This is a genomic window from Arcticibacter sp. (assembly GCF_053551015.1).
Window position 1 is genome coordinate 115,344 of sequence record NZ_JBMQOB010000009.1, and the last position, 230,686, is coordinate 346,029.

194 protein-coding genes and 1 tRNA gene (2 of these 195 only partly in view) are annotated in these 230,686 nt (G+C 45.4%); 130 read left to right on the forward strand and 65 right to left on the reverse strand.

Features of this window, described 5'->3' with window-relative positions; translation table 11 throughout:
- Window positions 1-185, forward strand: a protein-coding gene (prfB, locus tag ACO1NU_RS05890) for a peptide chain release factor 2 (RefSeq protein ID WP_448817539.1) (it extends 893 nt beyond the left edge of the window). Within the gene, window positions 1-185 belong to an annotated coding region that runs on past the window's edge; the region does not span the whole gene.
- Between the two features lie 15 nt (window positions 186-200).
- On the opposite strand, the gene ACO1NU_RS05895 is transcribed toward prfB, so the two are convergent.
- Window positions 201-1,070 (reverse strand): transglutaminase-like domain-containing protein, encoded by an 870-nt coding sequence (locus ACO1NU_RS05895; protein ID WP_448817540.1) that lies wholly within the window; start codon window positions 1,068-1,070, stop codon window positions 201-203.
- 118 nt (window positions 1,071-1,188) lie between these two features.
- Here ACO1NU_RS05895 and ACO1NU_RS05900 point away from each other — a divergent pair, with 118 nt between their 5' ends.
- Window positions 1,189-1,974: an O-methyltransferase gene (locus ACO1NU_RS05900; RefSeq protein ID WP_448817541.1), complete on the forward strand. Its 786-nt coding sequence runs from the start codon at window positions 1,189-1,191 to the stop codon at window positions 1,972-1,974.
- On the opposite strand, the gene ACO1NU_RS05905 is transcribed toward ACO1NU_RS05900, so the two are convergent.
- Entirely contained in the window at window positions 1,971-3,038 is a 1,068-nt protein-coding gene (locus tag ACO1NU_RS05905; protein ID WP_448817542.1) for a polymerase, read from the reverse strand. The two genes, ACO1NU_RS05900 and ACO1NU_RS05905, sit on opposite strands and share 4 nt — an antisense overlap.
- 127 nt (window positions 3,039-3,165) lie before the next feature.
- Here ACO1NU_RS05905 and ACO1NU_RS05910 point away from each other — a divergent pair, with 127 nt between their 5' ends.
- The 19 genes from ACO1NU_RS05910 to ACO1NU_RS06000 all read left to right on the forward strand — a co-directional run bounded on the left by ACO1NU_RS05910 (window position 3,166) and on the right by ACO1NU_RS06000 (window position 22,306).
- A complete protein-coding gene (locus tag ACO1NU_RS05910) occupies window positions 3,166-4,140 on the forward strand; it encodes a deoxyhypusine synthase family protein (RefSeq protein WP_448817543.1) in 975 nt (324 codons plus the stop codon).
- 224 nt (window positions 4,141-4,364) lie between these two features.
- Window positions 4,365-5,726, forward strand: a complete 1,362-nt coding sequence (locus tag ACO1NU_RS05915) for a c-type cytochrome (protein ID WP_448817544.1) — start codon at window positions 4,365-4,367, stop codon at window positions 5,724-5,726.
- A gap of 36 nt (window positions 5,727-5,762) precedes the next feature.
- A complete protein-coding gene (locus ACO1NU_RS05920) occupies window positions 5,763-8,780 on the forward strand; it encodes a TAT-variant-translocated molybdopterin oxidoreductase (RefSeq protein ID WP_448817545.1) in 3,018 nt (1,005 codons plus the stop codon).
- Between the two features lie 30 nt (window positions 8,781-8,810).
- Window positions 8,811-10,283 (forward strand): NrfD/PsrC family molybdoenzyme membrane anchor subunit, encoded by a 1,473-nt coding sequence (gene nrfD / locus ACO1NU_RS05925; protein ID WP_448817546.1) that lies wholly within the window; start codon window positions 8,811-8,813, stop codon window positions 10,281-10,283.
- Between the two features lie 3 nt (window positions 10,284-10,286).
- On the forward strand, window positions 10,287-10,823 hold the full coding sequence (locus ACO1NU_RS05930; protein WP_448817547.1) for a DUF3341 domain-containing protein: 537 nt from the start codon (window positions 10,287-10,289) through the stop codon (window positions 10,821-10,823).
- Window positions 10,807-11,403, forward strand: coding sequence for a c-type cytochrome (locus ACO1NU_RS05935; protein ID WP_448817548.1), 597 nt, complete (start codon window positions 10,807-10,809; stop codon window positions 11,401-11,403). The genes ACO1NU_RS05930 and ACO1NU_RS05935 overlap by 17 nt, the downstream gene beginning before the upstream one ends.
- 18 nt (window positions 11,404-11,421) lie before the next feature.
- A complete protein-coding gene (locus tag ACO1NU_RS05940; RefSeq protein ID WP_448817549.1) occupies window positions 11,422-12,657 on the forward strand; it encodes a quinol:cytochrome C oxidoreductase in 1,236 nt (411 codons plus the stop codon).
- A gap of 41 nt (window positions 12,658-12,698) precedes the next feature.
- Window positions 12,699-14,027 (forward strand): cytochrome c oxidase subunit II, encoded by a 1,329-nt coding sequence (locus ACO1NU_RS05945; RefSeq protein ID WP_448817550.1) that lies wholly within the window; start codon window positions 12,699-12,701, stop codon window positions 14,025-14,027.
- 20 nt (window positions 14,028-14,047) lie between these two features.
- Complete coding sequence (locus ACO1NU_RS05950; protein ID WP_448817551.1) at window positions 14,048-15,952, forward strand: cytochrome c oxidase subunit I; 1,905 nt, start codon at window positions 14,048-14,050, stop codon at window positions 15,950-15,952.
- A 108-nt stretch (window positions 15,953-16,060) separates the two neighbouring features.
- Window positions 16,061-16,933: a heme o synthase gene (gene cyoE, locus ACO1NU_RS05955; protein WP_448817552.1), complete on the forward strand. Its 873-nt coding sequence runs from the start codon at window positions 16,061-16,063 to the stop codon at window positions 16,931-16,933.
- A gap of 68 nt (window positions 16,934-17,001) precedes the next feature.
- Window positions 17,002-17,523, forward strand: a complete 522-nt coding sequence (locus tag ACO1NU_RS05960; RefSeq protein ID WP_448817553.1) for a cytochrome c oxidase subunit 3 — start codon at window positions 17,002-17,004, stop codon at window positions 17,521-17,523.
- Between the two features lie 8 nt (window positions 17,524-17,531).
- Complete coding sequence (locus ACO1NU_RS05965; protein WP_448817554.1) at window positions 17,532-18,221, forward strand: cytochrome c oxidase subunit 3; 690 nt, start codon at window positions 17,532-17,534, stop codon at window positions 18,219-18,221.
- Between the two features lie 20 nt (window positions 18,222-18,241).
- Window positions 18,242-18,580, forward strand: a complete 339-nt coding sequence (locus ACO1NU_RS05970; RefSeq protein WP_448817555.1) for a cytochrome C oxidase subunit IV family protein — start codon at window positions 18,242-18,244, stop codon at window positions 18,578-18,580.
- Window positions 18,580-19,281: an SCO family protein gene (locus tag ACO1NU_RS05975; RefSeq protein WP_448817556.1), complete on the forward strand. Its 702-nt coding sequence runs from the start codon at window positions 18,580-18,582 to the stop codon at window positions 19,279-19,281. The genes ACO1NU_RS05970 and ACO1NU_RS05975 overlap by 1 nt, the downstream gene beginning before the upstream one ends.
- Before the next feature lie 11 nt (window positions 19,282-19,292).
- The gene (locus ACO1NU_RS05980) at window positions 19,293-19,832 is read left to right on the forward strand and encodes a DUF420 domain-containing protein (RefSeq protein ID WP_448817557.1); all 540 of its coding nucleotides are present in this window, start codon (window positions 19,293-19,295) and stop codon (window positions 19,830-19,832) included.
- 10 nt (window positions 19,833-19,842) lie between these two features.
- Entirely contained in the window at window positions 19,843-20,115 is a 273-nt protein-coding gene (locus ACO1NU_RS05985) for a hypothetical protein (protein WP_448817558.1), read from the forward strand.
- 94 nt (window positions 20,116-20,209) lie between these two features.
- Complete coding sequence (locus ACO1NU_RS05990) at window positions 20,210-20,875, forward strand: DUF2461 domain-containing protein (RefSeq protein ID WP_448817559.1); 666 nt, start codon at window positions 20,210-20,212, stop codon at window positions 20,873-20,875.
- A 9-nt stretch (window positions 20,876-20,884) separates the two neighbouring features.
- Window positions 20,885-21,703 carry an OmpA family protein gene (locus tag ACO1NU_RS05995; RefSeq protein WP_448817560.1) on the forward strand — a complete coding sequence of 273 codons (819 nt, stop codon included), beginning with the start codon at window positions 20,885-20,887 and terminating at the stop codon, window positions 21,701-21,703.
- 90 nt (window positions 21,704-21,793) lie between these two features.
- A complete protein-coding gene (locus tag ACO1NU_RS06000; protein ID WP_448817561.1) occupies window positions 21,794-22,306 on the forward strand; it encodes a flavodoxin domain-containing protein in 513 nt (170 codons plus the stop codon).
- Here ACO1NU_RS06000 and ACO1NU_RS06005 read toward each other — a convergent pair.
- Window positions 22,278-22,580, reverse strand: a complete 303-nt coding sequence (locus ACO1NU_RS06005; RefSeq protein ID WP_448817562.1) for a DUF4286 family protein — start codon at window positions 22,578-22,580, stop codon at window positions 22,278-22,280. The genes ACO1NU_RS06000 and ACO1NU_RS06005 overlap by 29 nt on opposite strands.
- Before the next feature lie 27 nt (window positions 22,581-22,607).
- A complete protein-coding gene (locus ACO1NU_RS06010) occupies window positions 22,608-24,413 on the reverse strand; it encodes a tetratricopeptide repeat protein (RefSeq protein ID WP_448817563.1) in 1,806 nt (601 codons plus the stop codon).
- A gap of 165 nt (window positions 24,414-24,578) precedes the next feature.
- Here ACO1NU_RS06010 and ACO1NU_RS06015 point away from each other — a divergent pair, with 165 nt between their 5' ends.
- Genes ACO1NU_RS06015 through ACO1NU_RS06025 form a run of 3 tightly spaced genes read left to right on the forward strand, consistent with a single transcriptional unit; the run spans window position 24,579 to window position 28,825 of the window.
- The gene (locus tag ACO1NU_RS06015; RefSeq protein ID WP_448817564.1) at window positions 24,579-26,456 is read left to right on the forward strand and encodes a S9 family peptidase; all 1,878 of its coding nucleotides are present in this window, start codon (window positions 24,579-24,581) and stop codon (window positions 26,454-26,456) included.
- A 6-nt stretch (window positions 26,457-26,462) separates the two neighbouring features.
- Window positions 26,463-28,133 carry a sensor histidine kinase gene (locus ACO1NU_RS06020; RefSeq protein ID WP_448817565.1) on the forward strand — a complete coding sequence of 557 codons (1,671 nt, stop codon included), beginning with the start codon at window positions 26,463-26,465 and terminating at the stop codon, window positions 28,131-28,133.
- A 2-nt stretch (window positions 28,134-28,135) separates the two neighbouring features.
- The gene (locus ACO1NU_RS06025) at window positions 28,136-28,825 is read left to right on the forward strand and encodes a response regulator transcription factor (protein ID WP_448817566.1); all 690 of its coding nucleotides are present in this window, start codon (window positions 28,136-28,138) and stop codon (window positions 28,823-28,825) included.
- Window positions 28,826-28,827: 2 nt separating this feature from the next.
- Here the strand turns inward: ACO1NU_RS06025 and ACO1NU_RS06030 are convergent, their stop codons facing one another.
- The 6 genes from ACO1NU_RS06030 to ACO1NU_RS06055 all read right to left on the reverse strand — a co-directional run bounded on the left by ACO1NU_RS06030 (window position 28,828) and on the right by ACO1NU_RS06055 (window position 36,020).
- A complete protein-coding gene (locus ACO1NU_RS06030) occupies window positions 28,828-29,727 on the reverse strand; it encodes a hypothetical protein (RefSeq protein ID WP_448817567.1) in 900 nt (299 codons plus the stop codon).
- 23 nt (window positions 29,728-29,750) lie between these two features.
- Complete coding sequence (locus ACO1NU_RS06035) at window positions 29,751-31,001, reverse strand: metallophosphoesterase (RefSeq protein ID WP_448817568.1); 1,251 nt, start codon at window positions 30,999-31,001, stop codon at window positions 29,751-29,753.
- 19 nt (window positions 31,002-31,020) lie between these two features.
- Complete coding sequence (locus ACO1NU_RS06040; protein WP_448817569.1) at window positions 31,021-32,529, reverse strand: sigma 54-interacting transcriptional regulator; 1,509 nt, start codon at window positions 32,527-32,529, stop codon at window positions 31,021-31,023.
- A 21-nt stretch (window positions 32,530-32,550) separates the two neighbouring features.
- Window positions 32,551-33,648 carry a vWA domain-containing protein gene (locus ACO1NU_RS06045; RefSeq protein ID WP_448817570.1) on the reverse strand — a complete coding sequence of 366 codons (1,098 nt, stop codon included), beginning with the start codon at window positions 33,646-33,648 and terminating at the stop codon, window positions 32,551-32,553.
- A gap of 63 nt (window positions 33,649-33,711) precedes the next feature.
- Window positions 33,712-34,599, reverse strand: a complete 888-nt coding sequence (locus ACO1NU_RS06050; protein ID WP_448817571.1) for a carbohydrate kinase family protein — start codon at window positions 34,597-34,599, stop codon at window positions 33,712-33,714.
- 98 nt (window positions 34,600-34,697) lie between these two features.
- Window positions 34,698-36,020: a DUF6089 family protein gene (locus ACO1NU_RS06055; RefSeq protein WP_448817572.1), complete on the reverse strand. Its 1,323-nt coding sequence runs from the start codon at window positions 36,018-36,020 to the stop codon at window positions 34,698-34,700.
- Window positions 36,021-36,336: 316 nt separating this feature from the next.
- On the opposite strand from ACO1NU_RS06055, the gene ACO1NU_RS06060 reads away from it, so the two are divergent.
- The 3 genes from ACO1NU_RS06060 (at window position 36,337) to ACO1NU_RS06070 (ending at window position 40,913) form a co-directional block, all read left to right on the forward strand.
- On the forward strand, window positions 36,337-36,909 hold the full coding sequence (locus tag ACO1NU_RS06060) for a pentapeptide repeat-containing protein (protein WP_448817573.1): 573 nt from the start codon (window positions 36,337-36,339) through the stop codon (window positions 36,907-36,909).
- A 91-nt stretch (window positions 36,910-37,000) separates the two neighbouring features.
- A complete protein-coding gene (locus ACO1NU_RS06065) occupies window positions 37,001-39,811 on the forward strand; it encodes a TonB-dependent receptor (protein ID WP_448817574.1) in 2,811 nt (936 codons plus the stop codon).
- 49 nt (window positions 39,812-39,860) lie between these two features.
- Complete coding sequence (locus tag ACO1NU_RS06070; protein WP_448817575.1) at window positions 39,861-40,913, forward strand: phytase; 1,053 nt, start codon at window positions 39,861-39,863, stop codon at window positions 40,911-40,913.
- Window positions 40,914-40,926: 13 nt separating this feature from the next.
- On the opposite strand, the gene ACO1NU_RS06075 is transcribed toward ACO1NU_RS06070, so the two are convergent.
- Complete coding sequence (locus ACO1NU_RS06075; RefSeq protein WP_448817576.1) at window positions 40,927-41,862, reverse strand: NADP-dependent oxidoreductase; 936 nt, start codon at window positions 41,860-41,862, stop codon at window positions 40,927-40,929.
- A gap of 318 nt (window positions 41,863-42,180) precedes the next feature.
- Between ACO1NU_RS06075 and ACO1NU_RS06080 the strand changes: the two genes are divergently transcribed.
- The 3 genes from ACO1NU_RS06080 to ACO1NU_RS06090 all read left to right on the forward strand — a co-directional run bounded on the left by ACO1NU_RS06080 (window position 42,181) and on the right by ACO1NU_RS06090 (window position 47,032).
- A complete protein-coding gene (locus ACO1NU_RS06080) occupies window positions 42,181-44,526 on the forward strand; it encodes a TonB-dependent receptor (protein WP_448817577.1) in 2,346 nt (781 codons plus the stop codon).
- Window positions 44,527-44,547: 21 nt separating this feature from the next.
- Complete coding sequence (locus ACO1NU_RS06085) at window positions 44,548-45,795, forward strand: DUF4374 domain-containing protein (protein WP_448817578.1); 1,248 nt, start codon at window positions 44,548-44,550, stop codon at window positions 45,793-45,795.
- Between the two features lie 70 nt (window positions 45,796-45,865).
- A complete protein-coding gene (locus ACO1NU_RS06090; protein WP_448817579.1) occupies window positions 45,866-47,032 on the forward strand; it encodes a PepSY-associated TM helix domain-containing protein in 1,167 nt (388 codons plus the stop codon).
- On the opposite strand, the gene ACO1NU_RS06095 is transcribed toward ACO1NU_RS06090, so the two are convergent.
- Complete coding sequence (locus tag ACO1NU_RS06095) at window positions 47,025-47,201, reverse strand: hypothetical protein (RefSeq protein ID WP_448817580.1); 177 nt, start codon at window positions 47,199-47,201, stop codon at window positions 47,025-47,027. The genes ACO1NU_RS06090 and ACO1NU_RS06095 overlap by 8 nt on opposite strands.
- An 11-nt stretch (window positions 47,202-47,212) precedes the next feature.
- Complete coding sequence (locus tag ACO1NU_RS06100; RefSeq protein ID WP_448817581.1) at window positions 47,213-48,379, reverse strand: PepSY-associated TM helix domain-containing protein; 1,167 nt, start codon at window positions 48,377-48,379, stop codon at window positions 47,213-47,215.
- Window positions 48,380-48,655: 276 nt separating this feature from the next.
- Here ACO1NU_RS06100 and hemW point away from each other — a divergent pair, with 276 nt between their 5' ends.
- Window positions 48,656-49,798: a radical SAM family heme chaperone HemW gene (gene hemW, locus ACO1NU_RS06105; protein WP_448817582.1), complete on the forward strand. Its 1,143-nt coding sequence runs from the start codon at window positions 48,656-48,658 to the stop codon at window positions 49,796-49,798.
- Between the two features lie 58 nt (window positions 49,799-49,856).
- Window positions 49,857-50,288: a nuclear transport factor 2 family protein gene (locus ACO1NU_RS06110; RefSeq protein ID WP_448817583.1), complete on the forward strand. Its 432-nt coding sequence runs from the start codon at window positions 49,857-49,859 to the stop codon at window positions 50,286-50,288.
- Between the two features lie 16 nt (window positions 50,289-50,304).
- Here ACO1NU_RS06110 and treY read toward each other — a convergent pair whose 3' ends face one another.
- The 3 genes from treY to glgX are packed head-to-tail and all read right to left on the reverse strand — an operon-like array spanning window position 50,305 to window position 58,362.
- Entirely contained in the window at window positions 50,305-54,381 is a 4,077-nt protein-coding gene (gene treY / locus ACO1NU_RS06115) for a malto-oligosyltrehalose synthase (RefSeq protein ID WP_448817584.1), read from the reverse strand.
- Window positions 54,382-54,397: 16 nt separating this feature from the next.
- Window positions 54,398-56,224 carry a malto-oligosyltrehalose trehalohydrolase gene (treZ, locus tag ACO1NU_RS06120; RefSeq protein ID WP_448817585.1) on the reverse strand — a complete coding sequence of 609 codons (1,827 nt, stop codon included), beginning with the start codon at window positions 56,222-56,224 and terminating at the stop codon, window positions 54,398-54,400.
- 8 nt (window positions 56,225-56,232) lie between these two features.
- Complete coding sequence (gene glgX, locus ACO1NU_RS06125; protein ID WP_448817586.1) at window positions 56,233-58,362, reverse strand: glycogen debranching protein GlgX; 2,130 nt, start codon at window positions 58,360-58,362, stop codon at window positions 56,233-56,235.
- Window positions 58,363-58,521: 159 nt separating this feature from the next.
- Between glgX and ACO1NU_RS06130 the strand changes: the two genes are divergently transcribed.
- Window positions 58,522-60,318 carry a hypothetical protein gene (locus ACO1NU_RS06130; RefSeq protein ID WP_448817587.1) on the forward strand — a complete coding sequence of 599 codons (1,797 nt, stop codon included), beginning with the start codon at window positions 58,522-58,524 and terminating at the stop codon, window positions 60,316-60,318.
- A gap of 294 nt (window positions 60,319-60,612) precedes the next feature.
- Here ACO1NU_RS06130 and ACO1NU_RS06135 read toward each other — a convergent pair whose 3' ends face one another.
- The gene (locus ACO1NU_RS06135; RefSeq protein WP_448817588.1) at window positions 60,613-61,164 is read right to left on the reverse strand and encodes an RNA polymerase sigma factor; all 552 of its coding nucleotides are present in this window, start codon (window positions 61,162-61,164) and stop codon (window positions 60,613-60,615) included.
- A gap of 73 nt (window positions 61,165-61,237) precedes the next feature.
- Between ACO1NU_RS06135 and ACO1NU_RS06140 the strand changes: the two genes are divergently transcribed.
- Window positions 61,238-63,634 carry a heavy metal translocating P-type ATPase gene (locus ACO1NU_RS06140; RefSeq protein ID WP_448817589.1) on the forward strand — a complete coding sequence of 799 codons (2,397 nt, stop codon included), beginning with the start codon at window positions 61,238-61,240 and terminating at the stop codon, window positions 63,632-63,634.
- The gene (gene ccoS / locus ACO1NU_RS06145) at window positions 63,631-63,789 is read left to right on the forward strand and encodes a cbb3-type cytochrome oxidase assembly protein CcoS (RefSeq protein ID WP_448817590.1); all 159 of its coding nucleotides are present in this window, start codon (window positions 63,631-63,633) and stop codon (window positions 63,787-63,789) included. Before ACO1NU_RS06140 ends, ccoS begins: the two co-directional genes overlap by 4 nt.
- Before the next feature lie 14 nt (window positions 63,790-63,803).
- Here the strand turns inward: ccoS and ACO1NU_RS06150 are convergent, their stop codons facing one another.
- Window positions 63,804-64,205 (reverse strand): DoxX family protein, encoded by a 402-nt coding sequence (locus tag ACO1NU_RS06150; RefSeq protein WP_448817591.1) that lies wholly within the window; start codon window positions 64,203-64,205, stop codon window positions 63,804-63,806.
- A gap of 163 nt (window positions 64,206-64,368) precedes the next feature.
- On the opposite strand from ACO1NU_RS06150, the gene ccoN reads away from it, so the two are divergent.
- From ccoN to ACO1NU_RS06180, 6 genes are read left to right on the forward strand one after another with little or no spacing between them, the layout of a single operon-like run.
- A complete protein-coding gene (gene ccoN, locus ACO1NU_RS06155; RefSeq protein ID WP_448817592.1) occupies window positions 64,369-66,510 on the forward strand; it encodes a cytochrome-c oxidase, cbb3-type subunit I in 2,142 nt (713 codons plus the stop codon).
- Between the two features lie 11 nt (window positions 66,511-66,521).
- Window positions 66,522-66,686 carry a hypothetical protein gene (locus ACO1NU_RS06160; protein ID WP_448817593.1) on the forward strand — a complete coding sequence of 55 codons (165 nt, stop codon included), beginning with the start codon at window positions 66,522-66,524 and terminating at the stop codon, window positions 66,684-66,686.
- Between the two features lie 25 nt (window positions 66,687-66,711).
- On the forward strand, window positions 66,712-67,605 hold the full coding sequence (locus ACO1NU_RS06165) for a cbb3-type cytochrome c oxidase N-terminal domain-containing protein (RefSeq protein ID WP_448817594.1): 894 nt from the start codon (window positions 66,712-66,714) through the stop codon (window positions 67,603-67,605).
- A gap of 46 nt (window positions 67,606-67,651) precedes the next feature.
- Window positions 67,652-69,037, forward strand: coding sequence for a cytochrome c oxidase accessory protein CcoG (gene ccoG / locus ACO1NU_RS06170; protein ID WP_448817595.1), 1,386 nt, complete (start codon window positions 67,652-67,654; stop codon window positions 69,035-69,037).
- A gap of 6 nt (window positions 69,038-69,043) precedes the next feature.
- Complete coding sequence (locus tag ACO1NU_RS06175) at window positions 69,044-69,472, forward strand: FixH family protein (RefSeq protein WP_448817596.1); 429 nt, start codon at window positions 69,044-69,046, stop codon at window positions 69,470-69,472.
- Window positions 69,469-70,149, forward strand: a complete 681-nt coding sequence (locus ACO1NU_RS06180; protein WP_448817597.1) for a sulfite exporter TauE/SafE family protein — start codon at window positions 69,469-69,471, stop codon at window positions 70,147-70,149. The genes ACO1NU_RS06175 and ACO1NU_RS06180 overlap by 4 nt, the downstream gene beginning before the upstream one ends.
- Window positions 70,150-70,159: 10 nt before the next feature.
- Here ACO1NU_RS06180 and hemN read toward each other — a convergent pair whose 3' ends face one another.
- From hemN to ACO1NU_RS06200, 4 genes are all read right to left on the reverse strand, one after another.
- The gene (gene hemN / locus ACO1NU_RS06185; protein WP_448817598.1) at window positions 70,160-71,524 is read right to left on the reverse strand and encodes an oxygen-independent coproporphyrinogen III oxidase; all 1,365 of its coding nucleotides are present in this window, start codon (window positions 71,522-71,524) and stop codon (window positions 70,160-70,162) included.
- A gap of 4 nt (window positions 71,525-71,528) precedes the next feature.
- A complete protein-coding gene (locus ACO1NU_RS06190; protein ID WP_448817599.1) occupies window positions 71,529-72,005 on the reverse strand; it encodes a lactate dehydrogenase in 477 nt (158 codons plus the stop codon).
- Window positions 72,006-72,089: 84 nt separating this feature from the next.
- Window positions 72,090-73,142, reverse strand: coding sequence for a response regulator (locus tag ACO1NU_RS06195; protein ID WP_448817600.1), 1,053 nt, complete (start codon window positions 73,140-73,142; stop codon window positions 72,090-72,092).
- A complete protein-coding gene (locus tag ACO1NU_RS06200; RefSeq protein WP_448817601.1) occupies window positions 73,114-74,328 on the reverse strand; it encodes a PAS domain-containing sensor histidine kinase in 1,215 nt (404 codons plus the stop codon). The genes ACO1NU_RS06195 and ACO1NU_RS06200 overlap by 29 nt, the downstream gene beginning before the upstream one ends.
- 164 nt (window positions 74,329-74,492) lie before the next feature.
- Between ACO1NU_RS06200 and ACO1NU_RS06205 the strand changes: the two genes are divergently transcribed.
- The 18 genes from ACO1NU_RS06205 to ACO1NU_RS06290 all read left to right on the forward strand — a co-directional run bounded on the left by ACO1NU_RS06205 (window position 74,493) and on the right by ACO1NU_RS06290 (window position 100,073).
- Window positions 74,493-74,891 carry an HYC_CC_PP family protein gene (locus tag ACO1NU_RS06205; protein ID WP_448817602.1) on the forward strand — a complete coding sequence of 133 codons (399 nt, stop codon included), beginning with the start codon at window positions 74,493-74,495 and terminating at the stop codon, window positions 74,889-74,891.
- An 89-nt stretch (window positions 74,892-74,980) separates the two neighbouring features.
- Window positions 74,981-76,285, forward strand: a complete 1,305-nt coding sequence (locus tag ACO1NU_RS06210; RefSeq protein WP_448817603.1) for an efflux RND transporter permease subunit — start codon at window positions 74,981-74,983, stop codon at window positions 76,283-76,285.
- The gene (locus tag ACO1NU_RS06215; RefSeq protein ID WP_448817604.1) at window positions 76,275-78,215 is read left to right on the forward strand and encodes an efflux RND transporter permease subunit; all 1,941 of its coding nucleotides are present in this window, start codon (window positions 76,275-76,277) and stop codon (window positions 78,213-78,215) included. The genes ACO1NU_RS06210 and ACO1NU_RS06215 overlap by 11 nt, the downstream gene beginning before the upstream one ends.
- Entirely contained in the window at window positions 78,199-79,449 is a 1,251-nt protein-coding gene (locus ACO1NU_RS06220) for a TolC family protein (protein ID WP_448817605.1), read from the forward strand. The genes ACO1NU_RS06215 and ACO1NU_RS06220 overlap by 17 nt, the downstream gene beginning before the upstream one ends.
- The gene (locus ACO1NU_RS06225; protein ID WP_448817606.1) at window positions 79,427-80,659 is read left to right on the forward strand and encodes an efflux RND transporter periplasmic adaptor subunit; all 1,233 of its coding nucleotides are present in this window, start codon (window positions 79,427-79,429) and stop codon (window positions 80,657-80,659) included. The genes ACO1NU_RS06220 and ACO1NU_RS06225 overlap by 23 nt, the downstream gene beginning before the upstream one ends.
- A 13-nt stretch (window positions 80,660-80,672) precedes the next feature.
- A complete protein-coding gene (locus ACO1NU_RS06230) occupies window positions 80,673-81,875 on the forward strand; it encodes an efflux RND transporter periplasmic adaptor subunit (protein ID WP_448817607.1) in 1,203 nt (400 codons plus the stop codon).
- Between the two features lie 34 nt (window positions 81,876-81,909).
- Window positions 81,910-82,458: a DUF3347 domain-containing protein gene (locus ACO1NU_RS06235; protein ID WP_448817608.1), complete on the forward strand. Its 549-nt coding sequence runs from the start codon at window positions 81,910-81,912 to the stop codon at window positions 82,456-82,458.
- Between the two features lie 92 nt (window positions 82,459-82,550).
- Entirely contained in the window at window positions 82,551-83,627 is a 1,077-nt protein-coding gene (gene rhaT / locus ACO1NU_RS06240; protein WP_448817609.1) for an L-rhamnose/proton symporter RhaT, read from the forward strand.
- Window positions 83,628-83,644: 17 nt separating this feature from the next.
- On the forward strand, window positions 83,645-85,762 hold the full coding sequence (locus ACO1NU_RS06245; protein ID WP_448817610.1) for a bifunctional aldolase/short-chain dehydrogenase: 2,118 nt from the start codon (window positions 83,645-83,647) through the stop codon (window positions 85,760-85,762).
- 73 nt (window positions 85,763-85,835) lie between these two features.
- Complete coding sequence (locus ACO1NU_RS06250; RefSeq protein WP_448817611.1) at window positions 85,836-87,110, forward strand: sugar isomerase; 1,275 nt, start codon at window positions 85,836-85,838, stop codon at window positions 87,108-87,110.
- Window positions 87,111-87,187: 77 nt separating this feature from the next.
- Window positions 87,188-88,573, forward strand: a complete 1,386-nt coding sequence (locus ACO1NU_RS06255; RefSeq protein WP_448817612.1) for an FGGY-family carbohydrate kinase — start codon at window positions 87,188-87,190, stop codon at window positions 88,571-88,573.
- The gene (locus ACO1NU_RS06260) at window positions 88,570-89,304 is read left to right on the forward strand and encodes a (Fe-S)-binding protein (protein ID WP_448817613.1); all 735 of its coding nucleotides are present in this window, start codon (window positions 88,570-88,572) and stop codon (window positions 89,302-89,304) included. The genes ACO1NU_RS06255 and ACO1NU_RS06260 overlap by 4 nt, the downstream gene beginning before the upstream one ends.
- A complete protein-coding gene (locus tag ACO1NU_RS06265) occupies window positions 89,301-90,674 on the forward strand; it encodes a lactate utilization protein B (protein WP_448817614.1) in 1,374 nt (457 codons plus the stop codon). The genes ACO1NU_RS06260 and ACO1NU_RS06265 overlap by 4 nt, the downstream gene beginning before the upstream one ends.
- A 5-nt stretch (window positions 90,675-90,679) precedes the next feature.
- Window positions 90,680-91,279: a LutC/YkgG family protein gene (locus tag ACO1NU_RS06270; protein ID WP_448817615.1), complete on the forward strand. Its 600-nt coding sequence runs from the start codon at window positions 90,680-90,682 to the stop codon at window positions 91,277-91,279.
- A 351-nt stretch (window positions 91,280-91,630) separates the two neighbouring features.
- Window positions 91,631-92,701 carry a glycoside hydrolase family protein gene (locus tag ACO1NU_RS06275; protein ID WP_448817616.1) on the forward strand — a complete coding sequence of 357 codons (1,071 nt, stop codon included), beginning with the start codon at window positions 91,631-91,633 and terminating at the stop codon, window positions 92,699-92,701.
- Window positions 92,702-92,830: 129 nt separating this feature from the next.
- A complete protein-coding gene (locus ACO1NU_RS06280; RefSeq protein WP_448817617.1) occupies window positions 92,831-94,258 on the forward strand; it encodes a glycoside hydrolase family 28 protein in 1,428 nt (475 codons plus the stop codon).
- A 21-nt stretch (window positions 94,259-94,279) separates the two neighbouring features.
- Window positions 94,280-97,906, forward strand: a complete 3,627-nt coding sequence (locus tag ACO1NU_RS06285; protein ID WP_448817618.1) for a DUF4450 domain-containing protein — start codon at window positions 94,280-94,282, stop codon at window positions 97,904-97,906.
- A gap of 25 nt (window positions 97,907-97,931) precedes the next feature.
- Complete coding sequence (locus ACO1NU_RS06290) at window positions 97,932-100,073, forward strand: hypothetical protein (protein WP_448817619.1); 2,142 nt, start codon at window positions 97,932-97,934, stop codon at window positions 100,071-100,073.
- Between the two features lie 107 nt (window positions 100,074-100,180).
- Here ACO1NU_RS06290 and pflA read toward each other — a convergent pair whose 3' ends face one another.
- The 3 genes from pflA to ACO1NU_RS06305 form a co-directional block, all read right to left on the reverse strand.
- Window positions 100,181-100,963 (reverse strand): pyruvate formate-lyase-activating protein, encoded by a 783-nt coding sequence (gene pflA / locus ACO1NU_RS06295; protein ID WP_448817620.1) that lies wholly within the window; start codon window positions 100,961-100,963, stop codon window positions 100,181-100,183.
- A gap of 85 nt (window positions 100,964-101,048) precedes the next feature.
- Window positions 101,049-103,283 (reverse strand): formate C-acetyltransferase, encoded by a 2,235-nt coding sequence (pflB, locus tag ACO1NU_RS06300; protein ID WP_448817621.1) that lies wholly within the window; start codon window positions 103,281-103,283, stop codon window positions 101,049-101,051.
- A 136-nt stretch (window positions 103,284-103,419) separates the two neighbouring features.
- On the reverse strand, window positions 103,420-104,655 hold the full coding sequence (locus ACO1NU_RS06305) for an L-lactate MFS transporter (protein ID WP_448817622.1): 1,236 nt from the start codon (window positions 104,653-104,655) through the stop codon (window positions 103,420-103,422).
- Between the two features lie 159 nt (window positions 104,656-104,814).
- On the opposite strand from ACO1NU_RS06305, the gene ACO1NU_RS06310 reads away from it, so the two are divergent.
- Both ACO1NU_RS06310 and ACO1NU_RS06315 read left to right on the forward strand, forming a co-directional pair.
- Window positions 104,815-105,846, forward strand: a complete 1,032-nt coding sequence (locus tag ACO1NU_RS06310) for a GntR family transcriptional regulator (RefSeq protein WP_448817623.1) — start codon at window positions 104,815-104,817, stop codon at window positions 105,844-105,846.
- 40 nt (window positions 105,847-105,886) lie between these two features.
- Window positions 105,887-107,668, forward strand: coding sequence for a glycoside hydrolase family 15 protein (locus tag ACO1NU_RS06315; protein WP_448817624.1), 1,782 nt, complete (start codon window positions 105,887-105,889; stop codon window positions 107,666-107,668).
- A gap of 65 nt (window positions 107,669-107,733) precedes the next feature.
- Here the strand turns inward: ACO1NU_RS06315 and ACO1NU_RS06320 are convergent, their stop codons facing one another.
- Complete coding sequence (locus ACO1NU_RS06320) at window positions 107,734-109,914, reverse strand: bifunctional alpha,alpha-trehalose-phosphate synthase (UDP-forming)/trehalose-phosphatase (RefSeq protein ID WP_448817625.1); 2,181 nt, start codon at window positions 109,912-109,914, stop codon at window positions 107,734-107,736.
- 496 nt (window positions 109,915-110,410) lie between these two features.
- On the opposite strand from ACO1NU_RS06320, the gene ACO1NU_RS06325 reads away from it, so the two are divergent.
- Window positions 110,411-110,641: a hypothetical protein gene (locus tag ACO1NU_RS06325; RefSeq protein ID WP_448817626.1), complete on the forward strand. Its 231-nt coding sequence runs from the start codon at window positions 110,411-110,413 to the stop codon at window positions 110,639-110,641.
- A gap of 63 nt (window positions 110,642-110,704) precedes the next feature.
- On the opposite strand, the gene ACO1NU_RS06330 is transcribed toward ACO1NU_RS06325, so the two are convergent.
- Window positions 110,705-111,628 carry an NAD(P)-dependent oxidoreductase gene (locus tag ACO1NU_RS06330; RefSeq protein ID WP_448817627.1) on the reverse strand — a complete coding sequence of 308 codons (924 nt, stop codon included), beginning with the start codon at window positions 111,626-111,628 and terminating at the stop codon, window positions 110,705-110,707.
- Between the two features lie 29 nt (window positions 111,629-111,657).
- On the reverse strand, window positions 111,658-112,449 hold the full coding sequence (rsmA, locus tag ACO1NU_RS06335; protein ID WP_448817628.1) for a 16S rRNA (adenine(1518)-N(6)/adenine(1519)-N(6))-dimethyltransferase RsmA: 792 nt from the start codon (window positions 112,447-112,449) through the stop codon (window positions 111,658-111,660).
- 241 nt (window positions 112,450-112,690) lie between these two features.
- Here rsmA and pdxA point away from each other — a divergent pair, with 241 nt between their 5' ends.
- From pdxA to rpiB, 9 genes are all read left to right on the forward strand, one after another.
- Window positions 112,691-113,746 (forward strand): 4-hydroxythreonine-4-phosphate dehydrogenase PdxA, encoded by a 1,056-nt coding sequence (gene pdxA, locus ACO1NU_RS06340; protein ID WP_448817629.1) that lies wholly within the window; start codon window positions 112,691-112,693, stop codon window positions 113,744-113,746.
- Between the two features lie 188 nt (window positions 113,747-113,934).
- On the forward strand, window positions 113,935-114,438 hold the full coding sequence (locus ACO1NU_RS06345) for a YceD family protein (protein ID WP_448817630.1): 504 nt from the start codon (window positions 113,935-113,937) through the stop codon (window positions 114,436-114,438).
- Between the two features lie 24 nt (window positions 114,439-114,462).
- Window positions 114,463-114,654, forward strand: a complete 192-nt coding sequence (rpmF, locus tag ACO1NU_RS06350; protein ID WP_106291573.1) for a 50S ribosomal protein L32 — start codon at window positions 114,463-114,465, stop codon at window positions 114,652-114,654.
- Window positions 114,655-114,669: 15 nt separating this feature from the next.
- Complete coding sequence (gene plsX, locus ACO1NU_RS06355; RefSeq protein WP_448817631.1) at window positions 114,670-115,611, forward strand: phosphate acyltransferase PlsX; 942 nt, start codon at window positions 114,670-114,672, stop codon at window positions 115,609-115,611.
- Between the two features lie 13 nt (window positions 115,612-115,624).
- A complete protein-coding gene (locus ACO1NU_RS06360; protein WP_448817632.1) occupies window positions 115,625-116,614 on the forward strand; it encodes a beta-ketoacyl-ACP synthase III in 990 nt (329 codons plus the stop codon).
- A gap of 86 nt (window positions 116,615-116,700) precedes the next feature.
- Complete coding sequence (gene accB / locus ACO1NU_RS06365) at window positions 116,701-117,171, forward strand: acetyl-CoA carboxylase biotin carboxyl carrier protein (RefSeq protein WP_448817633.1); 471 nt, start codon at window positions 116,701-116,703, stop codon at window positions 117,169-117,171.
- A gap of 84 nt (window positions 117,172-117,255) precedes the next feature.
- A complete protein-coding gene (gene accC, locus ACO1NU_RS06370) occupies window positions 117,256-118,605 on the forward strand; it encodes an acetyl-CoA carboxylase biotin carboxylase subunit (protein WP_448817634.1) in 1,350 nt (449 codons plus the stop codon).
- Between the two features lie 54 nt (window positions 118,606-118,659).
- Entirely contained in the window at window positions 118,660-119,532 is an 873-nt protein-coding gene (gene tatC / locus ACO1NU_RS06375; RefSeq protein WP_448817635.1) for a twin-arginine translocase subunit TatC, read from the forward strand.
- A gap of 11 nt (window positions 119,533-119,543) precedes the next feature.
- Complete coding sequence (gene rpiB / locus ACO1NU_RS06380; protein ID WP_448817636.1) at window positions 119,544-119,978, forward strand: ribose 5-phosphate isomerase B; 435 nt, start codon at window positions 119,544-119,546, stop codon at window positions 119,976-119,978.
- 76 nt (window positions 119,979-120,054) lie between these two features.
- On the opposite strand, the gene ACO1NU_RS06385 is transcribed toward rpiB, so the two are convergent.
- Window positions 120,055-120,528: a hypothetical protein gene (locus ACO1NU_RS06385; RefSeq protein ID WP_448817637.1), complete on the reverse strand. Its 474-nt coding sequence runs from the start codon at window positions 120,526-120,528 to the stop codon at window positions 120,055-120,057.
- Between the two features lie 269 nt (window positions 120,529-120,797).
- On the opposite strand from ACO1NU_RS06385, the gene ACO1NU_RS06390 reads away from it, so the two are divergent.
- Both ACO1NU_RS06390 and ACO1NU_RS06395 read left to right on the forward strand, forming a co-directional pair.
- Window positions 120,798-121,292 (forward strand): FKBP-type peptidyl-prolyl cis-trans isomerase, encoded by a 495-nt coding sequence (locus ACO1NU_RS06390; RefSeq protein WP_448817638.1) that lies wholly within the window; start codon window positions 120,798-120,800, stop codon window positions 121,290-121,292.
- A 22-nt stretch (window positions 121,293-121,314) separates the two neighbouring features.
- On the forward strand, window positions 121,315-122,199 hold the full coding sequence (locus tag ACO1NU_RS06395; protein WP_448817639.1) for an FKBP-type peptidyl-prolyl cis-trans isomerase: 885 nt from the start codon (window positions 121,315-121,317) through the stop codon (window positions 122,197-122,199).
- Window positions 122,200-122,333: 134 nt separating this feature from the next.
- Here the strand turns inward: ACO1NU_RS06395 and ACO1NU_RS06400 are convergent, their stop codons facing one another.
- Both ACO1NU_RS06400 and truA read right to left on the reverse strand, forming a co-directional pair.
- Complete coding sequence (locus ACO1NU_RS06400) at window positions 122,334-123,440, reverse strand: M42 family metallopeptidase (RefSeq protein WP_448817640.1); 1,107 nt, start codon at window positions 123,438-123,440, stop codon at window positions 122,334-122,336.
- 139 nt (window positions 123,441-123,579) lie between these two features.
- The gene (gene truA / locus ACO1NU_RS06405; RefSeq protein WP_448817641.1) at window positions 123,580-124,362 is read right to left on the reverse strand and encodes a tRNA pseudouridine(38-40) synthase TruA; all 783 of its coding nucleotides are present in this window, start codon (window positions 124,360-124,362) and stop codon (window positions 123,580-123,582) included.
- Between the two features lie 74 nt (window positions 124,363-124,436).
- On the opposite strand from truA, the gene ACO1NU_RS06410 reads away from it, so the two are divergent.
- Together ACO1NU_RS06410 and ACO1NU_RS06415 are read left to right on the forward strand one after the other, a co-directional pair.
- Complete coding sequence (locus ACO1NU_RS06410) at window positions 124,437-124,904, forward strand: DUF4293 domain-containing protein (RefSeq protein ID WP_448817642.1); 468 nt, start codon at window positions 124,437-124,439, stop codon at window positions 124,902-124,904.
- 91 nt (window positions 124,905-124,995) lie between these two features.
- Window positions 124,996-126,780 (forward strand): DEAD/DEAH box helicase, encoded by a 1,785-nt coding sequence (locus tag ACO1NU_RS06415; protein WP_448817643.1) that lies wholly within the window; start codon window positions 124,996-124,998, stop codon window positions 126,778-126,780.
- Between the two features lie 82 nt (window positions 126,781-126,862).
- Here the strand turns inward: ACO1NU_RS06415 and ACO1NU_RS06420 are convergent, their stop codons facing one another.
- The 4 genes from ACO1NU_RS06420 to ACO1NU_RS06435 form a co-directional block, all read right to left on the reverse strand.
- On the reverse strand, window positions 126,863-127,126 hold the full coding sequence (locus tag ACO1NU_RS06420; RefSeq protein ID WP_448817644.1) for a hypothetical protein: 264 nt from the start codon (window positions 127,124-127,126) through the stop codon (window positions 126,863-126,865).
- A gap of 56 nt (window positions 127,127-127,182) precedes the next feature.
- Window positions 127,183-128,187 carry an NAD(P)H-dependent glycerol-3-phosphate dehydrogenase gene (locus ACO1NU_RS06425; protein WP_448817645.1) on the reverse strand — a complete coding sequence of 335 codons (1,005 nt, stop codon included), beginning with the start codon at window positions 128,185-128,187 and terminating at the stop codon, window positions 127,183-127,185.
- A 126-nt stretch (window positions 128,188-128,313) separates the two neighbouring features.
- Complete coding sequence (locus ACO1NU_RS06430; RefSeq protein WP_448817646.1) at window positions 128,314-129,648, reverse strand: efflux RND transporter periplasmic adaptor subunit; 1,335 nt, start codon at window positions 129,646-129,648, stop codon at window positions 128,314-128,316.
- 18 nt (window positions 129,649-129,666) lie between these two features.
- Complete coding sequence (locus ACO1NU_RS06435; RefSeq protein ID WP_448817647.1) at window positions 129,667-131,109, reverse strand: TolC family protein; 1,443 nt, start codon at window positions 131,107-131,109, stop codon at window positions 129,667-129,669.
- 40 nt (window positions 131,110-131,149) lie between these two features.
- Between ACO1NU_RS06435 and ACO1NU_RS06440 the strand changes: the two genes are divergently transcribed.
- Window positions 131,150-131,767, forward strand: a complete 618-nt coding sequence (locus ACO1NU_RS06440; protein ID WP_448817648.1) for a polysaccharide deacetylase family protein — start codon at window positions 131,150-131,152, stop codon at window positions 131,765-131,767.
- Between the two features lie 172 nt (window positions 131,768-131,939).
- Window positions 131,940-134,204, forward strand: coding sequence for an aconitate hydratase (locus ACO1NU_RS06445; protein ID WP_448817649.1), 2,265 nt, complete (start codon window positions 131,940-131,942; stop codon window positions 134,202-134,204).
- A gap of 158 nt (window positions 134,205-134,362) precedes the next feature.
- Here the strand turns inward: ACO1NU_RS06445 and sucD are convergent, their stop codons facing one another.
- The gene (gene sucD, locus ACO1NU_RS06450; protein ID WP_448817650.1) at window positions 134,363-135,241 is read right to left on the reverse strand and encodes a succinate--CoA ligase subunit alpha; all 879 of its coding nucleotides are present in this window, start codon (window positions 135,239-135,241) and stop codon (window positions 134,363-134,365) included.
- A gap of 59 nt (window positions 135,242-135,300) precedes the next feature.
- Window positions 135,301-137,076 carry an ABC transporter ATP-binding protein gene (locus tag ACO1NU_RS06455; RefSeq protein ID WP_448817651.1) on the reverse strand — a complete coding sequence of 592 codons (1,776 nt, stop codon included), beginning with the start codon at window positions 137,074-137,076 and terminating at the stop codon, window positions 135,301-135,303.
- Window positions 137,077-137,226: 150 nt separating this feature from the next.
- On the opposite strand from ACO1NU_RS06455, the gene ACO1NU_RS06460 reads away from it, so the two are divergent.
- From ACO1NU_RS06460 to ACO1NU_RS06475, 4 genes are all read left to right on the forward strand, one after another.
- On the forward strand, window positions 137,227-138,426 hold the full coding sequence (locus ACO1NU_RS06460) for a porin (RefSeq protein WP_448817652.1): 1,200 nt from the start codon (window positions 137,227-137,229) through the stop codon (window positions 138,424-138,426).
- 92 nt (window positions 138,427-138,518) lie between these two features.
- Window positions 138,519-138,842 carry a hypothetical protein gene (locus ACO1NU_RS06465; RefSeq protein ID WP_448817653.1) on the forward strand — a complete coding sequence of 108 codons (324 nt, stop codon included), beginning with the start codon at window positions 138,519-138,521 and terminating at the stop codon, window positions 138,840-138,842.
- Between the two features lie 87 nt (window positions 138,843-138,929).
- Window positions 138,930-140,525 carry a SulP family inorganic anion transporter gene (locus tag ACO1NU_RS06470; protein WP_448817654.1) on the forward strand — a complete coding sequence of 532 codons (1,596 nt, stop codon included), beginning with the start codon at window positions 138,930-138,932 and terminating at the stop codon, window positions 140,523-140,525.
- Window positions 140,518-141,222, forward strand: a complete 705-nt coding sequence (locus tag ACO1NU_RS06475) for a carbonic anhydrase (protein WP_448817655.1) — start codon at window positions 140,518-140,520, stop codon at window positions 141,220-141,222. Before ACO1NU_RS06470 ends, ACO1NU_RS06475 begins: the two co-directional genes overlap by 8 nt.
- 66 nt (window positions 141,223-141,288) lie before the next feature.
- On the opposite strand, the gene gcvP is transcribed toward ACO1NU_RS06475, so the two are convergent.
- From gcvP to ahcY, 3 genes are all read right to left on the reverse strand, one after another.
- The gene (gene gcvP, locus ACO1NU_RS06480; protein WP_448817656.1) at window positions 141,289-144,171 is read right to left on the reverse strand and encodes an aminomethyl-transferring glycine dehydrogenase; all 2,883 of its coding nucleotides are present in this window, start codon (window positions 144,169-144,171) and stop codon (window positions 141,289-141,291) included.
- 334 nt (window positions 144,172-144,505) lie between these two features.
- A complete protein-coding gene (locus ACO1NU_RS06485) occupies window positions 144,506-145,240 on the reverse strand; it encodes a pyridoxine 5'-phosphate synthase (protein WP_448817657.1) in 735 nt (244 codons plus the stop codon).
- A gap of 65 nt (window positions 145,241-145,305) precedes the next feature.
- Entirely contained in the window at window positions 145,306-146,622 is a 1,317-nt protein-coding gene (gene ahcY, locus ACO1NU_RS06490; RefSeq protein WP_448817658.1) for an adenosylhomocysteinase, read from the reverse strand.
- A gap of 340 nt (window positions 146,623-146,962) precedes the next feature.
- On the opposite strand from ahcY, the gene ACO1NU_RS06495 reads away from it, so the two are divergent.
- Entirely contained in the window at window positions 146,963-147,823 is an 861-nt protein-coding gene (locus ACO1NU_RS06495) for a DUF4886 domain-containing protein (RefSeq protein WP_448817659.1), read from the forward strand.
- 144 nt (window positions 147,824-147,967) lie between these two features.
- Window positions 147,968-148,378, forward strand: a complete 411-nt coding sequence (locus ACO1NU_RS06500) for a BrxA/BrxB family bacilliredoxin (RefSeq protein WP_448817660.1) — start codon at window positions 147,968-147,970, stop codon at window positions 148,376-148,378.
- A gap of 100 nt (window positions 148,379-148,478) precedes the next feature.
- Here the strand turns inward: ACO1NU_RS06500 and cdaA are convergent, their stop codons facing one another.
- Window positions 148,479-149,270, reverse strand: coding sequence for a diadenylate cyclase CdaA (gene cdaA / locus ACO1NU_RS06505; RefSeq protein WP_448817661.1), 792 nt, complete (start codon window positions 149,268-149,270; stop codon window positions 148,479-148,481).
- A gap of 84 nt (window positions 149,271-149,354) precedes the next feature.
- A complete protein-coding gene (gene folP, locus ACO1NU_RS06510) occupies window positions 149,355-150,218 on the reverse strand; it encodes a dihydropteroate synthase (RefSeq protein WP_448817662.1) in 864 nt (287 codons plus the stop codon).
- Between the two features lie 54 nt (window positions 150,219-150,272).
- Here folP and ACO1NU_RS06515 point away from each other — a divergent pair, with 54 nt between their 5' ends.
- From ACO1NU_RS06515 to ACO1NU_RS06525, 3 genes are read left to right on the forward strand one after another with little or no spacing between them, the layout of a single operon-like run.
- On the forward strand, window positions 150,273-150,827 hold the full coding sequence (locus ACO1NU_RS06515; RefSeq protein ID WP_448817663.1) for a DUF1599 domain-containing protein: 555 nt from the start codon (window positions 150,273-150,275) through the stop codon (window positions 150,825-150,827).
- A 17-nt stretch (window positions 150,828-150,844) separates the two neighbouring features.
- A complete protein-coding gene (locus tag ACO1NU_RS06520; RefSeq protein ID WP_448817664.1) occupies window positions 150,845-152,029 on the forward strand; it encodes a BT_3928 family protein in 1,185 nt (394 codons plus the stop codon).
- A gap of 6 nt (window positions 152,030-152,035) precedes the next feature.
- Entirely contained in the window at window positions 152,036-152,536 is a 501-nt protein-coding gene (locus tag ACO1NU_RS06525) for a shikimate kinase (RefSeq protein ID WP_448817665.1), read from the forward strand.
- On the opposite strand, the gene ACO1NU_RS06530 is transcribed toward ACO1NU_RS06525, so the two are convergent.
- The 6 genes from ACO1NU_RS06530 to pheS form a co-directional block, all read right to left on the reverse strand.
- On the reverse strand, window positions 152,533-153,042 hold the full coding sequence (locus ACO1NU_RS06530; RefSeq protein WP_448817666.1) for a phosphoribosyltransferase family protein: 510 nt from the start codon (window positions 153,040-153,042) through the stop codon (window positions 152,533-152,535). The two genes, ACO1NU_RS06525 and ACO1NU_RS06530, sit on opposite strands and share 4 nt — an antisense overlap.
- An 11-nt stretch (window positions 153,043-153,053) precedes the next feature.
- Window positions 153,054-153,452, reverse strand: a complete 399-nt coding sequence (locus tag ACO1NU_RS06535) for a hypothetical protein (RefSeq protein WP_448817667.1) — start codon at window positions 153,450-153,452, stop codon at window positions 153,054-153,056.
- Between the two features lie 12 nt (window positions 153,453-153,464).
- Window positions 153,465-154,892 carry a 23S rRNA (uracil(1939)-C(5))-methyltransferase RlmD gene (gene rlmD, locus ACO1NU_RS06540; protein ID WP_448817668.1) on the reverse strand — a complete coding sequence of 476 codons (1,428 nt, stop codon included), beginning with the start codon at window positions 154,890-154,892 and terminating at the stop codon, window positions 153,465-153,467.
- Between the two features lie 345 nt (window positions 154,893-155,237).
- Window positions 155,238-155,816 (reverse strand): TetR/AcrR family transcriptional regulator, encoded by a 579-nt coding sequence (locus tag ACO1NU_RS06545; protein ID WP_448817669.1) that lies wholly within the window; start codon window positions 155,814-155,816, stop codon window positions 155,238-155,240.
- Window positions 155,817-155,821: 5 nt separating this feature from the next.
- Window positions 155,822-156,235 carry a hypothetical protein gene (locus tag ACO1NU_RS06550; protein WP_448817670.1) on the reverse strand — a complete coding sequence of 138 codons (414 nt, stop codon included), beginning with the start codon at window positions 156,233-156,235 and terminating at the stop codon, window positions 155,822-155,824.
- Window positions 156,235-157,269, reverse strand: a complete 1,035-nt coding sequence (gene pheS, locus ACO1NU_RS06555) for a phenylalanine--tRNA ligase subunit alpha (protein WP_448817671.1) — start codon at window positions 157,267-157,269, stop codon at window positions 156,235-156,237. The genes ACO1NU_RS06550 and pheS overlap by 1 nt, the downstream gene beginning before the upstream one ends.
- A 257-nt stretch (window positions 157,270-157,526) precedes the next feature.
- On the opposite strand from pheS, the gene ACO1NU_RS06560 reads away from it, so the two are divergent.
- Together ACO1NU_RS06560 and ACO1NU_RS06565 are read left to right on the forward strand one after the other, a co-directional pair.
- Window positions 157,527-158,834, forward strand: a complete 1,308-nt coding sequence (locus tag ACO1NU_RS06560; RefSeq protein ID WP_448817672.1) for a cytochrome ubiquinol oxidase subunit I — start codon at window positions 157,527-157,529, stop codon at window positions 158,832-158,834.
- 3 nt (window positions 158,835-158,837) lie between these two features.
- A complete protein-coding gene (locus tag ACO1NU_RS06565; RefSeq protein WP_448817673.1) occupies window positions 158,838-159,851 on the forward strand; it encodes a cytochrome d ubiquinol oxidase subunit II in 1,014 nt (337 codons plus the stop codon).
- A 769-nt stretch (window positions 159,852-160,620) separates the two neighbouring features.
- On the opposite strand, the gene ACO1NU_RS06570 is transcribed toward ACO1NU_RS06565, so the two are convergent.
- Together ACO1NU_RS06570 and ACO1NU_RS06575 are read right to left on the reverse strand one after the other, a co-directional pair.
- A complete protein-coding gene (locus tag ACO1NU_RS06570; RefSeq protein WP_448817674.1) occupies window positions 160,621-161,049 on the reverse strand; it encodes an EamA family transporter in 429 nt (142 codons plus the stop codon).
- Window positions 161,050-161,120: 71 nt separating this feature from the next.
- Entirely contained in the window at window positions 161,121-162,620 is a 1,500-nt protein-coding gene (locus ACO1NU_RS06575; protein WP_448817675.1) for an aminotransferase-like domain-containing protein, read from the reverse strand.
- Between the two features lie 64 nt (window positions 162,621-162,684).
- On the opposite strand from ACO1NU_RS06575, the gene ACO1NU_RS06580 reads away from it, so the two are divergent.
- Window positions 162,685-164,553: a TonB-dependent receptor plug domain-containing protein gene (locus tag ACO1NU_RS06580; protein WP_448817676.1), complete on the forward strand. Its 1,869-nt coding sequence runs from the start codon at window positions 162,685-162,687 to the stop codon at window positions 164,551-164,553.
- Between the two features lie 109 nt (window positions 164,554-164,662).
- Here the strand turns inward: ACO1NU_RS06580 and ACO1NU_RS06585 are convergent, their stop codons facing one another.
- Complete coding sequence (locus tag ACO1NU_RS06585) at window positions 164,663-165,622, reverse strand: manganese catalase family protein (protein ID WP_448817677.1); 960 nt, start codon at window positions 165,620-165,622, stop codon at window positions 164,663-164,665.
- Between the two features lie 290 nt (window positions 165,623-165,912).
- Between ACO1NU_RS06585 and ACO1NU_RS06590 the strand changes: the two genes are divergently transcribed.
- From ACO1NU_RS06590 to aspA, 3 genes are all read left to right on the forward strand, one after another.
- Window positions 165,913-167,757, forward strand: a complete 1,845-nt coding sequence (locus ACO1NU_RS06590; RefSeq protein WP_448817678.1) for a carbon starvation CstA family protein — start codon at window positions 165,913-165,915, stop codon at window positions 167,755-167,757.
- 104 nt (window positions 167,758-167,861) lie between these two features.
- Window positions 167,862-169,196, forward strand: a complete 1,335-nt coding sequence (locus ACO1NU_RS06595; protein ID WP_448817679.1) for an anaerobic C4-dicarboxylate transporter family protein — start codon at window positions 167,862-167,864, stop codon at window positions 169,194-169,196.
- A gap of 51 nt (window positions 169,197-169,247) precedes the next feature.
- Window positions 169,248-170,660: an aspartate ammonia-lyase gene (aspA, locus tag ACO1NU_RS06600; protein ID WP_448817680.1), complete on the forward strand. Its 1,413-nt coding sequence runs from the start codon at window positions 169,248-169,250 to the stop codon at window positions 170,658-170,660.
- A 46-nt stretch (window positions 170,661-170,706) separates the two neighbouring features.
- Here aspA and ACO1NU_RS06605 read toward each other — a convergent pair whose 3' ends face one another.
- Entirely contained in the window at window positions 170,707-171,321 is a 615-nt protein-coding gene (locus tag ACO1NU_RS06605) for a MarR family winged helix-turn-helix transcriptional regulator (protein ID WP_448817681.1), read from the reverse strand.
- Between the two features lie 145 nt (window positions 171,322-171,466).
- On the opposite strand from ACO1NU_RS06605, the gene ACO1NU_RS06610 reads away from it, so the two are divergent.
- Entirely contained in the window at window positions 171,467-172,423 is a 957-nt protein-coding gene (locus ACO1NU_RS06610; protein ID WP_448817682.1) for a fasciclin domain-containing protein, read from the forward strand.
- A gap of 225 nt (window positions 172,424-172,648) precedes the next feature.
- Here the strand turns inward: ACO1NU_RS06610 and ACO1NU_RS06615 are convergent.
- Window positions 172,649-172,722: transfer RNA gene (locus tag ACO1NU_RS06615), tRNA-Met, on the reverse strand.
- Window positions 172,723-172,870: 148 nt separating this feature from the next.
- Between ACO1NU_RS06615 and ACO1NU_RS06620 the strand changes: the two genes are divergently transcribed.
- The 3 genes from ACO1NU_RS06620 (at window position 172,871) to ACO1NU_RS06630 (ending at window position 176,002) form a co-directional block, all read left to right on the forward strand.
- Window positions 172,871-173,251 (forward strand): START-like domain-containing protein, encoded by a 381-nt coding sequence (locus ACO1NU_RS06620; protein WP_448817683.1) that lies wholly within the window; start codon window positions 172,871-172,873, stop codon window positions 173,249-173,251.
- Between the two features lie 25 nt (window positions 173,252-173,276).
- Window positions 173,277-174,710, forward strand: coding sequence for an LptF/LptG family permease (locus ACO1NU_RS06625; RefSeq protein ID WP_448817684.1), 1,434 nt, complete (start codon window positions 173,277-173,279; stop codon window positions 174,708-174,710).
- Window positions 174,711-174,784: 74 nt separating this feature from the next.
- A complete protein-coding gene (locus ACO1NU_RS06630) occupies window positions 174,785-176,002 on the forward strand; it encodes a bifunctional 3,4-dihydroxy-2-butanone-4-phosphate synthase/GTP cyclohydrolase II (RefSeq protein WP_448817685.1) in 1,218 nt (405 codons plus the stop codon).
- On the opposite strand, the gene ACO1NU_RS06635 is transcribed toward ACO1NU_RS06630, so the two are convergent.
- The gene (locus tag ACO1NU_RS06635; RefSeq protein ID WP_448817686.1) at window positions 176,003-180,406 is read right to left on the reverse strand and encodes a translocation/assembly module TamB domain-containing protein; all 4,404 of its coding nucleotides are present in this window, start codon (window positions 180,404-180,406) and stop codon (window positions 176,003-176,005) included.
- Window positions 180,407-180,502: 96 nt separating this feature from the next.
- Between ACO1NU_RS06635 and tsaD the strand changes: the two genes are divergently transcribed.
- The 15 genes from tsaD to ACO1NU_RS06710 all read left to right on the forward strand — a co-directional run bounded on the left by tsaD (window position 180,503) and on the right by ACO1NU_RS06710 (window position 198,864).
- The gene (gene tsaD / locus ACO1NU_RS06640) at window positions 180,503-181,504 is read left to right on the forward strand and encodes a tRNA (adenosine(37)-N6)-threonylcarbamoyltransferase complex transferase subunit TsaD (RefSeq protein WP_448817687.1); all 1,002 of its coding nucleotides are present in this window, start codon (window positions 180,503-180,505) and stop codon (window positions 181,502-181,504) included.
- Between the two features lie 10 nt (window positions 181,505-181,514).
- The gene (locus ACO1NU_RS06645) at window positions 181,515-181,691 is read left to right on the forward strand and encodes a hypothetical protein (protein WP_448817688.1); all 177 of its coding nucleotides are present in this window, start codon (window positions 181,515-181,517) and stop codon (window positions 181,689-181,691) included.
- Window positions 181,692-181,720: 29 nt separating this feature from the next.
- Window positions 181,721-183,196 (forward strand): 1-hydroxycarotenoid 3,4-desaturase CrtD, encoded by a 1,476-nt coding sequence (gene crtD, locus ACO1NU_RS06650; RefSeq protein ID WP_448817689.1) that lies wholly within the window; start codon window positions 181,721-181,723, stop codon window positions 183,194-183,196.
- Between the two features lie 66 nt (window positions 183,197-183,262).
- Window positions 183,263-186,835 carry a DNA polymerase III subunit alpha gene (gene dnaE, locus ACO1NU_RS06655; RefSeq protein WP_448817690.1) on the forward strand — a complete coding sequence of 1,191 codons (3,573 nt, stop codon included), beginning with the start codon at window positions 183,263-183,265 and terminating at the stop codon, window positions 186,833-186,835.
- A gap of 92 nt (window positions 186,836-186,927) precedes the next feature.
- Window positions 186,928-187,248 (forward strand): thioredoxin, encoded by a 321-nt coding sequence (trxA, locus tag ACO1NU_RS06660; RefSeq protein WP_448817691.1) that lies wholly within the window; start codon window positions 186,928-186,930, stop codon window positions 187,246-187,248.
- A 53-nt stretch (window positions 187,249-187,301) separates the two neighbouring features.
- Entirely contained in the window at window positions 187,302-188,246 is a 945-nt protein-coding gene (locus ACO1NU_RS06665; protein ID WP_448817692.1) for a DUF58 domain-containing protein, read from the forward strand.
- A gap of 277 nt (window positions 188,247-188,523) precedes the next feature.
- Window positions 188,524-189,726: a serine palmitoyltransferase gene (spt, locus tag ACO1NU_RS06670; protein WP_448817693.1), complete on the forward strand. Its 1,203-nt coding sequence runs from the start codon at window positions 188,524-188,526 to the stop codon at window positions 189,724-189,726.
- Between the two features lie 6 nt (window positions 189,727-189,732).
- Window positions 189,733-190,854 (forward strand): hypothetical protein, encoded by a 1,122-nt coding sequence (locus tag ACO1NU_RS06675; RefSeq protein WP_448817694.1) that lies wholly within the window; start codon window positions 189,733-189,735, stop codon window positions 190,852-190,854.
- Complete coding sequence (locus ACO1NU_RS06680; RefSeq protein ID WP_448817695.1) at window positions 190,851-191,849, forward strand: NAD-dependent epimerase/dehydratase family protein; 999 nt, start codon at window positions 190,851-190,853, stop codon at window positions 191,847-191,849. The genes ACO1NU_RS06675 and ACO1NU_RS06680 overlap by 4 nt, the downstream gene beginning before the upstream one ends.
- Before the next feature lie 35 nt (window positions 191,850-191,884).
- Window positions 191,885-193,213 carry an inositol-3-phosphate synthase gene (locus tag ACO1NU_RS06685; RefSeq protein WP_448817696.1) on the forward strand — a complete coding sequence of 443 codons (1,329 nt, stop codon included), beginning with the start codon at window positions 191,885-191,887 and terminating at the stop codon, window positions 193,211-193,213.
- 2 nt (window positions 193,214-193,215) lie between these two features.
- A complete protein-coding gene (locus ACO1NU_RS06690; protein ID WP_448817697.1) occupies window positions 193,216-193,662 on the forward strand; it encodes a phosphatidylglycerophosphatase A family protein in 447 nt (148 codons plus the stop codon).
- A 5-nt stretch (window positions 193,663-193,667) separates the two neighbouring features.
- Window positions 193,668-194,039 carry a GtrA family protein gene (locus ACO1NU_RS06695; RefSeq protein WP_448817698.1) on the forward strand — a complete coding sequence of 124 codons (372 nt, stop codon included), beginning with the start codon at window positions 193,668-193,670 and terminating at the stop codon, window positions 194,037-194,039.
- 2 nt (window positions 194,040-194,041) lie between these two features.
- Window positions 194,042-196,603, forward strand: a complete 2,562-nt coding sequence (locus ACO1NU_RS06700; protein ID WP_448817699.1) for a DUF5686 family protein — start codon at window positions 194,042-194,044, stop codon at window positions 196,601-196,603.
- A 33-nt stretch (window positions 196,604-196,636) separates the two neighbouring features.
- Entirely contained in the window at window positions 196,637-197,953 is a 1,317-nt protein-coding gene (locus tag ACO1NU_RS06705; RefSeq protein ID WP_448817700.1) for a DUF4833 domain-containing protein, read from the forward strand.
- Window positions 197,954-198,075: 122 nt separating this feature from the next.
- Window positions 198,076-198,864, forward strand: coding sequence for a phosphatase PAP2 family protein (locus ACO1NU_RS06710; protein ID WP_448817701.1), 789 nt, complete (start codon window positions 198,076-198,078; stop codon window positions 198,862-198,864).
- Here the strand turns inward: ACO1NU_RS06710 and ACO1NU_RS06715 are convergent.
- Both ACO1NU_RS06715 and corA read right to left on the reverse strand, forming a co-directional pair.
- Entirely contained in the window at window positions 198,833-199,231 is a 399-nt protein-coding gene (locus tag ACO1NU_RS06715) for a response regulator (protein ID WP_448817702.1), read from the reverse strand. The genes ACO1NU_RS06710 and ACO1NU_RS06715 overlap by 32 nt on opposite strands.
- Window positions 199,232-199,298: 67 nt before the next feature.
- On the reverse strand, window positions 199,299-200,252 hold the full coding sequence (corA, locus tag ACO1NU_RS06720) for a magnesium/cobalt transporter CorA (RefSeq protein ID WP_448817703.1): 954 nt from the start codon (window positions 200,250-200,252) through the stop codon (window positions 199,299-199,301).
- A gap of 39 nt (window positions 200,253-200,291) precedes the next feature.
- Here corA and ACO1NU_RS06725 point away from each other — a divergent pair, with 39 nt between their 5' ends.
- Complete coding sequence (locus ACO1NU_RS06725; protein ID WP_448817704.1) at window positions 200,292-201,254, forward strand: TIGR01212 family radical SAM protein; 963 nt, start codon at window positions 200,292-200,294, stop codon at window positions 201,252-201,254.
- Here the strand turns inward: ACO1NU_RS06725 and ACO1NU_RS06730 are convergent.
- On the reverse strand, window positions 201,239-201,718 hold the full coding sequence (locus ACO1NU_RS06730; RefSeq protein WP_448817705.1) for an SRPBCC family protein: 480 nt from the start codon (window positions 201,716-201,718) through the stop codon (window positions 201,239-201,241). The two genes, ACO1NU_RS06725 and ACO1NU_RS06730, sit on opposite strands and share 16 nt — an antisense overlap.
- Before the next feature lie 323 nt (window positions 201,719-202,041).
- Between ACO1NU_RS06730 and ACO1NU_RS06735 the strand changes: the two genes are divergently transcribed.
- The 3 genes from ACO1NU_RS06735 (at window position 202,042) to ACO1NU_RS06745 (ending at window position 205,546) form a co-directional block, all read left to right on the forward strand.
- Window positions 202,042-203,442: an ammonium transporter gene (locus tag ACO1NU_RS06735; protein ID WP_448817706.1), complete on the forward strand. Its 1,401-nt coding sequence runs from the start codon at window positions 202,042-202,044 to the stop codon at window positions 203,440-203,442.
- A 113-nt stretch (window positions 203,443-203,555) separates the two neighbouring features.
- Entirely contained in the window at window positions 203,556-204,662 is a 1,107-nt protein-coding gene (locus ACO1NU_RS06740; protein ID WP_448817707.1) for a porin, read from the forward strand.
- Between the two features lie 194 nt (window positions 204,663-204,856).
- On the forward strand, window positions 204,857-205,546 hold the full coding sequence (locus ACO1NU_RS06745; RefSeq protein ID WP_448817708.1) for a tyrosine-protein phosphatase: 690 nt from the start codon (window positions 204,857-204,859) through the stop codon (window positions 205,544-205,546).
- Window positions 205,547-206,019: 473 nt separating this feature from the next.
- Here the strand turns inward: ACO1NU_RS06745 and ACO1NU_RS06750 are convergent, their stop codons facing one another.
- The gene (locus ACO1NU_RS06750) at window positions 206,020-206,250 is read right to left on the reverse strand and encodes a hypothetical protein (protein WP_448817709.1); all 231 of its coding nucleotides are present in this window, start codon (window positions 206,248-206,250) and stop codon (window positions 206,020-206,022) included.
- A 184-nt stretch (window positions 206,251-206,434) separates the two neighbouring features.
- Window positions 206,435-207,337, reverse strand: coding sequence for an aldo/keto reductase (locus ACO1NU_RS06755; RefSeq protein WP_448817710.1), 903 nt, complete (start codon window positions 207,335-207,337; stop codon window positions 206,435-206,437).
- 207 nt (window positions 207,338-207,544) lie between these two features.
- On the opposite strand from ACO1NU_RS06755, the gene ACO1NU_RS06760 reads away from it, so the two are divergent.
- From ACO1NU_RS06760 to ACO1NU_RS06775, 4 genes are read left to right on the forward strand one after another with little or no spacing between them, the layout of a single operon-like run.
- Window positions 207,545-208,354, forward strand: coding sequence for a hypothetical protein (locus ACO1NU_RS06760; RefSeq protein WP_448817711.1), 810 nt, complete (start codon window positions 207,545-207,547; stop codon window positions 208,352-208,354).
- A 5-nt stretch (window positions 208,355-208,359) separates the two neighbouring features.
- Window positions 208,360-210,657, forward strand: a complete 2,298-nt coding sequence (locus ACO1NU_RS06765) for an Rv1355c family protein (RefSeq protein ID WP_448817712.1) — start codon at window positions 208,360-208,362, stop codon at window positions 210,655-210,657.
- 23 nt (window positions 210,658-210,680) lie between these two features.
- A complete protein-coding gene (locus ACO1NU_RS06770; protein WP_448817713.1) occupies window positions 210,681-212,810 on the forward strand; it encodes a sensor histidine kinase in 2,130 nt (709 codons plus the stop codon).
- A gap of 38 nt (window positions 212,811-212,848) precedes the next feature.
- On the forward strand, window positions 212,849-213,934 hold the full coding sequence (locus ACO1NU_RS06775) for a hybrid sensor histidine kinase/response regulator (protein WP_448817714.1): 1,086 nt from the start codon (window positions 212,849-212,851) through the stop codon (window positions 213,932-213,934).
- Between the two features lie 4 nt (window positions 213,935-213,938).
- Here ACO1NU_RS06775 and ACO1NU_RS06780 read toward each other — a convergent pair whose 3' ends face one another.
- The 3 genes from ACO1NU_RS06780 to ACO1NU_RS06790 form a co-directional block, all read right to left on the reverse strand.
- A complete protein-coding gene (locus ACO1NU_RS06780; protein WP_448817715.1) occupies window positions 213,939-214,403 on the reverse strand; it encodes a response regulator in 465 nt (154 codons plus the stop codon).
- Between the two features lie 63 nt (window positions 214,404-214,466).
- Complete coding sequence (locus tag ACO1NU_RS06785) at window positions 214,467-215,540, reverse strand: endonuclease/exonuclease/phosphatase family protein (RefSeq protein ID WP_448817716.1); 1,074 nt, start codon at window positions 215,538-215,540, stop codon at window positions 214,467-214,469.
- 4 nt (window positions 215,541-215,544) lie between these two features.
- Entirely contained in the window at window positions 215,545-216,147 is a 603-nt protein-coding gene (locus tag ACO1NU_RS06790; protein ID WP_448817717.1) for a trimeric intracellular cation channel family protein, read from the reverse strand.
- Between the two features lie 42 nt (window positions 216,148-216,189).
- Between ACO1NU_RS06790 and ACO1NU_RS06795 the strand changes: the two genes are divergently transcribed.
- A complete protein-coding gene (locus tag ACO1NU_RS06795; RefSeq protein WP_448817718.1) occupies window positions 216,190-217,488 on the forward strand; it encodes a nucleotide sugar dehydrogenase in 1,299 nt (432 codons plus the stop codon).
- Window positions 217,489-217,657: 169 nt separating this feature from the next.
- Window positions 217,658-217,948: a hypothetical protein gene (locus ACO1NU_RS06800; RefSeq protein ID WP_448817719.1), complete on the forward strand. Its 291-nt coding sequence runs from the start codon at window positions 217,658-217,660 to the stop codon at window positions 217,946-217,948.
- Window positions 217,949-218,000: 52 nt separating this feature from the next.
- On the opposite strand, the gene ACO1NU_RS06805 is transcribed toward ACO1NU_RS06800, so the two are convergent.
- Window positions 218,001-218,393 carry a helix-turn-helix domain-containing protein gene (locus ACO1NU_RS06805; protein WP_448817720.1) on the reverse strand — a complete coding sequence of 131 codons (393 nt, stop codon included), beginning with the start codon at window positions 218,391-218,393 and terminating at the stop codon, window positions 218,001-218,003.
- 11 nt (window positions 218,394-218,404) lie between these two features.
- On the reverse strand, window positions 218,405-219,064 hold the full coding sequence (locus ACO1NU_RS06810; RefSeq protein WP_448817721.1) for a UpxY family transcription antiterminator: 660 nt from the start codon (window positions 219,062-219,064) through the stop codon (window positions 218,405-218,407).
- A 348-nt stretch (window positions 219,065-219,412) separates the two neighbouring features.
- On the opposite strand from ACO1NU_RS06810, the gene ACO1NU_RS06815 reads away from it, so the two are divergent.
- The 9 genes from ACO1NU_RS06815 (at window position 219,413) to ACO1NU_RS06855 (ending at window position 230,671) form a co-directional block, all read left to right on the forward strand.
- On the forward strand, window positions 219,413-220,120 hold the full coding sequence (locus ACO1NU_RS06815) for a polysaccharide biosynthesis/export family protein (protein WP_448817722.1): 708 nt from the start codon (window positions 219,413-219,415) through the stop codon (window positions 220,118-220,120).
- A 5-nt stretch (window positions 220,121-220,125) separates the two neighbouring features.
- A complete protein-coding gene (locus ACO1NU_RS06820) occupies window positions 220,126-222,489 on the forward strand; it encodes a GumC family protein (protein ID WP_448817723.1) in 2,364 nt (787 codons plus the stop codon).
- A gap of 9 nt (window positions 222,490-222,498) precedes the next feature.
- Entirely contained in the window at window positions 222,499-223,785 is a 1,287-nt protein-coding gene (locus ACO1NU_RS06825) for a lipopolysaccharide biosynthesis protein (protein WP_448817724.1), read from the forward strand.
- A gap of 358 nt (window positions 223,786-224,143) precedes the next feature.
- Entirely contained in the window at window positions 224,144-224,752 is a 609-nt protein-coding gene (locus ACO1NU_RS06830; protein ID WP_448817725.1) for a hypothetical protein, read from the forward strand.
- 20 nt (window positions 224,753-224,772) lie between these two features.
- The gene (locus tag ACO1NU_RS06835; RefSeq protein WP_448817726.1) at window positions 224,773-226,044 is read left to right on the forward strand and encodes a glycosyltransferase family 4 protein; all 1,272 of its coding nucleotides are present in this window, start codon (window positions 224,773-224,775) and stop codon (window positions 226,042-226,044) included.
- Window positions 226,037-227,395 (forward strand): hypothetical protein, encoded by a 1,359-nt coding sequence (locus tag ACO1NU_RS06840; RefSeq protein ID WP_448817727.1) that lies wholly within the window; start codon window positions 226,037-226,039, stop codon window positions 227,393-227,395. Before ACO1NU_RS06835 ends, ACO1NU_RS06840 begins: the two co-directional genes overlap by 8 nt.
- 111 nt (window positions 227,396-227,506) lie before the next feature.
- Entirely contained in the window at window positions 227,507-228,727 is a 1,221-nt protein-coding gene (locus ACO1NU_RS06845; protein WP_448817728.1) for a glycosyltransferase, read from the forward strand.
- Window positions 228,708-229,343: a putative colanic acid biosynthesis acetyltransferase gene (locus tag ACO1NU_RS06850; protein WP_448817729.1), complete on the forward strand. Its 636-nt coding sequence runs from the start codon at window positions 228,708-228,710 to the stop codon at window positions 229,341-229,343. The genes ACO1NU_RS06845 and ACO1NU_RS06850 overlap by 20 nt, the downstream gene beginning before the upstream one ends.
- 32 nt (window positions 229,344-229,375) lie before the next feature.
- Window positions 229,376-230,671: a WcaI family glycosyltransferase gene (locus ACO1NU_RS06855; protein ID WP_448817730.1), complete on the forward strand. Its 1,296-nt coding sequence runs from the start codon at window positions 229,376-229,378 to the stop codon at window positions 230,669-230,671.
- A 2-nt stretch (window positions 230,672-230,673) separates the two neighbouring features.
- Here the strand turns inward: ACO1NU_RS06855 and ACO1NU_RS06860 are convergent, their stop codons facing one another.
- Window positions 230,674-230,686, reverse strand: the 3' portion of a protein-coding gene (locus ACO1NU_RS06860) for a hypothetical protein (RefSeq protein WP_448817731.1). 353 nt of this gene lie beyond the right edge of the window; the window shows 13 of its 366 coding nt (coding positions 354-366); the start codon falls outside the window, past its right edge; its stop codon occupies window positions 230,674-230,676.

Genomic DNA, 230,686 nt, shown 5'->3' on the forward strand with positions numbered 1-230,686 from the left:
AGACGACAGCGGCGATTGAGGGATCTAAAAAGAAAATTGAATGGGGATCGCAGATCAGAAACTATGTGCTGCACCCGTATAAGCTGGTAAAGGACCTTCGGACGAATCATGAGACTTCAAATGCTCAGGCCGTTCTTGACGGCGACCTGAACGATTTTCTGAAAGCTTATTTGATGGAGTTTTAAGTTCCAACCCTTGTATTAAAGGGTTGGGGCTTGCCCTTCGACAGCTTCGATCAGCTCCGCTATTTCCTGGACTTTCGCCTCATTACCTGCTTTGACGTAAGAAGAGGTGAGGTTTCTCAGTACGCGCCTGATTATGTCTACGTTTGAACACGGCTCGTAGTAATGTTTTTCAGGCTTCAGGCTGAGTTGTTTAAGAAACGAATCGACGTCTCTCTTTCCGAATATAAATCCCTTGTTGAATGCATTTATATAGAACAGGATCTGTTCGTCCTCGGGCACTTCTTCCGACTCGTCTACATAGGCCAGGATGAAATGCTGGGGAAGGTTGACTCCGTAAACCGGTATGTCGAGCTTCTGCGCAATGATGGAATAGATAACCGCAAGTGAGATCTGGTTCCCTTTTTTGCTTTCGAGCACCTGGCTGATATATGAATTATTAGGGTCCTGATGATTGCTTGTGTTGCCGGTAAAGCCGTAGTTCTGATAAAATACATGGTTGATTAATTTTATCTTTTCGGCAGGGCTCATCTCATAGATCATCTGCAGCCAGATATCTCTTTTGATTTCTTCTATCTGGTTGATGATCTTCTGGGGATCCATATCCGGAAACTGGTACCGGTTGATAATGATCATACCTTCCAGAATGTCAAAAGCTCCACTCTGATACCAGAGTTTCAGTTCATTCTTTACTTCACCGAACTGAATTTTATGCACCAGGTTTTCTATTCTTTGCTGAACAAGTACATCGAAAGATTGCTCCCATGAGGATTCGAGAAAGCCTATTATTTCACTGCCGTAAGATAAAATCCGTTCTTCAACATGCCTGGAAATATCCTCATCAGGATCATCCAATAATTTGACCAGTGCTTCTAATTCCTTGTTCATCGGGATCTCATGTTAGAATTTATTAACATCTATATACATATTGAGGTTTGCATCTTTTATGATCTATTCTCATTCGGCAAGCAAAGAAGAGATTGAATTTATCTAATTTTGTGGCCTCATGATCAATATTCAGCTACTTACGTCCTATATACGTCACCGCCTGGTTGCGAAAACCCGCCACGGCGTACATTCTCCATTTGTTTACCGGCTTATCGACGAAGTCATCTACGATTTCAGGCCACGTAAAGAATACCGGGAGATCGAGTCGGTGCGTAAAAAGTTGCTGAACGATGAGCGCTTTATCACCATCACCGATCTTGGTGCAGGTTCTCACGTCAATAACAACAAGCAAAAGCAGATCAAGCAGCTGGCGAAAAACGCTTTGAAGACGCCCAAGTTAGCTCAACTAATATACAGACTAGTTAACGAGCATAAACCTGCAAATATTATTGAGCTTGGTACCTGTTTAGGTCTCACTACTGCTTATATGGCTAAAGCCGGGCGAAATGCCAGCCTGATCAGCATAGAAGGTTGTCCGGAAACAGCTGCAGTAGCGCGGGAGAATCTCGAATCACTTGGAGTGCAGCATGCCGAGGTGAGAACCGGAAACTTTGATCATGTATTCCCGGAAGTCATTGCCGGTCTGGATAAGCTCGATTTTGTTTTCATCGATGGAAATCACCGAAAAGAGGCAACTCTGGAATATTTCAGGTGGTGTCTTCCAAAAGTGCATGAAGGGACCCTGTTGATCTTTGACGACATTTACTGGAGCAAAGGTATGGAAGAAGCCTGGAATGAAATCAAAGCACATCCGCAGGTAACGGTCACCGTCGACCTTTTCTGGATCGGCCTTGTTTATTTCAGGAAAGGACAGGTGAAGGAAGATTTCAAGGTGAAGTTTTAAAAAGCTTCAGCCAATGCGAGGTAGAAGCCGGTTTGACGCGGCTCTCCTCTTCGTTGTTCCCCTACAGCATAGTCCATCCGGAGAGTAAGTCCCCTTCCCGGATCAGCGAAATATCTGACACCAGCACCATAGTTAGGCTTCAGATCATCCACGCCAAAAGATCCGTTCCTGAATACCGTTCCGGTTCCTCCGAATGCAGTAACAGCAAATCTCTTGACAAAGCGGTATCGCAACTCGGCATGCGCTGTAATTAAATTCTGGTCGCGATATCTGCCGGTATAGTACCCCCTCATGATCTGATCGTTGCCCAGCTGAGGTAACAGGTAGAAAGGAAGCTTGCTGCCATACAATCCCTGAAACGTGGACTGGAAGCCCAGTACCAATTTTTCGCTGAGGCGGTTAAAGTTCCGGAAATCTGCTTTTACCAAGCTTCCCGTAAAGTTTTCGGCGCCGAAGAAATCAGGTGCGTACGAATAGTTTAGACGAAGGTAGTTGCCGCGGGTTGTGTAGGTGTTGGTGTTGCGGGTGTCCAGAATGACCGAAGCCCCGAGGTATATTACTTTTCCTGATCTAGTCAGATTGAAACCACCTGTTTCAAAGATCCCTCCGTTAGTTTTGTCGCGGTACTCGTAGTTTTCAAATCCCAGGTTGAAACCTGCGTAAAATCCACGGGTGATTTTCCGCTCCGCTTCAGTATTCAGTACGATCAGGCGTTGTTCGATAGGGTCTTTATCCGCCAGGTTTGTCGTATTCCCTGTGCCGTAGAAGTCGAACGGAAACTTTTTGTACCGCAGTGTCCCTGCGATGTGATACTTGTTGCCTGAAGTCCAGATATCCGGTTTGATGACAAAATTGCTTTGCTTTTTGGTTGTGAACGTAACGATGCCGTTGATTGTGGAGCTTCGCGTTGATGTATCTGCTTTGTCGGTGTAGAAGGATATTATGGATAGCGCACCAAATTCCACTCCTGTTTCCTGGGAGTATGCGGCCGCAGGAAGCGCTATGATGCTTGTTTTTCGACTGGTGTCGCTATCATGCGAAAGAATTTTGCGGATTAGCCGCATTTGAGCGGAACAAATTGTTATTGTGAATAATAAAAAACAAATTAAGAACGAGATGCTTTTCTTCATGTGCTGCGAATATAGTTTTCATACGTTAAAAATGCTACTTTTGCATCTTTAAATACAAAAAATGGAAAGAGGACCTATTTCAAAGTTTATAGAGAAGAACTATCTGCATTTCAACTCTGCAGCATTAGTAGATGCAGCCAAAGGATATGAAGAATTTCTAGAAGAAGGGGGAAAGATGATGATTACTCTGGCTGGTGCGATGAGTACAGCAGAGTTGGGCATATCATTAGCAGAAATGATCCGTCAGGATAAAGTTGCGATCATCAGCTGTACAGGGGCAAACCTTGAAGAAGATATCATGAATCTGGTTGCTCATTCACATTATAAGCGCGTACCTAACTACAGAGACCTTAGTCCTCAAGACGAGTGGGATCTGTTAGAAAACCATTATAACCGCGTAACCGATACCTGTATCCCTGAAGAAGAAGCATTCAGAAGAATTCAACAGCATATACACAAGATCTGGGTTGACGCAGAACAAGCAGGGGAGCGTTATTTTCCTCACGAATACATGTACAAGCTCCTGAACAGCGGTGTGCTGGAGCAGTATTATGAAATTGACCCTAAGAATTCATGGATGCTTGCCGCTGCGGAGAAGAATCTGCCGATCGTTGTTCCCGGATGGGAGGATTCAACAATGGGGAATATTTTCGCCTCATACGTGATCAAGCAGGAGCTGAAAGCGTCTACTATGAAGAGTGGTATTGAGTATATGGGCTACCTGGCAGACTGGTATGTGAAGAATTCAGATGGTAAGGGAGTTGGGTTCTTTCAGATTGGCGGCGGTATAGCCGGGGACTTCCCGATTTGCGTTGTTCCTATGCTTTATCAGGATATGGAGATGGAGAATATACCTTTCTGGGGTTATTTCTGCCAGATTTCAGATTCGACCACATCCTATGGTTCTTACTCCGGAGCAGTACCAAATGAAAAGATAACCTGGGGTAAGTTGGACATTAATACACCGAAGTTTATTGTAGAGTCGGATGCTACTATTGTTGCGCCTTTGATTTTCGCCTGGATATTGAAACAATAATCGATCATTAGTGACGATATTGTGTGGTAATAATGCTGCGAAAAAGTTTCGTTAATAATACGTTAGATGGCATTTTATGACCTTGTTTAGAACGAATATAAATTAATTTTCAAGGTCATAAAAGTGTCACAGATCATTTAATTAATTATACTTTTGTCATCCGAATTCGTGATTTAACGCATGAATTTCAATTTTACATATAATTTAAAGCGTAAAATAGTAATATGAGAAGCATCTCATTGATTTTTAGAAGTGTTGTAAAACCATTCATTTTTATTTCTGCTCTAAGTTTAGGTGTTCAGGGATTTGCACAGGAAGCTCCGGCAGTACAGGCTGAAGAAGCTGCTACCGCAGGTGAAGCTCCGGCTGAGGCTGGCGCTGCCGCTTCAAAGGGTGATGCGGGTGCAGGTGCTGCGATCTTTAAACAAAAGTGTACATCCTGTCATGCGATCGGCCGTCAGGTGGTTGGTCCTGCATTGAAGGGGATGAGCGAGAGGCATGATGAAGCATGGTTGATTAAATGGATCAGGAATTCCCAGGCGCTGGTTGCTTCTGGTGATCCTGCGGCGGTAAAAGTATTCGAAGAATACAATAAAGTGGTGATGACACCATTCCCCGAACTGACGGATGCTGATATTGTGAATATCATCGCCTATGTTCAGACGGAAGGTGACAAGCCAGCTGCTCCGGCAGGTGGTGCAGCTGCTGGCGCTGACGGAGCCGCTTCAGGCGATTCCGGAAAGGTGAGTAATTTTATGCTGGGAGGATTGATCCTGGTTGTTTTAATTACTTTACTGGTTATCCTTGTTTTAAACCGCGTTATCAAAACTCTGGACAGAGTAATTCTGCAGAAGAAAGGTCTTGCTGTTGAAACGGAAGAATCTGTAAGCAAGGAGACTGCTTATGAGAAGATCAGAAGATTCTCCAAGAACAAGAAACTGGTATTCTTTACGGTTCTTCTCGTTGTAATTCTCCTGGGATCATGGGGATGGAAGGCGATGTGGAATACAGGAGTTCACCAGGGTTATCAGCCAGAGCAACCTATTAAATATTCACACCAGTTACACGCAGGTACATTAAAGATAGATTGCCAGTACTGTCACACTGGTGCATACAAATCAAAGAATGCGTCTATTCCATCTTTGAATGTATGTATGAACTGTCATAACTATGTTCAGGCAACCGATAAATATAATGGCGAAATATCTCCAGAGATTATGAAGATATACAAGGCTCTTGATTACGATCCTCAGACTAAGGAATATGGATCAAATCCGAAGCCGATCCAGTGGGTTCGTATACATAATCTCCCTGACTTTGCTTACTTCAACCACTCACAGCACGTGTCTGTGGCAGGTATTGAGTGTCAGCAGTGTCACGGTCCTATCCAGACCATGGAGGAAGTTTATCAGTACTCACCTCTGACCATGAAATGGTGTATCAATTGTCACCGTGAGCATGACGTGAAATCAGAAGGTAACGGATACTACGATAAGGTAGTGGAAGTACACGACCTGCTGAAGCAAGGAAAGAAAGTTACTCCTGCTATGTTAGGCGGTCTGGAGTGCGGTAAATGTCATTATTAATATTAAAACTTACAGATACAGTTACATATAGCTTAAATGAAGAGCAATAAAAAATACTGGAAAGGTTTAGAAGAACTGAAGAGCTCTCCTGAATTTGTAGAAAAGAATAAAAATGAGTTCGCTGAGCAAATTCCTTTGGAAGATGTTTTAAGCGAAGGAGGTTTGAACACAGTCGCGCCAAGGCGTGACTTTTTAAAGGCATTGGGATTTGGAATAGGAGCTGTTTCTTTGGCAGCATGTCAGACTGCCCCTGTGCACAAGTCTATCCCTTATCTGGTAAAACCAGAGGAGGTTACACCAGGTGTTGCTAACTATTATGTTTCCAGCTACAATGGTCAGAGTATTTTAGTAAAAACAAGAGAAGGTCGCCCTATCAAAATTGAGCCAAATGAACGCAGTCTATTTGGCAATACCGGAACAGATGCTGCTACTCAGGCTGCAATTCTGGATCTTTATGATAATTCAAAATTAAAGGGACCAAAGGTTGACGGTGCTGATACAAGCTGGGAGAAATTAGATTCGTTTGTTAAAGGCGAGCTAAATAAGCTTCAGGCATCAGGAAAGAAAATACGTATTGTTTCTTCTTCTGTAACAAGCCCTTCAGCGAAGAGCGTTGTCTCTGAGTTCATTACTCAATATCCAAATACTACTCACGTACAGGTTGACGCTGTTTCTTATAGCGGCATTCTTCAGGCTAACGCAAACAGCTTTGGCAAGGCGGTTATCCCTGGCTACAGGTTTGATCGTGCGGACGTGATTGTGAGTATCTCTGCAGATTTCTTAGGTACCTGGATTTCAGGAGAGGAGTTTACTAAACAATATGTTGGTAACAGAAACTCCGCATCACTGAAAAACGGAAAGATGTCCAGACATATCCAGTTCGAAACTGGTATGAGCCTGACAGGTACAAATGCAGATTCACGTATTCCGGTTAAGCCATCAGAAGAAGGTCCCGCGGTTATTGCATTATACAATGCAGTAACAGGTGCTCAGCTTCCAGGTGCTCAGGCATTAGCTTCTAATACATTTGCCAATACAGCAATTAAACTTGCTGCGAAGGAGTTACTTCAGGCAAAAGGTCGTGCGCTAGTTGTTTCAGGATCAAACGACACCGCTGTACAGACTGTAGTGAACGCGATCAACTCGGCTTTAGGTAGTTATGGAACTACGATTGATCTGGATAACACGATCAATAACTATGCTGGTAACGATGCTGCATTTGCAGCTTTCGTTAAAGAGATGAATAATGGTGAGGTTGGCGCAGTCTTCTTCATGGGCAGCAATCCTGCTTATGATTATTCAGACCCAAAGGCGTTTACTGATGCATTAGCCAAAGTTCCAATGCGTGTTTCTTTCTCCGAAAGGGAAGATGAAACAGCTAGTTTATGTACAGTTCTTGCGCCTACATCATGTTTCCTGGAATCATGGGGTGACGAGAATGCGGTAGAAGGTTATTATACCATTGTTCAGCCGACAATAAACCCTGTCTTCAATACAAGACAGGCAGAACAGAGCTTACTGGCCTGGTCTGAGAATCCACAGAAGAACTACTACCAGTATGTAAAATCATATTGGGAGAAGAATATACTTCCTGCTGCAGGAAAAACCTGGAAAGAACTGTTGCAAACAGGATTCGTTTATACAGGTGCTAAACCTGCAGGCGCTTATGCTTTCGCTGGAAATCTATCCGGTGCAGCTCAGGCAATTGTTTCACAAAGTAAATCTCTTGCTAAGGATATAGAAGTACATTTATACCAAAATGGTGCGATGAAGGATGGCCGTTATGCTAATAACGCTTTTCTTCAGGAGTTACCTGACGCGGTTTCTAAAGTTACATGGGACAACTATGCTGCTGTTGCTCCAAAATTTGCAGAAGAGCAGGGGTGGAGTGAGTTTGACCTGGTAGAGATAAAAGGTGAGAATGGTTATACAATTGTTCTTCCATTATTGCTTCAGCCTGGCCAGGCACGTGGTACCATTTCTATCGCGGTAGGATACGGACGTACAAAGGCCGGTCAGATCGGTAAGGTAGGTGAGAATGCTTATCCTCTGGCGCGCTTAGCAAATGGTTCTGTTCAGTTCCACACGACAGCTACAATCAGTAAAGCGGGTGGTAAGTACGAACTTGCGCAGACTCAAACACACCACTCTTACGAGGGACGTAATATCATTCGCGAAACCACATTCGCGGAATACAAGAAGAACCCTCACGCAGGAACTACTGCACACGGCGCTGCTCATCATAACTATGACCTGTGGCCAGAGCATAAGAAGATTGGACATAACTGGGTAATGGCAATCGACCTGAATGCTTGTACCGGTTGCGGATCTTGTATTGTTGCATGTAATGTAGAGAACAATATACCTGTTGTAGGTCGTGACGAGGTTAGAAACCGTCGTGATATGCACTGGATCAGAATTGACCGCTATTACAGCTTCAACGACGGCGGTAAGTCTGTTACTAAAGAAGATGAAATCGGCAAGCTTGAGAACATGGATGATATATCTGTGGTTCATCAGCCGATGCTATGTCAGCATTGTGATCACGCACCATGCGAGACAGTTTGTCCTGTTATTGCGACCATGCACTCATCTGACGGCTTGAACCATATGGCTTACAACCGTTGTGTGGGAACTCGTTACTGTGCGAATAACTGTCCTTATAAAGTTCGTCGTTTCAATTGGTTCAACTACTGGAATGACTCACGTTTTGATAACTATCTGAACAACGAATTCACTCAACTTTTACTTAACCCGGATGTAACGACACGTTCAAGAGGGGTTATGGAGAAATGTTCTATGTGTATTCAGCGTATCCAGGGTGGCAGATTAGCTGCTAAGCTGGAAAAACGTCCGGTAAAAGATGGTGAAATACAGATGGCTTGCCAGCAGGCATGTTCAGCGAACGCGATTATCTTCGGAGATATGAACGATCCTGAATCAGCAGTAAGCAAGGCTTTGCGTAATGAGCGTACATATTATGTATTAGAAGAGATCAATACAATGCCGGGTGTTGGTTATCAGACGAAGGTCAGAAACATAGTAGAAGCGTAATTGATTTCAGAATAGAATTTTAAAAAGATTATGTCAGCACATAACGAATCAATATTAAGAGAACCATTAATCACCGGAAAGAATATAACCTATTCTAAGATTACTGAGGATGTTCTGGTTCCAGTTGAGAATAAGCCCAATAAAGCCTGGTGGATAGGCTTTGGCATCGCGGTGGTTTTGGCCCTTACCTGGGTGGTTACGATCAGTTACACCTTCTGGGTGGGACTGGGAACCTGGGGCTTGAATAAAACTGTAGGTTGGGCATGGGACATTACCGGCTTCGTTTGGTGGGTCGGTATTGGTCACGCAGGAACGCTTATTTCAGCAGTACTTTTGCTTTTCCGTCAGAACTGGAGGAATTCCATTAACCGGTCTGCAGAGGCGATGACGATTTTCGCGGTTATCTGTGCCGCCACTTATATTATCGCTCACATGGGTCGTCCATGGCTAGCGTACTGGGTATTTCCTCTTCCAAACCAATTTGGATCACTATGGGTTAACTTCAACTCACCGCTGATCTGGGACGTGTTTGCGATTTCGACATATTTCTCTGTATCGCTGGTGTTCTGGTATACAGGTTTACTTCCTGATATTGCGACCATTCGTGACAGAGCAACCGGACTAAGACGCAGAATCTACTCTATCCTTTCTTTTGGATGGGCAGGTTCAGTAAAAAACTGGCAGCGTTTCGAGTCGGTGTCACTCATCCTTGCGGGTATCTCTACACCTCTTGTATTATCTGTACACACGATTGTGTCTTTTGACTTTGCAACGTCACTGGAACCAGGATGGCACACTACCATCTTCCCTCCATATTTCGTTGCAGGAGCGATCTTCTCCGGATTCGCTATGGTACAGACGTTGTTGCTTATAGCACGTAAGGTAATGAAGTGGGAGAATTACATCACGATGTTCCATATCGAATCGATGAACGTGATCATTATCGTTACCGGATCTATCGTGGGTGTTGCTTACCTGACTGAGTTATTCATCGCCTGGTATTCAGGAGTTGAGTACGAACAGTATGCGTTCCTGAATCGTATCAGCGGTCCATATTGGTGGGCATACTGGAGTATGATGACCTGTAACGTTATTTCCCCTCAGCTGTTTTGGTTCAAGAAGATTCGTACCAGCATCTGGGCATCATGGGTTCTCTCTATCGTAGTGAACATCGGTATGTGGTTTGAGCGTTTCGTAATTATCGTGACCTCTCTGCACCGTGACTACCTTCCTTCAAGTTGGGCGATGTTCTATCCGACTACGATTGATATCCTGTTATTTGTTGGATCTATCGGTGTGTTCTTTACGCTGTTCCTTTTATTCCTTCGCGTACTTCCGGGTATTGCAATGGCGGAAGTGAAACTGATCCTGAAGAGCTCAAGTGATCAGGTTAAACAGAAGCAGATCAGAGATGGTAAGGTTGAAAAGTCTCATGGCGAGTACTACCAGGAGTCTTTGGAGAAATATGATAGTGTTTCAAAAAGTGATTACGCTAATAGCTAAACAATGAGCAACGTAAAATATATATTAGGTCATTTTGAAGATCCTGATGAGATGATGCACGGGATCGACAAACTACAGGAGAATAATATTGGAATATATGATGTCTATACTCCGATGCCGATTCACGGGATAGAGGACAAGCTTGGTTACAAACGTTCAAGACTTCCGATTGCCGCATTCTGCTTTGGAATTACAGGTACCGTTACAGCTTTCAGCATGATTTATTATATGCTGGTTTATGACTGGCCTATGAATATCGGAGGAAAGCCGGCTTTTGCTATGCCGGATTTTATTCCAATTATGTTTGAGCTTACGATTCTTTTTGCTGCTTACGGAATGATGTTCACATTCTTCTATGCAAATCATTTCTTCCCTGGACGTGCGCCAAGGGTGATGGACCTCAGAGCTACGAACGATCGCTTTGTTATTGCTATTGACGCAAAGACAAATCCTTATCCGGATAAAATTGAAAACTTGTTAAAAGATGCAGGCGCTGTTGAAGTTATGCACAACGAAAGGAAGTATGTTAGTTATGAATAAGCTCAGGATATTTAGCGCTGCATTGATCGCCGTAGCAGGTTCAGCTGTGGTATCGTCATGTGGTGGTGATAAACAGAATCCGGGACTTGAATTCGCCCGTAATATGTATGATCCGATTGCTTACAATCCGGATCAGCCAAATAAGAATTTTCCAAATGGACAGACTGCACAGTTGCCTCCATCTGGAACAACTCCTATTGGTTACGACAAGGTTGATGAGTATCCAAATACAAATGAGGGCTATTTGGCAGCCAGTACTAATTTGGTGAACCCGCTAACAAGGAATAAGCAGACGCTGACTGAAGGCAAGAACTTGTATCTTCATATGTGTTCACACTGCCATGGGCCTCAGGGCAATGGCGACGGATCAATTATTGCGTTGGAGAAATTCCCTCCTCCGCCGTCTTATTCGACAGGTAATTCTTCCAGAGGTGGTGCGATGAAAGACTTGACAGATGGAAAGATTTTTCACACAATAACATACGGGTTAAACCTTATGGGACCTCACCGTGCACAACTTAATCCTACTGAAAGGTGGAAAATTGTTATGTACGTAAAAGAATTGCAAAAACTTAAATAAGTTAATGTTTTAAGCGAAATGGGAACTCACAATCATCACACACATAATTTTACACAGCAATTCGAATTTTCGGGTAAAGCAAAAACCTGGAGTTTGATTGCCATTCTGATAGGCGTCTTAGCGTTAGCCTATGGCTTTCTTTTAGATCCATCAGAACATCATACTGAACGTACATTTGCGAATCTCCTTTTAATGGGGTACTACTTTACTTGTGTATGTGCTGCAGGAGCTTTCTTTGTTGCTTTGCAGCTTGTTACACAGTCAGGTTGGTCTGCGGGTCTGATCCGTATACCACAGGCTTTTGCCAAGGTATTGCCGATAGCTTCTGTCATTCTGATTATTATCTGCGCTGCAGGTTTATTCTCGCATAACTTGTATCATCACTGGCACCATGAAGGCATAGCTGAAGTGGGTCATGCTAATTATGATCCTATCATCGCGAAGAAGGCCGGGTATCTGAACGCTCCGTTCTTCCTGATCAGACTTGTTATTTTCCTTGCGATTTACAGCATCTTTGCGGTAATGTTAACCAAGTACTCCAACAATGAAGATTCAGTGGGTGGACTTACTAACTATAAGAAGAGCTTCAAGGTTTCAGCTATATTCCTGGTGATCTTCGGTTTCACTACTCCTATCTGGTCATTTGATACCATCATGTCATTAGAGGCACATTGGTTCTCTACTATGTTTGGCTGGTACAACTTCGCAGCTATGTGGGTGAGTGGCCTATGTGCGATCACTATTACTGTGATCCTGATGAAGAAGGGTGGCTACTTGTCGTGGGTAAATCATAATCACCTCCATGATCTTGGAAAATTTGTGTTTGCCTTTTCTATCTTCTGGACTTATGTCTGGTTTGCACAATTCTTATTGATCTGGTACGCGAATATGCCGGAAGAAACCGTTTACTTCTTCAAGAGATGGGAACCAGAGTATAAGCCATGGTTCTGGTTAAACATTGTGATTAACTTTCTTGCTCCCGTATTGATATTAATGACTCGTGATGCTAAGAGACGTACAAATACACTTTTGGTTGTTTGTATTCTTTTACTCTGCGGACATTGGCTTGATTATTATATGATGATTATGCCTGGTACTGTTGAGAGCCATAGGGATTTTGGAATTACTGAAATTGGAACAGCTATCGGTTTTGCAGGTTTATTCAGCTTCCTGATGCTGTCTCAACTAGCTAAAAAGCCATTGGTTGCAAAGAATCATCCATTCCTTGAGGAGAGTTTACATCATTCTGTATAAGTAGACAAGAACAAGGATTCACATTAGAATTGTATAAAGAAATGCGTTTTAATAAATTATTTAAGATCAGAAACTTAATTGCGGTACTTGCTATCGGCTGTATAGTTGCAGGCACACCGGTTTCCGCACAGGATTCGACCGCTGCGGCGCCGACGGAAATTTCTGCAGGATCATCCACAGCGGCTTCTGCAACCGATGCAGCAGACATGGATGCGTTCGCAAGCGAGTTAGTAAAGGTGAGCGAGTCGGCGACGTCTGATGATTCTTCTACATTGGCTGCTGCAGATGAAGTTGTAGACAACAGCACATTATACAAAACAGCCGCTTATTATACAATCCTGTTTATATTGGTTTGTATATTCCTGGCTATCATCGGGAAGATCCTTAGAGTTTATGAACTTACCCGTGAGATTCAAGGTAAGCGTGGAGCTTTGAACTGGAATTCTATTCAAGGAGGTATTTTCGTTGCCTTCATGATCCTTGGTTTGTACGGAACGTATTGGTCATATGACACCTGGGGTTACGTAGTTACCGGGGAGTCTGCCTCAGTTCATGGCGACAGGATTGATGGAATGATGCTGGTAACAGTAGCCATTACGACTCTTGTTTTTGTTATTACGCAGGTCCTTCTGTTCTGGTTCATTTTCCGCTACAGAGGACAGGAAACCAGAAAAGCATATTACTACCCGCATAATAATGCTATTGAGCGTCTTTGGACGATTGTACCGGCCTTTGTGTTGACGATCCTTGTTGTGTTTGGATTCTTTACATGGAGAAGTATCACTAATCCACCTGAAGCAGATCAGAAAGCAGCATTATCAGTCGAAGTGACCGGTGAGCAGTTCAAATGGAACGTACGCTATGCGGGTGCTGATAACCAACTTGGTGTTCGTAACTACAAATTGACTACCCCGACTAACTCTCTGGGTATCGATTACGCAGACAAAAAGAGCTGGGATGACAGACTCGGTCCTGAGATCGTTTTACCGGTAAATAAACCTGTGCGTGTGACCATTAACTCCAAAGATGTTCTTCACAGCTTTTATATGCCTGATTTTAGGGTGCAGATGAATGCTGTTCCTGGTATGCCGACATACTTTCAGTTTACGCCGAAGCTAACTACTGAGGAGATGCGCGAGAAGAAAGGTAACCCTGCATTTGACTATGTGTTGTTATGTGCGAAGATCTGCGGATCAGGTCACTACAATATGCAGTACAAAGTTAAGGTTGTTAGTGAGAAAGAATACAACGAGTGGATTGCTCAGCAACCTCTGTTCTTCAACGATGATATGAAGAAAGAAATGCAGCAAAAGGTGGCATCCTCATCAGAGGCAGCTACTATAGATAATAATATAGCTTTAAATAATTAGTAAACAGATAGATCGATAATATGTCAAGCACAGCGATTAATCATACATTAGAACATTCAGGGCATTCACATGATGATCATGGTCATGGTCATCATGAGCAATCATTCCTGACTAAGTATGTTTTCAGCCAGGATCATAAGATGATCGCAAAACAATTCCTTATTACCGGTATCATTATGGCGGTAATCGGAATGCTTCTTTCTATTCTCTTCCGTATCCAGTTAGGCTGGCCGGATCAGAGCTTCCCGTTGATGGAAACATTCCTGGGAAAGTGGGCAGAAGGTGGCCGGATTAAACCGGACTTCTACTTATCACTCGTGACGATACATGGTACTATAATGGTATTCTTTGTGTTGACAGCTGGTCTCAGTGGTACATTCAGTAATCTTTTGATTCCATTACAGATCGGTGCAAGAGATATGGCGTCTCCGATAGCGAATATGATATCCTATTGGTTCTTCCTGATTGCTTGTGTAATCATGATGGCATCATTCTTCGTTGAGAGCGGACCGGCGAGTGCGGGTTGGACGATTTATCCTCCTTTATCTGCATTACCGACAGCTATTTCGGGTTCTGGAACCGGGATGACTCTGTGGTTGATCAGTATGGTGTTCTTTATTGCCTCTTCTCTAATTGGAGCCTTAAATTATATCAGTACAATTCTGAATATGCGTACAAAGGGTATGGACCTGTGGAAGATGCCTCTTACCATCTGGGCATTATTCCTGACAGCTATTCTTGGTACCTTATCGTTCCCGGTATTGGTAGCTGGGGTTGTGTTGCTGATTTTCGACCGTAGTGTAGGTACAAGTTTCTACCTGTCAGATCTTGTTGTTCAAGGTCAGGTGCTGCCTCAACAAGGCGGTAGCCCGATCTTATTCCAGCATTTATTCTGGTTCCTTGGTCACCCTGAGGTATACATCGTAATTATGCCAGCCCTGGGTATTACCTCTGAGGTTATAGCAACCAACGCACGTAAGCCTATATTTGGATATCACGCGATGGTATACTCATTAATTGGTATCACCGTATTGTCTTTCATTGTTTGGGGACACCACATGTTTGTGACCGGTATGAGCCCATTCTTAGGGGGAGTGTTCATGATCACTACGTTGATCATCGCTGTTCCATCTGCCGTAAAGACATTCAACTACCTGGCTACTCTCTGGAGAGGTAATATCAGGTTCACACCTGCAATGCTTTTCGCCATTGGTCTGGTATCTTTCTTTATTTCTGGTGGTCTTACCGGTATTTTCCTTGGAAATGCCGCTCTGGATATCAACTTGCATGATACATACTTTGTTGTGGCTCACTTCCACCTTGTAATGGGTTCTGCTGCTATCTGCGGAATGCTATGTGGGGTTTATCATTGGTACCCGAAGATGTTCGGTAGAATGATGGATGACAAGCTTGGATATTTACACTTCTGGTTCACGTTCATCGGTGCCTACCTTGTGTTCTTCCCAATGCACTTTATGGGCCTTGATGGTGTTCCAAGAAGGTATTATGCATTTACAGAGTTCGAGTTCATGAAAGAATGGTTAACGGTTAATACATTTGTATCATGGGCAGCGATAATTGCAGCTCTCGGACAAGTAGCTTTCCTTTGGAATTTCTTCCACTCTATTTGGTATGGAAAGAAAGCTCCACAAAATCCATGGGAGTCAAATACCCTGGAGTGGACTACACCAGTTGAACACCTTCACGGAAACTGGCCTGGGGAGATCCCAACAGTTTACCGTTGGCCATATGATTATAGTAAGCCTGGTCACCATGAGGACTTTATTCCTCAGACGGTACCATTCTCAGAGACGATGAGCTCTAACTTCCCTCATGATTTTGAAGGAAACCCTGAAGCTGAGCGTATTCAACTTGAATGGCAGAAGAATCAGGAAGCAGAACGACTAGCTGCGAATAAAGCATAGTCATCTCAATATGAATAGGGGTATCTGCGATCAGTATCGTTTACAGGTACCCCTTTTTATATTGATTCATCATCAGGGTATTTTATCCTGATAATTTGGAATATTTGAGTGAGTGAGGAATCTTTTATATCGGACTTTAAAAAGTTAATAAAGCTTAGGCTTACCGTTCTTGTTGTATTTTCGGCTTCCGTTTCTTTTTTGATAGGAAGTAAAGAGCAGGAATCTATTAACTGGATTAACTGGGCAATTCTGACTTTGGGCGGATTTTTAGTTGCAGGTGCAGCTAATGGCTTCAATGAAATTATAGAGAAAGATCTCGATAAGCTTATGTCCCGTACCAGCGACAGACCAATTCCCTCGGGAAGGATGACGACTGGTCAGGCATTGGTGTTAAGCTTATTTATGGCGATAGCAGGAACGCTTATCCTCCTTCGTCTGAATATGATAACCGGGGTATTATCTGTATTTTCTATTTTTCTATATGCGATGGTCTATACACCATCAAAGAGGAAGTCGCCAATTGCTGTTTTTATTGGAGCTTTTCCAGGTGCTTTACCGCCCTTGATCGGTTACTTCGCAGCTTTTGACAAGCCTGCTATTTCATGGGTCCCGATAATTCTGTTCCTGATACAATTTGTATGGCAATTTCCTCACTTTTGGTCTATTGCCTGGGTGCTCGATGATGATTACAAAAAGGCAGGCTTTAGGCTGCTACCTACAAAGAAGCGCGACCGCGTGAGTGCCGGCTTTATTGTAGTTTCGTCGTTAGTCCTGATTCCGGTTAGTCTGATCCCAACATTTATGGGATTCGGAGGTTATGTTATCGGCGCTGTATCGCTGTTGGCAGGGCTGATTTTTTTGTATTTAAGTATTCAGTTGTTTACTACCCTGGATATAGTGAAAGCAAAAAAGGTTATGTTTTGTTCCTTCTTTTACCTTCCACTAGTACAGCTGATTATGTTATTTGACTTTATATCGTAAATATGCTATATATGGCACAAGTCCCATTACAACAGGACACTGAAAACCTAAAGCCCAAGAAGTTCTTGATGTGGCTTTTTATTATAACATCATGCATGTTGTTTGCCGCACTGACCAGCGCGTATATTGTGTATACAGGAGGCGACCCATCCCGTGGAATCAAGGTAAAGCTTCCTGTGGAGTTTATTTTCAGTACGGTTATTATCGTTTTGAGTAGTGCAACTATGCATCTCGCTTTTAAAGCAGCAAAAGCATCAGACTTCTCAAAGCAGCGCTTGTTTTTAGCAATCACAGCCTTATTAGGACTCGCGTTCTTTTATTCTCAGTATAGTGCGTGGAACGCCCTGTTTTTAGCGGGTGCTCCTTTCGTCAATTCAAACGCTTCCGAGTCTTTTATCTATGTGTTCTCCGCGTTTCACGTTATCCATATCCTTGTTGGGATATGCATGATCATTTACTCGATTATCAGGCAGGCTCCGAAGGTCACACAGGTGAGAAATATGTTCCATATGGAGTTAACATCCCTGTTCTGGCATTTTCTGGATATACTATGGATTTATTTATATGTTTTCTTAATTTTGAATCAATAAGCTAAAAAATGAGTACTACTGTTTCACAACTCGACAAAATTAAAACTGGTCCATGGAGCGGCGGAAGATCCCCTTTCGAGGCGGAGTACGGAAAAATAATGATGTGGTTTTTCCTTCTTTCAGATGCGTTTACCTTCTCGGCCCTGCTTATCTACTATGGCGCGCAGCGTTTTACTCAGCTAACCTGGCCTGATCCGGATGTGGTCTTCCAGTCTGTTCCCGGTTTCGCCGAGCATGGATATCCATTAGTCTTCGTGGGTATTATGACGTTCATTTTGATCGTTAGCTCCGTTACCATGGTTCTTGCCGTAGAAGCCGGACATCGTGGTGCTAAAAACGAAGTCGTCAAATGGATGATCTGGACAATTATTGGGGGTTTAACATTCCTCGGTTGCCAGGCTTTAGAGTGGACTCACCTCTTCCACGAAGGATATGGTTGGGGACATTTTCCTGAGTCGTATAAAGGAACAGATGCTGTCGGTGCTCTGCAGTTCTCAAACTTGTTCTTCACTATAACTGGTTTCCACGGATTCCACGTTTTCAGTGGTGTTATACTGAACATCATCATCCTCGCAATGACCATGTCAAATGTGTTCGAAAAGAGAGGTACATATATCATGGTAGAGAAGGTTGGATTATACTGGCACTTCGTTGATCTGGTATGGGTATTCGTATTTACATTCTTTTACCTGGTTTAACCCTTTAAAAACAAACGAAAATGGCTACTGAACATACACAAGAACACGGGCATGCTGATCACGCAGGCATGACTAAAAAGAGAATCTGGCAGGTATTTTTCTATCTGCTTGGCATTACGGCTCTGGAGTTTTTTATTGCTCTTGTGCTAATGCCGATGGGAATGAATCACGGACTTGGTAACTTCATATACGTGGTACTTACCTTGTTAAAGGCTTATTATATCATTGCATATTTTATGCACCTGAAGTTTGAAAAGACGGCGTTCGTCACTTCACTTACCGTTGGGCTGATCTTTATTGTCTACTTTATCGTGTTGTTACTTACAGAAGGGTCTTATTTACATGTTCATATGAACTAATGAATAACAAGTCTCCGTTCAAAAAAATATTAATCCTGGTCATCATTCTTATGGTACCAGGATTTTTGTATTATTTACTCCAGGATAAAGGGAAGAATCGTTACCGCCCTTTAAGTATCTATGGGCCTAAGGAACTTACCGGCACTTTTCATACTAAGAGAGGTAAGAAGATACCCGATACACTTTATCACCAGATCCGGGATTTCTCACTTGTCGATCAAAGCGGTAAATCCCTGCGTTTTCCTCTGGATAGTAACAAGATTACCATCTTTAATTTTTTCTATTCCAGATGCCCCAATTCATGCTCGGAGATGAATGCGAGGATGGAGTTCCTCACCAAGGAGTATGCAGGAAACAGAATGATCAGATTCTGCTCTGTATCTGTTGATCCTGATCACGATTCCCCGCAGGTTCTGGCTAACTATTCCTCATCTTTTCACGCGGTGCCCGGCGTCTGGCACTTCCTTACAGGAGACAAGAACCTGATCTATGACATCGCCCGGAAAGATTTTCTTCTAGACGCATATTCGCCGAAGCTGGATCCCACGAATATCGTACACAGTCCTCTTTTTGTTTTGGTTGATCCTCAGAAGCGTATCAGAGGCTATTACGACTCTGGAAACAAGGATCAAATGAACAAGTTAAATGACGAGATCAAAGTGTTAATTGCTGAACAATTACGTATGGTCACTGATCGTTAATTCCTATTCTAATGAATGATAAATTTGCTTTTCGCTTAATCACAGTCGTTTCCATCGTTGTATTTGTAGTAGTTTGCATCCTTCAGGCTAAAGTTTTTACTCTGTTCCCTGATGTGACTTCGATTCCTTCCTGGGTGTTTTTTCTACCAAAATTGAATGCGATCATCAATGGAACGTGCACCATTCTTCTTCTGATTTCTTTATATCAGATCAAAAACCGGAATATATCTGCGCATAAAAGTTTGAATATCCTGGCTTTTGTGCTGTCTTCATTGTTCCTGGTCAGCTATATCATTTTTCACGCCACGGGAATTCAGACAACATATGGTGGAACGGGCTCAATAAGGTATTTTTATTACTTTATTCTAATCACTCACATTATACTTGCAGCGATAGTTTTACCGTTAGTATTGTTGAGTTTCTATAGCGGGCTTAGTCTCAACGTGGCGAGACACAGGAAGCTCGTTAGATGGAGCTATCCGATCTGGCTATATGTGACCGTTACGGGAGTAATTGTATACATTATGATTTCGCCATATTATACGTTTTAAAATTTTAAAGATGAGATCTCTGCGGTATTTTTCTTTAGTTATCTGTCTGAGTTTTATGACTCTGGTAACGGATTCTGCGTATTCGCAATGCGCGATGTGTTCTGCAACGGCAGAAAACTCCGTCAACAACGGGAATACAGAGGGGGATGGATTAAACGATGGTATTCTCTACCTTCTTGCAGCTCCATATCTTGCGGTTGCAGGTATAGGCTATCTTTGGTACAAGAACTATCGTAAAAAGAACGACGGTGCCGACCTGAAAGGAGAGGGACTTAATTCTTAATTCTATAATCTATGCGGCTGTATGTCGGCTAGTACGACATCATTTCTTAATAAGAGCGGCATTTCAACAAGTGCTCCCAGGGCTTTAATTCAGGATGAAGATAGAACAATCGACACTTCGGTTTCTACGGCTGATAAACGATAATAACAATCGTGATTGGTTTCAGGAGAATAAGGATCAGTATGAAGCCAGCCGGAATAATGTCATAGAATTCACCAGAGAATTGATCAAAGGACTCGCGTCTTTTGATCCTACTATTCCACAGAGCCTGGATCCAAAAAGCTGTGTGATGCGAATCTATCGGGATGTCCGCTTCAGCTTGAATAAGCTACCCTATAAAACAAACTTTGGCATCGGAATTTCCGCAAATGGAAAGAATTTTCCCGGTCCGGGTTATTACGTCCATATTCAGCCAGGAGCTTCGTTTATAGGAGCAGGGACATGGCACCCATCTGCTGATGAATTGAAAGCCATACGACAGGAGATTGATTATAATTGGACCGAATGGCAGTCTATTTTGAACGTACCTGACTTTAAGGAGGAATTTGGAGATCTCGACATCGAAGACAAGCTAAAAACCTCGCCGAAAGGTTATGCCTCCGATCATCCTGCCATAGAATACTTAAAACTGAAGAGCTTTATCGTATCGAAGCCGTTGGACGATAAATTTCTTGCCGAAGATAATTGTACAGATCTCCTTATGCAAAGTGCAGGTAGATTATTCCCCTTCATGGAGTTTTTACGTAACGCCAATTCCTAACAATTTGATATGAACAGAATCCTTTATTTATCACTTTCACTATTCCTGTTAAGTTCATGTATGGTCTTGTCTCCCAAGAAGTACAAAGCACTTGTTGCTGAGAGAGACTCTTTGTCAAGCACATTGAACAATGCGAATGCCCGCATCGGGAGCCTTGACGATGAGGTTGCCAGCTTAAACAGAGAGATTGCAAACCTGAAAAGCCAAATCAGCGATCTTACATCCAAAGTTGGCGGATTGAATGAAAATAATGCAAGTTTAAGGGCGTCCTCGACCAAATTATCAGAAGATCTGAAAAAGCGTGAGGCCAGACTACAGGAGGTGGAAGCCATACTTCGTAAGCGGGAAGAAGCCACTAATGCTCTTAAAGATAAGCTTCAGAAAGCCCTTTTAGGATTCCAGCAGAGCGGACTTTCCGTTGAAATTAAGAATGGTAAAGTATATGTCTCGCTGACCGACAAACTGCTGTTCAGTTCCGGAAGCATCATCATTGATGAGAAAGGCAAGCAAGCTTTGGCGGGACTCGCATCCGTCCTTAAAACCCAGCCTGAGATTAACATTTCGGTAGAGGGTCATACAGATAACCAACGCGTATATAATCTCGGTCAAATTAAAGACAACTGGGATCTGAGTGTCCTACGTGCCACGTCTGTAGTACGCTTCCTGACGGAAGTTCAGGGTATCGAGAATGCCCGGGTTACAGCAACCGGTAAAGGCCAGTATCAGCCTATTGAAGATTCAAACACAGCCGAAGCACGTAGTAAAAACCGGCGAATTGAGATCGTATTATCACCGAAACTTGATGAACTCTACGAGTTGATCAAATAAACAAAGCTCATGAAAGCCGCTAAAAGCGGCTTTTTTTTGGAATTAAATAACTTTTTACCACCTAATAGCGTTTTGTTGAAAACCCAAGTTATGAAAGTTGCGCTTATTTATATGTCCCGGCATGGCACTACCGAGAAAATCATCAAGCATATAGCAGAGCAGCTAACAGGTGAGGTTCAGATCTTTAATCTCGCTGACGAGAAATACCCTGATATCAGGAACTTTAGTAACATCATCATTGGAGGCTCCATACATTATGGTAGCATACAAACGGAAATCAGGCATTTTTGCAAGAGAAATATGCACGAGTTACTTGAAAGGCGCATAGGACTCTTCGTATGCTGTCTGCTCAGTACGCGTGATTCTGACCAATTCGAACGCGCTTTTCCCCTTGTGCTTAAGGCTCACTCCAAAGCCTCTGCCGTATTTGAAGGAGATCTCATATACAACAAGCTCAACGCGATCGAGCGACTTATCTTCAATCCGTCGAAGGAAGAACAAGATGTAATAGCCATAAATGAAAGCGCTATTAAAGCATTTGTCTCCGCATTCTTGAATGAAAATGCCGTAGCATCTACTCCATATATTCCATTAAAGAGCTAAAAGACACACATTGATTGCGGAACTTTTGAGTGTGGATATCCATGATCGCAGGAGCGTGTTCAGCAGCGAAGGTATCGTATTTTCCAACGTTCTCGGCAACGAACTGAAGACAGTAAGTAATTCCCTCGTTGGGAGAATTCAGAACCTTAAGTAAGCGATGGGATATGAACAAGTTCGTTTCTGAGATCTTGGGGATGAAAACAGACTTAATCCAACTCTGCCATTCCTCATTTATCGCTTCCTCAATTATAATCGTTAAGTTGTATAGAACCATTCGGCGAAGTTACGAGCAACCGGCGAGCTATCCAAGTGAGTCGCCTCGTAAGTTCCTAAATCGCGACCGCGCTTCAGAAATATACAAGCTGCCGGGATAATCGGAGATCAGCTTTTCATAACAAGCCTTCGCCTTTTCAGGTTCATGAAGCGTCTCGTAAGTATTGCCGAGTGTGAATAAGGCATCATCTGCCCATATATCAGAGGGATATCGCTCATATACCTGCCTCAGCGTCTCCGTTGCCTCTTTATACTTCTTTAACTCCAGGTATATCCTGGCGCGAAGCATCAACATATCGTCGTCCAGCGTGCTCTGCCGTCCTGTCGCTTGCATGCTATCGAGAATCCCCATCGCTTTATCAAAGTGTTTGGAGGCGAAAAACATATCCGCCCTGGCGTAAGCGCGTAACGATAGCGTATCTTCTCTCAGTTGGGTACTCTCAGAAATCAGCAGACTCAGGTTCAGTGCATCATTGGCCAGCATCTGATTGGTAGCCCCTTTCAGTTCATTCAGCTGTACCTGGGCCCACACAAAGTCGCCCCTAAAATAGGATAAGCGTGCATTCCGGAATTGCGCCTCTTGTTTGAGTGTCGCATCGTGCGCTTCCTTTGCCACCTGCGAATAAAGAAGAGTTGCCTCCCATACGTCCCCGGTCAATGCATATATATCCCCTAAGTCGAGCTTGATATATCCCTTCGTGTCTGAGTCCAGTCCTTTGAAGCTGAGAGCTTCCTGCAGCAGCTTGACAGCATCTGCATAGCTCTTCTGTCGATAAGAGTTAAAACCCGCCAGCTTGCGCAACGAAAAGGCTTTGATGGTCACGTCATCCGTTTTATTGATAAACGCACGGTAGTCCTGCGCCAGTTTATTCAGTTGATCGTCAGGAGGGTTCCCTGAACTCAATAACTCCGTTCTGCAGTAGAGGATTCGTGCTTCCGAGGCAAAATAGTAGTCGCTAGCCCCCTTCGATACGAGATATTCAAAAGCCGACAGAGCAGCCCCGAATTCGCGCCGATCAATCAACATGGTGCCCGTCTGGTAGATTGCCTCTTCGCCTTGCGCACCTTGCCTGTCGAGGCTGATGAGCAGGTTCAGCGCCTCAGGAAACCGCTCCTGCTGCGAGTAAGTCCAAGAGAGCAGCTGAGTCAACAGCGGTGCCTGCTTCTTTCCCTTCAGAGCTTTTTTAAGCGATGTCTCCAGCAAGGCGTAATCCTCTTTTGCTTCCAGCAGCATTTCGAAACTGCTTTCCGCCTGTGTGAGGATGACAGGCTCGGGGTTAGAAGACAAGATCCTGATGTATTCATCTATAAGCATGGTCTTGTCTTTCTTGTAACGATACAAGGCAAGCAGATCAAAGGCAAAGGCCCGTTCATCCCCCAGAAGCTTACGCCCGTATGTAAAAGCAGTCACAGCATAGTCGTATGCATTAGCACGATAGAAGGCAGCAGCAAGCTCCCGTACGCTGAACTCATCCTTGTGCAGGTTGCGTAGCAGTCCTTTATAGATCGAATCAGTCTTCTCTCTATAACCCGACTCCTGGTACACCCGCCCCAGATCCACTTTGTACACCGGCGAAGCCGCGTCTCTGGCAATCATCGTATTGACCAGGTCCTGGGCTTCATTAAATTTTCTAGCCTGCAGGAGCGACGAAAAGTACTGATCATAGTACTCCGGACCCGCTCCGTTGTTGTAAAGCTTTTGATAGATAGAAAGGGCCTTCTCAACATCTCCGCTGAGCGAATACTCCCTGGCCAGGCGTTCATTCATTTCCTGCTGAGCATGGGCTGATAAGCTCAGAACAAGCAATGTAAGGTATAAACACAGTCCTTTCATTCGTCAGTTCGCATCCTTTAAACGAAGATAAGGCTTATGAAAAACATGTTTAAGCTTTTCCTGTATATTATTCCCCGGGGAGCTGTATTCTATTTGTTACTAAATCCGGCTTGAGAATGTTCTATTTTAGTAGTGAAAACCTGTATTTAGGATGTACCTTTTGATATGCGAATACAACTGAAGATATTTTATGGGCTAGTGTGGTTGGTTCTATTTGCATCATGTGCCCAAAAGCAGCGGGCCGACAAGATCCCTCTCGAAAACTTTTTCAAGAACCCCAAAAAGACCGCCTTTCAATTGTCTCCCGACGGAAAATACGTCTCCTTCCTGCAACCCTACAAAAACTACATGAACGTGTATGTGCAGAAGATAGAAGGCGGCAAAGTGACACGCATCAGCTCAGAAACGAGCTATAATATATCCTTCCACTGCTGGGGTAATAACGACGAGATCGTCTACATGAAGAACGATCCCGAGAAAGGTACCTCCCTCTTCGTCGTCAATAAAGAAGGCGAAAAGTTCCGTGAGCTATTATCAGAAGGCCAGTTGCGCCTGAAATTTATCAATTCCTCCAGAATTGTTAACAACCAGTTGCTCATATCCATGAACAAACGCGACTCTACCTTTTTCGATGCTTATAAACTGGATATCAAATCCGGTGAGCTCAAGCTCGCTGAAGAGAATCCGGGAAACATAAGCCAGTGGATAGCGGATGAAGATGGCAAAATTAAGCTGGCAATAGCTTCAAACGGTGATACCGAGAGCCTGCTGTACCGCCAAACAGAGTCCGCGCCCTTCAAGCCGGTCGTTACCTATAGCTTCAAGTCCAAGATCGCCCCGATTGGCTTCTCTGGAAGTAAGAAACACCTGATCTATGCACTCTCCAACTACAAGAGAGACAAGATGGCCCTTGTGGAAATAAACGGTCTCTCCGGCAAAGAGGAACGCGTCATATTCTCCCATGATTCCGTCGACGTGTCAGACGCCGGATATTCCTCTTTGAGTCATCAGCTTCTTTATGCAGGGTACGAAACCTCCCGGAAGGAAAAGCACTTCCTGAGCGATTCAGCACGCCGCGTATTTGACCACCTTGAACGTTTACTGCCCAACACGCAGATACAAGTAACCAGTACCGATACTGCCGAGCAGAAGTGCATCGTTAAAAGCTATACCGATGTTTCATCCGGTGCATATTACCTCTACGATCTCCGCGCCAGAAAGCTGACGGAGCTAAGCAAAGTCAACCCTTCGTTACCTGAGGATCAGATGAGCGAAATGAAGGCCGTATCCTACAAAACATTCGACAGCCTCACGATCAATGGCTACCTGACTCTTCCTAAAGGCTTTGAGCCGAAGAAGCTGCCCGTGATCGTCTTACCTCATGGCGGACCTTCTTCCCGTGTTTCCTGGGGGTTCAACGCCGAAGTACAATTCTTTGCCAACCGCGGATATGCCGTGTTTCAGCCAAATTTCCGTGGATCAAAAGGCTACGGAAAGGACTTCTGGATTGCAGGATTCCAGAAGTGGGGCACCGATATACAGAATGATATCACCGCAGGCGTAAAGTGGCTCATCAAAGAAGGTATTGCTGATGAGAACCGCATCGCCATCTATGGCACAGGCTTCGGCGGTTATTGCGCCATGAACGGCCTCTGCTTTGAGCCGGAATTATATCGTTGCGGAGCCTCCCAATCCGGCTTTGTTAACCTCTTTACCTATATCAAGGCCGTGCCTCCTTACTACAAACCAGTGCTGAGGATGTACTACGAAATGGTCGGGAATCCAGAAGAACAGATCGACTATCTCAGAGCGGTATCTCCCGTTTTTCATACTGACAAGATCTCAGACCCTGTATTTATCTCTCAGGATCTAAAGAATCCACGTGCCAATCTGAGCGAAACAAATCAATTCGTCAAAGAGTTAAAGAATAGAAAGGTCCCGATCACGTATGTCGTAAGGCAGCACGATCAAATCACCCAGGATGAACAAATGGATTTTTACCGCCAGCTCGAAGGCTTCTTCTCAGAAAACCTAAAGAAGTAACCATATATGCGTAAGGCCAGATTTCAGTATCGCCGTAACAGCGCATTGAATGTTATTTTTCTTCTCCTGATAGGGGTGTCTTTTGTCGTGGCTATGTTTCTTGCTCACCGGCTTACCGAAAAATACGTCGAAAACGAGTTTGAGACACGCAAAATAGATGTTCTCGAAGAAACCCTCAAACCCTACAACGAGTTCTTTCAGAACCGGGTTCCCGAAATATCATTCTATCAGGGATATCTGGACAGCTCCTCGGCCATCAAGTATGTCGACACGGTGTTCCGCAAATATCCCTTCGTCAAGAAGGTAGAATTCTACGATACAGAAGTCAGCAATCACCGGCAGGCGGGTGCTTTCCGCATCAACCACTTTTCTATGCTTCCGCGTGCGGTGTACGACTATAGACGTGGAACACCCAACAGTTCGATCAACTTTTCCAGGCGTTCTGCAAATAGCCTTGCCTCAGGGGGCAGCCTCGACGAGTTCAAAAACATCGCAGCTAAGTTCGCCCTGTATGTACAGTCTATGGAGGGGAACAAGCCTCTTCAGTCTGCCGATTTCATCAGTATATTTTACCACGTGACCCATAACCGGATCACGTTTATGAACATTCCCCGTGAGGAGGATATGCTCACCTACAGAGATCTGATGCTGAAAGATCAGGAAGAATCGCCCGTCTTCCAGCAAGACATTGTGTCTTTCATTCTCGATCCCGAAAAGCTCCATGTTCGCAATACACATCGCGAGCTCTATCAGTATATCCACATCACGCCGATCGTGTATGAGTCCCTCAATACCGATCCCGACTTGTTAAACACCGAGCTTCCCCTTACCGGTGCCTTTGCCGATTATAAGCTGCATTTCAGCTCATCGCGCAATCACATCATCCGAGAAATATACCATCGTCTGGTCCCGGTAGCATTGGCAATCGTCATCATCTATACGGTGCTTTTGTTCATTGCCTATCTCATCTACCGGAACCTCAACATCAACCGAAAGATGTACAGTCTCCAGTACGATTTTATCAACAACCTCACTCACGAGTTTAAAACACCCGTCAGCGTCATCAAAATAGCAGGCAACAATATCAAAAGCGCAAAGGAACTCTCCGACAGGGAACGTCACCACTATGGGAAGATCCTTGATGAAGAAGCCGATAAGCTGAATGACCTGATGAATAAGCTCCTTTCTTTCACCCAGATCGAAAACCAGTCGATCCACATTAAAAAGGAACGGATCAACATCCCCGTGTTCATCCAGAATATGGTTGACGCCTATTTTATCAAGCTGCCCGATTTCAACATCAGCTACGAAACCGGTACCGTCAGCACCTTCAGAGCAGATCCTGTACTCCTTTCCAGTATCTTTCAAAACCTGATGGATAATGCATATAAGTATTCATTACCCGGTAAAAAGACGTTGAATATCCTGGTTTATACCGAAAAGGGAAATATTGTGTTTAAATTTAGGGACGAGGGTATAGGCATCCCCGCTGCAGAGACTGAAAATGTATTCAAAAAGTTTTACCGGATACAGAGCCAGTATAATCAGCAGGGTAGTGTCGGCCTGGGATTGGCATTCTGCAAAGAGCTGATCAATCTCATGAACGGAACCATCACGCTGAGAAGCAAAGTAGGAGAGGGTTCCGAGTTTACAGTTGTATTACCATTTGAATTATAGATATGAGTAAAGAAATAAAGATTGCGATCATTGAAGACGATGAAAACCTGAGGTTCTTAGTAGCTCACCGTTTAAGCGGAGAAGGTTATCAGGTAATTGAATGCGCCAACGGAGAAGAAGCCGAAGCGCTTGTTCTTGGCGAGCAGCCGGATATCGTATTGCTCGACTGGATGCTACCAGGAAAACAGGGCTCAGAAATATGCACCAGCCTTCGCGAAAAAGGATTTGAAAAGATCATTATCATGATGACTGCCAAGGCACAAGACGTAGACAAGATCGACGCTTACCAGTTTGGTGTGTCCGACTATGTAACCAAGCCATTTAACATGGACGTGCTGGTTGCGCTGATCGAGAACAAGGTCAACTTTATTGTGAGCACCAACAAGTCAGACGTTAACAAGTTCGGCGACATGGAGCATCTCCCTAATATCCACTCACTTGTTAAAGACGGTAAGAAGATCGAGCTGACTATCCTTGAAAACCGCATCCTGCTATATTTCCTGCAGAATGTGAATAAGGTTATCAAACGCGAAGAGCTGATGATGGTTGTCTGGGGATACAACTCAGACGTGAATACCCGTACACTCGATATGCACATTGTGCGTCTGCGTAAGAAGATAGAGGATAATCCCGATACGCCTCATTACCTGCAAACGGTACGCGGAATCGGCTACCGCTTCGTAGCAGAATAGCCTTAGAACAGATTCAAGAGCAGTATCATCAGGTACTGCAACAGCATAGTACCATCCAGAAATCCGAAATAATAGAACTCATCCTTCTTTATTTCGGATTTTAGTATCAGCCAGCCTGATAGGGCCACTGTAAGTGTTAGTGCCCAAAAATCTGCATTAAACTCCCTGGTGAACATCAGCAGCAGGAGCACGTAGATTACCAGCAGCCCCTGACAGAAAAGATAAGCTTTTCGCTCCCCCAGCATCACCGGTATCGTCTTCAAATTGAAGCTTTTGTCCTGGAACAAATCCCTGATGTCGAAAGGAACCGTGATCGCTGCAATGAACAAAAAACGCTTTCCCACAAGCAGAACCGCGTCCGCGATCTGAATATTCACCTGATGCCTGACTGAACCTTCCACTATGGGGAGTAGCACACAACTGAACGACCAGATGATCGCTATCAAAAACAGCTTCAGACCCGGGATGTTCCTCAGTCCGAACTTTCGCTCATTTAGTGTAAACAGGGGAAGGTTATAAGCAATAGAAATAACACCGAGGAACGCGAGCAGCAGAATAGAGGGGATCTTCAAAAAGAAGATCAGCACACTAACCGACACAATAGCAATGATCGTCAGCGTGATCGTCAGCCGGTAGTGGCTAAAGATCCAGCGTACCCTCCTGAAGGGCGAACGCCGTGGATCCGCAGGCTTCGACATCAGCATGCTGAAGTTGTAGAGTGCCAGCGTAGAACAGAACAAAAGGGCAAGAACATGCTTGTCAGGCTTGATCTGCAGTAAATGATAGGTAACTAATCCCTGGGCAACGGCGCAGATGGCAATAAACACGTTGCTGAACAGAATGCAGTCAACAATATGTCTGATGCTTTTCTTTATCGACGGAGGCTTGGAGTCAGAAGGCATATAATCAATTAAACGTTAGGTCGTTAAGATTTCTTTAACTCAAATATCGTAATTTCAGGTAAAATACCAACCCGACCAGGATAGCCCAGGAAGCCATAGCCCACGTTTACATACAATTGTTGCTGCTGTTCCTGATAAAGACCGGCCCATTCTTTATAGATATACTCAACAGGACTCCACTGCCATTCCTTCGTTCTGACGCCAAACTGCATACCGTGCGTATGTCCGCTGAACATCGCATCTATATCCGTGTAGCCCAACACCTGGGCGCGCCAGTGCGAAGGGTCGTGAGACAGGAGCAGCTTCACGGGCAGATCTTCCGTCCCCTTCATCGTCAGATCCAGTCTGCCGTGGCGAACAAAGCGCCCCGCACCCCAGTTTTCAATCCCCAGAATCCCAATTTCCTCTCCGTCTACTTTCAGACGGCGGTTCTCGTTCAACAGCAAATTCCAGCCCATGAGCCCATGAACTTTCTTAATATCGGCCAGGTTCTTCCGTTTAGCCGGCGAGTCTTCCTTACCATAGTAATAGTCGCCATAATCATGATTCCCCAGCACCGAGAACACACCCAGAGGCGCCTTCACCTTGCTGAAGATATCCTGATAATCCTTCATCTCCGTAGCCACATTGTTCACCAGGTCACCGGTAAAGAATGCAAAGTCCGGCTTCTCTGCCATCAGCATTTCTACGCCGCCCAAAACAGCCCGTCTGTTGTAAAAGCTACCCGAATGCACGTCAGAAATTTGTGCGAAGGTAATCCCGTCAAAAGCCTTTGGCAGATTGGGTAAGAGTAGCGTCTGCCTGCGCAGCTGATAGTCGTAGCCACCTTTTACAATTCCCCAGGTAAGTGATGCAAGTGGAACAGCAGCAACAACGATTCCCGCCTTTACCAGAAACTCCGACCTCGTGATGGGTTCCGCTGTGCTCACAGGCTCCGATGGAGCTTTAGGCTTAAACAAACGTCTCTTCAGCCATACCAGCCCCCTACGTATATCATCCACCAGCAAAAAGAGAATGAAGCAGAACTTAGTAACGAATGTCAGGAAGAACGCCACGAGGATCACCGCCCTCGCTGAAAGGAAAATATTGAAGATTATCGCAGCGAAAACACCCAGGATAAGCAGTCCTGAATAACCCCACCACAGGTAGCTAAATAGCCGGACTCTACGGGGTGGCGCATTTTTACTGATGGACTTTATCGCCCTGAAAATATATAAATCGAGTACAAGGAGTATGAAACAGAGAAAAATTAGGGGCACGATACGATTAGACATGGGTTAAATAATAAGACAATTAGTAACGGTTATCCTCATTGTAGTCGTCCTCTTCATCATCAAACTCGTTGTTGAAAAGGCTACCCAGCATGTCTTTAAATGTATAGCCATTATCCAGGGCCGATTTGCTCACCTGTGAGAACTCAGACAAACCGTGCAGCAGGAACTCCATCAGGAGCAGCTGTTGGTTCTGGCTTAGCGTCGGATGGAATTTCCTGATCACGGTTCCAAGTTCCGGCACCTCTGCCAGTGTGCGTTTATAATCTTCCAGCAGGTATTCATCCAGGATATTGATCGTATTCCCGGCATCAAACCAGTTGATAATAGGGGCATAAGGGTTAGCACCTTTTCCCTTTTTGAGCTTTTCCGGATCCGGGAAGTACGTAGCCATGAGCGATTTGATTGCTTTTCCCAACAGGATGTTTGCCACCTTGGCCGAACCTTCCTGTTCACCCTCATATACCAGTTCAATTTTACCCGTAATGGCCGGGATCACTCCCGCAAAGTCAGACATCCTCACGAACGTGCTTTCTTCTCCATTGATCAGCATCCTACGTTCTGCTGTGCTGATCAGATTCTCGTACGCGGAGATGGTAAGTCGTGCTGAGACACCCGACTTCTTATCCACATATTCGGAGTTACGTGCTTCAAATGCAATCTGCTCAACCAAATCTTTCACCAGTCCGTCGGACTCAATCTTCAGCCTTTGTTCCGGTGTGATCAGCGCTTCCTGCTGTGTGATCTTTCTGGAGATCTCAATGCTTCGCGGATAGTGTGTCAGGATCTGACTTTCTATACGGTCTTTCAGAGGCGTCACAATCGATCCTCTGTTGGTATAATCTTCCGGATTGGCAGTAAATACAAACTGCACATCAAGTGGGAGCCTGAGTTTGAAGCCGCGGATCTGAATATCACGCTCCTGCAGGATGTTGAATAGCGCCACTTGGATACGGGCCTGCAGATCGGGCAACTCATTGATCACAAAGATGCCGCGATGTGCACGTGGGATCAGCCCGAAGTGTATCACCCGCTCATCGGAATAGGTCAGCTTCAGCGTCGCTGCCTTGATTGGATCCACGTCCCCAATTAAATCGGCAACCGTTACATCCGGAGTAGCAAGCTTCTCGGTGTAGCGTTCTGAACGGTGAAGCCACGCAATGGGTGTCTTGTCGCCCAACTGCTCAATCTTCTGGTGCCCTACCCATGAGATCGGCCTGAAAGGGTCGTCAAATAACTCAGATCCTTCAATATAAGGTACATACTCGTCCAGCAGGTTGACCATCAAACGTGCAATACGTGTTTTAGCCTGACCCCGCAGTCCAAGTAATAAAATATTATGCTGTGATAGGATAGCTGTTTGAAGATCCGGAATAACCGTATCCTCGTAGCCGATAATTCCCTCGAAGCCTTCGGCTTTATTCCGAAGCTGAACGATCAGGTTTTCTCTCAGCTCTTGTTTGAGAGTTCTGGATGTATAGCCGGAGGCCTTAAGCTCCCCGAATGTCGTTATGTTTAACAAATCACTCATGTCTTTATATAAAACAGTGCTTTAGCGTACTGTCTTTCTCCTGTTTTTAATATAGTCTTCAAAAATATACTCGCCCAAACCTTTGAGTGAGCTGTAAAATGCTTTCCCCCCATTCACCTCCGTAAATTGCCTTACAAACTGCTGCAGATAAGGGTCCCGCGCAATCATGAACGTTGTAATCGGGATGTGGAGGCGCTTACACTGCGCCGCCATGTTCAGCGTCTTATTGATCACCTTTCGGTCGAGCCCGATGCTGTTCTTATAATAACGGTTTCCTTCCTTTAAGCAGGTTGGCTTGCCGTCGGTAATCATAAAGATCTGCTTGTTCGATGTCTTTCTCCTTCTCAAGATATCCGTAGCCAGCTCCAGTCCCGCATAGGTATTTGTATGAAAAGGACCTACCTGCAGATAGGGGAGGTCTTTTACTGTGATCGGCCATGCGTCATTTCCAAAAACCACGATATCCAGTGTATCTTTCGGATACTTCGTCCTGATCAGCTCTGCCAGTGCCATAGCCACCTTCTTGGCCGGTGTGATGCGGTCTTCTCCGTACAGGATCATCGAATGTGAAATGTCAATCATCAGCACGGTAGACGTCAGTGTCTTAAAATCTTTTTCCTCTACTTCCAGGTCGCGCTCCGTCATCCTGAAATCGTTGATTCCATGATTCAACTGTGCATTTTGAATCGAAGCCGTCATGTCTATCTGATCGAGGCTATCGCCAAACTCATACTCCCTGCGGTCGGCATTCTTCTCTTCGCCCAGGCCGGAGGTATTCGTATTATGTGTTCCGCGGCCCGATTTCTTCAACTTACCGAATATCTCTTCGAGGGCCGACTTCCGGATCGTCTGCTCTGTTTTGGCAGTAATCGAGAAATTGCCCTGTGGATCATCCTGGCTGATAAAGCCTTTATTCTTCAAATCGTCAATGAAGTCGCCCATCCCATAATCGTTGGACGTAAAATGATGTTGCTTGTCCAGCTCATTCATCCAGGCCAATGCTTCATTCGCATCGCCTGCTGTGTAGTTGAGGAGCTGTGTAAAAATATTCAGTAGTCCATCAAAGCCACTGTTCTGAAGTTTTTCCGGAATGAACTTAGAAAACTGATAACCCCGCATAATCGCCTTTGCTTAAATGGTAAACGTAAAACCTAAGTTAAAATTTTCAGTGCGCTAAGATGTTTAACTAGTGTAAAAATCCGATTGCCTGATCCTATCCAGTGTATAGTCCGGATTCGCACCCTTTTGAGATGCCACAAAGGCACCGACGGCACAGGCATTCTGCAAAACCTCGTTCATCGGCAGTTCACTAAGGAGCCCGTTTATAAAGGTTGCCAGAAAAGCATCGCCGGCTCCAACTGTATCAGCCACCTCAACCTTATAGCCGCTATGCCTGTAGATGATCCTTTCAAACAAAACCAAAGCCCCTTTATCGCCCAGCGTCACGCAGATGACCGGGGTGTTTGTAAGCTTACTGAGGTTTTCCACAAAGTTTTCCACATCTGTTAGTGGAAGCTCATAAAGCTCGCTCAAGTGGCTCCATTCGTCTTCGTTTATCTTTAGGATATCCGCCGAAGCAACGAGTTCTTTCAGCAAAGGGGTGTCGTAATAAGGAGCCCGCAGGTTCAGGTCCAACACGCGCTTCCTCGCCAGGGGCAGCAAACGCAATAAGGTCGCCCGACTTTCCTCCTGCCGGCAGGCGAGGCTGCCATATATTAAAACATCTGCTTCACTTACGGCTTGTTGAGCTTGATCGTCTGGAGTGATCGCATCCCAGGCCACCGGCTGAACAATGCTGTAAGTAGCCTGCTGCTTCTCATCAAGTTCTACTTCGACGATGCCCGTAGCCAGGACGGGGTGTATCTGTACCAGACCGGTTGGGAAGCCCTTATCTTCCAGTATCTTCAGCAATGTTCTGCCCGACTCATCGTCACCTACGCTGCTGATCAGCTTGCAGTCTACACCCTGCTTATGGAGGTGCAGTGCCACGTTCATAGGTGCGCCGCCTGCGCGCTGCTGATCTTTAAACTTATCCCAGAGGATCTCACCGTAACAAACCGCTTTTAACATAGAGATACAATAACATTGTAAAACTAAATGTTTGCCCGTCAAAAAAGAAAGGCATCCCCGTCAGGGGATGCCTTTGCAAATGAAAAGAAATGGGATAATCAAAACAGGGTGAATTCAACACGGCGGTTCTGCTGTCTGCCTGTTTCAGTTTTGTTCGAAGCGATTGGCTGATCTTCGCCATAACCTGTTGCTTCGATACGTGAGGCGTTGGCTCCACGACTAACCAGGAACATTTTTACAGCTTCTGCTCTGGATTTAGACAACTTCAAATTGCTTGACGCACTGCCTACATCGTCGGTATGACCTGCCAGCTTCAGGCTGAAGTTCTTTGTCTTGAGCAGATCGGCTACACGGCTCAGGCTCGAGAAGGAGCTTTCACGAATGGTGGCCTTTCCGAAGTCGAACTCCAGGTTCTTGATGGCTTCAGCAACCACTTTCTTGTCTTCTTCAGTGATATAGACTTTTACGTCGGGCTTGCGTTCAGGAAGGGGACAGCCTGATCCGTCTACAGCTGTTCCTGCCGGAGTACCAGGGCACTTGTCGAAAAGGTCCACCACGCCATCTTTGTCGGTGTCAACAATGGTCTGGTTGAACTTATCTTCCAGCTGTTTGTTCTTTTCCTTCTGTTCATCAAGCTCGCTCTTCAGCTGATCATAACGGCCGGAGTAGTCGCGCTCAATATCCGAAACGATATTATGCGAGGCCAGCTGTGGCTTCCGCTTGTCGCCCAATGCAAACTCCAGTCCGGCATGAGCATACGAGTATTTGTCGTTCACCCCTCTGGTATAACCATCGATATTGTCTGAGTTTACAAAGGTCACCGTATACCCCAGGTCCAGGTTCACACCATCCACAACTCTGAACTTCACACCCGCACCAATCGGGATGATCAGCTCGGGTATATTGTGCGATACCGTTGTTGCTCCGGCAGTGCTGGTGTACGTCGGTCTGTATTCCGCCATCCCTGCCCCTGCAGTAGCATAAGGCTGAATCACATTCTCCCGCTGCCGGAAATTGATGTTCGCAAAAGTGAAGTTTCCACTGATACTGGCTGCCCAGTGTAGATCTGTGGAGAAGGACGCATTCGGCCCAGCCTGATCCTGACCGTTCAAATGGCTGGTATTAGCAGATAGCTTTCCTCTGAAATAATTTGCCTGCAAACCGAAGGAGGGAAGGATTTGCTTTTTCACGTAAGCACCGTAGCCCAACTCCGTCTTCCGGCCTTTGTAATCATCTTGTCCGAAAAATGAGCCCAGATACATAGCGCCGCCATGTACTCCCACCGACCAGGTACGGAAAGCCCCGGGTTCAAACGGCCTTACATAATCACTTCCTGATTGCTGATCCTGAGCCATCAGTCCTCCCGATAGCAGGATGGCGGTCAGGACTGCTCCTGATCTAAAAATGTTTGTTTTTTTCATCAGATTGAATTTATTTAAAACGTGGTGAAGCCGCTTTTTTACACAGAGCCTTCCGCAGAGAAGAGCTTGCATCTCTGCGGCTTCACATTAAATCTCATGTAGAGCGATTCGGTAACATCTTTTCTACACACGTTATCAACACCACTCCCGGTTCATGGTTTCAGTTCTCTCTTTTGTTTTGTTCAATGGTCAGTGAAACAGTGTGTTATGTTTGGTTTTACTCTGTATGATGATTGTGTAAAACGCTGTTTTTGAAATGATTTATCAGTTGCTTGCTCAATTATTCTACCTTTGACAGCCATAAATCAGGCTTAGAATGGAGCGAATTGTACACGAGGATAAAACCTTTGAGAAGGTCGTTTACGCAGAAAAGCTCGTGAAAGGACGGGAGTTTCAGAGCTGTACCTTTGTGAATTGCGACTTCTCCAATAGCGAGTTTTATTATAGCAAATTCATGGATTGTACCTTCGATGGCTGTAATCTGTCTATGATGAAGCTGAGCGAGTCCACGGTCAATAATGTCACCTTCCGTAATTCGAAGATCCTGGGCGTAAACTTCAGCGAGTGCCAGGACTTTCTGTTTAGTGTCTCCTTTGACTCCTGTATCCTCGATTATAGTTCCTTCCTGGGAAAGAAGATGCTGAAAACCCGCTTCATCAGAACCAGCATGAAAGAAGTCAATTTCAACAAGACCAACCTGTCTCAATCCCTTTTCGATCAGACAGACCTGTCAGGAGCGCTCTTCGACGCCACGAATCTAACAGCCGCTAATCTGGTTTCTGCTTATGGATTTGCCATTGATCCGGAGCATAACGTCATTAAAAAGGCAAGTTTCTCGCAGCACGGACTAGCGGGTCTGCTGGCCAGGTATCAGATTAATGTCGTTTAATTAAAGCCACTACCAGGCTAAAACTCAAATTTAACGTACTCTTCATATCCTCTTCATACTGGGAACCTAATCTTGTTCCCAAATAGAGTTTATGAAGATTTATTTACGTCGTATATTAATTATTGCCTTCGCCCTTGGATCTGCACATCAGTCTATAGCGCAAACAGGATTGATCACGGGTAAGGTCACAGACGCGAGCCAGAACCTGTCTCTTCCTGGCGCAACCCTGAAGCTGAGCGGTAGTAACCGGTACACCATTTCAAATAACCAGGGTAACTTTGAATTCTTGAATGTCCCCGGAGGTACCTATACCGTAAGTGTGTCTTACCTGGGCTATAAAACGAGCTTTGTTGAGGTAACCGTAACGGCAGGCAAAGCGGTAAACACCATCATTAAGATGGAAGATGGCGCTATCGTCGCATCTGAGGTAGTCATTATGGGTGACAGGCTCAGAGGGCAGGCCAAAGCGCTTAATCAGCAAAGGAACAACTCCAATATTACCAATATCGTATCAGCTGATCAGATGGGCCGTTTCCCTGATGCTAACATAGGTGATGCGATTAAACGTGTACCGGGTATAACGATGCAGAACGATCAGGGGGAAGCCCGTGACATCATCATCCGCGGCCTTGCACCCGAACTCAACTCCGTGTCTTTGAACGGAGACCGCATACCATCTGCCGAAGGAGATAACCGCCGCATACAGATGGACCTTATTCCTTCTGATATGATCCAGACCATCGAAGTCAGCAAAACGCTGACACCCGACATGGATGCCGACGCAATCGGTGGCTCTGTCAATCTGATCACGAGGGCTGCTCCAAACGGACTGCGTCTTTCAGGTACCTTGTCTTCGGGCTATAATCCCATCCGCGAAAAGGCTCTTTACACAGGATCCTTTGTTGCCGGCAACCGCTTTGCAGGAGGCAAGCTAGGTCTCGTGTTAAGTGGTTCGTATAATAATAATGACTATGGTTCTGATGATGTCGAAGCGACATGGAAAGAGAAAGATGGAAAGGTATTCCTGAAAGAACAAGAGATACGTCAGTATTTTGTACAGCGTATCAGGCGGAGCGTTGCCGTAGCATCAGATTTTAAAATTGACGACAGGAACAGGTTGAGCTTGAATGGAATGTATAACTGGCGGGATGACCGGGAAAACCGTTATCGCTTAAGCTACACAGACATTAAACCCGCGGGGACTGGTTTTACGGGTACACTGGAACGTGAAACAAAGGGAGGCATCGGTAACAGCAGAAATAAAAACAGTCGCCTGGAAGATCAGCGTGTAAAGAACTTTTCATTTAAGGGCGAGCACTTGATAAGCTCTGCTCTTGACCTCGACTGGACGTTATCATATTCTGACGCCCGTGAACTTCGTCCCAACGAGCGCTACATCAACTTTGCGGCAGAGGAGCAGGAGATCGGCCTTGATCTGAATAATCCTGAACGTCCCGTGGCATCAAGTGCGACCATGCCTGCAGACTTTAGCCTGGCAGAGATCACAGAAAATCGTAATTACACGAAAGAAGAGGAGTCAGGAGCAAAGATCAATTTGAGGCTGCCTTTCAGTATTGTTGACGGACAGAAAGGAAGGCTTCGTTTTGGCGGACGGCTACGACTCAAGAATAAGGAGAGAGACAACAACTTTTTTGAATATACACCACTAGGGGCCAATGAGGATGTGTTCAATAATTTCGGGCAGCTTCCCGCCCGAAGCTTCAGTGGAAAGAACTTTGAACCCGGCCGCCAGTATGTACCCGGGGCTTTTGTCAGCGCAGATTATCTGGGGGGCCTCAACCTGGGCAATACTTCACTCTTTGAACAGGAGGATAAACCTGATGAGTATGCATCAGCAAACTATGATGCCCGCGAAACCATTACTGCGGGGTATGTGCGTTGGGATCAGGACCTCAGCACTCGTTTATCCATGATCCTCGGAACGCGGCTTGAACATACGTCATTACGCTATACTGGATACGTGGTAGAAGACGAAGAAGACATTTTAGGGAAAGTGACCAATAAGAACAACTACCTCGACGTGATGCCGTCCCTCACCCTGAAGTACAATGCCAGCGAAAACCTGATCTTCAGGCTGGCGGCAACGACATCCCTGGCGCGACCTAACTATTTCGATCTGGTTCCGTATTTCGACAACCGGATAGGAGACAAGGAACTGTATGTCGGAAATGAAAACCTCAAGGCGGCTTATGCATGGAACTATGATTTCATGGTCGAGAACTACTTTCGTTCAGTAGGGCTGGTTTCAGGTGGTGCATTCTATAAGAACATCCGCAACTTCATCTACCGCTTCCGCGACGGCGCCTATACCAACGCTAAGTTCGGAGCAGATTTTCCGGGACAAAGCAATCCTATTCCTGCCGGTGAGGAATTCGCCTTTATACAACCTCGTAACGGCGGGTCTGTGAGTGTTTACGGCTTTGAAGTTGCCATCCAACGGCAGCTGGACTTTCTGCCGGGATTTCTGAGGGGCTTCGGTATCTATGCAAACTATACCTTTACGCGGTCAAATACAGATGGTATCTTTAATGAAGATGGCGAAGAACGTACGAACGTCAAGTTTCCGGGTACCGCGCCCAACCTGTTCAACTTCTCCCTGTCTTATGAAACCAAGCGCTTCAGCTCGAGACTTTCCGCCAATTATTCAGATTCTTATGTGTTTGAACTGGGAGGCAGTAATTTCGAAGACAGCTATTACGATAGTCAGTTTTTTCTCGATGCAAACGCATCTTACAAGATCACCAGGCAGCTGAGGTTATTTGGGGAGGCGAATAATCTAACCAATCAGCCGTTGCGCTTTTACCAGGGTATTCACAGTCGTAGTATGCAGGTAGAGTTCTACAAGCCCCGGTATAATTTCGGAATCAAGTTTGACATGTAATTAATCCATAATACTTAACCATAACGAGGCTCATCCCTCTGCTTTCAATATGAAGTTTCAAGTTCTCTCCATCCCGGTCATTTCGGCCCTGTCGTTACTCTGCTCTTGCAGCTCGACCCGGTCAATAGCCCCCGACGCATTAGTCCCGACGGTAATCACTCAGCAGGTCGAATTTGATACCGATGATCCGGCCATCTGGGTAAATCCGGCAGATGCATCAAAGAGCCTTATCGTAGGTACTGATAAAGAGACCAATGGCGGTATCTATGTTTTTGATCTGAGTGGAAAGATCGTCAACAAAGTAATAGGACTCCAGAGACCTAACAATATAGATATTGCTTATGGCCTCAAGGTAGCCGCTAAGCCAGTGGACATTGCAGTTTTCACGGAACGTGAAACCAATAAGATTCGTGTATTTTCAATGCCCGATCTAAAACCGCTCGATAACGGGGGGATAGAAGTATTTGTTGGAGAGTCGCAGCGCGATCCCATGGGCGTGGCACTCTACACACGACCTTCTGACGGGGCTATCTTTGCTATCGTTGGCCGTAAAACCGGTCCCTCGGGAAGCTACCTCTGGCAATACCAGCTCCACGATAAGAACACAGGCCTGGTAGATGGTACGCTGCTTAGAAAGTTCGGTGCCTTCAGCGGTAAAAAGGAGATTGAGAGTATCGCGGTCGACAATGAGAACGGCTATATCTATTATTCAGACGAAGGTGCCGGAGTACACAAATACTATGCAGATGTGGATAAAGGCAATCAGGAACTGGCATTCTTCGGCAGCAAAGACTTCAAAGCAGATGTCGAAGGAATCTCCATCTACAAAACCACCGAGACAGATGGATACATACTGATATCAGATCAGCAGGCGAATCGTTTTTCCGTGTATAGCCGTTCCGGAAGCCCCGGAAACCCTCATCAACATAGCCGGCTGACCTCAATTCCTTTTTCTACGCTTGAAAGTGACGGATCAGATGTCACCTCTGTCAACCTGGGATCCAAATTCCCCAAAGGCGTCTTCGTAGCCATGAGCAATGGCAAAGTTTTCCATTACTACGATTGGCGGCTTATAGAAGAGCGGATTAAAAAAGGAAGATAATTTTCAGCGTCTTTTAAATTACAACTATCAGTTTTCCCCGGGTCTTGTGCGATTCCATATCGGTATGAGCCCGGGAAATATCTTCCAGCGCATACGCCCGGTCAATGTGCACCTTCAGCTTGTCGTCATTCAGCAGCCCGGCAAAAAGCTGGAGCTGTTCCCTATCCGGATGCATCATCGGCCAGATCAGGTTCACGTTCCGTTCTTTGGCAAGGGCCAGCGCCTTCGGATCATCCTTGGTGGAAGAAGGAAGACATACCACTGTGCCACCCGGTTTAACAGCTGCAATGGAGCGATAAAGCACTTCGCCGCCCATCGCTTCCAGAACCGCATCAAGCTCTGATACTTTGTTCTCAAACTTTTCATTCTTATAATCAATCGGCTCATCCAGGCCTAGTTCCCGCAGAAAGTCCTGGTTGTTTCCGGAAGCTGTGCCATAAACGTAGGCCCCTGCTAGTTTAGCAAACTGTACCGCCAGATGCCCCACGCCGCCAGACGCTGCCTGGATTAGAATACGCTGTCCAGATTGCAGCTGGATATGTTCATGGATAGCCTGGTAGGCCGTAAGTGCTGCCAAAGGAACACCGGCAGCCTGCTCAAACGATAGATTGCCAGGCTTCAACACCATAAAGGAAGCATCGCATGCCAGGTATTCAGCATAAGTTCCCGAGGGGAAGCTACAACCAAATACTTCATCACCGGGTTGGAAGTCCGTTACCCCGGAGCCTCGCTCTTCTATGACTCCGCTGAAGTCTTTACCCAGCACAGCAGGTAAGGTTAAATCTTTGCAACTGATGTGTTTGCCCGACCGGATCTTGGTATCCACAGGGTTAATGCCCGCTGCTTTGACCTTCACAATCACCTGTCCCCCTGCTGCTTGCGGCCTGGCGGTTTCACTGACTCTGAGCTCCTCTGCAGATCCAAATTGGTTGATTATAGCTGCTTTCATGACTTAAAGATAGTGGATAATTCCTGTAGACAGCGACATAAATGCTTCTGCTTTCCTGCCTCGCAGCATGGATGTTCCGGAGAGAAGCAAGGCGTATCCCTGATTCCTTGCAAAAAAACCAATAGGAGCGAGATAACCACATATTCGGACTATTATACTTTAGAAGCTTATTTAAACTAGGTATAAATAATATGTCTAATCTTAGATTGATTCTAAATAATAATAATAAATTTGCCATCACAAATCGATCTGATGTTACCCGAAGACGTAAAAAAATCTGCAGCGAAGAGCCTTTTAGTTGTCATATTAACATGGTGCATGTATTCTCTTCATGCTCAGAGTCCATCTTCTTCTGTTTCTGGCCTTGTTCTGGATAATAGCGGCCAAGCAGTAGCTCATGCAACTATTCTTCTAAAAGGTACCCCATACATAAGCCATTCGGATGAAGCGGGCCGTTTTGAGATGAAGGTGCCTTCGGGTGCTTATACACTGGTGCTTTCGCGTGTAGGGTTTCTGGAACAGGTCCTGCAGATCAGGATTTCTCCAGGTCAGCGTCTGGTGCTGAACACCTTCAGGCTGATTAGTCAGAATGATCTCCGGGAAGTAGAGGTAAGGGGCAAAACCGATCAGGTGCTCCGTAAAGAGCAGGCCTTTAACGTAAATGTGATCGACCTGAAAGGACTTTACAATACATCCGGTGATCTGAATCAAGTCATGAGCAAGGTTGCCGGCGTGCGCGTCCGGGAGGACGGCGGCCTGGGTTCTAATTTCACCTTTTCGCTTAACGGATTTTCAGGCCGGCAGGTCAAGTTCTTTTTGGATGGAATCCCGATGGATAACTTCGGATCATCGCTCACCCTGAATAATATCCCGGCAAACATGGCCGAAAGGATCGAGATCTACAAGGGCGTGCTGCCGGTGGAGCTGGGTGCGGATGCCTTGGGTGGTGCCGTCAACCTGATTACGCGCTCGAACCCGAATTATCTGGATGCCTCTTATGGCTTCGGATCGTTCAATACCCACAAGGCCTCTGTGAACTATGCCTACACGAACCCGAAGAATGAACTGACACTCCGTACTAATGCCTTCTATAACTTTTCGGATAATAATTATAAAGTGAAGGTCAGCCCGATCGCTTTATCGGGAGACCTTGCCGGTCAGCGCCTGCCTGAGCAGGAAGTGGAAAGGTTCCATGACGGGTATGAGTCGGCTACGATGCAGTTTGAAGCGGGTATAGCGGGCAGGAAGTTCGCCGATAAGCTTTTAGTGGGAGTAATTGCTTCAGGTAATGATAAAGATATTCAAACCGGCGTAGTGATGGATCAGGTTTTCGGTGCCCGTACGTCCCGGTCGTCTGCACTCATCCCTACCTTGAAATACAAAAAGACAGATCTGTTTACACCGGGTCTGGATGTAAGCCTTTATACAGCTTATAATCTCTCCACCAACAGGTTCATCGATACCACTCGTCTGAGGTATAACTGGCTTCAGGAGACTGTGCCCACATCGACAGCGGAACTGAATAGAACGCAGCTCAGGAATAAAGATAACGAAGCCCTGCTTACAGCCAATCTCGCTTATCGCCTGTCTGAGAAGAACTCGCTGGCGTTTAACTATGTGATGGCCGACTTCAGAAGGAAGTCGTCTGATGTGGAGAATCCGGATAACCTGACCTTCAGGTATCCGCAGAAGCTGAACAAGAATGTGATGGGACTTTCCGCGCAGCATAAGACGCGTCTGTTTTCCGCGACCTTGTTCTCCAAGTTATATATGCTGAATGCGGAGTCGTTTGAGCAGGTGCAGAATGGTACATCGGTTCCGGACTATGCAGCGACTTCCACCAGCACCAGTAATTTAGGTTACGGTGCGGCCGCGGCATACTTTGTTTTGCCGCAGCTTCAGATGAAAGCCTCTTATGAGCATACTTATAGACTGCCGGAAGCAGTAGAGCTCTTGGGCGATGCACTGTATATCCGAAGAAATTCGGCCTTAAAGCCCGAAAACAGCGATAACGTCAATGTGGGTGCATTATACTCATTTGAGCTGGATCAGGATCACCGCTTCGGACTGGAGGCTAACTACTTGTTCAGAAACTCCAAAGACTACATCCGCATTGATCAGAGACAGTCGCAGCCGGTAGATCGCCAATACATCAATATCGGTGATGTGGTAACACATGGGGTAGAAGGCGAGCTTCGCTATAGTTGGAAAAATACGTTCAGGGCAAGCATCAACGCCACCTATCAGAACATTGTAGATAAAGAGGAATTCTTGACGAGCACGAATCTGACCGGAACGGTTACTTCACCAAACCTGGGGTACGGGTACCGGATTCCCAATATTCCTTACCTGTTCGGAAACGCAGACCTTGGATATACTTTCCAAAAAGTGGGTGCTGCCTTAAATACGCTAAGCCTCAACTACTCGCTGAACTTTGTGGAGAAGTACCATTTCACGTCGGCTCAGCTAGGCAGTAACAATCAGGATATTATACCTGCTCAATTCTCGCATAACCTGGCGGCGAACTACGCGCTCGTCAATGGTAAATACAATATATCCCTCGAATGCCGGAATCTGGCAGACAATGATCTTTTCGATAATTACAAGCTGCAGAAACCAGGTCGCTCCCTGTTCCTGAAGCTCAGATATTTCCTTTCAAAATAATCCAACAAACAATATAAGAATATGCAACTCAGACAATTATTCAAAGCCAGCCTTCTTGCAGTAGTAGCGTCTGCGGCGGTTTCCTGTAGTAAAGACGGGGATTCAGATAATCTTCCCGTTAGCCAAGATACGGTTTATGCTTTAGGTATCGGTATCACTACGCCGAAAGAAACGACGAACTATGTTGTGCAGGCCAGCGACCTGATGAACGGGACAATATCGCCGGTGGGGAACGGTATGTTGCAGGAGGGTTACCGCGACTACGCATTTGGAGGCGGTGTGTTCTTCAGTTTGGGGGGACTGGGCGTATCGAATGTGAATGCCATCACAGTTGACTCGCAAAATAAGCTTGCTGCCAGAACAGGACTGACATTGGAATTGCCAAATAACCAGTTAGTTGATATTGACGGCAAGGGAAAGACCATGGTGGGTGTTTCTTTACCGGCCACTCCGACTGCGGGGCTAAATGCAAAATTTTATACCCTCGATATAGCTGCAAACACCTTCGGGAACAAGAAAGAAGTACCGATGAACAGCATTCATCCAAGTTCTCAGGACTGGCTTTTCCATACCGGCTTGCAGGTTGTGGGATCACAGGTATTCCAGACTTTTTACCCTGTAGACTACCAGACCTACAATACCAAGAATACCGATACCAATTACGTAGCGGTTTACAGCTACCCGGGCTTTCAACTTCAGAAGGTGATTAAAGATACCCGTACCGGTCCTTCAGGTGCGTTTAATACCATGTCTGGTCTTTTCAAAACGGAGTCAGGCGACTTGTACGCCGTGTCGACTTCCAGCATATACAATGGCTATAGCCAGGCTACCAAGCCTGCAGGTATCCTGAAGATCGCAAACGGTACCAGTGTTTTTGACCCGAATTACTTCTTCAATACCGATACGGCTCCTAATGGAGGAAAGATTGCACATGCTGTATATATCGGCGGCAATAAACTATTTGCTGCGATTACGACTGTGCCTCCATCGAACCCGGTAGTGGGAACAGAAAAATGGAGCGATGCTAATCTGACCCTGGCTATTGTAGACTTATCTGCAAAAACCATCATACGGGTTGCAGGTGTACCTGTCTTCAAGGGCGACGGCGGCAGAAGCTTCGCAGCTCTGATTGAAGATGGCAAAGTTTATTCAGCTATTGGTCAGAATGGGGTGGTGAATATCTATCAAACGAATATCGCGACCGCAACCGCAAAGAAAGGTGCCGTTATTCAAGGTACTTTCCTGGGTGGTATTGCCAGATTGAAATAAATAAAGAATGAAACAGAGGTCCAATGCAGCTCAAACGCATTGGACTTTTTTATGCCTGCTACTCTGAACCATGGTAAGAATTACATCTGCAAAGCTGATAAAGAAAAAAAGATCTGTTTTTTACAGGATATCCGCCTGGCTACATCTATGGCTCGGCCTCATATCCGGGATTGTCGTAGTGATCGTCAGTCTAACCGGAGCCGCCCTGACCTTCGAGGAGGAGTGGAGGTATCTGTTTCAGCCATATCAGCATGCTGAGTCGCAGGGTCGCAGCTTTCTGCCGCCATCAGTACTGGCAGATTCTGTTAAGAAGGCCTATCACTTACCGGGCGTATCGGCGGTCATGTATCGCGGTAAAGACAGGTCGGCTGTTGTTCCCTGGTACAGAGACAGAGCGAACCTGCTGGTGAACTATGTGGACCCGTATACCGGGAAAGCCTTGTACAGTCAGCGCTTGAATGATGATTTTTTCCGGATCATGATTGTGGGGCATTACGAGCTATGGCTTCCCAGAAAGATTGGTAAGCCCATTGTAGCCTATTCAACGCTGATCTTTGTGATCACGCTGATAACGGGGATGGTTTTGTGGTGGCCTAAGAAGTGGACCAAACGGAGTCGTAATCAGAGTTTCCTGATCCGGTTCAAAGCTTCTTTTAAGCGACTGAATTACGATCTGCATAACGTGCTCGGGTTCTACTCGCTGGTGGTTGCATTGGTACTGGCGCTGACAGGTATAGTATATGGCATGGAGTGGTTCAATAATGCAGTGTATTGGACGGCCTCGGGAGGCAAGAAAGCGGAATTTACGCGGGTCATGTCTGATACGACCCTCACACCTCTGAATGACCAGGTGGAAGAAGACCTGCTATATGCCAGGCTACAAAAGACGCAGGTCAATCTGGAAGATGAGCATGCAACGATAGGATACCCGAGAGGGGAGTCGGGAACCTGGACCCTGACGGTGAATCCAAAGCCGGGGACACGCTACCTGGAGACGACACAGCAGTTTGAGCAGCATTCGCTTAAGTTGTTGCAGGCTGACATTCCTTACGCCAGGGCGAATGGAGGAGAACAGGCCATGCGGATTAACTACGATCTGCATGTCGGTTCAATTGGTGGCATCACCACGAAGATCATTGCCTTTCTGGTTTGCATGATCTCTGCCAGCCTGCCCATTACCGGTTTGATTATCTGGCTCGGGAAGAAGAAAAAGGCAAAGGAGAAGGCTGTTAGCTAAAGAATCTACGACCGTATTTGATCATGATGTAAACGGGGTAGCTTAGGGCTACCCATGACATGTAATGCCACATTCCGGTTCCGAGAATCGCAGATATGAGTCCCGCGAATGTAATGACTGCAATCAGCAGGGGCATTCCCCAGAGTTTTAGCGCTGTATGGTTATTCATGTTTGACATGCCTAATGATTGTTGACCAGATTAGCCGTTTCTGCATTGCTCAGCATCCTGCTGAGCTGTTGTTCTTTTGATTTCCGCCGAGCAAACCACAGATAAAGACCCGAGATCAGGACGATGATTGTAGCGAGGTCGAACAGAGCCCACAGTACTTTCATCGGCATTCCTCCATAATCACCGAAGTGAAAAGGCTGTGATGTATAGATGGTTTTTAGGTACCAGGGTAGGTCCCTGATATCGGTGAGCTCGTTGGTTTGGGCATCTATCAGCGCCGGCTTGATGATCCGCGAGGTGAGAGGCGTATTGCCTTTCACGTAAACCGCGTAATGGTGATCGCTGGAATAGAGGGTGCCCGGATAGGCGATGAAGTTAACCTCCATATCGGGCGCCGCCTGGCGGGTTCGGTCAATAGCCACCTGAAGAGATCCAAGCTGTCCTTCTTTTATTTGAGGTTTATCTTTGTATTCAGAAACCATGTCGGCAAGCTCGCCTGCTCTCCAGGCATCCACTGCAGGAACAGCCAGTGTGTTGATCACACCGGTAATGCAGACGACGAACGCCCAGGCAAGCGATACGATGCCGAGAACATTATGCAGATCCAGCCATCTCAGCCGCTTTGATTTTTCTGTTCTGATCATACCGAAGTCGTACCGTTTCATGATGGGACCATATAGCACCGCGCCCGAAATAATGGAGGCAGTGAAAAGAAGACCCATAAACCCTAGGAACAGCATGCCCGGAACACCGGCCATCATGTCGACATGCAGATGGAACATGATATCCATGAAGTCCATATCATCAGCGGGTGCCTGCAGAACCTTAGCTGTGCGGCTGTCCATCGTGAGATAGATGTTTTTTTCCTCAGGGGCGCTCGCGGAATCGGCAAGGGTGAAGAACATTTTGCCCGGATATTTATCGTTATCCCAGTAGATATATTTCATCTCTTTTCCGGGGAGATGATTTTTGGCGTTAAGGATGACCTGATCAATGGTAGCCTTCGGTGTACCCTCCGGAAGGCTGGGAGCAGCTACATCTTCTCCCGTCCACTCATGGATCTCTTCAGAAAAGATCAGCGGAAGCCCCGTCAGGCAGAGCATCAACAAGAAAGCTGTACAGATCAGACTCGTCCATTTATGAACATAGAACCAGGATTTGATTGTTTGTGCTTTCATGCGCGTTGCTTCAAGGGGTTTTTATTGCAGGATACCAGTCGTTTGTACCTGGTAGCAGAGCATTGCAAAAGTATTATTTAAATTAATTCTAAACAAGGAATATTCGTAAATGATTCTCTGCAATTTGGTTTGGCCGGTGTAGGGTGAGTTAGTATCAGGCTGGAAGCAGGTTGTACAGGCTGGAGTTCTCATCCATGATTATGTATCTCAATATGCAAAACGCATTATTGCTTACCTTTGCATTCAAATTGGTATAATTATCTAAGTAAGCACTACATGGCCGGCATTTATTTTCATATTCCCTTCTGTAAGCAAGCTTGCCACTACTGTGACTTTCACTTTTCAACATCCCAAAAATACAAGGGCGAAATCCTGAGTTCCATGTTGGAGGAGCTGGAACTTCAGAAAAATTATCTCGGTAGCGAAACGGTTGAGACGATCTATTTTGGTGGTGGCACGCCATCGGTTTTATCGCCTTCAGAAATTCAGCGCTTCATCGATCGTGTGGCTGTACAGCATCATGTATCTTCAGATGCAGAAGTGACGCTGGAAGCGAATCCCGACGATCTGAATCCGCAACGCGTAAAGGAATTACGGGAAACCAGTATCAACCGGTTCAGCATCGGCATACAATCATTCTTTGAAGAGGATCTGCGCTGGATGAACAGGGCGCATAATGCGCAGGAGGCGGATGCGGCGATTAAGCGGGTTCAGGATGCTGGTTTTGAGAACATCACGGCCGATCTGATCTATGGCTATCCGCTGCTGACGGATGAAAAGTGGAAGAGCAACCTGGGTAAGATCCATGAGTTGGATATTCCGCATGTATCGGTTTATTCGATGACTGTAGAGTCGAAGACTGCTTTGGCGCACTTCATCGCTAAGGGTAAGCAGCCGGAGATGAACGACTCGCAGAGTGCTGATCAGTTTACCTATATGATCGGGCAGCTGCGCGAATGGGGCTTTGAGCATTATGAGACATCCAACTTCGCGAAACCGGGACATTATTCCAGGCATAATACGAACTATTGGAAAGGTGTTTCTTACCTGGGAATAGGGCCTTCTGCTCATTCTTTTAACGGTGAAACAAGGAAGTGGAACGTGGCGAATAATGCGAAGTATCTTTCTGCGATGCTGGAAAATAGGATCCCCGCGGAGCTTGAAGTGCTAAGAGAGGAGGACCGGGTGAATGAATATATCATGACATCCCTGCGTACTATGTGGGGAATGGATTTGGAGCGAATCGACCGGGATTTTGGTGGCGGTTACCGGGATGTGATTGAAGATAATGCCAGGGTGTTTGTGGAGCGGGGCTGGCTGGACAGGAAAGATGGACACACGCTTGTCCTCAGCGATGCCGGAAAGCTTTTCAGCGATCATATTGCCTCTGAACTCTTCATTGATGATGAAAGCAAATAATTGGCTGCAGTTTTACGTTTAATCCTTAGTTTAGCAACGACCTATATTATTAATCAGAATGAAAAGAATTACTTTTTTTCTTGCACTCCTGATGTTCGTTAACATCACGGTAAAAGCTCAGTCAAAGAGCGAGAAACAAGTGGCGGCTGCCGTAGAATTTTTGAAAAAGGCGATGATTGATGGTTCGAGGGAATCCCTTGAAGCTATCTCCGGAGAAAAGCTGTCTTACGGGCATTCGGGAGGTAAGGTGGAAACAAAAGCTGAATTCGTGGAGGCCATAGCTAATGGGAGTTCTGACTTCGTGTCGATTGATCTGACTGATCAAACGATTCAGGTTTCGGGCAAGACGGCTATTGTTCGTCATACACTTACCGGTAAAACCAATGACCGTGGTGTTCCGGGAAATGTTCATCTCCATATCTTAACTGTTTGGCAGAAAGTGCATGGTAAATGGGTGATGATTGCACGCCAGGCAGTTAAAAAACCTTAAAAAATAAAAGGAAGGGCTAAGCCCTTCCATATTTCATTGTCCACTTCCTCAATCTGGAGATACGTGAGGCGGTCAGCGCTCCAGGCAGCATGCGCCAGTCCCAGTTCCCTTCTACAGTGGCCGGACTGTTCATCCTCGCGTCGGCACCTGCTCCGATAATGTCCTGAAGAGGTAAGATAACGGTTTTTCCTACACTTGCATACGCTAAGCGCGCCAGTTCCTGGTGAACATTGGAGGCGTCTATCTTTCTACCTAAATAGTCCTTCAGATTCTCTTTACTCGTATCGTCAGCATCGTTGTTGAACCAGCCTACGGTTGTATTATTATCGTGAGTACCGGTGTACACAAAAAAGTTCTCTGCGTAGTGGTGTGGAATATTCAGCGATGAAGGCATATCATCTCCAAAGGCAAATTGCAGAACCTTCATTCCCGGAAGCTTGAACGCATCCCGGAGATCATACACCGGCTGGTCGATATCGCCCAGGTCTTCTGCCACAAAGGGGATTTCACCTAATTCACGTTCGATAGTTTCAAAGAAGTCTTTCCCCGGCCCGGGCTTCCACTCGCCATTGCGGGCGGTTTCTTCGCTGGCAGGAACGTCCCAGTAAGATGAGAAGGCCCTGAAGTGATCAAAGCGGAGTATATCAAACAGCTCTGCATTTTTGCGGATCCGATCTATCCACCATTTGTATTCCTGTTCTTTCAGAACATCCCAGCGGAAAACGGGCATTCCCCAGAGCTGGCCATCGGCATTGAAATAGTCGGGAGGGACTCCAGCTACACCGGTCATCTTTCCGGATTCGTCGAGTTTGAATATTTCGCGGTGTGCCCAGACATCTGTTGAGTCATAGCTGATATAGAAAGGCATATCACCGAAGAGGCGAATGTTCAGTCCGTTGCAGTAGTCCTTCAATGCATGCCATTGCCTGCTGAAAATGAACTGTACCCATTTTACCTCCTGGAGGTCTTCCTCTCTGGAGCCGGCAAATTCACGAAGGGTTTTTTCGTCGCGAAGTTTATATTCTTCAGGCCATTGATACCAGGGCATGTGGCCAAATTCCTTCTTCAGTGTAGTATAAAGCGCAAAGTCATTCAGCCAGTCCTGCTCAGCCTCGCAGAACGTCTGGAACGCGGTATCGTTCTGGCCCTGCTTCTTCATTTTGTTGAAGGCTTTATGCAGGAGGGTCTTCTTCAACTTCTGCACTGCCGGGAAGTCAACCTTGCTTTTCTCTTTCAAGTGTTTCGACTTGAGGTCCTCTTCGTCAAGCAGGCCTTCTTTGGCCAGCAGATCCGGACTGATCAGCAGTGGATTTCCCGCCATACTGGAGCAGGAGCTGTAGGGTGAGTGCATGCTCGCCTCCTCGGTTGGGTTTAGCGGCAGGATTTGCCAGTAATGTTGTTTTGCCTCTGCCAGCTGATCGGCAAAGTGAAAGGCTTCTGATCCGAAGTCCCCAATCCCATAGGCAGAAGGGAGTGAGCTGATATGCAGGAGCACGCCTGCGGATCGTGAATTTGGTTCTTGCGCAAGTTTGACGACCGCGAATGGCACGGACCTGAACAATTCACTGATCAGCAGCTCGCCGTTGGTCTTGCCGCTTGCCTTGCGCATAGGATCTTCCCATTGAACGGGGGCAGATGGGGGAAGGATGATGCGGGTTTTCCTCCAGTCTATCGCATTGGCCTCGCATTGTTGCTCCTCGCAAATGCCAGCTATATGCAGCGGTACCGCTGTGATCACCCATTCGCTCTTGTGCCTGCGGGCGAATGCCAGGATGTTGTTTTTGTATTTGCCTTTGACCTGCAAGGGAATATATGCGCCCTTCTCGAACAGTTCCTGACTGCTGCCTCTTAATTGCAACAACTGGTGTGTTAGCCACAGTTTGATCTCAGCGGAATAGCGTTTGCTCCACAAGTTTTCGATCATTTCTGGGTCTTCTTTCGATACTTCGTCCAGGATCTCGGCACGTTTGCTGAAATCTACCGGACGCCGGTTGTCGGGATCTACCAGGCTCAGGTCCCATAGCTCGCAACCCTGATATACGTCGGGGACACCCGGACAGGTGAACTTCAGGATAAGCTGTGACAAGGAATTTACAATACCCAGATCGGCTACTTCGGCATGGAAGTTCATGAAACTTTTCCAGAATTCACCATCCTGATTGAGCAGGGCGAGAGCAAAAGAACGCGTTGCTTCTTCGTATTGTTCGTTGGGTTCAGACCAGCTGGTCTGAACTTTTGCTTCACGGAGAGCCTTGGTCAGGTACTCCTGCAGGCGTTCAGGAAAATTGTCGGAATCCTGTCCCGGCATAGGCCAGGCACCCAGAATAGTTTGATAGATCAGATACTCGTCGTTGAGGTCGGGCCTTGAGGATACTTTCAGACCTTCATTGATTTTCATCCACTTGTGCACTTTCCGCGTCCAGCGATCGGGAATATTGGTAAGCACATTCAGGCGTGCCCTCACGTCTTCACCACGCTTGGTATCGTGGGTGGAAGTTCCATTGATAGATAGCGGCCACTGGGTTTGTCGTTCGTGCATGGCATGATGGAAATCTTCGGTTGAAATGCCGAAGGCACCGGGATAGTCGCCGACTTCATTGTGACCAACAAAGCGGTTGTACGTGTACATCAGGGTATCTTCTACACCTTTGGCCATCAGGGGTCCGGTAAACTGCATACAGCGCTGATAGAAGTAGAGTGCGCGTTTACTGTATTCCTGATCGCTGTTGCCAGAATCTCCGATGAAGATGTTTTCCAACACTGCTACCGCGTCAGCTAGCTGCGATTTCTTGTTACGTATCTTTTTGAAAACGGCTTTCAACTCGTCCCGTTCCGCTTTTTTAAGGGGCATGGTATTGCCATAGTAGCGGTATACCGGCGTGTAAATGAGCAGCCAAGCGATAGCGGACTTAAAATCATACCGGTTTACTTCATTAAGCGGCAGGAGTTCGGATTGAATAAAGAGCTGGTACAGGTTCTCCAGCTCCCCGGACATGTGCTGGAAGAGAATTGCCGCTTTCTTTTCGTGTATTTGGTCTTCTACAGGTTCAGAATGGGCACTAAGTTCCTGATACAGGGTATTGAACTTCTTTTCGCTTTCAGATTCAGTAAAGACGTTATTGACCAGGCCGAGGAAGTCGTATCCGGAATTCCCCTGTAGCGACCAGTCAGCGGGGATGGATTCTCCCTCTTCGAGGATCTTTTCAGCAACGATATAGGTATCGGGGCTTGTCAGATTCCGGAGGCGATCTACATAGGTTTTTGGATCAAAGAGTCCATCAATGTGGTCGATCCGAAGACCCTGGAAGATCCCCTCTTCACAGAGGCGGGCGATGTATTCGTGATATTTGTTGAATACGGCCTCATCCTGAATATTCAGGCAGATCAATCCGTTTACTGTGAAGAATCTCCGGAAGTTGATGCGGCTGTCGGTCTCTCTCCAATCGCATAGTTCATAGAACTGTTGGTCGACAATATTCTGCAGCAGCTCAGTATTGCTGTTGATATGGTCGACGCGGGCGTGAATGGAGTCATCTTCAGTAGCATCGATATTTTCGCCGTTAAAGATCAGGGAGTAAGATGCCGAGTTAACGGGATAAGTAGCATCATAATAGTTCAGTACGAACTTTTCATTACGGTATTCCAGCTTGATTTCTCTGTTCTCCAGGACTTTCGCGAGCGGAGCACCCAGAAACGGTACCATTATCTTACCCTTATAGAAATCAGAGCTAAAGCTGGAGTCGAAAAAGATCGCGTACTCTGAATCAGGACCCTTTTCCAGAAGATCCATTAGCCAAGGATTGCGATGATCGAAGGCCATGTGGTTGGGCACGATGTCCTGTAGCCACTGGATATCGTTTTCACGTAGATCTTCGCTGATTTCCCGGAGTTTCTCCTCGGTTCCGATTTCAGGATTGACAAGATGAGGATTTAGCCCATCATAGCCATGGGTACTACCCGGCGTAGATTCAAAGATGGGGGAGGCGTATATGGTGTTGACGCCAAGTTTTTTCAGGTAGGGAATAATTTGTTCAAATTGCTCAAATGTAAACTCCTTCTGAAACTGTATACGGTAGGTAGATATAGGGTTCATGAGATGTTTTCAAGGTTTAGTCAAGGATCAGTATAGCATGCCCTGGAAGTGAAATTTCGGCTTTTGTATCAAAGCTTTCAGAAACTTCAGCTTGTCCGCCCCATTGCTTGTCCCCGGAAAAAAGAAGCGTTTTCCAGGTTTTTTCCATGTCAGGCAGCGTGATTTGCCTGGTGCTGTCGGAGAAGTTAAGGATGCAGACGAGATGTTGATCATCCTGCCATCGATGCAACAAAAGTGTGTTTTGTTCCTCATGGAACGTAGCCTCCAGGTTCTTTCTATCCAGTTTTTTCAATACCGGGTGTTGTTTTCTTAGCGCGATCAGGGCTTTGTAGTACCTGAACATGTTTTGGTGCATAGCACTTTCAAGAAGACTCCACTGCAGGGCAGAGCTTTCGAAAGTCTCCTGCGACATCGGATCCGGTGCTTCCCCTTCGGCATGGAAATCTGCAAATTCCGCTTTTCGGCCCTTTCTGACCGCCTCAGCCAGTTCAGGATCGGTATGACTGACGAAGTAGAGAAAGGGGTTGGTCTCACTCCACTCTTCACCCATGAACAGCATGGGAACAAAGGGTGCGGTGATCACAGCTCCTGCGAGGAGCTTCTGCATCTCGGGGCTATGAATTTGGCTTGTTCTTTCGCCCAGCATCCGGTTACCCGTCTGATCATGATTCTGTGAAAAGACGATGAACTGACTGCCGGGGTTCTCCTCAGCTTTCAAGCCGAAGAACTTCTTCCGGTGTGGTGAATATTGCCCGTCATACACATAAGCGTCCTTATAAGACTTGGCAAGGTGTGCAATACCGTTAAAATCGGAGTAGTATCCGGTGGCGGGTTCACCAGCCGTGGTACGGAGCGCATGATGGAATTCGTCGATCCATTGGGCGTCCATGCCATAGCCCTGTTTTGCCAGCGGATTGATGAATTTGGGATCGTTCAGGTCGACCTCTGCAATGAGGTGGTGTTTCCTGCCGGTTTGCTGTGACAGGCGATCGGTTTCCATTTTAATCTGGCGGAGGAGGTGAACAGGACTCAGGTCTTTTATGGCGTGTACGGCATCCAAACGGAGGGCGTCAATGTGAAAATCCTTAAACCACATCAATGCATTCTGAATGAAGTAAGTCCGTACGGCGTCGCAGTGTGCATCGTCAAAGTTGAGTGCATCTCCCCAGGGAGTGCTGTACTTGGAGGTGAAATAGTGGCCGAAGTCATTCAAATAGTTTCCTTCGGGGCCAATGTGGTTGTACACGACATCCAGGATTACTGCTATTCCTCTTTTGTGGCAGCTGTCTACGAGTTGCTGCAGCGCATGTGCACCTCCATAGGAATTTTGCACGGCATAGGGACCCACACCATCATACCCCCAGTTGCGGGAGCCCGGGAATTGTGCCAGGGGCATGATCTCTATGGCATTCACTCCGAGGTCGATCAGGTGATCCAACTTTTTCTCAATACCGGAAAAGGTGCCTTCAGGAGAGAAAGTTCCGGTATGGAGCTCATAAATGATATAGTGGTCCATTGCCGGGTTCTGCCATTCCTGATCTGTCCATCTGAAATTACCCAGATCGATGGCTTCGGAAACGCCATGTACACCTTCAGGCTGAGAGAGGGATGCGGGATCCGGTCTGTGCGTCTGCTTGTCGAGCACAATCTGGTAGCGATCTCCTTCTCTTAACTGGTTTGTTTCTATAGTCCAATGACCGTACTCGTCCTGCGTTAGCGGGAGTTTCAGATTTTTGTCGGGTATGTTTATCTCTACAAAGGTGGCCTTCGGCGCCCATAGGGTAAATTCAGCTACTCCCTCCTCATTTATTCTTAATCCTGGCCTTGTTTCAAATAGCTTCATTCTATACTCTATTTCTTGGTCTGTCTTAATACCACAACACTGCGGCTTTCTACGATAAGTGACTCAGTAGCCTGGAAATGCTCGATTTTTTCTTCTACAAAGTTTTCATGTGTGTCGAGTACTTTTGCCCATTCTTTTCCATAACGTTCCTCCGGAAGGACGAAGTTCAGGGGCTCGTAATGCGCATTGAAGATGATGTAGAAGCTATCGTCCACGATCTTTTCTCCTTTGGGGCCTACAGACCGGATTGCATTTCCGTTCAGGAAAACTCCGAGCGATTTGGCAAAGTCGTGATTCCAGTTTTCATCAGGCATCTCCTGTCCTTCAGGCAGGAACCAGGCGATATCCTCAAGTCCTATTCCCTTGATTGGCTGTCCGGTAAACCAACGTCTGCGACGGAATACAGGATGCTTTTTACGAAGGTGGATCACCTTGCGCGTAAAGTTGAGCAGATCTTCGTCCGCCTCTGGCCAGTTCAACCAGGAGATTTCATTATCCTGGCAGTAGGCGTTGTTATTGCCGCCCTGAGTGCGACTGATTTCATCTCCGGAAACCAGCATTGGGACCCCTTGAGAAAGGAAAAGGGAAGTCAGGAAGTTGCGCTTTTGCTTTTCGCGCAGTTCGTTGATCAGTTTATCCTCGGTGGGGCCTTCAGCTCCGCAGTTCCAGGAGCGATTATGGCTCTCCCCGTCATTATTGTCTTCGCCATTATCGTCGTTATGCTTTTCGTTGTAAGATACGAGATCATTCAGGGTGAAGCCATCATGTGCGGTGATGAAGTTGATACTGGCAGTAGGGCGCCTGTAATCATCCTTGTAGAGGTCGGAGCTTCCTGTGAAACGTTCGGCGAACTCGGCCAGCATACTGTCTGCTCCTCTCCAGTAATCACGGAGGCAGTCGCGGTATTTTCCGTTCCACTCGGCCCATCCTGGAGGGAACTTACCTACCTGGTAGCCGCCTTCTCCGATATCCCATGGTTCTGCAATTAACTTGACCTGGGATATGATCGGATCCTGGTGGATGATGTCAAAGAAGGAACCGAGGCGATCGACATCGTGAAGTTCACGTGCGAGTGTAGAGGCCAGGTCGAAACGGAATCCGTCAACGTGCATTTCGGTGATCCAGTAGCGGAGGCTGTCCATAATAAGGCGAAGCACTCCGGGAAGCCTCGCGTTTAGCGTGTTTCCTGTGCCCGTATAATCTTTGTAGTAGCGTGGATTCTCTTCCGTCAGTCTGTAGTACGATGCGTTGTCTATTCCCTTGAAGGAGATCGTAGGGCCAAGCTGATTGCCTTCTGCGGTGTGGTTATATACCACGTCGAGGATGACCTCAATACCGGCCTTGTGCAGATCTTTCACCATTTGTTTGAATTCGATCACCTGCTCACCGTGCACGCCGTTGCTGCTGTATCTGACATCAGGAGCAAAGAAGCCGATGGAGTTGTAGCCCCAGTAATTAGTCAGGCCTTTTTCTACCAGGTAAGAATCGATCACATAGTGATGTACAGGCATCAGCTCAATTGCAGTTATACCAAGATCCTGCAGGTACTGAATGGTAATAGGGTGACCAATAGCCGCATAGCTCCCTCTGATTTCTTCAGGAATATCGGGGTGCAGCTTGGTGAAGCCTTTTACATGTGCCTCGTAGATAATGGTTTTATGATACGGCGTGTTTGGACGACGATCGTCTTCCCAGTTGAAAGCCGGATCAATCACTACCGACTTGGGTACGTAAGGTGCACTATCGAGCTCGCTAAAGCTCAGGTCTGCATCCGGGTGGCCAAGTTCATAGCCAAAGAGAGCATCGTTCCATTGAATAGCACCCGCAATGGCTTTGGCATAAGGGTCGATCAGGAGCTTGTTCGGATTGAAGCGATGACCGTTCTCTGGCTCATAAGGTCCATGAACCCGGTAGCCATATAGCTGACCTGGCTTCAAATCAGGCACATATACATGCCATACATGGTGTGAGCGTTCTTTTACTTCAATTCTTATATCTTCAGCGTGATCATCGCCTGATTTAAACAAGCAAAGTTCAACTTCTTGTGCGTTTTCTGCGTAAAGTGCGAAGTTAACTCCGTGACCATCCCAGGTTGCTCCCAAGGGATACGGAGATCCGGGGTATACGTTTATGTTCATGGTCTAAAAAGGACCATGGTATATAAAATGTTTGGAAAAAAATGCTAATCCTCAGAAAATGAGAAATGCGTGGAAGAATTATACCATTATGTGATCGACGTCATGTTTTAGTCTATGAAATATATTCTCTTTTGTATTCATACATAATATACCAAATTGATGAGTCATACATTTCACATACCTGTATTGGGCCTGGGGTTTACAATAGATACACCGCTTAAGGTAGCGCGCTATGGAATTTCATCTGTACTTTCTGTCGTTGACGACATGTTGATTGAGCGGATGAGGAAGTTTTACGCAAAAAGGCATAACGAGGTCTACATGCCAATAGACATGAAGGATGAGGATTACCGGGCCAGACGCGTGTGTGATTACCTGAATATGGTCAACCGAAAGGTGGATGAACAATTTGAACAGCTTAAGAAGCAGGCCTTTGTTCAGGACTCTGATCTGACCAGATATTTTGAGCTTCTGCCTGACCATGCAGCGCTAAAAGTGAAATACAAACAGATGTTAGCCGCATCAGGGGAAGAAAAGCTGCGTCTGGAAGCTGAGCTGCGTGGAGGGATGCAGAAAGGTGCGATCGACGTGAATATCATGGCGAAGGTGGATAAGATGAACTATGCGGCGAATGGTGAGATGACGGGCGATGAAAACTCGGATGCGCTTGCTGCGCTTCGTGGTTTCGCACAAAGTGACCTGCGGTCATCTGTTGTGCTGTCGGCCGGTATGAATCCGCGTCTGTACAGTTATCTTGAACAATTTTCTGATTTCTATCCAGACGCTAAGGGTACTCTGAAGAAGGGTATTATATTGAAAGTAAGTGACTTCCGGTCTGCATTTATACAGGCTAAGTTTCTAGCCAAGAAAGGTTTATGGATCTCGGAGTTTCGTATCGAATCAGGTTTGAACTGTGGAGGCCATGCTTTCGCAACGGAAGGATACCTGATCGGACCTATCCTGGAGGAGTTTAAGACGAAGAGACAGGAAATGATTAAGGAACTGTTTGGTATGTACCAGCAGGCTTTGCAGTCAAAGAGCATAGAAATTACTGCACCTCCAGTTCTGCGCGTAACTGTTCAGGGAGGTATCGGTACCGCCGAAGAGGATGCTTTCCTGGTTGAACATTACAATCTGGATGGTACAGGCTGGGGAAGTCCGTTCTTGCTGGTGCCTGAGGCCACAAACGTAGATGAGGCTACTCTCATGAACCTGACGAAATCGTCTCCTGAAGACTTTTACATCAGTGCTGCTTCACCGCTGGGGATACCGTTTAATAACTACCGCTTAAGCACCGCTGAAATTCAGCGTCAGGAGCGCATCAACAAAGGAAGGCCAGGCAGTCCCTGCAAGAAGAAATTCCTTGTTTCCAATACTGAATTTACGGAGCAGCCGATTTGTACCGCATCCAGAGAATACCAGAATCTGAAGATCAAACAACTTCAGTCGCTTGCCCTGCCGGAAAAGGAGTTTCAGGCCGAATTTGAGAAGGTTACGCAGAAGTTATGCTTGTGCGAAGGTTTAGTAACATCCGTTTACCTCAAGAATGATATACTGGAACCGAAGGAAAATAAGGCTGTAGCCATTTGTCCGGGACCTAACCTGGCTTATTTTTCGAAAGTGATGTCTCTGGATGAGTTGGTTAAACATATCTACGGAAAAATCAACCTTTTACAGGGTGTGAATCGTCCGTCTATCTTCCTGAATGAATTGAACTTGTACGTGGAGTACCTTAGAAAAGATATTCAATCACATATCAACCGCCTTGACGCAAAGAAGATCAAGCAATTGGAGAAATTTAAGGAGCAGCTTCTGCTGGGAATAGAATACTACAAAAACCTCGCTGATCAGTTCAGCAACCAAACGGAACAGTACCTGAAAAGGTTCTCTGATGAGTTGCTTGCTGTTGAAGCTCAACTGCAGAGCATCAGCGTAAGAGAACTCAGCGAAGCATAACTTATAAAGCTGTGATAATCGAAGCGACTAGTACCAGTACGGTGAGGAATAGATAAGTAATGATATCTGCATTTCTTCTGTCTGCATCACTAAGCTTCGATTTGAATGATTTTTCAGTATAGGGCTTAACCATAATGACTTAAATATTGTTCTGCTAGTTATAGAGCAATATTTAAGCCATTGGCGAAGGCCAATGGCAGAATTCAAAAGTCTAGCTTAGAGAAAGAAAAATCCGATGTCTGGACTGTTGTTTTTTGTGACTTTTAAACTGGACAATGCGTCTAGAATACTACATTATACCAGTGCGGCTTTCAATCTTTTCCGGGCGAGGTGAATCCTGTTTTTAACGGTGCCGATGGGGCAAGCTAAATTGCGGTTGATCTCCTCGTATTTGAATCCTTCGATATGCATCTTCAGAGGTTTCTGGTGCTGTTTAGGAAGACTTTCAATTACGTTATAGATCTGCTTGATGTTCAGGTATGAATCTGCGGTATTGTATGATGGAAGCTGGATCGCTTCTTCTGAGTCGATAGATGTGGTTCTGATCCTGTCTTTCCGGTACTTGTTTACAAAAAGGTTTCTCATAATAATGAAGAGCCAGCCCCTTATGTTGGTGTCCTCACGAAACTTTTCATAATTGGAAAGTGCACGTAGAAGGGTATCCTGAATCAGATCTTTGGCATCGTCCTCATCTTTGGTATATTTCATCGCATGAGGTTTAAGATATCGGGATTGTTTGGCTATAAGGGAGCTAAATACATCTTTTTGCATACTTGAGAGCTTAGGCATCAGGGTTATTGGTTGAAAGCAAATTAAACGATATGAGCAGTTATCTGGAGTGATCATTGTCACAAAACGTGCTGATTATCATCATGCTGGACCTGATCGCGATGTCGGATATTTGAAATTCACATACATCATGAAAACTTCCGATATATCTACTAATACATTATGCTATCATTGTGGGGATGATATAGCTTCTGACTTATTTATAAGTGACGATAAACAGTTCTGTTGCGCAGGGTGCAAAGGGGTTTATGAGGTGCTTTCTCAAAATAACCTCTGCAATTACTACGTGTATAATCAGGCTCCGGGACAAACCAAGCGATACGTAGAGCAACATTTCGATTTTCTTAACGAGCCGGCAATTTTTGCCAAGCTGGTGGATTACACGGACGAGAAGATCACCCTGGTGACCTTCTACATTCCGGCCATTCATTGTAGTTCGTGCCTGTGGCTCCTGGAACATCTTCATAAAATTAATCCGGCTGTTGTGCAGTCGCGGGTCGACTTCCTGAAGAAGCAGGCGGAGATCACTTTCGATCATAACAAGGTGTCGCTTAAGGAACTTGTTGAGATGCTGGTTTCTATCGGTTATGAGCCGCTGATCAGTCTGCAGGATATCGTTAAGGAAAAAAAGAATTCGGTGAACCGTGACCTCATCCGGAAGATAGCGGTTTCTGGTTTCTGCCTGGGGAACGTAATGTTGTTCAGCTTCCCGGAATATCTTGGGATATCTTCCCTTGAGGCGCAGTTTCAATCCTTATTCGGCTGGCTGAACCTGGGGATGGGTGCGGTGGTCACCTTTTACTGCAGCCAGGATTTCTTCACATCGGCATGGGGAAGTCTGAAAAATAAAGTAATTAATCTTGATACGCCGTTGGCGCTGATCGTAGCGGTGCTGTTTCTTCGCTCTGCGTTTGAGATCATCAGTGGCAGCGGTCCCGGCTTTTCTGATACGCTGACGGGACTGGTTTTTCTGCTATTAATGGGACGTTGGGTAAAACAGCGGACGTACAATCATATATCGTTTAACCGGGACTATCGGTCTTATTTTCCTGTTGCCGTTACGTCTCTGGATGAAAACGGAGTAGAGAAGCCGGTGCCGATCAATGATCTGGAGGTTGGTTCGCGGATCCTGGTGCGCAACAATGAAATCGTGCCGGCCGACTCTATCCTCATGAAAGGGGACGGCTGCTTTGACTTCAGCTTTGTTACTGGTGAATCTGAGCCAAAAACGAAGGTTCTCGGTGAGATTATTTATGCCGGGGGAAGGCAGATCGGGGAAGCTGTTGAGATGGAAGTAGTGAAGCCAGTGTCGCAGAGCTATCTGACCCGGCTGTGGAATAATGAAGCTTTCCAGCGCAATGAGAGTAAAATCAAGAACTTCAATGACACGATCGCTCAATACTTTAGTGCCGTTGTTATTGTGATTGCTGCGGGATCTATGGGTTATTGGTCATTCATGGGCGACACAAACCGCGCATGGGATGCTTTTTCCGCAGTCCTGATTGTGGCTTGTCCCTGTGTTCTGGCCCTGAGCACACCTTTAACGCTATCGACTATTCTTGGGATTTTTGATAAGAATGGCTTTTATCTGAAGAATACAGATGTGGTAGAACAGCTTGCCCGCGTGGATTCTATGGTTTTCGATAAAACAGGTACCATCAGTTGTCCTGAAGCAGTTGATCTAAGCTTTACAGGCGATCTGGATGTATATGAGGAGACCTTGGTGGGTAGTGTGGCTCGCAATTCCTCACATCCGCTGAGCCGCGAGATTGTGAAGTGGTTGGGAGTAAGATCAGTTTTTAAAACAGAGGGATATAAAGAGATTGTGGGTAAGGGCGTTTCAGCTTATGTTGACGGGCACGAGGTCATTATGGGAAGCCGTGCTTTCGTTGTTCCGGAGTCAGACATTAATCATAGTTCATCTGTTGTCCATATTCGCATTGACGATGAGTATAAAGGCTTTTTCAAGATCAATCAGAAATGGCGGGAGAGCCTTAAAGAGTTGATTGATAGCTTGAAGTCGGACTACAGAATGCATGTTATCTCAGGCGATCATTCGGCTGAGCGGAAGTCATTATCGACCGTTTTTCCGGAGTATGTACCGATGCTCTTCAAACAGAGCCCACATGATAAACTGCAGTATATCGAGAAGCTGCAGGACGATCAAAACATTGTGATGATGCTGGGAGACGGACTGAACGACGCCGGAGCTTTGCGTCAAAGTGATCTGGGAGTGGCAGTTACCGACAATATCAACAACTTCACTCCGGGCAGTGACGCGATCTTAAAAGGTTCGTCAATGGGTAAGATGCCTCAATTTATACATCAGGCGAAGATGGCGATCAAAATCATCAAATTCAGTTTTGTGATTGCCTCTATTTACAACCTGATAGGGGTTTACTTCGCTATTCAGGGAAAGCTTTCACCATTGACGGCGGCGATACTGATGCCGATGAGCACCATAACGATCATCACTATAACTAACCTGGCAAACCGCTATTTTGCACGTAAAAACAATCTGCGATGAACATTCTGTATTTTCTAATAGGCTGCAGCGTGATTATGGCGTTGTTTTTTCTGGGAGCTTTCTTTTGGGCGCTGAAAGACGGTCAGCATGATGATGTGCATACCCCTGCGGTCCGGATTCTGTTCGATGATGATAAACCTGAGGAGGCAGAATAAGCCTCCCCAATGCTTTATTTCATTGCGCGATCTGCGGAGTATTTGCCGGGACCGGTAAGAAAGAGGCAGATAAAGACGCCGGCGAATAGAAATGACGACTCTTTCACTCCGAAAGGATCTGCACTGTGCACGATAAAGAAAGCAACAAGCATTGTAGCGATCAGGGGGATCAAAGCAACCCGGGTAGCCAGTCCCACAATAAGCAGTATCGCACAGATCAGCTCGGCAAGAATGGCCAGGTATAAGGTGAGTTCAGGTCCAACTCCGATAGGGTCGGCAAACTCGGTAGATCCTGCAAGTACCTTTTGTAGTTTGGCCCATCCATGAGTCAGCATAGCGCCACCAGCGACTAATCTAAGTATCAGCAAACCAAGATCAAGCGAGAGTGGATTGCTTCTAAATAAAGGTGATTTCATTTGTTTTCAACGTTTTTGTTTGGTGTCTTCAACCTAAAATAAGAATGTTTCGCTTCAAAGTCGAAAAGTGTGATCAAAGTCACGAATTTAAGAAACCTCTGTCATCTTAATGTAAGTTACAACAAGGTAATTTTGAAGCTTAATTACATATCCTATTGTTATTATGCAGCTTGAAAAATTTAATTACGACAACAAAATTGTCCGCAATTTTGGAATTGCTACGATTATTTGGGGGATCGTAGGCATGACGGTTGGACTGCTTATTGCGTCGCAACTGTTTCAACCAGCGCTGAATATGTCGTCGCAATATACGACGTTCGGCCGGATCCGTCCTTTACACACGAACGCGGTCATATTTGCATTTGTTGGTAACGGGATATTCATGGGTGTTTACTACTCCTTGCAGCGGTTGCTTAAGGCGAGAATGTACAGCGACACCTTAAGTAAAATCCACTTCTGGGGATGGCAGCTTCTGATTGTTTCAGCTGCAATTACTTTGCCTCTTGGTATTACGACGTCGCATGAGTATGCGGAGCTGGAATGGCCGATAGATATATTTCTGACAGTGATATGGGTGGTGTTCGGTATCAATATGTTTGGTACTATCATCAAGCGCCGTGAAAGACACATGTATGTCGCCATCTGGTTTTATATCGCAACGTTTGTAACGGTAGCTGTGCTGCATATTGTTAACTCTTTTCAGCTGCCGGTATCATTCTTTAAAAGTTATTATCTCTATGCAGGTGTACAGGATGCACTTGTTCAATGGTGGTATGGACATAATGCGGTTGCATTCTTTCTGACGACACCTTACCTAGGAATGATGTATTATTTTCTTCCTAAGATGGCGAACAGGCCGGTTTACTCTTATAAGCTGAGTATCCTGCATTTCTGGTCTCTGATATTCATTTATATCTGGGCAGGTCCGCACCATCTTTTATATACCTCACTTCCATCATGGGCTCAGTCTCTTGGAGTTGCATTCTCCATCATGCTGATTGCACCAAGCTGGGGTGGGATGATAAACGGACTTCTTACGCTAAGAGGAGCCTGGGATAAGGTACGGGATGACGCCACTTTGAAATTCATGGTCGTGGGTCTGACTGCTTACGGTATGGCAACGTTTGAAGGACCAATGTTGTCTCTGAAGCAAATTAATGGTATCGCTCACTTTACCGACTGGATCGTTTCACACGTGCACGTGGGTGCTTTGGGTTGGAACGGGTTCCTGACATTTGCAATTCTCTACTGGTTGATCCCGAGAATATATCAAACCAGTTTATATTCGAAGAAAGCGGCTAGTTTCCATTTCTGGATCGGTACCCTTGGGATCTTGTTCTATGCTATTCCGATGTATTGGTCAGGTTTTACGCAGGGTCTAATGTGGAAGGAATTCACTCCGGAAGGTATGCTGAAGTATCCGAACTTCCTGGAGACTACTTTAGCCGTCATCCCTATGCACGTGCTTCGTGCCATTGGCGGTGCATTGTACCTGGCAGGGGTGATCGTGATGACATGGAACTTGTATAAAACGATGGCTCAGGGTAAGCTGCTGGCGAATGAGCCCGCAGAATCTTTACCACTGGCACCAGCTTTTGTTCCGCATGGATCAGAAAAATCCTGGCACCGGAGCCTGGAACGCAGGCCAATGCAGTTCCTGGTTATTTCACTGATCGTGATCCTGATAGGTGGTATGGTGGAGATGATGCCAACGTTTATGGTGTCTTCAAATGTGCCGACAATTGCCACAGTGAAACCTTATTCACCGCTCGAATTGCAGGGCAGGGACATCTATATCAAAGAAGGCTGTGTGAACTGTCACACCCAGACAGTTCGTCCGTTCCGCTCAGAAACAGAGCGTTATGGCGAATACAGCAAAGCGGGTGAGTACGTATATGATCATCCGTTCTTATGGGGATCAAAACGTACAGGGCCAGACCTGCACCGGGTCGGAGGGAAGTACTCGAACGCATGGCATTTTAATCACATGTTTGATCCGACAACGATGTCTCCGGGTAGTATCATGCCTCCATATCCATGGTTGATGGAGCAGGACCTGGATGTTTCAACAACACCGTCCAAGATTAAGGCAATGAGAACGCTGGGTGTGCCGTATCCGGATGGATATGAGGACAAGGCGGTGGATGATCTGAATAAACAGGCGTCTGAAATAACAGCGAATCTGGCGAAGGACAATATCAAAGTGGCCAGCAATAAAGAGGTCGTTGCCTTGATCGCTTACCTGCAACGTTTAGGAATAGATATAAAAGCCAGCAAGACCGCGGCGAATTTAGATAACAATTAAAATCTAAAAAGATGTTCAGACAATTCATTAGTTCAGTTTCAGGAAGTCAGGTCTATCTGATCACTTCTCTCGGGATATTTCTTGTATTCTTCATTGTAGTTGCGTTGATGCTTTTCCTGATGAAAAAAGATCATATCAAACACATGAGCGAAATGCCGCTAAGAGACACCAAATAGAAAAAGATACTTTAGAAAGATATCGATGAGACTTGTTTTTAATTTAATATTACTTCTGGCAGCTTCTATTCCAGCTGTTGCACAGGAACAGGCTGCCGAAGTTGTGGCAGAGGTGCCTAAAACCTCGGAAGCATTTTTGATGAACACTGTTATCGTGGTGTTTATTGTTGCTGCCATTATCCTTCTGGCTGTAGCCATCGTCCTTCTGAGAACATTTAATATCCTGGCGAAGGAGCTCAGTCATCCTACACCCTTGCTTAACCCAGAGCCTGCTGTCAGGCTTGATTACGAGGATTGGGTAGCAGAACAAAAGAAAAAGCCTTCTATTGTGAGCAAGTTGCTCAGCTTGAGGCCTCTTGAGGAAGAGAAAGACCTCGTTATGGAGCATAAGTTTGATGGCATTGCGGAGCTTGACAACCCTACGCCCCCCTGGTTTATGTGGTTGTTCTATGGAACGATCCTCTTTGGTGTGGCTTACATTTTCAATTATCATGTTTTCAAATGGGGAATGCTTCAGGACGAAGAGTATGTAGTTGAAGTTCAGCAAGCGGAGGCAGCGAAGGCAGAATACCTGGCAAATGCAGCCAATCTCATCGACGAGAACACCGTTACTGTAAGTGCAGAGAGTTCAGTTATATCTGCCGGTATGGCGATCTTCAATAACAATTGTGTGGCCTGCCACGGAGATAGAGGACAAGGTTCAGTAGGTCCGAATCTGACTGACGAGTACTGGTTACACGGAGGAAGTGTAAACAGTGTATTTAAAACCGTTAAATACGGTGTGCCGGAAAAAGGGATGATTTCCTGGGAGAAACAGCTGACTCCTAAGCAGATTTCGGAGGTAAGTAATTACATTCTGTCCCTGAAAGGAACGAACCCTCCAGGGGCTAAAGAGCCTCAGGGGGAGAAAGAGGGCTAAGCTCTGGCATTACACTACACTACATCAAAAACAAAAGGGGGGGATTATGGAAACCTCATTCAGAGATCAGGTAAGTACTATCACTGAAGATGGTAAAAGGCGGAAGTGGTTATATCCGAAGCTGATAAAGGGAGAGCTATATCGGCTTCGGAACCTCTTCGCAGGGGTTCTGTTAATATTTTTATTCGCTGCGCCGTTCGTTAAGGTGAACGGCGAGCAAATGGTTCTGCTGAATGTACTGGAGCGTAAGTTCGCATTCTTTGGAGTACTGTTTACACCTCAGGACTTCTATCTGTTTGTCTTAGGAACACTCATTTTTATCGTCTTTATAGTACTCTTCACGGCTGTGTTTGGCCGTGTTTTCTGTGGCTGGGCTTGTCCTCAAACCATTTTTATGGAGATGGTTTTCCGAAGGATTGAGCGCTGGATTGAGGGCGACACTGTTCAGCGCAAGAAGCTGGATGCAGGGCCGCTGACATTGGAGAAAGGATTTAAGAAAACCCTGAAGCATGGGCTTTTTCTGCTCATCTCCTTTCTTATTTCAAATACTTTCCTCGCGTATATTATCGGCTCAGATCAACTGCTCCAGATTATCCGTGAGCCGGTTAGCTCACATGTTGGTGGGTTCATTACCATCTGTGTTTTCACTCTTGTATTCTATATCGTTTTTTCGCATGTCAGGGAGCTCGTCTGTACTGTAGTGTGTCCTTATGGACGCTTGCAGGGGGTGCTTCTCGACAAAAGCTCTATGATAGTGGCTTATGATTATGTCAGGGGGGAACCCAGAGGTAAGCGGAAGCGGAATGTGGAGAACTCGGGAAAAGGAGACTGTGTAGATTGTGGTTTATGTGTTGACGTTTGTCCCACCGGAATAGATATCCGCAAGGGCACCCAAATGGAATGTATTAACTGTACCTTATGCATTGATGCCTGTGATATGGTGATGGATAAGATCGACAGGCCAAAGCGGCTGATTGGTTTTATGTCGGATGAGCAGATGGAATCAAGAAAACCATTTGTGATCAGCAGGCGTATCTATTCGTATGCGGCTATATTGGTTATTTTGACCTCTGTGCTTGGTTATCTCATCGGCAAGAGAACGGATGTTGAGACGACCATCTTACGTGCCTCAGGAACCCTCTATCAAATGAGGGACAGGGGGCAGGTTAGTAACCTGTATAATGCAGAGTTCTACAACAAGACAAACAAGCCGCTTCGTTTTGAAGTGGTGCCACTGGAGAAGGGGGCTAGTATTCAGTATGTCACCCAGCCAAAGGTGCTCGATAAGAGCTCTAGCATGAAGATCACGTTCTTTGTGTTACGGCCGCAAGGATCTATCAAGAGCTATAAATCAGACCTCCATCTACAGGTACTTTCTGAGGGTAAAGTACTTGAGAACATCAAAACTACCTTTATTGCACCATCTAACTAGAAAGAAATGAATTGGGGAACAAAATTAGTTATTGCGCTGGGTTTATTTATGTCTTTTATTCTCGTATTAAGCATGAAAATGATCTTCAGTGACAAGGACGACTTGGTTGAAAAAGATTATTATCAAAAAGGGCTCAACTATGATGCTGAGTACCTTAAGATTCAGAACGTTCAGCGGGATGCTGCGGAGCCTGTTGTTTCATTTGGGCCTGACAAGAAGCTGGATTTACACTTCAAGCTACCTGCTAAGGGTGTTGCTAAGCTTCTGCATTCAAGCAACCGAGACATGGATCGTGTGTTTCAGATTACAAGTGATTCAAGTGGAGCGGCGAGTTTGAGACTTAGTGACCTGTCGAGCGGCTACTGGCATTTGGAGCTGGAGTGGAAGAGTGACACATCTGAATACGTATTCAAAAAGAAAGTTTACCTGCAATGAGTATTTGGTATCTGGCCTTCTTTACCGGTTTGTTTGGCAGTGTTCACTGTTTGGGGATGTGTGGTCCCCTTGCATTCGCAGTCCCTTCAAGGCACGCGAGCTGGTGGCTGGTGCTTTTAGACAAGCTGCTGTATCAGGTTGGAAGAATTGTTTCATACAGCCTTTTGGGAGTATTGATAGGGCTCATTGGCCGGCAGCTCTGGGTTGCGGGACTGCAGCAATTTATTAGCATCCTGAGTGGCGTGTTGATCTTAATTGCCGGCTTATCCCGCGTTTTCAAGGTCCGGTCGCAGGTGCGGTCCTCAGTAGGAATAGGTATCTTTAACCGGGCGTTCACTTATGCTTTAAAGAATAAAGCCGGACACTTTATAACGGGTGTTTTAAATGGACTGCTGCCTTGCGGATTTGTTTATCTGGCTTTGGCCGGAGCCGTTAGCGTAGGTAATACCATTGACGCGGTGAAATATATGGCGCTATTTGGTCTGGGCACGCTACCCTTAATGCTGCTTGCTACCTTTGGCTTTGGATTGACAGGACCGCTTTTTCGGAAGAAAATCAATCGCGCGGTACCTTACTTTATGATATTCCTCGGTTTATGGTTTATATTGAGAGGAGCAGACTTAGATCTGCCGTATCTCAGCCCTAAATCTGCTCCCTCAACTGAAGTTTGTAGTTAACTGTTTTTTATTATCCTGCCATGCTGAACATGACGGTTTTTGGCTGATTAGCCCATAATCTTGCGTCAAGAGCCATACAGATGTTTCTCAGGAAACGTTGTCCCTGAGGAGGAACAGTTAGCTTATAAGGTCCCATTGAAATTAGTGCGTCTTCCTGAAGCAGCCTTAATCGTTCCAGTCCTGCCTGGAAGGCATCATTTTTTAAAGTCGACTGCTCCCAGGAAGTTTCTCCTTTACACATGATGTTGAGAATATGGCTTTTGAACAACAGGTCGTCCTGACTCAGCTGATGTCCTTTAAACACGGGAATCAAACCTTGCTCTACGCGTGCGGTATAGTCTTCAACCTTCTTTTCGTTCTGTGCGAATGCATAGCCACTGTCGCTGATCGAAGATACACCCAGACCAATCATTAATTGCGTATACTGGTGGGTATAGCCCATAAAGTTTCTGTGAAGATGGCCGTTTACCTGCGCTTTATACAAGGAGTCTGTCTGAAGTGCAAAATGGTCCATACCAATTTCGATATATCCGCCCTGCGTTAACATGCCGCGACCAAGCTCATACAGCTTTTGCTTTAATTCAATAGACGGCAGATCTTTTTCCGTGTACCGTCTTTGTCCCGGCTTGATCCATGGAACATGCGCGTAGCTATAGAAGGCAATCCTATCCGGTTTTAGGCTAAGGATTTGCGATATGGTGTCCTTGAGTCCATCTAATGTTTGTACCGGCAGGCCGTATATGAGGTCGAAGTTGATTGAGGTATAACCAATCTCCCGAGCCTTATCTGTTACAATCTTGACATCCTCGTAGGATTGCATTCGGTTGATAATCAACTGGACCAGCGGATCGAAGTCTTGTATTCCGAGGCTCAGTCTTCTGAAACCAAGGCTAAATAGCGTTATCAGATGCTCTTCAGTTGTGTTGGCTGGATGAGCTTCGAATGAAAATTCAGCTTCAGGATGAATAATCGCGTCTTTTAAAAGACCCTCTATCAGGAGTTTTAAATTATCGGGACTAAAAAAAGTGGGAGTTCCTCCGCCAAGATGGATCTCTTTGATCACCGGCTTTTCTTCAAATATGCTGCGGTACAGGTCCCACTCTTTGAGAACTGTCAGAATATAAGGTTCCTCCACCTTGTGGTTTCGGGTAATCCTTGTGTTGCATCCGCAATAGGTGCAGAGACTCTCGCAAAAGGGTAAATGGACGTAGAGGCTGATGCCGTCCTTGCTGTTGCTTTCATCATAGGAAAATCTCACTGATTCTTTCCAGGCATCGACTCCCATAAATGTGTTATCCCAGTACGGAACTGTCGGATAGCTCGTATATCTTGGCGCAGGTACATGGTACTTGCCAATAAGTTCTTCGGAATTCATAAGATTAACCTGTTGCGCGGGTACGTATTTCGTTGCTGATGACAAGGCTTCCGCAATTATCAGCTACAGAACAGTTGCCACCTTCGCATCGTTCATTCTGCCAGGTGTCAAGATTGGAGATCGTCTCATTTGCGCAATCAGCATAGTATTTACCCAAAGCTGAGGTTGACATATCGCTTTTTGCAGTTGAAGAGACAACTGCAAGCTTTATATTGTGTTTGCTGGCCGACTGTTTATCAATCTGCTTAAATTCAGATGCGCGACTTGCTATAAACTTTACGCCTAGCTGAGCAAGGCGGTTTATAACTTCAGGAGTTATACTGTCTTTTTCTGATATGATAACTGCTTGTTTACCAGTAGCATATTCAGCTGTTTCGAGACAGAGTGCATTTGATATCAGGGTTATTTCGTGCTTCTTTCGATTGGCTATTGCCAGTGGCTCCTTTTCATAGGAACGGATGCTGTAGGCTACTGCTCTCATTTTTAAATAGATAATGTATATTCAAAGATAAGAAGCAGTGCCTTGAGGCTCCATGAGGTGAGTCAAATGGAAAAGTGATATTGATCAGTTTTTCATGTTTATCAGTTTTTTTGCATTTAAAATGATTATCTGGCTGCCTTTCTTTTCGATTAGTCCTTCCGTCTTGAAATCGCTTAGTGTCCTGCTCACGGTTTCTGTTGCCATACCAGCCATTGATGCAAGGTCATCCCTTGATATTCTCAATACTGCATTCTCGGGATCATTTCCAGCGAGACGAAGAAGCACCTGAGACATGCGTTTTCTCACGGAATGATAAGCCAGCTGCAAGAGCTGATCTTCTTTTTCACGAAGGTTGTTCGCTATAATCTTGATAAAAGCTTTACCGACCTCTGGATAGTGATTAACAAGCTGATCAACCATTTCCTTTGGAAGCATGCAAATAGAAGAATCTTCTACAGCTTCAGCAGTCTCATGGTAGACTTCGTTTGAGAGCAGTGCATTTACGCCGATATATTCGTCGGGGCCATATAGAGATGTGAGCAGTTCACGGTCATCATTACTGATCTTAAAGGTTTTTACCTTACCGCTCAGCAGCAGATACAGGCCGTTAGGGCTGTCTCCTTCATAGAAGATGATTTGTTTCTTTTTGATGGTTCTGATTTTCCTGTCGGCAACGAGCTTCTGGAGTTCAGCAAGTCCATCACCCCGGTTAACCAGATTATCCAGTTTCTCTAATGACTTGTTGTAAAAGGCTTCCTGGCGTTCCTTCTTTTGCAAGCGGCTTTCGATGGCGTTCAACAGTTCAACATCGTCGAAAGGTTTTGTCAGATAATCATCAGCACCCATCTCCATGCCTTTACGCATGTCCACCCGCTCTGCCTTAGCCGTGAGAAAGATGAATGGGATAGCCGAGGTCTCCGGAGTTTTTCCGAGCATGAACAAAACGCCGTATCCATCCAGTTCAGGCATCATGATATCGCAAAGAATAATGTCCGGAAGATGTTTTATGGCGAGTTCAACACCCGTTTTTCCGTTGTCAGCATGGTAGACCTGATAATTTGCAAGCTCAAGGATCTCCGTAGTGCTCTCGCGGATATCATCGTTATCCTCAATAATTAGAATGGACGTTTTTTTCATCGTTTGAAGAAAAAGATATAGTGAATTTTGTTCCTTTGTTAATGATACTCTCGAATTGAACGAAGCCGTTCATCAATCCCGCGTAGCGTCGTACAATATTCAGCCCGAGGCCCGTTCCTGGAATATTACCCGTATTGTGTGCCCGGAAGAAGGGTTGAAACAGGTGTTTTTGATCGGCCTCGGGGATTCCGATGCCATTGTCGCTAACGGTGATGATATATTGACTATCCGTTACTTCGGTATTGAATTCGATAAATGTATTTTCCCCTGAGTACTTTATAGCATTTGCAATCAGGTTGATTATACAGTTTTTTAATAAGTTTTGGTCAAGAATCACGATGCTGGTAAGCCCGGTATGTTCATAGATAATATTCTGATTCTGCTTCGTGATCAACTGCATTTCCTCGGTGATCTCTTCGGAAAGTTTTACTAGATCGAAACGGGTGAATGTGGGTTCGACGCGGCCTGCCTCAAGACGTTCCAGTGATAGAAAGTCGTTTAAAATAGTCGTTAGATTCCCAACGGCGTTTTTAATTTTATTCACGTGCTTGGAAATGTTCTTGGTGTCTTCCTGCAGTGAATATTTCTCAATAAGGGAGGCTGACAGTTGAACTGAGCTAAGAGGAGTGCGGAATTCGTGGGACGCCATCGATACAAACCTGCTTTTCAACTGGTTCAGTTCTTTCTCTTTTTCCAGAGAGAGGCTCACTTCTTCTTTCGCTTCCTGTAATGCATGAACCGTTTTACGCAAAGAAGCGGTTCGCTCTTCCACAAGTTCTTCCAACTGTGCTGCATGGTTTCTAATCCGCTCTTCTGCTTCTTTTTCGCGGGTAAGATCGTTGATAAAGCCCGCATAAATGGTCCTGTCAGTAAGGACAACCTCGCTGACTGCAAGCCGGAAGGGAAACTGACCGCCATCTTTTCTAAGTCCGCGAACCTCTCTGCCAATGCCAATAATATGTCGTTCTCCTGTGCGCTGATAGCGATTAAGATACTCATCGTGGCGGGAATGATCAGGTTCTGGCATCAGTATAGATATATTTCTGCCAATTACTTCCTCTGGTAGATAGCCAAAGAGCCTGCATGCTGAAGGGTTTATAGATTCAATTAAACCTCTTTTATCGATGGTGATGATGCCATCTATTGCGTTGTCTATTATGGCATGTAAAAGGGTTGCATCATTCATTCGCAAAACGTACGTTGGTTTTCCAAAAGTAATAAATTTAAATATTAATCGCCTTTACGGATTAATAAGCTAACAGTTACCTTCTGAATTGATTTATGTGTAAACAGAATAGATAATTATGTAAGAGCCTTTATTTGGAAATTACCTATCTTTGGAGAAGAAAAATGAAGAAGCTCATTGTTGCCATATTAGCTGTTTTTTATCTCGGTGTTTCATCGGGGGCTACTATGCATTTCCACCATTGCATGGGGCAATTGGTAGAGTGGGGCTTTTCGTCAACAAAGTCTGACGAATCTTCGAAATGTAGCCGGTGTGGCATGAAGACAGGCGATAGTGATGACTGTTGCAAACACCAGGCTAAAGAGGTCAAAGTAGATAAGGTTCAAAAGGTCGCTGAAAATCATTATCAGTTTAAAGTTTTTGTCATCTCCCTGAGATCATCGGCCCTCTGTGTTGCATTACAACCTTATTTCCAGGTAACGGAGGCACACCCGCTGTTAAATTCTCCTCCAGGCATTTCTGATGTTGATAAATATCTGCAGGTCTGCAGCTTCCGAATATAGACTAGTCTTTTTTTGCCAGGTGTTCTTACCTGATGCTATTCAGTCAACGTGTCTCGATTGACGATCATTAAGCACAAATTTTAAATTTCATGGTAGAAAAGCTTATCGCATTCTCAATGCGAAATAGGTTTTTGGTATTGCTGTTTGCTGTTTTGGTATTTGCCTATGGGCTCTATTCTGTCAAAACTAGTAAGATTGATGCGATACCTGACTTATCCGAAAATCAGGTAATAGTACTTACCGAATGGATGGGCAGAAGCCCGCAAATAATAGAGGACCAGATTACATATCCTCTGGTAACCAACCTTCAGGGCTTACCTAAGGTAAAGTATGTTCGTGCAAATTCTATGTTTGGAATGAGCTTCGTCTATGTCATCTTTGAAGATGATGTGGATGTTTACTGGGCACGGTCGCGTGTTCTCGAACGTCTTAGTTCATTAGGCAACTCGCTTCCTGATGGAGTTACACCCTCAATGGGTCCCGATGGTACGGGAGTGGGGCATATTTTATGGTATACGCTGGATGCTCCCGGCATGGATTTGGGTGAACAACGGGCTGTACAGGACTGGTACGTCAAGTTTGCTTTGCAGAATGTTCCGGGTGTGAGTGAGATTGCGTCTTTCGGCGGATTTCAGAAACAGTATCAGATCACTATTGATCCCAATAAGCTCAATTATTATAATGTCTCTGTGCAGGAGGTAATGCGCGCAGTTAATGCCAACAACAACGAAGCCGGGGGGAGGAAATTTGAGATGAGTGATATCGGTTATATCATCAAAACCACCGGATACCTGAAGTCAATCGAGGAGATTAGCCAGTTGGCGGTGAAGAACCAGAACTCCATCTCGGTCAGGGTCAGAGATGTTGCTACCGTCCAGATGGCAGGAGAAAGCCGCTTGGGAATATTTGATTATAACGGAGAAGGTGAAGCCGTTGGCGGTATCGTGGTATTGCGGTATGGGGAGAACGCTGATGAAGTGATCAAGAGTGTCAAGGCTAAGATGACGGAAATATCGAAGGGACTGCCTGAAGGCATGAAATTCAATATCGTTTATGATCGCGGAGAGCTTATAGAAGAATCCATTTCGTCTATCACTACTACGCTGATTGAAGAAATGATTGTCGTGTCCTTGATCGTCATTGTCTTTCTTTTTCACTGGCGGAGCGCAGTGAGTATCGTGATTCAGATTCCGATCACGATCGCAGCAAGCTTTATAATTCTAAACGCTCTGGATATTTCCTCAAACATCATGTCACTCACGGGTATCGCTCTTGCAATTGGAGTCATCGTAGACAACGGAATTATCATGTCGGAGAACGCCTATAAACACCTATCCATGCGCCAGGAAGAACTTGGTAAATTAAGAAAGAAGGGAGATTCACATGTGGAATAAATTTTTTAAAAGGAAGAACTCCGAAGAAGATTACGTCAGGCTTTCAAACGAAGAAAGGTTGAGCATCATCGAGAAAGCCTGCAAGCAGGTTTCAAGAGGTGTATTTTATTCGACTGTCATCATTATCGCCTCATTTCTGCCCGTGTTTTTGTTAACTGGTCAGGAGGGCAAGCTGTTTCATCCACTTGCCTATACCAAGACGTTTATCTTGATTATTGATGCTTTGCTTGTGGTGACGCTCGCTCCTGTATTGATATCCTTTTTTATGAAGGGTCGGTTTCGTTCAGAAAACGAGAATCCGATAAACCGATGGTTGGAGAAAATCTACGAGCCGGTTATCAGAGCATGTATGCGTCACAGGAAGACAACTATCGGAGTGAATGTTCTTGCTTTGCTGATCAGTATCCCGCTCTTGATGAGTCTGGGCCGGGAGTTCATGCCACCTCTGGATGAACAGTCGATCCTCTTTATGCCCGTTACTTTGCCAGACGTATCTAATGCGGAGGCCAAGCGAATACTGCAGGTACAGGATAAAATTATCAAATCAGTTCCTGAGGTGGATAAAGTGTTGGGAAAAGCAGGAAGGGCGAATACGGCTACAGATAATTCGCCTATGTCGATGATTGAGACCATTATTTCTCTTAAGCCCAAGAGTGAATGGAGGGACGGAATTACGAAGCAGGACATTATCAATGAGCTGGATACAAAGCTGCAGATCCCTGGTGTTGTAAATGGATGGACACAGCCTATCATTAATCGGATCAATATGTTATCGACCGGCATCCGCACAGATGTGGGCGTGAAGGTGCATGGGCAGGATCTTGCCAAGATCGCTTCTGTATCACAGGAGGTGCACTCCCTGCTTCAACATGTTGAAGGTGTAAAGGATCTGTATGTAGAACCGGTTACTGGGGGCAGATATCTCGAAATCGATATCAAGCGTGACAAGCTTGATCGTTATGGTTTAACTGTGGATGATGTGAATGCCCTGGTTGAAACAACAATTGGAGGAGCTCCTTTTGCGACAACAATTGAAGGAAGACGCAGATTTGGAATTCACCTCAGGCTGGGACAGGAGTTTCGGAACAGTCTGGATCGGCTAAAGCGAATTCCGCTAAAGTCTTCAAATGCGGGTATCATACCTCTTTCCGCGGTAGCCGACATTCGTTTCGTTGATGGGCCGCCAATGATCACCTCTGACAATGCCATATTAAGGGGGGCTGTCATGTTTAACGTGCGCGACAGAGATCTGGGGGCTACGGTTCAGAGTGCAGTTGATAAGTTAAATAAGGAATTGAAATTACCTGACGGCTATTTCATCGAATGGAGTGGGCAATATGAAAACCTGATCAGAGGTCAACAGACGCTGATATATATCCTCCCCGTGGTATTTCTGATCATATTGGTGGCTTTGTATCTTGCCTTTAAGTCCATCAGAGAGGCGTTTCTCAGCTTAATCACCATACCGTTTGCACTGATCGGAGGAGCCTATCTGGTGTTTTTCTGGGGTGTCAACCTGTCTGTGGCGGTAGCCGTTGGCTTTATTGCTCTGTTTGGAATTGCGGTGGAGACGGGGGTTGTAATGGTGATATATCTGAACGATGCCATGCGGCAGTTAGTTGCCCTGAAGGGAAATTCGAGCGAAACGATCAGCAAAGAGGATCTCAGAGAATACGTTATCCACGGTGCTGCCAAACGATTGAGGCCTAAGATCATGACCGTTTGTGTGGCCCTGTTTGGTCTGATTCCGGTTTTATGGTCTACCGGTGTAGGGAGTGACATGATGCAACCTATCGTGTTGCCCATGATCGGAGGTGTGTTAACATCGTCGACACATATCCTTCTGGTCACTCCTCTGATCTTTTTGATGACCAAGGAATACGAGTTAAAGAAATTTGGAAAGCTGGAGGTATATGATGTACAGCATTAGAAATACGATTTGCACGCTGCTGCTTAGTTTACCCACTATTCTATTCGGACAGCAGGTTCTGACGATTGATCAGGTGCTGAAAGAGGTCGCCCGGAATCATCCGTCCCTTCAGGCTTTTGAAAGCCGGGTGAGAAGCAACGAGGCGAAGGCCGCAGGAGCGAAGGCATGGATGGCTCCTATGGTGGGAGCAGGAACGTTCATGACACCTTACCCGGGAGCTGAGTTGATGGATGATGCTGAAAAAGGGGCCTGGATGTTTTCTGCTGAGCAGGATATTCCCAACCCATCAAAGATCAAAGCGAAAGAGAAATCTGTTTTGGCGCAGTCGGCAGTTATTCAAGCTGAACAGAAGATAAAAGCCAATCAGCTGAGAGCAAGAGCAAAGGAACTTTACTATGGTATTCTGACACTTCATAAGAGGGCGGCTTATCAGCAGGAGAGCAAGATGATTATGCAGACAATGAAGAAGCTGGCGGAAGTTCGTTATCCCTATAATCAAGGTTCGCTGGGGATGATTTTCAAAGCCGAGGGTAGGTTGTACGAGACTGATAATATGCTTCTCATGACGGCAGGAGAGATCAAATCGAAGAAGATTGCTCTTAATGCGCTTATGAATCGCCGGGCGGATGTCGACTTTACCGTAGACACCACCTTAAGAGTCGGATTTAGTCCTTTAACTTCGTTGGATACCTCTTATCTCTCGGCAAACAGGAGCGATATTATTCAGATGGATCGTTCGATTCTAGCCATGGAAAGGAATATCCAGCAGATGAGGGAAGAAGCAAAGCCAGATTTTAGGATACGATTTGAGCATATGGCAAACAGGTCGCAAATGATGCCTAATCAGTATTCGCTCATGGGCATGATCTCTATTCCGATTGCGCCATGGTCTTCGGGCATGTACAAGTCGGAAGTGAAGGCCATGAGCTTTGAGCAGGAGGCCATGAGGAAAGAAAAAGAATCCATGCTTACTGAGATGCTGGGAATGACCCGTGGGATGGAAAACGACTTAAGGAATATGGAAAAGCAGCTGAGAAATTATGAGGACAAGATTTTGCCTGCCCTGAAAAAGAACCTCAAGGTTTCTATGCTTTCTTATCAGGAAAATAAGGAAGACCTCAATACAGTAATCGACGGATGGGAAGCCGTAAACATGGCGGAGATGACCTACGTTGATCAGCTGCAGCGCTTTTACGAAATGATTGTTGAATATGAAAAGAATATTGAGAGATAGGATTCCTATTCTCCTTTCTGCGTTTGCCCTGATTTTTTCAGGGTGTAACCGCAATAATAAGGGAAAGCATGAGGCTATGAGCCATGATGTTGTGCACGACAGCATATCTCACCTGGTGGAGCCAACTGACGAAGTAGTAGTAGCCAACATAGAAACTATCAGACCACAGACGGGAAGCCGCTTTGAAAGTGTAACAGCTCAGGGCGTTATCAATTACAACGAGGATAATCTGAGTAGTCTGTCTTCACGGGTTAGCGGACGTATTGAACGACTGTACGTCAGGTTCAACTATCAGAAAGTCTCAAAGGGACAAAAAATCATGGAGATCTACAGTCCGGATCTCGTCAACGCTCAGCAGGAGCTCCTTTTTCTGCACAGGAACAATGAACCGGAACTTGCAGCATTGGCCAGAAAGAAGCTGTTACTTCTTGGAGTTTCAGAACAACAGATAAATGCGCTGCTAAAAACCGGCAAGGTAGATCATGCGATTGCTGTCTATAGTACATCGTCCGGTTATATCATCGAAAATACAGCCCAAGCCGGGAATTCTGCTATGCCTGCTGGCGGCACTGTTCTTTCGTCATCATCGACCACCGGATCATCGGGTGGGATGGGAGGAATGGCTGACGCGGGCTTGTCAGAACCCGCAAGTCAGGATGTCCCTGTTGTTCCCGGAACTAAACCCCTGGGCTTGAGAGAAGGAGAATACGTATCAAAGGGGCAGACTTTGTTTAAGGTGATTAATGCCGATAAAGTCAGGGCGGAGTTTTATATAAAGCCGGATCAGATACAGTCGTTCAAACGAGGAGGAAGTGTTTCTGTGATCTCAGCAGACTCAAAAGATAAACATGCAGAGGTCGCAGTGAACATGATTCAGCCTTACTACTCCAACACGGCCAGCTATCCCCTGGTTAGGGTTGTTCTCCCAAACTCCGATAAGCGTTGGAGGGTAGGTGAACTGGTGCAGTTAAACTTGAAAGAAGTCAGGAAGGATGGCACATGGTTGCCGCGTTCAGCGGTACAGCAACTCGGTGCAAGTTCTGTTTTGTTCGTAAGGAAGAATGGAGTATTCAAGCCCGTCAAAGTAAATGTGCTCTCCTCTGCAGGAAATTGGATCAATGTGGGAAGCGCTGTTACTGATGAGGAAGTTGCCTTGCATGCCGGGTTCCTGATGGATGGTGAAAGTTTTATTCAGGTAGATAATCAATAAGACAAGTAAGATCATGACTAAGAAGAAAATATCGAAGTGTATCGCAGCTTTCGTTCTCCTGTTTCTGGTGGCCTGTTCGGGGAGCCAGAAAGATCAGGGTGCTGATGTATCTTCCACAACATATACCTGCCCGATGCACCCACAGGTGATTAGTGAGCACCCGGGGACTTGCCCCATCTGCGCAATGGACCTGGTTCCGGTCTCAGCATCGGGGAATGGGAATGAGATCATGTTAAGTGCCAGTCAGATGCAACTGGCGAATATCAAGACAAGGCCTATCAGAAATGATGTTTTCCAGTCGTCTAAAGTGTTAAACGGGCGAATCCTTTTCAATCCTCAGAGCACAACAATGATTTCTTCGAAATACGCCGGTAGAGTCGAAGAGGTGTTTTTCAAGGAAACCGGGAAACCTGTCAGAAAAGGTCAGCCGCTTTTTCGAATATACAGTGAAGAGCTCCAGGCACTTCAGCAGGAGTACCTTCTTCAGGCGAGTCAGATGGCTGCCTTTCCCGGAGAAAAGATATATCAGACTCTTTACGCGGCAGCTGAGAACAGGCTGAGGTTATTGGGTTTCGGGGAAGCTCAGATGCGTAGTCTGAGAAGTCAGCGGAAAGTGGCACCGTCTGTTGTCGTTTATTCTCCCGGCTCCGGCGTGATCAGTGAGCTCAATATACTAGAAGGCCAGTATGTGTCGGAAGGGACGCCTGTAATGAGGCTCGAGAATCTCAACCAACTTTGGTTGGAAGCTGACGTATACCCTGATGAGGCGAAGTCGCTGCGACTAAACATGCCGATGATGGTATCTGTGAATGGTCAGGCAGGGGGTGAGCACGAAGTACGTATAGACTTCATATCGCCTCAGGTTGATCCCTCAAGTCAGATTATAAAGATCAGAGGAACTATCAGGAATAGCGGTAATCTTCAGCCCGGTATGCAGGCCAGTATCCTCCTCCCTGCAATGGAGAAGGTGGAAGGGATTTCACTGCCATTAGATGCGATTGTTAGGGGAGAAGGAGGGGCGCATGTTTGGATTAAAACAGGGAAGAGTACCTTTGAGCCGAGAAAGGTAGTTACAGGCGACGAAGATGCGGTGCAAATAATTGTACGATCTGGTCTTGAGAACGTGAAAGAAGTGGTGACTTCAGGGGCCTATCTGCTGACGAGTGAGTTTATCCTAAAAAAAGGCAGAAATCCCATAGCTGAACACCATCATTAACAAAAAGAATATTCATCAATTAAATAGTTACAAAATGAAATCAACACACATTAAAAAAACACTTTTATCTGCTGGTCTTATCTCTGTTATGACGATTGTTGCCTGTTCTTCAGGTAATAATAAGAACGAAGTGAATACTTCGACTGAGCCTAAGGAAGTAAAAGAAGGTGAAAGCGCGGCTTTGACTTTTAAAGATGAAAAGATTGGTCATATCTACTCGGATTATATCGCTCTCAAAGATGCGCTCGTGAAATCTAACGAGAAAGATGCCGGTGTCGCGGCAGGTGCATTGCAGGTCTCTCTCAACGCAGGGTCTCAGACGAAGGCGGCAGACCTGGCGGCAAAGATTGCCAGCGCGTCTTCATTGAAGCTTCAGAGAGAGCCATTTAATGAGCTAAGTACTGAAATTGAAAAGGTGCTGAAATCAGCCGAAATCACTAGTGGAGCCGTGTATAAACAGTATTGTCCTATGGCGAATGACAATCAGGGAGGTTACTGGCTGGCAAGCGAAGCTTCAATTCGTAACCCGTATTATGGCGATGAAATGATGACCTGCGGAAGCGTAAAAGAGGAAATCAACTAGATCCTGCGGTTTTTTCCCGCCATGACAGTGCATGACGGATATTAATGCTCTCTTATTTATTTTTAGCCAAACTAATTTATAAGCATAAATAAATGTCAGCATTATTTGGAGTCATTTTTCATTTTATTGGAGGGTTTGCCTCGGGGAGTTTTTACATTCCCTATAAGAAGGTTAAAGGATGGGCCTGGGAAAGTTACTGGATAGTCGGAGGGATCTTCTCCTGGCTTATAGTACCCCCTCTTGCCGCGTACCTCACTATTCCAAATTACACTGATATTATTCGTCAGACTGATGGTGGAATTCTGTGGTTGACCTATATGTTCGGTACACTCTGGGGTATCGGCGGACTGACTTATGGACTCGGGGTACGTTATCTGGGAGTATCACTTGGAAGCTCCATTATATTGGGCATCAGCATGGTTTTCGGATCACTGCTCCCTTCTATATACTTTGACTTTTTCCCGGCAGAAGGGAAAGATACGTTCACCATGCTGGTCACCAGTTCATGGGGACAAATGGTACTTTTGGGTATCGCAATCTGTATTGTCGGAATCTTCCTTTGTGGAAAAGCTGGCGTGATGAAGGAGAAGGAGCTTGACAAGGCAAGCAAGGATTCTACAAGCAATGAATTCAAAATAGGATTGGGTCTTTTGGTGTCGGTTATTTCCGGAGTACTCAGCGCCTGCTTTAACTTCGGTCTTGAAGCAGGTAAGCCCATGGCAGAAGCTGCGAACCAAATCTGGAAAACGGTTAATCCAGGCGAAGGTGAGTTTCTGTTCCAAAATAACGTGACCTACGTAGTTGTCCTTTGGGGAGGATTAACAACGAACTTTATCTGGTGCATGATCCTGAATTTCCGGAATAAAACATTTAAAAATTATACAGACGCGAAAACGCCAATATTGAAAAATGTGGCGTTCTCTGCGCTGGCAGGTATAACCTGGTTCCTGCAGTTCTTCTTCTACGGAATGGGAGAAAGCAGGCTGGGTAATGGACCTAGTTCGTGGATTTTACACATGGCTTTTATCATTTTGATTGCGAACGTTTGGGGAATCGTACTGAGTGAATGGAAAGGTGTAAGCCGCAAAACATACACAACAATTATTGGGGGAATTTTAACAATTGTTGTGTCAGTGCTCGTTGTGGGATACGGGAACTCATTGAAATAAAATAAATTAAATAACATATGTCTATCGTAACTGATTTCAAACACGTTAACTATCTATGGGATGATGCTGCTGCCGCAAAGCTGGAAGGTGATGAAGTAGCTTTATTGATTTACCGGTCCAATCTTCTTGGAGCTGATTTGCGCCTGACTAACTACGGAGGTGGTAACACGTCTTGTAAGACGGTTGAGAAGGACCCACTTACCGGCGCTGATACCGAAGTGATGTGGATCAAGGGTTCAGGAGGAGATATCGGAACCTTGACTCGTAGCGGACTTGCCGGACTCTATGTAGATCGTCTGAGAAATCTTGAAAATGTATATAAGGGAATAGAGCAGGAAGATGAAATGGTTGAGCTTTTCAACCACTGCATATACGACTTAAAGTCGAAAGCGCCTTCTATCGATACGCCATTACACGGCTTCCTTCCGTTCAAGCATATCGACCACCTTCATCCTGATGCAGCCATCGCAATCGCTGCAGCAAAAGATGGAAAGAAGATTACGGAAGAGCTGTTCAAAGGAACTATAGGCTGGGTAGACTGGCAGAGACCAGGCTTCGATCTTGGTCTTCAGTTGAAACGTTGTCTGGCTGAAAACCCGGGCATCCGTGGCATTATGCTGGGATCTCATGGTTTATTTACATGGGGTGATACAGCTTACGAATGCTATGTCAACAGTCTGGAAGTTATTGAGGCTTCAGCGGAATACCTGGAGCAAAACTTTGGTAAAAACAGACCAGTGTTCGGCGGTCAGCGTATAGAGAGCCTGGATGCTGAAGCACGCAGAAAACAGGCAGCAGCGATTGCTCCTGTGCTGAGAGGGTTCTGCTCAAGTGAGCGTCACATGGTGGGTCATTTTACCGATGATGCACGTGTTCTGGAGTTTATCAACTCAAATGATCTGGATAGATTGGCTCCGCTAGGTACCAGCTGTCCTGACCACTTCCTGCGCACTAAGATCAGTCCTCTTGTTCTTGAATTGGACGCAAATGTGGATCTGTCTAACGTAGAAGAATTAAAAGAAAAGCTTGCTCCTGCATTTGAAGCATATCGCCAGATGTATAAGGAGTACTATGAAACATGCAAGCACGCGAACAGCCCTGCTGTACGTGATGCTAACCCGGTGGTTATCCTGTTTCCGGGTGTGGGTATGTTCACATTTTCGAAAGACAAACAGACTGCCCGTGTTGCAGCTGAATTTTATACCAACGCAATCAACGTGATGAAAGGGGCAGAAGCTGTGTCAGAATACACATCTTTACCTCGTCAGGAAGCGTTTGATATTGAATATTGGTTGCTTGAGGAAGCAAAGCTTTCTCGTATGCCAAAACCTAAGCCTTTGTCAGGACGTATTGCCCTGATCACAGGAAGTGCCGGAGGTATTGGCAAGGCAATCGCGAAACGTTTTATCGAAGAGGGTGGCGTTGTTGTGATCAACGATAATGATTCTGGCCGTCTGGAATCTGCCAGAGCAGAGTTCAATGCTCAGTTCGGTAAAGATGCTTTTGCTGCTGTTCTGCTCGACGTAACAGACTCAGCAAAAATCGCAAATGCTTATGATGAAGCTGCTCTTGCATTCGGAGGAGTAGATATCATTGTTAACTGTGCCGGACTGTCGATTTCAAAGCCAATTCAGGATCATACAGAAAAAGATTGGGATATTCTTTACGACGTATTAGTCAAAGGACAATTCCTGGTTACTCAAAAAGGTATTGAAGTAATGCGCAAGCAGTCTTTAGGAGGCGACGTGTTAAACATTGTAAGTAAAAATGCACTTGTTTCAGGTCCTAATAATGCAGGTTATGGATCTGCAAAAGCTGCCCAACTACATTTGAGCAGACTGAATGCAGCAGAATTAGGAAATGACGGTATCCGTGTTAACGTGGTTAACCCTGATGCAGTTATTTCAGACAGTAAAATCTGGGAAAGCGGATGGGCTGAAGGCCGCGCGAAAGCATACGGTGTAACAGTAGCCGAACTACCTGCATATTATGCTAAACGTACCTTACTAAACAAGATTATCCTGCCGGAAGATATTGCTAACGCATGTTTTGTTCTGGTTGGTGGCTTGATGAATAAGTCAACCGGAAACGTGCTAAACGTTGATGGTGGCGTGGCGATGGCATTTGTGAGATAGAAACCAAATTTGAGAGCTTCAGCTGGTTCGTTCATGTGAACGTTTGCTGAAGCTCTGTTTAAAACCATAGTATATGAAAATTGAGAGGTATCAGATTGAGGAGCACAACAGTAAATTAGCTCAATCGCATCAAAGGAAGTTTGAATTTTTGGCCCAGGATATTCAGGGTACAGAGGATATCGTACAGAAACTGATGAAGTTTCAAATCGCTATCCCAAGCTGGGCACTGGGTACTGGTGGAACTCGTTTCGGACGATTCTCAGGAGGTGGTGAACCGCGTAGTCTGGAAGAAAAAATGGGTGATATAGGTTTGCTTCATCAATTAAACCAATCCAGCGGTGCTATCTCTCTTCATATTCCCTGGGATATCCCTGAAAATATTCAGGATATCAAGGTATTGGCTGCGCAATATGGATTGCGTTTCGATGCAATGAATTCAAACACATTCCAGGATCAGCCTGGTCAGGATCAAAGCTATAAGTTTGGCTCCATGCAGCACATTGATAAAGCTGTGCGTAAGCAGGCTGTTGAACACAATATCGAAGTAATTAAGCATGGTGTTGCATTAGGATCAGATTCTTTAACCGTATGGTTATCGGATGGTTCTTGCTTCCCGGGTCAGCTTAACTTCCGTCGCGCGTTTGAAAATACGCTTGAAAGTCTTCAGGAAGTTTATGCAGCTCTGCCTGAGGATTGGAAGATCTTTGTAGAATACAAAGCTTTTGAACCAAACTTCTACTCTATGACAGTGGGAGACTGGGGACAGTCTTTGCTGTTCGCAAACAAACTTGGTCCAAAAGCCTATACGCTTGTAGACTTAGGTCACCATTTGCCTAATGCAAACATCGAGCAGATTGTATCACTGTTATTAATGGAAGGCAAGTTAGGTGGTTTCCACTTCAACGATTCCAAATACGGTGATGATGACTTAACTGCAGGCAGTGTGAAACCGTATCAGTTATTCCTCATTTTCAATGAGCTTGTAGCTGGAATGGACGCAAAGGGAATGGATCACGCGAGTGGACTCGGATGGATGATCGATGCATCTCACAACGTGAAAGACCCTCTGGAAGATCTTCTTCAGTCGGTAGAAGCTATCATGATGGCCTATGCACAGGCATTACTTGTTGACAAAATGGGTCTTGAAGAAGCCCGTATGCAGAATGACGTAGTGCGTTGCCAGGAGATCTTGCAGAATGCATTCCGTACTGACGTTCGTCCGCTTGTAGCAGAAGCAAGACTTCGCGCTAACGCTGCTTTAAATCCGGTAGGATTGTTCAGAGAACTTCAGGTAAGAGAGAAACTTATCGGAGAAAGAGGATTTAAAACAGTAGCAACAGGTTTATAATCGATTGTTTACAGAATAGAGCTAAAGGCATTTGGCTTTTAGCTCTATGTTTATTTATAGACTTTTAACTTTTGATTATGCCGATCCCTGTTGTTGCAGTATTTGATGTTGGAAAAACCAACAAGAAAATTTTCTTTTTTGATGAGCAGTATAAAATTGTTCTCGAGCGTACGGCACAATTCGACGAAACTGTTGATGAAGACGGCGATCCATGCGAGGATATCCAACTGCTAACATCCTGGATTAAAGATACCATTGCCGAGGTTACTGCACTTGACCGATATGAAATTAAAGGGATAAACTTCTCTGCATATGGTGCAACATTTGTCCACCTTGACGAAGAAGGCAAGCCTCTTACACCTATTTACAACTATCTTAAGCCCTATCCTGAACACCTGCAAAAGCAGTTCAACGCATCTTATGGTGATGAGCTGCAGTTCTCGAAAGAAACGGCTTCCCCTGTTCTCGGTAACTTAAATTCCGGAATGCAGCTGTACAGGTTGAAATACGAGAAACCGGAGATATTTAACAGAACAAAGGTTTCCTTGCATTTTCCTCAATACCTCAGCTTTCTTATCACCGGACAGCTGTATACAGATATGACAAGTATCGGCTGCCACACCGCATTGTGGGACTTTGAGGCAAATACATATCACCGCTGGGTGAATGAAGAAGGCATTGCAGAAAAGCTTGCTCCTATCCAGCCTTCAGACGCTGCATTTAAAGCAGATCTTAATGGAAAAAGCTGTTCTGCGGGTATTGGACTCCATGACAGCTCTTCAGCCTTGATCCCATTCCTGGCCAGTTTTCATGAACCTTTCATGCTACTATCTACAGGAACATGGTGCGTCAGTCTAAATCCATTCAATGATTTACCTCTTTCAGAGGCCGAATTAAAGAAAGACTGCTTGTCTTATATCAGCTACAAAGGAAAGCCTGTAAAGGCGTCTAGATTGTTTGCCGGCAATGAGCATGGTATTCAGGCTAAGCGCATAGCAGAGCATTTCGGCGAACAGCCTGATTTCTATAAGCATCTTAAATATAATGCTGACGTTATCAGTCGCATTCAACAGCATCATCAGGCGGTTGATACCACCACCCAATCCGGAGATTTGGTTGCATCAGGCTTCGGCTTACGGGATCTATCCAAATTCCTGTCGGCAGAAGAGGCTTACCATCAATTGATAATTGACCTGATAAAATTGCAAATTCAAGCGAGTAAGCTTGTACTCGACGGTACCGATGTTAGGCGTATCTTTGTTGACGGCGGATTCAGTAAGAATCCGATCTATATGCAGTTGCTGGCTTCTGCTTTTCCAGAGATGGAAGTTTTTGCTGCTTCGGTAGCTCAGGCCACATCCATTGGGGCAGCACTTGCCATTCATCAGCATTGGAACAGCCACGCGCTGCCAACAAATATTATTGATTTGAAATTTTATTCAGCCTCAGAATTAGTATTATGACCGTTGGGTTATTTATACCCTGTTATGTAGATCAGTTTTATCCTAATGCTGCCATCGCAACTTTGCAGTTGCTGGAAAAGTTGGGTGTTAATGTGGTCTATCCGAAAAAGCAAACCTGTTGTGGCCAGCCAATGGCCAACTCAGGTTTTTCTCATCTTACAGGGGGATGTGACGAGCTGTTTACGGAAATATTTGCAGAGTTCGACTATGTAGTTGCTCCCTCGGGCAGTTGCGTATTGCATCTCAAGGAGCACCTGCATTCTGAAAAAGACCCTCAGCAGTCTGAAGTCTTAAAAACAAAAGTGTACGAACTGGTCGAATTCTTAACTGATGTTCTTAAAGTCGAGAGCCTGCAGGCGAAGTTTCCTCATAAAGTGGGAGTTCATCAAAGCTGCCATGGCTTGCGCGGTCTGCATCTTTCTCAGATGACTGAGCTTGTCGCCCCTCCTTTCTCCAAACCTGGTAAGTTGCTTAGCATGGTTGAAGGACTGGAGATCGTGGATCTGGACAGACAGGACGAATGTTGTGGATTTGGAGGAACTTTCTGCGTTGCCGAAGAGGCAGTATCAGCTAAAATGGGTAAAGACCGTGTTGCCGATCATATACGGCACGGAGCAGAATATATCACAGGAGCCGATCTTTCCTGCCTCATGCATATGGAGGGTATTTTGCGCAGACAAAAAAGTAATGTTAAAGTAGTGCATATAGCAGAGATTTTAAACGGAATATGAAAGATCACGCGGCATTATCTGAAGAGTTCAACAAAGACGAGCCCAGAGTCGACTGGCATGATGAAACACTATGGTTTATCCGGCAGAAGCGGGATAGGGCAGTTCATTCTATCCCAGAGTGGGAGTGGTTAAGGGAAACCGGTTCACAGATCAAAAATAATGTACTGTCAAACTTAAGTACCTATCTGGAGCAATTTGAGGCCAATGCCCTGAATAACGGTGTCCATGTACATTGGGCGGCTGATGCCCGGGAACATAACGAAATCATTCTTTCCATCATGAAAAAGCACCAGGCCGATCGCATGGTGAAAAGTAAATCGATGCTGACCGAGGAGTGTCATCTGAATGACTTTCTTGCAGACAACGGCATTGAAGTGATTGACTCTGATCTGGGTGAGCGCATTGTTCAGCTGGCTAAAGAACCACCCAGCCATATTGTACTTCCCTGTATTCATTGGAAAAAAGAGGAAATCGGAGACTTATTCCATGAACACCTGGGTACTGCAGCCGGAGAGGCTGATCCTCAGATACTCACAGAGGCTGCCCGGCAACACTTAAGGGATACATTCCTCACCAGGAAGATCGCACTTACGGGAGTGAATTTTGCGGTTGCTGAAACCGGCGAATTCGTCGTTTGTACCAACGAAGGTAACGCAGACATGGGTGCGCATCTTTCAGATGTACATATCGCGTCAATGGGCATCGAGAAGATCATTCCCGAACGTAAGCACCTCGGCGTATTCCTACGTTTGCTGACCAGAAGTGCCACGGGGCAACCCATCACTACGTATTCAAGCCATTTTATGAAGCCGCGTAAAGGTCAGGAAATGCATATTATACTGGTCGATAACGGCAGAAGTCGTCAGCTTGGAAGGGCCGACTTCCGCAACTCGCTGAAGTGTATCCGCTGTGGATCATGTATGAACACATGTCCGGTGTATCGCAGGAGCGGAGGGCATAGCTATCATACGACTATTGCAGGACCAATCGGAGCGATTCTCGCACCTAACCTCGACATGAAAGATCATGCGGATCTGCCTTTTGCATCCACATTATGCGGATCATGCTCAAACGTATGCCCCGTTAAGATCGATATCCATGATCAGTTGTACAAATGGAGGCAGGTTTTGGTAAAGGAAGGCCATGTAAGTCAAACCAAGGCAGCAGGAATGAAAGCGATGGCTTTTGCTTTCGGTAACCCCGCAGTATTTGAAGTTGCCGGTAAGTCAGGGCGTTGGTTTATGAAGCATTTTCCGGCACTGGTCAGCAATAAATTAAATCCCTGGTATAAGGAAAGAGAAATGCCCGAGCCTCCAAAAGAGTCTTTCAGGGAATGGTATTCAAAAAATAGAAAGAAGTCTAACGACTAAACAGGATGTCAAGCAAGAATACAATATTAGCAGCGTTGAAGGCTAACCAACCAGACCTTCTTCCTTTGCCATCGCTTAACCTTCCGGTGACTGACAATGGAACACCTACAGTGGAAGAAATTGTTGAAAAATTCAAGACTACAGCGGTCACTATCGGCGGAAGAGTATTTGAGGTTAGCGACTTCAATGGAATAAAAGAGATTCTGGCAGCGCAGTTTATCTCGCCGGCACGAATCATCTCTTCGTTTACCGAACTAAGCGAGATCGCCGAAACGGATATATCCCAGGAGAATCCTCATCTCCTCGCAGATGTGGAGTTAGCTATTCTGCAGGCGGAAATGGGTGTGGCTGAAAACGCTGCTCTCTGGGTGCCTGAGGGAAATATGATGCAGCGGGCAGTTCCCTTTATTTGCCAGCACCTGGCCCTTGTTGTCAGAAAGCAGAACATAGTTGGCAATATGCACCAGGCATACGCCCTATTAGGAAATAACAACACGGGATTTGGCGCCTTTATCGCCGGTCCGTCGAAGACTGCAGATATCGAACAGTCACTTGTTCTTGGAGCTCATGGTCCACGAAGTTTAACCGTATTCATCTGGGCATAGATCATGTGCCAGACATGTTGCTTTTAGTAGATTTGTGTGCCTCTAGATGCACGCAAATCTACTCGGCGACAGTATCGCCGGTCTGTGAAGAACGTAACCAGAGATGAAGCGAGAAGCGGCCTGCATAAAAGCCTGCTGAAATGATGCGGACCCACCGTGTGCTCCTCTATTCCCGGTAACAACTCTGTTTCATATATGCACTATGTGTCAGAAACAGGACGCTACAGGATACGTAATCCTAAAAAAGACCCTAATTTAGTTCCGATAACCGTTTAATGACCAATTCCTGCGATAACCAGTATTACCTGAATGTGACGGTAGATAGTTTTGCAATATATAAAATGCCCTGTTATGAAGCGGAGTACATTTTTGTATCAGATGTCAGTACTGGCTGCCGTAGCAGCCTTGCCGAAGACTAGCCGGTCAAATGAGATCATGGCCAATATGTCCTCTGGTTTCCCATACAAGCTTAAGGGTGTCGGCCGGGCCCTCGAGTTAGAAGGATATTACGTATGGTGTAATAGCCCTATCATGGGACCCGATAATAAAGTTCACGTCTTCTTTTCCCGCTGGGCTTCTTCCAAAAAGATGGGTGGCTGGCTAAACGGGTGTGAGATCGCTCATGCTGTCGCTGATCATCCTGAGGCAGAGTTTAAAGTCATAGGCACCGTGCTTGCCCCAAGGGGTGAAGGTCACTGGGACGCAACCACCTGCCATAATCCTCATATTCAATATGTAGACGGGCAATATTGTCTGTTCTATATGGGTAATTCGAATGGCAAGACAGATACAAAACGTATTGGCCTGGCTACCTCGAAGTCATTATACGGCCCCTGGACCCGCGCTGATAAGCCGTTGCTGGAACCGGGTGCACCGGGTGCATGGGACGATCATTGTACCACCAACCCAGCCTTCGTAAAACATCCTAACGGACAATATTGGCTATACTATAAATCCTGGAATTCGAATGATTACTACAATTCCAAGGATCCCCTCATCCGGGGAAACAGAAAGTATGGACTTGCCATATCCGATCAACTCACCGGGCCCTACAAGCGGTATTCCGCTGATCCCGTAATAGACTTCTCATCCCTCGGCAACAATAACCAGTTTGAAGATGCTTTTGTCTGGATGAATAAAGGGCGGTTTAACATGCTGGCCAGGGATATGGGAGTGTTTGATCATGAGGTCGGACTGTATCTCGATTCAAAGGATGGTATACGCTGGAATCGACCGGATATCGCCTATCAAGCGCTGAAAGAATACACGGACCTGCCTCCGGCACCACAGCACCTGAAAAGGTACGGGAGACTCGAACGACCGCAGATTCTCTTTGTTAAAGGAAAACCTGCTTATCTTTTTGCCGCAACCCAGGGAGGTCAGTACGAAACAGCATCATCGTTTATATTGAAGATCACCTGATTTTCATCACATACATACGCATAAACACACATATATATAAATAAGTAATGGAGTCATCATCAGCATATTCTGAAAAGAGAAAAAGACAACTGTGTGATGGCTTTGTTATTGTCTAAAACAAGTAATCCCATGAGAAAAATGAAGCTATCAGGTTTAGTTGCGGCGATTGGAATGCTGATTATGTCAGCATGTGCAACGAGTAATCAAACCGGCTGGACGTCAACAGACCAGCCGCTGAAAGAGATGGAAAAAATCAGAGCTATGATCAAGCCGCCTGTCTTTAAAAACCAGGATTACGATGTCACCGCATATGGAGCTGTCGGAGATGGCGTAACACTGAATACCGATGCATTCCGCAAGGCAATTGAGGAGTGTAATAAGAATGGTGGAGGCCGGGTTGTTGTGCCTGTCGGAACGTTCCTTACGGGAGCTATAATTCTTAAAAGCAATGTCAACCTGCATCTGGCAGATAGCTCCGTGATCTTGTTCAGCAGAGATCCTGAGCATTATCCCATCGTATTCACCCGCTGGGAAGGCATGGAATTGATGAACTATTCCTCGTTCATCTACGCCTACGGCGAAGAAAATATTGCCATCACTGGTAAGGGTACACTCGACGGAAACGCCAATAATGAAAATTGGTGGTACTGGAAGGGGCAAAAACAATATGGCTGGGACGAAAGCAAAGGTCACCAGGGACCAGCCCGCGATTCCCTGCATGCACTCAACCACAAAAAAACGGATCCAAGAACCCGCGTCTTCGGAAAAGGGCATTACCTCAGACCAAACTTCATTCAGCCCTACAAATGCAATAACGTACTGATCTCTGACGTGAAAATGATCAACTCTCCCATGTGGAACCTCAACCCGGTTCTTTGTGAAAACGTGATCATCGAACGTGTCAAGATCATCTCTCATGGACCTAATAATGACGGAGCAGATCCGGAGTCTTGTAAGAACGTGCTGATCAAAGATTGTTTCTTCGATACCGGCGACGATTGTATCGCTATCAAGTCGGGAAGAGATGAGGATGGTCGCACAATTAACAAACCGGCAGAGAACCACATTATCGAAGGTTGCGAAATGAAAGAAGGCCATGGAGGAGTTGTTATCGGCAGCGAGATCTCCGGTGGTGCACGCAATATCTTTGCAATCAATTGCGTAATGGACAGTCCGGACCTGGACAGAGTTCTGCGTATAAAAACCAGCTCAAGCAGAGGTGGCGTTATTGAAAATATCTTTATGAAAGATGTTAAAGTAGGAACGTACCGCGAAGCCGCAGTAAGATGCAACATGTTTTACGAAGCTCCGGGCGACTTTATACCAACCATCCGCAACGTGTGGGTAGAGAACATGCATGTTGAAAAGGGTGGAACTTATGGGGTGCTGGTTAATGCATATAAAGAATCTCCTGTCGAAAACCTGCGCCTCGTTAACTGCACCATCAACGGGGTAGAAATTCCGTTCAAAGTAGATTATGTTAAAAATCTTCAGTTTGACAATGTTAAAATCAACGGAGAAGTTGCTGTGCTGCCAGATAGCTTAAAGTCTAAATAGCCGGCGGTTAACAAATTAAATATGTATAAAAGTACTATAGCAATCCTTGCGGGACTCCTGCTTTCGGGAATCGATAATATTAATGCGCAGGGGAATGATGCCCCTGCGAAACCTTGGCACGGTAAAGAAAGAGTAGTTCATTATCGTCCTGAGGGGAAGGATTTTGTACTTGTGAACGGAACAAAGCGCTTCAACCGGGCACTGTATGGAACAAATACAGCCTTCCGTGTGGAAGCAGGCGACTTGCCGGAGTTCGCCATGTACATGCCTGGCATGGGTGGTAATCTCCAGATAGGTATCATTTCCGGTGCCAACAGCAAGTGGATCATCCAGGCTAAAAATATCAAGAGCATATATCGCCCCGGTGCCATGCTCTATGAAATTAAAGACCCTATTCTGGGCTCGGGCACGCTGAACCTCAGCGTGCTTGCGCTTGCAGATGCAGAGGGTATCATCGTCAAGGCTGCCTCTTCAGGGATGACCGAGAATATCGATCTGTTCTGGGCATTTGGCGGTGCCTCTGGAAAGAAGTTCAGTCGCAACGGCGATATCGGTGCCGATCCTGAGTCTTCGTTCTATCTGAAGCCGGAAAACTGTAAAGACAATCAGTACAAGCTGAGTGGCAAAAGCTTCCAGCTTAGCTATGCAGCATCACAGGAGCTCGTAGGTATGCTGTCTGAAAGCGGCAGCTTCCAACTGGCGGATGCTTCCGCACTGTCCTCTCCTTCAGCTCTGGCTAAGTCCAAGGCTGCAGACGCGCCCGTGGTAACAGCCTCCTCCAGAATCAAAAATGGAGAAGAAATATACATGCTCATCCAGCGGCCTTCTGAGAAAGGAAAGCTAAAGACCGCTGATCTCGCATCGCGGTTTGCCGCGGCAGAACAGGCCCGGACTCAACTGGCGCAACGCATTCAGGTAAATACTCCTGATCCCTATATCAATACCCTGGGCGGAGCCCTCGCCGTCGCTGCAGATGGTATCTGGGAAAGCCCCACATTCCTGCACGGCGCCGTAGCCTGGAGAATGCGCCTGAACGCCTGGCGTGGAGCCTCCGTTGCCGACCCGCTGGGCTGGCACGACCGCGCACTTGAACATTTCCGCAGTTATGCAAAGTCGCAGGTTCTCGAGCCTGCAAGCGGAAAAGTAGTGGCTGATACGGCACTAAACCTTGCAAGGCAGGAAGAAAAGATGGGTAATGCGATGTTCAGCAGCGGTTATATCTCCCGCAACCCGAACGACAATACCAAACCGCATCACTACGATATGAACCTCGTGTTCTTCGATCAGATGATGAGTCACATCCAGTGGACAGGCGATCTTAGCGTAGCTAAAGAGATGTGGCCGACCATCAAAAGGCACCTCGATTGGGAGAAACGCAACTTCGACATGGATGGCGATGGCCTTTATGACGCCTACTGTGCTATTTGGGCCAGTGACGGATTGCAATACAGTGGCGGCGGTGTAACACATACATCTTCTTATAATTACCGCGCGAACAAAATTGCCGCGCAGATTGCCCGCCTCATCGGCGAGGACAGCAAGCCTTTTGAAGAGGAAGCTGAGAAGATATACAAGGCAATTAACAGCAGGCTCTGGATGCCGGGAAAGGGGTGGTATGCAGAATATCAGGACCTCCTCGGCTTGAAAAAACTGCATCCCATTCCAGGTCTGTGGACGATCTATCATGCAATCGACTCAAAGGTGCCTGACATGTTTAAAGCATACCAGTCTTTACGATACATCGACACTCAGATTCCAAGAATCCCGATTTTGGCCAAAGATCTGCCTGAAAAAGATCTTTATACACTGCCAACCACTAACTGGCAACCTTACACCTGGTCGGTCAATAACGTGGCACTAGCCGAAGTACTTCATACTTCTCTGGCCTACTGGCAGGCCGGAAGATCCGAAGAGGCATTCAAGCTTTGGAAAGGAAATATCCTCGAGACCATGTACCTGAGCTCCAGCCCCGGAGGCTTTGAGCAATTGTCGTTCTACGACGCAGTACGCGGTGAGCTCTATCGCGATTTCGCAGATCCTATCGGTGTAGCTGCACGCAGCCTGGTAGAAGGTTTGTTCGGGATTGAACCGGACGCCCTCGCAGACACGCTTACCATCCGTCCGGGACTTCCTTCCGCCTGGGCTTACGCCTCGCTGAAAACCCCCGATGTAACGTTCGACTTCAACCGCACAGACCTCGCTGATCAGTACACCATCGAAGCGACCCGGAAAAACCCCATGAACCTCAAACTCGAGATCAGGGCAAAGTCAGATCGCGTCAAAATGGTTCGCGTAAACGGTGTTCCGGTGAAATGGAAGGTCTCCGAAAGATCTTTAGGCATCCCGTCACTGGAAATCTTTGCAGGTAAATCAGCTAAATACTCGATAGAAGTTGCCTGGGATGGTGAACCATTCGAGCAGCCTTCCTTGAGTCCAGCACTATACAAGGAACTGTTCAAAGCTGAATTCAAAAACGCCAAAATAACCAACCTGTACGATCCTCAACAAATCCTTCAGGGTGCTGTAACCAGGAACAATAAGCTGGAAGCATTGCTGGATGCAGAGAATGGTCACAAGACCTTCTTCCTGAAACTGAGTCAGGGGAACTTTGCATGGTGGATGCCGGTCGACGTTGAAGTGATGAAGACAGTAGAGCTGCTCGCTCCGCTGGAACAAAAAGACAAAGACCTGGCCTTTACAGTAAAGAATAACGGTCCCGCCGTAAGGGGTGAATTGATCCTCAAAGGCGGCAGCCGTATCGTTTCCAAGGTAATTGAACTGGCTGCCGGAGGCTCTGAGCAAATCGTAGTTCCTCAGGAGTATGTATCCGCAGGAACCAATCTCATGCGGGTTGAATACCGTCCCGGGGTGTATGCAGAAAAAGAAATCATCAACTGGAATGCCCTGCCGCCGTCAAACGCGAAATGGGAATCAGTAGACTTGTCTGCGGTATTTAATGACAAGGTTAGCAATATCTTTAAAAACAAATACCTGAGTCCGCGTCCTTCTTCGCCGACCCTGCAACTTCCGGTTCAGGGTATCGGAAACTGGTGCTACCCGCTTACGACGGCAAATATTGACGATACTGGTCTCAGAGAAAAAGCAGGCACTGCCGGTAAGCTTGTCCTTCCCAACGGCATCCCCATGGCTACATCGGGAGAGACAGATGCAAGCAATATCGCCTTTACCTCTCAGTGGGATAACTATCCCGACTCTATCACGGTGCCACTCTCGGGTTCGGCATCTCATGCCTATCTGCTGATGGCTGGATCGACCAACCCTATGCAGAGCAGGATCGAGAATGGAGAAGTGCAGGTGCTCTATACTGACGGAACAATGGATCGTCTTCCGCTCGTCAATCCGTCTAACTGGTGGCCAATTGAGCAGGATTACATGAATGATGGATTTGCCTTTACAACAGGTAGTCCCAAGCCCTACCGCGTATATTTGAAAAGCGGACAGGTCACGCGCGAGTTTAACGACTTTATAACCATAAAAGGATTCACTAACCAGGGAATAGATGGAGGGGCAGCAACAGTCCTCGATCTGCCGCTGAATCCGAAAAAAGAATTGAAAGGATTAACAGTAAAAGCGCTCGCGAATGATGTGGTCATCGGCCTCATGAGTGTTACACTGCAGAAAAACTAAGACCAATATTAATTATAGCCCAAATATGAAAGTAAAGAAGATTATGTATGCCCTGGGGATAGCACTTTTACAGGTGCTATCTGCCAACGCACAGCCCATAAATCGGCAACAGGTAGTATCACGCCACAACGTCATTAACACGAAGATCGATTCACTCAGTTCCCTTTCCTTGGGCAATGGCAAGTTCGCCTTCACCGCTGATGTAACCGGTTTACAAACTTTTCCTGAAGCCTACCGTAAAGGCGTAAGCCTCGGCACCCAGTCTGAATGGGGATGGAACAGTTTCAAAGACACCGTAGGCTACGACATCTCTGAAACGCTCAGGAACTATAACCTGAACGGCCGTATGATCTCCTATACAGTACAATGGTCTGAACCTTTAAGAAAACGTCAGGCTTCTGACTGGTTCAGAAAGAATCCGCATCGTATCCACCTGGGGCACCTGGGTTTTGAAATCCAGAAGCAGAACGGCTCCATGGTTACCATCTCTGATATCAGGAACATCAGACAGGAGCTTGACCTTTGGAGCGGGGTGCTTAAAAGTACTTTCACGGTAGAGAACATACCGGTAGAAGTATTCACAACCGTTCACCAGGATCAGGACGTGATATCTGTTCGCGTCAAGTCGAAGCTGGTAGCAAGCGGAAGGCTGAAGGTGGGCCTTCGCTATCCTTACCCGACGGCGGAGTTCCTTGACGAAGGATCTAACTGGGCGAACCCTCAAAATCACCAGTCATCCATTCAGTCTTCAACAGCAGAAGGAGCGGTCATCGAGCACAAACTAGAAGGGATTACCTACTACTCCAGCCTGAAATGGAACAAAGGCACCGTAAAAGCGGCGTCTGCTCCTCATACTTTTCAAATCGTACCTGCAAAAGGATCAGATGTACTGGAGTTAAGCTGCCTGTTCAGCATGGAGCAGAAACCTGCTGCTGCCGTACCTGCATACCCTGAAACGGAGACGAACAGCAAAACCCAATGGGCTGCTTTCTGGAACAGTGGTGCCGCCATTGATTTCGCCGGAAGTACTGACCCAAGAGCAAAAGAGCTTGAACGCAGAACTGTGCTGTCTCAATACCTCACCAAACTGCAGTGTGCAGGCTCGTTTCCTCCTCAGGAAACAGGATTGACCTTCAACAGCTGGTTCGGAAAGCCTCACCTGGAAATGCATTGGTGGCATGCCGTACACTTTGCACTCTGGAACCGGGTGGACCTGATGGAGAAGAGCCTGAGCTACTACGCACAGGTACTCGGCAAAGCTAAAGCGCTTGCCGAAAGACAGGGTTTCAAAGGTGCCCGCTGGCAAAAAATGACCGATCATAACGGCGATGAAGCACCTTCTTCTGTCGGTGCCTTCCTAATCTGGCAGCAGCCTCACCTGATCTATATGGCCGAACTGGCATTCCGCGACAAGCAGGATAAAGCCATTCTTGAAAAATATAAGGATCTTGTTTTTGCGACCGCCGACTTCATGGCTTCTTTCCCTACATACGACAAAGCGAAAGATCGTTATAACCTGGGCAAGGGACTGATCCCTGCGCAGGAAGTATTCAAGGCTGAAGACACGTTTAACCCAACGTACGAGCTTGCTTACTGGGACTGGGCACTTAAAGTGGCCCAAAGCTGGAGAGAGCGCCTCGGCATGAGCAGAAATGCCGAATGGGATGAAATTATTAACAAACTGGCGCCCCTGCCGGTATCTGGAGGCGTGTACCTGGCTAATGAAAGCACACCCGATTCTTACGTAACCGATCGCTGGAAGACTGATCACCCTGCTGTTCTTGGAGCATTAGGTATGGTGCCTGAGTCGCCAAAACTCGATAAAGCCGCTATGCAGCGTACGCTTGAGCTGGTCTGGAAAGTCTGGTCATGGGAGGATACCTGGGGATGGGACTTCCCGATGACTGCTATGAATGCTGCACGTCTGGGCAAGGCTGATCGCGCTGTAGATGCGCTCTTCATGAACATCAAGACCAATACCTACCTCAAAAACGGACATAACTATCAGGACGGCCGTTTGCGCATTTACCTGCCCGGAAACGGCGGTGTGCTTACTACCGTAGCAATGATGGCCGGAGGATGGGATGGAAGCCAGGGTGTCAATCCAGGCTTCCCTAAAAATGGAAAGTGGAAGGTCCGATCCGAAGGATTTAAGAAAATGCCATAATAATCAATAACAAAGCGGGCTGCCTGATTCAGGTAGCCCGCTTTGCTTTATAGTAAACAGTAAGCTCTCAGTTACGATCAGCTACCGGATCAGTTAACACGAGGGTTTTATTTCAGAATAACGTTCGAAAAGTACTTCTGAAAAATCGACAGCGCCTTTTCCTTCACTTCTGTAGTTGGGCTCTCTGTATCTTTCAGCGGATAGTCCATTTTCATCAGCTCCCATTTATGCAGGCCCAGCTGGTGAAAAGGAATAATCTCCACACGCTCCACAGTCTTGAAATCCGCAAAACGCTGTGCCCACTCTTCCAGGTATTCTTCCTGATCGGTCCAGCCCGGAACAAGCACGTACCGAAGCCACATTCTTTTTCCGGTCGACTCCCTGTAATCCGCTAGTGCGATGGTGTTTCTGTTCGTGAGGCCGGTAAGCTTATGGTGAATGTCGTCGTTAATGTGCTTCACGTCGAGCAGCAGCAGGTCTGTATGCTCCAGCAGTTCATGAACCTGATCATTATTCAGCCTTCCATTGGTATCCAGACAAGTGTTAATGCCTTCGGCGTGCAGCCGTTTAAAAAATGTGCTCAGCTTGCTTCTTTGCAGAAGAGGCTCACCGCCTGAGACCGTTACACCTCCAAACTTTCCGAAATAGGACTTCTGTCGCACGGCCCGCTGCAGCAGCTCATCGATGGCAACCAGGGTGCCACCACGAACATCCAGCGTATCGGGATTTTGGCAATACAAGCAACGGAACTGGCATCCCTGAACAAAGATCACCATTCTTATTCCCGGCCCGTCATGTGTGCCAAAGGTTTCCAGCGAGTGGATCCGCAAATGTTCCGGATCATCAAAATTCAACTTAGCCGCTTCAATATCTTGTAATGGGAAATACATGCCTTAAGATGTAAAAATAATTTCAAAAAAAAGAGGTCAGGCATATAACCTGACCTCTTAGTGCTAATATATATATATAAATCGGTTACATACTTTCATGGAAGGTTCTCGCGATCACTTCCAGCTGATGCGCACGGGATAGACGAACAAAGTTCACTGCGTAACCAGAAACGCGGATAGTCAACTGAGGATAATTTTCAGGATGGTTGTAAGCATCCATCAATGTTTCCCTGTTCAGTACGTTCACGTTCAGGTGGTGAGCCATGTTTTTGAAGTATCCTTCCATCGTGTTTACCAGGTTGGAAATCTGCTCTTCACGTGTGTCACCTAGTGATTTAGGGATCATCGAGAAGGTATTTGAAATTCCATCCTGAGCATCATTATAGCGCAGTTTAGCTACTGAGTTCAACGATGCGATAGCACCACTGTTATCACGTCCGTGCATTGGGTTAGCTCCCGGAGCAAAAGATTCACCTGCCTTACGTCCATCAGGTGTTGCACCTGTGTTAGAACCGTACATCACGTTAGATGTAATGGTTAACAGAGATAATGTGGGAGTTGAATTCTTATATGTCGCGTGCTTTCTCAGCTCGTTGATAAAGTAATGGGTGATTTCCTGTGCGATTGAATCCGGACGGTCGTCATCATTACCAAACTGAGGATATGCTCCTTCGATAGTAAAGTCAACAGTCAGTCCTTTTTCGTTTCTTACCGGAGTCACTTTAGCGTATTTGATCGCAGAAAGGGAGTCAGCAATGATAGAGATACCTGCAGCACCGTATGCGATGTCAATATGAGGATCAGAGTCAATCATAGCCATCTGAGCTCTCTCATAATAGTATTTATCATGCATGTAGTGGATGATAAACATTGCTTTTGCATATACTCTGGCAAGATCACTCAAAGTACGTTTGAACACATCCATTACCAAATCAAAATCAAGAGGACCTTCTGGTAATTCAGGAATGCCTTTGACGATCTCAGTTCCTTCATGCTCTTCGCGGCCGCCATTCAGTGCAATTAAAAGCGCTTTAGGCAAGTTGGCACGTGCACCGAAGTGCTGAATTGATTTACCGATCTCCTGGTAAGACACGCAACATGCGATTCCATAATCGTCAGAACCACGGTTAGGGCGCATCAGGTCATCATTTTCATACTGAATAGAAGACGTGTCGATAGATACCTGTGCACAGAAGTTCTTGAATCCTTCAGGGAGGTTTTCAGACCAAAGTACGGTCAGGTTTGGCTCAGGTGAAGCACCTAAGTTATATAGCGTCTGTAAGAAACGGAATGATGTTTTGGTTACCTTGGTACGTCCGTCATTCAGCTGACCGCCGATAGATTCCGTTACCCAGGTAGGGTCACCACCGAAGATCTCATCGTAAGAACCCGGACGAAGGTGACGCACTAATCTCAGTTTCATCACAAACTGGTCAACCAGTTCCTGTGCTTCTTCTTCTGTAAGAGCTCCTGTTGCCAGGTCTCTTTCGAAATAGATATCAAGGAAAGAAGATACGTTACCCAATGACATAGCCGCACCATCTTGCTCTTTTACAGCAGCCAGGTAAGCGAAATATACCCACTGTACAGCCTGATGTGCATTAGCTGCAGGTTTTGATACATCAAAGCCATACTCAGCAGCCATAGTGATCATGTCCTTCAACGCAGCGATCTGTGAGTTGATCTCTTCACGAAGACGAACTTTATGCTCGGTCATCTCACCGCTAACTTTAGCCAGGTCTGCTTTCTTGAAGTTGATCAGCGCATCTGCTCCATATAGTGCCAGACGACGGAAGTCTCCAATGATACGACCACGTGCGTAGTTGTCAGGAAGTCCGGTTAATACGTGTTTTGAACGGTACTTTCTGATCTCAGGATCGTAAGCTGCGAAAACACCTTCGTTGTGATTGCGTGCATAGTTGAATACGTCTTTTACACGGTCAGATACTTCCAGTCCGCGTTCTCTGACAGCAGATTCAACCAGCTTGATTCCGCCAAATGGTTTCATCGCTCTTTTCAGTAGCTGATCAGTCTGAAGGCCAACGATAACTTCGTCGTCCTGTTTGATATATCCTGGCCTGAAGGCCGTCATGGTTGAAATGGTCTCAGTGTCTATCGCAAGGCACCCATTATTAGCTCTTTCCTGCAAAAGCACTTCTTTTGTCGCATTCCACACATTGGTGGTTTTTGCAGAAGGACCAGATAAGAATGATGAATCTCCGGTATATGGCTTAATGTTTCTTACAACAAAGTCATAAACGTTTACTGTTGTATTCCATTCTCCTTGTTCAAATGGAACTGCTGTGACATCTGTTTTCATAATTTAAAAAATTACTCTTCGTTTATGTTAGAATACATCAAATCTACGCAGATAAAAGATCACGAAATGTGACCCGCGTCATGTATTCTGGTGATTTAGGGATCGGCAAAGAAATCCTTGAAAATTTAATGGATTGTTAAAAATTTGCCTCTTCCGTTAATATTTTCGTTTCACTTTTAATTTCCGGCTTTTCCGCCACTAAGCGACTTCTCAAAAGATAGGCCATAATGGCTGTCGCAAACAAGATAGCTGAAAATACGGTAAATATCAAAGTATACTGATCGCTCAAATTAATAAGCCATGGACCTGCAAATGCAGCAGCCGACCAGGCAATCAGTACATATCCCAGTACAGAACCCATTTTGTCGGGACCATAAATATCTTTGATGAATGCAGGTATCGTAGCAAACGCACCACCGTAGCAGCTGATAACAACCAATACCGCTGCATAAAAGAGCCATGCAGCAGGCGTTGTGCTCAGAATAAAGAAGCAGGCACTACCCACCAGGAAGAAACACATAAAGGTGTTCCATCTCCCGATTTTATCTGATACGCTCGACCAGATCAGCCTGCCGAGTCCGTTGAATAGCCCGATCACGCCTACAAAAACGATAGCTGCAGCGTCACTGATGTGGATAATGTTTTTCGCCATCGGGGCCGCCACTGCGATCAGCGCAATACCACAGGTGGTGTTGAAAAACAGCATCAGCCACAATCCGTAAAAACGTACGTCCGACAGCAGAACAGAAGCAGGTACGGATGAACCGCCGCTATGATCATCAGCAACAACTACATTTGATGTAGTCTGAGGAACCGCCAGATACAAAGAAGCCAGTGCCATCAACGCAAAATATACGGAAGCCAGCAGGAAGAAGGTGTTCGACACGCCCATAACAGTGGCGATAGGAGAGATGATCTGTGAGGCGATAACCGATCCTGCTGCGAAAGACATGATCACCAGTCCCGATGCAAAGCCCGGTTTATCAGGGAACCACTTTACCACTACCGAAACCGGCGTGATGTATCCGAACCCAAGTCCGATTCCGCTGATCACCCCATACGTAAGATAGAACATCGGCAATGATCCCAGGCTGCAGGCCAGTCCCGCACCCGCCAGTCCCGCCCCAAAAAAGGCCGCTCCAAGCAGTCCCGCTTTCTTCGGACCGATCCGGTTGACAAAGTTACCCATGAACGCGGCCGTCAGACCCAGGAAGCAGATTGCCAGACTGAAAGCCAGCTTCAGCTGATGTGCATCCCAACCGTTCATTAACTCAAGAGGTTTAATCCATACGCTGTACGCGTAGATTGATCCGATCGACAATTGCAGTGTCATACCGGAAAGGGCCATAAGCCACTTATTCTTTGAAGTCATTTTTTGAAATTATGAGCCAAATCTAGCGGGTCTTGCTCCTCAAAAAATTGATGAACGTCACTTATGTCAGAGATCATCATCTAAAACACGCAAAAAAACTGGCATTTGTCCTGAATAATCCTCAATTTCCTATCTTAGCCACGATCCATACCTTTAATAATGAAACCCATCCGTTTTTTTGATCATATCCGGATTGATGAGTATTCAGCCACTCCCAAGTATCTCCAGCTCACCAACTCCATTCTGATAGCGGTTGAAGCAGGCAAGATCAGCAAAAATGATATGCTTCCCTCAATCAACGAACTCAGCTATGAGCTCGAGATATCGAGAGATACCGCAGAGAAAGGTTATAAATACCTCAAGAAGATTGGTGTGCTCGCGTCTATACCGGGAAAAGGATACTATATCGCCAGTACGGAGTTTCGTCAGACGCTCCGGATATGCCTGTTCTTCAACAAACTGAGCAGTCATAAGAAGATCATATACGATGCCTTTATTGCCACCCTGGGGGAGCAGATTGCGGTCGACTTCTATATCTATAACAGCGATTACATGTTGTTCAAAAAGCTGCTCAGCAATAAGATGGAAGGTTATTCACATTATGTGATTATTCCACATTTTATAGAAGGGGAGGACAGTGCTTACCAGATGATCAACTCCATTCCCAAAGAGAAGCTGATCATCCTCGATAAGAAGATCCCGGGTATAACCGGCGAATATGCAGCGGTCTATGAAGATTTTGAAAAAGATATCTACAACTCGCTCGAGAAGGCCCGTAAGGCCCTGAGTAAATACCATACTATTAAGCTGATATTTCCCGATAAAAGCTATTATCCGAGGGAAATCAGGAAGGGCTACCTGCGCTTCTGCCAGCAGTATGCTTTCAACCACAAGATCGTTAACGACATTTCTGTGGAACCTATTCAGGAGGGCGAGGTATATATCAACCTCATGGAAAGTGATCTGGTAACCCTCGTTGAGCGATTAGTAAACCTCGACTTCAAGATCGGCAAGCAGGTCGGCGTTATATCTTATAATGAAACTCCGCTGAAAAAGGTCATTCTGGATGGTATAACGACCATCTCAACAGACTTTCACCAGATGGGAACCATTGCCGCAAAGATGATTCTGGAGAACTCAAACAAGCATGTAGAGGTGCCATTCTCGCTCACTCTGCGATCTTCGCTGTAGAAAATGAAAACTTCTTTAGCGTGTGTTTGTTTTTTAATTAATGGTTAAACACACGTATCAAACAGGTTTAATAGGCAACTGTGCTTTCCTGGCCCATGTTCACAAAAATACCGATATCTCGTGGCTCTGCTGGCCGCGGTTTGACAGCACCTTCGTTTTCGGGTCCCTGCTCGATGAACAAAAAGGTGGAGAATTCAGCATCCGGCCTGCCGGCGACTACAGCTCCGAACAGTCTTATCTCGAAAATACCAATGTGCTGGTCACGAAAATATCCTGCGAAGATGGAGATTATCAGGTGACTGATTTTGCACCGCGGTTCTATCAGTATGACCGGTATTTCAAACCGCTCATGCTGATCCGAAAGATCGAGCCCATCTCAGGCACGCCGCGTATAAAGGTCAAGTGCGAGCCGGTAACCGATTACGGCAAGAAGAAAATGAGAGGCCAAAGGGGCAGCAATCATATTGAATATTATGGAGGCGAGGAGATTATGCGGCTTACGACCGATATTCCCGTTACGTATATCTATGATGAGCGCTTCTTCGTCCTGAGCGAGACCAAATATCTCGTTATGACTTACGGTCACCCGCTGGAGGCTCCTTTGGTGAGTACCTGTGAGACCTTCTACCGCGAAACGGTTAAATACTGGAGAACCTGGATCAAGTATTCATCTATTGCAGGCTTCTATCAGGAATATGTGATTCGCTCTGCCCTGGTTCTGAAGATCCACCAGTACGAAGATACCGGCGCCATCATCGCCGCAAGTACAACCAGTCTGCCAGAATCCGACGGCAGCGGTCGTAACTGGGACTACCGCTATTGCTGGCTGCGTGACACGCACTATGTATTGTCATCGCTCAATCACATCGGCCATTTCCAGGAAATGGAAAAGTATTTCAACTATGTGGCTGATATTTCGGTATCCGAAGAGTCCCGCTACCAGCCACTCTATCGTATAGACGGCGATAAGAAGCTTGATGAGCACATCCTCGAATATCTTGAGGGTTATAAGGGGAATAAGCCGGTACGCATCGGGAATCAAGCTAATGAGCATATTCAAAACGATATCTATGGACAGGTGATGATTTCTATCATGCCTCTTTATACCGATCATCGTTTCGTTTTCCGCGAACGGAAAGACTCCCGCAGATGGATATCTTCTATTCTCGATAAGATCCAATCTACCATTGATGAGAAGGATGCCGGCATCTGGGAATTCCGGAACTTCGCCAATACGCACTGCTACAGTAACCTTTTCCAATGGGCAGGTTGCGCGGCGGCAGCTAAAACGGCACGCAATATTGGCGATAAGGAACTGGAAGAGAAAGCACTCCGGCTGCAGGCGAGAGCGGCAGAGCATATCGAAGCCTGTTATGACCCTGTCCGCAAGGTTTACACGAATGCCGTAGGTAGTACCTATCTGGATGCCAGTACCCTGCAGCTCATCATGATGAACTATCTGGATCCAACATCCGACCGTGCCAAAGACCACCTGAAGGCACTCGAAGCGGAGCTGAAGACTGAGAAGGGCCTGATCTATCGCTACCTTCATGCAGACGATTTTGGAAAGCCCAAAACCACTTTTCTTATCTGTGCATTCTGGTATGTGGAGGCCCTGGCCTGCGTTGGTAGGGTGGACGAGGCTGTTGTCGAGTTTGAAAAGCTGATGCAGTATTCCAACCACCTGAAGCTATTCAGCGAAGACGTGGATGAGGAAACCGGAAGTCAATGGGGGAATTTCCCGCAGGCATATAGCCACGTAGGATTGATGAACGCAGCCTACCGTATCGCCATGAAGCTCGATAAACCGATCTTTCTCTAAGAACATAAACGCATAAAAAAGCCGCTTTGAAATGATCAAAGCGGCTTTTTCTATATAGCAGAGATTTATGCTTCTTCTTTCGCTGACAGCGTCCGGAGCAGTTTACGCACTTCTTTGTAATCACGCATATAGAAGCGTGCAGCAGAAATGTTGCTTCCTATTTTAATCGTGTACGCATCTGCTGGCAATGCCTTGAACATGTCTTCATCCGTATGATCATCTCCCAGCGCCAGAATATAATCGTATTGATCGTTGTCGAGCCATGCAGCCACCTTCCCTTTATTCACTTCCACGTTTTTGATCTCGATAACCTTGTTGCCGCCCATCATCTGAAGACTCTTGTCGTCAGTCAGGAACCGCATATTGCTCATCAGCTCATTAGCGCGGAGCTCACCCAATCCTTCTTCCACCTTGCGGTAATGCCACACAAGCGAGTAGCTTTTCTCCTCGATGAAAGATCCCGGCGTGCGATCCACATACGTTTCGAGCATAGGCATGAGATCCTGCTTCCAGTGGTCATTCAGGCCGGGAAGTTTGGTCCACTCGCCGCCGATATGTTTCTGCCAGGCTCCGTGCTCGGCAATGATGTCGATCTTCAGATGACCGAACCAGTCTTCCAGCGTCTCGTAGTTCCGGCCGCTCACAATCACCACATGGTTCTGCGGCTCACCGATGAGCTCATCCAGGATCTCATAAAGATCATCATCAGGAAATGCCTGATTGATATTGGATTTAAAGCCCACCAGGGTGCCGTCATAATCCAGGAATATCAGCCTTTTTGCCGCCTTGCGATACTCCTCTTCTATATAAGACATGGTGGCAACGCCCACATGTTTAGCCTGCATGGAAGCCTGCAGTTGCTTTACCTCTTCTAATCTATCCATATAAATTTTTACCCAGTGTCTGACATTAAATTTAGCAACGACTTCCCTCATCGGGACCATTCGTCTTAGTTGTTCCTCTACCGGCATATCCAGAGCCTCTATCATGGCCCTATACAGCTCGCCAACGTTATTTGGGTTCACAATGATCGCATCAATCAGCTCCTTGGCAGCGCCCGCCATCTCACTTAAGATGAGCACGCCCGTGTTGTCGGTGCGACTCGCCACATATTCCTTGCTCACCAGGTTCATCCCGTCGCGCATAGGTGTAACCAGGCAGATCTCAGCCATATTATAGAGCGCTGACAGCATCTCTGTCTCAAAAGAACGATAGTAATAGTGTATCGGGTTCCAGTCCAGCGTCCGGTACCGCGCATTGATGTTCCCCACCAGCTTGTCGATCTCGTCGCGCAGCTCCTTATACTGAGGAACGGTGTCACGTGAAGGGACAACGATCATGTAAAGCACCACGCGTTCCAGGTATTCCGGATTTTTCTGCAGTAGAATATCATAGGCCTGCAGACGTTGTAAAATGCCTTTACTGTAGTCAAGGCGGTCAATCGACAGGATCATTTTCAGATCCTGGAAATTTTCCTTCAGCTTGGCTACGTTTTCGAGTACCAGCGGGTCATGCGTGAGCGATTCAAATTTCTTTTCATCGATGCCCATCGGAAAGGCCTCCACGATCACCTGCCGGTCGTTGTAGTTGATCTGATTGGCAGATGCATGTACCGGAAGGATCCGCGAGATAGCACTGATGAAATGCCGCGCATCATCAAACGTATGGAAACCGATCAGGTCAGCTCCCAGCATGTTTTCCAGTAATTCGGCCCTCCAGGGGATCAGCCGGAAAAGCTCGTAGGAGGGGAAGGGGATATGGAGGAAGAAGCCGATGGTAATATCAGGCTGCTCCGCACGGATCAGTCCGGCCAGCAGCAGCAGCTGGTAATCGTGTATCCAAATAATATCCCCAGGTTCTGTGATCTCCAAAACCGCATCTTTAAACTTGTGATTAACGGCCAGGTAACTATCCCAGTAACTTTGCTCATAGTGGGCATAGGTAGGATGGTAGTGAAAAACCGGCCATAAGGTTTCGTTTGAAAAGCCTTCGTAATATAAATTGATCTCTTCCTGAGTCAGAAACACAGGAAAAAGATTCATATCTTGTAATTGATCTTTTATTTCAGATTGTTTCTCGTGTGATTCTACTTCAATACCAGCCCAGCCCAACCACATGTTGTTCCCCTGGCGATAGATGGAGCCCAAGCCTGTAGCGAGGCCGCCCTCGCTCTGCTTCAACTCGAAGTTATTCCCGGATTCTGTGATTTTGACTGGTAACCTGTTTGATACTATAATCGTCTTCATGAATTTTTCCCCTTTATTAATTAAGGTTGAAATGACGTTTGTGTTTGTTTTTTTTGGAAAAAGCTGTTCCCACTGCTTAAAAGTTAACAGGCCTAAAGGGGGGACTACAAAAGCAAAAAAGAGATTTCCGAAGCAATTGTGAGATGATGGTCACCCTACGGTAACCTGTAAAACTCAGGGCGGTGTCAGCTCAGCGTCGGGTGAGCAGCGGGTGAGCATCCGCTGAGTTATCGCTCTGGCGCCCCGTTCAAGTCATCAAGAGAGCTGTCTGGATTCCACCGGTGGATACCCGACCAGTCGTTCGGAGACAAACAATCAAAGTTATTAACAATAGTTGTCCACATTGTCTCATAAAAGTTGTTGATTAATAGGAACATAATGTGAAAGTTTACGTTAAATACCCAATAAATAACAAATTGTTGATCTAATTGAAACTGTTATGACGCAAAACAGAGCTTTATCCATTAAAAGTTGGATTAAAACAATGGGCTTCCAATTGACTAAGTCACATAGTCTGGATAATCGCAAAAAAAAGATCCGTTATTACACCTTGGGCAATTTCGGTGTGTATGAAGAGATAACGCCCTCAAAAAGTGCTTCGGGGCACAAGATGAAGTTCACCAGCTGGACACCCTGGGGGGATAACATTGAAGTGAATTCAGTAACTGATCTCTGGTCTGCGTACGAGGAGTTCGAAATGTACAACCCAAATTATGTAACTAATTAATTGGTCAGGCAGGCTTGTGTTCAGCGCTGTGAATCCAAGCCTGCCCGACTCAATGACCTTTCATTACCTGATCGTTCTTAGTTTCTCTGCCAGTACTTCTGAGATCCGTTTGTAAGATTCCACGCTCCATCCGGCAACGTGTGGAGACAGAAGAACCTTCTCATTGTTTCTAAGTTGGTTGAACCACGCGAGTTCGTCCAGATTTGGAAATTTTTCCACTTCCAGAACATCCAATCCCGCTCCGATAATTTTTCCTGATTTAATAGCGTTCAGCACAGCTGAAGTATTGACAATCTCGCCGCGTGCGGTATTTAAAAGGATGATGGGTTTTCTGAAATGGAACAGGTACTCGTCGTCTACCATCTGGCGGGTTTCGCGGGTGAGGGGAATGTGAAAGCTCAGTACATCAGCCTGCTTCACGATCTGTTCCATGCTGACCTCCTTCGCGAATGAATCGCTGAAGCCTGTTTTATATTTATCGTAAGCGATTACCTGCACGCCGAAGCCGGCAAGCTTGCGGGCGAAACTCTGACCCATAAAGCCATAGCCGATGATGGCCACGGTACGGTCGCGGAGCTCTATTCCGCGATTGCCCTCACGATCCCATATGCCGCTTCTGACTTCCTGATCGGCTTTGCGCAAATTATTCATGATGGACAGCAACATGCCGATGGCATGTTCTCCGACTGCGTCGCGGTTGCCTTCAGGGGCATTGATGCATACGATGTTCTGTGCGGCAGCGGCATTCAGGTCGATATTGTCCATCCCTGCACCTGCACGCGCAATGAAGCGCAGATTCTGGCCTGCCCGGATGAGTTCTTCATCAATTCTGAACTTGGTACGTATGGCGATGCCTGAGTAGCGGTCGATGATGCTGAGGGTTTCTTCCCGGGTAATGCCGGGCAGATCGTCAACTTCGTAGCCCAATTTCAGCGCTTCTTCTCTGAAAAGTGGATGAAGCTTATCCGCAATAAGTATTCTCTTCATGTTAATTAGATAGATTTTGATTCTGTAGCTTATTCGGCCGTTTGAAGAGCTGCCGTCAGCATGTTGGTGAGGCGAACGAAATCGTCAACGGTGAGCCGCTCTGCACGAAGCTCAAAGACCGGATCTGCTGGCATTTTGTCTTTCGGGATCAATGCCGAGAGGGCGTTTCTGAGTGTCTTCCTGCGTTGATTGAAGCCGGCCTTTACCACTTTCCAGAATAGCTTCTCGTCGCACTCCAGGTTTTGCACCTCATTCCGGCTCAGCCGGATCACGGCAGAGAGCACCTTGGGTGGCGGGTTGAAGACGCCCGGTTTCACGGTAAAGAGATATTCTACCTTGTAATAAGCCTGTACGAAGACGCTTAAAATGCCATATTCCTTGGTTCCGGCAGGCGCGGTGCAGCGCTCTGCAACCTCTTTCTGGAACATCCCCACCATTTCAGGTACCTGATCCCGGTGTTCCAGAATCTTAAAAAGGATCTGGGATGATATATTGTATGGGAAGTTGCCGATCACGGCCACATTGCCAGGAAATGTCTTTTGAAAGTCGAGCGCCAGAAAGTCGCCGTTGATCAGTCGTTCGCCCAATTGCGGATATTTCTTATGCAGAAACTCGACCGACTCGCTGTCCAGATCAATCAGATGGGTTTCGTATTCCTTGTTCTGGAGAAGGAAATCAGACAGGACGCCCATACCCGGACCCACTTCCAATACCTGTGAAAAGCGGCCGGTAGGGTTCAGGCTGTTTACAATCTTAAGTGCGATATTTTTGTCGGTCAGGAAGTGTTGACCGAGGTGCTTTTTTGCGCGTACTGAGCTCATTTCTGTATTTTAAAAGGAAGACGGACGGAGTATTCTCATAGAAGATATCCGAAAGAGATCATCCTAAGACAAAATAAGCAATTTAAAGGCAGATTGAAGAATCAGGCGGCACTTATGACCCAGAGATGGGTGGCAGAAGTAGCAGTTCTCAATTAAAAGAGCGATAATCTTCGAGAATTGTCGGTAAAGTGTTTAATTTGTAAACCTACGTGATGTAAGGGGAGAAAGTACTAGATCTGATATGAGTGAAAAAATAAAAATTGGAATTTCAATTGGTGATGTTAATGGAATAGGGCTCGAAATTATTTTGAAAACCTTGATAGATCCGTCGATTTATGACTATTGCACTCCGATTGTTTATGGAACCACGAAAGTAGCATCTTTCTACCGCAAAACGCTTTCCCTGGGTGATTTCAACTTCAATGTTATCAGCGGAGCCGACCAGGCCAATCCGAAAAGAGCAAACATGATCAACTGCTGGGATGATGATGTGAAGATTGAACCGGGAGTTGCCAATGAAACAGGTGGCAAGTATGCCTTCATTTCTCTTGATCGTGCGGTGGCCGATCTGACCGCAGGCCATATTGATGCCCTGGTTACGGCACCGATCAACAAGCATAATATACAGAGCGAAGAATTTAATTTTCCGGGACATACCGAATATATTCAGGCAAAGACCAATGCTGCCGACTCACTGATGTTCCTGATCGGGGAAGATCTGCGTGTGGGTGTGGTAACCGGGCACGTGCCTGTGGCGGAAGTTGCCCAGAAGATCACTAAAGAAGGCATTCTATCTAAGCTGCAGCTGATGAAAGACAGCTTGAAAAAGGACTTCTGGATTCAGAAGCCGAAGATTGCAGTCCTGGGCCTCAACCCGCATGCGGGAGATAATGGTCTGATCGGCAAAGAAGAGCAGGAAATCATTATGCCGGCTATTGAGGAAGCGAAAGAGAAAGGTGTGTTTGCCTTTGGTCCGTACCCCGCAGATGGCTTCTTCGCCAGCGGTGCACACCTGAAATTCGATGGCGTGCTGGCTATGTACCATGACCAGGGACTGATTCCATTTAAGTATATTGCGTTCCACAACGGGATTAACTTTACGGCCGGCTTACCGGTTGTACGTACATCTCCGGACCATGGAACAGGTTATGATATCGCTGGAAAAAACCAGGCCTCTGAAAGTTCTTTCAGGGAGGCTGTGTTTGCGGCAATCAATATTGTGAAGCGCCGCAGGGAGATGGTTTCGCTAACCGCTAATCCTTTAAAGATTAGTAAACTCTCCAAAGATCGCGATTAAGGCAGTTGGCGGATGCCGGAGAAAGCGGATGGGCGGGTCTGTAAGAAGGGTAAGTGCAGGCAGATGCACGGACATCGTTGAAAGACAATGAAAAAAAACTTTTTCGTAGTCATTAATTTCAGTAGCTTTGCAGGCTCAATTGCCGTGCTTTGAATTTGTTACAGGAATATCGAATACCATTTGTAGGATTGAAGTTAGGGACGCATCATTTTAACTATAAAATTGATTCGCGCTTCTTCGATGAGTTTGAGTATTCTCTTGTGAAGAATGGAGAAGTTTCCATTGATTTGGAGCTGAACAAACAGGAGACGATGCTGATACTGCAGTTTACTGGGAAAGGATCTATTTACCTGACCTGTGACCGTTGTGTGTCTGAGTTTCCTTCAGTGCTCAATATTGATGAGAGGCAGATTGTGAAATTTACGGATGACGAGAATCTGGAGGATAATACCGAAGAGATTTTGGTTCTAAGTAAAAATGAGCATGAGATTGACGTTGCACCGCTCATTTATGAGTATATCAATCTGGCTGTTCCATACTTCAACCGTTGTGACGAGCCGGGTATGACAGAGTGGTGTGATAAAGAGATGCTGGATAAGCTTGAGAAACTCTCAGGGGCATCAGCAGAAGAAACTGAACAAAACAATACAGAGGCTGACCCGCGGTGGGAAGCTTTAAAGAAGATTAAATAACATATAAAATAAACAACCAGGAAGATGGCACATCCAAAACGGAAAATTTCTAAGTCAAGAAGAGATAAAAGAAGAACTCACTACAAAGCTGAGGCGCCTACCTTGTTTACCTGCAAAACTACAGGAGCTGTTCACTTGCCTCACCACGCATATAATGTTGATGGTAACCTGTACTACAATGGTAAATTAGTTATCGAGAATACCTCTATTGCTTAAGGTAGTTTTCTGAAAATGAAAATTGGCTTAGATATAATGGGCGGAGATTTTGCCCCTAACGCTACTGTGTTGGGTGCAATTGCAGCTTATAAAGCCTTAGAACCACAGCAACAAAAGCTCGTACTTATCGGGAATAAAGAACTGGCTCAGCCTATATTTACTGAGCAGGGATTTAACTCTGATCTCATAGAGTTCATCCACACAACCGAGGTGATCGGTATGGGTGAGCATCCGACGAAAGCAATAACACAAAAGCCAAATTCCAGTATTGGGATTGGCTTTCGTATGCTTAAAGAGGGAACGATTGACTCGTTCTCTTCTGCTGGCAATACGGGTGCTATGCTTGTTGGAGCTATGTTTAGCGTCAAAACAATTCCAGGCGTAATTCGTCCGGCTATTTCTACTATCGTTCCTAAATTGAAAAAGGGCTATGGTATTATGCTGGATGTTGGCGCCAATGCTGATTGTAAGCCTGATACACTATTGCAATTTGGTGTTTTAGGAAGCCTTTTTGCCGAAAATATCCATGGTGTTCATAATCCCAAAGTGGGTTTGATCAACATTGGGGAAGAAGAGGAAAAAGGTAACATGCTATCACTTGCCACTCACACACTGATGAAGGACACGAACATGTTCAACTTTGTTGGTAATGTGGAAGGAAGAGATCTGTTTAACGAGAAGGCGGATGTTATTGTTTGTGATGGGTTCACAGGTAATGTAATGTTAAAATTAGCGGAAACATTCTATGTTCTGACCAAGCAAAAAGGGTTTGAAGATGAGTTTTTTGCGCGTTTTAACTATGAACAATATGGTGGAAGTCCGATCCTCGGAGTGAATGCACCGGTTATTATAGGTCACGGGATTTCGACTCCGGAAGCTATAAAAAACATGGTTCTGCTCTCCAGAAGTATGATCACGACCAAGCTAGTTGATAAGATCAAAGCTGCTTTTAAATAATTCATAGAGGATTATGCAAAAAATTAACGCTGCAATTACAGCGGTTCATGGGTATGTACCTGATTATGTACTGACCAATCATGAATTGGAAACTATGGTTGATACCAATGACGAGTGGATCACCACCCGTACTGGAATCAAAGAAAGAAGGATCTTAAAAGGTGAAGGTCTTGCTACATCTGATCTGGCAGTTCCTGCTGTTCTCGGTCTTTTAGAGAAACGCGGAATCGGCCCGGAAGAGATCGAACTGATCATCTTCTGTACATCTACTCCCGATATGCCGATCCCGGCAACAGCAAACATTCTGGCTCATAAAATCGGTGCGGTAAACGCATGGGGATTTGACCTGCAGGCAGCCTGCTCAGGCTTTGTCTTTGGTTTGACCACGGGTGCTCAGTTTATCGAATCGGGTAAGCATAAAAAAGTTCTGGTTGTTGGTGGAGATAAAATGTCGTCCATCGTCAATTATACCGACAGGGCTACCTGTATTCTTTTTGGTGATGGCTGCGGTTGTGCGCTGCTTGAGCCCAATGAAGAAGGTTACGGCATTCTGGATTCTGTATTGAAAAGTGATGGATCCGGGAGCCATTCCCTTCATCTTCAGGGAGGTGGGTCTTTATATCCAGCTTCAGCTGAAACAATTGCGGACGCCAGACATTATGTATATCAGGAGGGTCAGACGGTATTTAAGTCGGCTGTGAAGAGCATGGCTGATGTTGCAGGTGAGATTGTTGATCGTAATAATCTGCAGCCTGAAGATATCGCATGGCTTGTTCCGCATCAGGCAAACAAAAGAATTATAGACGCTACGGCTAACCGCGCCGGTGTACCTTCAGAGAAGGTGATGATCAACATCGACCGGTATGGCAATACCACTAACGGAACCATTCCCCTGTGTTTATGGGATTGGGAAAGTAAGCTGAAAAAGGGCGACAACCTGGTGGTTGCGGCTTTTGGAGGTGGATTTACGTGGGGTGCTCTCTATATTAAATGGGCTTATTAAAGCAATAGCTTCGTAGATATCAATCCCGAATAAGAGTTACAGATAACTCAGTTCTGATTTTTTAAATTTAAAATTTAACCGGAAAAATGGATATTAAACAGGTTCAGGAACTCATCAGATTTGTTGCAAAATCAGGTGTTAACGAAGTTTCGATTGAAGAGAAAGAATTTAAGATCACTATAAAAACAAACCAGCAGCCTATGTATGTGACTGCTGCGGTACCAGCACCTGCGGCTCCGGCTGCTGTTGCACCGGCTGCTCCTGCTGCACCGGCAGTGGAAGTTAAAGCAAGTCCGGCTGTTCAGGAATCATCTAACTACATTACGATCAAGTCACCTATGATCGGTACGTTCTACCGTTCTGCGGGACCTGATAAAGCGTCTTTCGTGAATGTGGGTGATGAGGTGAAAGCAGGACAAGTGGTCTGTATCATTGAGGCGATGAAGTTGTTTAACGAGATCGAATCAGAGGTGTCCGGAAGGATCGTGAAAGTGCTTGTGGACAATTCAAGTCCGGTAGAGTACGATCAACCTTTATTCCTGGTAGAACCAGCTTAATATATTTTATACGGTGTGCACACGTACAGATGTTCAAAACACCTGTGGGTGTGCACATTGTCATATTTGCACATTTAAGAGATTATGTTTAAAAAGATTTTAATTGCCAACCGCGGGGAAATCGCTTTACGTATCATCCGTACATGTAAAGAGATGGGTATTAAAACCGTTGCTGTATATTCTACAGCCGACAGGGAGAGTTTGCATGTACGTTTTGCCGATGAGGCGGTATGTATAGGCCCCCCGGCGAGTAAGGATTCTTATCTGAATATTCCGAATATTATCTCGGCGGCGGAATTAACCAATGCTGATGCTATCCACCCCGGATATGGATTCCTTTCAGAGAATGCAAAGTTCTCGGCTATCTGCCGGGATTACCATATAAAATTTATCGGTGCTACGCCTGAGCAGATCAATGCGATGGGAGACAAGGCTTCTGCAAAGGAGACTATGAAGGTGGCCGGTGTGCCAACGATCCCAGGATCAGAAGGCTTGCTGAGCGATGTGAAAGAGGGGATTAAGATTGCAGGCGAGATTGGCTATCCTGTGATCCTGAAAGCTACTGCCGGTGGTGGTGGACGCGGTATGCGTATCGTCTGGAAGGATGAGGAGTTTGAGGCAGCCTGGGATTCTGCACGTATGGAATCAGGTGCAGCTTTCGGAAACGACGGACTGTATCTGGAGAAATTTGTTGAAGATCCACGCCATATCGAGATCCAGATCATCGGTGACCAGTATGGTACGGTATCGCATTTGTCTGAGCGCGACTGCTCTATTCAGCGTCGTCACCAGAAGCTTGTGGAGGAATCACCATCACCTTTTATGACCGACTCCTTACGTGAAAAGATGGGAGATGCTGCTGTCAAGGGAGCAAAGGCCGTGAAGTATGAAGGGGCCGGAACGATTGAGTTCCTGGTTGACAAACACCGCAACTTCTATTTCATGGAGATGAATACGCGTATCCAGGTAGAGCACCCGGTAACAGAAGAGGTGATCAACTACGATCTTATCAAAGAGCAAATCCGTGTAGCTGCAGGCGTGCCTATTTCAGGAAGGAACTATTTCCCAGCGATGCATGCTATAGAGTGCCGCATCAATGCAGAAGATCCTGCTAATAATTTCAGACCATCTCCGGGAAGAATTACGATATTCCACTCTCCGGGAGGACACGGTGTTCGTGTAGACACGCATGTGTATGCAGGATATCAGATCCCACCGAACTACGATTCGATGATCGCAAAGCTGATCTGTACAGGTCAGACCCGGGAAGAGGCTATCTCGACCATGGAGCGTGCACTGAGCGAGTTCGTTATTGAAGGTATCAAAACAACGATTCCGTTCCATTGCCAGTTGATGCGTGACCCGAACTTCAGGGCCGGTAACTTTACCACCAAGTTCATGGACACGTTTGAGTACATAGAAGAAGGAATTTAAATATTATTCAATACCATTCATTGCAAAATGAATGGTATTCTTGTTTAACAGAGAATGAGCGAAAACAGAGGTAAAAGCTTAATAGAGTCTATCAAGGATAAAGGGAAGTCAATGGAAGCAGAAATGTCTTTCTTTGACCATCTGGAGGTGCTTAGATGGCACCTGATCCGTTCTGCGGTAGCTATCGTGATTTTTACGGGCTTTGCTTTTTCGTATTATGACTTCATCTTCGATCAGATCATCATGGGACCTAAGAACCCGCAGTTCTGGACGTACAGGATGATGTGTTCCTTGTCTGAGCGATTTAAACTGGGACCTGATTTTTGCATTACGGATATCCCTTTTAATATCATCAATACGGATATGGCGGGACAGTTTACGCTTCAGCTGAACTCGTCTTTGCTGATCGGTCTGATATTCGGCTTTCCGTATCTGCTTTTTGAGATTTGGCGGTTTGTTAAACCGGGTTTGAATCCCAATGAGAAGAATTCGGCAAGTGGCTTCGTGTTTTGGGCGAGCTTGCTTTTCATCATCGGGATCCTTTTTGGTTATTATATCATCGCACCTTTGTCGATCAATTTCCTGGCGAATTATACCGTCAGCACGATCATACAGAATCAGATTACGATTGATTCATATTTATCGTCGGTAGCCACACTGACGCTGGGGGCTGGCATTACATTTGAGCTGCCTATAGTGATCTTTATATTGTCTAAGCTGGGCATCATGACGCCTGCTTTTATGCGCTCGACACGACGCTATGCGGTGGTCATTATCCTGATTATTGCGGCTGTTGTTACACCGACTCCTGATATTCTGACGATGTTAACGGTGAGTTTTCCGTTGTTCTTGTTGTATGAAATCAGTATTCTTGTTTCGGCGCGTATAGACAAGAAGAGAAAGAAGGAAATCGGTTTAAGATATTAATTTATTCAATCATGAGTGATAAGATAAGCATTGCGATAGGCTCAGACCATGCTGGGTTTGAATACAAGGAACTATTAAGAGAGTTTCTGTCGGCCTATGAAGTAAAAGATTTTGGTACCTACAGCGCTGACTCAGCAGACTATCCTGACTTCGCGCATCCCGTGGCGTCAGCGGTTGAGGAGGGAGCGTACAGTCTGGGTATTTTAGTGTGCGGAAGTGCCAATGGTGTGGCGATCACCGCTAACAAGCACCAGGGAATCCGTGCAGCGATCTGCTGGACAGAAGAGCTGGCAGAGCTGGCGCGCATGCACAACAATGCCAATGTGCTTTGTATTCCGGCGAGGTTTATCTCGACTGATGTAGCGAAAGCCATTACAGAGAAGTTTATTCATACGGCTTTTGAAGGTGGGCGTCACGCAGTACGCGTGGGCAAAATGTCTTGCTAGGTTTCAGGAAAAAGCTATATAAAAAGAAAGCGGCAACATGATTCATGTTGCCGCTTTCTTTTTATAGGTATTGATCTTAGAATGCAATTCTAACTGATAATCCGAATCCTTCAGGATCAAACTCTGTATTCGGCGTGAATTCAATGGCTGGCTTCCAGTCGAGCGAAAGGTTGATTGGAGCGTCTGGGAATTTGAAGTCCAGACCCAGAACACCGTCTACGCTGAATACGAATTCGTTGTGGTCAAGTGGTTTGTAGGTTTGGCTACCAATTGTAGCACCACCACCATAATACCACTGCAATCCTGGCAGATCGTTAATCGGGTTGTGAACTTCATATAATCCCGTTAAACGGAATGAAGAATAGTCATTTCTATCCTTGAAGTTCAGGATGAAGTCTAAGGCTCTGTCCTGTTGGATAAATGTTTTATAGGTGATTCCATAAGCATTTCCGACACGAACACCCAGCGCATGCTTGTACTGTGCCTGTGTAGTGTTTCCGGCAATTAGTAAGAACCCTCCGATTAAAAATAATAATAAAAACTTTTTCATAAACGCATTTAATGATTTGATAGACTACAAAGCTGCGGCTTTATTGTTTGAAGACGACAGCTAAATTAATTTGAGGCAAAAGTATCAGTTTTTAATTAACTGACGTATCTGCTTTGTTGGCTTAGAGACGAGTTGAGGACTCAAGTAGTTACACAACAGTGTTAAAAAAAGTTAATATAAGTTCCGATTTCGGTAGAAAAGCTGGAATTTGAACTTTAAAAAGATAAATTTGTGACCGCCATGCTGCGCGTAGCAGCAGATTTTGAAATATGAGAAAACTATTAGTTGTTGCTTTGTTGTTCGCGTTTGTGGCTTCTTCATGTAAGAAAGAGGATGAGCCCTTTGAACTGAAGATGAATTATAGTGCGGCCGAAAAAGCTCAGCTGGCGAAAGATGAGGCGATAATTGACAGCTTTATAGTAGCGAAAGGCATAAAGGATGTGAAGAGAACCGCTAATGGTCTATATTATGTTATAGTCGCTCCAGGATCGGGTAACTTCAAGTACACTACGGGAACACAGGTACTGGCGAGGTACACCGGACGCTTGCTCAACGGACAAGTTTTTGATTCGAGTACTACGGGATTTGCATTCAATCTCACTAAGGTGATAACAGGTTGGCAGGAAGGAATTACTCTGGTACAAAAAGGCGGAAAGATCAGGTTGTTGATTCCTTCGGTAATGGCGTATGGAAACAGGGCTGTGGCGCCCATTCCGGCGAACGCGGTGCTTGACTTCGATGTTGAAGTCGTCGCTTTAAGATAAATTAGAAAAGTAAAAAAGATACATGAATTTAATTAACAGATATTCTTTCCTGTTGGCTCTGGCTTTTGTTGCTGTGATGAGTGCTTGTACAAAAGAGTATGCCTCTATAGCCGAGGAAGACGATATGAACATACAGGCCTATTTGAAAGCGAATAACCTGTCTATGCAGAAGTATGATACTACTGGTGCCTATTATGCGGTGGTAACAGAGGGTAAAGGTCCGGCTCTGGATTATACCCAACAGATTCCGCTGATCTATACGCTGAAGTCATTGGATGGCAAGTACACGTCACAGGATACCTTCATAAATCATTATGCAGGTAAGTTCGGGTATTATACGCCGGGCGTCCTCAGAGAGGTCATCATGGAAAACCTGAAAAAAGAAGGTGGAACTATCCGGGTGATCGTGCCTTCGCGCAAAGCTTTCGGCAGGAACGGAAGCGGTCTGATACCAGGAAATGCAAGTTTGGAGTATACCGTGAAGGTATTAGAGAGAGCGAAGTTGGGCCAGTATGAGGATGCGGTTATTCAGAATTATTTGAGTAGAAATTCTTTAACAGGGTTTACAAAGTCGCCTGACGGGATATGGTACAAAGTCGCCGAGCCTGGTACCGGAACCTCAACGATCACGCTGGATTCTACTTTGGTATTCAACTATACTGGAAAGCTTCTTAACGGTACCGTATTTGAAAAAAACGACGGAGCCTCTGCGGTGTTAGCCCAATATATACCTTCATGGCAAAAAATCGTTCCTATGGTAAAGGAGGGCGGTACTGTGCGATTCGTAGCGCCATCGTCATTCTCCTATGGACTCGCGGGATCTCAGGCGAGTAGTGTGGGTCAGATCTCTATCCCTGCATTTGCTCCTCTTGATTTTGAAGTGAAGGTTACAGAGATCAAGCCTTAGTGAGGTAAGCTTAAGGAGTAGAGCTAGGTGTGAAATATAATCCTAAGGGTAATAAAATAAAAAGGGCAGCGGATATAAAATTCGCTGCCCTTTTTTGTTGTCCTATGAGTTATTATAACGGCTCCTGGACGAGTTTATTTTATAGAACGGAAATCATGTTTCGGATCAATGCTCAATAAGGCATGGTAGATCAGGCTGATGACGTTGTCAACGTCATCCTTGTGCACCATTTCCACTGTTGTATGCATGTAACGCAGCGGAAGGGAGATCAGGGCTGAAACAACTCCGTTGTTTGAATATGCAAAAGCATCGGTGTCGGTTCCTGTCCACCGGGATGAAGCTTGTCTCTGGAATGGAATCTGGTTCTCTTCTGCTGTTTTTACCAGAAGTTTATTGAAGTTGACCTGTACGGAAGGCGCATAGGAGAGGACCGGGCCCTTTCCGCAAGACAGGTCGCCTTGTGTCACCTTATTAATCATCGGGGTCTGCGTATCATGTGTTACGTCGGTAACGATAGCCAGATCAGGTTTGATGCGGTTGGCGATCATCTCGGCACCACGCAGACCTACTTCCTCCTGTACGGCATTGACGATATACAATCCGAAAGGCAGGGTCTTGTTGTTTTCTTTCAGCAGTTTTGCTACTTCCGCGATCATGAAACCACCCACGCGATTGTCGAGCGCACGCCCGAGGTAGTAGCGGTTGTTCAGTACCATGAATTCATCTTCGTAAGTGATAACACAGCCGACATGGATGCCCAGAGCCTCGACTTCTTCCTGTGAAGTACAACCGCAATCCAGGAATATATTCTTTAATGTTGGCGCTTCTTCTTTTTCTCCGCTGCGGGTATGTATGGCTGGCCAGCCAAATACAGCCTTTACAATTCCCTTGTCGGTATGAATGTTCACGCGTTTAGAAGGAGCAATCTGGTGATCGGAACCGCCATTGCGGATAACATAGATCAGTCCGTCTTTGCTGATATAATTAACAAACCAGGATATTTCGTCTGAATGCGCTTCAATGACGACCTTGAACTCTGCTTCCGGATTGATCACAGCAACCGCTGTTCCGTAGTTATCCACAAAATGTGAGTCAGCATAGGGTTTGATATAATCTAGCCAGAGACGCTGGCCTTCCCACTCAAAGCCTGTAGGGGACGGATTGTTGATATATGCTTCTAAGAATTGAAGTGACTTGTCGGTCACGACCTGAACATGTTCTTTTTTATTGTCGTTAGCCATAAATCATAATTATGTGATAGTCAAAATTAGCTAATTGATATTTGCCCACGAAGGTTTGCTATAAAAACAACGCTGCTATTACAATTTCGCATGTGCCTTTAGGCTGCTAACAGGCTGTCGCCCCTGAATGTTGCAGCGTTTATCCTATGTAAGGGTATTTTACCTCGGTAAGATAGAGACCGCATGCCGGAACAGAGCTTCCTGCATTTGACCGGTTTTTGCTTTGAATGATCTCGTGAATACTTTCCGGTGTGATGATGCCGCGACCGACGAGAACGAGAGTGCCGACGATGGCACGTACCATATTGCGGAGAAAGCGGTCAGCAGAGATGTGGAAAACGAGGTGCTCACCATCTTTAACCCACTCGGCTCTGGAAATTTTGCAGTTATTGGTAAAAACCTGGGTGTTTGATTTGCTGAATGCGCTGAAGTCGGTGTACGAGAGCATGTATGCGGCAGCAATGTTCATGCGTTCGATATCGAGCTTGTCCTGCAATAGCCATGAGCGACCCTGCCTGAATGGGTCTTTGCTATGGTGGATGTGGTACTCGTATGAGCGAAGCGTGGCGTCAAAGCGTGCATGTGCCTGATCATCAGTCTGTATGATGCGCTTCACTCCGATCTGATAGGGGAGAAGGGAGTTGAGGCTGTTGAGGAACTTGCGGCCGGGGATGTCATGCTGATGTGTGTCACTGAGCGCATCAAAGTGCGCGAAGAACTCCCGGGCATGTACGCCGGTATCGGTTCTGCCACATCCAAGAGTTTCGATCTTCTGGCGGAGGATCGTAGAAAGTGCCTTGTCTAGAGCCTCCTGTACAGTGTACGCATTGGGCTGGATCTGCCAGCCGTGAAAAGAGGTGCCGTCATAGGCGAGTTCAGCAAAATACCGCATATAGCCCCAAAAATAATGATAGAAAACCATTTTGCGCTTATTTTTGTTCTTGCGCTGAACCTACCTTTGAACATAATATGTATTTTAGCCAACACATTTAAATTATGCTACAACGTATCCAAACCCTATGGTTGTTTTTATCAACCACCATGATCCTGGCTCTTTTCTTATTCCCGTACCTGCAGGTTTTTAATGCCATGGGAACACCTAAAGTGATTAAGGTTACCGGTATCTATGAAAATGTTGGCGGGCAGATTGTGAAAACCGAAGATTTTACGCTGATCACTATTGTGACGGTGCTGCTTGCGCTGATTCCACTTGTTATCGTGTTTATGTATAAAGAGAGGAAGCGGCAGATCATGATGGGATATGTGACGATCTTATTGATTCTGGCTTATAGTTTTTGGCTGACTACTACGGCTAAGACTTCCTTGGGTGATGTGCAACTGCAATTCCAGAACTACGGGCTCGGTATCATCTTTTTACCCCTGTCTATATTATTTATTATCCTGGCAATAAGGGGAATAAGAGGCGATATTAAATTATTGAGATCGGCAGACAGGCTGCGTTGAGCTGCAACTTAGGTGTTTTAACGTCTTGTTTTAACAATTTTTTATTATCTTTGTAGAATACCGGCAATACAGTCGGTTTTTTATTGTTATCATGAACCCATTTAGTACACTGGGTATCCGTCATGATATTGTTAATGCCATAACTGATCTGGGATTTGAAAATCCCACGCCAATCCAGGAACAATCAATCCCGGTTTTACTTTCAGGCAGCAACGATTTTGTCGGATTAGCCCAAACCGGCACAGGGAAAACTGCGGCCTTCGGCCTTCCCTTGTTAGAATTAGTAGACTTTGATCAAAATTACCCACAGGCACTTGTTTTATGCCCGACACGTGAGTTATGTCTACAGATTACCAATGACTTAAAGAATTATTCAAAAAACTTAAGTAATGTAAATGTTGTCGCCGTTTACGGTGGCGCAAGTATTACTGATCAGCTTCGGCAGATTAAACGCGGCGTACAAATCGTTGTCGCAACTCCCGGTCGTATGCTTGATATCATCAACCGTAAGGCAATTGATTTTTCTCAGGTTCGCTATGTCGTTTTAGATGAAGCAGATGAGATGCTCAATATGGGATTCCAGGAAGATATCGACGTGATTCTTTCTACCACTCCTGATGATAAAAAAACATGGTTGTTTTCTGCAACTATGCCTGCAGAGGTTCGTCGGATCTCTAAGAAATACATGACTGATCCTCATGAATTAACCATGGGGAAACAGAATACAGGAAACGTTAATATTGATCACGAGTACTTCATTGTAAGAGCGCGTGATAAGTATGCGGCTTTCAAACGTATTGTGGACTTTAATCCTGAGATCTTTGGTATCGTATTTTGCCGTACCAAGATTGAAACGCAGGAGATTGCTGAAGCCTTGATCAAGGACGGCTATAATGCTGATTCCCTGCATGGTGATTTGTCTCAGCAACAGCGTGATAAGGTTATGAAGCGCTACCGTGAAAGAAGCTTGCAGTTGCTTATAGCGACTGATGTGGCTGCCCGCGGTATCGACGTAAATGACGTTACTCACGTAATCAACTACTCTCTTCCTGATGAAATTGAGAACTACACTCACAGAAGTGGTCGTACTGCACGTGCAGGTAAGTCTGGTGTATCTATCGCTATCATCAATGCAAAAGAGATTGGTAAGATCAGACAAATTGAGCGTGTAATCGGCAGTAAGTTCACTAAAATTGAAGTTCCAAGCGGATTTGATGTTTGTGAAAAGCAGCTGTTTGCTTTGATCCACCGCGTACATAACGTGGAGGTTAACGAGGCACAGATCGAATCGTATATTCCAAGAATCATGGATGACTTCGCTGAACTAAGCAAGGAGGAAGTGATCAAGCGTTTCGCTTCATTGGAGTTCAACCGTTTCCTTGACTATTACAAGAATGCTCCGGATCTGAATGCACCTTTGCAGGATGACCGTTTCAGCGAGCGTTCAGGTGAGCGTGCAGGTAAATTTGGCCGCTCAGGTAACAGTGACTACACCAGGTTGTTTATCAATCTTGGATCTGTAGATGACTTTACCCGTGGCGATATGTTGGGCTTTATCTGTAATAACGCCAAGATCAGCGGTAAGTCAATCGGCAAGATCGACCTGAAGGGTGTTTACACTTTCTTCGAGGTGGAGAATGCAGTTGCGGAAACCGTTCAGCAGAACTTTAAGTCTGTTGACTTCAAAGGTCGTACGGTTCGTATCGAGCTTGCAGGTGATCGTGAGGGTAGTGGTTCCCGTGAGCGTCGCAGCAGTGGCGGTGGTCGTGGTGAACGTAGCGGTGGTTACCGTGACTTCTCCGGAAAACGCAAAGATGATCGTGGCGGAAGCAGCAGATCTTCAGGTGGAGATCGCGAGCGTCGTAAACGCTACTAAGCATAAAACACAAAAAGGCGGCTATTGTAATGATAGCCGCCTTTTTTATGTTATTGGGTATTCCAGAGTTCCTCCGCTTTTGTTAATCGGCCAGATACACTCTCTTCCCTTCGGGATTTTCATAAAACTGCCTGTCGTACATGTCGATATAGACATCTTCTCCATTAGGCCCCTTCACATGATGAAGAAGGCTGTCTCTTAGCTTGTTTCCGTATCTTACGAGGCGGTTACCAAGTCCTTTTGCCGAATGCAATAATTCGTCGGCTTCCTCCCTTTTGTACATCAGGGCAATTATCGCTGCCGAGGCAGCCCCTGCTACTACGCTCCAAATGATCAAGTTTTTCATGGTTTTATAGGTTTAATGATTTAAACAATAGAACCACAGGGAAGTTTGCCCCAAAGTCAGGAAAGTTGGTCGGCCAGCAGTTTCATCTCAATGGAAGGGGAGTGCTTTTCGTAGAGAATAGCATACACGGCCCTGCATATGGGCATGTTGACCTTATAATGTTTGTTGATATGGTGAAGCGATTTGGAGGCATAATATCCCTCAGCAACCATGTTCATTTCTAACTGGGCAGACCTGACATTATAGCCTTTGCCGATCATATTGCCGAATGTTCTGTTTCTGCTGAACTGCGAATAAGCGGTTACTAAAAGGTCGCCCAGGTAGGCAGACTCTTTGATGTCGCGATCGATAGGATGTACTGCATTGACGAAACGGCTGATTTCCTGAATGGCATTTGATATGAGCACGGACTGAAAGTTGTCGCCGTAGCCTACACCATGGCAGATGCCGCTGGCTACAGCATAGATGTTTTTCAGTACCGCGGCGTATTCTGTACCGTAGATATCGTCAGATACATTTGTTTTGATATAGCGGGTGTTGACCATATTGGCAAACTGCGCCGCCAGGTACTGATCAGGAGAGGCAATGGTCAGATAGGAGAGCTTCTCCAGAGCAACTTCTTCTGCGTGGCAAGGGCCGCTAAGCACAACAATATCTTTAAACGGCACCTCGAAGGTTTTGTTGATATACTCCCCAATGATCATGTTGTCTTCAGGGATGAAGCCTTTGATGGCAGATATTACCTTTTTTCCACGGAAACTATCTGGGCTTAGTACGGATAGCGCCTCCTTGAGAAAAGCAGCAGGGATGTTGAGCAGGATCATATCGCTCTTCTCGACCACATCGACCAGGTTGCTGGTGATGTTATCGGCAGGTACTTTAATCTCAATGGAACTCAGGTAAGATCCGTTGTGTTTGTACTTCTTGATATGTTCGATATTTGCCTCATCACGCATCCACCAGAAAATTTCTTTAGGATTTCTGTTATCAGTCAACATCTTGATGTTAGCTGTTGCCCAGCTTCCTCCTCCAATAACTGCTATTTTTGTGCTCGTATCCATAACTGAAAACCGCAAGTTTACGAATTAAATAGCAAATGTTTCTTCATTGAGCTTTATCAACGTGCTGATGGTGTAGCATTTTGCGAAATAAGCAATGTCGGTTCGTTTCCAGGATGTAGCAATCGGCTATTTCTTAGGTTCTCCCTCGAAGAGCTTGTCGCGACTAACCTTTTCTACGGTCATGCTGTCTTTCAGCGTCTTCGAAATAGCGCTGAACGGAGCGGCTACGATTTCCTCGTTACCTTTTAGGCCCGATCTGATTTGAATATAGGTGTCGTTCTGAATACCTGTAGTAACGGGTACCTGTCTTACCAGGCCATTTGAATAGGTGAAAACATATTCTTTAGCTTTAGGCTTGTCTTTATCACTGGTCTTCTTAGGTGCTGCGGACATGTCTTCGCGTGTAGTAACAGACTGAATGGGTACGGAGATGCCGATCGCCTTTTCGGTCTGAATGTCAACTGTGGCAGACAGGCCAGGAAGGAACGGCGATTTAGCCTGCTCGCGATCTTTCATATAAGCTGCATAAGACTCAGGTAGGATTCTGATCTTAACGCTGAAGTTCGTTACCTGATCGGTGCTCTCGCCTACGATATTTGCAGAACTGGCGATTTCAGTGACCTTACCCTGGAACTTCTTCTCCTGGAAAGCGTCAACTTCTATGTCTGCCAGATCGCCCACGGAAACGCGGTTGATGTCGTTTTCATTCACGTTTACGTTTACTTCCATGGAATTGAGGTTGGATATACGCATGATCTCGGTTCCTGCCATCTGGGCTGTTCCAACTACCCGTTCGCCAAGTTCGACGGCAAGTTTGGACACCACCCCGTCAACCGGCGCATAGATGATGGTACGGTCGAGGTTGTCGGCTGCTTCTTTTACGAGAGCTTGCGACTGCTCGACGCCATAGCCAGAACCAATGATATTCTGACGAAGAGACTCGAGGTTGGCTTTAGCGCTTTGATATTCGGCCTGTGCGGCGTCATATTCGGCGGCTGAAAGTACCTTCTGCTTAAACAGCTCAGTGCTGCGCTTGTAGCTGGCCTGGGTGTTTTTGAAGTTGGCTTCAGCCTGGCGCAATTGCTGCCGAGCAGAGGCTAGTGTTGCTTTCTGGGTGTTCAGGGACGCAACGGCGCGGTTATAACCCGACTGAAGGATATCAGGCCTGATCTTACATAGTAATTGCCCTTTCTTTACGACGTCGCCTTCCTTAACCCCAAGGGTGACGATTTCCCCCGAAACTTCGGAGCTTAGTTTTACTTCTATTTCCGCCTGTATCTTTCCGCTTGCGGAAACTGTTTCGACGATGCTTCGTTTCTCGGCTTTTTCTGTGGCTACTAAGACCTTTTCACCAGAGCCTATCCAACCCATTTTGGATGCAACAGCGAGTAGTATGGCTAAACAAACAATGCCGATAATGACGTATTTGAGAGTGCGTTTTTTTCTTTTCTTGGGTTCCATCTTGGTGGCTTTACGGTATTAAAATGTTAAAGGATTGCCGAGGTAAAAGTCGATAATTTTATTTCTGAAGATGAGCTCATATCTGGCTTGAATGACATCAAATTGCTTTTGATTCAGATCTGTTTGTGCCTGATTGAAGTCAAGTGAGTTAACAAGTCCCACGTCATAACGTTTGCTGATGGCATCGAATGCTGTTTTAGAGGACTCGAAGGCACTGGTTGCAGATAGGAAGCGGCTTTGGGACGCTCTAAGGTCTGTAACGGCCTGATAAATCACCTTGTTGAAGTTGTTGCGTGCGAGCTGTTCCGTTACAACGGCATTCTGGTGGGTGATTTTGGCCCTTCTGACGCCGATCCGTCCGGAGGAACCGTTGAAAATTGGGATACTCAGGGTAAAGCCGACAGCCTGGTTGAAGTTCTCATCAAGCTGGTCTTTAAAGCTGGTTTTCTCCATGACGTTGGCAAATTCGGGAGTCAGGACACGCTGGTTGGTGCCTTCTAAAAAGCCTATGACGGCATTCTGACCCGTTAATTCGCGGCTCACGAGTCGCTGCCTGTTATTGGAATAACCTGATCCCAGGCTTCCGTTGAAGCTCAGGCGAGGGTAGAGGGAAGACTTGGCGACGTCAACAGCCTTTAGTGCAGCAAGCGTTCTGTTCTGTGCCAGCCGTACATCGGGATAATTGTCTACTGCTTTGGCGTATATCTCCGCAGCTGCATATTTGGAATTGATATCTCCGATCTGATCGATAACGGGTTTCACCACGGTGAAAGGGGTAGCAGGGTCACGTTCCATGAGCTGTGCCAGATTGAGCCTGCTGATCTCAAGCTGATTAAGCGCATTGGTGACGTTGAGTTCTGCCGTAGCAAATTGTGCTTTAGCCTGAGAAAGATCGGCAAGTGTTTTACTGCCCACGTTGAATTGTTTCTGCTCCCTGTCGAGCTGTAGTCGCGAAAGTTCGAGTTGTTGCTGCGAGGCCAGGAGGAGGTCTTCGTTGCTTAATACCTGCAGGTAGGTGGTCACCACGGTGAGTGAAAGGTCATTCTGTACTTTGCGGGTGTTGCTTTTGTCGGCTTCCAGCTGGTATTTGTACTGCGATATCTGGTGCCATAACCTGAATCCCTGAAAGATGGGCATCGAGGTGTTGAGGCTTCCGTTAGAAGAGGTTGTTTGCTGATTGACGAATTCGTAGGTCAGCGGATCCACGTTTCGACCGAAGTTGAAGTTCAGGTTTCCTCCCGCATTGAATGTGGGGTAGAAGAATAGTTTCGATTCTTTCAGGTTCTCTTCCGAGAGCGACTCGCTTAGCTGAGCCTGCTTGATCTGCAGATTGTTCTGCAGGGTAAGTGCAACTGCCTGCTCCAGGGTGATACTTTCCTGGGCGATCGCTGAGGAAAGGGCGGTTAAGACAACTGCAAGCGTCGCTATGCAGTTTTTATAGGGATTTCTTCTGAGAGTCATTTCAGGCTAATAATTTGTAGTATTGCACATTCTCTATAATATGTATCTCGTAAAAACTCCTTTCTGGCTGCGGTGCATCTATCCTTCTCTCGTATGGAGGAAATTAAACGATTCAAATAAGATCTATATCACCTTTGACGACGGTCCTATTCCAATTGTTACAGACTTTGTCATTAATACATTGAAAATGTATGAGGCCTCTGCCACTTTCTTCTGTATCGGGGATAATATAAGAAAACATCCTGATGTTTTTAAGCGACTGAAGGATGAGGGACACCGTGTTGGCAACCATACGTTCAATCATCTGAGGGGCTGGGCTACAGATGACAGGGAGTATTTGCAGAATGTTGCGAAGTGCCAGGACCTGGTTCGGTCGAACTTGTTACGCCCTCCTTATGGTCGGATCAAAAAGTCGCAGATCAGTTTGATCAAGGATGCTTATCCTGATATGAACATCATCATGTGGGATGTGCTATCAGGAGACTTTGATCAGAAACTCAGTCCGGAGAAGTGCCTTCAGAATGTGATCAAACATACCCGTCCGGGTGCTATAATCGTATTTCATGATAGTCTGAAAGCCTTCGAACGGCTGGAGTATGTTCTTCCGCGGGCCCTGAAATTCTGGAAGTCGAAAGGCTACATATTCGAGAAATTGTAGACTCAGCTTCTGTGAGTTAGAAATACTTGTTGTAACCTTAATTAGAACTTTTCCAAATAATAATTGTGATATTATACAGGAGAGGCTCTCGTTCATTTTTCGTAAATTCGCATGAATTTAACCTAAACGGGTTAAGTTCTTAATATGTAAACCCCTTAATACTAAAATCATAATGGCATTTGATATAGAAATGATCCAGAAGGTTTACAGCAATTTGGAAAGCCGTATTGAAGCTGCCAAGAAAGTTGTTGGAAAACCCCTTACTTTAACCGAAAAGATTCTTTATTCTCACTTGTGGAATGGAAATGCGGAGGAAGTATATACCCGTGGAACATCTTATGTTGACTTTGCACCTGATCGCGTAGCGATGCAGGATGCTACTGCTCAGATGGCCCTTTTGCAGTTTATGCAGGCTGGCAGACCTCAGGTTGCCGTTCCTTCAACTGTTCACTGTGATCACCTGATCCAGGCGAAGGTTGGCGCTAACGAAGATTTAGCGATCGCTAACAATACTAACAAGGAAGTTTATGATTTCCTCTCTTCTGTTTGTAATAAATACGGTCTGGGTTTCTGGAAGCCGGGAGCAGGTATCATTCACCAGGTAGTTCTGGAGAATTATGCATTTCCTGGTGGAATGATGATCGGTACCGATTCACATACACCTAATGCCGGCGGTCTAGGTATGATCGCTATCGGTGTGGGTGGTGCTGATGCATGTGACGTAATGGCTGGCTTTGCATGGGAGTTGAAGTTCCCTAAGCTGATCGGCGTGAAGTTAACCGGAAAAATGTCTGGCTGGACATCAGCAAAGGATGTTATCCTGAAAGTTGCCGGTGTACTTACCGTAAAAGGTGGTACAGGATGTATCGTGGAGTACTTCGGTGAAGGTGCACGTTCACTGTCTGCAACTGGTAAGGCGACCATCTGTAATATGGGTGCTGAAATTGGCGCTACTACCTCTATTTTCGGATATGACGAAAAGGCTGAAGATTACCTGCGTGGTACTTCCAGAGGAGAGATTGCTGACCTGGCTAATCAGGTAAAAGCTCATCTGACTGGTGATGATGAAGTTTATGCTAATCCTGAACTTTATTTTGATCAGGTGATCGAAATAAACCTATCTGAGCTTGAACCACACATTAACGGTCCGTTTACTCCAGATTTGGCTTGGCCTATTTCTAAATTCGCTGCTGCGGTTAAAGAACATAACTGGCCTGCAAAACTGGAAGTAGGTTTGATCGGATCTTGTACAAACTCTTCATACGAGGATATTACAAGAGCAGCATCTCTTGCGCAGCAAGCTGTTGATAAGGGATTGTTGACTAAAGCAGAATATACAGTAACTCCAGGATCTGAACTGGTAAGATATACCGTTGAACGTGATGGCTACCTGGATACTTTCGAAAAGATCGGTGGTGTTGTTCTGGCAAATGCCTGCGGTCCTTGTATCGGTCAGTGGGCTCGTCATACTGATGACCCTACCCGCAGAAACTCCATTATCACCTCCTTCAACAGAAATTTTGCAAAGCGTAATGACGGTAACCCGAATACTCATGCTTTCGTAGCATCTCCCGAAATTGTAACAGCCCTGGCTATCGCCGGTGATCTGACTTTCAACCCGCTAACAGATACACTTGTTAACGAACAGGGAGAAGCAGTTCGCTTAGACGAGCCACAGGGACTGGAAATGCCTATTAAAGGTTATGCAGTTGAGGATGCTGGTTATCAGGCTCCTGCTGAAGATGGTAGCGCTGTTAGCGTTATTGTTGATGAGGCATCAAGCAGACTTCAGCTATTGGCTCCGTTCCCTGCATGGGAAGGCACAGATCTGAAAGGTCTTCGTTTGCTGATCAAAGCGAAAGGTAAATGTACTACTGACCACATCTCTATGGCAGGACCATGGTTGAAGTTCAGAGGTCATATTGACAATATTTCCAACAATATGTTAATCGGTGCGGTAAACTATTATACCGAGCAGACTGACTCTGTTAAGAACCAGCTTACTGGTGAGTACGGACCGGTTCCAGCTACACAGAGAGCTTACAAAGCTGCTAACATAGGTACAATCGTTGTTGGTGATGAAAACTACGGTGAAGGTTCTTCTCGTGAGCACGCGGCTATGGAGCCCCGTCATCTTGGAGTTCGTGTGATCCTGGTTAAATCTTTTGCCCGTATCCATGAGACAAACCTGAAGAAACAAGGTATGCTGGCTATCACATTTGCTGATCCTGCCGATTATACTAAAGTTCAGGAGAACGACGTGATTGATATCGAAGGATTAACATCATTTGCTCCGGGAAAACAACTTAAGGTTGTTCTTCACCATGAGGATGGTAAAACAGAATCATTTGCTGTAAACCACACCTACAATGAGCAGCAGATCGAATGGTTTAAAGCAGGAGCTGCTTTGAATTTGATTCGCATGAATAAAGTCTAATAATTTAGACTGCTAATTTCTAAAAAGCCTATCAGAAATTCTGACAGGCTTTTTTTGTGCATGATGCGCAGATAAAACGGGTGTAAAAAGAAAGTCCCGCCTGATTATTCAAGCGGGACTTTCTTTTTATTAGAATCTCCTTATTTTGGAGAGAAATGCTAGGCTAATTTAGCAAGCTCTTCAGCCATTGCTGCGCCGATCTCTGCAGGGGATTCGACAACGCGAATTCCACACTCTGCCATGATACGCATCTTTGCAGCTGCAGTATCATCAGCACCACCAACAATTGCACCGGCATGACCCATACGGCGTCCTGCAGGAGCAGTTTGTCCGGCGATAAAACCAACAACTGGTTTTGTGCCGTTTTCCTTAATCCATTGTGCAGCTTCTGCTTCCATGCCTCCGCCGATCTCACCAATCATGATGATGCCTTCAGTTTCAGGATCTTCCATAAGAAGTTTCACAGCTTCAACGGTAGGGGTCCCGATGATAGGGTCACCACCGATACCGATGGCTGTTGTGATTCCTAAACCAGCTTTTACAACCTGGTCAACTGCTTCGTATGTTAATGTTCCTGATTTTGAAACAACACCAATAGTGCCTTTTTTGAAGATGAAGCCGGGCATGATACCGATTTTCGCTTCATCAGCGGTAATGATACCCGGGCAGTTTGGACCTATAAGTCGGCAATCCTTACCCTGAATATACTCTTTTACAAGGATCATGTCCTTTGTAGGGATACCTTCAGTAATACAAACGATAACCTTTATTCCAGCTTCCGCTGCTTCCAGAATAGCATCAGCGGCAAAAGCAGGAGGTACAAAAATAATCGACACATCTGCTCCAGCTTGGTCAACTGCTTCTTTTACAGTGTTGAATACTGGTCTGTCAAGGTGTGTCTGACCTCCTTTTCCGGGAGTGACACCACCAACAACCTGGGTTCCGTATTCAATCATTTGACTTGCATGATACGTACCCTCATTGCCGGTAAAGCCCTGAACGATAACTTTTGAATTCTTATTAACTAATACACTCATTGGTCGGATTTTAAGATATGCAAAACTAAGACAATAGCCCTAAAAGCCAAACCTTTTTGTCAGGATACAGTAGTTTTTTCGATTCCCAGAGAATTAAACTGGAGATCAAACAGCCTTTTGTAAAGGCCGTTCAGTTGGAGCAGTTCCTGATGAGAACCTATTTCGCGTATTTCACCCTGATCAAGCACAATGATCTTATCTGCCTTTTGGACGGTTGATAAACGGTGCGCAATAACAATAGACGTACGTCCTTTCATAAGCTTCTCCAGCGTTGCCTGGATAAGCAGTTCAGTCTCGGTATCCACCGACGAAGTCGCCTCATCCAGAACGAGTATTTTGGGGTTGTAGATGAGTGCCCGGATAAAAGATATCAGCTGTGCCTGTCCGGCTGAAAGCGTAGCTCCACGTTCCATCACATTGTAGTCGTACCCACCAGGCAGGCGCTCTATGAATTCGTGAGCCCCTGCTTCCTTAGCCGCCTCAATGACGAGCTGTCTGGGGATATCAGGGTTTCCAAGAGTGATGTTGTTGGCTATGGTATCAGAAAACAGGAATACATCCTGAATGACCGTCGCGATTTGGGAGCGGAGATATGGAATGCTGTATTCTCGTATATCCTGATTATCGATCTGAATAGAACCTTTTCCGATCGCATAGAACCGGTTCAAGATGTTGATGATCGACGATTTGCCTGCACCGGTAGCTCCTACGATCGCTAAGGTTTGACCGGGTTGAATGTCAAAGTTGATGTTTTTTAGAACCCACTTCTCCTCATTATAGGAGAACCAGACATCTTTGAAGCTGATTGCACCATTGCTTATTCCATGCTGCAGTCTACCGGAGTCTTCTTCATATTCCTTGCTGTCGAGCAGTGAAAATACTCTGTCTGCACCTACCATCCCCATTTGGAGCGTGTTGAATTTATCAGCAAGCTCGCGGATCGGACGGTACATGAGGTTGATGAACATGATGAAGGATACGATCACACCAGGGGATAAGTTATGTTCGAGGATCGACTTTGATCCGTACCAGACAAGAAGTCCGAGGGACAAGGATGATATAATTTCTACAACAGGGAAGAAAATGGAGTAGTACCAGTTTGAACGTATATGCGCATCTCTGTGTCTTGCATTGATCTTTTTGAACTTGTGCATCTCCTGACGCTCCCTGGCGAAGTACTGGATGATATTGATCCCGGAGATATGTTCCTGAAGAAAGGTATTCAGGTGGCTGACCTGCGTCCTCACTTCCTGAAATGCAGATTTAATCGCTTCTTTAAAGATGTATGTGGCCAGCATCAGTAAAGGCATTGGAATCAATACGACCAGTGTGAGCTTCCAGTCAATCCACAGCATCACCCCCAAAATAGCAACCAGCTGGAGGATGTCACCGATGATCACGATCAGGCCTTCTGAAAAGATATCCGCTATTGTTTCGAGATCTGATACCGTGCGGGTAATCAGCTGTCCGATGGGCGTCCGGTCAAAAAAGCGAAGCCTCAGCTTCGTAATATGATTGAAGACATTGATCCGCAGATCACGGATGGTTGACTGACCCAGGGCATTCGTCAGGTAAGTATGAAAGTACTGGATTACAGTCTGGATCACCAATAAGACCATCAGGACAATGGTCATCAGGCCTAATCCCGCTGCATCATTTTTAAAGACGTACTCGTCCAGCGCATGTTGGATGAGAAAAGGTCTGAGAGGAGCAACACCTGCGAGCAAAACCGTCAGAATAACACACCAGATAAATTGCTTCCTGTAAGGCTTTATATAGGTATAAATGCGCTTCAACAAGTTGATATCGTATGCTTTTCCTGCGTCTTTAGCCATCAATTACTTCTTAGTCTGCAAAATTACACAATTTTTGCCCGCTGGCATAAGTATCTGCTTGCGACATCGGGAGTAAGCCTACACAAAAATAGACTCAAATGCACGATAGTGAATTAATTCTGATAATTTCGCCTCACATAATTATCACCCATGTCTAAATTGAAATACCACTTTGCACTCATCATCAGTCTATTCGCCGCTCAGCTTGCTTTTGCACAAGGGGAAGTTGATGAGCGCGCCATGATCTTCAAAATGAAGGGTCTGGAGGTTGCAACCAAGGATTCATCCTTTTACGCCAATTTCCGCTTTAGAATGCAGAACAGGGTGGGGGCATATACAAATGGAGGAACAGACTTCGGCATTTCGGAATTCGATGCAAGAGTGCGGCGCCTGAGACTAAGAGCAGACGGTTATGTGCTGAGTCCCAAATTAGGTTACAGCATCCAACTGGCTTTTTCGCGTAGTGATCAGGATGTCGACAACACCGGCATCGCTAATATCGTTCGCGACGCGGTCGTCTTCTATCATTTTACTGATAACTTCTACATCGCCTTCGGACAAAATAAGCTTCCGGGGAACCGTCAACGCGTTAATTCATCGGGACAGCTGCAATTCGCGGAACGCTCGATTGTGAACGGTGCGTTTACCATAGACCGCGATTTTGGATTGAAAGCTTATTACGATAACAAAGTTGGATCTGTCCCATACCGTCTGAAAGCAGCAATATCCACTGGAGAAGGAAGAAGCGTTAACGATTCGGACAATGGTCTTGCATATACCGGCCGGGTAGAGATACTCCCTTTCGGGCTTTTTAAAAATGAAGGTGACTATTCCGAAGGAGACCTCGAAAGAGAAGAAACCCCCAAACTTGCAATAGGAGCCGGATATAGTTATAACGTAAAAACAAACAGGACAGGAGGGCAGCTTGGGAAGGAACTTTATGCCGCCAGAGATATGGGAACTAGAATGCTGGATCTTATCTTTAAATATAATGGCTGGGCTTTCCAGTCTGAATACATGGCTCGTGATTCGGATGATCCCCTGACATTCAATGAAACGGGGGACGTAAGCTACGTTTACAAGGGTTGGGGGATTAATAATCAACTATCGTACATCTTTAAAAATAATTATGAGACAGCTTTTCGTTACTCACTTCTTCAGCCAGAAGATCAGGTTGTTAGATACGAAAGAAAGAAGGAAGTACTCGAACTTGGCCTGTCGAAATATTTAAGAAGTCATCGTATAAAGGCACAGTTTAATGTAAATTACAATACTGAAGACGGACGGATGAAAATCAGCGATAAGGATAACTATTGGGGTGCCTTGTTTCAGGTCGAACTTGGAATTTAATTCTGTTTTTTTGTAATAATTTTATTGACAGCGCCGTTTTTGTAACAACAACAGCTCTATTTTGTTAGATTTGTTTAAGAACGCAAAACAAAATGAAGAAATTCATTGCTAAAAAGGTATTCAGCATAATTTTCTTATCCATCTTCATGAGCAAGATGGCCATTTCTGTTGCGCCATTAATTATTGCTCATCTTGACTCTAGAAGCATGAACGCGGTTATCATGCAGTTGGAGATTGAGCATCCTAAATCAGTAGATGTTAAGGATTCCGCCATGAAGGAATTCCTGAATCTGAATACCATCAAAATAGGACCGGTAAGCCCCGTCCTGGTATTGATGCGTGTTTTCATTGACGATCACAACAAACACATCCGCGTGTTTTACCCTTCTGTTCCAACCCCGCCCCCTAACGTATAATCCTTTTTTAACATCTACCGGTTCGTGCCGGTATTCTTTCAGAAATAGTTAATTAATTGGATTGTTCTACTTAATAGCAGATAACATATGCCTGCATCAAAAGGAGTGGGGAAATATTTCTCGGCTCAAAATTTAAAAAAGGACCTTCCTGCAAGTCTTGTCGTCTTCCTGGTTGCATTACCATTATGCCTTGGAATCGCGCTTGCATCGGGAGCCCCATTATTTGCCGGTTTGTTAACCGGGATCATCGGAGGTATAGTGGTTGCCACAATTAGTGGTTCTCAGTTGAGTGTCAGCGGTCCTGCCGCCGGACTGACCGTTATAGTTTTCACATCTATTGCCCAGCTTCAGGGGTATGAAACATTTCTACTTGCAGTTGTTATTGCAGGGGTGCTTCAAATAGCCTTAGGCTTCCTTAAAGCTGGTGCTATTGCCAATTTCTTTCCTTCTTCTGTCATTGAAGGTATGCTTGCGGCAATCGGTATTATTCTAATCATGAAGCAGATACCCTACGCGTTGGGGTATAGTGCAGACTTTGAAGGCAGTGAAAGCTTTCAGTCTGGTGAATCAAATACCTTTTCTGGTATTTCAGATGCGCTTAGCATGATAAGCCCCGGAGCCGTAGTCATCAGCGTACTCTCGCTGCTGGTACTCATTTACTGGGGTAAAGTGAAGAAGTTAAGTGTGATTCCTGCAGCCCTGGTTGTGGTGATTATCGGAATCGTCCTGAACATCCTTTTTAAAGGTACATCCTTTGAAATCGCCAGTATTCACCTGGTGCAAGTGCCTGAGGTAAGCTCTTTCAGCGAATTTACCGGCTTATTTATGACACCTAACTTCAGCCAGATCAGCAATCCCGCTGTTTGGACTGTAGCCTTTACAATTGCAATTGTAGCCAGTCTTGAGTCTTTGCTTAGTTTGGAAGCGGTCGACAAAATCGACCCTTATAAGCGCGTTTCCCCAACAAACCGGGAGCTTGTGGCGCAGGGGGCTGGTAACCTCGTATCCGGACTTATCGGAGGATTGCCATTAACAGCAGTAATCGTACGTTCGTCAGCAAACGTAAATTCTGGTGGTAAAACCAAGATGAGTAGTATATTTCATGGTATCTGGCTTCTGGCTTCGTTGTTGCTTATTCCCGGAGTCATCAATACCATTCCTCTTTCTTGTCTCGCAGCAGTCCTGATCTTTACAGGATACAGGTTGGCGAAACTTGACTTATTCAAGAAAATGTGGCGTGAAGGCAAGGGCCAGTTCATTCCATTTATCGTAACCGTTCTTGCCGTAGTATTTACTGACCTACTCAAAGGTGTGGCTATCGGAATGGTTATCGGTGTATTTTACATTCTTCGCAATAACATGCGTAATCCATATTTCTATACCATTAGCAATAAAGGTAATAAAGAAGTTATCCGGATTACCTTATCTGAAGAAGTATCGTTCCTGAACAAGGCAGCGATCTCCAATACCCTTAACAACTTGCCGGCGGAGTCTGATGTAATCATCGACGGAACCAACTCAAAATACATCGACCCTGATGTGATCGAGGTTATTCATAACTTCAAACACAGTGCCTATTCGAAAGCGATCATCGTCCAGCTTATCAATATCAAGCATAAATACGATGTTCCGCAACTAAAAGAAATGATTTACAAACCCGAAAAAGTAACAGAAAATGTCTAAAGAAAATATAACAATACCAACCACACAAGAAGTTCAGGACAATCAAATTCGTACATACGAGCAATTGCTTGAAGGCAACAGACTTTTCGTTGAAAAAGAACTTGAACAAGATCCTGATTATTTCAAGAAACTTGCATCAGGTCAACGCCCTGACGTGTTATGGATAGGCTGTTCAGATAGCCGTGTTCCTGCAAATCAGGTTACCAATACCAGACCTGGTGAAGTATTCGTACACCGCAATATCGCAAACGTCTGCGTGCATTCTGATATGAACATGCTGAGCGTTCTCGATTATGCCGTAAACGTGTTAAAAGTTAAGCACGTTATCGTGGCCGGTCACTACGGTTGCGGAGGTGTTGAAGCTGCGATGAGTAACCGCCAGTTCGGCTTGATCGACAACTGGTTGAGACATATTAAAGACGTTTACCGGATTCATTCTCACGAATTAGACCTCATCACAGACGATAAAGCCCGCGCTAAGCGTCTTGTCGAGCTAAACGTGATTGAACAGGTGTTCAACCTTTGCAAAACGACTATCGTTCAGAATGCATGGCAGGAACGTATCGACCTGCAGATCCATGGATGGGTGGTTGATATCAGCACCGGTAAGGTGAAAGACATGAATGTGAGTTGCAGCAACTCAAACAACCTGGGTAAAGTGTTCGACCTTGCTCAGAATCACGTAGCAGCACACTAAGATCATAAAAGCAAAAAAGGCCGGGTGCATCAGCAACCGGCCTTTTTTATGGTATAATATTTCAAACTATGCCTCAAGCTCTGAGTAGGCCTCAATAGGAGGGCATGAGCAAATTAGCGTACGGTCCCCATGCGTTTCATTTACACGTCCAACTGAAGGCCAGAACTTACGTTCAGCAACATAAGGAAGCGGAAACGCAGCTTTCTGGCGGCTATATTCCATTGTCCAGCTATCCGCAGTCACAACAGCCGAAGTATGAGGCGCATTCTTCAATATGTTATTTTGCTTGTCAGCTGATCCAACCAATACTTCTTCGATTTCAGCACGGATAGAGATCATCGCATCACAGAAACGATCAAGCTCATGCTTAGGCTCAGACTCTGTAGGTTCCACCATTAGCGTACCCGCCACAGGGAATGATACAGTAGGGGCATGGAAACCATAGTCCATCAGCCTTTTGGCGATGTCGGTTACTTCCACACCTGCACTCTTAAATGCCCGGCAGTCCAGAATCATTTCATGCGCACATCGGCCCATGCTTCCTGAATAAAGCACCGGATAGTGCTCTTCCAGCCTTGATTTTATATAATTCGCATTCAGGATCGCGTATTTCGTTGCATTAGTCAATCCTTCAGCACCCATCATCGCGATGTATGCATGTGAAATCAGCAAAATAGAAGCTGATCCCCATGGTGCCGCAGAAACAGCGTGAATAGAATGATCATTGTTGATGTCAACTACCGCATGACCAGGAAGGAATGGCACCAGGTGTTTAGCAACACCGATAGGACCCATACCCGGACCGCCTCCCCCGTGTGGGATGCAGAAGGTCTTGTGCAGGTTCAGGTGACAAACATCAGCACCGATAGAAGCAGGACTGGTTAAGCCAACCTGAGCATTCATATTGGCACCGTCCATATACACCTGACCACCATGTTGGTGAATGATCTCGCAGACCTCAATGATCGACTCTTCAAAAACCCCGTGGGTTGAAGGATAAGTCACCATCAGGCAGGAAAGGTTGTCCTTATGCTGGATCGCCTTTGCTTTCAGGTCTTCTACGTCGATGTTTCCATTCTCGTCACACTTTACTACAACCACCTTCATGCCGGCCATTGCCGCAGAAGCAGGGTTGGTTCCATGCGCAGAAGAAGGAATCAGTACAATGTTCCGGTGATGATCATTTCTATCTGCATGATAGGCTCTGATCACCATCAGTCCCGCGTATTCTCCCTGAGCGCCAGAATTAGGTTGCAGGCTCATGGCTGCAAAGCCAGTGATCTCGCTTAACCAGTCATTTAGCTCAGAAAGGATCTGCATATAGCCACCCACCTGGTCAGTAGGAGCAAACGGATGGATCTTGCTGAACTCAGCCCAGGTTACCGGGATCATTTCAGTCGTTGCATTCAGCTTCATGGTACATGATCCCAGCGGAATCATCGAATGGCACAATGAAAGATCTTTAGCCTCAAGCGACTTGATATACCGCAGCATCTCGTGCTCCGAATGGTGGCTGTTGAATACAGGGTGAGTCAGGAACTCACTGCTTCTCTCCAGTTCCGCAGGAACCTTGGAAGAAACACCCTGAACCAGCTCTTCAAAGTTCACATCATTCAAGCTCTTTCCCTTTACCTTAGCAAAGAAGCGGATGATGGTCTTTACGTCCTCAACAGAAGTCGTTTCATCCAGAGAGATGCAAACTTCAGAACCGTTATAGTCAAAGTTGCACAGATTATTAATGGCTTCAGCATGGATAGGCCCTGTCAGGTGACCCAGGTCAAAGCGGATGGTGTCAAAGAAAGACGCGTTCAGTTGCTTATACTCCAGCTGCTCCAGAGACGAAGCCAGCAGGGAAGCCAGACCATGTACGCGGGTAGCGATATTTACCAGGCCTTTCGGTCCATGGTACGCAGCATACATACCTGCCATAATTGCCAGAAGTGCCTGAGCGGTACAGATGTTAGAGGTTGCCTTATCTCTGCGGATATGTTGTTCACGCGTCTGTAGCGCCATACGCAATGCATAATTACCCGAAGAATCTACCGTTACACCGATAATTCTTCCTGGCATGCTGCGCTTATACTCTTCTTTGGTTGCAAAATATGCGGCATGTGGTCCACCAAAGCCCATTGGAATACCAAAGCGTTGGGTAGATCCTACCACGATGTCTGCACCCCATTCTCCCGGAGGAGTCAGCACAGTAAGGCTGAGGATATCAGCAACAACAGTCAGCTTAATATTCAGACCATGTGCTTTCGCTGCGAAATCGCTGTAGTTATACACAAGTCCCTTTCCAGAAGGATACTGCACAATGGCACCAAACATGCGCTCGTCAAGCTCAACTGACTCATGGTTAGCAACAAGCAGCTCTATGCCATAAGGAGCAGAGCGTGTCCGGAGGATATCAATGGTCTGCGGAAACAGGTCCTCAGATACAAAAAATACATTTGCTTTCTGGTTTTTACGCAGACTGTACTGCATAAACATCGCCTCAGCAGCAGCAGTACCTTCGTCAAGAAGCGAAGCATTTGCTATCTCCATGCCAGTTAGGTCAAGGACCATCGTCTGGAAGTTCAGGAGCGCCTGTAAGCGTCCCTGAGAGATCTCCGCCTGGTAAGGCGTATATTGTGTGTACCATCCCGGATTCTCGAAGATGTTCCTCAGAATAACAGGTGGCGTGATGTTATCATAGTATCCCTTGCCAATAAATGACTTGAAAACTTTATTCTTCGAGGCAGCCTGCTTCAAATCGTTCAAGTAGTCAAATTCGCTTTTCGGAGCAGGAAGATTCATCGGCTGCTTCAGTCTGATCTGTGCAGGAACCGTTTGTTGAATAAGGTCATCAAGTGATTTTACTCCAACCTGCGAAAGCATCTGTGCAGTCGCCTCGCTATCAGGAGCAATGTGACGTGATTCAAATTTTTCTTTGAAATCAATATTTAAATTCATGAAACTGAATGATAATGGGATTGCACAAAGGTACTAAAAAGCGCAGAAATAAGCCATAGGGGCCGTTTTTTTTAAATGGAAGAAGTCGCTAAAGGTCATATACTTCCACTCAAAAAAAGGCTGAATTTTCCTGAGGAGCGAAATTCCCTATTTAATTATTCCAAAATCCATGGAAGAAAAACAATGCACTGTGAGAAAACCTCAAAAGATGCAATTCTTTGGGCTGTCTTTTTTAAAGAAACATCCTCCAAAGCCTGATTTTATCCTCTAAACTCTTCGCTCAATGTAAAAACCTGATCCGAATCTGTAAAAAAAGTTTAAAGTGAAAGTAATCTTAACCTTTCAGTTGGTCCAGATAGCGCCCTATGGTGGCTTCAAGCCCCAGATAGAGCGCATCGCAGATCAGCGCATGGCCTATGCTCACTTCCAGTAATCCGGGAATATTCTGAGCAAAGTAGCGAAGGTTATGAAGATCCAGATCATGACCCGCGTTAAGACCTAGTGATACCTGCTGAGCTGTCCGCGCTGCCTGAATGTAAGGCGCAATCGCATGCTCCTTATTCACAAAATAATTCTTTGCGTAGGCTTCCGTATACAGCTCAATCCGGTCTGTTCCGGTAAGGGCCGCAGCCTCAACCATCTTCGGGTCCGGATCAACGAATATAGACACCCGTATGCCGGCCTCCTTGAACACCGAAATGATGTCCTTCAGATAGTCGCCGTGCTTGATCGTATCCCAGCCATGGTTAGAAGTGATCTGTCCAAGCGCATCCGGAACCAGGGTCACCTGAGCGGGTTTATTCGCCAGGACCAGCTGTACAAAAGACTCTTCCTGACAATTCCCTTCAATATTGAATTCCGTAGAGATCACCCCTTTCAGATCAAACACATCCTGATAGCGGATATGCCGCTCGTCCGGGCGCGGATGAACCGTGATGCCCTGCGCTCCAAAAGCTTCACAATCAAGAGCCGTCCTGACAAGGTCCGGATTATTACCCCCGCGGGAGTTGCGGATTGTGGCAATTTTATTGATGTTAACCGAAAGTTTTGTCTGAGAGAGTTGATCCATGGATAAAAAAAAAGATGCCACCAAAGGTAAGCATCTTTCCATAAAATTAATATCCGAACGGACGATTAGTATCTGTACGCTTCCGGCTTGTATGGGCCTTCAACAGCAACGCCGATATAATCAGCCTGCTCCTGATCCAACACATCCAGCTCTACACCGATTTTCGCCAGGTGAAGACGTGCTACCTTCTCATCCAGGTGCTTAGGAAGCGTGTACACGCGGTTCTCATATTGATCCGTGTTAGTCCACAGCTCAAGCTGAGCAAGTGTCTGATTGGTAAATGAGTTCGACATTACGAACGAAGGGTGACCTGTAGCGCATCCCAGGTTAACCAGGCGGCCTTCTGCAAGAACGATCACGTCTTTACCGTCGATGGTGTACTTATCAACCTGAGGTTTGATCTCCACCTTTGTATTTCCGTAGTTTGTGTTCAACCAGGCCATGTCGATCTCATTATCGAAATGCCCGATGTTACAAACGATTGCCTTATCCTTTAGTGCTTTGAAGTGCTCTCCGCGCACGATATTGCAGTTTCCGGTACAGGTAACCACGATGTCAGCCTCAGCAATAGCAGTACTTAATTTCTTAACTTCAAAACCTTCCATAGCAGCCTGAAGTGCACAGATCGGGTCAATCTCAGTAACGATTACACGAACACCTGCACTGCGCAGTGATTCTGCTGAACCTTTACCCACATCGCCATAACCAGCAACAACAGCAACTTTTCCGGCCATCATCACGTCAGTAGCACGACGGATCGCGTCAACCAATGATTCACGGCAGCCGTACTTGTTATCAAATTTCGATTTAGTAACCGAGTCGTTTACATTGATAGCAGGTAAGTGCAGGGTTCCGTTCTTCATGCGCTCATAAAGTCGGTGAACACCTGTTGTAGTTTCTTCAGAAAGTCCTTTAATTTCAGGGATCAATTCAGGGAACTGATCAAACACCATATTGGTTAAATCGCCACCGTCATCCAGGATCATGTTCAATGGTGTGCGATCCTCGCCGAAATGCAGGGTCTGCTCAATACACCAGTTGAATTCTTCTTCTGTAAGACCTTTCCATGCATAAACAGAAATACCCGCAGCCGCAATTGCAGCAGCAGCATGATCCTGAGTGGAGAAGATATTACAAGAAGACCAGGTTACTTCAGCACCCAGCTCAACCAGAGTTTCAATTAATACGGCAGTTTGGATAGTCATATGAAGACATCCCGCGATACGGGCGCCTTTCAATGGCTTCGATGGGCCAAATTCCGCACGAAGAGCCATAAGGCCAGGCATCTCAGCCTCTGCCAGACCAATTTCTTTGCGTCCCCATTCTGCCAGGGTAATGTCCTTCACTTTGTAAGGAACGTAGGTTGTCTCTACTGATGACATAGTTATTCTATTAAATTGTTGTTTATAAGCAGGTAACGAAGATTGTTCACCATCTTTCTACGAAAGCTTTTCTTCGTCCGCTTTGCTAATGCAAAAGTAGGCAATAGTTTAGCCAATTTCAAAGACGCTGTGAATGATCGGCATCAAGGATTTTAATTTGACATAATCCGAACATCTGAATTTCACATCGTTGCCCATTCAAAGAGTAAGAGCTGTATTCTGTCGACATGAGAGTGTATAGTTATCTCGTCATGATTGGCGTTCCTTGCCGAAATCTTGAACTTCCATTACCCCTTCTTTTCTCAATTTTATTATCTTACAGCCCTCAAACACACACATCATGAGAAATTTCCTGCACAAATACCTCCTCCTTACCCTGCTTCTCACCGCAGTCTGCCTGGGTGCAGATGCTAAAAACGTCATTAAAGTGTTAACCATCGGAAACAGCTTCTCTGAAGACGCCGTAGAAAATTACTTGTACGACCTGGCAAAAGCAAATGGCGACAGTCTGGTCATAGGCAACCTATATATCGGTGGATGCTCCCTGGAAACTCACAGTAAAAACGCCGCGGCCGATGCTCCGAACTATTCCTATAGAAAGATCGTTGGCGGCAAGAAGACCCTTATGAATAAACAAACCATGGCTTTTGCCATCAAGGATGAGCCCTGGGATTATATCAGCTTCCAGCAGGCCAGCCCATATTCAGGACTGTATGAATCTTATTTTCCTTACCTGACCAACCTGTTCGACTATGTGGATGCACAACGCACCAACCGAAAGGCGAAATATATTCTGCACCGTACCTGGGCCTATGCCCAAAGCTCTCCGCATAAAGGCTTTGCAAACTACCAGAATGATCAGATTAAGATGTTCCAGTCTATCGTAAAGGCAACCAACGCTGTGGCAAAGAAAGTAAATCGCTTTAAGATGATCATCCCGGCCGGTACCGCCATTCAGAACGTGCGGACCAGTGCCATTGGCGATAACCTGACCAGAGATGGTTACCATCTTCAGCTCACCTACGGCCGCTATACAGCTGCCTGCACCTGGCTGGAGGCACTTACCGGAAAAAGTCCGGTAGGCAATACTTACATTCCTGCAACGATAACGCAAGCCCAGGCCAATATTGCCCAGCATGCCGCTCACTATGCCATCAAACGTGCTGATAAGGTCACTTCCATGAAGGCGTTCAGCCTCTAGCACAGAAGCCTTTGCGGAGGATATCTGGTAGGACTTCCCCACGAAAGCTGCAATTACATGTCGACGAAAAGGAAATGTGACAGAGATCTGATTTGCTTTCAGTAAGAAGCCTTATTTTTGTATTTCAAATTGTAAATTAAAGCTATGTATCCAGAATATTTAACAGCCCCGATGAGGGATGACCTGGTATCGGCGGGATTTCAGGATCTGAAGTCTGCTGATGATGTAAGTGCAGCAATCGAGTCTGAAGGAACTGTCTTTGTTGTCGTGAACTCCGTATGCGGATGTGCTGCTGCAAATGCACGCCCTGCGGCAAAGCTCGCTGCTGGCAATGGAAAGCATCCTGATAAACTGATCACAGTTTTCGCAGGAGTAGAAAGAGAAGCGGTAGATAAAGCAAGATCATACATGTTGCCTTACCCTCCGTCATCACCTGCAATGGCACTTTTCAAAGATGGTAAGTTGGTGCACATGATCGAGCGTCACCAGATCGAAGGCCGCCCGGCTCAGATGATCGCCGACAACCTCGTTAGTGCATTCGAACAATATTGCTAAAATCAGCACTGCCCATATCCAATATGGTCAGTAGAATAACAAAACAAAGAAAGGGCCCGGAACAACCGGGCCCTTTCTCGTTTAATTAGGTGTGAAGAATTTATATATCCCGCGTCAGCAGTTCTTCCAGGTCGCTATAGCTCACATCCATCCTCACCCGGCCCTGCTTCGCATACGCCAGCTGCCCTGTTTCTTCCGAAACAATGATTGCCACCGCATCGCTCATTTCAGTAATGCCGATTCCGGCCCTGTGCCTTAAGCCATACTGCGCAGGCAGCTTGATATTGTCGCTCACTGGCAGAATACAGCTGGCACACTTGATCTTGCCTTCTGCAATCACCATGGCGCCGTCATGAAGCGGACTGTTCTTCTTAAATATCGTTTCAATCAGACGCTTTGAGATGTGTGCGTCAATAGGTTCACCGGTATTCTGATAATACTGGTCATCAAAGAACTTCGCAAACACGATCAGCGCACCGGTACGGCTATGTTGCATCGTTTTGCACGCATCGATGATATGCTTGATGGCCGGTTCATTTATATTTTCCTGTTCTTTATTCCCGGACAGGAAGGTTTTCCAGATCTTATTCCGGTGAAGAGCTGCATTTTTCCCGATCAGAAGCAGAAAGCGCCTGATCTCCTGCTGGAAGACGATGATCAGTGCCAGAAACCCGACGCTGACAAAGCCGCCCAGTATATGGCTCAGCAGCTGCATCTTCAACTGCTCCGTGACAATATATACCAGATAGATGATGATAAGCCCAAGTACAATATTCACCGCAATCGTTCCGCGGATCAGATTATACACATAGTAAATAATAGCGGCCACCAGGATGATATCGATGATATCAAGAAAGCGCAATTGCAGAAAACTGAGATCAAAACGGTCCATCTATGTTAACTTTTAGGTGCCCGGAAACAGGGTTTTTGGGGTGTGTTGTGGATGACTCGAAGATACAAAAATAGCTGCAGAAATCTAAAATTTCTGCTTCAGGCACTCGATCAACTTTACTGCCTCAACGGCTTCCCTGACGTCGTGAACCCGCAGGATCGATGCTCCCTTCTGTAAGGCGACAGTATTCAGCACCGTTGTGCCGTTTAGTGCCTCTTCGCTCGAAATACCCAGCGTCTGCCAGATCGTTCTCTTGCGCGACAGGCCAGCCAAAACCGGGAGTCCGCAAACGGAGAACTTCTCCATCTGATTCAGCAGCTCAAAATTCTCCGCGGCGTTTTTCGCGAAACCGAAGCCTGGATCCAGGATGATGTCATGAACATGCAGTTCCTTCAGCCGCGCTATTCTCGCTGCGAAGTACGACAGCACTTCTCGAAAAATGTCTTCATAGCCAGTCATGCTGGTCATGGTCTGGGGAGTCCCCCGCATATGCATCAGAATATAGGGAACCCGCAGCGCTGCTACCGTTTCAAACATCTGAGGATCGAGATCCCCGCCCGAGATGTCGTTAATGATATGCGCCCCCGCCTCAACGGAAGCCCTGGCTACAGATGCTCTGAACGTGTCAACCGAAAGGATCGCGGTAGGAAACTCACTGACCAATGCCTTTATTACCGGCACGATGCGCCCGATCTCCTCCTCAACAGAAACTTCTGCCGCTCCGGGCCGCGTTGAGTAGGCGCCGATGTCGAGCATCGCCGCTCCGTCCGACAAAAGCTTCTCCGCCCGTCTCAAGGCATCGTCTGTCCCCGGAGTCCTGCTGCCCTGATAAAATGAATCGGGCGTAATATTGAGGATCCCCATCACGCGGGGTATTGTAAAATCTATGAGACTGCCGCCGGCATTGATGGTGTTCTTTTGCTGAAAAGACGTACTTTTATCGTTCATTAGTAAAATACAAAATACAGGTTATTTCACCTCTTAATCAAATAAACAAATATTTTGGCACACAATACCTCCCTCGAGTACAGTTCAGTTATCCAATATTGCAGGGACCTTTTCCTGAAGAAAACAAGAGACTATGGCACGGCATGGCGCATCCTGCGACTCAGCTCCCTGACCGACCAGATCTTCATTAAGGCTCAGCGTATCCGCACACTCGAAGAGAAGAAAGTATCCAAAGTAGGAGAGAGTATCCATTCTGAATATATCGGCATCATCAACTATTGCGTCATCGCCATGATGCAGCTGGAGCTGAACGAAGATGCAGGTATGGAACTCAAACTGGATGAGGTTCAGGAGAGATACGACCAGCTGACTACCGAAACTATGGAACTCATGTTCGCCAAGAATCACGATTATGGTGAGGCATGGCGGGACATGCGCATCAGCTCGCTCACCGACCTGATCCTGATGAAAATCCTGCGCGTGAAACAAATCGAGGATAACGAGGGACAAACTGAAGCTTCTGAAGGAATTAAAGCGAATTACCAGGATATGCTGAACTACGCTGTTTTCGCCCTGATCAGAATGGACACCGAAAAGACCGGTAACTAAACATAATCGAAGTAAAAATGAACGCCTCAACAAGAATGAATACCCGCCCGCAGTATCTGCTGTGGTTTTGCCGCCTGTTTGTGGGACTGCTGTTTATTTTCTCGGGACTCATCAAGGCCAATGACCCTCTCGGCTTTGGTTACAAACTGCAGGAGTACTTTGAAGTGTTTCATACCACCTTCCTGAACGACTATGCAGCTGCTATATCCATCACCATCTGTGCGGCAGAGATTATTCTGGGTATCGCCTTGCTGCTGGGCTACCGGGCAAAGCAGGTCAGCTGGGGGCTCCTTTTGCTGATCCTCTTTTTTACGTTCCTGACATTCTGGTCCGCAGCCTTCGATGTCGTGAAATCCTGCGGATGTTTCGGCGATGCTATCCCGCTCACACCATGGCAGTCTTTCCTCAAAGATATCGTGCTGCTCGTGCTGATCGCCTTCATCTTCGCCAAACGTGAGTACATACGCCCGCTATTCCTTTCAGCGGGATTGATGAATGCCCTCATGGTCATAGGGGTGATCTTCTCCTTTGGAGTGGGCATTTATACCTATAACTATCTTCCTTTTGTTGATTTTCTTCCCTACAAAGTAGGATCTAACCTTCCCGAAAACATGCGCATTCCGCCGGGAGCTCCTAAAGATGAGTACGTCATCACCTATACGCTCAAAAACAAGAAGAGTGGCGAAAGCCAGAAGATGACGGATAAGGAATACCTGAAAACGGAGATCTGGAAAGACGCCAACTGGGAGATCGTGGGCAATCCCGAGAATAAGCTGGTTAAAAAAGGCTATGAGCCGAAGATCCGCGATCTGATTATTGCCGACAGTCAGGGCACCGATTATACATCCGAAATTATTGAAAATCCTTACTATAACTTAGTCGTTGTAGCTTATAACCTCGACAACGCCAATGTCAATGGCATGGGCAATATCAACGCTATAGCGGTTAATGCTGCTGAGCACTATAACGTACGTACGGTACTGCTTACATCCAATACCACAGAGTCTGCAGAGGCATATCGCAAAAAGCACAAGCTCAGTATGGAGATTTTCAATGCCGATGCCGTTCCGCTCAAAAGCATGGTACGCGCCAATCCCGGATTGCTGCTCCTGAAAAATGGAACAGTCATCAATAAATGGCACTTCCATACGCTGCCTTCATATGAGGAACTCGAGTCTAAGTATCTCCGGCAGCTTAAGTAACACAACATGAAAGTATTTCTTATCGGATTCATGGGTTGCGGCAAAACGACCCTCGGCAAAAAGCTTGCCTCTAAAACGGGCTTTACATTCGTTGACCTCGACAAGCTGATCGAGCAGACAGCCGGAAAAAGCATTCCCGCCTATTTCAGTGAACATGGAGAAGGAGCCTTCCGCGAGCTCGAGCGTGATGTGCTACAAACAGCCCAACTGCCCGAAAACGCCATTGTCGCCACAGGCGGCGGAGCTCCCTGCTATTTCAATAATATGGAATGGATGAATAATGAAGGACTTACCGTCTATATATCACTTCCCCCGGGAGCTCTGGCAAGCCGGCTCGAAAAAGCCGAAGAAGTAAGGCCGGTGCTGAAAGATTACAAAGGAGAGGCCCTTGTACAATTTATTGCCGGAAAGCTGGAGGAACGCGAGCCGTTTTACAGCAAGGCAAAGATCACCGCTTCCGGATTGGGACTTACTGCCGACAAGCTGTGGGCAGCTATCAATCCTTAGCGCAGATAGACTACGTCGTCCGTATCCGCCCGGTTCGAGATCACTACATCTACATGTTCTTTGGTAACGGTAGACAGCTCCATGCCGGTATAATCCGGTGATACCGGAAATACGCGGTGGCTCCTGTCCACCAAAGCCACGGTGCGCAGCTTCTTAACCGGGATATCCAGAAAGATCCCAATGCCATAAGCCATGGTCCTTCCCTGATTCACCACGTCGTCTACCAGGATCACCACCTTGTCGGCACATTGCTCCACCGGCAAATCTGTCTCCGCCTGCAGGAATGTGCTCGTTTTATCCATGATGATCTTCATCAGCATGATCTGTATCCCGCTGATTTCTTCCAGTTTGTTTTTAAGCCGTTCTGCCAGGATATAACCACTGTCAATGATACCTGCAATAACCAGTTCCTTCTCTTCCAGATTATCCTCCCATAGCTGATACGCAATACGGGTGATCTTCTGTTCTATTTGCTTTTGATTCAGGATGATTACTTGGTTCGTCATGATTTACAGATTTAGTTATAAGGGTAGAACACAAAATTAGCTCCTTCCGGAACAATTACGAAAAGGCAGACAAAGTCTTCCGGGTTCTTATAGGTCTTGATGAAACGGTCTTTTTTCTCCCGGTGAATAATCCCTTTTTGAATAAATTCCTCCAGTGTCGAGGCCTGGATAGACCAGCTGGTACCCAGCTCTGTACGGTCGAGGATCAGTTCGCCCAAAGACAGTTCATGCTGATGCGCAGCAAAAATAGGATACTCAGAGAGCCCTTCGTTGATGATCTCCATAGAAACCTCTTTGATAGACTCGTTGTAAAACTTAAGGTCTTTCTCCAGACTCTTCAGAGGGCTTTCCTTCTCGGGTTTGTTGTTCCCTTCAGCGTCAGATTGATTGATTAAATCTCTTAGTTCCATTTTCTTCTGATCTTATATTCCGGTGTTTTCAGCCGGGCGTAATTCCAGTAATACGACGTTTTCCACATGCTGAGTATGCGGAAACATATCCACAGGTCTGATGCGTATCGTGTCGTACTTCTCCTTCAACAGGGCGATATCCCTTGCCTGCGTCGCCGCATTGCAGCTTACGTACACAATTTTCGGTGCCTCCATCTCCAGCAAACGCTGAACAACATCCGGGTGCATGCCCGCACGTGGCGGATCGGTAATAATAACATCAGGCTTTCCATGTTGTTCGGTGAACGCAGGCGTCAAAACATCCTTCATATCACCCGCATAGAACTTCGTGTTGGCTATCCCGTTCAGCGTGGAGTTAACTTTTGCATCTTCGATCGCCGTTGGCACATATTCAATACCGATCACCTCCTTCACATGCCGGGCAACGAAGTTGGCGATTGTTCCTGCGCCGGTATACAAGTCATAGACCAGCTCATCACCTTTGAAACCTGCAAACTGCCGGGTCAATGCATAGAGCTCATAAGCCTGTAGCGAGTTTGTCTGGTAGAAACTCTTCGGTCCGATTTTAAAGGTCAGACCTTCCATCTCTTCAAAGATGTAGTCGCGGCCGGCAAACACGTGTATGTCCTGATCGAAGATCGTATCGTTTTTCTTATGATTGATGATATACAGCAATGAGGTAAGCTGAGGGAAGGTAGCCTGCACATGCTCCATCATCTTCTGAATCTCGTCGGGCTCTGCATAAGCAAATACCACGATCACCATGATCTCACCCGTGGTGGATGTACGGATGATCAGGTTCCTCAGTGCACCTTCATGGTTACGCAGGTTGTAGAAAGATATAGCATTGTCAAGGGCAAACTTGCGGATGCTGTTCCTGATCTCATTAGAGGGGCTACCCTGAAGATAACAGGTCTCGATGTTCAGGATCTTGTCGAACCGAAGTGGCACGTGGAACCCGAGCGCATTCATATTATGCTCCTCATCGCTGGCCACATCCTCATCGGTTAACCAGCGCTTATCAGAAAACGTGTATTCCAGCTTATTGCGGTAATAACGTGTCTCAAAAGAAGGCAGGATGGTCTCCGTAGGGCTTGTATCAATTTTACCCAGACGCTCCAGGGCGTCATTCACCGACTTCTGCTTGAACTTTAGCTGTGCGTCGTAGGTCATGTGTTGCCACTTGCAGCCTCCGCATACGCCAAAATGCTCGCAGAACGGCTGTGTACGATATTCAGAAGGACTTACTATCCTCGTCACCTTTGCTTCTCCAAAGTTCTTCTTCTTCCGGAAGAGCTCAATGTCGACCACATCTCCGGGTATAGCCTTTTCAATAAAGATGACCAGATCTTCGGATTTTCCAAGACCTTTTCCTTCTTCTGCTATATCCGTGATCAGGACATTCTCTATTTGCTTCTTCTCAGCCGGCTTTCTTCTCATGTAAATTATATCAGATAAACACCTCAGATGGTCAGGCGACAATCCGGTGAAGCGCAAAATTAAAGTAATTTTTGAAGTGGGGAATTTTTATCAGATAAATAGAAGGTAAAGGGCATAATTATCCTATGCGGAGCAGAAGATCCTGCTTCTTCCTCTTAAAAGAACAACCTCAGAAGAAAACTCATGAAGCTCTTATAAGGCGCACTAAAATCAAAGTGCTCGTCAATACTGTTCGAAAAATCTGTAATCTCTTTACTCATGGCAACCTCCTACTATCTGTTACAATTAAACGAGAACAAATACCAATCTGGTATATAGTATAAACGTTATTTGATACTCAGATGTTTATCGGATGGCTGCTTTTACCAGGTAGGGAAGGATCTCTTTTTGAAAATTAACAAAGTTTTTACGCACGTCTGCGTCGCTTACAGAGGTAAATGCATAGGAGAAAACGATGCTCTTACTGGCTTTGATGAGGAAGCGGATTCCTGCCGCGTGACTTTCGTTCTTTTTAACCGGCATGGTCTCCTGGAACGAGCGGATCAGCAGCTTTTCCAGGTCATCCGAGAGGAGCTTCAGGAAACCCTGAGAGTTGGCTGATTCGCGAATGAAATCCCATCCGATAAATTCGTTGCAAATGGTATAAGTTAGCCGGCAGGTCTTGAAGATCAGTTTGCTGAGGTAGGCTTCCAGGTCGTTGACGCTGTATTCCGAGTCGATCATCTCATCTACACTCTGCTTGAGCTCCTGCATCAGGATGTAATGCAGCAGCACTTCTTTGCTGTCAAAGTACTTATATATGGTAGCCTTAGCGATCTTCGCTTTCTTCGCAATCTCGTTTACGCTTGTTTTGTGATAGCCGTATCTCCGGAACAACTCCTGTGATGCCTCAATTATATTCTCCTTTACTTTGTCAACTTCCATTTCCATTAATTGCTTACGGAGATTATTCCATTGTTTTCACTAACATAGTATGTCCTGAGTGGTTTTTTTCCCGGCTCTTTTTGTGGGCTGCCATCTTCCAGGGAGAAAATAGCACCGCTGCAGGGATCGGTCGCCGTTATACCGGTACCGTCCACCTTCACAACGCATCTCTTTTCGGGATTTACCGTGCTGCAGCGATCATAAGCTACCAGTCCGCTGAAAGCCGACCGGTATAAGATCAGTCCCGCCACACCATATCCCGTCACCTCAACATGGTTTCCTGGATAGGCCAATCCCGAATACACCGGATTGCCCAACGATGCCCGGAAAACCACCGGAACATCAGGTACTCCTGAAGGGTCCTTGCCACAGGAGGCAAGGAATATAAACAGCCCTAACAAAAGTACAATTCGCCTCATTATACGATCTCGCTTTGGAATTGCTTCAGGAAGCGTACGTCATTTTCGGAGAACAGGCGCAAATCCTTGATCTGGTATTTCAGGTTGGTAATACGTTCGATACCCATTCCGAATGCGTAACCGGTGTATTTCTTGCTGTCGATGCCGCAGTTTTCCAGAACGTTCGGATCCACCATGCCGCAGCCCAGAATTTCTACCCAGCCGCTTCCTTTACATAGCGGACAGCCTTTACCCGCACAGATGGTGCAGGAGATATCCATTTCTGCAGAAGGCTCGGTGAAAGGGAAGTAAGATGGACGGAAACGAACTTTCGTTCCTTCTCCAAACATCTCCTGAACGAAGTAGAACAGCGTCTGTTTCAGGTCAGCAAATGATACATTCTCGTCGATGTACAATCCCTCTACCTGATGGAAGAAGCAATGCGCGCGTGCAGAGATGGCCTCGTTACGGTAAACACGACCCGGCATGATCGACCGGAACGGTGGCTGACCGTTTTCCATCATCCTTACCTGTACGGAAGAAGTGTGTGTACGGAGTGCGATATCGCCCTTTTCTGCATCCTTGTTAATAAAGAAGGTATCCTGCATATCTCTTGCCGGGTGTTCCTGAGGGAAGTTCAGCGCAGAGAAGTTATGCCAGTCATCTTCAATCTCCGGACCTTCAGCAACGGTAAAACCAAGCTTCTTGAAGATCTCGATGATTTCAGAACGTACCAGGTTCAAAGGGTGGCGTGAGCCAAGCTCGTAGCCTTCTCCCGGAAGGGTCAGATCTGCGCTGGCCTCGTCAGCACTGGCGCCCGACTCAAATGCTTCCTTAAACTGCTGGTGTTTCTCTTCTGCCAGTTTTTTGAACTCGTTCAACACTTTTCCGAGCAAACGCTTTTCTTCAGGAGAAACAGCTTTGAACTGGTCGAACAGGTCCTTAATGATTCCTTTGGTGCCTAGAAACTTAATTCTGAACGCTTCAAGTTCTTCGGCCGAATGAGGTTCGAAAGCCTGTATTTCGGAAGTATATTGAGTAATTTGATCCTGCATTATTGAAATATAGTAATATTTATGTCTGATTTCAGGCTTTTTGCATCCAAAGGGCACCTAAATTCCTGATGAACTGCAAAATTAAAAAAATATACGTATATCAGCACGACAGCTCCCGCTCCCTCAGGAGGTATTTGCAAATTTACTTCGCATTCTTCTCCGTTTAGACCCGCACCCTCCCACGTAACATAAACGGCACGATACAGTTCTTTATAGTATTTATTTGGTAATTTGGCCGCCATATAACTTCTCGCAATATGGATGACTTTATGGCCGCCCGATCTCAGATGGCCTTATCTCTCGGATTTCATATCATCTTCTCCTGTATCGGCATGGTTATGCCCTTCTTCATGGCAGTTTCGCATTATTACTGGCTGCGAACCAACGATGAGATCTACAAAAATCTAACAAAAGCCTGGAGCAAAGGCGTAGCAATATTCTTCGCTACAGGAGCCGTTTCAGGTACCGTGCTATCTTTTGAACTGGGCCTCCTCTGGCCGGAGTTCATGAAGCATGCAGGACCGATCTTCGGAATGCCCTTTTCTCTTGAAGGTACCGCCTTCTTTATTGAAGCAATCGCCCTCGGATTCTTCCTGTATGGATGGAACCGCTTTAATCCCTGGTTCCACTGGTTTACCGGTGTGGTTGTGGGGGTAAGCGGACTCGCCTCGGGAATCCTGGTAGTGGCTGCCAATGCCTGGATGAACAGTCCCGCAGGCTTCGACTTCGTCGACGGAAAATACATCAACATCGATCCGATAGCTGCTATGTTTAACGATGCCTGGTTTTCGCAGGCCCTCCATATGTGTATAGCAGCCTTCGTAGCCACCGGCTTCGCTGTTGCCGGGGTGCATGCACTGATGATCCTTAAAGGGAAAAATATCCGTTTTCACAGCAAAGCTTTCAAGATTGCGGCGATCTTCGCTACTATAGCAGCTGTGCTGCAGCCCCTGAGCGGCGATATTTCCGCAAAGGATGTTGCCAAACGGCAGCCGGCTAAACTGGCAGGCATGGAAGCGCACTTCCACACGGAGGAATCGGCACCCCTTATTCTGGGCGGGATCGTTGATGAAGACAAGAAAGAAGTGAAGTATGCCATTAAACTACCCGGTATGCTTAGCTTCCTGGCGCATGGTGATTTCAAGACCCCTGTAACGGGACTCGATCAGATCCCGGAGGATGAGCAGCCTCCTGTAGCCGTTACCCATTACGCGTTCCAGATCATGGTGGGCCTGGGCATGATCATGCTTCTGATATCCATCCTGTATTTTATCGGATTGTGGAAAAAGCCTGAATGGCTGAACAGCAGATGGCTGCTGAAGCTCTTTGTCGCCGCTACTCCGATGGGTTTCATTGCCGTGGAGGCCGGATGGACCGTTACGGAAGTGGGCCGTCAGCCCTGGATCATCCATGGCGTGATGAAAACGGCAGATGCCGTGACTCCAATGCCGGGAATCATTTACTCGTTTTATCTGTATTCGGCTGTTTATATTTCTCTGGCTGTTATCGTCGCGTTCATGCTGTACCGCCAGATCAAAATGGTTGATAAACTCTATGATATTTAGACTATGATATTCGTTGTAATCGCCTTTTTATGGGCTGCAATCCTGTTATATCTCCTGTTGGGAGGAGCCGACTACGGTGCCGGCATTATCGAACTATTTACGTCTAAAGCCAACAAAGCGCGCACGCGGAAGACTCTTTACCGGGCGATCGGCCCTGTTTGGGAAGCTAACCACATGTGGCTCATTATTACTATTGTGATCCTTTTTGTTGGCTTTCCAGACATTTATGCCACCATGTCGGTCAACCTGCATATTCCCCTTACTATCATGTTGCTGGGAATCATCGCCCGTGGAACGGCCTTCACCTTCAGACATTACGATGCTGTGGTCGATGATATGCAGCATCTGTACAACCGCATATTCGCCTGGTCCAGCTTCATTACCCCGCTCTTTCTGGGCATCATTGCCGGAAGTGCCGTGTCGGGCAGGATTGATCCCGATGCGAAAGATTTCCTCTCTGCATATATCTATAGCTGGCTCGACTGGTTCTCGATATCCGTGGGACTCTTTACCGTTGCTATCTGCGGATTCCTGGCGGCCATTTATCTGATCGGAGAAACCGATAGCCGCGAAGAGAAGAAAATGTTTGTCAGCAAGGCGGTTCGTCTGAACATTGCTGCCGTGATCTGCGGGGCGCTGGTTTTTCTGGCAGCGGCCTATGAAGAAATTCCGCTGCTCAGCTGGGTTTTCGGCAACCTGTATGGAACTCTCGCCATCTTTGCCGCTACGCTGTCGCTGGGACTGCTCTGGTTCCTGCTCTATAAGGGTGAAAGCAAGGGTATCCGGATATTAGCCGGTTTCCAGGTCACCATGATTCTGTTTACCACCACTTATCGACACTTTCCTAACATTGTTATCCTGAAGAATGGTGGCTACTTATCGCTGCTTGAACATGCAGGGCATCAAAAGACCATCGAAACCCTCGGATGGGCACTGCTCATTGGCAGTATCTTCATTTTACCTGCTTTGTTTTACCTGATCTATAGCTTTCAAAAGAGGAAAGCCAACGTGCATTAACATACGGCTTCTGTATACACTTTCCCTACAAATTCTTAGGCCCTTGTTTATGACTTCTTAACTCTGAATGGAGATTCTGTGCATGGTGAGTCCATATTGAGTCCGACATTTTATGCATGAAGTCGGACTCAATATGGACTTGACACGGACTCACAACGGAATCAATCATTCGAGGGTCAGGCTGAAGTATAGCAAAAGACTTAAATTGGGCAGCAGGATACAAGGGTTTATGTGTATCGCGGCTCCGTGGACTAGCTGCCTGAGAACCCCATTCCAGCCGTATAGATTGTCTCACGTTCCCGTTATTAACAGGTCTTATAGACTCTGTGGAAAATTATGTGGAAAACCGTGGGCTGAATTGGATGATGGTTAATATATGCACAAAACACCCAAAGCGTAGGATGGACTAGCTGGGTCTGCTCCCGGCGGATTCGCCAGGATTGTTAATCAGGAAAACCATATATAAGGGTATTACTCACCGCATAATCATCTATCCTGCGTAAGAAAAGCCTCAGGGTAGCTAATCGGGCTTTTCCACAAGTTACCAACATGTTTAATGTTAATAAAAGTCCGCTTGGAGAAAACCTCACTTGTTTTAGGTCCCGATTTGCCTCTTATACACCACTAATGGTACTTCTTAACAGGAATAATGTGGATAAGTACAGAAAGTGTGAGTACTGCAGCGACTATCTAAGGGCAATCTTAGGGAAATAACAGTCGGAATGCTCTGCTGCTTCGCTTTCGATTATGCGCGACGAAGGGGATAGTCTTATTCCTTTGGATCGGAGAGGGCGACCAGTACAGCACCTGCAACCATTATTGCTGCTCCGGTGACGAGCTGCCAGGTAATCTTCTCCTTGAGGAAGATCACCGAGAGAATGATGGCAAAAACGAGGGAGAGCCGTTCCATGGTGACTACGTAGGAAGCGGGGCCCATCGTGAGCGCCTTAAAGGAGAACAGGGAGGAGAGCGTAGTGGCAACCCCCGCGGCGATGAGCAGCATCCATGTCTTATTGTCGATCTCCTTCAGATCGCCCAGGTTTCCCTGAAAGAATACGACTCCCCAGCTGATCACCAGGATGAAGACAGACTGAATGGCGAATGCTACACTGGAATCTACGTTCTTCAGTCCGGCTTTTGTTAACACGATGACAAGGGCCGCAGCGATGGCGGCCGAGAGAGCCCAGAGTATCCACATAAATGATGATGTCAGTTCCGTTCATGGAACGTGGAGAGGACCGAAATGTTTAATTGCGTGCCCTGTTGTTTTTAGTCGATTTTTTCATTTAGAATAGAATGTAGGGATTGGCTGAGAATGCGGACTGTATGCTCCTGTTCTTCTTTGTTCATATGTCCGAAGCCGAGGCGTGTGGCTGTCAGGTTTCGCGTTTGGTAGAGGACAGTCTTGGGCAGGAAGAGTCCGTTTTTTGCACACTCCTTCTGTAGCCGGATCAGGTTAAAGGTGTCGAGCCATTCTACCCAGATGGCCAGGCCTCGTGGGGGGATCTGGAACCGGATTCGTCCCTGCAGTTTTTCGTTCAGTAAAGAAGCAAAATGATCTCTGCGTTCCTTATAGATCTTTTTGTTCTTTTTGGCGAGGCGGTGTACTTCACCCTCCTGGATCCAGTCGGTCAGTACCTGTTCCTTCATGATGTCTGTTCCGGGTTCCAGTATACGCTGATGTTTCTCGAGTTCCTGTATAAAGTCGGCCGGCGCAGTAATGAAGCCATAGCCAAAGCCTGCAGGCAGCGAGCGGGCGAAGGAGCCCAGGTAGACGACCTTGTTGCAGTTATCGAACGCAGCCAGGGGAAGCACGGGATTGTTGTCATAGTGAAAATCGAAATCATAGTCATCTTCCACGATAACAAACCCATACAGGTTGGCCAGTTCCAGTACCTCAATTCTCCGCTTGGCACTGAGGACGGCCGTGGTGGGATAGTGATAATTGGATGTCAGATACAGCACTCTGATCTTTTTCTCTTCGCAGATCTGTCGCAGGCGGCGGGTATCGATTCCGTCTTCATCAGTTGGTATGCTGATGATATGTGCGCCGCTATCCGACAGGGTCATATTAGACAGGTAGTAGCCGGGTGATGCGACCACAACCTGGTCGCCGGGGGATATCAGCAGTTTGATAGCCAGATAGAGGCAGGTCTCGTGACTGCTGGCCGTGAGGAGATTGGCTGTGGAGATCCGGATTCCGCGGGTAAGGTTTAAAAAGTTGGCAAAGTGCATGCTGAAGTCCTCATGAAACTGAGTCTGCATCTGCTGCAGCGTGCTGACGTTTTTGTGTCTCTTCAACCTGGAGACGTAGAGCCTGGCCAGCACATCGGTATGTACCAGTCGCGGGTCGGGCAGGCCGTCGTTAAACTGATAGGGCAGACTGCTGATTTCAGTGGGGCTTTCCAATACGGATGATCTCTCGAAGAAGAAGCCGGTTTGGACATCTGCTGGAGGGGGTGTTGTGCCCGATTTCAAGCGGCTTTTCCGGGGCTGCTTCTGATCCGAAAGGATGAAGGTTCCTTTATTGGGAAGTGTCTCGATAAAGCCCTGTGACTCAAGATCCTGAAATGCCTTAATGAGCGTATTACGATTAACCTGCAACAGTTTACACAGGATGCGACTGCCGGGGAGCTTGGTACCTTCAGGAAGAAAACCAGTCTGGATAGCTTTGATGAATTCAAAGACGATTTGCAGATAGATCGGGTTACTGTCGTCGGGATTAAGCTGGATATAGCTTTGGATAGGTATTTGAACCGGACTACTCATTTTCTCTGAACTGGACTACTTGAATGGTACGGCAAGGTACTACTTTTGGCGAAAATCAGCGGAAATGAAGAAACTTTGCATAGCTGCAGTGCTACTTATAGGAGCAGATCGTTTGTCTGCTCAGAACATGCAGGATTCGGTCTTTGCGATTGATGAGGTCATCATCCACGAGAACCGGTTCAGTACGCCCGTATCGAAGCAAAACAGAAATGTGTATGTCATCGATCAGGCAACGATAGCGAAGTTGCCGGCGAGGTCGCTCCAGGAGATATTACAATATGCCAATGGTGTGGATCTGCGCCAGCGGGGACCGTTTGGCAGTCAGGCCGACATCAGCATTGACGGCGGAAGCTTTGAGCAAACCGTAGTTTTGGTAAATGGAACGAAGGTGATCGATATGCAGACCGCCCATAATATGTTCAATCTACCCATTCCTGTAGAGGCGATAGAACGAATTGAGGTAATCCGCGGACCTGCAGCCCGGATTTACGGTGTGAACAGCCTGACGGGAGCGATTAATATCATCACTAAAAAGGCAAGCCGTTCGGGCATACTGGTCGACTCTTATGTCGGCTCGAACTTCGAGAAAGACAGGGAGGGTACGGAAAATACCTTTTACGGTCGCGGCATTCAGCTCGGTGGTGTGCTGAGTAAGGAAAAGCACCAGCATTCGCTGTTCGGCTCTCATGATAAGAGCAACGGCTACCGCTATAATACGGGTTTCGAAAACAATAAATTGCTTTATCTGGGCAACTATCAGATAGGCAGTACGAACGAGATCTCCAGCTTATTGGGATATATAAACAACGGTTTCGGCGCAAATGGCTTTTATGCCTCGCCGGGAGACCGGAACTCTTCGGAGGCTGTGCAGACCACGCTGGCAGCGATCCAGTCGAAACATCAGCTTTCTGAACGCTGGACATTGATGCCACGCCTGAGTTATCGCTACAATGAGGATGATTACCGATATTTCGGATTTTCGAATCCAACAGCAGGAAGAAGCCTTCACTACACGCACTCTGCAGCAGCAGAATTGAATACTGCATACAAGATGCGGAAAGGAGAACTTGGTTTTGGCGCGGAAGCGCGGACAGAGCAGATTAATTCGTCCAATATTGGAGAGCACCGCCGGGAAAATTTCGGGCTGTTTGCACAATACAGGACTTACTTGACGGAAAAGCTGAACGTGAATGTGGGTACCTATCTCAACTATAATTCTGTTTATAAGTGGCAGATGTACCCCGGGCTGGATGCGAGTTACGAAATCACGCCGGCAGTTAAGCTGACGGGAAGTATTGGAACGAGTCAGCGGATTCCATCCTTTACTGATCTGTTTCTGGATCAGCGGCCCGGTAATATCGGAAATCCCGGACTGGAACCGGAGCGGGCATTGCAGGGTGAGATCGGGTTTAAGGTAGTACAGGGGAAGTTTAGTCTGAACTCCTATTATTTTCAGCGGAAGATCAGCGACTTCATCGACTGGACACGGATGCTCAGCACGGAACCCTGGCAAAGTAACAACCTGGGGGAGCTGGCCACAAAAGGGATCAATCTCCGCTCGGCTTATCAGACAAGCTTCTCCAATGACCTGAGGCTGTCTGTTCATCTGGGGTATTCGTACCTGCATTCAGACTTCAGAAATGACGATCAGGAACTCGCGTCGAAATATCTGTTATCTTCTTTAAAACATCAGATAACCAACACGGTCGACTGGCAGTACAGAGGCTTTTCTATGTTGTTTGCAAGCCGGTTCAATGAAAGGATGTCGGGCCCATCTTATTGGATCAATGATGTAAGATTGAGTCAGAAGGTTCTGAAAGCCTCTGTCTACCTTGATGCGCAGAATATCTTCAAGACCACCTATTATGAGATTGGTGCGATTCCGCTGCCTTCGAGGTGGTTTAGCCTGGGGATCAAGTTTGCAAGTTTCTGATATACGTTGCGGGCGCTTTAGACCGTCTGGGATGTGTAAGAGATTGTATTGTGCATAAAAAAGCCTTGTTGTGCAAACAACAAGGCTTTTTTATGGTCAGAAGCGGCGATTACTCTCCACGTTTGGAAGGATCCGATCCAGCTTTCCTGGTCATATCTTTAACTGTCTTCTCTTTGAACTCGCTCAATGCGTCAGCTAATGCCTGCATTTCAGGATCCAGACCTGGAGCAAATTCTTCAGGGCGTTCCGGTGCAATCGGGTTCGGATAAGACTCTCTTGGTTCCTTTAATGTCACCAGTTCGGTTCCGTCATCGATAGGGGATTTACCGCTGAATATTTTTTCCATCTGTGAGCTATCCAGGCGGAAATGATACTGTTCGCGGTGGATACCCGCATCCATCAGTTTCTTTACTTCCGGGAATTTGGAAGCATCGAACTTCGGTACAGGGAGTGCTTTATTCCAGTCTACACCAAGCGTCTCGAGGGCTTTGGCAAAGGCCATCTGGTGAGCTTCATCACGCGCAATCAGGAAGGAGATGGTTGCTCTCAATGTTTTGTTTTCAGACATCTGGTAGATACGGCATTTTTGAAGTCTGCCGGTTGCTTCCAGTACCAGGTTGTCCATCAAGTCGAGCACCAGGTTTCCGTGATTATGCACATATGAACCGCTCCATGGGTTTCCTGCCGCATCGACGGGCAGTGCTCCCTGGGCACCCATGATAAAGTGATGTGGGTTTTGAGCTTCCTTACCCACTTCCATAGTGGCTTTTCCACCTTTACCCGGTGTATCGAATTTCTTTCCGTGGTATTCAGGAGCACCATCCAGTAGTCTTGAAATAGTCTTTGTGATAAGTTCCACGTGGCTGATTTCTTCAAGACCGATTCCCTGAATCAAGTCGAGGTAAGGAATGCCGTCGCCGCGGAAGTTGAAACTTTGAAAGAGAAACTGCATCATGGTGCGCATTTCTCCAAATTGTCCGCCCAGACCCTCTTGTAATGCGTTTGCTGCTGACGGATCTGGTTGATCATCCACTATGGGATTGATCAAGTTTTGAACGTGGTAGAACATAGTTTTTCAAATTTTAGATGTAATCAATAAGCAAATTCGGGAGGGGTTTTGTTTGGACTGTCCGCTGAATTTAAGGGGAAGACTTTGTGACGAATACGGCGACCTGCGATTGCAACCCACTGAAGCGGTTTTCTTTCTCTCATGCAATGCCGAAAAATTTATGGTCTTGCATTTTTATTTTCATGTCGCCAGGGTTTTGCTCCCCCATATAGCGTTTAAATTCTTTTTTAAAATATTTAAAAAGTATGCTCGAAATTTATAATATTTACTAACTATAAACTAATCACATTATGATAGACAGTCTGAACGGCGTCAATGCGCTCACCCTGGTTTTTGTTGCTTTACTGATTTTTGCAATCGCTTACAGATTCTACGGGATCTTTATGGCCAACAAGCTATTGAGATTAAATGCGCAGAATGTGACGCCAGCAATTGAGTTTGCCGACGGCAAGGACTATGTAGCTACGAACAGGAACGTGCTGTTCGGTCACCATTTTGCAGCTATCGCTGCTGCGGGACCTCTGGTAGGTCCGGTATTGGCAGCGCAGTTCGGCTATTTGCCTGGGGCGCTTTGGATATTGATCGGCTGTGTTCTAGCCGGGGGAGTTCATGATATGGTGGTGCTTTTTGCATCAGTAAGACATAAAGGAGAAAGCTTAGCGACGATAGCCGGGAAAGAGATAGGCAAGGGAACCGGATTGATCGCGGGAATCGCGATCCTGTTTATTCTGATACTTACACTGGCGGGACTGTCGCTTGCCTGTATCAGTGCCATGCACGAAGCATCCTGGTCGTTGTTTACTGTTATTGCAACGATGCCGATTGCGATCATTATGGGTCTGATTATGCGTTACCGGAAGAACAGCGTGACCTTAGCGAGCATCATCGGAGGCGTTTTGCTGATTGCCGGGATCGTAGGGGGGCACGAGCTCATGCAGATCAAGGAAATCAGCAACCTGTTTCACTGGCGGATAGAAACCATCTCTATAGCCATCACGGTATATGGATTTCTGGCTTCCGTTCTACCCGTTTGGTTACTTCTGGTTCCACGTGATTATTTGTCGACTTACCTGAAGATCGGAACGATCCTGATGCTGACGATCGGTGTTATCTTTATTCATCCTACATTAGAAATGCCCGCGCTCACCCAGTTTATTCACGGTGGCGGTCCTGTGATCGGCGGTCCTGTTCTGCCCTTTATATTCATTGTTATTGCCTGCGGTGCTATATCCGGTTTTCATGCGATAATAGCCACCGGAACTACACCTAAGATGCTAACCAATGAAAGAGAAATCCTTTTTGTAGGATACGGTGCGATGCTTGTGGAAGGTTTTGTGGCGTTAATGGCTTTGATTGCAGCCTGTACCTTAATGCCCGGCGACTATTTCGCTATTAATACCCCAAAGGATATGTATGACGCCTTCCTGGCACAGAATCCAGGTTTGGCCGCAGTAGATTTGAATCATTTCAGTGAAAAGATCGGGGTGGATCTTCATGGTCGGACCGGGGGAGCGGTTTCCCTGGCTGTGGGCATGGCGCATATCTTCAATAAGATTCCGTTCATGGACGACGTGATGGCTTACTGGTATAATTTCGCGATCATGTTTGAAGCGGTGTTTATCCTGACAGCGATTGATGCCGGAACGCGTGTGGGTCGCTTCTTCCTGCAGGAAATGCTGGGCAGCGTGATGCCGAAGTTCAACGATAAGAACTGGATGCCGGGCATCATCATCAGCAGTTTGTTGTTCACTTTTTCCTGGGGATATCTCGTATACACAGGTAACGTGAGTAGCATCTGGCCTTTGTTTGGTATAAGCAATCAGCTGCTGGCGGCTTGCGGACTGATTGTCTGTACCACCATGCTCATCCGAATGAACCGCAAGAAGTATGCGCTTTGTGCAGCTATACCAGGTGTGTTTATGGCTTTGATTACCTTCTGGGCAGGTTATGAACAAGTTGTTAACATCTATATCCCTAAAGAACAGTACTTGCTGGCCTTCCTCGCCATGGTTGCCATGGTGCTGATGTTTATTGTGTTTATCAACACATTCAGAAGATGGTATCAGCTGTCGCAGATCAAGGAGGAGAAAATCGACTACTACGGTGACAAAGTAAAGGAGCTGGTAGAAAGGTAATACCTAAGCATCATTGATCTTTTTGATGTAAGTCACTAGGATGCCGGGAGGATTGCTATACCTTTGTCGCGCCGTTTTTCTTTTGAAGATGGCGGATTAAAGATATGTTTTACTTAGAACTGCTCGTGGTCCTGGCCGCGATATTCATTGGAGCACGCATCGGGGGCATTGGGCTGGGAGTGATGGGTGCTATCGGTCTGATTATTCTGACATTTGTTTTCCATCTGGAGCCGACTTCGCCTCCTATAGATGTCATGCTGATCATTCTTGCGGTCATCTCTGCCTCTGCAGCATTACAGGCCTCGCAGGGACTCACCTATATGGTGTGCCTTGCAGAAAAATTGTTAAGGCGCCATCCTGAGCGGATCACCTTTGTTGCACCTATTGTATGTTACCTGTTTACTTTTGTTGCGGGTACCGGGCATATTGCTTATTCCATTTTACCTATCATCGCGGAGCTGTCGACAAAGACGGGAATCCGCCCTGAGCGGCCCTTAAGCATTTCCGTAATTGCTTCACAACAGGCTATTACCGCCAGTCCCATTACCGCGGCCACGGTAGCCCTTGCAGCCTTGCTCGCTCCTCAGGGGATCGAGATCATTGATATTCTGAAGATAAGCATTCCGGCTACACTGATCGGTGTAGTGGCCGGCGCGTTTGTAGTGAATAAGATCGGAAAGGAGCTGAAGCTGGACCCGGTTTTCAATGAAAAGCTGAAGGATCCGGAGTTTGTGAAAGCTTTAAGTGAAGAGTCTAAACCCATTGAATTGTCCAGTATTCCACGGTCGGCGAAGGTTTCAGTCCTGATCTTCCTTGCGGCGGTTCTGCTGATCATCCTGTTTGGTGCAGCACCGGGTTTACGCCCGGCATGGAGCGCAGCAGATGGTACCGTACGATCCATATCGATGGTCAGTGTTATCGAAATGCTGATGATGGGAGCAGCGGCGCTCATCATGGTGGTGTCGAAACTGAAAGTAGCGGCACTATCGTCAGGGAACATATTCAGAGCTGGAAATGAAGCGGTCATTGCTATTTTTGGCGTTGCCTGGATGGGGGATACTTTCATCAAGGGAAATTACGCCTTTATAGAAAGTGGCATTCAGGATATGGTGCTTGCCGCGCCCTGGACTTTTGCTACTGCCTTGTTCGTGATGTCAATCCTGCTGTTCAGTCAGGCGGCTACCGTCAGGGCCATGATGCCGCTCGGTATCGCGCTGGGGATTCCGGCAGGATTCCTTATTGCTATGTTTCCCTCCGTAAACGGCTACTTCTTTATACCAAACTATCCAACAATCATTGCGGCCATCGGCTTCGATAAGACCGGTACGACGCGGATCGGTAAATACGTGCTTAATCACAGCTTCATGCTACCGGGAATCGTGTCGACGGTACTGGCAGTCGTGGCGGGCTTCGTGCTCGTTATCCTGTTCGGCGTATAGTATATCCGGATCTACACAAACAATATTCAACCCAAACTCATATATACACAGATGAAAGCGAATTGCAGAATCGAACACGACTTCTTAGGTGAGAAAGAACTTGCCGATGACGTCTACTATGGCATCCAGACCTTGCGGGCCATTGAGAATTTTCATATTACCGGAATCCCTATATCAAAAGAACCCCTGTTAATACAAGCACTCGGATATGTGAAGAAGGCAGCTGCCCTGGCTAACCGGGACTGCGGAGTGCTTGAGCCTAAGCTGGCAGAAGCTATCAGTTATGCCAGCGATAAGCTGATCAATTTTGAATATGTGGATCAGTTTCCAAGTGACATGATCCAGGGAGGTGCAGGTACATCTGTGAACATGAACGCCAATGAAGTGATCGCCAATCTCGGATTAGAGTACCTCGGATATAAGAAGGGGCAATACGAATATCTGCACCCGAATAACCACGTCAACTTCTCACAGAGTACCAATGACGCGTATCCGACAGCGTTCAGAATCGCCTTGTATAACAAGATCAGTCGGTTTACGGCTGCGCTGGAAGTGCTGCGACTTTCTTTTCAGAAGAAGAGCAAGGAGTTTGAGCATGTGCTGAAGATGGGAAGGACGCAGTTGCAGGATGCGGTGCCGATGACCCTGGGTGCCGAGTTTCATGGTTTCGCCACCACGATGAAGGAAGATATCCTGCGGGTGAAAGAGGCGCAGAACCTAATCACTGAAATTAATATGGGCGCTACAGCCATTGGTACGGCGATCAACGCGCCGGAAGGCTATCCGGCAATCGTAACCGAACATCTGCGGGAGATTACAGGAATTCCTTTGTCGCTCTCTGAGGATCTGATCGAGGCGACATCCGATACGGGCGCTTACGTTCAGCTTTCCGGGACATTAAAGCGTTGTGCAGTGAAGATCTCGAAGATCTGCAACGACCTTCGCCTGCTCTCTTCAGGACCACGTGCCGGATTGAATGAGATCAATCTTCCTAAGCTGCAGCCAGGTTCTTCTATCATGCCGGGTAAGGTAAATCCGGTCATTCCGGAAGTGGTGAACCAGACCGCCTATTATGTGATCGGAGCAGATATGACCATTACGATGGCAGCCGAAGCGGGACAGCTACAGCTTAACGTGATGGAACCGGTGATTGCGTTCAGTTTGTTTACGATGCTGACCTATATGGAGAATGCCTGCTATACCCTGCAATCGAAGTGCGTAGACGGAATTACCGCCAATGTAGAAGTTTGCCGGGCAGGTGTAATGAACAGCATTGGTATTGTGACTTCTCTGAATCCTATTCTGGGATACGAAACCTGTGCCGCCATTGCGAAAGAAGCCCTTGCAGAAGGTACTTCGGTGCATGACCTGGTGGTGATCAAGTATAAGTACATCACCCAGGAAAAATGGGACGAGGTGTATTCATTTGAAAATATGATTCACCCGGTGTTTATCAATAACTAAAGAGAAAGGCTGCCCCTGAAGGCAGCCTTTCTTGTTTTATAGTCGATTATGCTTCTCTCTTCATCCTGAGTTCATGGAAAGTCTCCAGCTTGGTGAGCAGCCGGATCAGATCCATTTTCTCGGGGTAAGACAGCGGTTCAGTCACGTTGCGCGTTGCAGCACGGATGTTATCCATGCTTTCGTTCAGGAGCTCCGAGCCCTTTGGGGTAATGTGGATGATTTTGTTTCGTTTATCGCTCTCGTCCTCTCTCTGCTCTACAAGTCCGCTGCTGATTAGCCTGTTGATGATCTGTATTCCCGCGGACTTCTCATGGACGTTCAACCTGATCAAAGCAGTCTTGGTCATGCTCCCGAAAGAAGAAAGGGTGATGAGATAGATAAATTCATCGGGGGTAGAAAAAGAAGTATTCGCTATCGCGTTCTTAGCCTGCAGTTTTGCGTACCTGTATAAGTGAACCAGAGAAGTGTTAATCACACTATCTGCGGATCGACCTTTTGCTTTCCCTTCCCACTCCGGTTCAGGCATGGTATAGCTTCCGTTTTTTTGAAGATGTTCCTGTAGCCAATGTCCGAATAAGTGAACATCCTGGCCAGCATCGGAGGACTCTTTTTCGTACACTTTAACCAAAGTGACCAGCTCTGTAATCAAGTCATAATACATACGAGATCATTGTTTATACATCAAAAATACACTATTTAGTGTAAATATGTACTATATTCTGCGTTGTTGTTGCGGTATTTAGTGTAATAATATACCAAAGGCGTGGATTTTGTTGTTCATGTAAGTACAAAAAAATACTAACATTATGAGAAGCTTAAATTTCAACTTATTTAAAAAATCAACTCTGATTCTGGCGGCAGCTTCAACTTTACTGTTCAGCGCATGCAGTAAAGATGATGATGACGAGATGATGGGGAGCCAGACCATTACACAGGTGGTCATGAATAATAATGATTTTTCCCTGTTAGAAACCGCCCTTGTACAGGCAGGATTAACCGGTGTTTTGGAAGGTAACGGACCGTTCACCGTATTTGCACCAAATAACGCAGCGTTTGCGGCAGCGGGGCTGGATACAGAAGCAAAGATTAAGGCTGTGCCGGTAGAAACACTGAAGAAGATTTTGCTTTACCACGTTGTTGGTCAGCGCGTACCAGCTTCTGCAATTGCTAATGCTAGCAACAGTCCCGTTAAAACAGCAGCAGATATGGATATTTTCGTGACCAAGAATTCGTCAGGCGTGTTTGTAAACGGTGCTGCAGTGACCCAGGCGGATGTTATGGCAAGCAATGGAGTGATCCACGTCATCAATACGGTTTTGATGCCTGCGACAGGTAATATTGTAGCAGTTGCTCAGGCGAACCCTAACTTCAGCTTTTTAGTTGCTGCAGTTTTAAGAGCAAGTCAGGGAAGCACCAATGTGGCTCAGGTATTATCAGGTACAGGTCCGCTGACCGTATTTGCTCCAACTAACCAGGCCTTCATGAATGCAGGCTTCGCCAGCGTTGCAGCGATTCAGGCAGCAGACCCTGCAGTATTAACCAGCATCCTGACTTACCACGTTATCGGAGCACGCGTATTCTCCAGCGATCTTGTTGAAGGATCTAAGCCTGCTACTGTGAACGGAGCTACTGTAGGTATCACACTTGCAGGTGGAGCGAAAGTTAATGGAAATAAGAATTCAACAGCTTCTGTTATCTCCCCGGCGAACATGGTAACTACCAATGGGGTGATTCATGTGATTGACCAGGTATTAATGCCTTAGTTTACAGTTTGATTAAGTAGTAGTAGAGTAACTGTTCTGCCGCAAGGCGGGGCAGTTATTTTTGTTTTAAGATAGCAGAGTTTCGCGTTTTGCTTATCAAATAGAGATGTAATTATGGGTGCCCTACGTATATGAGAGCATCATGAAAGAAGAAGAGGTAGCGGGCTGTATGAAGACAGAGGAAGTGCTTAGAAACAACAAAAGCCGCTTTTTAGCGGCTTTTAGTAGCGGGGAGCAGGATCGAACTGCCGACCTCAGGGTTATGAATCCTGCGCTCTAACCATCTGAGCTACCCCGCCGTTTTCCTCTTTCTGATAAGCTATGGTTTTGCTTATCGCCTGTGGCATTGCTGCCCTCCGAAATTGGAGTTGCAAATATAGTTTAAAATACTTTTCTTTAGAAAATAAATCTAAAAATTGCTTGCAATTATTTGTCTGAATCGAGAAAATGTCTGAAAAAAAGAAGTTTACGTTAGAGTACGAAGTTCATTCCTCTCCAAAAATCCTGTTTTCTTTCCTAAATGAGCCCAATGGATTGGCTCAATGGTTCGCAGATGAAGTCAAATATAAGGAGCAAGTATACTCGTTTCAGTGGGATGGTGAGGAGCACAGAGCGAAGCTGACCAGCGTAAAGGAAAATAAGCTGGTGCGCTTTAAATGGCTCGATGATGAACCGCAGTGCTATTTCGAGATGGAAATTTTGCAGGATGAACTAACCAATGACGTTGCTCTCGCTATTACTGACTTTGCGCCTGATGAAGCCCTGGAGGAACGCAGGCTGATCTGGGACAACCAGATCCAGTATTTGATCAGTGTATTAGGTGCATAAGCAAACTAATCACTAATTTTGCATAGTGAAGAAAGTCTATCTGCTGATAATTAAGGCGTTTATCAAGCCCTTTATTGTTACCTTTTTCATTGTGATGTTTGTGTTGCTGATGTTATTTCTATTTAAATACATTGACGACCTCATTGGGAAAGGTTTTGAGTGGCATGTTATTGTACGTCTGCTATGGTATGCTTCTGCTACCAACGTGGCTATGGCCCTGCCTCTCGCCATGCTTCTTTCTTCGATCATGACTTTCGGAAACCTGGGTGAGAGCTATGAGCTGGTGGCGATCAAATCTATCGGCGTATCGCTTCAGAAAGCTATGCGGCCGCTCTTTGTATTGGTTACCGCTCTCAGTATATCGGCTTTTCTTTTCTCGGATTATATGCTTCCCGTGGCTAACTTAAAGATGGGATCCCTGCTATATGATGTAAGAAACCAGAAGGCCTCTTTCCTGATTGAGGAGGGAATCTTCAATAATACGATTGAAGGTTATGCCATCCGTGTTCAGGAGAAGGGGAAGGACGGACGTACGCTGAAGAACATCATGATCTATGACCAGACCGGGCCAAACGGTAATCCATCCACCACTATCGCCAAGGAGGGTGTTATGTATAAGACGAATAAGGACCGTACGCTGGTGCTGGAGCTGAAGGATGGAGTTCGTTATGAGGAGACGTCCGGCGACAAAGGTTACAATCCGAGACAGCGCTTTACGCGTTACCGCTTTAAGGCTACGGAGCAGAAATTTCCGTTGGACGATTTTCAGATGAAGCGTACCGACGAGAACCTGTTCAAGTCTAATTATGCGATGCTGAACCTTCGGCAACTAAAGATATACCGGGATTCTACGGAGATGCAGGTAGATAGCGTATCAAAAGCGGTTATGCCCTTTATTGCGCCTTCCTTCCGCCTGTTCAGCTATGTTCAGCCACCGACAAAGTCTATCACATCGGTTCCGGAGTATAAAGAGCATATTTCTGAGCTTTTTGCTGATACTGAGAAGTCCTCAGCTATAAATGGTGCTTTAAATGAAGCCAGGTCTGTCACGGAGAACCTGACCGGCAGGTCGGAGGAGTATCTGGCGATTCAGAAGACCATCCGCCGCTACATTATCGAATATAACCGCAAGTTTACGCTGTCTGTTTCCTGTTTGCTACTATTCTCTATAGGGGCTCCTCTTGGTGCTATTATCCGTAAAGGCGGTTTGGGATTGCCTGTGGTGATGTCGATCATCTTCTTCCTGATCTATCATATCATTTCGACGATCGGTGAGAAATCTGCTAGAGAAGGAACAATGAGTCCGCTAATGGGAATGTGGATTGCCATTGTGGTATTAACGCCTCTTGGTATTTTTTTGACTTACAAGTCAACCAGTGATTCGGCCTTGTTTGATGTAGAGTCTTATAAACAGGCTTTCCTTAAATTATTCAGGCGTTTTAAAAAGAAGAAAGCTTAGGTTGCAGACCTGCCCCCACAATCTTACATGTCTATTATAGTATTCTTGGCTGATTAGCGTAATTTTGTATTCAAATGGATATTAAACTGAATACAATTGAAGAAGCCATTGACGAGCTAAAGGCCGGCAAGGTGATCATTGTAGTTGACGATGAAGACAGGGAAAATGAGGGCGATTTTGTTACTACAGCCCGGAATATAACTCCTGAAATAATAAATTTCATGGCTTCGCAGGGAAGGGGACTTATCTGTGCTCCGCTTACGGAAAGCCGTTGTGACGAACTGGAACTGAACCTGATGGTGGGAACCAATACGGCACTTCATGAAACGAATTTTACCGTTTCTGTTGACCTGATCGGTAACGGTTGTACAACCGGTATTTCTGCTTCAGACCGTTCTAAAACTATTCAGGCTTTGATTGATCCGGCTACCCGGCCGGAGGATCTTGGTCGCCCGGGACACGTGTTTCCGTTACGAGCCAAAGACGGTGGAGTGCTTCGCCGGGCCGGTCATACAGAAGCAGTGGTCGACCTGGCCAGTATTGCAGGTATGGAGCCTGCAGGAGTGTTGGTGGAGATTATGAAGGAAGACGGCGAAATGGCGCGTCTGCCTGACTTGATGCTCATCGCAGAGAAGTTTAACCTGAAGATCGTCTCTATCAAGGATCTTATCAACTATCGTTTGCAGACGGAATCGCTTATCGCGAAAGAGGTCTCAGTGACCTTGCCTACTCAGTGGGGAAATTTCCAGATGGTAGCCTATACGCAGACAGATACGCAGGAACATCATCTCGCCCTTGTAAAAGGGGAGTGGAAAGAAGATGAACCGGTACTGGTGCGGGTGCACAGTTCTTGTGTTACGGGTGATATCTTCGGATCGTGCCGTTGTGATTGCGGTCCTCAGTTGCATAAAGCAATGGAGATGATTGAGGCAGAAGGTAAGGGTGCGATTATTTATATGAACCAGGAAGGCCGCGGAATTGGTCTGATCAATAAGCTACACGCCTATAATCTGCAGGAGAATGGCTTTGACACTGTTGATGCCAACCTGCAGCTGGGGTTCAAAATGGACCAGCGGGATTATGGTGTAGGTGCACAGATCCTGAGGAGTCTCGGCATTACCAAAATGCGGTTACTGTCTAACAATCCGAGTAAACGTGCTGGACTTATCGGATACGGAATTGAGATCGTGGAGAACATTCCCATTGAGATACCATCCAATAAGCACAATGAACAATATTTAAAAACCAAGCGCGACAGAATGGGTCATTCTATTCTGAACAATCCGCTTTAGCTAATATCTGGATTTCCGCTGCGACTCGCTGTTGCCTGGTAAGATGGCTGCAGATGGGCCAGTGGCTCTCTGGGGATTTGGTGAAGGGGTGGGATTAGGCAATGACCTTCTTTCATCCCTTCTTCGTTTACCGACCAATGCTCTCAGAAATTCTCTGAGGTTTTCAAAATCCTGACGGTAAACCAATCCCAGTGCACTGATGTATTCCTGATCGGGATTGAGGAAGTTCCGGTTATTTAGCCGGTTAGAGGCCCTTACGTTCAGAGATCCATCTTTTCTGAGCAAATAGAGAAGCTCAACGTCGCGTGCTACCGAGTTCCCGATTATATTCAAGTCATTTAGTTCGGTTCTTCTGTCTGTTACTCCTCCGGTAATCACCAGACGGTCTTCCAACAAGCGAAGCGAGGCACTGGCTTCATTCAAAGACCTGATATTCAGATCGACGAAATTCAGGTTCAGTGATTGCGCAAGAATGTTGTTCAGCTGGTTGAAGAACAGCTCTGTTCCGGCACTGAAGATAGTCGAGTTGACAGCCTGCACGTTCACGGATCCTGTGTTAGGGGAGAACGACCTTCTGACGATCAGACTCAAAGCCTGGGTATTCTTATTGTTGACATCGTTGAAATAGCTTTGTAACTCGTCTTTTACCTTGGTGTCAGTTGGGAAATTGATGTCGAATGATATGTCAGGTTGGGTGAGATTGCCGTTGAGGTTCATGATGGCTTCTGCCAGTACGCGGCCTTCTTCTGCTGCTCTTCCTGCTGCCAGATAAAGTGGACGTACGTCGGTACGTACGCTGTATGCGGCCTTCAGGTTGATCAGGGCATCGGCAGGATCACCCGTCCAGCGGATCGATCCTCCCTGGCTAAGGTCGAAGATCTTGTTGATGAAATCCTGTGCGGTAAACTGAAACTTACCGCTGGAAATCAGGTAATCGCCATACATTTCGAAGTCGCCCTGACTCGTGATCTTCAGGTTTAAAGTGGCGTTACCACGTCCGTTCAGCTTGCCCAAATTCGTGATGATGTTTACTTCGCTGTTCTCGTCTACAACAAGATCGAAGTTCATGGCGATACCTCTGAACATGGATGGGGTCAGCGGAGTGAAGGAGGAATCTTTTGCTACAAATGTGATATAGTCGTTGTTACTGATGGTTTCAGAGCCGTTTAAAGGAATGTTGAACACGGTGCCTTCTTCGGTCTTGGCATTGATGTCAATACTCATGTTATTGGTTGGTCCTTTGAAGCGGAAGGTTCCGGTTGCGAAGGCGGTACCATAATAAAGAGGGTTGTCTTTAGCGGTGGTATTCAGGGCCATAAACTTGTTCGCCCTGATGGAGATATCAAGAAGGGGATTCCTCAGATCTGTGAGGTTAACGGTTCCTGTTGCCGTGGCCACATTGTTATTCACATCCCTCAGCTCGAGTTCGTCCAAATTGATGACGCTGTTTTCGATTGATACCTCGTCAGTGACGCGATAAGGGGTTCTGAGGTAGTTCACCGTCATGTGAGCATCTTTTAATCCCAGCGTTCCATTAATTTTTGGATCCAGAATGTTCCCGCTTACGTTCACTTTAGCGGATACCTTTCCCTGTACATTGGAGACAAGGCTCTTGATCGCGGGGGTAAAGATGACAAGCTCATTGTCTTCCATGGTCAGATCAAGATCCAGGGTATTGACTTCTGCATTGGCATTATAGGTCCCGACCACGTTCATGGTTTCTTTGCCGTCTTTTAGGACATCAAGATTAACGTTGACGAGCTTGGTGACGTTATCCAGATCTGCCACCAGGTTCAGGTCGCCGACACGTGTGTTGTTCATTACCAGGGTGTCGATCTTCAGCTGAGCTTCTATCTTAGGCTTCTTCAGGACTGAGTTAAGGGATACGTTCCCGTTGAGCTGTCCCCCGAGGATTACTCCTGCTGCACGCGTCAGTGCATTGAAGGTTACGAGGGTGAAATTTTTAAAGTCTACGTTCAGCTTGTCTTCCGGCTGGTCGGATACAATCCCGTCGATAGTGAGTAACTGCTCATTTCGTAGTAGTTCGAAGCCCTGGATAAATATCTTTTTATCGTCAAAACGGAATTTAACCTGCTCAGGCACACGCCAGACTTCCCTGTTGATGATGAAATCAGAGGGCAGGATGCTCAACTTGGCCAGTGTATCTGTACCAAACTCAATTAATCCGTTTAAATCGAGCTGGTTGGTTGCATCCTTATCAGACAGCTTGACGTTGAGCGACAGACTGTCGTTATACAAGATGTTTGCCAGGTTTATGTTCTTGATATACAGACTGTCGGTGATGTCGATCCTGTCGGCAGTCATGAAAAGGTTGAGGGCCTTTTTGGCTGCGGACTCATCTATAATAAAGTTATTGACGCGGATTTTCTTGTATTCGATTAGTTCGCTGGAGCCGTTAAGGGCGGCGATACTATCCATGCTGTTGAAGCGTCCGTAGAAGACAGCGCCTTTGGGAATCCGGAGATCAGGCAGCATCAACATGGCCACCGGGGCAAAATCCTTTATGTTGAGATAAAAGTTGAAGTTCTGTTCTCCTACTTTCTGGATGTCGGTTTTCAGCGAAGGAATATAGCGTTTGACCACTGATTTGAAATAGGACGGAAGGGTATTCAGATCGTATTGTCCACGGATATTGGCATCGAGTATATCTGAGTTGATGGCTAGTAACCTCGAGCTGCCTATGCCTTCTGCCCGCAGGCTAATCTCATCTACAACCAGTGAGCTGTCTTTGCTGGTCAGGCGGAGCTCGTTGAGTCGCAGATCGCCTTCGATGTTGTTCAGGTTATTGCCCGCAAAAGCGGTACTGACACGAACATCCAGTTGTAGCGTGTCTTTCGTCAGGTGGAGTCTATGGAGGTTTGCGCCCGCTATAGACGCGTTGAACTTGAAGGCAGGTAACTTTGTGTTCAGGTTAATATCGCCATCAAAATTCAGCCTGATATTTCTATCATTGACATTGATGTTCCCGCGGAATAGTTTGTTGATGATGTTACCGCGCATGTCGATATTGCTATATCGGTAGCCGTTAAAATCAAAGTAGCGTGCGTCGATATTGATCTTATCACGAAGTTGGTGAAGGTCAAAGCCGCGGCCATCTATATCTGCGGTCAGGCTTGTTCTTCCCAGCGTCTTTTGTCCGAGCAAGTCTCCGAGGTTGAAGTCGACCGCCTTGATCGTTCCGGAGTATGTCGGCGTGCCATTCAGGTTCATCTGCACATCCGGCTGTAGTCTTCCCAATCCTGTCTTGAACTCACCTTTGGCCCGGAAGTTCTTTATAAGCCCGTTAAAGCTTCCCTGAAAACTTACATTTCCAAATTTTGCCGCAATGGCGGGGATCTTGCCGCTAAGCCCTGTGGTTTGTTTGATCAACTTGTCGGCATCCTTTTTATTAGTGAAGAAGCGGTCAACCCGCAAGTTAAGTACCGTGCGGTTGATATTAGGCAGTCCTTTAATCCGGAAGTTGCCTTTGATGTAAGTTGCCTGCCCTGCTGTAAGCGTGATATTCCTCGCATTGATATTGTTGACCAGTCCGCTGACCTCTCCGTTGAGGCGGACATCCAGATTCATTTTTTTAAGAGCGGAGGTGAAATAGGAAATGTCTTTAGAATGAAGTGTGCTGTTCTGAAGGGAAGCCTTAACGTACACTTTATTGATGAAATCGGAGAAGTCGCCGAAATTACGATACTTGAATAAGAGGTATTTGCCGACATCGCTTCTGTTGGTTTCCAGTCTCAGGTTAGCCAATTCCATGCTAACAGTATCTATGGTTGCATCCGTGTCGAGGTTTTTGACATAGAATCCACTTTTTTCCAGGAAGCTTAATTGCCGGACTTTCGCTTTAAAGAGGAAATTTTTAGTGTCCAGATCCGTGATGACGGCATTCATTTTCGTCAGCCCAATATCGTTGAAGTTGACCTGAGAGGTGAGTGTGCTGTCGTTGAAATTCCTGTAGCGGAATGCAGTATTGTGAATAGCGATCTTTTCGAATGTGACAGTATAGGGTCTGGACGAGGGTTTCTTCTTCTGCTTTGGCTCTCCCGAGTCAAAGTAATTGATGATAAACTGCAGGTTAGTGGTTTTGTCCTTGTATTTCTTCAGGTAGAAGGAACCACCATTAAGCTCGGCCGTTTGGATATCGACGATCCTTCGTCTGAGTGACAGGAGGTTCAGGTCAACCGCGAAGCGTGGCGCATAGAGGAGGGTGTCTTTTTCACGATCCTGTATGTATAAGCCTTCGAGTACCAGGAGCTTAAAAGGTTTGATGTAGAGGCTCTTGATATCAATTGTTGTGTGGAGCTCGCCCGAAAGATAAGCTGCTGCTCTTTTTGCTGCGTATGTCTGGACCGATTTAAATTGTAGGGCAAAAATCAGGGACGCAGCCAAAAGAATGACTGCGGATAAAATCCATAACGTTATTTTAAGTAGTTTTTTAATAATTTTGTACTTTAAATCACAACAACAATAAATTCATAATCCAGTTTGGCAACAATACTCGCTATCGAATCGTCTTGCGATGAAACCTCTGCATCTATATGTAAAGATGGTGAAATCCTATCCAATATAATTGCGACTCAGGCAGTTCATCATAAGTACGGTGGTGTCGTTCCTGAGTTGGCTTCCAGAGCGCATCAGCAGAATATCATCCCGGTGGTAGAAGATGCCGTATCGACCGCTAAAATAAACAAAAAAGACATTCAAGCCGTCGCTTTTACCAGAGGGCCCGGATTATTGGGTTCATTGCTAGTAGGTACGTCTTTCGCCAAGGGCTTTGCCCTGGCAAACAACCTGCCGCTGATTGAGGTGAATCATATGCATGCGCATATTCTGGCTCATTTCATTGACGAGCCGAAGCCTGAATTTCCTTTTTTGTGTCTGACAGTTTCGGGAGGCCATACGCAGATTGTTTTAGTGCGCGATTATTTCGACATGGAGATCGTTGGCGAAACCAACGATGACGCAGCGGGGGAGGCTTTTGATAAGACAGCTAAGATTCTGGGACTCCCTTATCCAGGCGGCCCCCTTGTAGATAAGTTAGCCAGAGAGGGGAATGCATCTGCTTTCAGTTTTCCAGAGCCTCAGATTCCGGGTTTAAACTTCAGTTTCAGTGGTCTAAAGACATCTATTCTATATTTTGTTAGAGACAGAAAGAAGGCTGATCCCGACTTTTTGACGAACAATATGGCGGATATTTGCGCCTCGGTGCAGCACAGGATCGTTACTATTCTGCTGAAGAAGGTAAAGATGGCTGCTAAACAGTATAATGTCTCGCATGTGGCAATTGCTGGTGGTGTATCTGCCAATTCAGGCTTGAGGCAGCATCTTCAGGATGTGGCTGAACAGGAGAACTGGAAGGTGTATATACCTGCCTTTCAGTATTGTACCGATAATGCGGCTATGATCGCGATTGCGGGATATTATAAATACCTTCGGGGAGATTTTACCGGACAGGATATTTCCCCATTAGCCCGTATGAATTTTTAAAAACTATCAAATGGTAACCACATCGTTGATCTTTGCGTTTCTTTTCGCTGTTCCTTTAATCGGGTTTGTCTTTTATCTTATTTGGAAAGACAAGCGCAAGCGTAAGATCGGAATCGCCGTGCTTATTGCATTATGCGTCTTCGCCATCCTGGTGGCCTACCAGGTGAATAAAGATAAAGGGATCTAAGACATTTTCTTTACATTAGAGGTCTGTTTATGACCGCTGATCATCGTGAAAAAACGGTAGTTGTTATTGGAGCTGGCATTGCTGGCATCGCTACCGCTATCAGGCTAGCCGTAAAAGGCCTGAATGTATCTGTTTACGAAGCTAATTCTTATCCGGGCGGCAAACTCACTGAGTTTGTAAGTTCGGGCTTTCGCTTTGATGCAGGTCCCAGCTTGTTTACCATGCCTCAATATGTTGATGAACTCTTTCGCCTGGCAGGGAAGCAGCCCAGTGATTATTTCCGATACAAGAAGCTCGATACAGTATGCCGGTATTTCTACGAGGACGGCACACGGCTGACTGCCTGGGCTGATCCTGAGAAGCTCGCCGATGAGATTGCGCTGAATACCAGGGACACGCGGGAATCGGTCACTCGCTTTTTGAAGAAGAGCCGTGAGATCTACGATATTACGCATCATATTTTTCTTGAGAAATCATTACACCGGCTGGGATCATATCTGAACAGGCAGACTCTGCAATCTGTACTGCGTTTCGGGCAGATAGATGCATTCAGAACGATGAACCAGGCGAATGCAAGTCATTTTCATGATAGTAAAACCCGTCGTTTCTTTAACCGCTATGCCACGTACAATGGTTCGAACCCTTACCAGGCGCCAGCAACGCTGAATATCATACCCCATTTGGAGCAGCACTTTGGCGCATACTTCCCCGAGGGCGGCATGCATGCCATTACCAGTGCGCTTGTAAGGCTGGCTGAAGAGTTAGGTGTTGAATTTCATTATCAATCGCGGGTAGATGAGATACTTTACAATCATGGCGAGGTGAAAGGTGTCAGAGTCAATGAAGCGATGATTCCTGCATCCTCGGTTATTTCGAACATGGATGTCTGGTTTACCTACCGGAAGCTGTTGAAGGGGATTCAGCTCCCGGAGAGGATATTGAACCAGGAGCGCAGCAGTTCAGCATTGATTTTTTACTGGGGCATAAAGGGTACATTCAAAGAGCTGGATCTTCATAATATATTTTTCAGTGAAGATTACGAAAAGGAGTTTAGTGCCATCTGGAAGAAGAAGAGTATCGATATTGATCCAACGATATACCTGAATATCAGTTCCAAGTTTCGGGAAGAAGACGCTCCCAAGGGATCAGAAAACTGGTTTGTGATGATCAATGTTCCTGCAAACGAAGGGCAGGACTGGGATAGCCTTATCGCGGAAGCGAGGATGAACATTATCAAAAAGCTGAGCCGCATGTTGAAGCGTGATATTGCCCCATTGATTGCGGTAGAAGAGATTCTCGATCCCAGACAAATAGAGTCGCGAACATCATCTTATCAGGGATCGCTTTATGGCACCAGTTCCAACGGGCGGTTTGCTGCTTTTCTCCGGCATCCGAATTTTATTCGTGCTATCAAAGGTCTGTATTTTGCGGGAGGGAGTGTACATCCGGGGGGCGGAATTCCTCTCGCCCTGCTATCTGCAAAAATTATCGACGATAATTTTTAGGAACTCGCGTGATTCGGGGCTTGAAATTTTTAGTAATTTCGGGTTTCTCAAATAGAACGATCAGCGATGCCGGAATTTTCTCATTTACACGTACATACACAATTTTCATTGCTCGACGGAGCAGCAGATATTTCTAAATTATATAAGAAAGCTGCTGCTGATGGGATGAAAGCTTTAGCTATAACCGACCATGGAAACATGTTCGGCGTGTTTAAGTTCGTTGCGGAAGCCGGTAAGCATAATGTAAAGCCTATTGTTGGTTGTGAATTCTATGTGGTGGAGGACCGCCACAAGAAACAATTTACCAAGGAGAATAAGGATGTTCGTTTTCATCAGCTTTTTCTGGCTAAAAATGCACAGGGATACAAGAACCTGACAAAGCTTTGTTCTTTGGGATATATGGAGGGGCTGTACAGTAAATGGCCACGTATAGACAAAGAGCTGATCCTTCAATATCATGAAGGATTGATCGCCACCAGTTGTTGTATCGGCGCGTCAATTCCTCAGGCTATTTTAAAAAAGGGAGAGGAAGAGGCGGAGAAGGAGCTGAAATGGTGGCTTGACCTCTTCGGAGATGATTTTTATATCGAACTGCAGCGACACGATATTCCGGAACAGCTCATTATCAATGAGACCCTGCTGAAGTTTGCCAAAAAACATAATATCAAAGTGATCTGCTCAAATGATTCGCATTATGTGGATCAGCAGGACGCAAATGCTCACGATATTCTACTGTGTGTAAATACAGGAGACATGCAGAAGACGCCGATCGCCACGGACGATGAAGGCGGAAAGGGCTATCGTTTCGGGTTTCCGAACGATCAGTTCTATTTCAAGACCCAGGCGGAGATGGGCAAGCTGTTCCATGATATTCCGGAGTCTCTTGATAACACGAACGAGATTGTTGACAAGATCGATCACCTGAAGCTGAAGCGTGATATTATGCTTCCTAACTTCCCTATACCCCCTGAATTTAAGATCCATGCGGATGATGTCATGAACCAGTGGGAGTTCCTGCGGGATATGACGATGAGAGGTGCTAGGGAGCGATACAAGGAAATTACGCCTGAAGTGCAGGAGCGTTTGGATTTTGAATTAAATACGATCCGGATCATGGGTTTTGCCGGATACTTTCTGATCGTATCCGATTTCATCAAAGCCGGCAGAGACCTGGGTGTTTTCATCGGCCCCGGCCGTGGATCTGCAGCGGGCTCAGTAGTAGCCTATTGTACGGGGATCACGAATATTGACCCCATCAAGTACAATCTCCTGTTTGAGCGTTTTCTTAATCCAGACCGTAAGTCGATGCCCGATATTGATACGGACTTCGATGATGAAGGCCGGCAGAAGGTAATTGATTACGTTGTAGATAAATATGGAAAAAATCAGGTAGCCCAGATCATTACTTATGGTTCGATGGCTGCCAGGACCAGTATCCAGGATGTAGCGCGGGTGCTGGACGTGCCACTTTCGGACGTTGCTGCCATGAAGAAGCTGGTGCCGGATACGCTGGGTATTACGTTGAAAGAAGCGTTTTCGCAGGTGCCTGAGCTTGACGCCATACTGAAGGGCAATGATCTTCGTGCGCAGGTACTGCGCGAGGCGGAAAAACTGGAGGGTTCTATCCGGAACACGGGTATTCATGCCGCGGGTATCATCATCGCCCCTGAAGATCTGACGAATATTATCCCGGTGGCGATCATGAAAGATTCGCCCTTGCTGGTTACCCAATTCGACGGAAGGGTGATCGAGGATGCCGGCGTTATCAAAATGGACTTTCTGGGTCTGAAAACGCTTACCATCATTAAGGATGCGCTGCGACTAATCAAGCAGAACTATAACGTCTCGATCGATATTGACTATATTCCTCTGGACGACCAGGCAACTCTGGAGCTCTATCAGCGCGGCGACACAAACGGTACCTTCCAGTTTGAAAGTGACGGTATGCAGATGTATCTGCGGGAGCTCAAACCAGACAAGTTTGAAGACCTCATTGCGATGAATGCGCTCTACCGTCCCGGTCCTATTGAATACATTCCCAATTTTATTGCCCGTAAGCATGGGCGAGAGCAGGTAAGCTATGACCTGCCCGACATGGAGGAATACCTTGCGGATACCTATGGTATCACCGTCTATCAGGAGCAGGTGATGTTGCTTTCGCAGAAGCTGGCTGACTTTACCAAGGGAGATGCCGACGTGCTGCGAAAGGCGATGGGAAAGAAAGACCGGAAGACGCTGGATAAGCTGAAGCCGCAGTTTGTGGAGAATGCGAAGAAAAAGGGGCATGATCAGAAGCAGCTGGAAAAGATATGGACCGACTGGGAGGCCTTTGCTTCCTATGCGTTTAACAAGTCGCATTCTACCTGCTATGCGTTTGTTGCTTACCAGACTGCCTACCTGAAAGCGCACTATCCGTCGGAATACATGGCGGCGGTTTTGAATAACCAGAACAATATTGAGAAGATCTCCTTGTTCATGGAGGAGTGTCGAAGGATGGGACTTGCCGTACTCGGTCCGGATATCAACGAGTCTAACCTGAGCTTCGGTGTGAATAAGAAGAAGGAGATCCGCTTCGGAATGTCGGGAATCAAAGGGGTAGGTGATAAAGCAGTAGAAAGTATCATTGAAGAGCGCGATAAGAACGGGCCGTATCTCAGTATCTATGATTTCGCGAAACGAATCAACTCCAGGACGGTAAATAAGCGTGTATATGAGAACCTGGTGTACAGCGGGGCATTCGATTGCTTCGGCTTTAGCCGGGCTCAGTTCTTCTTTAAGCCTGAAGGAAGCTCATACAATGGTATTGAGCGACTGATTAAATACAATGCAGATTATCAGAACAGTCTGAATACCTCTCAGGCTTCGTTGTTCGGTGGAACCTCAGATGCCAATATTGCTGAACCCGTGATGGCTGAATGTCAGGAATGGGGACTGATTGAGAAGCTGAAGTATGAGAAGGATATGATAGGTATTTACCTTACTGGTCACCCTCTTGATAACTACAAGCTGGAGATGGACCATTTCTGCAGCCATCAGGTCAAACACCTTAACCTGATCATCAAGGCGAGGAGCGGCGAGATGAACGAAGTAGACACAGAAGAGTTCAATAAGATTAAAAATCGGGAGATCTGTATCGGCGGACTGGTATCCAACGCTCAGCACCGGTATACTAAAAATGGTAAGCCTTTCGGTTCGATGATGCTGGAGGATTACAGTGAATCGGCGGAGATTGTGCTTTTCGGAGAGGAATATGTTAAGCAGAAGATGTTTTTTAGCGACGGTTACTTTCTTCAGGTAAAAGGTACTGTGTCTGAGCGTTTCAGGCAAAAGGACAACTGGGAATTCAAGATAACGCAAATATCGCTTTTGTCGGATCTGCGCGATAAGATGTCTAAATGTCTCACGATTCAATTGCCCCTGCACGAACTGTCATCCAGTTTTATTGAACAGATGGATGAGCTGCTGCATCTGAACATCGAAAGTAATCCGAGCCGGAATTGTTTATTGAAGTTCGCGATTTATGATGCGGAAGAGCAGGCTATATCTGTAGAGATGCCTTCCAAGAACTTCCGGATATTCCCGAGCAATGAATTCCTGGATGCACTCGCGGAACGGAAGATTGCGTACCGACTCAACTGATAAAACATCTGCATGTCACAATGTCTTTTTAAACTTGTGGTAAGATTATTGTATAACTAAATTTGATAATAGAACCTGTAAATAATTAAACAATGGCTATAGAAATAACAGACGCAAACTTTGACGAAGTAGTTCTGAAATCTGATAAACCCGTATTGGTTGACTTTTGGGCAGAGTGGTGTGGTCCTTGCCGTATGGTGGGTCCGGTAGTAGAGGAGTTATCGAAAGAATACGAAGGTCAGGCAGTAATTGGTAAGGTGAATGTTGATAACAATCCTGCAATTTCTACCAAGTTCGGTATCCGTAACATTCCTGCATTACTGTTCTTCAAGAACGGTGAGATCGTAGACAAGCAGATTGGAGCAGTTCCTAAATCAGTGTTAGCTGATAAACTGGTTAAGCAATTAGCTTAATATTCCGATAAAACACATAAATTAAGCCGGCTAATCAGCCGGTTTTTTTGTTTATGGAAAAAAGAGCAAGCGCTACAGTTACGAGATTGGAAGAAATCAGCGCAGAGGGTTTTATTAACCTGCAGCTGCTCGCCAGGCAAGTAGTTGAAGGTTTCATTACAGGCCTTCATAAGAGTCCATTTCACGGGTTCTCAGTGGAATTTGCCGAGCACCGTTTATACAACGCGGGAGATTCGATTAAAAATATCGACTGGAAGTTATATGGCAGAACTGATCGCTTGTTTGTAAAGCGGTTTGAGGAGGAAACAAATCTCCGCTGTCAACTCGTGGTCGACGTATCCTCATCCATGTATTTTCCCGAGGGAGCTGCGAATAAGCTGTTGTTTTCCATCTGTTCGGCCGCAGTTCTTATGGAACTGTTCCGAAAGCAACGAGATGCGTTCGGACTGAGTTATTTCTCAAATACGCTGGAATTTTCGTCCGCTGCGGGATCAACATCGGCTCATCAGAGTTTTTTACTCGCAGAGTTGCAGAGGCTTATTGCCCGGGAGCAGCCACTCAAGCGAACTTCGCTCGTGGCAGCTTTGCATGAGCTTGCGGAGCATCTTCACAAACGGTCTCTTGTTGTTATTTTTACAGATCTCTTCGATTCGTCTGCGGACCCAGGCAACTTTGATGAACTTTTCTCTGCTTTACATCATCTGAAGCACAACAAGCATGAGGTTATCCTCTATCATGTGCTTGATCACCAGACCGAGCTGAATTTCCAGTTTCCTGAGCGGCCATATCGTTTTGTAGATATAGAGACCGGAGAAGAGCTACGGTTGAATCCTTCTCAGATCAGGGAAACTTTTAGGGTTAGTGTAGCCGAAAGTCTGAAAGCGTTAAAGCTAAAATGTGCGCAGTATGCGATTGATCTGGTAGAGGCGGACTGCCGGGAAGGCTTCACACAAGTGCTTCATCACTATCTTGTTAAGCGGAGTAAGGTGGCAGGTTGATTAGCTTTTGTTCTGAATAGTTATTTTACTTCGGTATGATATTTGGTATGTGACTGAGTAACAGTGTTATTTGCTTGTGTTTGTTGATAAAATGCGTATTTTGGAAGGCGTTTTAGCAAATACGTGAACGAAATGTTTTCAGGTCGTTATTTAATCAAGCGATTTAACGTAAATTTGACCTTTTAATGTATATAGTCAAGAATGACAAAAAATACGAAATAAAATAGAACATTCACATAAATGAATTTTACTTTTACAAAAAATTAACTTCACCTTAATGCGTAAAAAATTACATGATCGGGTTCTTTCTTTTACAGAAGCATTAGAGATTAAAAGAAAGGGGTTGTATCCATACTTCAGGCCTATTGAATCCGGCCAGGATACAATGGTGTTTATAGATGGTAGGGAAGTTCTCATGTTTGGTTCCAACTCATACCTGGGCCTGACAAATCATCCTAAAATCAAAGAAGCTGCAAAGGATGCAATCGACAAATACGGTACAGGTTGTGCCGGGTCGCGTTTTTTGAACGGTACGCTTGATATCCATTTGGAATTGGAGCGTCGTTTGGCTTCTTATGTAGGGAAAGAGTCCGCTGTGATTTTCAGTACCGGCTTTCAGGTAAATCTGGGGGTTTTGTCTTGTGTGACTAACCGGAATGATTATCTGATCCTTGATGAATATGACCATGCTTCTATCATTGACGGAAGCAGGCTATCTTTTTCGAGGACTATTAAGTACGCGCATAATGATATGAATGACCTGCGCGCCAAGCTGAGTCTGTTACCCGAAGAAGCTGCAAAAGTTATTGCTGTTGACGGGATTTTCAGCATGGAAGGTGACATCGTGAAATTACCTGAGATCGTAGATCTGGCAAATGAGTTCGGTGCAAATATCTTTGTTGACGATGCTCATAGTCTCGGTGTTATCGGTCTGAATGGTGCAGGTACAGCATCACACTTTAACTTAACTGATGAAGTGGATCTGATTATGGGAACGTTCAGTAAGTCTCTGGCATCTTTAGGCGGCTTTATTGCTGCTGATGAGGATACTATAGATTACATCAAGCATCGTGCACGTTCTTTGCTGTTCAGCGCGAGTATGACACCAGCATCCGTAGCCAGTGTAATTGCTGCCCTGGATATCATAGAAAGTGAGCCGCAGATCATTGACAAGTTATGGGATAATACACATTATGCTAAGAAGCTGTTACTGGACGCAGGCTTTGATCTTGGACCAACAGAAAGTCCGATCCTTCCGATCTTTGTGCGTGATAACGACAAGACGTTTCAGGTAACGAACGATCTGTTGCAGGATGGTGTATTTGTTAATCCGGTTGTGTCTCCTGCTGTTCCTTCTGATTCATCTCTTTTGAGATTTTCACTCATGTCCTCTCACACATTCGATCAGATCGACGAAGCTGTTGAGAAGCTGACAAGAGCGTTTAAGAAGAGGGATATATTCGCTGATCTAAAAAGCTAGCAAGAAATGAGAGTGCTTGCCCTGGAAGGTCAGAAGAACCTCGGAAGTTTCATCGATTTTCCGCACGATCTTTACAAGGGGGACCCTAATTACGTCCCTGAGCTTTATATTGCTCAACGTGATATGCTCACTCCGGGGAAGCATCCTTTTCATGATCATTCAAAAGTTCAGCTGTTTCTCGCTTACGATCAGCACGATCAGGTATGTGGAAGAATTGCAGCGATATTAAATAATAATCACAACGCCTATAATCAGGCTACTGATGGCTTTTTTGGTTTCTTCGATTGTATAAACGACCAGGCCATTGCCAATGCCTTGTTTAAGGCAGCTGAAGAGTGGTTGAAGGCCCAGGGTGTTAACAGTTCCATAGGACCTGTTAACTTCTCGACGAATGAGACCTGCGGTCTCCTGATTCAGGGATTCGACTCTCCGCCAGTTGTGATGATGCCTTATAATTTCCCGTACTATCTTCAGCTTATTGAGGGTGCGGGATACTTAAAAAAGGTGGATCTTCTTGCATATGATGTGCCGTACGCTACTCATAACGACCGCTCAGTAAAGCTCCTGGATACTTTGCAGGCCAGATTGAAGAGAAGTAATATCACCATCAGGAAAATCAATGTTAAGGACTTCAAGAATGAAGCTGCCAAGCTCAGAGAAGTATACAACGCGGCCTGGGACCAGAATCTCGGCTTCGTTCCGATGACTGAAAAGGAGTTTGATCACATGGCTAAAGATCTTAAACTTATCCTTAATCCTGAGTTCTGCCTGGTTGCAGAGCAGGGAGACCGGTTTGTTGGATTTGCTCTTGGCCTGCCTGATCTCAATCAGGTGTTGAGAAAGGTGAAGAGAGGTCGCTTACTGCCTTTTGGGATATTCAAAATTCTGTTCGGGCTGAAGAAGATTGACTGGCTCCGTGTTCTTACTCTGGGAGTGATCAGTGACTATAGAAAGCTCGGTATCGAGGCCTGCCTCTATGGGTTGATCATCAGAAATGCTCTTGCCAATAATATCAAGGGCGCAGAATGTTCATGGATGCTGGAAGATAATTTTCTGATGAACAATGCGATCGAAGCCATCAACGGAACTGTCTCTAAAAAATACCGACTTTTTGAGAAGTCTATATGAAGAAAAAGGTCCTCATCACAGGAGCGTCAGGCTTTGTTGGTTCTCACCTGGTGGATATGGCATTAGCTGAAGGTTATGATGTTTATGCGGCTATAAGGTCTTCAAGTAACGTCAGTCATCTATCACACCTTCCGGTTACATGGGTAAGGCTCAGCATGTCGAATGTAGAGCTGCTCACAAGGGAATTGTCCGATCAGCGATACGACTATATTATTCATTGCGCGGGGTCGACAAAGGCAAAAACCGAGAATGACTATAATTATGTCAACGCAGAACTGAGCAGAAATCTAGCGGTAGCTGCACTCCATGCAGGTTTGCCGCTGAAGAAGTTTGTTTTCGTTAGTAGCTTGGCTGCTTTAGGACCGGTTGCTTATGACTATACCAGCTGCATCAGCCCCGACCATGTGCCGGCACCTGTGACTGCTTATGGAAAGAGTAAGCTGTTGGCGGAGGGGTATTTAAAAGAAATGAAGAATCTGCCACTTGTGATTGTACGGCCAACGGCTGTTTATGGTCCCAGGGAAAAAGATATATTCATCATATTGAAAACCATCTATTCCGGTTTGGAGCCCTACATTGGCAGAACTCCACAAAAGCTAACCTTTATATATGTGAAGGATCTCGTGAATGTGCTTTTGTCGGTTTTGAGGGACGATGTTCCCACTGGTAGGGCGTATAATGTTTCAGATGGACATGTTTATTCGAAATATGATCTTGCCGAGATTACAAAGGAAATCAGTGGCAAGAAGACCTATAAATTTCATATTCCAGTTCCGGTCGTGAGCGCAATTGCTTCGGTACTTGAGCTTGTGTACTCTTTCCGGTCTGATAGTCCGGCATTAAACAAGGAGAAGATCAACGAGCTGAATGCTGAGAACTGGTCGTGCTCGATAAGAGAACTGGAGAAAGATCTTGGGTTCATTGCGGACTACCCGCTTAAAAAAGGATTGAAAGAGACGTTGGACTGGTATGTGGAAAATAAGTGGTTGTCCTGAAATGAATCTACTTTAACAATAAATAAATCACAAAAATGAAAGAACAAGTAAAACCCGCAAACGGGAAACTTGGAATCCTGATTCCTGGTTTAGGAGCAGTGGCGACTACTTTTATTGCTGGTGTTGAGGCGGTAAAAAAAGGTATCGCACAGCCAATCGGATCGCTCACGCAGATGGGCAACATTCGTATCGGAAAAAGAACGGAGAACAAGAATCCAAAGATTAAGGATTTCGTTCCTCTGGCTGATCTTAATGATATCGCTTTTGGCGGTTGGGATGTATACGAAGATAACGTGTACATTGCAGCATCAAAGGCAAAGGTGCTTGATGCAGAACTGTTAAATGCAATCAAGCCGGAGCTTGAGGCATTGGTTCCGATGAAAGCAGCTTTCGACAAGCGTTTTGTGAAGAACCTGGACGGAACTCACGTTAAGTCTTTCACAACTAAAGCAGATCTTGCACAACAGGTAATTGAAGATATCCGCAACTTTAAAGTGGAAAATAACTGTGAGCGCCTGGTGATGGTTTGGTGTGGATCAACGGAGATCTTTCAAGAAGTAACAGATGTTCACCAGAGCCTGGAAGCTTTTGAGGCCGGACTACTTGCCAATCATCCGGATATCTCTCCAAGTATGATCTACGCATACGCAGCTCTTAAAGAGGGTGTTCCTTATGCTAACGGTGCTCCAAACCTGACTGTAGATACCCCTGCTTTATTGGAACTTGCAGCATTAACTGGTACGCCTATCGCGGGAAAAGACTTTAAAACAGGTCAAACCCTAATGAAGACTATCGTAGCACCTGGATTGAGTGCAAGAGCATTAGGTGTACGTGGATGGTTCTCAACCAATATCCTTGGAAACAGAGACGGTCTGGTACTTGATGATCCGGATAACTTTAAGACTAAGGAAGTTTCTAAGCTGAGTGTTCTTGATGAAATATTCAGACCAGAAGCTAATCCGGAGTTATATGCTGATATGTATCACAAGGTTCGTATCAATTACTACCCGCCACACGGGGATAACAAGGAGAGCTGGGATAACATCGACATTTTTGGATGGTTAGGTTATCCTATGCAGATTAAAATCAACTTCCTGTGCAGAGACTCCATTCTTGCTGCTCCGATCGTTCTTGACCTTGCATTGTTTATGGACTTGTCTAAGCGTGCAGGTATGACAGGAATTCAGGAGTGGTTATCGTTCTACCTGAAGTCACCTCAGACTGCAGAAGGGCTTCGTGCAGAACATGACATTTTTAAGCAGCTAATTAAAATGCAGAATACGCTCCGTCACATAATGGGAGAAGATCTTATTACCCATTTAGGCCTGGACTACTATCAGGATCTGGTAGATGCTATTCAGTAAGAATGTATAAATTAATTTCCACAAGTCTGGGTATAGGCTACATCAAAGGTGGCGGAACCATCGCATCGGTGTTCTGTTGTATCTGTTTGTATTTTACCCGGTCTTGTGGGATTATAAGTCCCTGGTTATCGGTTCTTATCGCTTTGCTTATTTTTGGAGTCGGAGTATATTCGGCGAGCAAGGTCGAGGAATATTGGGGAAAAGATAACTACCGTGTAGTTATTGATGAGATTGCCGGTATGTACATCACCATGATGTTTATACCTTTAACTGCGACAACGTTAATAGCAGGTTTACTGCTTTTTCGCCTTTTTGACATTACAAAGCCCTTTTTTATCAGGAAACTGGAAAAACTGCCAGGCGGGGTGGGAGTAATGATGGATGACGTTCTGGCAGGAATTTACGCCAATCTTGTACTTCATCTCGCTATATTTGTAAGTCTTCTGTAAAATCAATGCTCAAACTAATAAAAGCTCAGGTTGCCTCATTAACTGGCACAGCAATTGACTTTTTAACCACAATAGTCAGTGTGGAATTTTTTCATCTCTGGTATGTCACGGCTAACATCGCCGGCAACGTATTAGGAGGGATAGCCAACTTTACACTGGGTAGAATATGGGTGTTTCAGGCCCGTGGTGAAAAGGTACATTTGCAAGCTTTTAAGTATATATTAGTTTGGATAGGGAATATCGCACTTAATACGTCAGGTGTTTATGCGTTTACCCATTATTTAAGTTTATCATACATATATAGCAAAGTAATTGTATCAATAGTGGTAGGCATAGGCTGGAACTATTTTTTACAAAAATATTTTGTCTTCAAATAATCGTGAATTTAAAAATCAAGTTTTCCCGAATCAACATCCTGACCCTTTTACTCGTTTTTGTGACACAGCTATTGTTGGCACAGACCACGGAGATTAAAGGCACGGTACTCGATGCCAGAACAAAGGAAACACTTCCCTTCGTCAGTATAACGGTTCCAGGTACCAGGTTAGGTACGACTACAGACGTAGACGGGAATTTTTCCATGAAGCTGACCGGCCAGTACAAACAGATAGCTGTTACTTACGTTGGCTATGTGTCGCAAAATAAGGCTATTACTCCAGGAGTTCCGCAAACGGTTAAGGTACTGCTTAAAGCAGACGCTAATGTTTTGTCGGAAGTTGTCGTTAAATCAGGCAGAAGGAAGAAGTATAGCAATAAAAATAATCCAGCTGTTGAGCTCATCGAGCGGGTTATTGCAAACAAAGATAAGAACAGGGTAGAAGGATATAATTTTGCTGAGTACGAAAAGTATGAGAAGCTGACCTTTGCCCTGAGTGATCTTTCAGACAAGTTTAAAGAAAAAAGATTTTTTAAGAACTATCAGTTCTTGTTTCAGAAGCAGGATTCAGCCGCTATAGGCGGTGAGAGCATCCTGCCGCTTTATATGGAGGAAAAGCTCTCTAGAAATTATTATCGAAAGAGTCCTTCAAAAACCAAGACGAAGATTTTGGCAACGAAGAAGGTTGATTTTGACCCTAAATATATTGATGCGCAAGGGGTGAGTGCTTACATGAACCGGATGTATCAGGACATTGACATCTATGATAACAATGTTTTTGTTGTAAGTAACCAGTTTCTCAGCCCTATCGCACCAACCGCCCCATCGTTTTACTTGTTTTTTATAACGGATACCGTTTACCGGGATAATCAAAAGTTGATTGAGCTGAGCTTTGCTCCCCGGAATAAGGGGGATATGCTATTTCAAGGAAAATTATATGTCACGCAGGACGGTAAGTACGCGGTCAAGAATGCGCTTCTGACTGTGCATCGAAATATCAACCTGAACTTTATCAGGGATTTCGAATCAGACCTTGACTTTGACCGTGATACCAAAGGACAATATTATCTCAGCAAGACGAATCTGAAGATCAATTTTGGTATTTCAAAGAATAAGGGCACGGGTGTGTTTGGCGAGCGAACTGTCTCCTTTAAAGATTACGTGCTGAACAGGCCCATTCCAGACAGCGTGTTTACAGGCCCCTTGGAAGAAGTTGTTCAACAGGTGGCAGGCAATTCTGAGCAGTTCTGGCAGAATAAGCGTCATGAGCAGCTTGCAGAAGGAGAGAAGGGAATTTACCGGAATATTGACAGTCTGCAGAACATGAAGTCGTTCAAGCGTACTGCAGAGATTGCTACTTTGCTGCTTGCCGGATACAAGTCTTTAGGGCCTGTTGAAATAGGACCAGCGAACACGTTTTACAGTTTCAATCCGGTGGAGGGTTTCAGGCTCAGGCTGGGCGGACGTACAACGACCGAACTGAGCAAACGATACTACTTTGAGGGTTACGGTGCCTATGGGTTTAAGGACGAAAAATGGAAATATTTTTTGAGTGGAACGTACTCTCTTAATAATAAATCCATTTATCAGTTTCCACAAAATTACATACGAGCAAGTTTCCAGCGAGATACTAAAATTCCGGGTCAGGAGCTTCAGTTTGTTCAGGAAGATAACTTCCTGCTGTCATTCAAGAGAGGTGAGAATGACAAGTGGTTATACAATGATATTTTTAAGCTGGATTACGTTAGGGAATTTGAAAATCACTTCTCTTATTCGGTCGGTTTTAGGAAATGGAATCAAAAGGCAGCAGGATCTCTTGAGTTTGCAAAGTTTGAAGATGGTGCTTTGCGGCGTCTACCTGATTTAAATACCAGCGAACTTTCGCTCGAGCTAAGATGGGCGCCTAATGAAAAGTTTTATCAGGGTAAGTTATATAGGGTGCCTGTGCCAGGACCTGAGCCTGTGTTTACAGCAAGGTACACGGCGGGTATAAAAGGGCTTTTGGAAGGCCAGTATAACTATCATAATTTGTTAGGTAATATTTCAAAACGCTTCTACCTGTCGCAATTGGGATACTCGGATGTGACTGTGGAAGCTGGAAATATATTTGGTCAGGTACCGTTTCCTCTGCTTGCCATTCACAGAGCGAATCAAACGTACGCGTACCAACTTAATTCGTATAACTTAATGAACTTTCTTGAGTTTGTGAGTGATCATTACGCGAGCCTTAACATCGATCATAGTTTCAATGGATTTTTTCTGAACAAGATACCACTGGTCAGGCGGTTAAAGCTTCGTGAAGTGATTAGCTTCAAAGGCCTATATGGTGGATTGAGAGATGAGAATGATCCTTACCAGAACCAGTCTTTGATGGTGTTTCCATCGAACGACGCGGGTGTGAGGAATACTTATACCCTTGAAAAGCAACCATATATTGAAGGTAGCGTTGGTCTATCTAATATATTTAAAGTCCTGCGGATTGATCTGGTCAAGCGATTTAATTATCTTGATAATCCTGATGTTTCAGAATGGGGCATCAGAACACGCTTCAAATTAGATTTCTAAGCTTACCTTTGTGTTATTAAATAATTAAAATATATGTCTTTTGAGTCTGTCAGGACCAGTCTGCAATTAGGAATTTATAAAGTCATCAATCCTTTTGTCAGATTACTTATTAAGCTTGGACTCACCCCCAATGCAGTAACCACAATCGGGTTGTTCCTAAATATCGGTGTGGCGGTGATTTTTATACTTGGTGCTGAAAAAGGAAACAGAGGAGATCTTCAGTTTGTGGGCTGGGCAGGCGCCCTGGTTTTATTTGCGGGTGTTTTCGACATGCTGGACGGCCAGGTCGCCAGGATCGGTAATATGAAGTCGACATTTGGGGCGATGTATGATTCTGTTCTGGATCGCTACAGCGAATTGATTTTATTTCTGGGTATCTGTTATTACCTCATCTCGCATCATTATTTTTTAAGCTCTCTTTTTGCATTTATCGCTATGATTGGGTCTATGATGGTGAGTTATACCCGGGCCAGAGCAGAGGGCTTAGGAGTAGAGTGCAAGGGTGGCTTTATGCAGCGTCCGGAGCGAGTTGTACTCATTGGAATTAGCGCGATAATTTGCGGAATCTCTTCGAAGTTTATCGGAGGAGATTACAAACTATATATTCCCGGACTGCCGATTCAGGTCTTCGAAACAATATCCATTTTTACGGTGCCTATCACTGTTATGGCGATCATGACCAATATGACTGCTTTTAAGAGGCTGATGGACTCTAAAAAGGGGCTCGACCAAAAGGATGCAGAAGAAGCAGATCTCAAAAAAGATGGCTCGGTGACAACCTTAGGTGTATTTTTCGCCATGTTTCTTTCCTTTGCAGGAGATGGCGCTGTATTCGCGGCACCTACAAGGGGTTTAGAGGAGAGTGTGAAGACGGCGATGTATCCTCCCGGCTTCCCGGTTCCAAAAGGCGTTAGCAATCAACTTTTCTATCTTCAGCGGGATCCCAATACAAACACCATTATCTGTCAGCTTAATGTGGATGAGGATGGCGTTTTGGATCAAAAATCGCCGGTAAACGTGTTTTGGCTTCGCTATGCCGAAGGTGGAAAACGGACAGAGCTTAATTATATACAGCGTAAGTTTGCTTATGGGGTGACCTCTAAGCAGCTCAGTCCGGAAAAGTACGAGTTGAAGTTTGTGTCTTACGGTAAATATCCGATGTATCTGATGAAGGGCAAGGATAAGAAGTATCACGTATACTCCAAAGTTGCCAACAGACAGGCTATTTTAAATAGTGTTTATGTACATATAGTGGGTGGCACCTTTTGGGTTCCTAATGTAGTTTATGTTGAGTTTAAAGCGACTGACCCGGATACCGGCGAGCAGTTGACCGAGCGCATCAAAGTATAATGGGCATTTTAAGAAAACACAACCTGACTGTATCGGGGTTGTCTTTGTTATATCTCCTTCTTTCCTATTTTCTTATAGGGTTTAAGTCAGAGCAACTAGTTCTCATTGGATTATTTAATCTGATGTTCTACATGTCGGATGTCAGCAGGCGTGTGATTATCGGTTTTTCCATCTTCATTGTCTACTGGATTATTTTTGATTACATGAAGGCACTGCCGAATTATCTTTTCAATGATGTGGATATTGCAGGAATATACCATCTGGAGAAGAAATTATTCGGTATTTCCTATCAGGGTAGTTTGCTGACGCCCAACGAATATTTTTACGCCGAGAGAAAGATATTTCTGGATGTAGTGTCAGGTATCTTTTACCTGACCTGGGTCCCCGTGCCATTGCTTTTCGCACTTTATCTGTTCTTTACTCGAAAAGAGCAATTTCTGCGTTTTTCTCTTAGTTTTTTGTTTATCAATATATTAGGCTTTATTGTTTACTATATTCATCCTGCTGCACCGCCCTGGTATGTTCAGCAATTTGGATTTGAGTTTAATCCGGTGACCCTTGGAAATACAGCAGGACTTTCCCGTTTTGACAGTTATTTTGGAGTGGAAATCTTTAAGTCGATTTATGCAAAAAGTTCGAACGTCTTTGCTGCTATGCCTTCTCTGCATTCATCTTACCCCGTGCTTGTTGTTTATTACGGCCTGAAAAACCGTCTCGGCGCAATAAATGTATTATTCTCGGTAGTAATGGTGGGTATTTGGTTCGCAGCTGTGTATTCAGGACATCATTATGTGCTTGATGTACTCGCTGGGATAAGCTGTGCGATAATAGGTATCACTCTGTTTGGGTATTTGCTTAAGATGAAGTCTGTGCAGCGGTTTATTCAAACTTTATTGCGTGCCACTCAGTAGAAAGATCACCGACACCGATGATTTTACGGATATTTTCTTTCGACAACGGCTTGTTCAGGAACGCTTTTACGTTTGAGTAGGACTCTGCGGCAATCCTGTCTTCAGGGTTTATTGAGGAAGAGAGGATGATGACGTCTGTGTTGTTGTCCAGTTCCCTAAGTCCGTCGAGGAAATTCCAAGCATTCATAACCGGCATATTGATATCGAGCAGTACCAGTCTGTTACCTGTATGTTCCTTAACGTAGTTGAATCCGTTTACCGGATCTGTGAAAGAAGTTAGTATCTGATCTGCTTTTGCTGATCGGATAAGAACGGTGTGAATTTTATTCACTAATGGTTCGTCGTCGATTAAAATTATTTCTTTCACGATAAGGTGTTAAGCAGTAATGGTAAAGCAACGTACTTCGAGAGAAATTATTACTCAATATAGGGAATTAAAGCCAGTTTTTCTTTTTGAAGTAGACAAGCGTGAAAAAAGATGAGGCTACCATAAGCAAAATAGCTATTATGTAGCCCCAGCGCCATTCCAGTTCAGGCATAAACCGGAAGTTCATGCCATAAATACTTGCAATTAACGTAGGCGGCATGAACGCCACTGTGGCGACTGTAAATATCTTGATAATTCGGTTCTGCTCGATGTTTACAAAGCCCATAAAGGTGTCTTGCAGGTATTCGAGCCTTTCAAACGCGAATTTATTATGCTCTAGAATAGAGCTGATGTCTTTGATCATAATACGGAGGACAGTCATGTATTCCTCGGGAAAGGTGCTGCTCTTCAGTAGGGCTGATGTAAGACGTTGCTTGTCAATAATATTTTCCCGGAGCGACATGGATTCATTCTGGAAAGATGATATCTGAATGAGCACTTCTTCATCCGATTTCTTTTGTCGCAAAACCATTTCCTGGTTCAGGTTTGCTATTTTTCGAGCGAGTCCCTCAATAAGATCAGCGTCATGATCTATTGAAGATTCGAGGAGTGTTAAGAGGACCTGGTAGCCATTAGTAAAGGGTACGGGACTGCTTTTGATCTTTTTTACAGAATCGCTGAATGCTTTCAGGTCATCATACCTGTAGGTGAATAAAATTCCTTTTTCAACGATGATCGAGACGGGGCAATATTCATACCCGCCTGGTTTTATCGAGAGAAAGTTGCTGTTTATGACAAGCTCATCCTGAACCTCACTAAATCTGGACGAGCTTTCGATCTCCTGGGATTCTTCTTCCGAAGAATATTTGATGTCGAAATAGGTTTCTACCGTTACTTTTTCTTCTATCGTTGGATTCTGGAGGTCTACCCAGACCATGCTATTCATCGAAATATCTCTTAGATCCTCCAGATCTGTTTCTTTTACCAGTCTTTTGTCTTTTTTATAGTAGATACGCAGCATATCCAAAGTTACAATATCATATTCATTATCTTTGTACTGATGGACAAGCTGAAGACGGTAGATTACGGATTTAAGAGCTATAATTCTTATGGAGCCTACTTAAAGAAGAAGTATGCAGGAGAAAAAGTAGTCAAGATAATAGTTGACGGAGGATTCACTTGTCCGAACCGCGACGGGAGTAAAGGATATGGGGGATGCAGCTATTGCAATGTAGATTCATTTACACCCGAAACGACCAGGAAGTCGCCTGGAATTAAACAGCAAATAGAAAATAGTATCGAACGCGCGATTACTGGCTACAAGGCAGATAAGTTCATTGTCTACTTTCAACCCAATACAAATACCTATGCCCCCGCGCATTATCTGAAAATGATGTATGATGAGGCGTTGGCTGCCTGTCCCCCGGACAAGGTTGTCGGGTTGTCTATCGGAACACGCCCTGACTGCATCGATGCTGAAAAGGTTGCATTGCTAGAGAGTTATGTAGAAAGAGGTTTAGATGTAGACTTGGAGATGGGAATGGAATCGATCTACAATTCAACGCTGAGTAGGATCAACCGGGGCTGTACACATGAGGAGCTGGAAAAAGCCCTTGATCTTGTAAAGGATTCTCCACTTGATATTTGTGTTCATACGGTGTTTGGTTTTCCTTGGGAAACAAAGGAAATGATGTTACGCTATGCGGATGAGATTAATAGATTTCCGCAGATCAAGTTCGTTAAGCTCCATCAGTTGTATGTAGTAGAAGGTTCAATTATGGGGGTTCAGTACAAAAGAGAGCCTTTCAAACTATTCTCTCTTGAGGAATATGCGGAGTTTCTCTCTGAGTTCATTCCTTTGTTAAGGCCGGATATAGTTGTTCAGCGTTTATTTGGAATATCTGATATGGAGCTGCTTATTGCTCCAAACTGGGGATTGAAAAAATCAGGTATTCAAACTTTCTTAGATAAACATTTGGAGAAGAAAAGTGTGGAGCAGGGATCGCTTTACAATCCTTTTTGATCGTACTCCCCAAATAATTCATTTATTTTTTGCTTTCTGTAGTTGAAAATATCAAGGATTCTGTCTCTTACGATTAGTTCATGTGTTAGTTTGCCAATGATTCCGTAAGGAATCGCATAAGAGAGGATGTCTGTCATCTTCGTTCCTCCACTAATTTCTTCGAAGTGATGCTGGTGGTGCCATAGAGCAAAAGGACCAAACCTCTGCTCGTCTATAAAATACCTGTGATGTTCTATATGGGTTATTTCGGTTAGCCAATCCATTTTAATTCCTAAAAGCGGGGTGATTTTGTACCCAATCAATATTCCCGGGTACATTTTTTGATTTTCATCCAGTTCGCTGACTATTTTGAAGCCCATTGAAGGAGTTATCCTGGCTAAGTTATGCGGAGATGAAAAAAAATCCCAAGCTCTCTCCAGGGGCATCGCCAAGTGCTGTGCGAATCTTAAGGTGTATACTTTCATTGATAGAAAACAGTTAAGTCTTGAAAAAGATTTTATTTAGTTGGTCTAGTGAAAAGTGGAATATAGATAGGTATGTCTTGCTTTATCTGTTCTTTTTACTGTTTTGTATCTTGGATTTGTTTAATATTCTGTGTTTTTTGTGATTTATTCTCAATTTTTCTGTTTTATTGCCGAAATAAATGGCGTTTTAGAATAAAAAACGTTTAAAAAATTATGATATATCTAAATTTTGCCTATTTTTATTTTAAAATCAACACAAAAACACTAAAACATCTTCAATCTGGTTAACAAAAAAAAGTTTTAAAACCACAAAACCAACAGACATGAGCAAAAGCGTAGTTAAGCAAACCATTCCCTTTATGTTATTACTGCTGGCGGCAGTAGGGGCCGTTTTTATTCCTTCACTTCCACATTTTGATGACGGTGGGAAAATTTACAATGGTGCAGATATCGCCTGGGTTCTTACAGCCACAGCACTTGTATTTCTTATGACTCCAGGCTTAGCCCTTTTTTATGGAGGTATGGTACATCGCAAAAATGTATTATCTACGATGATAAAAAGCGTGGTGTCGGCAGGTATCGTATCCGTACTATGGGTAGTAGTTGGATTTAGCCTTTGTTTTGGCGAGTCAGTCAATGGAATCATAGGAAATCCGTCTACTTACATGTTTTTTCAAGGTGTGAATTCAGGGGCTCCCTGGGCAGGTGGTCCGACTATTCCTTTAACTCTATTCTCCGTATTCCAATTGATGTTTGCCATCATTACTCCAGGTCTGGTTGTTGGAGCAGTTGCGGGTAGAATCAGATTCATATCTTATATCAGCTTTATTGCGCTGTTTATGTTATTCGTTTATGCACCACTTGCTCATTGGAGTTGGCACCCTGAGGGCTTTCTCTTTAAAATGGGGGCTCTCGACTTTGCTGGTGGCACTGTAGTGCATATTTCTGCCGGTTGTGCCGCTCTTGCAGGTGCAATGGTTTTAAAACGTCGTAAAGCGCATATTGAAAAGAAAGAAGTACCTCCTGCTAATATACCTTACGTTTTGATCGGAACGGGACTACTCTGGTTCGGTTGGTTCGGCTTCAACGCAGGTTCAGCTTTGGCAGCAAATTCTCTGGCGGTATCAGCATTTGCCACGACAAATATCGCGGCCGGTGCAGCGGGCTTGGCATGGATGTTTTTCGATGTCCTAAGAGGTAAAAAGCCTTCTGTGCTCGGATTTTGCATCGGTGCTGTTGTGGGGTTGGTTGCTATCACTCCGGGAGCTGGATTCGTAGCCATACCGCAAAGTATTTTCATCGGATTTGCGGCGGCCATTGTTTCTAATATTGTAGCTCACAAAATAACTAACTCGAAGATAGATGATACTCTAGACGTATTCGCATGTCATGGTGTTGGAGGGATGGTTGGTATGCTCCTGACCGGACTTTTTGCAACAACAACTGTAAATGGAGGTGGAGCGGACGGATGGTTTTATGGCAATCCTGAGTTTTTCTTCACTCAGTTAAAAGCGATGACAGTGGCTGTTGTTTATAGTTTCAGTGTGTCTTACGCGATATTTAAATTGATTAACCTTATTCAACCAATGAGAGTGACGAGTGAAGAAGAAGAGCTCGGTCTTGACTCGACACAGCATAATGAAAAATACATGCAGGGGGCGCTACTTGTAACTAAGAACGGAGTTCTTGTAGACGAAGATGTGAAAGAATCAGAAATCCTCTAGCCTCTGCAGGCGCGTTGCTAAACCTTCTTATCAAAAATCCGCAGGGTTGATGGGGCCCCTAAGCCCTGCGGATAATATCCTATCGAACCTTAAACAATTAAACTATTATTGACATGCTTAAAAAAATTCTAGCTGCTATGTTTATAGCGGCGGTGGCAGATACTGCCCTTGCTCAAGACAGTACAAACGTTTCGCCTTTGGAGATTTCAGGATCTGTAGATGCATACTACAAGTATGATTTTGCGGGATTAAAAGGAGGATCAGGAAATATTCCAACCTATTTCAATAGCGACAACAACTCCGTTTCCTTAGGTATGGTCGATCTTATGCTGAGAAAGACTACGGGAAAGGCGAGTTTTGTTGGAGAATTGTCTTTTGGTCCACGTGGTCAATACCAGTCCATAATGAATGGTGATGGTTCGGATGGTAATAGTTTCCATATCCAAAATTTGTATATGACATATGCATTTACGGAAAAGTTTTCATTAACAGGGGGCTTTATGGGAACGTTTATCGGATACGAGGTTATTTCTCCCGCTGCGAATTTCAATTATTCCACTTCTTATCTTTTTGGTGCAGGTCCGTTTCAGAATGCAGGTATCAGGGCTAACTATGCTGTGAGCGACCAGGTGGGGTTAATGGTCGGCGTATTTAATGATTGGAATACATATCGGGATTTTAATGGTGTATCTCACTTTGGCGCACAGTTATCAATATCGCCAGTGGAAGGATGGACCGCATACTTAAATGTTTTAACTGGTCGATCAGCTAACGTCACCGTTGTTGATGATCAGCTTGGGGAGGTAGTTGTTCCAGGTTCAGAGCAGCTTGGCTCAGGCACGATCGTAGATCTTACGACATCTTATCAAGTGAGCGAAGCATTTAAACTTGGTTTGAATGCGGCTGATTACTCGATGCCAAATGACAATGCAGGCGGTATGGGTTACAGTGGAATTGCTCTTTACCCGCAATATGCAGTTTCCGAGAACTTCCTGATCGGTTTACGGGGAGAGTATTTCAAATCGAAAGATGTAGGAAACCAGGAGGGAGGTTCAATAACAGCTCTGACAGTATCTGCAAACCTGAAGGCGGGCGGCTTAACCTTTATTCCAGAGGTGAGATTTGACCGGACCTCTGATGCTGATACGTTTTTCAAGAAAAATGGTGATTTTACCAAGAACGCCTCTCAGTTTTCACTTGCCGCGGTTTTTGCTTTCTGATAGCTGTATTTTTTACACACTTAATAAATTATTATAAAGAACGTTTACATCAAACAATAAAGATTAATGTTGGTTTAGTGTTGTTAGAGAGGGATAAGCTATATGCTTTCCCTCTTTTTATTTCGTTAGCTTTGTACTCTATGTTCTCATTTGATTTCTTCTTTAAGCAGCCAAAATCACTAACGTTAGACTGGATGGGAGTTGATATGCATTCGCATATTCTTCCAGGAATCGATGATGGCTCGAAAGATATCAAGAGTTCTGTTGCTTTTATCCGCGGGCTAATGGAATTGGGTATTGATAAATTTATCTGTACACCTCACATTTTTACGGAGGTTTATCCCAATAGCAGGGAGACCATTTTTCCGGCTCTGGAAAGTCTCAGGACCGAATTAAAGACCCAAAAAATAGATGTGCAAGTAGAGGCCGCAGCTGAATATATGTTGGATCTTGACTTTCTCGAGCTATTAAAGGCGGATAGCCTACTTCCTCTGCGTAATAGGCACGTTCTGGTTGAAATGTCCTATCAGGTTGAAACCAGGAATGTTGATCAATTTATTTTTGATTTGAATATTAAAGGATATCAGCCAGTTCTTGCTCACCCTGAAAGGTATATCTACTATCACGGTAATTTTGAGCAATACCGGAAGATGAAGGACCAAGGCTGTATCTTTCAGGTAAACATGCTTTCGCTTGCCGGGTACTATGGAAAAGGTGTCAAGCAAATGGCTCTCCAATTGTTGAAGGAAAAGATGATTGATGTTATTGGAACGGATCTCCATCATATAAAGCACCTGGAGTATATTACAAAGTTCGTCAGGAGTGGGGCAGCAGGAAAGCTCCTCGCTGAATATCCTTTCCGGAACAATGAACTATTTCGGTAGTTACATGTCGAATCCTCTAAAGCTGAGGGAACTTGGTTGAACGGAAAACCCCTCTCAAGGCTGTATAAGGTGTTTTTTGATTAAAAGCTTGCTAAAAATACTTTCAAAATGGATCCCCTTGAGGGATAATTCAACGAAAATTAACAAACCTTAACATTTTCTTAAAAGTTTAGAAATAGGAAACTCGTAATAAAATTTCTCGTTTATTTACAATATAAACCAGAGAGGAATTATGAAAGCAAATGAGATACTCCAAGGACCTGAAGAGCCCAGAAAAATTACGATTTTAGCATTTATTATAGGCAACGCAGTGGCATTGCTGACATTTATCGCACCCCTTGTCTTATATATACTCGCTAAAGAATTCTAAACGCATCCTTTCGAGAAATACTGTTGTTCAGTACATCTCAAGAGAATGCGTTTAAGAAGTGTTTGTACTTATACAACTAGTATAGTAATCTCAAGGCATGGTGTTAGTCCCAACCTGATCCTTTTTTTGCATTTCCAGCTTTGATGTGTTCCTCGGCCTTTGTTTTTCCGAGTATAGCTGCCATTTTATTGCCGTCCTTATCTTTTCCCGTCGCAATGTATCTCCCGGACTTTACGTCAATTACTGGATCGATCATCGGAACGTTCTTCGTCTTTGTCTTTACAGAATAAGCGGTGATGCCTTCTGATTCCTCTTTTGCTTTTTTCGTTGTCATAGGATATGTATTAGACTTTAATGATCAATAAGTCTCTAAAAGCAAAATTGTTTTCTCAAATAGAAGGATTTATAAAATAAAATATCAAAGATGACCGGAGTCATTTTTCAGTAGTTCAGTTACCTGTATTTTTGAATATAAATTATTATTGAAAGGAATTGGTTCGGGCCCCCTGCCCGAACCTTTATTTTAAATGGACATCTTCCCTTGATGTGGCATATAACTCGTACCAATCCTGATGATCCAGTTCAATGTCGAATGCCTTTACGATATTCCGAATTCTTTGTTCTTCTCTTGTTCCTATCAGCGGAAGGGCTCCCAGCTTAATCAGCCAGGCTACTGCTACCGATTCGATCTCGATTCCATACTTAAGTGCGATCTTCTGCAGCTTGTTGCGCACCTTGATAGCAAGATCATCTTTACCATGTGCAATCCGGCCGTCTGCAAGGGGGGCGGATGCGAGCGGTTTCATATATCGCTGCTTAATGTAGTCTATTTGTCCATTGTCCAGAGCTGAGGTGTTTAAGAGGTTCAGTTCGATATGATTGGTAACAATGGGCGTACTCAGAAACGAAGCGAGCAGCTGATGCTGGAATACAGAGAAGTTTGTGATACCGATGTTTTTGACTTTACCAGAATTCTTCAGCTGCATAAGCGTAAGTGCGGTCTCTTCTATGTTCGATATCGGATCAAGATGATTAAGCAGGAAAATATCAATGTAATCAGTCCGCAGCTTACGCAGCGAATTCTCCACTGACTCTATAATGTGTTTGCTGGATGTATCATAGTGCTTTATGCGGACGCCGGGTTGGCTGCTATGGGGGACTCTCAATCCACACTTTGTAAATATTACAAGATCTTCTCTCCGGAAGGATTTTTGGCTAATTACGTTGCCGAACAGCTCTTCACATTGATACGATCCGTATGAGTCACCATGATCGAATGTGTTGATACCCAGTTCGAGGCATAGATTAACGATGCGTTCCATGTCTGCGGAAACGTTGTTTGCCTCATCATTCCATCTATAGAATCCGTAAACAGCCGAGGAGACTTTCGGTCCTGCATCACTTAGATATGTTTTTTCCATGATTGTAATCTTGATTTGCAATAATATCTAAATAAGCTTCACAAAAGAAATATTTTTAGCTCCGGATAACACAGCATATAAGTCTGCGGATGCAGGATTGTGCAGTCTTGAAGATAAAACAGTGGTTGATTTTTAAAACTATCTGTGTGTAGTCTGCGAAAAGTACAGTCGATGTTGTAGATTTGATGTGAAATTTCGACTAAAACGATGGAGAGTACCCTAAACAAAGAAAATCCGGAAGTAAGGCTCAGAGCATTTAGGGCGATCGATGAGCCGGAAACGTGTGAGTTATTTGTTGAAGGGCACACCCATGTTTTAACGAGTATCGGCGTTACCAAAGTGACATCGTCAAAGAACGAATGGATAGATAATCCGGGTGCCTTTGTAATCGTGGTGGAGTCACTTGACAAGAAAAAAGTTTATGGTGGCGCCAGAGTTCATGTTGCAGGCGGCTCTGAGCCTCTGCCTATTGAACAGGCAACGGGGGCAATGGACCCTGAAATATTCAAGCTTGTTTGGGAATATTCCCGAAAGGGTACCGGCGAACTCTGTGGATTATGGAATTCGAGGGAAATATCCGGATATGGAATTGGTTGTATTTTTCTCATACGTGCTGCTGTTGCTATTTCGACCCAGATAGGGATCGAGTCGTTATTTGCACTTTGTGCCCCCTATACTATAAAGCCTGTTGAATGTGTGGGAATGGAAAGAGAGGAGAGTATAGGTAATAACGGCACCTTTTACTATCCTAAGCTTGATCTCCTTGCGACGACTATGTTGCTGAAGGATGTTCCTACCATTATTAAAGCCTATCAGGAAGACCGGGATGCTATCTTTAAGATCAGAGAGTCTCTGAATGTGGTCAGGATGGAGGAGCTTAGAAGGAAGACCATTAAGATACATTACGAAACCGAGATTCCGAATCTGAGCAGATGGGATTTAAACGCCATCATTGCCAATGCCAAAATGAATTACCTAAAGGGGCAGCTCAACGAAAACGACCTTAACTTTTTTTAAATACGATGGAAACCAATTACATTTTTTCCCCTCAATTATTAAGGATTTACCAGCCAGCAGACAAAAAAGTATTCGATGCACTCATTGAACAAAGAGAAGCTTTATTTATACATGATGAAATATATGGACAGCTTCAGGAATTAATAAAGTCGGAGCATCCGTCTTTAAAATTGAAACCTGAAGATTATTCCAGGCTGATTAACCAACGATTAGGGGGGAGAGATATCAGAGAATATGGCGTGTGGGTTTACTACCCCTGGAGTAAACGCCTGGTTCACCTGCTGGATGAGGAGGAATTCGTGGAAGTCAGGACCAACCGTAACCGATATAAAATTACGAGAGAGGAGCAAAAAACGCTCAGTGGGAAGAAAATTGGTATTGTGGGATTGTCTGTTGGGCAGTCCATAGCTCTTACTCTCGCCATGGAGCGTACCTGCGGAGAGCTTCGTTTAGCAGATTTCGATACTGCTGAACTTAGTAATCTGAACAGGATCAGAACAGGAGTGCAAAATCTCGGAGTAAACAAGACTGTCATAGCCGCTAGAGAAATTCTCGAGATAGATCCGTTCATCAAGATCCGGATTTACAACGATGGCCTAAGTGAAGACAATATGGACCATTTCTTCAGTTTCGACGGAAAGCTTGATCTTTTCGTGGAAGTTTGTGATGGCCTGGATATCAAAATTGAAAGTCGTTATAAGGCTCGCGAGTTGCAAATACCCGTAGTTATGGATACTAACGACCGGGGGATGCTTGATGTTGAACGTTTCGACCTTGAACCAGAAAGGGATATTCTTCATGGTCTGGCAGATGGTCTCGACCCGAAGAATATTAAGGGCTTGACAAACGAAGAAAAGGTTCCCTATGTACTGAAACTTATAGGTGCAGATACTATCTCGACGCGGATGAAAGCTTCCATGCTCGAGGTGGAACAATCCATCAATACCTGGCCGCAGTTGGCATCTTCTGTGACTTTAGGGGGAGCGTTGACGACAGATGTTTGTAGACGCATCCTTTTAGATCAATACCATGAATCCGGGAGATACTATGTTGACCTGGAAGAGCTGGTGGGAGATCGAGAATCCAAGCCGGAAGCTCCAGTGGTTAAGGCTGATCAGCTTGTTAACCCCTATTCAGAACTTGAATGGTCGGACATTAAGAAATCTTCTGACGAGTTTTTCTCAAAGTATACGGAATCAGCGAGCAGTCTTTCAGATCATCAGATTGATGCATTGGTAGAAGCAGCGATTGCAGCACCCTCTGCCGGCAATAATCAACCTTGGAAAATCTATTATTGCAACGGAGTATTGTTCTTATTTCACGATAAGATCAAGTCATGGTCGTGGGGCGATTATTATGAAATGGGATCTCATATGTCTCTGGGATCGGCTCTTGAAAATGTACGCTTGCAAGCGCGCGCGCTTGGATTGGCGGTAGACGAGACCATTTTTCCATTGGAGCAAAACCCTGCATTGATAGCTGCTTTAAGATTTTCTCCATCAGGAGAGTTGGTGACTTCGCAGACGCTTGATTTAGCCAAATATGTCTTCGTTCGCAATACTAATCGGAAATTAGCTAAACGTATTCAGCTGGAGGATTCATTTTATGAAGGGATGAGAGCGGTAGTCAGTCTTTTTGAGGGTGTAAACCTATATTATACTCAAGATGAGGACAAGTTGGATGAGCTTGCAGATATCATTGCGGAGTGTGACAAGATACGCTTGCTTAATGAGTTGGGGCATGAGGAATTTTACCATGAAATACGTTGGAATAAAGCTGATGCTACCAAGACGAGAAATGGTGTGGAGTTAGATGCTGTAGATATCACTGCGAGTGAAAAAGCCGGCTTCAGGGTTGCTCAAGATTGGAAGGCTGTGAAATTGCTTGCTCAGTGGGACAAGGGAGATGCATTTAAAAAGATGTCACTTGATGGCATAAAATGTGCGTCTGGAATTGTAGTCCTAACGATCCCTAAATTCGATCATCAAACATTGATACAAGCCGGGAAAGCCGCGGAACGTGCCTGGATTTTTGCAAATCAGCAGAATGTTGCTGTTCATCCCCTGTTATCGACAGCATTCTTCTTCAGTCGGCTTACTCACGGAAGAGGGCAGGACCTTCCACCGCACGTTGCTGATAAGCTGAGTTTACTTAGACAGCGCTTTGTTAAGGCGCTGGCTACTGAGGGCGGCAACGATATCATGATTCAATTCGAGGTCTTTGTTATGAAGGTGGCTATCGCTCCTGAAGCTGGGAGTCGCTCATTGAGGAAGGATAAATCTGAACTATTTAAACGAGACTAATAGTCTCCGTTCAAGGAAAATATATGAATTATATCAGACAGGTTTGTATTCTTCTTATCTGCTTTATAGCAGGAACAGCATCGGCTCAGCAAGTTGTTCCCTTTGATGGTGAATTTGGACCTATAGGAGACAAGTTGGAAATTCTTACCGACTCTGGCGGGAATATGTCTTTGCAGGAAGCAATGAAGTCGACCAGATACAAAAACTCGGCAGATGAGTTTCCTAATCTGGGGACAACTCCTTATGCATATTGGGTAAGGTTTTCATTGAAGAACCTCACGGATGGCAAAACTGCTGGAATCCAGATGACCCAGGCTATGACCGATTACCTGGACTTCTATGAATTGAAAGGGGACACGGTAACAAGGGTTAATTTTACTGGTCATAAGAGGCCCTTCAATAATCGCTATTTAAAAAATCAGACGTTTATATACCAGATCCCTTTTTCAGCCGGGGATACACGCACCATCTATTTTAGAGCTCAGAGCGGAAAGCAGCTTATGCTTCCTATTTATCTGGGAACTATAGAAAAGGTTTTAGAGAATAGCCTTGTGATCGACATGCTTTTCGGCGTATATGTGGGGATTCTCATGGTTATGATTTTGTATAACCTGTTTGTTTATAGTACGGTTAGAGATAGAAGTTACTTGTACTATGTGATGTATCTCGTTGTTGTATTGCTGACTCAAGCATCGATGCAGGGTTATGTTTTTCGCCTGGTGCTGCCTGATTACCCGGCATTTGCTGATATATTCGTCTATTTCAGTACGGCTTTGATCGGAATCGCTGCAATCGAGTTCTCGAAACACTTCCTTTCTACCAAGCATTATACCCCGAAGCTGCATAAGGTCTCTTATCTCTTCTATATACTTTACTGTATACAAATCTTACTTGCCTTATTGGGATACTTCAATTTTAGTTACACACTAATGTTGATGCTTGCTATGTGTAGTGCGATTTATGTGCTCTACATGGCAGTGGTTATTCAATTTAAAGGGCTTCGGTCGGCCAAATTTTTCTTGATAGCATGGGGTGGGTTCATATTTTGTGTAGTCATATATGTGCTGAAAGATCTGAACTTTATAGTTCCTTACAACAATATCACGAACTTCGCTCTGCTTATCGGTTCCGCATTCGAGTCCATCATGCTTTCTTTCGCACTAGCAGATAAGATTAACATACTCAAATCAGAGAAAGAGCAGTCCCAGATGGAGACCATGCACGTTCTTAGGGAAAATGAGCGGATCATCAGAGAGCAGAATGTAGTTCTTGAGGCCAGAGTGACAGAGCGCACAGCTGAGTTGAACAATACGCTGGAAGATCTTAAACAAACTCAGTCGCAGCTGGTCGAATCAGAGAAGATGGCCTCATTGGGTCAGCTCACTGCAGGTATCGCACACGAGATTAACAATCCGATCAATTTCGTTACTTCAAATATAAATCCCCTCAAACGTGACGTAGATATGCTGTTGAACGCACTAGAGGAAATTGAGTCTGTTGGCCTCTCGGATCGTACAATAGAAGAAAAGAAGCAAATTATCGAAGAGTTTAAAGATGATCTTGATTTCGATTACCTTAAAATCGAGATCGATCAGCTGATGAAAGGGATAAACGAGGGAGCATCGCGTACAGCGGAGATCGTTAAAGGCTTAAGGATATTCTCGAGGGTAGATGAAGATGATCTTAAAAAAGCGGATATCAATGAAGGGCTCGATTCGACGATGATTATAGCAAATAACTTGCTGAATAATAATATCAAGGTAGTCATGGAACAGGCAGAGCTCCCGCGAGTCGAATGCTATGCAGGTAAGCTAAACCAGGTGTTTTTAAACATCATCAGTAATGGAATACATGCAATTCACGAGAAGTTTGGGGAAAAACCTGGAGGCGAGCTCTATATCAAAACATATGCTGATGAAGAAAGTGTATATTTGTCTATCAAAGACAACGGAATAGGAATGAGCGCAGAAACTCAGAGAAAGATTTTTGAGCCGTTTTTTACTACAAAAGACGTTGGAGAAGGGACGGGCTTAGGAATGTCCATTGCCTATAATACAATCAAAAAACATAAGGGAGATATAAATGTTGTTTCTTCACCTGGCGAAGGTTCCGTATTCATTTTGCGTATTCCAATTTCTTTCAGCAATGATTAATTTTCTTTCAGATAATCAACTTGGTACCAACTAGCCCCATGACAGAAAAAATCAAAATTCTGTATATTGATGACGAAGCCGATAATCTTATCGGTTTCAAGGCATCTTTCCGTTATGATTATCAGATTTTCATTGCTCAAGACATCCCGGCGGCATATGCACATCTCGAAAAGCATCCTGATATCCGGATAATTTTCTGCGATCAAAGAATGCCCAAACAAACCGGTGTGGAATTCTTCGATGAGGTGCGTTCATTATACCCATCAGCCGTCAGAATTCTTCTTACAGCATATACCGATGTTGAGTCGGTAATTGACGCTATCAATAGAGGACATATTTTCAGATTTGTAAAGAAGCCATGGACTGAAATTGACATTATTTCTGCGATTGAAGAAGCAAATAAATTTCATATAAGCAATTCAATGCTTGCGGTGAAGCACGATGAATTGCAAAGAGCCTACAGTGAACTGGATAAGTTTGCTTATAGCGTGAGCCATGATATTCGAGGGCCATTGTCGGGTATAATGGGTGCAATTAACTTAGCTCAGGATACAGACGATCCTACTGAGATGAAAGAGGTGCTTTCAATGATGAAGAAGTCTTTGAAGACCCTTGATATGTATATTGTTAATATGCATGAGTATTATAGTCTTCAACGTGGAGAGCTAAAGATCAAAAAGATCGACTTTCATGCCATTGCAAATACGCTAAAAGACATCTTCGGGATGACGGCAGAAGTAAACAATATTGCTTTTGAAGTAGATATCGTTCAGACTGATGTTTTTTTCAATGATGAGGCGCCTATCATGTTGATATTGAATAATTTGATCTCTAATGCATTCAAGTATCAGGAAGAGGGAAATACCAATAAAATAGTCAGGTTGAAGATAGAGGTGGTAAATGGTTCCGCAACTTTTGAAATAAGCGACAACGGTATTGGAATCCTTCGCAATCACATTAACGAGATATTTAACCTCTTTTATAGGGCAACCTCACAATCGTCTGGCTCAGGATTCGGGCTGTATAATGTAAAGAGTGCCATATTGAAGCTCAATGGACATATTGAGGTGAACTCCGTGCTTCATCAAGGCACGACTTTCAAGGTAATAATTCCTGGGAAATAAGTCTTTAATCTAAAAGTTTTTGCCTTAAGAGAAACTCAAGCTGGTCATTGGATGTGGCGAGCTTTTCGTTCATAGAGGTAATTTCTTCCTTCTCTTTATACTTATCATAAGCACGGCTTATCGTCATATCAAGTTCTTCCTCATTCCAGGGCTTTGCGAGATAATGAAAAATTTTGCCTTTGTTTACCGCGTCAACGACAGCACCCATATCGGCGTAGCCAGTCAGAAGAATTCGAATAGGGTCAGGAAATTTTTCAATAACCTTCTCCAGGAATTCAACTCCGGTCATATTGGGCATACGTTGATCGGTGATGATGATATGAACAGGCTGCGCCTTCATGATTTCAAGAGCTTCATCGCCGCTTAAAGCAATAAGCACTTTATATTTCATGCGGAAAGTAGCCTTGAAAGAATACAGGTTATTCTCTTCGTCATCTACGTAGAGTATGGTTATCTTTTTCTCGGGCATAATGATTGATTACGCAAAGTTAATGTTTTTGTTTCAGGAGATTCAATTAGAATAGAGTGAATTCTAATTTAGCGATAAATCAGCATATACGGGATAATGATCAGATGCCTGCTCTGGAATGATGACGTGGGAGGAAACATTCCAGTTGCCGGATACAAGAATATGATCGATCTGATATCGCAAGAAGCCTTTGTGTAGCGTCACTGCGTAAAAACCATTGCCCTTCTCCCGATATGTGCTCAGCAAGCCAGCCGCCATTTTGTTAAACGCGTATGATGAAGGTGGATCATTGAAGTCACCGCAAATTACGTAAGGGTAGGGGCATGATGCAGAATGTTCCTTTACCATATCCACCTGGGCTGCACGTTCCAAAAAAGCCCTCCTTAACTGTCCTCCAATCTGCTTACTCGGACGCAGTTGTTTTGTCTTCCCTTTAATTACCTGACTCATGTAGTTAATCTGGGTTTGTTTCAGACGGATGGATTCCAAATGAACTGAGTACACCCTGAACGTCCGGTTGTTCTTCAATACGTCTATATAGATGCACTGATTTCCGTCACCGTCTTCTGAAAAGCGGAGAACGCCGGATTTGATAATTGGATATTTAGAGAAGATTGCCATACCTACTCCATCTCCGTTAAACTGCACGAAATGAAAGTTTTTTGTATGGAGGATCTTTTTTAAAGAGTCATTCGCTTGAAAATGCTGCGGTACACTATAGTATTCCTGAAAACAAGCAATATCAGGCTGTATCTTGTCAATTAGCGACAATACCTTGCTACTGTTAGATGTTGCCCGGAACGCTTCATCAAAGGCATGCACATTGTATGTCATCACGCGGACAAGCGAATCAGGAGTACCAGCTTTTGCTTGAACCTGCGCTTTCCTGCTAAGACTAAATGTACCTGATAGAATGGGCCATCCTATGAAGATACAGCACAGAGGAACTAAAGCAAAAGCAGATCTGCGGATGAGCCAATAACAACATATGAGGATATGGCCGGCCAGAACAGGGACATAAGCAAGACTCGCGAAGGCGAGGGGCCAGAACGTTCTGGGATCTACATAGGCACCAAGATTTGATAGTAGCAGTGCAATGCAGGAAAGGATAGTGATGAATTTAATTATCTTAGTCATAGCTTTAGTACATGCGTGGCAATGTTAATTTGTATTTTACGGCTACAATACGAATGACGCATATCGTGGAAACCGCACAAAGCCTCGTTACATTAATATCAATACCCATTTCCCGGCACGTGATGTAAACTAAACCGCCAGCGATGCATGCCGTCGCATAAATCTCCTTTCGAAAGATAAGAGGTATGTTATTGAGAAGGATGTCTCTGGTAATACCTCCAAAGCAACCCGTGATAGTTCCCAATGCAACACAGATCTCGGGTTTGAGGCCGGCATTCAGTGCTTTCTGTACGCCTACGATAGTAAATAGGCCAAGGCCGATCGTGTCGAATAAGAATAACGGTAATTTAAATGACTTTAAACGCTTCCAGAAAAGCATCGTAGCGATAGTCGAAAAGAAAATAACAGCTGAATAGTACTCATCCATCATCCAGCTTACAGGTAGCTCCCCGATAAGGATATCTCTAACCGTTCCTCCTCCGATAGATGTCACGAATGCTATCGTTAATACTCCGAAAACATCTAATCTTTTCTGTATGCCTGCAAATGCGCCTGAGATTGCAAACGATACGCAACCTAAAAGTTCAAGGATATAGGTGATCGTCATTAAGTGATCGTCATTATTTGGCAAATATATTAACTTTACCCGATGGATTCTATTGTACACACATATCGTGCCGACAACGCGCGAATTGCTGTAATTGGACTGGGCTATGTAGGACTTCCTCTCGCGATCGAGTTCGCCCGGAAATATCCCGTTTTAGGGTTTGATATCAGCAAGGGCAGGGTGCTAGAGTTGTCAGCCGGTAGTGACAGAACACAAGAGGCGGACCTAATAAGTTTGAATCAGTTGATAGCTGAAGGGAGTCTGCAGTTTTCCTGGGATAAGGATGATCTTCGGTCTTGTAACACGTTCATCGTCACCGTGCCGACGCCGATAGACGAATTCAAATCTCCCGACCTAGGTCCTTTGTTGAAAGCTTCTCAAATGTTGGGTTCTATCCTTAAGAAAGGAGATGTAGTCATATATGAATCTACGGTTTATCCAGGTTGCACTGAGGAAGATTGTGTGCCCGTTCTGGAGAAGACCTCTGAGCTTATTTTTAACAGGGACTTTTTTGCAGGTTATTCCCCTGAACGGATAAATCCAGGAGACAAGGTCAATACCCTCACAAAAATTAAGAAGGTAACAAGTGGGTCCACTCCGGAAATCGCAGAAGAGGTAGACCGGCTGTACAGTTCCATCATCACTGCAGGGACGCATAAGGCACCAAGCATTAAAGTTGCAGAAGCTTCAAAAGCAATAGAAAACGCGCAGCGTGATGTTAATATTTCATTTGTAAATGAACTCTCCCTCATTTTCGATAAGATCGGTATTGACACGAATGACGTAATTGAAGCTGCTGGTACTAAGTGGAACTTTTTAAAGTATAAGCCGGGGCTTGTGGGTGGCCATTGTATAGGGGTCGATCCTTATTACCTGGCTCATAAAGCACAATCTTTGGGGTATCATCCGCAGGTAATCTTGTCTGGTCGCAGGGTCAATGATGCGATGGGTGGATTTGTTGCCGACAAAGTGGTTAAGCTGATGATTCGAAATGACCAACGCATCAAAGGATCAAAAGCACTGATTCTGGGCATTACTTTCAAGGAGAATTGCCCGGATGTAAGGAACACACGGGTAGTAGATATTTATCATGAACTTGCCGAATTTGGTGTGGAGGTTGACGTGTGTGATCCCTGGGCCAATATAGAGGAAGTGCGACATGAGTATGGAATAGATATACAAAATGAGCTGCAACCAGGTGTCAGGTATAATGCAATAATTGTCGCCGTTGCTCATGACAAGTTTTTAACGATTGACTACTCTAGCCTAAAAGCAGACAATGGTGTTATATTTGACACGAAAGCCTGTCTTGAACGGCACATTGTCGACGCGCGACTATAAGTCCTAATACCTTAGGAACGATAGCAGGTATTTTAATCTCAAGCTCGTTTTTAAGGATGAAATTTCACGCGTGTGATCATCGAAAAATTAATTTCAGGAATACATAACCCTTTTTCTTTTTTTGCGTAAAATGCTTAAAACAAAGATAATAAGAATGATTCACACAGAAATGGAACTCGAGAAGCCTGAAAGTACTTTTGATCAAGATGTACTGAAGATTGACGATACTTTGTATACCGTCAACGTTCAAGAGATTGAAGTTTTTATTGAACAATGCAGGAGATTTATGCCCCTACAAAGCAATAACGACTTTGAGCTAATGACCCAAGAGATATCTGACTCACTAGTGGAATTCACAAGAGGAGATGTACCGATGGAACAAATAAGACCTCAATTGCTGTTTCTTCGGGAAATAGGTTTTTTACTAAAAGGCTTTTTGACGCCGGCTGAAGAAGACTGATGTCTGCATAGTCGTTGGTTAGTGACGCCTTATGCATAGGTATTTATATACATTACGAATAAAGAGAGCTTTTCTCAACATACGCTAAAAGGAGTTGGTTGTGCTTTTCAAGCAAGTCTATGTACTTGTCCTTCCAATATTGTTCTGACCGTGCACGGCCTTCTCCTTCTTCCTCCGCATAGACTGCATCATCTGGTAGATGACTTATCCCCCGCTGTTCAGTTTTCATAAACAGTTCCGGAAATTCATTTGAAAAATCATGTTTTAGAGCCATGCCAATCTTGTGTATGATTGCAGGTTTCAGATACTTCTGGTTGAACCAGTTATAAACAGATCGTCGGTTCACGTCAGTCAGACGTGCAAGCTCACTGATGCTATAACCATTCCTGCGAATAACTTTTTCGATTATCTGACCATAGTGCTGATCTTTGAAATTTTCGTTCATATCGTTTAAGTTTATGCCCGAACAGCTACGGCTGCTCCAGCACCTGGATTTGTGATTAGAATATTTTGATTGACAGCCACTTTTGCTATCAATACACAGTCAAGCTGTCGAATGCTTATCAAAACAGATTTGCCCTTCACCTCTATAACCTCCCCTTCCAAGTTAGCCAAAGCACCTTGGGTGATCTTAATGCGATCTCCGCTACTCAAATCCCTTATACTTATCGTTTCAACATCTTTGTATTTGCCGACAATCATCCGGATTCGGTCGATATCGCTGTTATCAACCACAGCGGGCTTTCCACTGTAATAAATGAAATTTATTACACCCATCGTCTCCCGGACTAGAGATTGTTCAAACGGAGAAATGTGTACGAAGAGATATGATGTAAATAGAGGCAGGTCAACAAGCATGTTCCTGTCAGCCCATTTTCTGTTTGTTCTGACAAGTGGACAGAAGCTTTCTACCCCTTTTTCTTTAAGCAGCCGGTCTACCTTTTTCTCCCATTTGGAGCGTGTGTAAATTACCATCCACGCTTTTACGTTACTGTCTTTTTTGCTAAGGAAAGGTTTATTCATAATTCTAGTCATAGTGTAGTTTTCGGTCTTCGAGGAGATGAGTGTTACGAAAATAGATAAAAAGAACCCTCCAATTAGGACCTTTCCCACCATGTATAATACATTGTTGACTTATGGGAAAAACATAGGAAAATCTAACTGGCTTAGATGGTAAACGACATGTCTTCTCAGGATTGGTTAATATAAATCATTGATCTACAGAGTTTCTCGAAATTTCCCGTGACTTGGTACATAATCGAGAATAATTTCTGAAAGGTGTGTGACACCCTTACTTTTATGAAAAAATCAGCGACAAAATTATCTGTTCAGCGGAGTTTTTTAACTGCGGCAAAAAGCGCCGCTAAAGCCTGTTGCCGGCATGTAACTGAAGTGGCGAAGCTCTATTTAAACGAAAAATAATAAATACCTATGTGCAAATCATTCTTTCACAGTTTCCTTTTTTTGACGGCGATTACACTATCGTCATGTTCGACGTACAAAACAATTCCTTACTTCCAGAATCTTGATAAGACCAAGATTACTCAGGAAGAAATTAAAAACAATTCGGCTCTGAAGATTCAACCGGGTGACATACTTGGAATTACAGTCGGAAGCTTGAATCCTGATGCCTGGACGGACGGAAACAAGAACGGAGAAACCGCCCTGGGATATAAAGTTGATGACGGCGGGAACATTAGCTTGCCATTAATAGGTCTCGTTAAGGTGGGTGATTTGACAACAGTACAGGCCAGAGAGCTGATAGAGACCAGACTTGTTAAGTATTTGAAGTCTCCTGCTGTGAACTTAACTATACTGAATTTTAAAATTTCTGTACTAGGGGACGTCAATCGGCCAAATGTTTATCCTGTTTTAAGCGAGCAGATATCAATCACAGAGGCTCTAAGTCTCGCAGGAGATCTTCAGATAACAGGTATGAGGCAAAATGTCTTGCTGATTCGTGAGCAGGGAGGAGTTCGTAAATATATACCGGTTGATCTTACAAGCACCAGTTTGTTCCAGTCAGAATACTATTATCTCCGCAACAATGATATCATCTACGTAACGCCTGATAAAAACAAGGCTGCAGCGGTAGATCAATCAGCCCGAAATGTGGGATTCGTTCTTTCGGCAGTATCTATCCTTACTCTTATCGCTACCCAACTATTATAATCGCTATGAAAACAGAACAAATATATCTCGCACCATACGCCGAAAATGAGGTTGCACCAGGAGCAACCAAGGATATGCGTGCCATGTTCGCTAAGTACCTATATCATTGGCCTCTTTTTGTTTCCATTATGGCCTTGTGCATTGGGCTCGCGTTGTGGTATGCTGCTACGCGTCCACCTGTCTACACTATTAATGCGAAAGTCACTATAAAGGACGACACCAAAACAGGGGATATGAAAACCGCCTTGCAGGAAATTACCATATCTCAGACTCCAAAAGCCATGGAGAGTGAAGTTCAAAAGCTGAAGACACGTGCTCTCATAGGGAGGGTAGTAGACGAGCTCCAGCTCTGGTCAACCTACCATGTTGAAAAAACCTACGGTATGGAAGAGGTGTACAGCACCTCGCCGGTACGTTTTCATCTGCTGGACCAACGCAGACCCCTCACTGAGAGAAGCTTCAGCATATATATAGAAAGCAAGGATCATTACATCTTAACACAACCGAGTGGAAACGAAATCAGAATTCCATTCAATAGTATTAGCACGAACTCTTTTGGTTCATGGAAGCTCGATACAACATCACATCTGATCGATCATATAGGTAAGAAGATAGTGGTTATGTTAAACAGTCCAGAAAATGCAACCAACGCATGGATAGGAAAGTTGAACGTCGCATTGAATAAAACAGCTCCAATCGTAGATATAGATTTGGAAGATACAGATCCCGAACGAGGTGTGATGGTGGTTAACCATGTGATCAAAAGCTATAAGATGCTTGATATAGAAGAGAAGAATAAAGTTACTGAGAGCACCTTAAAGTTTATAGACGATCGTCTGACTGATGTCACCGGCGAGCTAACGACCGTAGAAAAAGATGTCGAGGGATATAAAAGCAGCCAGGGTTTGACGGATATATCGTCCCAGTCGCAGGTTTACCTTCAGAGTGTTCAAGAAAACGATAATGAGTTGAACAAAGTGAACGTTCAATTAAACGTAATAGACGGGATAGAGAGATATATTAATTCAGCAGGGAGTAATGGAAACGCCCCTGCGACACTAGGTATCGAAGACCCAGGCCTTAATAATCTGGTTAGTCAACTTGCCGTGCTTAACCTGGAACGTAATAAATTGATGGCGACTACCCCTGAAGATAATCCTCTCTTTGCTCCTCTGAATAGTCAGATTCTTAGTACAAAGAACTCGATTAAAGGAAACATCAAAGCCATCAAGTCGTCTTTGCTGGCAACCCGGAGGCAGCTTCAGGGCTTTAACAGCAAAGCCGAGTCATCCATAAAAAATATCCCCGGACAGGAGAGGCAATACTTGAGTATTAAACGTCAACAGGCAATCAAGGAGAATCTGTATGTATACCTTTTGCAAAAGCGCGAGGAAATTGGCCTTCAGTATGCATCAACCTTAAGCGATATAAATACGATTGAGTCTGCCTACTTCGAGGGGCCTAAATCACACAAAGAAGTCCCATTATCTATTGCAATTATGTGTGGTTTTCTTCTGCCGGTAGGTTTAATTGGTTTTCGAAAAGCATGGAGAAATAAGATTCACGACCTGGAAGATCTAAAATCAACTGGTGTACCGGTCATAGCTGAACTGATACAGGAAGAGGGCGACTCATCAATTGTTGTTCTCGATCGGAATACATTTGCCATTGCAGAGCAGTTTAGAGCATTGAGAAGCAGCTTGTTTCATCTATACGATAATAGAAAAGGCAGCTGCGTGACATTGTGTACGTCCAGCGTATCTGGGGAAGGGAAAAGCTTTATATCAAACAATCTAGCTATATCAATAGCGGCCTCAGGAAAGCTGACGATTATTCTTGAGCTTGACTTGCGGCGCCCAATGATGTCGAAATATTTCTCCTTCGATAAAAAGTGCCCGGGAATCAGTGACTACCTTCAAGGGAAAGCAACGATAGATCATATTGTTCAACCATCACAGGTTCGTCCTAATCTGTTTTTAATTGCTGCCGGATCGATGGTGGATGATCCTGCAGAACTATTAGAATCGTCGCGTATGGTTGAGCTGATTAGAACGTTGAGGGAGCGCTATGACCATATCTTGCTTGATACTCCTCCTTTACATCTCGTAACGGATGCGATGATTCTTGGTAGAATGAGTGATAAGACGGTTTACATGGTTCGTCAGGATGTCACGAGCAAGGCAGAACTGCAGTTTATTAAGCAGTTAAATCAAGAGCAAATGATGCCTGATATGCACATCGTATTTAACGGTATACAAAGAAACCGTACTGGTTATGGCTACAGCTATGATTACAGCTATTATAACTACCCGAAGTCGAAGTCGATTAGTTCGCGCAAGCTCATGAGAAATTTAGCTAGTAGATTTTAACTTTTAGAGGTGTCAGTACAACAACTTTATATCGACGGAAAGTTCTCAAGGCTCAAAGAGTGGCTAAAGATAATCTCTCTGGCAGGATCAGCTCAATTAATAGTTCAGGCTACGAGCTTTGTATCTGGGATCTTGATCATCAGAATGCTGCCGACTCAGGAATATGCTTTGTACACCATTGCGAATGCTGTACTCGGAACGATGGCGGTTTTAAATGATGGGGGGGTCACCACAGGGGCAATGTATGAAGGTGCAAAAGTGTGGCAGGATAAACGCCGCTTAGGAAGTGTGTTAAACACAGCGCTTCTGTTGCGCCGTAAGTTCGCAATTATCAGTTTAGTGATTGTTGTACCCATACTCTTTTACATATTAAGAGAACATGATGCCAGTTGGACCATATCAATCCTTATCAGCCTCGCCCTTATTCCCGCTTTTTTCGCAACGGTCTCCGGTTCGCTGCTCGAAATAGTGCCCAAGTTAAGGCAGGAAATAGGACCTCTGCAAAGATTACAGGTCCAGAATAATTTGGGAAGGCTAATATTATTGTGTATTTCTTTGTTCACTATGCCTTGGGCATATATCGCTATATTGGCATCAGGCATTCCGCAAATGTGGATGAATGTAAGACTTCGGCTGTTTGATTCCCGATATGCCGACTTCGGCGCAAAGACGGATGAAAAAACCCAAGCATCGATTCTGGCTATTGTTGTTCGCGTTATGCCTGCGTCAATTTATTACTGCTTGTCAGGGCAAATTACTATCTGGCTAAGTTCTGTTTACGGCTCTACCTCTACAATAGCTCATTTGGGAGCTCTCGGAAGGATTGCCATGCTTTTTAATCTACTAACCGTTTTGTTTGGGACGCTCATTATGCCGCGCTTTGCGAGGTTGCCCTTAAACAAGTCTGTTCTGCTCAGGCGCTTTTTGCAGGTGATGTTGTTGCTTTCTTTGCTCTGTGTTTTTATGCTGTGTGGCGCGTGGGTGCTGTCATCAGAGATACTTTGGGTATTAGGTCCTCAATATAGCGATCTACAGGAAGAGGTAGTTTGGAGTGTTTTGGCAAGCTGCATTGGCATGCTGGCAGGGTGCGCCTTCAACTTGTACTCAAATAGAGGATGGACAATAAATCCTTTTTTGCTAATCGGTCTAAGTCTTTGTACGATCGTGCTTGGAGTTTGGTGGATTGATATTTCCACGATTAGGGGAATGATAAACCTGCAGATTTTTATAGTCAGTTCTGAGGCCCTAATGCACGCGGGGTATTGCATTTTTAGAATAAAGAAAATTGATAGCTAAGGTGAGACTTAGCAAAAAAGATACTCAATGGGCACTGGTTTATTAACCCAGACGCCGGAAGTTAAATGTATGCTAGTGAGCGACTATCCGTACAACTTAGCTAGGCGGTGGGTTTTTACTCTGATTGTTTGTCTTGGTGTTATCCGTAGGATCCGGAGAACCTCCAAGGTGTAGGCTGGAGCCGAATTCTCAGAGAAAGATACATTCGGAAGATTCGAGCGATGTACTTCCGGACATCTTATCTGAGTTATAGAGGGCTGGTTGCCTATTGAGTCTTGATCCTGCTTGTTAAGAGTAGGCGTCGACCAATCCTGTAAACAAGGATTTTCGAAAATTCCAAACAAAACACATATAGATAATGAATAGAGACGTTCGCAAAGGCCGTACAGGTGCCAACATACTACCAGCTCAAGAGTCTGACGGACTAAAAAGTGAGCGGCAGCAAGGTGATTGGATAGTATTCGGACTTGCACATACACGTTTATGGACCTTAAGAACCTACATCCTTTTAATAAAGACAATGAAGTCCCGGGGGCTTGTTAAGCGTATCATTTCAATCGGCCCGATTAATAATGCATATGCCAGTCAGGAATTGGAATTTGCTACTGAGCATCTTGGCGAAGATGTACTAATCCAGCTTGGCGCGTTACCAGCTGATCAGGTATCCCGCAGACTGCTTCATGCAGAGGTTGCTTTGGTGGCGTCTAATCCAGAGAGTTTGAAAAAGTCTGGTTTATTTGCGGCTCTTGCCGCTCATGCGCTACCCGTTATCTCGGATGTTCCTACAAGCTTAAACGACCCGCCCGGAAGGATCATCTTCAGGCCCGTAGAGATAATGAACAAGGCCCAGATTTTAAGTTCACCTGAATATGATAAGCGAAAGAAACAACTTCACCATTGGTTTTGGAAAACACGAAACTGGAAGACGATTGAGCTGAATATGACCAGCTGGATGAAAGAAGGTTAACGATCCACTAAAACGAACTCATGAAAATTTTTATTTCTCATCCTACAGGTAATCGCAACGTAAGGGCGGTTTTAGATAGCTTCGATAATGCAGGTATACTGGCGGGTTTTAATACGACCGTCTCTGCAAACAAATCGTCAAGATGGTTAAAGATAATGCCAGGTAGTTTTCAACAGGAGTGGTTGCGGCGATCGTACTCTGTAGCGGCAGCGAAGGTGAGAACCCGTCCCATTCTTGAGCTTTCCAGGTTGGTACTACCCAAACTAAATTTAGGCTTGTTTACAAAGAACGAGTATTCACTGGCCAGTATCGATGCAGTATACCGAGACTTAGACAAGGATTTTGCGAAGCATTTGCCTGACATATTGCAAAATCAACCCTTTGATGCTGTGTACGCCTATGAGGATGGGGCCTACGAGACCTTCAGAATGGCCAGGAAGCTGGGCCTGAAATGTATCTATGATCTTCCCATAGCATACTGGGAGACAAGTAGGAAATTGTTGATTGAAGAGTCTGAAAGACTGCCAGAATGGGCAATAACCTTGGGCGGGGGAGTCAAGGATTCAAAAGAGAAACTCAGACGAAAAACTAAGGAGCTTGAAATGGCTGATATCGTAGTTGGCCCAGGTAGCTTCGTCAGAGATTCTCTGCCGAACTGGGCAGCAAATAAAAGGACAATTATGGCTCCGTTTGGTTCTCCTCATGTCACTGCAAACGCCGCTGAGACGCTGCAGTTTAAAGACCCCTCTCGTCCCCTGCGTGTTCTCTTTGTGGGTAGTATGGGGCAGCGGAAAGGACTTGGGGATCTGTTCAACGCAATCAAAATGTTCGGTACCGAAGAAGTCGAGCTAGTAGTCCTCGGAGAGCCTTTGACATCAATGGAGTTCTATAGGAAGCAGTTTTCCGATTTTACATATGAGCCCAACAGACCTCATGATAAGGTTTTGGACCTCATGAGGTCCTGTGATGTTTTTTGCCTCCCGTCGATAGTAGAAGGACGTGCCTTGGTAATGCAGGAGGCGATGAGTCAAGGTCTTCCACTGATTGTTACCGAGAATACAGGTGGAGCTGATCTGGTGCAGGAGGGCTATACAGGCTTTCTCGTACCGATACGCTCTCCGGAAGCTATCGCAGAGAAAATTAACTGGTTTCTCCAGAATCGGTCTGCAATACCTCTGATGGCGAATCTCTCCAGGCAACATGCAGCTACGTACACCTGGGAAAGCTACGGCTCAGCTATAGTAAGTCAAATAACACAAAAGGAAAACCCGAGCATTTGCAATCATGTCTAAAGTTATGAGTGACCAGCATAAGGCTTTGAAGCAGGCGATTTGGGCGTATTTTCTGCTTATAATATTCGAGGGCGCTCTTCGGAAATGGGTGCTTCCCCAGTTGGCAAACCCGCTCTTAGTAGTTCGTGACCCGATAGCCATTTTTTTGATCGGCTATTCCTGGTATAAAGGTATTTTGCCAAACAACCTGATGATGTATGGTATGATGGCGCTCACAGCTGCTGCCGTCATTACCGCACTGACCTTGGGTCATGGGAATTTAACCGTAGCTATATATGGAGCCAGGATCTTTTTGCTCCATTTTCCACTGATCTTTATTATTGGTACAATCTTTACACGTGAAGATGTGGTGAAAATGGGTGAGGTAACTCTCTGGTTAACATTGCCTATGGCTATATTGATCGCAGTTCAGTTCTATAGTCCGCAGTCAGCTTTCGTCAACAGAGGGGTTGGTGGGAGTGACGAAGGTGCCGGATTCTCAGGTGCAAATGGATTTTTTAGGCCGCCTGCAACCTTCTCATTTACCAACGGTACTGCCCAGTTCTTCGGCTTTGCGGGAATATTCTGTGTCTATCACTGGTTGAAGTCAGAGAAGATTAATAAGCTGGTTCTAACAGCGGCGTCTATCGGGATATTGATAGCAATTCCTTTTTCCATAAGTCGAACGTTAACTTTCATGCTTGGTCTTACAGTAGCATGTGCAGTTGTTGCCGTATGGCGGAAACCGGAATATATAAAGAAGATAATTGTGGTGGGGGTATGTATGGTGGCTTTAGTTATGATCCTGCGGGAAACAGAGCTTCTGGGCACTGCAATTGATGCATTCATGTCGAGATTCACCGCAGCATCAGAGGTTGAAGGCGGTATGCAGGGAACGTTTGTGGATCGTTTTCTTGGCGGGATGTATGACGCTGTTTTAGAATCTCCAAATGCGCCGTTTTTTGGCCTGGGCATTGGTATGGGGACGAATGCGGGCAATCAGCTCTTAACTGGAGACGCAACTGGATTTCTTATATCTGAAGGTGAATGGGGAAGACTCATCGGTGAGATGGGGGTTCTATTCGGATGTACCGCTATTTTGATCAGAGCAACACTGGTGTTCAAGTTGGGCGTCAGAGCCCTCGCTAAAATACAAAAGGGTGATATTCTTCCCTGGATGATCTTTGGATCTAGCTTTGTGGGAATATTGCAGGGACAATGGGCTCAACCAACAAACCTGGGTTTTAATGTTCTGATCGCAGGTCTCACGCTTGCTTCACTGAAGCCGCAGCGCCTTTATTATAGGGTACTTAAAAAAGTTAAAGAGCCCGAAGTCGCCGGGCACACGGTTGCACCTCGTGTGTATGTTTAACCACTTCTGATTTTTTCTAAAATATATATAGGCTGCAACTTCTAAAAGTGTTGCATTAGCCGAAGGTATGTCCAAATCATTCGTTAACTGTCCTTTTTTACAACATTTAAAATGAGAGTATTACACGTTATACCATCGATGGATCCAAAATCAGGCGGCATGTCTCAGGCTGTCAGGACGCTTGTTCGTGGTTTGCAGCCGGAAAACATTGCTAATGAAGTTGTGACGCTGGATGATGCGACCTCTTCCTACATTAATGATAGTGCAATAGTAATACATGCACTTGGAAAAGGTTCGGGACCGTGGTGTTACAATAAGGCACTCTATTCATGGTTAGTTGCTAATCTTCCAAAGTACAATAGGGTCATTGTACATGGTTTATGGCAGTATCCTGGTTATGCTCTCCATAAGGCAGTTATGAAGATCGGAACAAAAGCACCTGACTATTTCGTGATGCCTCACGGGATGCTTGACCCTTATTTTCAAAAAGCATCCGGGCGCCGCCTGAAGGCCTTAAGAAACGTAGTATACTGGAAGTTTATTGAACAACAGATTGTTAATGGGGCAGCCGGATTGATGTTCACTTGTCAGGAAGAGCAGCGTCTTGCACGGATTCCGTTCTCTCCTTACCGTCCCCAAAAAGAACTTGTTGTTGGTATGGGAGTAGATCAGCCGCCATTGAAAAGTCTGGAGATGATGGAGCTTTTTTATACCTGCTACCCTGAGCTGCGAAGCAATAAGTATCTGCTCTTCCTAAGCAGGATACATGAAAAGAAGGGAGTAGATATGCTGGTCGAATGCTATGCAAAAATTATTCGACAGATCCTTGACCTTAATCCCCATGCTCAAATTCCGAAGCTCATAATTGCGGGGCCCGGCCTTGAAACGGCTTACGGCAGACAGATACTTCGGCAGGTGGATGCTTCTCCTGGGCTTAAGAGCTACATTCTCTTTCCTGGAATGTTGTCTGGTGATATGAAATGGGCTGCTTATTATGGAGCAGAAGCATTTATTCTTCCTAGTCATCAGGAAAACTTTGGGATAGCTGTAGTCGAAGCTCTTGCATGTGGTAAGCCGGTTCTAATCTCCAATCAGGTTAATATATATAAGGAAATAGCACAGAGTGAAGCGGCAGTAGTAGCAGATGACTCTCCCGCAGGAACCTTCGAACTTTTAAACTACTGGACTGTACTGCCGGCGTCTGCAAAGGAGGCGATGCAGAGAAATGCCCGACTTGCCTATGAGCGCCACTTTGCAGTGGCGCCTGCTATGGAACAAATGATAAACCTACTGAAGCTAAAAGATATTAAATATGGACCTGTTACAGCGTAAACAAGATGTTGACCCTTACCTGCAACCAACCTTTACGGTTGTAAACCGCCTGAGACGTTTGCTGTGGATAATTTCGTGGTCTCTGTTATGCAGATGGACTCCCAGGCCCTTTCATGCCTGGAGAGTACTTGTACTCCGGCTGTTTGGGGCGAAGATTGGAAGAGGAAATGCGATCTATCCGGATGTAACTATTTGGGCACCCTGGCTGCTCGAGACAGAAGATGTTGTGCGCATCGGTCCCGGTGTGGAGATCTATAACCCTGGTGGTGTATACCTTGCACATCACGTAACAATCTCCCAATCGGCCTACTTATGCGGCGCAACCCACGACTATAACGTAAAGGATTTTACTTATATCGTTAAGAATATGAAGCTGGAACCCTATGTGTGGATCTGCGCACGGGCTACCTTGCTACCGGGTGCTCATTGCGCGGAAGGAAGCGTTCTGGGAGCCGGCTCCCTTACTAATAAGGACCTGGCTGCCTGGACTGTCTATGCCGGGAATCCTGCTAAATCCGTAAAGTCCCGAACTAACTTCCTTCATCCAGACCATATCGGCTGGAAAAAACCGCATTCACTCTCTTCCGGCTCTGCTGAAAAGATGCTGTTTATCTAATCAATTCAATCGTAGACTTAAATTACTCTCACATGGAACATAATACACATGCTAAAAAGAAAGTTCTCATACTTGGAATTAACTTTTCTCCTGAACTCACAGGCATAGGCAAATACACCGGTGAAATGGTTGATTGGCTTGTCGAAAAAGACTATGAGGTCACGATGATCACATCTTTTCCCTATTATCCAAACTGGAGTGTGCAGAAGCCTTACTCCGGTAAGACCTATAAAAAAGAGGTTGACAGAGATGGGAAATTAAACGTATTCAGGTGCCCGATGTATGTTCCACTGAACCCCACGGGTGGAAGACGAGTATTGCAAGAATTCACTTTTCTTCTGAGCTCTTTCTTTGTTGTTTTCTATCTGCTGTTTAAAAAGAAACATCACCAGATATTCGTTATGGCACCTCCTTTTCATCTTGGGTTTCTGGCTCTGTTTTATCGCTTTTTCAAAGGGGGGAAAATAGATTATCATATTCATGATATGCAGATTGAAGCAGCAAGACAACTAAAAATAATAAAGGCTGAACTTGTCTTTAAAATACTCTTTAAACTCGAGAAGTTCATCCTTGATCGGGTAGACTATGTAAGTACTATATCCGGTGGGATGAAAGCTAAGGTCCAGCAGAAAGTTAAAAAAGACATTATCATGTTTCCTAATTGGGTTGATACCCAAAAGTTGTACCCTCTTAATAACAGGAGCGGTCTAAAAAGAAGTTGGGGATATCAGGCAGATGAAAAAATAATCCTCTATTCAGGAAGTATAGGAGAAAAGCAGGGCCTACAAAGCTTGATACCGATCGCCAAGAGTCTGGAAAGCTATAGCTTTATCAAGTTCATCATTTGTGGTATTGGGCCATATAAAGAACAATTAATGAAACTTGCTGCCGATGCGAAGCTCTCTAATATAAGCTTTCTGCCTCTTCAGCCACTTGATCAGTTTAATAGTCTGCTAAACCTTGCTGACGTACACCTTGTGCTCCAAAAGAAAAATGCTGCTGATCTGATGCTGCCTTCTAAATTAACTGGGATACTCTCATCAGGTGGGCTGGCTTTGGTAACAGCAGATCCAGGAACTTCATTGTATAAAGCTGTTGTCGACCACAAAATGGGAGTGGTAATCCCAAGTGAAGATGAAAATGCACTTAAAGACGCGATTTTTGACTGCTGCGTCTCTGATCATACCAGCAAGACCTTGAAGGGGCGCTGGTATGCAGAGAAGTACTTGAACAAAAATCAAATCCTGAGCAATGTGATGCTTTACGTTACCGGCTCCGACTTGGTCGACGAAAATACTCTGGAGTATCTTGATCTAAGCAATGCATAGTTTTATACCGCTACA

What these genes read in the sequence shown, in the direction of transcription:
- ACO1NU_RS05895 (WP_448817540.1), bottom strand. Translation starts at nt 1,070, where the DNA reads ATGAACAAGGAATTAGAAGCACTGGTCAAATTATTGGATGATCCTGAT.
- ACO1NU_RS05900 (WP_448817541.1), top strand. Translation starts at nt 1,189, where the DNA reads ATGATCAATATTCAGCTACTTACGTCCTATATACGTCACCGCCTGGTT.
- ACO1NU_RS05905 (WP_448817542.1), bottom strand. Translation starts at nt 3,038, where the DNA reads ATGCGGCTAATCCGCAAAATTCTTTCGCATGATAGCGACACCAGTCGA.
- ACO1NU_RS05910 (WP_448817543.1), top strand. Translation starts at nt 3,166, where the DNA reads ATGGAAAGAGGACCTATTTCAAAGTTTATAGAGAAGAACTATCTGCAT.
- ACO1NU_RS05915 (WP_448817544.1), top strand. Translation starts at nt 4,365, where the DNA reads ATGAGAAGCATCTCATTGATTTTTAGAAGTGTTGTAAAACCATTCATT.
- ACO1NU_RS05920 (WP_448817545.1), top strand. Translation starts at nt 5,763, where the DNA reads ATGAAGAGCAATAAAAAATACTGGAAAGGTTTAGAAGAACTGAAGAGC.
- nrfD (WP_448817546.1), top strand. Translation starts at nt 8,811, where the DNA reads ATGTCAGCACATAACGAATCAATATTAAGAGAACCATTAATCACCGGA.
- ACO1NU_RS05930 (WP_448817547.1), top strand. Translation starts at nt 10,287, where the DNA reads ATGAGCAACGTAAAATATATATTAGGTCATTTTGAAGATCCTGATGAG.
- ACO1NU_RS05935 (WP_448817548.1), top strand. Translation starts at nt 10,807, where the DNA reads ATGTTAGTTATGAATAAGCTCAGGATATTTAGCGCTGCATTGATCGCC.
- ACO1NU_RS05940 (WP_448817549.1), top strand. Translation starts at nt 11,422, where the DNA reads ATGGGAACTCACAATCATCACACACATAATTTTACACAGCAATTCGAA.
- ACO1NU_RS05945 (WP_448817550.1), top strand. Translation starts at nt 12,699, where the DNA reads ATGCGTTTTAATAAATTATTTAAGATCAGAAACTTAATTGCGGTACTT.
- ACO1NU_RS05950 (WP_448817551.1), top strand. Translation starts at nt 14,048, where the DNA reads ATGTCAAGCACAGCGATTAATCATACATTAGAACATTCAGGGCATTCA.
- ACO1NU_RS05960 (WP_448817553.1), top strand. Translation starts at nt 17,002, where the DNA reads ATGTGGCTTTTTATTATAACATCATGCATGTTGTTTGCCGCACTGACC.
- ACO1NU_RS05965 (WP_448817554.1), top strand. Translation starts at nt 17,532, where the DNA reads ATGAGTACTACTGTTTCACAACTCGACAAAATTAAAACTGGTCCATGG.
- ACO1NU_RS05970 (WP_448817555.1), top strand. Translation starts at nt 18,242, where the DNA reads ATGGCTACTGAACATACACAAGAACACGGGCATGCTGATCACGCAGGC.
- ACO1NU_RS05975 (WP_448817556.1), top strand. Translation starts at nt 18,580, where the DNA reads ATGAATAACAAGTCTCCGTTCAAAAAAATATTAATCCTGGTCATCATT.
- ACO1NU_RS05980 (WP_448817557.1), top strand. Translation starts at nt 19,293, where the DNA reads ATGAATGATAAATTTGCTTTTCGCTTAATCACAGTCGTTTCCATCGTT.
- ACO1NU_RS05985 (WP_448817558.1), top strand. Translation starts at nt 19,843, where the DNA reads ATGAGATCTCTGCGGTATTTTTCTTTAGTTATCTGTCTGAGTTTTATG.
- ACO1NU_RS05990 (WP_448817559.1), top strand. Translation starts at nt 20,210, where the DNA reads ATGAAGATAGAACAATCGACACTTCGGTTTCTACGGCTGATAAACGAT.
- ACO1NU_RS05995 (WP_448817560.1), top strand. Translation starts at nt 20,885, where the DNA reads ATGAACAGAATCCTTTATTTATCACTTTCACTATTCCTGTTAAGTTCA.
- ACO1NU_RS06000 (WP_448817561.1), top strand. Translation starts at nt 21,794, where the DNA reads ATGAAAGTTGCGCTTATTTATATGTCCCGGCATGGCACTACCGAGAAA.
- ACO1NU_RS06005 (WP_448817562.1), bottom strand. Translation starts at nt 22,580, where the DNA reads ATGGTTCTATACAACTTAACGATTATAATTGAGGAAGCGATAAATGAG.
- ACO1NU_RS06010 (WP_448817563.1), bottom strand. Translation starts at nt 24,413, where the DNA reads ATGAAAGGACTGTGTTTATACCTTACATTGCTTGTTCTGAGCTTATCA.
- ACO1NU_RS06015 (WP_448817564.1), top strand. Translation starts at nt 24,579, where the DNA reads ATGCGAATACAACTGAAGATATTTTATGGGCTAGTGTGGTTGGTTCTA.
- ACO1NU_RS06020 (WP_448817565.1), top strand. Translation starts at nt 26,463, where the DNA reads ATGCGTAAGGCCAGATTTCAGTATCGCCGTAACAGCGCATTGAATGTT.
- ACO1NU_RS06025 (WP_448817566.1), top strand. Translation starts at nt 28,136, where the DNA reads ATGAGTAAAGAAATAAAGATTGCGATCATTGAAGACGATGAAAACCTG.
- ACO1NU_RS06030 (WP_448817567.1), bottom strand. Translation starts at nt 29,727, where the DNA reads ATGCCTTCTGACTCCAAGCCTCCGTCGATAAAGAAAAGCATCAGACAT.
- ACO1NU_RS06035 (WP_448817568.1), bottom strand. Translation starts at nt 31,001, where the DNA reads ATGTCTAATCGTATCGTGCCCCTAATTTTTCTCTGTTTCATACTCCTT.
- ACO1NU_RS06040 (WP_448817569.1), bottom strand. Translation starts at nt 32,529, where the DNA reads ATGAGTGATTTGTTAAACATAACGACATTCGGGGAGCTTAAGGCCTCC.
- ACO1NU_RS06045 (WP_448817570.1), bottom strand. Translation starts at nt 33,648, where the DNA reads ATGCGGGGTTATCAGTTTTCTAAGTTCATTCCGGAAAAACTTCAGAAC.
- ACO1NU_RS06050 (WP_448817571.1), bottom strand. Translation starts at nt 34,599, where the DNA reads ATGTTAAAAGCGGTTTGTTACGGTGAGATCCTCTGGGATAAGTTTAAA.
- ACO1NU_RS06055 (WP_448817572.1), bottom strand. Translation starts at nt 36,020, where the DNA reads ATGAAAAAAACAAACATTTTTAGATCAGGAGCAGTCCTGACCGCCATC.
- ACO1NU_RS06060 (WP_448817573.1), top strand. Translation starts at nt 36,337, where the DNA reads ATGGAGCGAATTGTACACGAGGATAAAACCTTTGAGAAGGTCGTTTAC.
- ACO1NU_RS06065 (WP_448817574.1), top strand. Translation starts at nt 37,001, where the DNA reads ATGAAGATTTATTTACGTCGTATATTAATTATTGCCTTCGCCCTTGGA.
- ACO1NU_RS06070 (WP_448817575.1), top strand. Translation starts at nt 39,861, where the DNA reads ATGAAGTTTCAAGTTCTCTCCATCCCGGTCATTTCGGCCCTGTCGTTA.
- ACO1NU_RS06075 (WP_448817576.1), bottom strand. Translation starts at nt 41,862, where the DNA reads ATGAAAGCAGCTATAATCAACCAATTTGGATCTGCAGAGGAGCTCAGA.
- ACO1NU_RS06080 (WP_448817577.1), top strand. Translation starts at nt 42,181, where the DNA reads ATGTATTCTCTTCATGCTCAGAGTCCATCTTCTTCTGTTTCTGGCCTT.
- ACO1NU_RS06085 (WP_448817578.1), top strand. Translation starts at nt 44,548, where the DNA reads ATGCAACTCAGACAATTATTCAAAGCCAGCCTTCTTGCAGTAGTAGCG.
- ACO1NU_RS06090 (WP_448817579.1), top strand. Translation starts at nt 45,866, where the DNA reads ATGGTAAGAATTACATCTGCAAAGCTGATAAAGAAAAAAAGATCTGTT.
- ACO1NU_RS06095 (WP_448817580.1), bottom strand. Translation starts at nt 47,201, where the DNA reads ATGAATAACCATACAGCGCTAAAACTCTGGGGAATGCCCCTGCTGATT.
- ACO1NU_RS06100 (WP_448817581.1), bottom strand. Translation starts at nt 48,379, where the DNA reads ATGAAAGCACAAACAATCAAATCCTGGTTCTATGTTCATAAATGGACG.
- hemW (WP_448817582.1), top strand. Translation starts at nt 48,656, where the DNA reads ATGGCCGGCATTTATTTTCATATTCCCTTCTGTAAGCAAGCTTGCCAC.
- ACO1NU_RS06110 (WP_448817583.1), top strand. Translation starts at nt 49,857, where the DNA reads ATGAAAAGAATTACTTTTTTTCTTGCACTCCTGATGTTCGTTAACATC.
- treY (WP_448817584.1), bottom strand. Translation starts at nt 54,381, where the DNA reads ATGAACCCTATATCTACCTACCGTATACAGTTTCAGAAGGAGTTTACA.
- treZ (WP_448817585.1), bottom strand. Translation starts at nt 56,224, where the DNA reads ATGAAGCTATTTGAAACAAGGCCAGGATTAAGAATAAATGAGGAGGGA.
- glgX (WP_448817586.1), bottom strand. Translation starts at nt 58,362, where the DNA reads ATGAACATAAACGTATACCCCGGATCTCCGTATCCCTTGGGAGCAACC.
- ACO1NU_RS06130 (WP_448817587.1), top strand. Translation starts at nt 58,522, where the DNA reads ATGAGTCATACATTTCACATACCTGTATTGGGCCTGGGGTTTACAATA.
- ACO1NU_RS06135 (WP_448817588.1), bottom strand. Translation starts at nt 61,164, where the DNA reads ATGATCACTCCAGATAACTGCTCATATCGTTTAATTTGCTTTCAACCA.
- ACO1NU_RS06140 (WP_448817589.1), top strand. Translation starts at nt 61,238, where the DNA reads ATGAAAACTTCCGATATATCTACTAATACATTATGCTATCATTGTGGG.
- ccoS (WP_448817590.1), top strand. Translation starts at nt 63,631, where the DNA reads ATGAACATTCTGTATTTTCTAATAGGCTGCAGCGTGATTATGGCGTTG.
- ACO1NU_RS06150 (WP_448817591.1), bottom strand. Translation starts at nt 64,205, where the DNA reads ATGAAATCACCTTTATTTAGAAGCAATCCACTCTCGCTTGATCTTGGT.
- ccoN (WP_448817592.1), top strand. Translation starts at nt 64,369, where the DNA reads ATGCAGCTTGAAAAATTTAATTACGACAACAAAATTGTCCGCAATTTT.
- ACO1NU_RS06160 (WP_448817593.1), top strand. Translation starts at nt 66,522, where the DNA reads ATGTTCAGACAATTCATTAGTTCAGTTTCAGGAAGTCAGGTCTATCTG.
- ACO1NU_RS06165 (WP_448817594.1), top strand. Translation starts at nt 66,712, where the DNA reads ATGAGACTTGTTTTTAATTTAATATTACTTCTGGCAGCTTCTATTCCA.
- ccoG (WP_448817595.1), top strand. Translation starts at nt 67,652, where the DNA reads ATGGAAACCTCATTCAGAGATCAGGTAAGTACTATCACTGAAGATGGT.
- ACO1NU_RS06175 (WP_448817596.1), top strand. Translation starts at nt 69,044, where the DNA reads ATGAATTGGGGAACAAAATTAGTTATTGCGCTGGGTTTATTTATGTCT.
- ACO1NU_RS06180 (WP_448817597.1), top strand. Translation starts at nt 69,469, where the DNA reads ATGAGTATTTGGTATCTGGCCTTCTTTACCGGTTTGTTTGGCAGTGTT.
- hemN (WP_448817598.1), bottom strand. Translation starts at nt 71,524, where the DNA reads ATGAATTCCGAAGAACTTATTGGCAAGTACCATGTACCTGCGCCAAGA.
- ACO1NU_RS06190 (WP_448817599.1), bottom strand. Translation starts at nt 72,005, where the DNA reads ATGAGAGCAGTAGCCTACAGCATCCGTTCCTATGAAAAGGAGCCACTG.
- ACO1NU_RS06195 (WP_448817600.1), bottom strand. Translation starts at nt 73,142, where the DNA reads ATGAAAAAAACGTCCATTCTAATTATTGAGGATAACGATGATATCCGC.
- ACO1NU_RS06200 (WP_448817601.1), bottom strand. Translation starts at nt 74,328, where the DNA reads ATGAATGATGCAACCCTTTTACATGCCATAATAGACAACGCAATAGAT.
- ACO1NU_RS06205 (WP_448817602.1), top strand. Translation starts at nt 74,493, where the DNA reads ATGAAGAAGCTCATTGTTGCCATATTAGCTGTTTTTTATCTCGGTGTT.
- ACO1NU_RS06210 (WP_448817603.1), top strand. Translation starts at nt 74,981, where the DNA reads ATGGTAGAAAAGCTTATCGCATTCTCAATGCGAAATAGGTTTTTGGTA.
- ACO1NU_RS06215 (WP_448817604.1), top strand. Translation starts at nt 76,275, where the DNA reads ATGTGGAATAAATTTTTTAAAAGGAAGAACTCCGAAGAAGATTACGTC.
- ACO1NU_RS06220 (WP_448817605.1), top strand. Translation starts at nt 78,199, where the DNA reads ATGATGTACAGCATTAGAAATACGATTTGCACGCTGCTGCTTAGTTTA.
- ACO1NU_RS06225 (WP_448817606.1), top strand. Translation starts at nt 79,427, where the DNA reads ATGAAAAGAATATTGAGAGATAGGATTCCTATTCTCCTTTCTGCGTTT.
- ACO1NU_RS06230 (WP_448817607.1), top strand. Translation starts at nt 80,673, where the DNA reads ATGACTAAGAAGAAAATATCGAAGTGTATCGCAGCTTTCGTTCTCCTG.
- ACO1NU_RS06235 (WP_448817608.1), top strand. Translation starts at nt 81,910, where the DNA reads ATGAAATCAACACACATTAAAAAAACACTTTTATCTGCTGGTCTTATC.
- rhaT (WP_448817609.1), top strand. Translation starts at nt 82,551, where the DNA reads ATGTCAGCATTATTTGGAGTCATTTTTCATTTTATTGGAGGGTTTGCC.
- ACO1NU_RS06245 (WP_448817610.1), top strand. Translation starts at nt 83,645, where the DNA reads ATGTCTATCGTAACTGATTTCAAACACGTTAACTATCTATGGGATGAT.
- ACO1NU_RS06250 (WP_448817611.1), top strand. Translation starts at nt 85,836, where the DNA reads ATGAAAATTGAGAGGTATCAGATTGAGGAGCACAACAGTAAATTAGCT.
- ACO1NU_RS06255 (WP_448817612.1), top strand. Translation starts at nt 87,188, where the DNA reads ATGCCGATCCCTGTTGTTGCAGTATTTGATGTTGGAAAAACCAACAAG.
- ACO1NU_RS06260 (WP_448817613.1), top strand. Translation starts at nt 88,570, where the DNA reads ATGACCGTTGGGTTATTTATACCCTGTTATGTAGATCAGTTTTATCCT.
- ACO1NU_RS06265 (WP_448817614.1), top strand. Translation starts at nt 89,301, where the DNA reads ATGAAAGATCACGCGGCATTATCTGAAGAGTTCAACAAAGACGAGCCC.
- ACO1NU_RS06270 (WP_448817615.1), top strand. Translation starts at nt 90,680, where the DNA reads ATGTCAAGCAAGAATACAATATTAGCAGCGTTGAAGGCTAACCAACCA.
- ACO1NU_RS06275 (WP_448817616.1), top strand. Translation starts at nt 91,631, where the DNA reads ATGAAGCGGAGTACATTTTTGTATCAGATGTCAGTACTGGCTGCCGTA.
- ACO1NU_RS06280 (WP_448817617.1), top strand. Translation starts at nt 92,831, where the DNA reads ATGAGAAAAATGAAGCTATCAGGTTTAGTTGCGGCGATTGGAATGCTG.
- ACO1NU_RS06285 (WP_448817618.1), top strand. Translation starts at nt 94,280, where the DNA reads ATGTATAAAAGTACTATAGCAATCCTTGCGGGACTCCTGCTTTCGGGA.
- ACO1NU_RS06290 (WP_448817619.1), top strand. Translation starts at nt 97,932, where the DNA reads ATGAAAGTAAAGAAGATTATGTATGCCCTGGGGATAGCACTTTTACAG.
- pflA (WP_448817620.1), bottom strand. Translation starts at nt 100,963, where the DNA reads ATGTATTTCCCATTACAAGATATTGAAGCGGCTAAGTTGAATTTTGAT.
- pflB (WP_448817621.1), bottom strand. Translation starts at nt 103,283, where the DNA reads ATGAAAACAGATGTCACAGCAGTTCCATTTGAACAAGGAGAATGGAAT.
- ACO1NU_RS06305 (WP_448817622.1), bottom strand. Translation starts at nt 104,655, where the DNA reads ATGACTTCAAAGAATAAGTGGCTTATGGCCCTTTCCGGTATGACACTG.
- ACO1NU_RS06310 (WP_448817623.1), top strand. Translation starts at nt 104,815, where the DNA reads ATGAAACCCATCCGTTTTTTTGATCATATCCGGATTGATGAGTATTCA.
- ACO1NU_RS06315 (WP_448817624.1), top strand. Translation starts at nt 105,887, where the DNA reads ATGGTTAAACACACGTATCAAACAGGTTTAATAGGCAACTGTGCTTTC.
- ACO1NU_RS06320 (WP_448817625.1), bottom strand. Translation starts at nt 109,914, where the DNA reads ATGAAGACGATTATAGTATCAAACAGGTTACCAGTCAAAATCACAGAA.
- ACO1NU_RS06330 (WP_448817627.1), bottom strand. Translation starts at nt 111,628, where the DNA reads ATGAAGAGAATACTTATTGCGGATAAGCTTCATCCACTTTTCAGAGAA.
- rsmA (WP_448817628.1), bottom strand. Translation starts at nt 112,449, where the DNA reads ATGAGCTCAGTACGCGCAAAAAAGCACCTCGGTCAACACTTCCTGACC.
- pdxA (WP_448817629.1), top strand. Translation starts at nt 112,691, where the DNA reads ATGAGTGAAAAAATAAAAATTGGAATTTCAATTGGTGATGTTAATGGA.
- rpmF (WP_106291573.1), top strand. Translation starts at nt 114,463, where the DNA reads ATGGCACATCCAAAACGGAAAATTTCTAAGTCAAGAAGAGATAAAAGA.
- plsX (WP_448817631.1), top strand. Translation starts at nt 114,670, where the DNA reads ATGAAAATTGGCTTAGATATAATGGGCGGAGATTTTGCCCCTAACGCT.
- ACO1NU_RS06360 (WP_448817632.1), top strand. Translation starts at nt 115,625, where the DNA reads ATGCAAAAAATTAACGCTGCAATTACAGCGGTTCATGGGTATGTACCT.
- accB (WP_448817633.1), top strand. Translation starts at nt 116,701, where the DNA reads ATGGATATTAAACAGGTTCAGGAACTCATCAGATTTGTTGCAAAATCA.
- accC (WP_448817634.1), top strand. Translation starts at nt 117,256, where the DNA reads ATGTTTAAAAAGATTTTAATTGCCAACCGCGGGGAAATCGCTTTACGT.
- tatC (WP_448817635.1), top strand. Translation starts at nt 118,660, where the DNA reads ATGAGCGAAAACAGAGGTAAAAGCTTAATAGAGTCTATCAAGGATAAA.
- rpiB (WP_448817636.1), top strand. Translation starts at nt 119,544, where the DNA reads ATGAGTGATAAGATAAGCATTGCGATAGGCTCAGACCATGCTGGGTTT.
- ACO1NU_RS06385 (WP_448817637.1), bottom strand. Translation starts at nt 120,528, where the DNA reads ATGAAAAAGTTTTTATTATTATTTTTAATCGGAGGGTTCTTACTAATT.
- ACO1NU_RS06390 (WP_448817638.1), top strand. Translation starts at nt 120,798, where the DNA reads ATGAGAAAACTATTAGTTGTTGCTTTGTTGTTCGCGTTTGTGGCTTCT.
- ACO1NU_RS06395 (WP_448817639.1), top strand. Translation starts at nt 121,315, where the DNA reads ATGAATTTAATTAACAGATATTCTTTCCTGTTGGCTCTGGCTTTTGTT.
- ACO1NU_RS06400 (WP_448817640.1), bottom strand. Translation starts at nt 123,440, where the DNA reads ATGGCTAACGACAATAAAAAAGAACATGTTCAGGTCGTGACCGACAAG.
- truA (WP_448817641.1), bottom strand. Translation starts at nt 124,362, where the DNA reads ATGGTTTTCTATCATTATTTTTGGGGCTATATGCGGTATTTTGCTGAA.
- ACO1NU_RS06410 (WP_448817642.1), top strand. Translation starts at nt 124,437, where the DNA reads ATGCTACAACGTATCCAAACCCTATGGTTGTTTTTATCAACCACCATG.
- ACO1NU_RS06415 (WP_448817643.1), top strand. Translation starts at nt 124,996, where the DNA reads ATGAACCCATTTAGTACACTGGGTATCCGTCATGATATTGTTAATGCC.
- ACO1NU_RS06420 (WP_448817644.1), bottom strand. Translation starts at nt 127,126, where the DNA reads ATGAAAAACTTGATCATTTGGAGCGTAGTAGCAGGGGCTGCCTCGGCA.
- ACO1NU_RS06425 (WP_448817645.1), bottom strand. Translation starts at nt 128,187, where the DNA reads ATGGATACGAGCACAAAAATAGCAGTTATTGGAGGAGGAAGCTGGGCA.
- ACO1NU_RS06430 (WP_448817646.1), bottom strand. Translation starts at nt 129,648, where the DNA reads ATGGAACCCAAGAAAAGAAAAAAACGCACTCTCAAATACGTCATTATC.
- ACO1NU_RS06435 (WP_448817647.1), bottom strand. Translation starts at nt 131,109, where the DNA reads ATGACTCTCAGAAGAAATCCCTATAAAAACTGCATAGCGACGCTTGCA.
- ACO1NU_RS06440 (WP_448817648.1), top strand. Translation starts at nt 131,150, where the DNA reads ATGTATCTCGTAAAAACTCCTTTCTGGCTGCGGTGCATCTATCCTTCT.
- ACO1NU_RS06445 (WP_448817649.1), top strand. Translation starts at nt 131,940, where the DNA reads ATGGCATTTGATATAGAAATGATCCAGAAGGTTTACAGCAATTTGGAA.
- sucD (WP_448817650.1), bottom strand. Translation starts at nt 135,241, where the DNA reads ATGAGTGTATTAGTTAATAAGAATTCAAAAGTTATCGTTCAGGGCTTT.
- ACO1NU_RS06455 (WP_448817651.1), bottom strand. Translation starts at nt 137,076, where the DNA reads ATGGCTAAAGACGCAGGAAAAGCATACGATATCAACTTGTTGAAGCGC.
- ACO1NU_RS06460 (WP_448817652.1), top strand. Translation starts at nt 137,227, where the DNA reads ATGTCTAAATTGAAATACCACTTTGCACTCATCATCAGTCTATTCGCC.
- ACO1NU_RS06465 (WP_448817653.1), top strand. Translation starts at nt 138,519, where the DNA reads ATGAAGAAATTCATTGCTAAAAAGGTATTCAGCATAATTTTCTTATCC.
- ACO1NU_RS06470 (WP_448817654.1), top strand. Translation starts at nt 138,930, where the DNA reads ATGCCTGCATCAAAAGGAGTGGGGAAATATTTCTCGGCTCAAAATTTA.
- ACO1NU_RS06475 (WP_448817655.1), top strand. Translation starts at nt 140,518, where the DNA reads ATGTCTAAAGAAAATATAACAATACCAACCACACAAGAAGTTCAGGAC.
- gcvP (WP_448817656.1), bottom strand. Translation starts at nt 144,171, where the DNA reads ATGAATTTAAATATTGATTTCAAAGAAAAATTTGAATCACGTCACATT.
- ACO1NU_RS06485 (WP_448817657.1), bottom strand. Translation starts at nt 145,240, where the DNA reads ATGGATCAACTCTCTCAGACAAAACTTTCGGTTAACATCAATAAAATT.
- ahcY (WP_448817658.1), bottom strand. Translation starts at nt 146,622, where the DNA reads ATGTCATCAGTAGAGACAACCTACGTTCCTTACAAAGTGAAGGACATT.
- ACO1NU_RS06495 (WP_448817659.1), top strand. Translation starts at nt 146,963, where the DNA reads ATGAGAAATTTCCTGCACAAATACCTCCTCCTTACCCTGCTTCTCACC.
- ACO1NU_RS06500 (WP_448817660.1), top strand. Translation starts at nt 147,968, where the DNA reads ATGTATCCAGAATATTTAACAGCCCCGATGAGGGATGACCTGGTATCG.
- cdaA (WP_448817661.1), bottom strand. Translation starts at nt 149,270, where the DNA reads ATGGACCGTTTTGATCTCAGTTTTCTGCAATTGCGCTTTCTTGATATC.
- folP (WP_448817662.1), bottom strand. Translation starts at nt 150,218, where the DNA reads ATGAACGATAAAAGTACGTCTTTTCAGCAAAAGAACACCATCAATGCC.
- ACO1NU_RS06520 (WP_448817664.1), top strand. Translation starts at nt 150,845, where the DNA reads ATGAACGCCTCAACAAGAATGAATACCCGCCCGCAGTATCTGCTGTGG.
- ACO1NU_RS06525 (WP_448817665.1), top strand. Translation starts at nt 152,036, where the DNA reads ATGAAAGTATTTCTTATCGGATTCATGGGTTGCGGCAAAACGACCCTC.
- ACO1NU_RS06530 (WP_448817666.1), bottom strand. Translation starts at nt 153,042, where the DNA reads ATGACGAACCAAGTAATCATCCTGAATCAAAAGCAAATAGAACAGAAG.
- ACO1NU_RS06535 (WP_448817667.1), bottom strand. Translation starts at nt 153,452, where the DNA reads ATGGAACTAAGAGATTTAATCAATCAATCTGACGCTGAAGGGAACAAC.
- rlmD (WP_448817668.1), bottom strand. Translation starts at nt 154,892, where the DNA reads ATGAGAAGAAAGCCGGCTGAGAAGAAGCAAATAGAGAATGTCCTGATC.
- ACO1NU_RS06545 (WP_448817669.1), bottom strand. Translation starts at nt 155,816, where the DNA reads ATGGAAGTTGACAAAGTAAAGGAGAATATAATTGAGGCATCACAGGAG.
- ACO1NU_RS06550 (WP_448817670.1), bottom strand. Translation starts at nt 156,235, where the DNA reads ATGAGGCGAATTGTACTTTTGTTAGGGCTGTTTATATTCCTTGCCTCC.
- pheS (WP_448817671.1), bottom strand. Translation starts at nt 157,269, where the DNA reads ATGCAGGATCAAATTACTCAATATACTTCCGAAATACAGGCTTTCGAA.
- ACO1NU_RS06560 (WP_448817672.1), top strand. Translation starts at nt 157,527, where the DNA reads ATGGATGACTTTATGGCCGCCCGATCTCAGATGGCCTTATCTCTCGGA.
- ACO1NU_RS06565 (WP_448817673.1), top strand. Translation starts at nt 158,838, where the DNA reads ATGATATTCGTTGTAATCGCCTTTTTATGGGCTGCAATCCTGTTATAT.
- ACO1NU_RS06570 (WP_448817674.1), bottom strand. Translation starts at nt 161,049, where the DNA reads ATGTGGATACTCTGGGCTCTCTCGGCCGCCATCGCTGCGGCCCTTGTC.
- ACO1NU_RS06575 (WP_448817675.1), bottom strand. Translation starts at nt 162,620, where the DNA reads ATGAGTAGTCCGGTTCAAATACCTATCCAAAGCTATATCCAGCTTAAT.
- ACO1NU_RS06580 (WP_448817676.1), top strand. Translation starts at nt 162,685, where the DNA reads ATGAAGAAACTTTGCATAGCTGCAGTGCTACTTATAGGAGCAGATCGT.
- ACO1NU_RS06585 (WP_448817677.1), bottom strand. Translation starts at nt 165,622, where the DNA reads ATGTTCTACCACGTTCAAAACTTGATCAATCCCATAGTGGATGATCAA.
- ACO1NU_RS06590 (WP_448817678.1), top strand. Translation starts at nt 165,913, where the DNA reads ATGATAGACAGTCTGAACGGCGTCAATGCGCTCACCCTGGTTTTTGTT.
- ACO1NU_RS06595 (WP_448817679.1), top strand. Translation starts at nt 167,862, where the DNA reads ATGTTTTACTTAGAACTGCTCGTGGTCCTGGCCGCGATATTCATTGGA.
- aspA (WP_448817680.1), top strand. Translation starts at nt 169,248, where the DNA reads ATGAAAGCGAATTGCAGAATCGAACACGACTTCTTAGGTGAGAAAGAA.
- ACO1NU_RS06605 (WP_448817681.1), bottom strand. Translation starts at nt 171,321, where the DNA reads ATGTATTATGACTTGATTACAGAGCTGGTCACTTTGGTTAAAGTGTAC.
- ACO1NU_RS06610 (WP_448817682.1), top strand. Translation starts at nt 171,467, where the DNA reads ATGAGAAGCTTAAATTTCAACTTATTTAAAAAATCAACTCTGATTCTG.
- ACO1NU_RS06620 (WP_448817683.1), top strand. Translation starts at nt 172,871, where the DNA reads ATGTCTGAAAAAAAGAAGTTTACGTTAGAGTACGAAGTTCATTCCTCT.
- ACO1NU_RS06630 (WP_448817685.1), top strand. Translation starts at nt 174,785, where the DNA reads ATGGATATTAAACTGAATACAATTGAAGAAGCCATTGACGAGCTAAAG.
- ACO1NU_RS06645 (WP_448817688.1), top strand. Translation starts at nt 181,515, where the DNA reads ATGGTAACCACATCGTTGATCTTTGCGTTTCTTTTCGCTGTTCCTTTA.
- crtD (WP_448817689.1), top strand. Translation starts at nt 181,721, where the DNA reads ATGACCGCTGATCATCGTGAAAAAACGGTAGTTGTTATTGGAGCTGGC.
- dnaE (WP_448817690.1), top strand. Translation starts at nt 183,263, where the DNA reads ATGCCGGAATTTTCTCATTTACACGTACATACACAATTTTCATTGCTC.
- trxA (WP_448817691.1), top strand. Translation starts at nt 186,928, where the DNA reads ATGGCTATAGAAATAACAGACGCAAACTTTGACGAAGTAGTTCTGAAA.
- ACO1NU_RS06665 (WP_448817692.1), top strand. Translation starts at nt 187,302, where the DNA reads ATGGAAAAAAGAGCAAGCGCTACAGTTACGAGATTGGAAGAAATCAGC.
- spt (WP_448817693.1), top strand. Translation starts at nt 188,524, where the DNA reads ATGCGTAAAAAATTACATGATCGGGTTCTTTCTTTTACAGAAGCATTA.
- ACO1NU_RS06675 (WP_448817694.1), top strand. Translation starts at nt 189,733, where the DNA reads ATGAGAGTGCTTGCCCTGGAAGGTCAGAAGAACCTCGGAAGTTTCATC.
- ACO1NU_RS06680 (WP_448817695.1), top strand. Translation starts at nt 190,851, where the DNA reads ATGAAGAAAAAGGTCCTCATCACAGGAGCGTCAGGCTTTGTTGGTTCT.
- ACO1NU_RS06685 (WP_448817696.1), top strand. Translation starts at nt 191,885, where the DNA reads ATGAAAGAACAAGTAAAACCCGCAAACGGGAAACTTGGAATCCTGATT.
- ACO1NU_RS06690 (WP_448817697.1), top strand. Translation starts at nt 193,216, where the DNA reads ATGTATAAATTAATTTCCACAAGTCTGGGTATAGGCTACATCAAAGGT.
- ACO1NU_RS06695 (WP_448817698.1), top strand. Translation starts at nt 193,668, where the DNA reads ATGCTCAAACTAATAAAAGCTCAGGTTGCCTCATTAACTGGCACAGCA.
- ACO1NU_RS06705 (WP_448817700.1), top strand. Translation starts at nt 196,637, where the DNA reads ATGTCTTTTGAGTCTGTCAGGACCAGTCTGCAATTAGGAATTTATAAA.
- ACO1NU_RS06710 (WP_448817701.1), top strand. Translation starts at nt 198,076, where the DNA reads ATGTTCTACATGTCGGATGTCAGCAGGCGTGTGATTATCGGTTTTTCC.
- corA (WP_448817703.1), bottom strand. Translation starts at nt 200,252, where the DNA reads ATGCTGCGTATCTACTATAAAAAAGACAAAAGACTGGTAAAAGAAACA.
- ACO1NU_RS06725 (WP_448817704.1), top strand. Translation starts at nt 200,292, where the DNA reads ATGGACAAGCTGAAGACGGTAGATTACGGATTTAAGAGCTATAATTCT.
- ACO1NU_RS06730 (WP_448817705.1), bottom strand. Translation starts at nt 201,718, where the DNA reads ATGAAAGTATACACCTTAAGATTCGCACAGCACTTGGCGATGCCCCTG.
- ACO1NU_RS06735 (WP_448817706.1), top strand. Translation starts at nt 202,042, where the DNA reads ATGAGCAAAAGCGTAGTTAAGCAAACCATTCCCTTTATGTTATTACTG.
- ACO1NU_RS06740 (WP_448817707.1), top strand. Translation starts at nt 203,556, where the DNA reads ATGCTTAAAAAAATTCTAGCTGCTATGTTTATAGCGGCGGTGGCAGAT.
- ACO1NU_RS06745 (WP_448817708.1), top strand. Translation starts at nt 204,857, where the DNA reads ATGGGAGTTGATATGCATTCGCATATTCTTCCAGGAATCGATGATGGC.
- ACO1NU_RS06750 (WP_448817709.1), bottom strand. Translation starts at nt 206,250, where the DNA reads ATGACAACGAAAAAAGCAAAAGAGGAATCAGAAGGCATCACCGCTTAT.
- ACO1NU_RS06755 (WP_448817710.1), bottom strand. Translation starts at nt 207,337, where the DNA reads ATGGAAAAAACATATCTAAGTGATGCAGGACCGAAAGTCTCCTCGGCT.
- ACO1NU_RS06760 (WP_448817711.1), top strand. Translation starts at nt 207,545, where the DNA reads ATGGAGAGTACCCTAAACAAAGAAAATCCGGAAGTAAGGCTCAGAGCA.
- ACO1NU_RS06765 (WP_448817712.1), top strand. Translation starts at nt 208,360, where the DNA reads ATGGAAACCAATTACATTTTTTCCCCTCAATTATTAAGGATTTACCAG.
- ACO1NU_RS06770 (WP_448817713.1), top strand. Translation starts at nt 210,681, where the DNA reads ATGAATTATATCAGACAGGTTTGTATTCTTCTTATCTGCTTTATAGCA.
- ACO1NU_RS06775 (WP_448817714.1), top strand. Translation starts at nt 212,849, where the DNA reads ATGACAGAAAAAATCAAAATTCTGTATATTGATGACGAAGCCGATAAT.
- ACO1NU_RS06780 (WP_448817715.1), bottom strand. Translation starts at nt 214,403, where the DNA reads ATGCCCGAGAAAAAGATAACCATACTCTACGTAGATGACGAAGAGAAT.
- ACO1NU_RS06785 (WP_448817716.1), bottom strand. Translation starts at nt 215,540, where the DNA reads ATGACTAAGATAATTAAATTCATCACTATCCTTTCCTGCATTGCACTG.
- ACO1NU_RS06790 (WP_448817717.1), bottom strand. Translation starts at nt 216,147, where the DNA reads ATGACGATCACCTATATCCTTGAACTTTTAGGTTGCGTATCGTTTGCA.
- ACO1NU_RS06795 (WP_448817718.1), top strand. Translation starts at nt 216,190, where the DNA reads ATGGATTCTATTGTACACACATATCGTGCCGACAACGCGCGAATTGCT.
- ACO1NU_RS06800 (WP_448817719.1), top strand. Translation starts at nt 217,658, where the DNA reads ATGGAACTCGAGAAGCCTGAAAGTACTTTTGATCAAGATGTACTGAAG.
- ACO1NU_RS06805 (WP_448817720.1), bottom strand. Translation starts at nt 218,393, where the DNA reads ATGAACGAAAATTTCAAAGATCAGCACTATGGTCAGATAATCGAAAAA.
- ACO1NU_RS06810 (WP_448817721.1), bottom strand. Translation starts at nt 219,064, where the DNA reads ATGGTGGGAAAGGTCCTAATTGGAGGGTTCTTTTTATCTATTTTCGTA.
- ACO1NU_RS06820 (WP_448817723.1), top strand. Translation starts at nt 220,126, where the DNA reads ATGAAAACAGAACAAATATATCTCGCACCATACGCCGAAAATGAGGTT.
- ACO1NU_RS06830 (WP_448817725.1), top strand. Translation starts at nt 224,144, where the DNA reads ATGAATAGAGACGTTCGCAAAGGCCGTACAGGTGCCAACATACTACCA.
- ACO1NU_RS06835 (WP_448817726.1), top strand. Translation starts at nt 224,773, where the DNA reads ATGAAAATTTTTATTTCTCATCCTACAGGTAATCGCAACGTAAGGGCG.
- ACO1NU_RS06840 (WP_448817727.1), top strand. Translation starts at nt 226,037, where the DNA reads ATGTCTAAAGTTATGAGTGACCAGCATAAGGCTTTGAAGCAGGCGATT.
- ACO1NU_RS06845 (WP_448817728.1), top strand. Translation starts at nt 227,507, where the DNA reads ATGAGAGTATTACACGTTATACCATCGATGGATCCAAAATCAGGCGGC.
- ACO1NU_RS06850 (WP_448817729.1), top strand. Translation starts at nt 228,708, where the DNA reads ATGGACCTGTTACAGCGTAAACAAGATGTTGACCCTTACCTGCAACCA.
- ACO1NU_RS06855 (WP_448817730.1), top strand. Translation starts at nt 229,376, where the DNA reads ATGGAACATAATACACATGCTAAAAAGAAAGTTCTCATACTTGGAATT.